This window comes from Streptomyces sp. NPDC048383 (assembly GCF_040651775.1).
GTDB lineage: Bacteria > Actinomycetota > Actinomycetes > Streptomycetales > Streptomycetaceae > Streptomyces.
In genome coordinates, this window is sequence record NZ_JBEZKS010000007.1 from 1 (window position 1) to 176,361 (window position 176,361).

Here is a 176,361-nt window from a genome sequence, read left to right on the forward strand (position 1 = left end):
AGGAAACCGCCCTCACGGGCATAGAACGTGCCCTGCTGATCCGGATCCGCACTGTAGAGCCGCTCCAGATCCCAACCACGATCCACCGGGAACTCGCCGATGGCGTCACCACCACTCGACAACAACCGCCACAGATCCTCCGGCGTACGCACCCCACCCGGGAACCGGCAACTCATCGCCACGATCGCGATCGGATCGTCATCGACGGCCGTCACCGCCCCCACCACCGGACCCGCGATCTCCGCCCGCGTGCCGAGGAGTTCGTCCCGCAGGAAGGCGGTCAGCGCGGAAGCCGTCGGGTAATCGAAGATCAGCGTCGCGGGCAGGGTCACACCCGTCACCGCCCCCAGCCGATTGCGCAGCTCGACAGCGGTGAGCGAGTCGAACCCCAGCTCCTTGAAAGCACGCTCCGCGCCGACCGCTTCCGAGCCGTCGTGCCCCAGAACCACCGCGACCTGCGCACGGACCAGAGCGAGCAGCTCCCGCTCCAACTCGGCCGCACCGAGACCGGCGAACCTACCGACTGATGCGCCAGTGTCCTCGGCCCGCGCGGCAGGCCCGGCAGGCCGGGTCTCCAGCAGCTCGGCGAAGAGGTTGCTCGGGCGTACGACGGTGAACGCGGGACCGAAACGTTCCCAGTCCACGTCCGCCACCAGCAGGGCCGCAGCATCGCTGGACGCCGACACGCTCTGCCGCAGGACGGCCATGGCCGTGTCCGGCGCCATCGGCGGCAGACCCTCACGACGCATCCGGGCCTCAAGGGCTTCGTCGGCTGCCATTCCGCCATCGGCCCACGGGCCCCAGGCGAGGGAGGTCGCGGCCAGACCGGCCGCACGCCGCTGCTCGGCAAGCGCGTCCAAGTAGGCGTTCGCAGCAGCGTAATTGCCCTGGCCGGCGGCGCCGACCGTGCCGCTCATCGAGGAGAACAGTACGAAGGCGGAGAGCTCGATGCCGAGCTCGACCGTCAGCTCGTGCAGGTTGAGGGCGGAGACCGCCTTGGCCCGCAGCACTGACTCGAACCGCTCCGGGGTCAGAGCATCCAGCACCCCGTCATCAAGGATCCCGGCCGTGTGGACGACCGCCGTCAGCGTGTCGGCCTCCGCCGCGAGGAGAGCCCTCAGCGCATCGCGGTCGGCGGCGTCACACGCCACCACCGACACCTCGACACCCGTTCCCGACAGTTCGACGGCCAGCTCGGCCGCCCCGGGCGCCTCCGCGCCCCGGCGGCTGGTCAGCACCAGACGCGCCGCGCCGGCTTCGGCCAGCCATCGCGCGATCCGACCACCCAGCGCGCCCGTACCGCCCGTCACCAGCACGGTTCCGGTCGGCGTCCAGGAATCCGAACCCCCGGCTGCCGCACGCACCAGGCGACGTCCGAAGACACCCGAGGAACGGACCGCGAGCTGGTCCTCGCCGTGGGCACCATCGGCGAGCACACCGGCCAGTCGGGCCATCGCCCGCTCGTCCCACACCTCGGGAAGGTCGACGAGACCTCCCCAACGCTCCGGCACCTCCAACGCCGCAACCCGACCCAGACCCCACACCTGCGCCTGAACCGCCGACACCAGCGCATCGGAACGGCCCACACTCACCGCACCCCGCGTCAGGCACCACAACGGGGCCTCAACGCCGGCATCGCCCAACGCCTGCACCAGGGCGGACGTCGTGACGACACCGGCAGACTCGTCCAGGGCGAGCAGCGACACCACACCGGCGACGGACCCGACGCCGGACAGCAGGCCGGCCAGAGCAGCCCGCTCCGTCCCCGCATCCACCTCGACCCGCCGGACCTCGGCGCCGCGCCCGGCCAGCGCCTCCACCACGGCCGTGTCATCCACGGCTCCGCCCGGGAGCACGACCAGCCAGGTGCCCGACAGCCGCACACCGGCGGCGCCCGCCGCAGCATCCGTCAGCGGCTTCCACGTCACCCGGTAGCGCCGGCGGTCCACTTCGGACCGGGTCCGCAGGTTGCGGCGCCAGGCCGACAGTGCGGGGAGAACCGAGCCCCACGCACCCTCGTCGTCCATGTTCAGGGTGTCGGCGAGGGACTCCATGTCCTCGCGTTCCACGGCGTCCCAGAATCGGGAGTCCAGGTCGGGGCCGGCGCCGTTGCGCGCCGCGCCCGTCAGCTGCAACCAGAAGCGCTGCCGCTGGAAGGCGTACGTCGGCAGCTCCACCCGGCGGGCGCCCGTACCGGCGAAGAACGCCGACCAGTCCACGTCCAGGCCCCGCAGGTGGGCCTGAGCCAACGAAGCGACCACCGTCTCGGGCTCGGGACGCCCGTTGCGGAGAACGGGAACGAAGGCAACGGCTTCACCGGCTGTCACACCCTCCTGAGCCATGGCCGAGAGCACGCCACCCGGGCCGAGTTCGACGTACGTCGTCACGCCCGCCGCTTCCAGGGTCCGGATGCCGTCGAGGAAGCGCACGGCTTCGCGGACGTGGCGGACCCAGAACTCGGCGGTGGCGAGTTCCTCGGTGACGAGGGTGCCGGTCAGGTTCGACACCACCGGGATGTGCGGTGCGGCGAACGCCAGCCCCTCCACCACCCGGCGGAAGTCCTCCAACATGGCGTCCATGCGCGGCGAGTGGAACGCGTGGCTGACCGCGAGCCGCTTGCTCTTGCGGTTACCGAGGGACTCCACCACCGCGACCGCGGCGTCCTCATCGCCCGCGATCACGACCGACTGCGGGCCGTTCACGGCGGCGATGCTCACCCGGTCCGTCAGCAGCGGCAGGACCTCGTCCTCCGAAGCCTGAACGGCGATCATCACGCCACCGGCCGGCAGCGCCTGCATCAACCGACCACGCGCCGCGACCAACGCGCACGCGTCGTCCAGCGACAACACACCCGCCACATGCGCGGCAGCGATCTCACCGATCGAATGCCCCGACACGAAGTCCGGCCGCACACCCCACGACTCGACCAGCCGGAACAACGCCACCTCAACCGCGAACAACGCCGGTTGAGTGAACCGAGTCTCGTCCAGCAGCGCCGCATCCGACCCGAACAGCACGTTCCGCAGCGGTACTTCGAGGTCGAGACGGGAGAACACCGCATCCAGTGCCTCCGCGAACACCGGGAAGGCGTCGTACAGTTCGCGCCCCATTCCCAGCCGCTGGCTGCCCTGACCGGTGAACAGGAAGGCAACCTTGCCGCCGACCGGCGAGCCCGTCACGACCCCCGACGTCGAGCGGCCCTCGGCCAGTGCCTCAAGGCCGGCCAGGAGTGCCTCACGGTCCGTGGCGATGACGGCCGCGCGGTCCTCGAACGAGGCCCTGCCCGTCGTCAGCGACCACGCCACATCGGCCGGCCGCGCGTCCGGCGTGGCCAGGACGTACGACTGGAGCTGACGCGCCTGCGCCTGGAGCGCCTCCGTGCCCTTAGCCGAGAGGACCCACGGCACCGACGGGAGGGGTACGGTCTCGCCCCCGGACGTCGTCGCGGCCACTTCCGCGGCCATCGGCTGCTCGATGATGGTGTGGGCGTTGGTACCGCTGATGCCGAACGAGGACACACCCGCACGACGCGGACGACCCGTCTCCGGCCAGTCCAGGGCCTCCGTCAGAAGACTGACATCGCCCGCTTCCCAGTCGATCTGCGACGACGGCGCGTCCACGTGCAGCGACTTCGGCAACACACCGTGCCGCATCGCCATGATCATCTTGATCACACCGGCCACGCCGGCCGCCGCCTGCGTGTGCCCGATGTTCGACTTGATCGAACCCAGGAACAACGGCCGACCCTCGGCGCGCTCCTGCCCGTACGTCGCCAACAACGCCTGCGCCTCGATCGGGTCCCCCAGACGGGTACCCGTACCGTGCGCCTCCACCGCGTCCACATCCGCGCCCGACAACCCGGCACTGGCCAGCGCCTCACGAATGACCCGCTGCTGCGAAGGCCCGTTCGGCGCCGTCAGACCATTGCTCGCACCGTCCTGGTTGACCGCCGAACCCCGCACCACCGCCAGCACCCGATGCCCGTTGCGCACCGCGTCCGACTGCCGCTCCACGAGCAGCATGCCCGCGCCCTCGGCCCACCCCGTGCCGTCCGCACCGTCCGCGAAGGACTTGCACCGACCGTCGGAGGCCAGACCACGCTGACGACTGAAGTCGATGAACGTCTCCGGCGTCGCCATGATCGCCACACCACCGGCCAGCGCCATGTCGCACTCGCCCTGCCGCAACGCCTGGATCGCCCAGTGCAGAGCCACCAACGACGACGAGCACGCCGTGTCCACCGTCACCGCCGGCCCCTCAAGCCCGAAGGTGTAGGCAATACGGCCGGAGGCGATGCTGCCCGCGTTTCCGGTGCCGAGGTAACCCTCCACTCCCTCGGGCAGTTCGTCTCCGCTGCCGGCGCCGTCCCCGATGCCTATCCCGGTGACGTAGTCGTGGTACATGACGCCGGCGAACACGCCGGTCCGGGTACCGCGCATCGACGTCGGGTCGATCCCCGCCCGTTCGAACGCCTCCCACGACGTCTCCAACAGCAACCGCTGCTGCGGATCCATGGCGAGGGCCTCGCGCGGCGAGATCCCGAAGAACGCCGGATCGAACTCCGCCGCATCGTGCAGGAACCCACCCTCACGCGTGTACGACGTACCCGCGTGATCCGGATCCGGGTGATACAGCCCCTCCACGTTCCAACCACGGTCGGTCGGGAAGCCCGTAATCCCGTCCCCACCCGAGGAAACCAGCTGCCACAGGTCCTCCGGCGTCCGCACACCACCCGGGAACCGGCACCCCATACCCACGATCACGATCGGGTCGTCGGCCACGCCCACGGAGGTCCGCACCGGCGTCCTCGGGCCGTGCTCTCCGGGTGCAGCGGGACCGCCGGTCACCGCAAGTTCGTTCAGCAGGTGGCGGGCGAGAGCGTGTGGCGTCGGGTAGTCGAAGATCAGTGTCGGCGGGAGCCGCAGGCCGGTCTCCGCCTTCAGCACGTTGCGCAGTTCCACAGCCGTCAGCGAGTCGAAACCAAGATCCCGGAACGCCCGCTCGGCATCCACGGCCTCAGCACCCGCATGCCCGAGCACCCCAGCTACCCGACCGCACACCAGCTCCAGCAACACGCCCTCGTGCTCCGCGACCGGCAACCCGAGCAACCGAGCCACCAGCGGCGAGGACCCGACATCAGCCGCCCCACCCGCACGCCGCTCGACCATCCGCCGCGCCGGCACCCGCACCAACCCACGCAACAACGCCGGCACCGAACCCGACGACACCGCCTGCGCCCGCAACACCGACACGTCCAGATGCATCGGCACCAACACCGCCGCATCGAGTCCCATGGCCAGGTCGAAGAGCCCAAGCCCCTCGTCGGCAGCCAGCGCAGCAACGCCGTCCCGTGCGATACGCCGCAGATCGACCTCGTCGAGGGTCGCCGCCATTCCGCTGTCACTGCCCGTCTGCGGGGCCCACAGACCCCAGGCGAGCGCGGTGGCCGCAAGACCCTCGGCGCGACGCTGCTCGGCCAGCACCTCCAAGAAGGCATTGGCCGCCGCGTAGTTCGCCTGCCCGGCCGCACCGAACGCCGCAGCCGCACCCGAGAACAGGACGAACGCCGAGAGGTCGAGTGCGCGGGTGAGTTCGTGCAGGTTCCAGGCCGCATCGACCTTCGGACGCAGAACAGCGGCCACTCGCTCAGGGGTGAGCGAGGAGAGCACGCCGTCGTCCAGGACTCCCGCGGTGTGCACCACAGCGGACAGCGGGTGCTCGGCCGGTACGGACGCCAGTACGACGGCCAGCGCATCCCGGTCGGCGATGTCGCAGGCGACGAGGTCGACGTGCGCGCCCAACCCGACCAGTTCGGCGACCAGTTCCTCGGCTCCCTGCGCCTCCGGACCGCGCCGGCTGGTGAGCAGCAGCCGCCGCACTCCGTACGCGGTCACCAGGTGGCGGGCGAACAACCGGCCCAAACTGCCCGTGGCACCCGTGATGAGCACCGTGCCCGACGGGTCGCCCAGGCTGATCCGGGCCTCGGAAGCAGCGTCCACGGACGGCACGCGCACCAGGCGCGGCACGCTGACCACGCCATCCCGGACCGCCAACTCCGGCTCACCGGACGCCAACGCGGCGGCAAAACCGACTGCCGAAGCCGCGTCCACGTGCCCGTCCACGTCCACGTCCACGTCCAGCATCACGACCTGGCCCGGGTTCTCCGACTGCGCCGACCTCAGCAGACCGCGCACCGCGCCACCCGCCAGATCCCGCACACCCTCCCCCGCACCCACGACCACCGCACCCGACGTCACCCACACCAGACGCGTACCCGCGAACCGATCGTCGCCAAGCCACCCCTGCACCAACTCCAGCGCGCCGTTCACCGCCGCGTGGACGGAGCCCACGGTGTCCCCGGCGAGCGATTGCACGCCCGGCAGCACGAAGACCGCGTCCGGGACCGGCTCCCCCGCGTCCAGCGCCGTACCCAGCGCGTCCGCGTCGGCGTACACGGTGACCAGCGCACCCGTGCCGCCCAAGCCGAGCTCATCGCGGCCCAGGACGGCCCAACGAAGGCCGGTCGGGGCAGCCACGGTCGGCGCGGGCATCCATGCGACGCGGAACAGGGACTCGACATGGCCACCGGTAGCGGCGTTGACCTGCTCGGCCGAGGCCGGCCGCAACGTCAACGACTCCACCGCCGCCACCGCCCGCCCGAACTCGTCCGCGACCAACAACGCCAACGTGTGCGGGTCCTCCGCGGACACCGGCGTCAACCGCATCCGCAGCGCCGAAGCACCCCCCGCGAACAACGAAACACCGGACCACGAGAACGGCAGCAGCGCCCCCTGCGCGATCGCGTCGGACTCGCCGTGGCCGATGGCGTGCAGGCCCGCGTCGAGCAGCGCCGGATGCAGACCGAACCGCGCCGCGTCGCGGCGGCCGTCCTCCGGGAGCACGACCTCCGTGAACAGGTCGCTCCCGCGCCGCCAGGCGGCCTTCAGCCCCTGGAACAGGGGCCCGTAGGTGACACCGGCCGCGGCCAGCTCCTCGTACAACCCACTCACGTCCACCGCGACGGCGTCGACCGGCGGCCACACCGCCAACTCTTCGAACCCGGCCGCGGCCTCCGATCCGGCACCCACGGCCAGCACACCGGACCCGTGACGCGTCCACAGCTCCTGCGTGGGTCCGTCCTGGAGCCGGGAGTACACGGCGAACGCTCGGCTGCCGGAGGCGTTCGGCGCCTCGACCACGAGCTGGAGCTGGACGCCGCCGTGCTCCGGCAGGACCAGCGGGGCCTCCAGCGTCAGCTCCTCGACCACATCGCAGCCGACCTGGTCACCGGCCCGAACCGCCAACTCCACGAAAGCCGTGCCCGGCAGCAGCACCCCACCGTGGATCGTGTGGTCGGCGAGCCAGGGGTGCGTGTCCAGCGACAGCCGGCCCGCCAGGATCGCGCCTTCGGAATCGGCGAGCGCGACCGTCGCGCCCAGCAGCGGGTGTCCGGCGTCGCCGAGGCCGATCGCCTCCGCGTCGCCGGTGGCGACCAGCGTCGCGCTGGGCCAGAACCGCTGTCGCTGGAAGGCGTACGTCGGCAGGTCGACGCGTCGGGCGCCCGTCCCCGCGAAGAACGCCGACCAGTCGACGTCAACACCGTGCACGTGGGCCTGGGCGAGGGCGGTGACGACGCTCTCGGCCTCGGCGTGGCCCTTGCGCAGCACGGGCAGGACGACGACCGCAGCGGCCTCGTCCGTCACGCAATCCTGCGTGAGGGCGGACAGCACACCGTCCGGCCCCAGTTCGACGTACGTCGTCACGCCCGCGGCCTCCAGGGCGCGGACTCCGTCCAGGAAGCGGACCGCGTCCCGTACGTGCCGCACCCAGAAGTCTGCCGAGCCCATCTCGCCGTCGACGACGAGGGCGCCGGTCAGGTTCGACACGACCGGGATGGTCGGATCGGCGAACGTCAGCCCTTCCACGATCTGGCGGAAGTCGTCCAGCATGTCGTCCATGCGCGGCGAGTGGAACGCGTGGCTCACGGGCAGCCGCTTGCTCTTGCGGCCGACGAGCGATTCCACCACCGCGACGGCGGCGTCCTCATCACCCGCGATCACCACCGACTGCGGCCCGTTGACGGCCGCGATGCTCACCCGGTCCGTCAACAGCGGCAGGACCTCGTCCTCCGAAGCCTGAACGGCGATCATCACGCCACCGGCTGGCAGCGCCTGCATCAACCGACCACGCGCCGCCACCAACACGCACGCGTCATCCAACGACAGCACACCCGCCACGTGCGCGGCAGCGATCTCACCGATCGAATGCCCCGACACGAAGTCCGGCCGGACACCCCAGGATTCGAGCAGCCGGAACAAGGCCACCTCGACCGCGAACAAAGCCGGCTGCGTGAACCGCGTCTCGTCCAACAGAGCCGCATCCGAACCGAACAGGACTTCCCGCAGCGGGAGTTCGGTCAGCGTGTCCAGGTGGGCACAGACGGCGTCCAGCGCGTCGGCGAACACCGGGTAGGCGTCGTACAGTTCGCGGCCCATCCCGAGCCGCTGGCTGCCCTGGCCCGTGAACAGGAAGGCGGTGCTGCCGTCGTGGGCCGTTCCCGTGGTGAGTCGGGGCGAGGTCTCGCCGGCGGCGAGGTGTGCGAGGGCGGTCCGCAGGTCCGCGTCCTCGCCGACGGTCAGGAGGGCGGCGGCGCGGTGGTCGAGGCGTGCGCGGCCCGTGGCCAGCGAGTACGCCACGTCGATCGCGGTCGTGTCGGCCGCGGTCGTGTCCGCCGCGTCCGCGTCCGCGTCGCCGCCTTCGTTGGCGGCGTCCAGGTGTGCGACCAGAGCCGCGGCCTGTGCCCGGAGGGCTTCGTCGGTCTTGCCGGAGAGAAGGTACGGAACGACGCGTGCCGGCTGCACGGTGGGCAGCGGCCGGGCGTTCGCGGGAGTCTCGGCGTCCGGCGCCTGCTCGATGATGGTGTGGGCGTTGGTGCCGCTGATGCCGAACGAGGAAACGCCGGCCCGGCGCGGACGCCCGGTCTCGGGCCACCGCACGGATTCGGTCAGCAGCTCGACGTCTCCGGCGGTCCAGTCGACGTGCGGGGTGGGCGCGTCCACGTGCAGCGTGCGGGGCAGCACACCGTGCCGCATCGCCATGACCATCTTGATCACACCCGCCACACCGGCGGCAGCCTGCGTGTGCCCGATGTTCGACTTCACCGAACCCAGCAGCAACGGCAGACCCTCCGCCCGCTCCTGCCCGTACGTCGCCAACAAGGCCTGCGCCTCGATCGGGTCCCCCAGACGGGTACCCGTACCGTGCGCCTCCACCGCGTCCACCTCGGCCGCCGACAACCCCGCACTGGCCAACGCCTGCCGGATCACCCGCTGCTGCGACGGCCCGTTCGGCGCCGTCAAACCATTGCTCGCACCGTCCTGATTGATCGCCGAACCACGCACCACCGCCAACACCGGATGCCCGTTGCGACGAGCGTCCGACAGCCGCTCCACGAGCAGCATGCCGACACCCTCACCCCAACCCGTACCGTCCGCACCCTCCGCGAACGCCTTGATCCGACCATCGGCCGCCAGCCCGCGCTGACGACTGAAGTCGATGAAGTTCTCGGGCGTCGACATGACCGTCACGCCACCGGCGAGCGCCAGGGTGCACTCCCCCTGCCGCAGCGCCTGCACGGCCCAGTGCAGGGCGACGAGCGACGAGGAGCAGGCGGTGTCGACCGTGACCGCCGGACCTTCGAGGCCGAACACGTAGGAGAGGCGTCCGGACATGACGCTTCCCGCGTTGCCGGTGCCGACGTGGCCTTCCAGACCGTCCTGTTCACGGGCCACCAGGGACAGGTAGTCCTGGCCGTTGGTTCCGATGAAGACGCCGGCGCGGCTGCCGCGCAGGGTCCCGGCGTCGATGCCGGCCCGCTCGAACGCCTCCCACGAGGTCTCCAGCAGCAGCCGCTGCTGCGGGTCCATCGCCATGGCCTCGCGCGGGGAGATCCCGAAGAAGTCGGCGTCGAAGTGCGCCGCGTCGGCGAGGAATCCACCCTCACGCGTGTACGAGGTGCCCGTCCGGTCGGGGTCGGGGCTGTAGAGCCGCTCCAGGTCCCAGCCGCGGTCGGCCGGGAACCCGGCGACGGCGTCCGTACCGTCCGCGAGCAGCTGCCACAGGTCTTCGGGGGTCCGTACGCCGCCGGGGAAGCGGCAGCTCATCGCGACGATCGCGATGGGATCGCCGTCGGCGGCCGAAGCGACGGGCAGCAGCGCGCCGGAGACGGCGACGCCGCCCACGAGCTCGGCGCGGAGGTGGTCGGCCAGGGCGGCGGAGGTGGGGTGGTCGTAGACCAGCGTGGTGGGAAGCCGCAGCTCCGTCGCCGCGGCGAGGCGGTTGCGCAGCTCGACCGCCGTGAGCGAGTCGAACCCCAGCTCCTTGAAGGCGCGTTCCGCGCCGACCGCTGTGGAGCCGTCGTGGCCGAGTACGGCGGCCACGTGCGTGCGGACCAGGGTGAGCAGCTCCCGCTCCTGCTCGGCGGGCGCGAGTACGGCGAGGCGGCCGGAGAGGGTGAGGGGCCGGCCGGTGGGAGCGTCGGCCTGTCCGTGGGCGTCGGATCGGGCCTGCGCCGCCGCGCGGGTCGCACGTACCTCGCTGAGGTCGCTGAACAGTTCGCTGCGGCGTACGGCGGTGTGCTGTTCCAGGTACCGGTCCCAGGCGACGTCGGCCACCGTGACGACGGCATCCCGGGACCCGACGGCCTGCCCGAGGGCTCGGATCGCCCGAGGGGCGTCCATGGGCGGTACGCCGTCCCGACGCATCCGGGTCTCAAGGGCTCCGTCGGCGGCCATGCCGCCCTCGGCCCACGGACCCCACGCGATCGACGTCGCGACCAAACCGGCAGCACGACGCTGCTCAGCCAACGCGTCCAAGTAAGCGTTGGCGGCGGCATAGTTGCCCTGACCGGCCGCGCCCACCGTGCCACTCATCGAGGAGAACAGCACGAACGCGGACAGCTCGATCCCCAGCTCGACGGTCAGCTCGTGCAGGTTCAGCGCGGAAACCGCCTTGGCCCGCAACACGGACTCGAACCGCTCCGGAGTCAGAGCGTCGAGCACCCCGTCGTCCAGGATCCCAGCCGTATGCACCACCGCCGTCAACGTGTCCGCCTCGGCGGCCAGCAGCGCACCCAACGCATCCCGGTCAGCGGCATCACACGCCACCACCGACACCTCGACACCAAGCTCCGACAACTCGGCAACCAACTCGGCCGCACCCGCAGCGTCCGCGCCCCGACGACTGGTCAGCACCAGACGCCCGGCCCCGGCCCCGGCCAGCCAACGGGCCACCCGGCCACCCAGCGCACCCGTACCACCGGTCACCAACACCGTCCCCGACGGTGTCCAGGACGCGGAGCCCTCGGCACGTACCGCGCGCACGAGGCGACGGCCGAAGACCCCGGAGGCGCGGATCGCGAGCTGGTCCTCAGCAGCGGCTCCCCCGGCCAGGACGCCGGCCAGCCTTGCCAGGGTCCGCTGGTCCCACGCTTCGGGAAGGTCGACCAGACCACCCCAACGCTCCGGAACCTCCAACGCCGCCACACGACCCAGACCCCACACCTGCGCCTGGACCGCCGACACCAGGACATCGGAACGACCCACACTCACCGCACCACGGGTCAGACACCACAACGGCGCCCCCACCCCGGCATCACCCAACGCCTGCACCAGAACAGCGGTGTCGACGACACCCGCCGACTCCCCCAGAGCCAGCAGCGACACCACACCGGCCACGGGGCCCGCACCCGACAGCAGACCGGCCAGAGCAGCCCGCTCCGAGGCGGCGTCGACCACCACGCGCCGGACCTCGGCTCCCCGTACGGCCAGGGCGTCCGCCACGGCCGCCGTCAAGGAGTCCTCGTGCGCGGCGGGTACGACGACGAGCCATTGGCCGCCCGGCGCACTGGAGGTCAGCGCCGCCGCCGTGAGCGGCTTCCACGACTCCCGGTAGCGCCAGCCGTCGATCTGCGCCTGTTCCTGGTTCTGCCGACGCCAGGCCGACAGCGCGGGTACGAAGTCGCTGAAGCTCGCGTCGTCGGCCACGTCCAGTTCGGACAGCAGGGAGGCGAGGTCGCCGCGTTCCACCGCTTCCCAGAACCGCGCGTCCACCCCGTCGACCGCCCGTGCGGGCACGGGAGCGCCGCCCGGCGCGGCCGTCTCCGGCCAGAAACGCTGCCGCTGGAAGGCGTACGTGGGCAGCTCTCCCGGCGCGGCGCCCGTACCGGCGAACCAGGCGGACCAGTCCACCTGCGCACCCCGTACGTGCGCCTCGGCGACAGCGGTGAGCGTCGACTCGGCTTCCGCGCGGCCGGCGCGCAGCACCGGCACGAAGGCGGTGTCCACGTCGGCGGTCAGGCAGTCCTGGGCCAGGGCGGACAGTACGCCGTCGGGGCCGATCTCGACGTACGTCGAGACGCCGGCCGTCTCCAGGGTCCGCACGCCGTCGAGGAAGCGCACGGCCTCCCGGACGTGTCGGACCCAGAACTCGGCCGAGGTCATCTCGTCGGTGACGAGAGCGCCGGTCAGGTTCGACACCAGCGGTATCCGCGGGGCCGCGTACGACAGCCCCGCCACGACCTGGCTGAAGTCGTCCAGCATGGCGTCCATGTGCGGCGAGTGGAAGGCGTGGCTCACCGGCAGTCGCTTGGTCTTGCGGCCGGTGAGCGATGCGGCGATGGCCGCCGCGGCATCCTCGTCGCCCGCGATGACTACGGCCTGCGGGCCGTTGACGGCGGCGATGCTCACCCGGTCGGTCAGCAGCGGCAGGACCTCGTCCTCGGATGCCTGTACGGCGATCATCGCGCCACCGCCCGGCAGGGCCTGCATCAATCGCCCCCGCGCCGCCACCAACACACACGCGTCATCCAGCGACAGCACCCCCGCCACGTGCGCGGCGGCGATCTCACCAATCGAATGCCCCGACACGAAGTCCGGCCGGACGCCCCACGATTCGAGCAGCCGGAACAAGGCGACCTCGACCGCGAACAAGGCCGGCTGCGTGAACCGCGTCTCGTTCAACAGGGCCGCGTCCGACCCGAACAGGACGTCCTGCAACGGCACATCGAGCTGCGAGTCGAGACGTGCGCACACCGCGTCCAGCGCGTCGGCGAACACCGGCTGGTCGGCGTAGAGTTCGCGCCCCATGCCGAGGCGCTGGCTGCCCTGTCCGGTGAACAGGAAGGCCAGTCCGCCGCCCGACACCGTGCCCTGCACGAGGCCCGGCACGGGCTCGCCCGCCGCCGCGAGCCCGCGCAGGCGGGCCGTCAGCGCCTCGCGGTCTTCGGTGCCCGCCACCAGCACGGCTCGGGTCTCGAACTTCGACCGCTGGACTGCGAGCGAGTACGCGGTGTCCAGGACATCGGCCTGCGGGGTGTCGGCGAGCCACGACGCGAGCTGCTCCGCTTGGGCGCGCAGCCCGGCGGGGTTCTTCCCGGTGACGACGTACGGCAGGACCGGAGGGCTGCCTGCGGTGCGCCGCTCGGTGGCCGCGGCCTCGGCCGGGAGCGGGGCCTCTTCGATGATGGTGTGGGCGTTGGTGCCGCTCAGTCCGAAGGAGGACACGCCGGCCCGGCGCGGACGGCCGGTTGCCGGCCAGTCCCGCTGCTCGGTCAGCAGCTCGACGTCTCCGGCGGTCCAGTCGACGTGCGGGGTGGGCACGTCCACGTGCAGCGTGCGGGGCAGCACACCGTGCCGCATCGCCATGACCATCTTGATCACACCCGCCACACCGGCGGCAGCCTGCGTGTGCCCGATGTTCGACTTCACCGAACCAAGCAGCAACGGCAGACCCTCCGCCCGCTCCTGCCCGTACGTCGCCAACAACGCCTGCGCCTCGATCGGGTCCCCCAGACGGGTACCCGTACCGTGCGCCTCCACCGCGTCCACCTCGGCCGCCGACAACCCCGAACTGGCCAACGCCTGCCGGATCACCCGCTGCTGCGACGGCCCGTTCGGCGCCGTCAAACCATTGCTCGCACCGTCCTGATTGATCGCCGAACCACGCACCACCGCCAACACCGGATGCCCGTTGCGACGAGCATCCGACAGCCGCTCCACGAGCAGCATGCCGACACCCTCACCCCAACCCGTACCGTCCGCACCCTCCGCGAACGCCTTGATCCGACCATCGGCCGCCAGCCCGCGCTGACGACTGAAGTCGATGAAGGCATCCGGGGTGGACATCACGGTCACACCACCGGCGAGCGCCATGGTGCACTCGCCCTGGCGGAGCGCCTGCACCGCCAGGTGGAGGGCGACGAGCGACGAGGAGCAGGCGGTGTCGACCGTGATGGCCGGTCCTTCCAGCCCGAACACGTACGAGAGACGACCGGACACCACGCTCGCGGCGTTGCCCGTGCCGACGTGTCCTTCGAGACCGTCGGCCTCGCCCGCGACGAGGGACAGGTAGTCCTGTCCGTTGGTCCCGACGAACACGCCCGCCCGGCTGCCCTTGAGCGCGGCGGGGTCGATGCCGGCGCGCTCGAAGGCCTCCCACGAGGTCTCCAGCAGCAGCCGCTGCTGCGGGTCCATGGCGAGGGCCTCGCGCGGCGAGATCCCGAAGAAGTCGGCGTCGAAGTCGGCGACGTCGTAGAGGAAGCCGCCTTCGCGGGCGTACGAGGTGCCCTGCGTGCTCGGGTCGGCGTCGTAGAGGGCGTCGAGGTTCCAGCCGCGGTCGGCCGGGAACCCGTCGACCGCGTCCGTACCCTGCGCGAGCAGACGCCAGAGGTCTTCGGGGGTCCGTACACCGCCGGGGAAGCGGCAGCTCATCGCGACGATCGCGATCGGATCGCCGTCGGTCGGCGCGGCGGTCGCGGGCTCCGGCAGCGCGGGGTCCGCGGCCGTCGCACCGCTGCCCACGAGTTCGCCCCGCAGGTAGCCGGCGAGGGCCGACGAGGTCGGGTAGTCGTAGACGAGGGTGGTGGGCAGCTTGAGCCCGGTGGCCGCGCCCATGCGGTTGCGCAGGTCGACGGCGGTCAGGGAGTCGAACCCGAGCTCCTTGAAGGCGCGTTCGGCGCCGACGGCGTCCACGCCTTCGTGTCCGAGTACGGAGGCGACCTGGGTACGGACCAGGGCGAGCAGTTCCCGGTCCTGTTCGGCCCGGGGCAGTTCGGCCAGCTTCGCGAAGGTGGCCCCCGCGACGTCGGCGCCCGTCACCACGGTGCCGTGGCCGGTGACTGCGGCTTCGCCCGCCGATGCGGCGGTGAGGAGGCCGCGGACGAGCGGGTTGGGCCGGACGGCGGCCACGACGGCCGCGAAGCGGTCCCAGTCGATGTCCGCGACGGTCAGGGCGGCTTCGCCCATGCCAACGGCCAGCGCCAGTGCGGCGATTGCGTCGTCGGGCGCCATGGGCGGAACACCTTCGCGGCGCATCCGGGCGTCCATCGCCTCATCGGCCGCCATGCCGCCCTCGGCCCACGGACCCCACGCGATCGACGTCGCGACCAGACCGGCAGCACGACGCTGCTCGGCCAACGCGTCCAAGTAAGCGTTGGCGGCAGCATAGTTGCCCTGGCCGGCCGCGCCCACCGTGCCGCTCATCGAGGAGAACAACACGAACGCGGACAACTCGATACCCAGCTCGACGGTCAGCTCGTGCAGGTTCAGCGCGGAAACCGCCTTGGCCCGCAGTACGCCTTCGAACCGCTCCGGAGTCAGAGCGTCGAGCACCCCGTCGTCCAGGATCCCAGCCGTATGCACGACCGCCGTCAGCGTGTCGGCCTCGGCGGCCAGCAGCGCACCCAACGCATCCCGGTCAGCGGCATCACACGCCACCACCGACACCTCGACACCAAGCTCCGACAACTCGGCAACCAACTCGGCCGCACCCGCAGCGTCCCCACCCCGACGACTGGTCAGCACCAGACGCCCGGCACCCGCCCCGGCCAACCACCGCGCGACCCGACCACCCAGCGCACCGGTACCACCGGTCACCAGCACCGTCCCCGACGGCACCCAGGAATCCGTACCCCCCGCCACCGCACGCACCAAACGACGCCCGAAGACGCCCGAGGAACGCACCGCGACCTGGTCCTCACCGACAGAACCACCGGCCAACACACCCGCCAAGCGGCCCATCGCCCGCTCGTCCCACACCTCGGGAAGGTCCACCAGACCACCCCAACGCTCCGGAACTTCCAACGCCGCGACCCGACCCAGACCCCACACCTGCGCCTGGACCGCCGACACCAGGACATCGGAACGACCCACACTCACCGCACCACGCGTCAGGCACCACAACGGCGCCCCCACCCCGGCATCACCCAACGCCTGCACCAGAACAGCACTCTCAACGACACCCGCCGACTCCCCCAGAGCCAGCAGCGACACCACACCGGCCACAGAGCCCGCACCCGACAACAGACCGGCCAGAGCAGCCCGCTCCGTACCCGCCTCGACCACCACACGGCGCACCTCGGCCCCACGCCCGACCAACGCACCCACCACAGCCGCGTCATCCACGCCTCCGGCAGGAACCACCACCAGCCAGACACCCGACAGCCGCACACCCGCGCCGTTCGCGGCGTCCGTCAGCGGCTTCCAGGCGTCGCGGTAGCGCCAGCCGTCCACCGTGGAGCGGGTGCGTACGCGGCGGCGCCAGGCCGACAGGGCCGGCACGACGTCGCTCAGCGGCTGCTCGCCGTCCGCGTCGAGTTCGAGGGTCGCGGCGAGCGCGGCCACGTCCTGGAGTTCGACCGCGTCCCAGAACGCGCTGTCGGCCGGGTCGGTCCGGTGCCCGGACGTCGTGGCCGGTTCGGCGGCGGGGGTGCGGGCGTCCATCCAGTAGCGCTGTCGCTGGAAGGCGTACGTCGGCAGTTCCACGCTCCGGGCGCCCGTACCGGCGTAGAAGGCGGTCCAGTCGGCGGCGGCGCCCCGGACGAACATGCGGGCGACGGCGTCGAGCAGGGTGGCGGGCTCGGCGCGGCCGGAGCGCAGTGCGGCGGCGAAGGCGGGGTTCGTGGGGTCCTGCGGGTCGGTGACCAGGCAGTCCTGGGCGAGGGCCGTGAGGACGGGGTCGGGGCCGAGTTCCAGGAAGGAGTCGGCGCCGCGCGCCTGGAGGGTGCGTACGCCGTCGAGGAAGCGGACGGCTTCGCGGACGTGGCGGACCCAGTGCTCGGGGTCGGCGAGTTCGCCGGCGGTGGCGGTGGTACCGGTGAGGAGGGAGACGACGGGGAGGGTGGGCTGGGCGTAGTCGAGGACCTGGGCGATGCGTCGGAACTCGTCGAGCATGCCGTCCATGTGCGGCGAGTGGAAGGCGTGGCTGACGGTGAGCCGCTTGCTCTTGCGTCCGCCGAGGGATTCCACGACCGCGACGGCGGCGTCCTCGTCACCGGCGATGACGATCGACTGCGGGCCGTTGACGGCGGCGATGCTCACGCCGTCCGTCAGCAGCGGCAGGACCTCGTCCTCCGATGCCTGGACCGCGATCATCACGCCACCGGTCGGCAGTGCCTGCATCAACCGACCACGCGCCGCGACCAGGGCGCAGGCGTCTTCTAGGGAGAACACGCCGGCGACGTGTGCGGCGGCGATTTCGCCCACGGAGTGGCCGGCCACGAAGTCGGGCCGCACGCCCCACGATTCGACGAGGCGGTAGAGGGCCACCTCGATCGCGAAGAGGGCGGGCTGGGTGTAGCCGGTCTGGTGGAGGAGGGCCGCTTCGGGGGTGCCGGTCTCCGCGAACAGGACGTTTTGGAGCGGGAGTTCGAGCTGTTCGTCGAGGAACCAGCAGGTGTCGTCGAGGGCGTCGGCGAACGCCGGGTAGGTCTCGTAGAGTTCGCGGCCCATGTCCAGGCGCTGGCTGCCCTGGCCGGTGAAGAGGACGGCGAGGCGGCCCGCCGCGGGTTCGGTGCGGATGACGGTGGGTGTGTCGGTGGCGTCGGCGAGGGCGCGCAGGCCCTGCACGAGGGTGGTGCGGTCGTCACCGAGGATGACGGCCCGCTGTTCGAAGCGGCCGCGGGTGGCGGCGAGGGAGTGGCCGATGTCGAGGGGGTCGACCTCGGGCCGGGTGTCGAGCCAGTCGCCGAGGCGGCGGGCGGCGGCGCGCAGGGCTTCGGGGGTCTTGGCGGACAGGGTCCAGGGCAGCGGGCCGGCGGGCGCTTCGGCCGACCGGGACGGCGTTTCGTCCGCCGTGCCGTCCGCCGTGCTGTCCGCCGTGCCGTCCGCCGCGCGGTCTCCCGTATCGCCCTCCGCTCCCTCGCCGGCGTCCTCGCGGTCTTCGGCCGGCGGCTCCTCGATGATGGCGTGCGCGTTGGTGCCGCTCATGCCGAAGGAGGAGACGCCCGCGCGGCGCGGGGCGTCGGAGGCGGGCCAGTCGACGGACCGGGTCAGCAGGGAGACGGCGCCCGCCTCCCAGTCGACGTGCGGGGTGGGCTCGTCGACGTGCAGGGTGCGGGGCAGGACGCCGTGCCGCATCGCCATGACCATCTTGATGACGCCGGCGACGCCGGCGGCGGCCTGGGTGTGGCCGATGTTCGACTTGAGGGAGCCCAGCCACAGCGGCCGGTCCGCGGGCCGGTCCTGGCCGTACGTGGCCAGCAGCGCCTGCGCTTCGATCGGGTCGCCCAGCGTGGTGCCGGTGCCGTGCGCTTCCACGACGTCGACGTCGGCGGCCGACAGGCGGGCGTTGGCGAGGGCCTGGCGGATGACGCGCTGCTGTGCCGGGCCGCTGGGCGCGGTCAGGCCGTTGGAGGCGCCGTCCTGGTTGATGGCGGTGCCGCGGACGACGGCCAGGACGCGGTGGCCGTTGGCGCGGGCGTCGGAGAGGCGTTCCACGAGGAGCATGCCGGCGCCTTCGCCCCAGGCGGTGCCGTCGGCGGCGGCCGCGAAGGGCTTGCAGCGGCCGTCGGGGGCGAGGCCGCGCTGGCGGCTGAAGGAGACGAACGAGCCGGGGCTCGCCATGACGGCGACGCCGCCGGCGAGGGCGATCGTGCATTCGCCGGTGCGCAGGGCCTGGACGGCGAGGTGCAGGGCGGCCAGGGAGGAGGAGCAGGCGGTGTCGACGGTGACGGTGGGGCCCTCGAAGCCGAAGGTGTAGGCGATGCGGCCGGAGGCGACGCTCGCCGCGTTGCCGGTGAGGAGGTAGCCCTCGAACCCGTCGGCGGCGTCCTCCAGGCGGGGGCCGTATTCCTGGGTTTCGGCGCCGACGAAGACGCCGACCTGTCCGCCGCGGAGCTGGGCGGGGTCGACTCCGGCCCGGTCGAAGGCCTCCCAGGAGGTTTCCAGCAGCAGGCGTTGCTGCGGGTCCATTGCCGTGGCTTCGCGGGGGGAGATTCCGAAGAACGCGGCGTCGAATTGGTCGGCGTCGTGGAGGAATCCGCCTTCGCGCGCATACGTGGTGCCGGAGCTGTCGGGGTCCGGGTCGTAGAGCGAGTCGAGGTTCCAGCCGCGCCCGGTGGGGAATTCGGAAATGGCGTCGGTGCCGGCGGCGACGAGGTCCCAGAGCGCTTCGGGGGAATGCACGTCGCCCGGGAACCGGCAGCCGATGCCGACGATGGCGATGGGCTCGTCGCTGCTGACGGCCGCGGCGACGGGGGTTTCTACGGGGCTGGTCAGGCCCAGGAGCAGGGCGTGGATCCGGCGGGCGAGGTGGGCGGGGGTGGGGTGGTCGAAGGCGAGGGTGACGGGCAGTCGCAGGCCGGTGTCGGCGACGAGGCGGGCGTGCAGGTCGACGGCGGCGAGGGAGTCGAAACCGAGGTCGAGGAAGGAGCGGTGGGCGTCGAGCGTGGCGGGCGCGTTGTCGCGGAGCGCGGCGATCACCAGGGAGGAGACCCAGTCGAGCAGGGTGGTGTGTTGTTCGCCCGCGGTCAGGCCGGCGAGGCGTTCGCGCCACCGTTCGGGGCTGTCGCCGCTGCTGACGTCCTGGGTTCCGCCGGCCTCGGGGGCGCCGTCGATTTCGGCTGCGAAATCCTGGGATTCGTTCAACATCGCGCGCTCCATCACTCCGTGCAGAGAAACCTAAGACCGGTTATGACCCTGGCACGTGAAAGGTGCCGCAGAAACCCCTAACAGGCCCCTAGGGGCCCCTATGCGGGGACGCTGCGGAATGCGCGATGAATATGTGTGTGCGACTGGATCATAATGCCCTCGGAGTGCGGGTAATTGCAAGAATCCCGAGGAAGGTTTCCGTGGTGACGGGAAACGGGTGCGGGCCGGCGGGGGTCTCCCCGGCCGGCCCGTGGCGCGGTCCGTGCTACATGCGGATCTCGGGCTGGTAGACGTCCAGCCAGATCGCGGTGTCCAGGGCCCGTTCCAATCCGTTGCGGGCGGCGGGGGTCAGGCTTTCGGGGGTGGCCAGTACCGTTTCGCCGAGCCAGTCGCGGCTGACGATCTGGAAGACGGGGCCGTCCTCGCCGAGGAGTTCCTTGGCGTGCCGCTGGAGGGCCTCGGCGTAGCGCCAGTCCTGGATGACGGGGTAGGGGCTCTTGGTGCGTTCGATCACGGATCGTGGGAGCAGGTTCTTGGTGGCGCCGCGCAGCAGGCTCTTCTCGCGGCCGTCGTAGGTCTTCATCGTCCAGGGCGTGTTGTAGACGTATTCGACGAGTCGGTGGTCGCAGAACGGGACGCGCACTTCCAGTCCGACGGCCATGCTCATGCGGTCCTTGCGGTCGAGCATCATCCGCAGGAAGCGGGTGAGGTGGAGGTACGACATGACGCGCATGCGTTGTTCGTGCGGGCTCTCGGAGTCCACGCGGCCGATCTCGGCGAGGGCGGTGGCGTAGTTTTCGGCGACGGTTTCCAGCGGGTTGAGCGCGATGAGGGTGTCGAGGTTGTACATCTCGACGGGTTGGGTGTTGGGGGTAGCGCCGATCATGCCGGCGGTGATCCAGGGGAAGGTGTCGCTGTTCTGGACGGTGGGGTTGTGGAGCCAGCCGTAGCCGCCGAAGACCTCGTCGGCGGCTTCTCCTGAGAGGGCGACGGTGGAGCGTTCGCGGATGGCTTTGAACAGCAGGTGGAGGGAGACGTCCATGTCGCCGAGGCCGGCCGGGCTGTCGCGGGCGATGACCACCTGGCGGCGCACCTCGGGGTCGGCGACGGAGGCGGGACTGAGGACGATGTCGGTGTGGTCGGTGCCGGCGTGGCGGGCCATCGCGGTGGCGAAGTCGGCGTCGTGGCTGCCGTGGACGCCGGTGGGGACGAAGTCGTCCGAGGCGCCGCTGAAGTCCACGGCGAAGGTGTGCAGGGGGCGGCCTTCGGCGGCGCGGTGCCGGGCGGCGATCCCGGTGACCGCGCTGGAGTCGAGGCCGCCGGAGAGCAGGACGCAGGTGGGGACGTCGGCGACGAGTTGGCGGCCGACGCTGTCGTCGAGGAGTTCCCGGACGTGTTCGACGGTGGTGTCGAGGTCGTCGGTGTGCTCGCGGCTCTCCAGCCGCCAGTAGGTGTGGCTGCGGATGCCGGCCCGGTCGACGGTGACGACGGTGCCGGGGACCACTTCGCGTACGCCGTCCCAGATGGTTTCGCCGGGCGGCCGGTGGAGGGCGACGAACTCGCGCAGGCCGCGGGCGCTGACGACGGGCTTGGCCAGGGGGTTGGCGAAGATCGCCTTGGGTTCGGAGGCGAAGAGCACGCCGTCGGTGGTGGGGTGGTAGAAGAGCGGTTTGACGCCCATCCGGTCGCGGATCATGACGAGTTTGCGGGTGCGGGCGTCCCAGATGGCGAAGGCGTACATGCCGTTGAGTCGGGGGGCCATCGCCTCGCCCCACTCCAGGTAGGCGTGGAGTACGACTTCGGTGTCGCTGGAGGTGCGGAAGTGGTGGCCGCGTCCGCGCAGTTCCTGGCGGAGTTCGACGAAGTTGTACACCTCGCCGCTGTAGGTCAGGGCGACGCGGCCGTCGGGGGTGGTGGCGTGCATGGGCTGGACGCCCCCGACCAGGTCGATCACGGCGAGCCGGCGGTGGCCGAGTGCGGCGGGGCCTTCGATCCACCTGCCTCCGGCGTCGGGTCCGCGTCCGGTCAGGGTGTGGACCATGCGGTCCAGGGTCGAGGTCTCCTGGGCCAGGTCCCGGTCGTAGGCGATCCAGCCGGCGATGCCGCACATGTGGTGCTCCTCAGTCTCGCGGCGCTTCCTCCCGACGCCCGGCGGACGCGCCTGTTCGGCCACGACGCTAGGTCCGGACCGCGGGGGCCCACATCCCCTACGACCCCCTATCGCAAAGAACAAGGCAAGTCGAGGCAAAGGAAGTTCATGCCCGGAGGGGCTCAGGTAAAGCCCGAATAAAGGAACGCCCGGGGCTGCCACAAGAAGGTATGCGCACGCAAAAGCGGAGGGGTGGTCACGAGGACCACCCCTCCGCCCGCGAGCCCGACCACCGCCGGAACACCGCCTGTCGGGTCACTGCCTGTCGGGTCACCGCCGTACGGCTACCCCCGGCCGGCTCCCGCCGGGACCCGTTCGATGAACGGGGCCAACAGGCCGGGTACGGCGTCCTCCGCGAACGCCAGCCCGTCCGAGACGGCCACGTCGCGAACCTTGTACACGCCGCCGCCCGCCGCCGTCGCCGCACCCAGGGTGAACAGGCCGGCCCGGCGCTGGAAAACGGAACGGGTGATGGACCAACCGATGATCCCGTCGCGCTGGAGGGCGGCGGTGCGGCGGGTGAAGGTTCCGGCGCGGGTGACGAGGTAGGGGCCGTGCAGGGCGTGGCCGAGGTTGCGGTAGGCGTCGAAGGCGAAGGCCAGGCCGACGGAGAACAGGACCACGGCGGTGATCCACCCCGTGTGCACGAGCACGGGGGTGAGCCACAGGCCCAGCCCGACGAAGGGAACGGCGATCAGGACCGACCAGATCAGGGCGCGGTTGATCCTGCGCCGCAGGGCGGCGCGGGGGTGCGGCGCGAATTCCGCGTCGGTGGTCGGGGCGGCGTCCTCGCCGAGGACGTCGGCGGCGATCCGGCGGGCCAGGCCCAGCGGTACGGGCGGGGTGAGGCGGCTGCGGCTGCTGTTCTCGTCCTCGTCTCCCAAGCCGCTGGCGACGGCCTTGAGGCGGGCGCCTCCGGCCCAGCGCAGCAGCAGTGGCTCGGCCACTTCGACGCCGCGCAGCCGCTGTTCCTCGATGCTGACGGAGCGGGTGATGAGCAGGCCGCGGCGGACGCGGAGCATGCCCGTCTCGGGGCGGTCGAGGTGGTAGCCGCCCCAGCCCTCTATGAAGGTCGCCGTCGAGCCGGCGACACCGGTCAGGACGATGACGGCGAAGGCGAGCAGCAGGCCGTACCAGAGCGGCACGGAGCCGAAGCGCCCCTCGATGTCCTTGACGATGCCGAGTTCGAGGGGGTCGACCTTCATCTCGTGCAGCGTGCGGTAGACGGTGCCGACGGCGATGAAGACACCGCCGACGCCCCACAGGGTGAGCGGCGCGTACCGCAGCCACGCCCAGTCGAGGGCGGCGAGGGTGGCGTCCGTGTCGGGGTCGGCGGTCTCCAGGCCCTGGCGGGCGTGGCGGAGTTCGCTGAGCCGGCGGCGCAGCTCCTCGGCGTCGCGGGTGCTGAGGCCGTCCAGGGAGAGGCCGCCGCCGGAGGTGGCCTGGTCGCCGGTGGAGATCTTCAGGGAGGTCAGGCCGAAGATCCGGTGGAGCGGGTTGGCGGTCAGGTCGACGCTGCGGATGCGGTCGACGGGGACCGAGCGTTCGCTGCGGAAGAACCGGCCCTTGTGGAGCTCCACCCGGTCCTCGGTGATGCGGTACCGGGTGGTGAGCAGGCGCATCAGGCTGATGCCGGAGATGACCAGGCAGGTGATGAGGAACGAGGCGAAGGTGATCAGGACTTGGAGGGTGACCTCGCCGGTGATGACGGTGGTGGCGCCGAAGGTGGCCAGCGGTGTGGCGACGACGCTGAGGTTGACGAGGAACAGTCGGGGGTTGAGCCGCCCCCATCCGTCGCTCTCGGTGTACTCCTGCTGTCGCACTGCGGTGTCCGGTGTCACGTGGCGTCTCCCGGTACGGCCTGGGTGGACGTGGTCAGCTGCTCGACGAGCTCGGTGGCGGTCCGGTGGTCGATGCCCTTGATCTTCACGGCGCCCGCGGAGGAGGCGCTGGTGACGGTGATCCCGGAGAGCCCGAACATCTGCTGAAGGGGCCCGCGCAGCATGTCGACGGTCTGGACCCGGGAGAGGGGAACGACGCGCCAGCGCTGCCAGAGCCAGCCGGAGGCGGCGTAGACGGCCTCGTCGGTCATCTCCCAGCGGTGCACCCGGTAGCGCCAGATCGGCATGACGCCCATGTACAGCAGGCCGGGGACGAGCGCGATGAGGAAGAGCGGGCCGAACACGAAGCGTGCGGGCGCGATGGTCAGCCACAGCACGCCGAACACGAGCGGGAGCGGCAGGGCGAAGAGGGACGACTGGAGCGTCCACCAGCCGATGGCCCGGGTCTCGACCCGGTTGCGAGGAGGTCGGAGCCTCAGTTCTTCGTTGTGCGGCACTGCGTCACCCTTGTTCCTGGAACGATGTCGATCGGTCGGTGTCCGTTGCCGTGGCGGCCCGTACGGCGCGCAGCCGGGACAGCAGGACCGCCGTCCGCGCCGCCACCGCCGACAGCGACATCAGCGCGAGCGAGCTCACGAGCACGTCGCTGCCGCTGAGTTGGTAGGTGGTGGTCAGGCGGGCCGTCTGCGGGCCGAACCAGTGCTCGCAGCCGTACGCGAAGAGGAGCTGCACACCGGTGAGGAGGATCCAGACCGCGGCGTAGCCCGCGCCGCCCGTACTGCGGATGTCTCCCGCGAGGGCCCGGTGGGCCGGGAGCAGGGAGCCTGCCGCGAGTCCGCAGATGGCTCCCACCCCGATGCCGGCGAGGTGCAGCGACGTGTCGTTGCCCGCCGTCGGGAAGGAGTGTACGCAGGCGCCGACGGCGAGGACGGCCACCAGCGCGGGGCCCGCGATCCTCACCCGGGTGACGCGCCGGCTGCCGGAGTCGGTCGCGAGGATGACGGCCAGGATCGCTCCGCAGGTCAGGAGCGCCGTCGTGAACTGGCCCACGTGTACAGCCCCGTCCTTCCCGGTGTCCGTGACGACCCGTTGTCGCGGATCCCTTCCGCTGCCTCCACCGTAGGGCGGCGTGCGGGGGCCCCGTGCCGACCGATCGATGGGACCGGCTGTCAACCGATCGACGGACACCGGCGGGGCTCGTGGTAGGACTGGTTCCGTGCACATGTACACACAGCAGGAGGTTCCGCGGAACGTCCAGGGACGCGGGGCCGACTCGGGGGTCCGCTGGTTCGGTCTGTGGGACGCCTATTTCGCCGTGTCCTACCTCGTCACGGTGGTCCTGCTCTTCACGTCCGACGAGGACCAGGCCCACCGGGCCTTCGCCATCGGCGCGCTGACGCTGATCGTGCCCTGGTACGCCGGACTCGGTCGGAAGCCGATGATCCGTCGGACGCACGGGCGACGCAACCTCGTGTTCAGCGCCGGCCTGTTCCTGCTGTTCGCGAGCTGCGGCGCCCTCGACCTCGGTGGGTCCTTCGCGCTGTTCGCGGTGGTCCCGATGCTCATGATGAGCCTGCCGATGCCGCCCGCGATCGTGTTGGTCGTCCTGGCCAACCTGTGGCCGGTGACGGTGGTGTGGTTGCGGGGCGGGCAGTTCGATCCGCACATCCTGTCGGTGCTGCCCATCTCGTTGCTGGGCACCGCCCTGTCGGTGCTGCTCGGGGTGTGGATCACCCGCGTGGTGCAGCAGAGTTCGGAACGGGCCGCGTTGATCGACGAGTTGCGGCTGAGTCGGGAGCGGGAGGCGTACCTGTCCCATCAGGCCGGCATCTCGGCCGAGCGGGAGCGCCTGGCCCGGGAGATCCACGACACCCTGGCGCAGAGCCTGACCAGCATCATCAGCCTGGTGCAGGCGGCGGAGTCGGAGGTGGCGGTCAATCCCGAACGGGCACGGTCCCGGCTCGGGCTGGCCGGGCGGGTGGCCCGGGACAGCCTGGACGAGGCCCGGGGCTTCGTCTCCAAGTTGACCCCGCCGCCGCTGCGGGAGAGCTCGCTGATGCAGGCCGTGCGCCGGCAGGCCGACCTGCTGATGGAGGAGACCGGCCTGGCGGTGCGGTGTACGGCCGGGGGCGAGGAGCAGCCGCTGCCGATGGCCGTCAGCGTGGTGCTGCTGCGCTCGGCGCAGGAGGCGTTCGCCAACGTGCGCAAGCACGCCGGGCAGGCCCGTAGGGTGGAGGTCACGGTGGCGTACGCGCCGGAGGCGGTACGCCTCGGGGTCCGCGACGACGGCGCCGGTTTCGACGCGCGGGCGTGGCTGGACGCGCCGCCCGCCGACGAGGACGACGCGGGCGCCGGGGACGACGCGGGTGCCGGGAACGGCGTGCGGGGTGGTTTCGGGTTGCGCGGGATGCGGGCCCGGGTGAGGGAGATCGGCGGCATGGTGCGGGTCGACAGCAGCCCGGGAGCGGGCACGACCATCGAGATCACGGTGCCGCTGGGCCCGGTGGGAGAGGAGCCGGACGATGAGTGAGCCGACGCCGATCGGGGTGTTGCTCGCCGACGACCATCCCGTGGTCCGTGAGGGCCTGTCGGCCATGTTGGAGCTGGACGAGGGCATCCGCGTCGTGGGCCAGGCCGGTTCGGGCGAGGAAGCGGTGCTCCAGGCCGGCCGGTTGAAGCCGGACATCGTCCTGCTCGACCTGCGGATGGGCGCGATGGACGGGGTGGCGGCCACGGGGCACATCCTGCGGGAGTCGCCGCGGACCAAGGTGGTCATCGTGACCACGTACGAGGACGACGCCGACATCCTGCGCGCGGTGGAGGCGGGAGCGGCGGGGTACCTGCTCAAGGGCAGTTCCCGGGACGAGCTGGTGCAGGCGGTGAAGGCGGCGGCCCGCGGCGAGACGGTGCTGACGCCGTCGCTGGCGCCGAAGCTGTTCCGGGCGCGGGTGGTGGAGCCGCCGGTGCTGTCCGAGCGGGAGCGCGAGGTGCTGCAACTGGTCAGGCAGGGCCGGACCAACGCGGACATCGGGCGCCGGCTGTTCATCAGTGAGGCCACGGTCAAGACGCACCTGCTGCGGTCGTTCAAGAAGCTGTCGGTTTCGGACCGCACGGCGGCGGTGATGGCCGCCCTGGAACGCGGCCTGCTGTCCTGACGAGGCACCGGTTGTCCGGGGTCGCACGGCCCCGGACAACCGGCCCCTCCCGTGTCGGGCCCACCGCACGGGGCCCGGGCCTCAGGCGATGCCGGGCAGGCTGAGGTCCCACAGCCGGGCGGGCAGGTCCCGGCGCCGCTTGACCTGGAGCTTGCGGTAGATCCGGGTCAGGTGCTGCTCGACCGTCGAGACGGTCACGTACAGCTTGGTGGCGATCTCCCGGTTGGTGTGTCCGCGCGCCGCGAGGAGCGCCACCCGGGCCTCCGCCTCGGACAACACCTCCGCCTCGCTCGGCGGTTCGGCCTCGCGGCCGGGCACGGGGGCGGGCTCGCCGTCGCCCTGCCCGGGGGTGAACTCCTGGCACAGGGGCTGCGCCCCGCAGGACTTGGCCACGTGCCAGGCCTTGCGGACGAGCATCCGGGCCCGGTTGAAGTCCCCGACCGCCCGATAGGCGCTACCCAACTCGCCAAGGCATCTGGCCAGTTGGAGCCGGTCCTCGCCCTGCTCCAGGATTTCCACGGCTTCGGTGAGTCGCTTGAGGCGGTAGCCGAGGTCGCCGCTGGTGCGGGCGAGCGCGAACAACAGGGGTCCCCGCGGCCGGCTGCCGGCCGGGCCCGTCTCGCGCTGCCGCTGCTGTTCGACGTACTCCCGGGCCCGCGGCACGTTCCCGATGGCCAGCCACGCCTCGGCGGCGTCCAACCGCCACGGCACCGGCTCCGCGGCTTCCATGTCCCAGGCCTGCATCAGCTCGCCGCAGGTCAGGAAGTCGCGCAGGGCGGCGTGATAGCGGCCGGTGGCGAGGTGGCAGCGGCCGCGGGCGCGCAGGTAGTGCAGCCCGGTCCGCGTTTCCAACATCGTCTCGGGCACCGGCTGTTCGAGCAGGCTCATGGCCTCTTCGAGGTTGCCCATCCGGGTCTCGGCCTCGATGAGGACGCCCAGCGGCAGCGCGACGCCCACGCCCCAACACGGTACGGATATCAAGGACATGGCCTGGCGGGCCTGGGCGGCGGCGCCCGGCAGGTCGCCCTGGCGCAGCGCGATCTCGGCCCTGACCGCGCCGAGGACGGCCTGCCAGGTCGGCGCGTTGCTGGTGGAGCATTCGCCGAGCAGCCGGTCGATCCAGGTGAGCGCGAGGTCGAGCCGGCCCGCGTAGACGAGGGCCAGTACGGCGAGGACCAGGGAGGTCAGGGTGCGGTCGCTGAGGTGGTAGCGCTGCAGGACCCGGGTCGCGGCGGCCACGGCCGCCTCGCCCTGGCCTCCGCGCAGCGCGGTCCGCATCGCCTCGGCCGCCGGGACGTGGGCGTCGTCCGGCATGTCGTGGGCGGCGGGCCGGCCGGTGGCGGACGCGCCGGCGGCGGGCGTGGTGGGGTCGCAGGCCCCGGCGGGGGCGAACGCGTCCCGCACCGGGGGGCTGATCAGGGACAGCCAGTTCTGTGCGGCGGCGAGGGTGGCGGGTTCGTAGGCGAAGGGCCGGCCGGTGTCGCGGGCCCGGTCGGCTGCGGTCTGCAGGTCGTGTATCGCCTCGGCGGCCTGTCGGGCCTCCCCCATCCAGGCCAGGCAGGACACGGCGTGCAGGAGGTCGCGGTCGGTGAGCCGGCCCGCGCAGAACTCCCGGGAGAGCTGGCGCAGGTGGCCTTCGGCGGCGGCCGGGCTGCTGCGCCAGACGATGCTGACGAGGCGGGACTTCAGCGCGGTGCGGCGGGCGCCGTCCGGGCACGAGTCGACGGCCAGCTCCCCGCAACGCAGGGCGAGTTGGGGATCGTCCTCGACGAGTGCGTACTCGGCGGCGTCCTGAAGGACGGGGATCGCCCACTCCGCCACCGGTTTGCGGGCGGCGAGGAGGTGGCGGGCGACGTCGAGGGCGGGCGCCCCCTCCTGGTGCAGCAGTCGCGCGGCACGCTGGTGGAGCGCGGACAGCGCGCCGGGCGGGGTCGCGGTCAGGACGGCGGCGCGGGTCGCGGGGTCGCGGAAGGCTCCGTCGCGCAGTATCCCGCAGCGGCCGAGGTCCTGGAGGGCCAGTTCGGCGGTCTTGACGTGGACGTCGGTGATGCGGCTGAGCAGGGCGGGCGGGCAGGCGTCGCCGAGGACGGCGACGCCCCGGGCGACGGCCGGCATCTCGGGGTCGCCGCGGTGGAGGCAGTCGAGCACCGCACGCTCGAAGGTGTCGGCGGGGACGAACGGCTGGAACGGCTCGCTGTCGCCGAGGGCGGCCAGTCCGTCCTCCAACAGGGCCTTGACCAGCAGCGGGTTTCCGCCGGTGGCTTCCTGGCAGTCGGCGGAGAGGCGTTGGGCGGCGGCGGTGGAGAAGTGTCCGGCCAGCAGGCGGCCGGTGCCGTCCGCGCTGAGCAGGGGCAGTCGGATGCTCGTGCAGTTGGGCTGGCGCTTCAGTTCGGCGTGGAAATCGAGCTGGGCGGGCAGCAGCCGGACGGCCTCGGTCAGCACGATGAGGACACCGGCCTGGCGGACCCGACGGGCCAGGCACAGCAGGAAGGCGCGGGAGAGGGCGTCGCCGTGGTGGACGTCGTCGACGGCGATGACGACGGTTCGGCCCCGGGCGATCCGCAGCAGCGAGGCGCACACGTGGGGCAGGACGCGCATGCCGGCTTCGACGGCGCCCGCCGCGTCCTCGGCCCGTGCGGCCTCGGCGCTCACCCCGTCGAGCAGTGCGGTGGTCTCGGCGTGGACGGCGGGGTCCAGTGGTGCGGCGCTGTCGAGGATGCGACGCAGGATCCCGAAGGGGAGGTAGCGCTCGGCTCGCGAGCCGGCCGCTTCCAGGACCAACACCCCTTCGGACAGGGCCTGTTCGGTGAAGCACTCCAGCAGGGTCGTCTTCCCGCCGGCGATGGGTCCGCTGATGACGGCGACGCGTCCGCGGCCCCGGCGGGCGCTGCCGAGCAGGTCGTTCAGCGTCTCCCACTCGTGTTCGCGCTCGACCAGCCTTGCCGCCACGGCCTCGTTCCCTTCCCCCGGAGCACCTGAGCTCGCCCTGCACTGCACTGCGTCGTTCCTCCTCGCACCCCCGCCGGGCGGGCGGGGTGGTTTCCGGGTGCCGCGGGCGGATCGGCTCGTCCTCCGTGCGGGGAGGCGGGCCGGCCCGGACGCGGGGCCCGTTCGTCCGTAGGCCGCCGGGTGGGCCGCTGGTCACGCGGCCCGCCCGGCGTGCGGCTCAGCCCTTCCGGACGGGGGCCGCTGCGAGCTCGTCGGAAACAATCTTCAGGATCCGCGCCTGTTGTCCGGCGAGATAGAAATGGCCGCCGGGAAAACGGTGGATGTCGAATTCCGCGCTCGTGTGGCCTTCCCAGGCGTCCGCTTCCTCCGCGCTGGTGCGCGGGTCGGACTCGCCGGTCAGCACAGTGATGGGGGCGTTCACCGTTTCCCGGGGGTCGGCGCGGTAGTTCTCGATGGCCGTGTAGTCGCTCCGAATGGCGGGGAGCACCATGCGGAGGATCTCCTCGTCGCCGAGAATCGCGGAGTTGGTTCCGCTGAGCTCTCGCATTTCGGCAACGATGCCGTCGTCGTCACGTAGGTGAACGGTTTCCTGGCGGAAACTCGACGGTGAGCGGCGACCCGAGGCGAAGATGCGGACGGGGTTGATCCCGTGGTCGCGTTCCAGCCGGCGCGTCACCTCGAAGGCCAGGACGGCGCCCATGCTGTGGCCGAACAGCGCCACGGGTCGGTCCAGCCAGGGCAGGAGCGCGCTGGTCAGGGCGTCGGCGTAGACGCCGATGTCGGTGATTCCCGGCTCGTGCCGGCGGTCCTGGCGTCCGGGGTACTGGACGCTCAGGACGTCCACCGCCGGGGCCAGGGCCTGGGACATGGGGAAGTAGAAGGAGGCGGATCCGCCGGCGTGCGGGAGGCAAACCAGTCGGATCGGGCTTTCGTCCGCGGCGTGGTAGCGGCGGATCCAGCCGTCGGCATTCTGCTTGGCGATCAAGGGATGAAAACTCCGTGTTCCAGTCCGTAAGCAGCACAAGAACTCGACGATGCGAGTCTTTTTGCGACTTCCGCACACGCGTTCCGTTGCTCTATGTCTAGCAGAGCGGGAATCTCGCCAGTACCCCTAGGTTTGGAACCCCCCGAACCCCTATGGCGGCCGAAAATCGCCTCTCACACCCTCCACTCGGCCGAAACCGTTCGTAATTCAACTGTTGATCACGGAATGACTCGCCGGGTGATGCCCGACTACGCCCTGACGAGCGCGCATGTGCCGACCTCACCATCACTTTCCGGACATTGCCTTTTCAGCCGGCCGCGCGAAATGGTCTGCACCAATCCGACCGTCCAGCAGGTGGGACAACCGCGAAAGGCGATCAGGGCCAACGGCGCCGCGAGCAGGCTCACCGGGCCGACGACGGGCACCAGGGCGATCGACCCGCCGATCAACCCGAACCCGATCGCGCCGCGCACCAGGTGGCCCGGCACGGACCTGCTGGCGAAATCCGGCCCGGCGGCCGGGGAACGGGCCCCGGCCGGAGCACCGGGGGTGGCCGGAGCCGGCGCCTGTTTCATCGTGTTCACGGTTGTCCCTCTCCTCGGTCCGATGGCTCGCTCGCTCGACCGGGTCGCCGGTCGGTTGCTCCTCCGCCCGGGCCGCCCGGGCCGCCCGGCCCGCCCGGCCCGCCCGGGAGCCGGTCGGCTGTCGCCAGTGAGTGCCGCACGGTCGCGCGCGCCCGGTGCAGCCGCGACTTCATCGCGGCACTGCTCAGGCCGAGCGAGTGCGCGACGGCCCTGCCCGGCAGGCCCTGCACGTCCCGCATGATCAAGACCTGCCGTTGGTCCCGGGGCAGGGCGCCGACCGCCGCCGCGATCCGCGCCACCTCCAACCCGTGCAGCACCGCGTCCTCGGCGGACGGTTCCACGGGCGCCCGCGAAGCGGCCGACGCCTCGTCCCCTCGCGGGACGAGCAGGCGCACCTGCCGCAGGCATTCGTTGCGCACGATCCGGAACATCCACGAGGCGAGCGCGCCCGTGGCCCGCAGGGTGCCGATCCTGCGGTACAGGATGATCAGCGCCTCCTGTGCCGCGTCCTCGGCGTCCTGCGGCGAGGCGCACAGGGACAGGGCGAACTTGCGCACGTGGGGCTGGGACTCCTTGACGACGCTGGTGAGCGACGTGACGTCGCCGTCCTGGGCCGCCTTGATCAGCCGCTCGTCCGGCCAACGGAAACGCTGGTTCATCTGCTCCTCACATCCACCGGACGCCGCCGCGCGCGGGCGCGGCTCAGGCCCGGCTCCGGTAGCGCCGCAGCAGGTGCCAACCGCAGGCGGCCGTGAGCAGGACTCCGACGCCTACGAGCACGGTGATCATCATGGCATTCCTCCCGGTTCCGCCGGCCCGTTCGACCGGCACACACACAAGAGGTGGGAAGACCCGCAGAGGATTCACTTCCGGCCGAACTTTTTTCCGGCCGGGTCCGGGCGGGCACGCGGGAGGGCCGCGCCCGCCGGAACCGAAGCGTGGGGTGCCGGCGGCCCCCCTCGGCGGGAGGCGGCCTACGCGCCGATCGGGGAGGGATTTCGGGGGTCGGCCGGGCGGGGCACGAAGACCGGGGAGTCCGACTGGTAGAACAGGTCGATGTCGGCCTCCTCACCACCCACGATCAAGGTGTCCCAGGCGCCGCTCTCCCGCAGGGTCCGCAGGGTCACGGGGGCGATCGCGGCCAGGTGGGAACGCAGCTCCCCGTCCGTCGGCAGGCCCGGCATCCGCGGGGCCAGTCGTTCCCGGATCCCGACCATCCGCTCCAGCAACGCCTCCAGGTCACTCCCGTCAACGCCTTCGCCCGGAACCACGCCCGGGCCGCCCGACACGGCAGCGCCGGCGGCCTCGGCGCCGCGCGCGATGATGTCCCGGATGGCGCGGGTGACACCCTGCTCGTCCGTGGTCACCATCGCGTTCCAGGCCCGGCTCTTGTGCCGGTACTGGAGCATGGACATCGCCGCCTCGTGACGGATGAAGTCGGCGTCCCTCAGCGGCTTGCCCTGCCAGGCGCGGCTGAGGGAGCGGGCCAGCGAAGTGGCGGACGCCAGGCCGCTGTTGAGGCCGCGTCCCGGCCAGAAGTGGATGGCGTTGGCGGCGTCGCCCAGCAGGAATCCGTACGTACCGGGAGTGGTTGCCGTCGGTCGGTGCAACTGCGCGGTGAAGCGGGGGCGCTGCACCATGTCCAGTCGGAACGAGGTGATCGCGGACAGGTCGTCCTCGGCCACCCCGAACAACCTCAGGCCCTGCCGGATCTCCTTCCACAGCGGGGAACCCCGCAGCAGGGCGGGCAGGAAGAGGGTGCCGTGGGTCGGGCAGCGGAACTCGTTGTCCTCCTCCTGCCGGCTCATCAGGCAGGGGCGGGCGGCTATGCACTCCTCGAAGACGTGACGCACCGGGTCGATGCCGATGACGTTCCCGGCCTCCTCCCGGGTGAGCCGCATGTTCAGGAAGCCCTCGCCGCGCAGCGAGTTGAGCAGGAAGCGGTTCTGCGACACGGTGAGCAGCACGCTCATCGGGTCGGGCAGCTTCGACTTGACGCGCAGCCCCAGGACGACGTCCTGGAGGTGCTCGCCGTCGAGGGAGTAGATGGAGGCGTCGGCCGCGCCGAAGCGGTCGGCGTAGTGCTCACGGGTGCGGGAGCGGCCGCCCTCGCAGACCACCAGGACGTGCTCCTGCGTGAGCCGGTTCTGCTGCTCCGCCACGTCGAACCGCTTGGGTACGAGTCGGATCGACGGTTTCCGGTCGGCCAGTTCCAGCAGCCGGTCCTCGATGTGGGCGATCCGGATGTTGCGGGGTGGTCGGCCGTCGACCGAGTCCGGGCCGACGGGCCACATCTCGGAGTAGGAACGCTCGTCGTCGAACAGCGCGGAGAGCACCTCGTCCGACAGGGCGAGGTACTGCCGGCTCTGGACGGTCACCACCTGTTGGCGGCGGAAGTTTCCCTGCGTCTCGTCCTTCCAGACGATCGCGGAGCCCTTCCTGGTCCAGCGTCCGTCGTAGAGGGTGATGGCCGTGCGCCCGGGCAGCATCTCGTCCAGCGCCAGGGCGAAGGCCAGACCCACCGGGCCGCCGCCGGTGATGGTGACCCGCAGCGTTCCGGGGTCCGCGGCGCTCGGCCGGGGGACGTCCAGCAGGGAGAGGTCCATGACCGTCTCCAGGGCGTCCTGCGCCTCGTAGAGAAACGTTTCGTCACCGATGCGGATGCAGTCGCCCGGGCGCAGTACGTGCCGCTGGACGCGCTGGTCGTTGACGAACGTGCCGTTGCGGCTGTCCCGGTCGTGGAGGACGAACCCGGCGTCCTCCGTGATGACCTCGGCGTGCAACCGGGAGGCACTGGGGCTGACGATCACGACGCCGTTGTCGCTCTTGCGCCCGAAGCTGAGGGGCTCGCCGCCCAGAACCACGCTCTGCCCGGTGAAGGGACCCGTGCGCCCAACGATGACCGATGGCACTCCACACTCCTTGAAGAAGACGCCTGCTGACCTCGTACGACAGCAACACGCCCTTCCGAAGGTGTTCGGTTCAACCATTTCTTGAATTTCTTTGCGCCCCGGTGAACCGCAAGGGCCGGTCCGTACGTGATGTTTCGCGTCGGCCGACGACCAGAGGGAGAACTGCCCCCATGCACAACGACGAATCCGAGACCGCGACCCTGACGGAGACCGCTCTCGCGGCCACCACCACGGCAACCACATCGGGCACGGAGGGCACGACGACGACGGCCGGCGCCGGGGCGGCGGCGGCGGCGGACCGACTCATCGCGGGTCGCTACCGGCTGCTGTCCCGACTCGGCGAAGGCGGCATGGGCACCGTGTGGCGGGCCCGCGACGAGACCCTGCACCGGGAGGTCGCCGTCAAGGAGGTCCGGGCGCCGGCCGGCCTGCGGGCCGACGCCATCAGCCGGATGTACAGCCGGTTGGAACGGGAGGCCTGGGCGGCGGCCCGCATACCCGACCGCAACGTGGTGACGGTCCACGACGTGGTCACGGAGGACGACCGCCCCTGGATCGTGATGGAACTGGTCCGCGGGCAGTCACTGGCCGATCTGCTGCGCGCCGAGGGACCGCTCACGCCGCGCCACGCCGCGCACATCGGCGCGGAGGTCCTGAACGCGCTGCGCGCCGCGCACGCCGTCGGCGTCGAGCACCGGGACGTCAAGCCGGCGAACGTACTGCTCGCAGACGACGGGCGGGTGGTGCTCAGCGACTTCGGCATCGCGGTGGTCGAGGGCAGCACGGCCCTGACCATGACGGGCGAGGTGGTCGGCTCCCCCGAGTACCTGCCGCCGGAGCGGGCGCTCGGCCGTCCCTCCGGCCCCGAGTCGGACCTGTGGTCCCTCGGAGTGATGCTGTACGCGGCAGTGGAGGGGGTCTCGCCGTTCCGGCAGGACACCGCGCTGAGCACCCTGCGGGCCGTCGTGGACGAGGAACCGCCGGCGCCGACCCGGGCCGGCCCGCTCGCACCCGTCATCGCCGGGCTGCTGCGCAAGGAGCCCGCCGAGCGGACCCCCGCCGCTCAGGTCACCGAATCGCTGCGGGAGATCGCGCACGAACCGGACGCCACCACGACCGCCGCCCGCGTCCTGGCGACACCGGTCGCCGCGCCCGCGCCGCCGGAGCCCGAGCCCGAGCCGGCGACGGAACCCACGACGACGGCTCCGTCGACGGCCGTGCCGACCGCCGCGCCGACCGCCGAAGTCACTGACGCGACGCCGGCGGCGCCCGCGATCCCCACGGCCCCGCCCCGCAAGCGCCGTACGGCGGTCCTCGTCGCGGCCGGCGCCGCCGTCTGCCTACTGATCTCCGGCGGGGTGGCCCTCGCACTGGCCGGCGGCGGGGACGCCGCCCCCGACTCCGGGGTACGGATGTCGGTGGCGGGCGCGAACACCACCTACACCGGTAGCTGCCCCACCCCCGAGAACCGGGCCCCGGCCTTCACCGCGACGTTCACCGCCTCCGAGCCGACCCTGATCTCCTACCGCTGGGTGTCCGGTGACGGCTCCGTGGTGGACCCCCACTGGCGCACCATGTCGATCGGGTCCGAGGCCAACCCCACGGGCCACGACACCGTGCGCCTGACGACCTGGGCGAAGAGCGGCAACCTGACCACCGGAATGGCCGTGGAACTCCAAAGCCCCACCCGCACCACCTCCAACCCGGTCCCCTTCTCCATCACCTGCACGGGCTGACCGCCGGGTCGGGCGGGTCACCGGGCCCCCGCCGGCCGCCGGGCACGGGCGGGGTGAACCGAACGGTGTGGAGCGGGGGTTGCGGCTTTCCCGGAGTCGGCCTTTCGAGGAGGGAAGATCGCTACCGTGGTGGGAGTTCGGTTCAAGGAGGGGAGCCATGAAGGCTGACACGGTTGATCTGCGGCGGATCTTCGGCAGGGCTCAACCCCCCGCCCGGTTCCGGCATCGACGCCTGGGCCTCCTGCTGGGACGAGGACCGGATCCGTGCCCGGGGCGCCCACCTCGCCTCCTTGGTCCTGGGCATCTGGCCATCGGCCGACGGACTGCGTGCCGTCGAGACCGTCCCTACCGTCCCCGCCTCCAGGGCCGCCGGGCGCTGACCCGTCCGCCCTCACCCTCCTCGCCGGCCGGATCCTCCTCGCCGGGTGACCCGTTGCGGGACCGACCTTCCGGTCGGTCCCGCGCCCCGGACGAGAATCAGTCGCGCAGCGCCGGGATGATGTCGGAGCCGTAGGCGTCGATGGTGGCCTCACGGGCGTCGTGCATGTCGTAGACGGCGAACTGGTCGACACCCAGGGCGCGCAGGGCGCGGAGCTTCTCGATGTGGGCCTCGGGCGGGCCCAGCAGACAGAAGCGGTCGACGATCTCGTCGGGGACGAAGTCGGCCGACGGGTTCCCGGTGCGGCCGTGGTGGCTGTAGTCGTATCCCTGGCGGGTCTTGACGTACTCGGTGAGCTCCTCCGGGACCATGGAGGAGTGCTCGCCGTACCGGGAGACGAGGTCGGCGACGTGGTTGCCGACCATGCCGCCGAACCAGCGGCACTGGTCGCGGGCGTGGGTGAGATCCTCTCCCACGTAGGCGGGGGCCGCCACACAGATGGTGAGCGCGTCGGGGTCGCGGCCGGCCTCCGCGGCAGCCCGGCGGACCGCCTTGATCATCCACTCGGTCAGGTAGGGGTCGGCGAGTTGGAGGATGAATCCGTCCGCCTTCTGTCCGGCCAGCGCGAGGGCCTTCGGCCCGTACGCGGCCATCCAGACGGGCAGTTTCCCGTCCTTGATCCACGGGATCCGCAGCGGCTTGCCGTCCACCTCCGCCTCGCGGCCCTCGGCGAGGTCACGGATGACGTCGATGGCCTCGCCCAGCCGGGCCAGGGTGTTGGGGGCCCGGCCGGCGACCCGCATCGCCGAGTCGCCGCGGCCGATGCCGCAGACGGTGCGGTTGCCGTACATGTCGTTGAGGGTGGCGAAGGTGGAGGCGGTGACCTCCCAGGTGCGGGTGCCCGGGTTGGTGACCATCGGGCCGATGGTCATCCGCTGCGTGTTGGCCAGGATCTGGCTGTAGATGACGAACGGTTCCTGCCACAGGACCGCCGAGTCGAAGGTCCAGCCGTAGCGGAACCCGTTGCGCTCGGCCCGCTTCATCAGGCTGACGACCTGGGAGGCGGGCGGGTCGGTTTGCAGGACGAGGCCGAAGTCCATGTCGGGACTCTCCTTACAGGTACTGGCAGGTCGAGCGGTGGACGAAGGCCCCGTGGCCGGCCCGGCCGGTGTACTCCCGGCGGTCGATGACGAGTTCGCCGCGCGAGAGGACCGTGTCGACGCGTCCGGTGATCCGCTTGCCCTCGTACGCCGAGTAGTCCACGTTCATGTGGTGCGTCTCGGCGGAGATGACCTGCTCGGCGTGCGGATCGTAGAGGACGATGTCGGCGTCGGAACCCGGCGCGATGGTGCCCTTCTGCGGGTAGAGGCCGAACATCCGGGCCGGGGTCGCGCAGGCGATCTCGATCCAGCGGCGGCGGCTGATGTGCCCGTCCAGGACGGCCTGGTGGAGGAGGTCCATGCGGTTCTCCACCCCCGGCAGCCCGTTCGGGATCTTCGAGAAGTCGCCCCGGCCCAGCTCCTTCTGGCCCCGGAAGCAGAACGGGCAGTGGTCGGTGGAGACCACCTGGAGGTCGTTGGTGCGCAACCCCCGCCACAGGGCGGCCTGGTGGTCGCGCGGGCGCAGCGGGGTGGAGCACACGTACTTGGCGCCCTGGAAGTCGGGCTCCGCGAGGTTGTCGGTGGACAGGAACAGGTACTGCGGACAGGTCTCGCCGAAGACCGGCAGGCCCTTGTCCCGGGCCGCGGCCAGCTCCGCCACCGCCTCCTCCGCGGAGACGTGCACCACGTACAGCGGGGAGCCGGCCACCCGGGCGAGTTGGATCGCCCGGTGGGTGGCCTCGGCTTCGAGGAGCACCTTGCGGACCTCGCCGTGGTGGCGGGGGTCCGTCTCGCCGCGCGCCAGGGCCTGTTCGACGAGGACGTCGATCGCGATGCCGTTCTCGGCGTGCATCATGATCAGCCCGCCGTTGCCCGACGCCCGCTGCATGGCGCGCAGGATCTGCCCGTCGTCGGAGTAGAAGACGCCGGGGTAGGCCATGAACAGCTTGAACGAGCTGACGCCCTCCTCGACGAGGAGGTCCATTTCCTTGAGGGTGCCCTCGTTGACGTCCGAGAGGATCATGTGGAAGGCGTAGTCGATCGCGCAGTTGCCGTCGGCCTTGGCGTACCAGGTGTCGAGGCCCTCGCGCAGGGAGCGGCCCACGCTCTGCACGGCGAAGTCGACGATGGTGGTGGTGCCGCCCCACGCCGCGGCGCGGGTGCCGGTCTCGAAGGTGTCCGAGGCGGCGGTGCCGCCGAAGGGGAGTTCCATGTGGGTGTGCGCGTCGACGCCGCCCGGGATGACGTACTTGCCCGAGGCGTCGATGGTGCGGTCGGCCGTCCAGACCCGGGCGGCCTCCGAGCCGTGTGCGGCGAGCGCCGCGACCCGGCCGTCCTCGATGAGGACGTCCGCGTGGAGCTCGTCGGCGGCGGTGACGACCAGCCCGCCGCGGATCAGGGTGCGGATGCTCATGTGAATCCCCCTACGTGATGCTGCGGAGTGCCTGTTCGAGGAGGGCGGCGCCCTCTTCCGCCTCGGCGACGGTGAGGGACAGCGGCGGCGCGACGCGCAGCACGCTCGTGTCGTGGCCGCCGCCCTTGCCGAGCAGCAGGCCGGCCGCGCGGGCGGCCTCCAGGACGGTGGCGGCGGCGTCCGGGGCGGCCCGGTCGGTGCCGGGTTCGGTGAGTTCCAGTCCGGCCATCAGGCCCCGGCCGCGGACCTCCCGTACGGCGGGCACGTGGGCGGCGATGGCGCGCAGCCGTTCCATCAGCAGGCCGCCGACGCGGCGGGCGTTGCCCTGGAGGTCGTGTTCCAGCAGGTAGGAGAGGTTGGCGAGGCCGGCGGCCATGGTGATCGGGGAGCCGCCGAAGGTGGAGATGGAGTTGCTGTCGAGGCAGTTCATCACCTCGGCGCGGGCCACGACGCCGCCGATGGACATGCCGTTGCCGATGCCCTTGGCGAAGGTGAGGATGTCCGGCGGGCCGTTCTGGCCGTGGGCCTGCCAGCCCCAGAAGTGTTCGCCGGTGCGACCCCAGCCCGTCTGTACCTCGTCGCTGATCCACAGGATGCCGTGCCGGTCGAGGACCTCGCGGAACTCCCCGTACAGGCCGTCGGGCGGGGAGGTGAAGCCGCCGACGCCCTGGATGGGTTCGGCGATGAGCGCGGCCACTCCGCCGCGAGCCTGTCCGAGCACGTCCTCCAGGTCGGCGACGGCGGCGGCGGTGAACTCGGCGTCGGGGAGCGCCGCGAAGGGGCCGCGGGAGCGGACGGCGCCGTGCACCCAGTACGTCTGGAGCGGCGAGAGGCTCGTCGGGGACCAGCCGCGGTTCCCGGTGATGGAGACGGTGGAGAAGGACCGGCCGTGGTAGCTGTTGCGCATGGCCAGGATCTGGTTGGAGCGGCGGTACGTCGTCGCGAGCAGCAGGGCGGCGTCGTTGGCCTCGGTGCCGGAGGTGGTGAAGAAGACCCGGGCGTCGGGGATGCCGGACAGCGCGGCGACCCGTTCGGCCAGTTCGATCATCGGCCGGTTCAGGTAGAGGGTCGAGGAGTGGATGATCCGGCCGGCCTGTTCGGAGACGGCCTTGGTCACCTCGGGCAGGGCGTGCGCGGTCATCGTGGTGAGGATGCCGCCGAAGAAGTCGAGGTAGCGGTTGCCGTCGGCGTCCCAGACGTGGCGCCCCTCGCCGTGGGTGAGCTCGATGGGGCGGTCGTAGTAGAGCGCGAGCCAGTCGGGCATGACGGTGCGGTGGCGGCTGTGCAGGGGGATGGGGTTGGTCACGGCTGTACAAGCCCTCCGTAGGCGTCGGGGCGACGGTCGCGGTAGAAGGCCCACTGGTCGCGGACCTCCTTGATCAAGTCGAAGTCCAGGTCGCGGACGAGGAGTTCCTCCTCCTTGTCGCTGGCGACGTCGCCGACGAACTTGCCCCGCGGGTCGACGAAGTAGCTGGTCCCGTAGAAGTCGTTGTCGCCGTACTCCTCGCGGCCGACGCGGTTGATCGCGGCGATGAAGTACTCGTTGGCGACGGCTGAGGCGGGTTGTTCCAGCTGCCACAGGTGCGCGGAGAGGCCGCGGTGGGTGGCGGACGGGTTGTATACCAACTGTGCTCCGGCCAGACCCAGTTCGCGCCATCCTTCGGGGAAGTGGCGGTCGTAGCAGATGTAGACGCCCACCCGGCCGACGGCCGTGTCGAAGACGGGCCAGCCGAGGTTGCCCGGGCGGAAGTAGTACTTCTCCCAGAAGCCCTTGACCTGGGGGATGTGGTGCTTGCGGTACTTGCCGAGGTAGCTGCCGTCGGCGTCGATGACGGCGGCGGTGTTGTAGTAGAGGCCCTCGGCCTCCAACTCGAAGACCGGTACGACGATCACCATGCCGGTCTCACGGGCCAGTTCCCGCATCCGGCGGACGGTGGGGCCGTCGGGGACGGCCTCGGCCCAGCGGTAGTGCTCGGGCTCCTGCACCTGGCAGAAGTAGGGGGCGTTGAACACTTCCTGGAAGCCGATGATCCGCGCACCCTGGGCAGCCGCGGCGCGGGCGTGCTCCTCGTGCTTGGCGATCATCGACTCGGTGTCGCCGGTCCAGGTGGCCTGGACGAGTGCGGCGCGGACGACTTGGGCCATGAGCTGCTCCTCGCGACGGGAACGCCGACTTCTACGCACGTAGACGGGGTGCGTAGGGAGTCGAAGGTAGGCCGCGTCCCAGCTCGGGGCAAGACCGCCGTGCGCAGTTGGAGTAGTCGATCAAGTTACGTCGCCACGCGGTCGATTGCGGTCGGCAGGCGGGCGGTTCAGGTACCGGGCAGTCCGGCCACCCGCAGGGCGTGCGCCAGGTCTCGGTGTCGGTTCCCGGCGAGGGCCCGCGCCTCGTGCAGCAGCCGGGGCACGAACCAGCCGGGGTCCCGGCGGGCGAGGGCGGCGGCCTCCTCCGCGGTGCGCAGGCCCACGAAGGCCCCGAGCAGGGCGTGCGCCTCGCGCTCCCGACCGGCGGCCCCCAGGGCGAGCGCGGCGTCGGCCACCTCGGCGGCGGGCCGGGCGACGCCCTGACGCAGCAGCCGACCGCAGTCGGTGTCGCGGCCCGCGTCCCCGAGCGCGGCCGCGACCTCGGCGAGCCGGGCGGGCGGCAGCGAGGCCGCCTCCCACAGCAGGGTCGCCCAGTCGGAGGCGAGGCCGGCCCGGCCGAGGCCGGCGGCGAGGGCGGGCAACAGCGCGGCGGGCCAACCGGCGGCCTCGCACAACAGGGCGTGCGCCTCACCACCCAGCCCCCGCACCCGCAGATCGAGCAGCCGCGCCACGAAGCCCCCGACGCGGTCCTCCCCGGCGGCGGCGCCCGCGGAGGCGGCGGACGGGTCCGGGGGCCGCGGGGTGTGGTCCGGGAACGCGGCCGGGGATCCGGGGGCGGGCGCGTACGGACCCCCGGGGTCCGGGGCGTACGCAGCCGGCGCACCGGGGCCGGGGGACGGGGCCACGGGCCAGGGGGTGTCCGCGTACGGGCGCGGGGACCCGGGGGCGGGGGCGTACGGGTGCGGGGACCCGGAAGCGTCGGCGTACGCAGTCGCGGCGTCAGGCCCACCGGCGTCAGCGTACCCAGTCGCGGCGTCAGGCCCACCGGCGTCAGCGTACCCAGTCGCGGCGTCAGGCCCACCGGCGTCAGCGTACACAGTCGCGGCGTCAGGCCCACCGGCGTCAGCGTACACAGTCGCGGCGTCAGGCCCGCCGGCGTCGGCGTACGGAGTCGGGGCCCGGAGGCCGGGCGACCCGGCGGGCGGGGCCGGCTCGCCGGGGTCTGCGGGGTGCGGGGTCCGGGAACCGGGGGGCGCGACCCCCGCGACCCCCGCGACCCCCGCAGCCCCCGCGACCCCCGCGACCCGAGCGGCGGCGGCGGCGCGGTGGTGCTGCGCGTCGGCGGCGGTGTTCCGGGCGCCGAAGCGTGCCCCGCGGGGCGCCGGGAGCGCACCGCCCGGAGCGGGCGCGGACGGATCCTCCTGACCGGGCGGCGGGGTGAACGGCCGGGGCTGCGCCCTCGCGGCACCCGCGTACCGGGCGCCACCGGAACGCCGCGCCCCACCGCGCCACCACCGCCCCTCGGCCCGCCCCACCGGCACCTCGGCGGGAGCGTCGGGAGCCTCCGGGGGCGGCTCCGCCCCGGGGAACGCCACGGGTCGCGTGCGGGCCTCCCGCCGGCTGGGCAGGACGGGCAGGGACTCGTCCGACGTCGGCGCCGGAGGGGGCCAGGTCGGTTGGGAGCGGGGCCCCGACGCGTCCAGGCGGGCCGCCAGGTCGGTGTGCCGCGAGGCCGCGCGGGCGGCGTCGTCCCGGGTCCAGGACAGTTCCCGCGCGAGCGCGGCCGCTCGCGCGGGATCGGCACCCGCCGACCCGAGTCGCCCGGTCAGGATCCGTACCGCCGCCTGCGACACGGCCCGCTGCTCGGCGGCCGCCGCGAGCAGCGCGGGCAGCTCCCGGGCCCCGTCCGGCGTGGCGTCGTGGGCGGCGACCGCCGCGGCCCGCAACCCGGCGGCGTACTCGGCCTCGCGCGCCACCGACCCGGCGCCCGCCGCGCCCGCACGGTCGGCGAGGTCGGCGAGCAGGGAGTCCAGCACGTCCCACGGCGGCACCGCGACGCCCTCCAGGCAGGCCCGCATCCCCTCGGGATCCCGCCGCAGGAACTCCCCGTACCAGCCTGCCCCGGGATCCAGCCTCTGGGTCAACCCCCGCAGCCAGTTGGCGAGTTGCTCGATCACCAGTGAAGTCGGCGTCTCCATGACCGCATTGCATCCCACCCGTGTTACGGGCGGGCTACGGGAATCTCAAAGCTTGACGGCGATCCCGGTGTGCGGCCGCTTCCCGCGCCGGGCCAGAGCTGCGGGTACGTCCACCATCCAGAACTGCCAGGTGTACTTGCGCATCATCAGCCGGCGCACCCGCTTGAGCCCCTCCCCGTCGAGCAGTCGCGCCTGCCCCTCCAGCACGGGGGCTCCTTCCACCACGCGCCCGCGCACGTCACAGGCCACCACGGTGACCTTGCCGTTGTTGCGGACGCGCTTGACCTTCCAGGAGTCGCTGCGCGTCCAGACGTACAGTTCGCCGCCATCGGCGACGGCCCAGACGGGAGTGGCGACGGGGGTGCCGTCCTTGCGGAAGGTCGTGAGGCTCACGTACCGGGCCCGGCCCAGCTGTTCGAGGGACATGGAGGGAGCCTAAGGGGTGCCGCCGCCCCGAGGCCGGGCGTGGACCGGCCCGGCCCGGCGTCCGGCGCGTCGCCCGGCGGGCGGCTACTCCCGCGTCCCGTCCTGGTGCGGGACGACCACGTCGCCCGGGTCGGGGGCGGGGGGCCGGTCGTCGGGGAGGGAGCGGGCGGCGAGGAGCAGTCCGCCCGCGAGGAGGGCGCCGAGCAGCCCGAGGCCGAGCCGCTGCGACGCGTTGGCCGCGCCGGCCGCGTTGAGGGGGTGGACGGGACCGGGGCCGGTCGCGCCGAGCGCGGACGTCGTGGTGATGCCCCGTGCCGCCCCGCCGGCCGCGGTGGACGGGCTCGCCTCGGAGCGTGTGCCGGCTGCGTTCGTCGGGCCGGCCGCGTGCGTCGCCTTCGTTGCGTCCGTTGCTGACACGCCTTCATGCTTCCCCCAGGATCCGGTGGTCCCGCAGCGATTGGGCTGATCGGCCGCCGGACTCTCCCCGGGCGGCGGCCCGCAACCGCACCCTGTCGGATCATCCCACCGCAGGCGTACGGTGGCCCGACGCGGTGCCCGCTCCCCCGCCCCCGGGGTCGGCGTTCCGCCGGAAGGAGTGCCCGATGGCCGACGGCCGGGCCGCGCACGCGTGTGCGGAATGCGCGCACGAGCGGGGTGTCCACGTCCCCTCGCTGGGCCGGTGCCTGGGCGTCGCGAACGCCCCGCCCTGTGACTGCCGACTGTTTCGCCGCGTGGACGCTCCGGAGGCCGCCGAGCGGGCGAGCACGGAGCCGGAGCCGGCCGAGCCGCCGTGCGCGGAGTGCCGGTCGCCGTTCGGCGCCTGCCGGTGCGAATCCTGGTGGGAGCGGCAGCGATCACCGTTCGCCCCGTGCGGAGGCTGAGCCGCTCACGACGGCCACCGGCCGAGCGGCTACGTCCGGCATCGCCGTACCCGGCGGACGGACCGGCCGCGCCGCCCCCCGTCGGGGGTCGAGGCCGAGGAGAGCCGGGCGCTGAGGCAGGCCGGCCCCGCCGGCCCCGGCCCCGGCGCCGACCCCGGCGCACGGCGCGCCCGGCCTCAGACCGGTACGAGGGCGCAGCGCCGCATCACGTCGTCCAGGGACAGGCCGAGGGCGCCCGCGAGCGCGGCCACCGTGAAGAAGGCGGGGGTCGGGGCCCGGCCGGTCTCGATCTTGCGGAGGGTTTCGGCCGAAAGCCCGGCGCCCGCCGCGACCTCGACCATGCTGCGGGCGCCACGGGCCTCGCGCAGCAGGGCGCCCAGGCGCTCGCCGCGTTCACGCTCTTCGGGTGTCAACGGGGTACGGACCATGGGGTCAGCATACCCCCAACCTCCCATTACTATACCGGTAAAGTTATACCGGTATAGTTATTGGCATGGTGAATTTGAAGACGGACCGTGAGATCGACGAGATGCGCGAAGCCGGCCGGGTCGTCGCGCACGCCCTGGCCGCCGTGCGGGCCGCGGCCGCGGTCGGGGTGTCCCTGCTGGAACTGGACCGGACCGCGCGCGAGGTGCTGCGCGAGGCGGGTGCCACCTCGCCCTTCCTCGGCTACCGGCCGCAGTTCGCGCCGGTGCCCTTCCCGGCAGTGGTGTGCGCCTCGGTCAACGACGCGATCGTGCACGGCATCCCCGACGCGTACCGGCTGCGCGACGGCGACCTCGTCAGCATCGACTGCGGGGCGCAGCTCGGCGGCTGGGCCGGCGACTCGGCGATCAGCTTCACGGTCGGTCGGGCCCGCCCCGCCGACCTGCGGCTGATCGCCACGGCCGAGGAGGCCCTCGCCGCCGGCATCGCCGCCGCCCGGCCCGGCAACCGGATCGGCGACATCGCGCACGCCGTCGGCCGCGTCTGCCGCGCCGCCGGCTACGGCATCCCCGACGGTTTCGGCGGCCACGGCATCGGCCGCAGCATGCACGAGGACCCGGGCGTGCCCAACGAGGGCCCGGCGGGGCGCGGGATGAAGCTGCGCGCCGGCATGGTCCTGGCGATCGAGCCGATGCTGACCGCCGGCGGCACCGACGACTACACCTGCGACGCCGACGGCTGGACCCTGCGCACCGTCGACGGCAGCCGCGCCGCGCACGCGGAGCACACGGTAGCGATCACCGCCGGCGGCCCCAGGATCCTCACCGCCCCGTAGCCCCCGGGGCCGGGGCCGCGGCGGCGCCGGCTACGGCCTCCCGTGCGGGTGGACGACCATCGCGGAGCCGCCGCCGCGGCGGGTGGTCTCGGCCGCCGCGAGCCAGCGTCCGCCCGGGAGGCGTTGCACCCCGGTGGCGGCGCCGATCTCGGGGTTCTGTCGGAAGCCCTGGCCGAGCGCCTCCAATTCGGCCCGGAGCGGGCTGTTCCACAGGCCCGGTTCCAGTTCGGTGGTGGTCTGGTTGCGCTGGCTGGCGCGCGGGGCCGCGATGGCGTCGACCAGCGGCAGGCCCCGGTCCAGGTGGCCGAGCAGGGTTTGCAGGACGGTGGTGATGATCGTCGCGCCGCCCGGGGAGCCGACCGCGAGCACCGGGCGCCCCTCGTCCAGCACGATGGTCGGGGACATCGACGACCGCGGCCGCTTGCCGGGGCCGGGCAGGTTCGGGTCCGGGACGCCGGGGGCGGCCGGCGCGAAGGAGAAGTCGGTCAGTTCGTTGTTCAGCAGGAAGCCGCGTCCCGGGACGGTGATGCCGCTGCCGCCGGTGGACTCGATCGTCAGGGTGTACGACACGACGTTGCCCCAGCGGTCGGCGACCGTCAGGTGCGTGGTGTTCTCCCCCTCGTACGTGGTCGGCGCCGCCCGGCCCGTGGTGGCGCAGGGCGCCGGCCGGCGCGGGTCGCCAGGTGCCAGCGGGCTGGTCAGGGCCCGGTCGGGGCGGATCAGGCAGGCCCGGGAGTCGGCGAAGCGCTGCGAGAGCAGGTCGCGCGTCGGGACGTCCACGGCGGCCGGGTCGCCCACCCAACGGCCCCGGTCGGCGAACGAGATCCGGGAGGCCTCGATGAAGCGGTGCAGGTACTGGCTCTCGGAGAGCTTGCGGACGTCGCTGCGCTCCAGGATGTTCAGGGCCTCGCCGACGGTGGTGCCGCCGGAGGAGGAGGGCGCCATGCCGTAGACGTCCAGGCCCCGGTAGCTCACCCGGGTCGGTTCCTGCCGCTTGGTCGCGTACGCGCGCAGGTCGGCGGCGGTCAGGTCGCCGGAGCGGACGGTGCGGACGGCCGCCGGGTCGACGGGGGGCTTGCGCACGGTGCGGACGATGTCATCGGCGATCGGGCCCCGGTAGAGCGCGCCCGTCCCCTTGCGTCCGAGTTCGGCGTACGTGTCGGCCAGGTCGGGGTTCTTGAAGGTGGAGCCGACGACCGGCAGCGCCCCGCCCGGCAGGAACAGGGCGCGGGTGTCGGGGAAGTCCCTGAACCGTTCCTCGTTCGCGGCGGTCTGGGCCCGGAAGGTCTCGTCGACGGTGAACCCGTCGCGGGCCAACTTCTCGGCGGGCTTCATGAGTTGGCGCAACGGCCTGGTGCCCCAGGAGTCCAGGGCGCTCTTCCAGGTGGCGGGGGTGCCGGGTACTCCGACGCCGCGTCCGCTGGTCTGGCCCTCGGCGAAGGGGATGGGGACGCCGTTCTCCTGGAAGAGGGTGTCCGTGGCCGTGGCCGGCGCGGTCTCGCGGCCGTCGATGGTGTGCACGCGGCGGGTGCGGGCGTCGTAGTACACGAAGTAGCCGCCTCCGCCGATGCCCGCCGAGTACGGCTCGGTGACGCCGAGCGCGGCGGCGGTGGCGACGGCCGCGTCCACGGCGTTGCCGCCGGCGCGCAGTACGGAGATCCCGACGGCGGAGGCGTCCGGGTCGACGCTGGCGACGGCCCCGCCGTACCCGGCGGCCACGGGCACCTTGGGCGGGGCCGCGGGGGACGACGGCGGGGCGGCCGCGCCGGTGGAGACGAGCGCTCCGACCAGGGCGAGCAGCGGCAACGAACGTGCGGCAGGACGGTGCATGGCGGACCTCCGGTCGACAACGTCCGCAGAGCCTAGCGCTCGCCCCGCCGCCGCGTCAGGTGACCGCCCGGGCCGTCCCGCCGGGAGCCGCGGCGGGCGCGGCCCCCGGCGCTCGGTCCTACCGGGTGCCGCCGGCGGTCAGTGCTTCCAGGGCCAGGCCCATGGCCCGGTCGAAGCCGGCGCCGATGAGGGCTCCGTCGGTGGGCAGGCCGAGGCCCGGGTGGTCGCTGGCGACGAGGAGGGTGGCGGCGCGCATCCCGGAGAGGCGGGCCGCGGTGAGGACGGCGGCGGTCTCCATGTCGATGCCGGACACGCCGGTGCGCCGGCACTCCTCGACGAGCGCCGAGTCCTGCGTGTAGACGGCGTCCAGGGTGTGCACCAGGCCGTCGCGCAGCGTGCCGGGGGCGGTGTCGTGCAGGGCCCGTACGAGCTGGTGGTCGGCGACCGCCGGGTACCGGCCGGGGCACAGGGCGGCGCTGGTGCCGTCGGCGGAGACCGCGCCGGTGGGGACGAGCAGGTCGCCGCAGCGGAGGTTGTCGGCGACGGCTCCGCAGTAGCCGACACCGACCAGGGTGCGCACGCCGCGGCCGGCCGCCGCCTGGATGGCCATCGCCGCGGCGGGCGCGCCGAGCTTGGCGTTGAGGACGGCGATCCGCCGGCCCGCGTACACGCCGATGGAGACCGTGCGGTAGCGCTCCTCGATCTTCAGGTGCTTGTCCCACACGCCGGAGTCGTACAGGTCGGGGTTCTCCAGCGGCAGGACCGCCTCGGACGGGAGCGGGCCGTCGACGTCGGCGAAGAGCCAGTCGTCGGCGATGGAACGGAAGGCGGTTCCCCAGTCCGGCCGGTCCCCGGTCGGTGCGTCAGGCATGTTCACAGCTTTCTCCACAGGTCGGTACGTCGACGCCGCCGTCCCCCTGCGGGGCGCAACGCGTCCCGTCCGGTCCGTGCCCGGGCGGATGTCCCCGCCCGGCGCGCGCACGACGACGTGCGCAACATTGTGCTCGGCCCACCGCCGCCCGCTCCCGGCGGGGTTCGCGGCCGGAAGGTGCCCTACCCTCCGCGCGGTACCCGCGCGGTGCGGCGCGGTCGACGGCCGCCCCGGCAAGGCCCCGTGCGCGGTAACCGCTTCACCCCGTCACCCGGAGGGGGAGTCGGGTGATGCCGTTGATGAAGTTGGAGACCAACCGACGGGGTGGGGCCGTCAGTTCGGGTGCGGGCAGCAGGGTGAGCCACTCCTCGTGGAGGATGCGCAGTTGGAGGCGGGCGAAGTGGGCGCCGAGGCAGACGTGCGGGCCGTCGCCGAAGGAAACGTGCGGGTTGGGCGAGCGGGCCGGGTCGAGGCGGTGCGGGTCGGCGAAGACGCGTTCGTCGTGGTTGGCGGAGGCGTGGAACACCACCACCTTGTCGCCCTCCCGGATCCGGGTGCCCGCCAGGAGGGTGTCCCGGACGGCGGTGCGGCGGAAGCTCAGTACGGGCGGGTGGACGCGCAGGAGTTCGTCGACCGCCCGGTCCATGGGCGCGCCGGCGTCGGCGAGCCGGCGGTGGGCGTCGGGTTGGCGGGCGAGGGCCAGGAGCCCGCCGGGGGCGGCGCTGCGCACGGTGTCGTTGCCGGCGACGGTCAGCAGGAAGAAGAACATCTCCAGTTCGGCGGGTGCCAGGCCGGCCTGCGCGAGGGCGGTCATCACGTCGTCGCCGGGGTGGGCGCGCTTGTACGCGGCCAGTTCCCGGGCGTACCCGAACATCTCGCCGAGCAGGGCCGGGGAGCGGGGGTTCAACGGGGTGCCGTCCGGGCCGGTGACGGGCTCGGGGGCGTCCTCGGGGTCCTGGTAGCCGATGATCCGTACGGTCCACTCCAGCAGCAGGGCCCGGTCGGCGGGCGGGACGCCCAGCAGGTCGGTGAGGTTCAGCAGGGCGTACTCGTCGGTGACGGCGGCCACCACGTCGACGCTGCCGTCCTCGGCGTGGTCCCGGGCGGCGGCGAGGAGCCTACGGGCGCGGTCGCGGGCCCGGCCGGCGAAGGCGTCCACGCGGGCGGGGGTGAAGGCGCGGGATACGAGGCGGCGCAGCCGGCCGTGCCCGGGGGGATCCTGGTTGAGCATGGTGCTGCGCAGGAACGGCAGGTCGGCCGGGTCGGGGTCGCGGATCTGGGTGGCGCCGGCCCAGGAGGAGTACGTGGCGTGGTCGCGCAGCACGCGGACGACGTCGGCGTGCCGGGTGACGGCCCAGAAGCCGGGGCCGGCGGGCCAGCCCTGGATCTCGGGCTCGGCCTGCCAGGCGACGGGGTGTCGGTCGCGCAGGGTCCGGTAGCGCTCGTGCGGGACGCCTTCGGCGTAGACGCGGGGGTCGAAGACGTCGGGGACGTCGGCGGCGCGTTCCATGGTCCACACGGTGACGGCCGGGCGGGTCGTCCGCAAGGGGCCGGTCAGTGGTCGGGGTGGCAGCGTTCGGGGTCCAGGGTGGTGTCGGGGCCGTGCAGGAAGACCTCGTACCCGTTGCCGAGGCCGGCGGCGGCGCTGCACACGAGTTGGCCGCGGGCGACGGCGTCCAGGCCGGCGACCGGGAAGGGGACGCGCAGGTCCAGCCCGTCGTCGGCGACGGGGACGACGGCCACGGCGGCGGCGTCCGGGCCCTCGACGACGGGCAGTCGGGTGCCGAGCCCGGCCCGGAGTTCGGTGCTGCCGGGGCCGCGCAGCAGCCCGAGGACGCCGCTCAGCGGGGCGCTCGCCGCGGTCCGGGGCTGCGGCGAGGGCACCAGCCGGCCGTCGGGGCCGACGAAGAAGGCGAGCGGCCCGCGGGCGGGCGCGGCGACGGCGACCCGGGCGGGCGCGCCGCTCTCGATCACGCCGGTCGGGGCGATCCCGCAGGCCGTGAGCAGCAGGGGGCCGGCGAGCGCCAGGCCGACGACGGCCGGGCGGCCGGAACGGGACGAGCGGCCGGAAGGGAACCAGCGGCCGGCGAGGGACGGCCGGTCGGAAGGGGACGGCCGGCTTGCGGAAGAAGGCCGGTCGAAAGGCGCCGGCCGGTCGGGAGGACACCAGCGGCCGGCAGGCGCGGGGCGACGGTTCACGCGACGGCCTCCACGGGCATGTCGACGGTGAACACCGCGCCTGCGTCCGCCGCGTTGGCGGCCCGCAGGGTGCCCCCGTGGAGGCGGACGTTCTCCAGGGTGATGGCGAGGCCGAGGCCGCTGCCGGCGGAGCGGGTACGGGCGCCGTCGGCCTTGAAGAACCGGTCGAAGATGTGCGGCAGCACCGCGGGGGCGATGCCGGGGCCGCTGTCGGTGACCTCGATGAGCAGGCGTTCCCCGGCGGGGTCGGGCTGGGTGCGTACGGAGATCCGGACGGGTGCCGTGCCGTGCCGCAAGGCGTTGCCGACGAGGTTGGCGAGGATCACGTCGAAGCGGCGCAGGTCGAGGCGGGCCCGGATGTCCGGGGGGAGGTCGGCGGTCACCCGGTCGTCGTCCCAGTGGCGCAGTTCCAGGGTCTTGCCGACGGCTTCGGCGACGTCGACGTCGTCCAGGTTGAGTTCGGCGGCGCGGGCGTCGAAGCGGGAGATCTCCATCAGGTCCTCGACGAGCACGGCCAACTTCCCGGTTTCGGAGCTGATCAGGCGCAGCGCCTTCGCGGTGTCGGCGTCGAGCTGTTCGGCGTCCTCGTCGAGCACCTCGGTGACGGCGAGCATGCCCGCGAGGGGGGTGCGCAGTTCGTGGGAGACGTCGGAGGCGAAGCGGCGGGCGCGGGCCTCGGCGTCGCGGAGTTCGGCGACCGATTCCTCCAGGGCGCGGGCGGTCTCGTTGAAGGTGCGGGCGAGGCCGGCGAGTTCGTCGGAGCCGCGGACCTCGATGCGGGTGTCCAGTCGGCCGCGGCCCAGGTGGGTGGCGGCGCGCCGCATGTCCCGTACGGGGCGCAGGACGCTGCGGGCGGCGAGGAGGGCGGGGACGACGGCTATGGCGAGGCCGGGGATGGCGCCTTGGCGGGCGGCCTCGACCATGGCGTCGACGGTCTGCTCCTCGGCGCCGAGCGGCATGACCGCGTAGAGGACGACGCCGGTGGGTCGGGCGGGGCCGCCGTCGGAGTCCATGACGGCGGGCATGCCGATGGTGAGGTAGGTCTCGCCGCGGCCGTCCTCGACGCGTTGGAAGGCGCCGTGCGGGTTGGCGGCGACCTGCCGGCGGAGCCGGTCGGTGAGGACGGCGGAGGTCGCGGGGGTGACGTTGGAGGAGGCGCGCAGGGTGCCGTACTCGCCGAACACCACCCAGGGGTGCGGTTTGCCGCGTTTGCCGATGTCGGTGACGAGGCGCTGGAGCTGCTGCTGTTCCATCGGCAGTACGAGGGTCTGGCCCTCCAACTGGTCCCGCAGGGTGCTGACGGCGGTGTCCTGGCTCTGGGTGAGGATGGCGGTGCGGGCGCGTTGGTAGGTGAGGGCCGCGGTGCCCACCGCGCTGATCGCGGCGACGAGGAGGAACGCGGCGATGAGGCGGGTGCGCAGGCCGAGAGGGGCGAGGTTGCGCACGGTCGGCTACAGCGGTCCGAAGCGGTAGCCGAAGCCCCGCACGGTCTGTATGTAGCGTGGGTTGCCGTCGGGGTCCTCGATCTTGTTGCGGAGCCGGCGGACGCAGGCGTCCACCAGGCGGGCGTCGGCGTGGTAGCTGTGCTCCCACACGTACTCCAGCAGTTGCCGGCGGGAGAAGACCTGCTCGGGCGAGGCGCTGAGGTGGAGGAGCAGTTTGATCTCGCTGGGGGCGAGGGCGACGCGTTCGCCGTTCTTCGCGACGGTCAGTCCGGCCCGGTCGACGGCGAGCCGGCCGTGCTGTTCGATGCCGGGGCGGGCGCCGGCGTCGCCGAGGCGGCGGAGCACGGCCTTGATGCGGGCCTCGATGATGTCGGTGCGGACGGGTTTGACGACGTAGTCGTCGGCGCCGGCTTCGAGGCCGACGACGATGTCGAAGTCGTCGCCGCGCGCGGTGAGCATGATGATCGGGACCTCGCTGGTCTCGCGGATCCGGCGACAGACCTGGACGCCGTTGATGCCGGGCAGCATGAGGTCGAGCAGGACGAGTTCGGGGTGGAAGCCGGCCATGAGGGCGAGGCCCTCCTCGCCGGTCTCCGCCGCGCTCACCTCGTGGCCGCGGCGGCGCAGGCCGAGTCCGACGCCTTCCCGGATGGAAGGGTCGTCCTCGATCAGCAGTACGCGTGGCATCCGGTCAGTATCCCCAGAAGGTCGGTGGCCTTCCTCCCGCTAACGGCCGATGCGGCGCCGCAGGGAGTTCAGCAGGTCGGTGATCTCCGTCAGGCGCAGCGGCCCGGCGAGGACAACGACGACGAGCACGATCGTGGCGGTTCCCGCGCCGGCGGCGGCGACGTCGCCGAACCGGTCGGCGCCCCGGGCGGCGGCGTGTCCGGCGGCGCCCGCGGGCAGGCAGGCGACGAGCAGCCGCAGGTGGGTCCGTACGGCGCCGGCGCCCCGCGCGGCACGGGTCGCCGGGCGCGGGCCCAGTCGTCGGGCGAGGGCGTGGGCGGTGACGGCGGCGCCCGCGGCGAAGGCGACGGTGGTGGCCGCGGCCATGCCGGTGACGGCCCAGCGCGGGGGGAGCAGGAAGTACGCGGCGGCCGACAGGGCGGCGTTCAGGCCGGCGATGACCAGGTTGAGGAAGAACGGGGTCCGGGTGTCGGAGAGGGCGTAGAAGGCGCGGGAGAGCACGTACTGGCCGGAGAAGGCGATCAGGCCGGGGGCGAAGGCGATCAGGATGCCGGCCATGACCTCGATGTCGGCGGGGGTGGTGGCTCCGTGCCCGAAGACGCCGCCGATCACCCAGGGGGCGAGGACGGCGAAGGCGGTGGCGGCGGGTACGACGAGGGCGGCGCTGGTGCGCAGCGCGTACGAGACGTCCCGGCGCACGGCCGTGAGGTCGCCGTCGCCGGCGGCGGCCGCCATGCGGGGCGTCAGGGCGGTGACGAGGGAGACGGTGATGATGCCCTGCGGGACGACCCACAGCTGGTAGGCGTTGCTGTAGGCGGTGTACCCGACGCCGGCGGCGAGGCCCGCCCGGTCCGCGACCTCCCCGGCGGTGGTGGACAGCCGGGTGACGACCCAGTAGGCGATCTGGTTGGTGAGGACCAGCAGGACGAGCCAGCCGGCGTTGCGCAGGGGGCGGGCGAGGCCGCTGCCGCGCCAGTCGAAGCGGGGGCGCCAGCGGAAGCGGGCGGCTCGCAGCGAGGGCACCAGGGCCAGTGCCTGGATGACGATGCCGGCGGTGGTGCCGATGCCGAGCAGTCGGGTCTCGGCGGCGGTGAGGCCGTCGGGGGCGTCGTGGGAGAGGGCGAGGTAGAGGCCGAAGACGCCGATGATGACGAGGTTGTTGAGGACGGGGGTCCACATCATCGCGCCGAAGCGACCGCGGGCGTTCAGTACTTGGCCGAGCAGGGTGAACAGGCCGTAGAAGAGGATCTGCGGGAGGCAGAACCGGGCGAGGGCGACGGTGGTGTCGAGCCGGTCGCCGCCGTAGGGGGTGTAGGCGCCGATGATGGCCGGGGCGGCGACGACCGCTACGGCGGTGAGCGCGACGAGGGCCGCGGTGCAGGCGGTGAGCAGCCGGTCGGTGTACGCGGCGCCGCCGTCCGCGTGTTCCCTGGCCGCGCGCACCAGCTCGGGGACGAAGACGGCGTTGAGGGCGCCGCCGACGAGCAGCATGTACAGGATGTTGGGGACGGTGTTGGCGACGGCGTAGGAGTCGCCGAGCCATTGGGTGCCGAGCGCGGCGACGACGACGGCGGAGCGGACGAAGCCGGTGGCGCGGGAGACGATCGAGCCGGCGGCCATCAGGATGCCGCTGCGCAGGAGCGAGCCGCCGCCCTTGGCCGGGGCCTCGGTGACGGCCGGGCCGGGGGGCGCCGCGGCCGGAGTCGTTCCGGTGGCGGTCATCGGGGCCTCCAGGTCGGTGACGCCCGACGGGGTGTCGTCGGGGGGCGGAAGTTGGAGCGTACCCGCCGCTCAGGCATGCCCCTGACATCGCTCTGCGGGCAGGAAACCCTCTGCCCGGTAGGGCCTTTCGGTCCCGATGTCGGGGCGAAGGTCCCGGGCCGGCAGGAGGGAGGGCGTCGCGGGAGGGCCCGGTGCGCGCCGATGGAGATCGTCCGGATGTTTTCCGCAAAAGGCGCAACCCGAAGGCGTCCCGTTCGCTCCTTGCTTACGGACGATCGTTACTTTCGGAGGGGTTTTCGTTGAGCCGCACAAGCCGTACCGCACTGCCGCGCCGTCGGAGCCGTCACGCCGCGCCGGCCGCCGGCGCCGTTCTCCTGGCCGCCGCGCTGACCGCCTGCGGGGGCGGTTCGGACGCCGGCGCGAACGGCAAGGGCGAGATGAAGCAGAAGCCGGCGATGGCGGTTTCGGTGAACCTGACGGGCGACCAGGTCAAGGCGGGCGAGCCCGTCACCGTGACCGTCGCCGAGGGCAAGCTCGCGCAGGTGAAGGTGACGGACGGCAAGGGCGGGGAGCTGCCCGGGCGGATAGCCGCCGACGGCAGGACCTGGACCTCGGAGCGCAACGCCTCGCCGGGCACCGAGTACAAGGTGGAGGCGCAGAACACCGACAGCCGGAGCGCGAACACCCAGTTCAAGACCTCGGCCGCGGACAAGGTGAACAAGGTCTCGATCAACATCCCCAAGGGCAGCACGGTGGGTGTGGCGATGCCGGTCTCGCTCGTCTTCGACAACCCGGTGAAGAACAAGGCCGAGGTGGAGAAGCAGCTGAAGGTCACGGCCTCGGACAACGCCGAGGGGTCGTGGGGCTGGTTCAAGGACTACTCCGGCAAGGACCGGGTGGACTGGCGGCCGAAGGAGTACTGGAAGTCCGGTACGGACGTGAAGGTCGAGATGAACCTGAACGGTGTGGACTCCGGTCAGGGCGGCGGCCTGTTCGCCCGTGACTACAACACCGAGTTCAAGATCGGGAAGGACCGGCGGATCGAGGTCAGCCTCGACACGAAGAAGCTGTCGGTGACCGAGGGCGGTCAGGTGGTCGACACGATCCCCGTCTCTGCGGGCACTCCCGGCGGCCAGAAGGCCTCGTGGTCCGGGAAGATGGTGCTGATGGCGAAGGAGGGCACCATCCGGATGGATTCCCAGACGGTGGGCCTCGGCGACAGCTACGACAAGATGGTCGACTACTCGATGCGGCTGACCTGGTCGGGCATGTACGCGCACGCCGCCCCGTGGAACTCCGCCAACTTCGGCAGCGCCAACACCAGTTCCGGCTGCGTGGGCATGAGCGACGCCCACGCGAAGTCCTTCTACGGGCAGGTGCAGGTCGGTGACCCGTTCGAGGTGGTCGGCAAGGGCTCGAAGGGCAACGCCGAGCTCGGCAACGGCTACGGCGAGTGGAACCTGTCCTGGGACGAGTGGAAGGCCAAGAGCGCGCTGGGCGGCGGCGCGCAGAACGGCTGACCCGGACGGGCCCGTCCGCTCCCCCACCCTGTTGACTATGAGTCAATTGTTACCACCACGTAACTTACCCATGGGTTACCCCAGGTAAGCCCCTCCCGTTACCGTCGGGTCACTTTGACACCGGCGCACGTGAGGAGCGACCGATGCCAGTCCGCACCACCACCGCAGCAGCCGTGGCGGCCCTGCTCGCCGCCGCCGCCCTGGGCCTGGCCCCCCACCAGGCCCAGGCGGCGTCGGCAGCCGCACCCGTCCCGACCGCGGCCGCCCAGCCGGAGCTGCGCTTCCACGACATCCCCGGCTCCGGCGGCATCACCCTCAAGGGCAACGTCTTCACCCCGGCGGGCGCCACGCCCGGCCGCACCTACCCGCTGATCGTGCTGCCCACCAGCTGGGGCATGCCCCAGATCGAATACATCGCCCAGGCCCGCAAGCTCGCCGACTCCGGCTACGTCGTGGTCGGTTACACCTCGCGCGGCTTCTGGCTTTCCGGCGGCGAGATCGAGACGGCCGGCCCCGCCGACGTCGCCGACGTCTCCGCCGTCATCGACTGGGCCCTCGCCACCACCCCCGCCGATCCCGCGCGCATCGGCCTGGGCGGGGTCTCCTACGGCGCCGGCATCAGTCTGCTGGCCTCCGCGCACGACCCGCGGATCAAGGCCGTGGTCGCGCTCAGCGGCTGGGCCGACCTCATCGAGTCCATCTACTCCGGACGCACCCAGCACCTCCAGGCCGCCGGCCTGCTCGGCGCCGCCGGCGCCATCACCGGCCGGCCCGGTCCGGAACTGCGCCAGATCCTCGGCGACTTCCTCGGGTCCAAGCTGGACAAGGAGCAGGCGATGATCGACTGGGGCCGCAAGCGGTCCCCCGCCGAGAAGGTCGACCGGATCAACGCCAACGGCGCCGCCATCATGCTGGGCAATGCCTGGGGCGACACCATCTTCCCGCCCAACCAGTACGCCGCCTTCTACGAGAAGCTCACCGGCCCCAAGCGCCTGGAGTTCCGCCCCGGCGACCACGCCACCGCCGAGGCCACCGGCCTGCTCGGGCTGCCCAACGACACCTGGACCAACGCCCACCGCTGGTTCGACCGCTACCTCAAGGGCGAGCGCAACGGGGTGGACACCGAGGCCCCGGTGCAGATCAAGTCCCGCAGCACCGGCGGCTACGAGGGCTACGCCGACTGGAAGTCCGTCGGCTCCGGCGGCACCGAGCGGATCGCCCTCTCCGACAGCGAGCACGTCTTCGCCAACGTGGACTCCGGAGCCAACGGCGGCATCGTCATGCTCTCCAACCTCCTCGACCAGTTCCTGAAGACCCCCCCGGTCGCCTCGATCCCCCTCCTCCCCCGATCCTTCGCCGCCGTCTGGCAGTCGGGGCGCTACGACGAGGAGCGCCGCATCCGCGGCACCGTCAAGCTCCACACCACCGTGACGCCCACCAAGGGAGACGGCACCTTCGTCGCCTACCTCTACGACGTCGGCCCGCTCGGCCTCGGCAAGCTGGTCAGCAACGCCCCGTACACCTTCCACGGCAAGACCCCCGGGCAGGCCTTCGGGGTGGACCTGGAGCTCTTCTCCACCGCCTACGACGTGCCCGAGGGCCACCGGCTCGCCCTCGTCGTGGACACCGTCGACCCGCTCTACATCGAGCACAACCCGACCGGCGCGCAGCTGACCTTCTCCTCGCCGCGCACCGACCCCAGCTGGGTCTCCGTACCGCTGCGCGAGCAGTGATCCACGGCTGCTGCCGGGCGGTGGGCGCCCGTGCGCCGCTACCTTCCCGGCAGCAGCCCTCCCGGACCGGCGTCCGGCACCGCCACCGCCTCGGTCTTGGGGTTGCCCCGCTCCCGCCGGGCCACCCAGGTGGCGAACCAGGACAGCAACATGCACATGCCGATGTAGATCGGCGAGATGATCATCACGACGGGGATGAACGGCAGGTCGTAGTCCAGGTTGGAGGCGATCAGCTTGCCCGCGTGCAGGAACTCCTCGTAGGTGATCAGGTAGCCCAGCGAGGTGTCCTTCAGCGCCACCACGAGCTGACTGATGATCGTGGGCAACATCGCCCGCACGGCCTGCGGGGCGAGGACGTAGGTCATGACCTGCGTCTTGCGCATGCCGAGCGCGTACGCCGCCTCCCGCTGACCCTTCTCCACGGCGTTGACGCCCGTACGGAAGACCTCGGCCAGGACGGATCCGTTGTACAGGGTCAGCCCCGCGACCAGGGCGGGCAGCGGCTGGACCTTCAGCGCCACGAAGATGAAGAAGATCATCACCAGTACCGGCATGGCCCGGAAGAACTCCACGCACAGCGTCGCCGACCAGCGCACCGGGCGGTGGACCGAGAGCCGGCCGCAGGCGAGGACCGCGCCGAGCAGGAGCGAGAGCACCGAGGCGTAGACGAAGGCCTTGAGGGTGTTCCACAGGCCCCTGAGCAGCAGTTCCTGGATCCCCTCATAGGTGAAGGGGCTCCACTTGGCGGCGGTGAACTGCTCGGTGTCGAAGAGCAGGTGGAGGATCCAGGCCAGCAGCGCCAGGATGAGCACCGTGGAGCCGATCCCGTAGAACAGGTGTCGGCGTTGGGCCCGTGGGCCGGGCAGGTCGTAGAGGGCGGAGGACCCCAGGTCCCCCTTCAGCCCGTGCGCGGTCATCGGGCGACTCCGAAGCGCTTCTCCAACACGTGGAAGAGCAGGCTGATGGACAGGGTGATGATCAGGTACCCGACGGCGATCCAGACGAAGGTCCAGATGATGCTGTAGCCGAGTTCGTTGAGGGTCTTGTAGGTGCCCAGCAGCTCGGTGACGCTGAAGGCGCCCGCGATCGCGGAGTTCTTGGCGAGGGCGATCAGCGTGGAGCCGATCGGCGGGATGACGGAGCGGAAGGCCTGCGGGAGGATCACCGACCCGAGGTTCTGCTCGAAGGACATGCCGAGGCTGCGGGCGGCCTCGCCCTGCCCCTTGGGCACGGTGTTGATGCCCGAGCGCAGCACCTCGCAGATGAAGGCGGAGGTGTAGCAGCCCAGGGCGAGGACCGCGAAGAGCTGGAAGGGCAGCACGATCCCGAAGCGGGGCAGGCCCAGCAGCACGGCGAAGAAGAGCAGGGTGAGGGGGGTGTTGCGCAGCACGGTCACCCAGACCGTGCCGAAGACGCGGAAGGATCCGACGGGCGCGACGCGGAAGGAAGCCATCAGGAAGCCCAGGACCAGGGCCAGCGCACTGGCGTAGACGGTCAGCTCCACGGTGCCGAGGAAGCCCTCTCCGTAGAGGGCGAAGTTGTCGGTGAGTACGTCCATGGCGGTGCGGTCTCCCCTCAGCCCGCCGGATAGCGGTCGATGGCGGGCGGTGTCGGGGCGGGCTCGCCGGACAGGCCGAGGGTGGCCTCGTAGGCCTTCTTCCAGTTGCCGTTCTTCTCGTTCTCCTCCAGCGCGTCGTCGAGCGCGAAGCGCAGGGCGTTGTCGGAGCGCGGTACGCCGATGCCGTACGGCTCCTCGGAGAAGGGGTCACCGACGACCTTCAGCTCCTCGGGGACCTTGGCCGCGTAGCCCAACAGGATGGAGTCGTCGGTGGAGACGGCGTCGACCTGGTAGGTCAGCAGGTTGTCCACGCAGACCGAGTAGGTGTCGTAGGCGACGAGGACCGCACCCGGGTACTCCTTCTGGAGCCGCTGGTAGGGGGTGGAGCCGGCGGCCGAGCAGACCTTCTTGCCCGTCAGGTCGTCGGGGCCCTTGATGTCCTCCTCGTCCTTGCGGACCAGCAGGGACTGGCCGGCCATGAAGTAGGGCCCGGCGAAGCCGACCTGCTTCTTGCGGTTGTCGTTGATCGTGTAGGTGCCCACGTAGTAGTCGATCTGGCCGTTCTGCAGGGCGGTCTCGCGGTTGGCGGAGGCGATCGTCTTGTACTCGATCGTCTTGGGGTCGAAGCCGAGGGCGGCCGACATCATCTTGGCGATCTCGACGTCGAAGCCGGAGTAGCGACCGCTCGCGGGGTCCTTCTCCCCCATGTACGGCTGGTCCTCCTTGACGCCGACCACGAGGTGGCCGCGCCTCTTGGCGCGCTCCCAGGTGGGTGACTGCGGCAGTCGGAAGCCGGTGGCGACCTTGAAGACGGGGAGGTCCTCGGGCTGCGGGCCCTTGACGGGTGGGCTGCCGGGTCTGCCGCAGCCGGCCACGGCGAGGAGCAGGACGAGCAGGAGGGCGCCCAGCGCGCGGGTGTGTGTCATCGGGCGGCCCCTCAGTGCTTGAGGATCTTGGAGAGGAAGTCCCTGGCCCGCTCGCTCTCGGGGGCGGTGAAGAAGGCCTCCGGGGTGCGGTCCTCGACGATCCTGCCGTCGGCCATGAAGACGACGCGGTTGGCGGCGGAGCGGGCGAAGCCCATCTCGTGGGTGACGACGACCATCGTCATGCCCTCGGCGGCGAGCTGCTGCATGACCTCCAGCACCTCGTTGATCATCTCCGGGTCGAGCGCCGAGGTGGGCTCGTCGAAGAGCAGCGCCTTGGGGCTCATGGCCAGGGCGCGGGCGATGGCCACGCGCTGCTGCTGGCCTCCGGACAGCTGGGCGGGGTACTTCTCGGCCTGGTCGGCGAGGCCGACGCGGTCCAGCAGTTCCCGGGAGCGCTTGTCGGCCTCGTCCTTCTTGCGCTTCCTGACCTTGACCTGCGCGAGCGAGACGTTGGCCAGGACGGTCCTGTGGGCGAAGAGGTTGAAGGACTGGAAGACCATGCCGACCTCGGCCCGCAGCCCGGCCAGTTCCTTGCCCTCGGCGGGGAGCGGCTTGCCGTCGAGGGTGATCGTGCCGGACTCGATGGTCTCCAGTCGGTTGATCGTCCGGCAGAGGGTGGACTTCCCGGAGCCGGAGGGGCCGATGATCACCACCACCTCCCCGCGGCCGACGGTGAGGTTGATGTCCTGGAGGACGTGCAACGTCCCGTAGTGCTTGTTGACGTCCCGCAGCTCGATCAACGGATCGACGGCCATACGCTGCCCTGCCCACTTGTCGGTGTGTCGAGGTCAGCGCAAACTATCCAGCCGCCGAAGGCGACTCCCCCCGACACGCCTGAAAGGCCCATAAAGCACACCGGGTGCGTCGCGGTACGGGAACGGGGCGACGGGTGGCGGCAGCGACGGGCGGGGATCAGGCCTCGGAGGCCTCGGCGTAGGCCTGGCTGAGCTCGGGGGACCCGGTCATCGCCCAGGACACCCCCGACCCGATGACGTCCAGCTCGCGTCCCGATGCCAGCCGGATCATCGGCAGGCCGTTCGGCCAGACCTGCCAGGCGGCGTCCGGGATGGTCCGGACGATCACCGTCCCGAGATAGAACCCCGCGTCGTTGCCCAGCCAGGGCACCGCCTCGGGGTCCCGTCGCCAGCGCGGCATCAGTTGGTCCAGCGCCTCCAACGAGGCGGGCGTCTGGTCGAGTTCGAGCCCGGCCGCCCTCGCCTGGGCCCGCAGCATCTCGCACTCCGAGAACAGTTCGGCGATTCCCTCGGGATCGTCCGCGAGGGCGACGGCGAGTCCCGCACCCTGTTCCGTTTCGTGCCGGTTCAACCAGTTGGCCAGGAAAGGGATGTGCATGCGGTCCAGCGTCCCACCAGGAACGGCCGCCGGCCACAGGGCGCGCCTGCCCGACCGCGATCGGGGCCCCCGGGCGGGCCCGGCCGGGACGGCAGGCCCGCGGCCGGGGCCCTCAGACCTCCAGGTCGACGACGACCGGGGCGTGGTCGGAGGCGCCCTTGCCCTTGCGCTCCTCGCGGTCCACGTACGCGTCCTTGACGGCCTTCACGAAGGGCTCGTTCCCGTAGACGAGGTCGATGCGCATGCCCCGGTTCTTGGGGAAGGCGAGCATCCGGTAGTCCCAGAAGGTGTACGGCCGGTCGTACTTGAGGGCGCGCGGGAAGACGTCCGACAGGCCGGCCGCCCGCAGCGCCTCCAGGGCGGCGCGCTCCTGCGGGCTGACGTGCGTGAGGCCCGCGAAGACCGCCGGGTCGTACACGTCTTCGTCGGTCGGTGCGACGTTGAAGTCGCCGAGCACCGCGAACGGGCGCGATCCGGCCGCGTCTTGCGCGATGGCGGTGGTCAGGGCGCGGAACCAGTCCAGCTTGTAGCCGTAGTGGTCGTGCTCGACCTCGCGGCCGTTGGGCACGTAGACCGACCAGACGCGCACGCCGCCGCAGGTGGCGGAGATCGCGCGGGGCTCCTGCACGCCCTCGTAGTCCGGCCCGTCGGGCAGGCCCATCACCACGTCCTCCAGGCCGACCTTGGACAGGAGGGCGACGCCGTTCCACCGGCCGGTGGCGTTGACGACGGACTCGTAGCCCAGCTCGCGCAGCTCGGCGGCGGGGAACTGCTCCGCCGAACACTTGGTCTCCTGGATGCAGAGCACATCCGTACCGGAGCTCTCCAGCCAGGCGAGCAGCCGCGGCAGCCGGGCGGTGATCGAGTTGACGTTGTACGTGGCGATGCGCATGCGTCCCAACCTACCGCCCCGCACCGACAGTCACAGGTCGGTGTGGTCCCCGGCGGTGAGTCGGCCGTGCGGGGCACCGGACAGGGTGTTCAGGGCGGTGTCGTAGATGGGGCGGGCGATGTCGGAGAGGTAGGCGTCGTGGATGTCGATGGTCCGCCGCGGCTCGACCTCGCGGACCCAGTCGATCACCTCGGCGACCTTGTTCCAGGGGGCGTGCACCGGGATCATCAACGTCTCGACGGGCACGCCGGGCAGCGTCAGGGCGTCGCCGGGGTGGAAGAGCGAGCCGTCCACGAGGTAGCCGACGTTGGTGACGCGCGGGATGTCGGGGTGGATCACCGCGTGCAGTTCGCCGTGCGCCTGGACCGCGAACCCGGCGGCCTCGAAGGCGTCGCCGTGGCCCACGGTGTGCACCCGGTCCGGGTAGGCGGGGGCGAGCCGCTGTGCGACGGACCGCGGCGCCCACAGTCGGGCGGCCGGGTTCGCGTCGAGCGCGGCCCGCAGCCGACCCTCCTCGAAGTGGTCGGGGTGCTCGTGCGTGACCAGCAGGGCGTCCGCCCCGAGGCCGGCGTCGGGTTCGCTGAAGGCGCCCGGATCGATGACGAGCGTGCGCCCGTCCTTCTCCAACTGGACGCAGGAGTGCAGCCGCTTGGTGAGCTTCATGCCACCGAGCCTAGTGCTGTGGCCGGAAGGGTTTGCCGGGTCGCGGTGTTCGGTGCGGTGCGTCGCAAGGCGGAGGCCGCGGCTCGTACTGGACGTACTTCCGTGGTCCGACAACGCGGCGAGGTGCCGTGCCGGGCGCCGCGACCCGGTGGACCTTTCCGGTCACAGCACCAGGCCGGCCGGGCCCCCGGGCCCAGGCGCTACGGGGTGGTGGTGGAGACGACGTAGACGCGGGGGTTGGACGGCTTGGTGAGGTCGACCGTGACGTCCCGGGTGGGGCGCGGGTCCCGCGCGTCCAGTGTGGTCGCGTACCACTGGTGCTTCGGGCTCCAGCTCCAGCCGGCGACGCCCGCGTCGTGCGTGGAGATCGACACCCCGGGGGTGAGCGCCTCCCGGGTGGTGCCCATGTCGGCCAGGAAGGCGTCGAGCTGCTCGGGGGTGACGCCGAACTGTACGTAGAGCCGGCTGGTGCGCCAGTTGTTGGTCTCCAGGTACCCGACCAGCGAGGCCATCAGCGGGATGGGCACCTCGTAGATGCTGCGCTGCACCTTGGACGGCCAGGCCTCGCGCACCTTGACCGCGCCGACCTTCGCGGCCTTGTCGCGGCCGCTCTGGCGACTCTGTTGGGCGGAGACGGCGAGGTAGCCCGCCGGGACCCCGACGAGCAGCAGGATGATGATCGCGGTGATCCAGCGGCGCCGGACCACGTGCCTGCGGTTCTCGACGGTGGGCGCGGGCGGGTCGCCGGCCCCGGGGGGCGGGGCCTGGCGGGGCAGGGAGGGCGGGGTCACTGCTGTCCTGTGTCCTTGAGGTCCGGGGCGTCCGGGGCGTCGGCGGGGCCGGTGGCGGCGCGCCGGCCGAGCTGCGCGTAGCGTTCGTGGCGCTCGACGCGGCGGCGGGTGGCGCGCCGGAAGCGGCGGGCGACGAGCCGGGCGAGGTCGGCGGCGCCGACCATGCCGGCCTCCGGGCCGAGCTGGGCCTTGGCGATGCGGGCCTCGGGGCGGTAGCCGCGGCCGGTGAGGTGGCGCCGGAAGGCGTCCCGGGCGGGGCCGATGAGCAGGTCGTCGGCGGCGCTGACGCCGCCGCCGATGACGAAGCAGGAGGGGTCGAGGGCGGCGGCCAGGTTGGCGATGCCGACGCCGAGCCACTGGCCGATGTCCTGGAGGAGTTCGACGCACATGGCGTCGCCCTCGCGGGCCAGCTCGGTGATGAGCGGCCCGGTGATCTCCGCGACGTTGCCGCCGACGCGGGCGATGATGTTGTACGCGACCGGGGAGTCGGCGGCGGCCAGCTCGCGGGCCTCGCGCACCAGGGCGTTGCCGGAGCTGTACTGCTCCCAGCAGCCCCGGTTGCCGCAGGGGCAGCGGTGCCCGCCGGGCACGACCTGCATGTGGCCGAACTCGCCGGCGACCCCGTAGCGGCCCCGTTTGACCTGTCCGCCTTCGAGGATCGCGCCGCCGATGCCGGTTCCCAGCGTGATCATGACCAGGTGGTCCTCGCCGCGGCCGGCGCCGAAGCGCCATTCGGCCCAGGCGGCGGTGTTGGCATCGTTGTCCACCATCACCGGGACCGCGAGCCGCGACTGGAGCGCGTCGCGCAGCGGCTCGTCGCGCCAGGCCAGGTGCGGGGCGAACAGGACGCGGGAGCGGTCGGCGTCGACCCAGCCGGCCGCCCCGATGCCCACGGCGTGGACGTCGTGCCGGTCGGACAGGTCCAGTACCAGCTCGACGATGGTGTCCTCGACGACCTTGGCGCTCTTGGACTTGTCGGGTGTCTCGGCGCGGATCTTCTCCAGGATGACCCCGTCGGCGTCCACGACGCCGGCCATCACCTTGGTGCCGCCGATGTCGATGCCGACGGTCGGGACGCGCGGGGCGGTCAGCAGCGACCTGCGCTCACGGGTCCCGACGGTCCGCAGGACGGTGCCCCGCGCCGCCCCTCGGTGGGCGAGCGTGAAGTCCCGGTACGTGCTCATCGAGTCGTGTCGTCCCTCATGGTGCGGTGGTGCCCGGTGCGGCGCCGGGTGCGGCGTCCGGTCCTGATTCTGCCACCCGCTCCAGCTCGTGGCTCAGCTCGTCGAGCTCCGAACCGCCCGCCATCTGGCGGGTCAGCTCGTCCAGGGTGATCGAGTCCCGGGTGTGGCTGCCGGCCATCGTGCCGCGCTTGAGGAGCACGAAACGGTCCCCGACCAGGTACGCGTGGTGCGGGTTGTGCGTGATGAGGACGACGCCGAGGCCCGCGTCACGGGCGGCGGCGACGTACTTGAGGACGACGCCGGACTGTTTCACGCCGAGGGCGGCGGTCGGCTCGTCCAGGACGAGGACCTTCGCGCCGAAGTACACGGCCCGTGAGATGGCCACGCACTGGCGCTCGCCGCCGGACAGGGTGCCGATGGGCTGGTCGACGTCGCGCAGGTCGATGCCCATGCGCAGCAGTTCGGCGCGGGTGGTGCGCCGCATCAGGTCCACGTCGAGGCGGCGCAGCGGGCCGCGTCCCCTGGTGGGCTCGGAGCCGAGGAAGAAGTTGCGCCAGACGGGCATGAGGGGGACGACGGCCAGGTCCTGGTGGACGGTGGCGATGCCGTGGTCGAGGGCCGCGCGGGGGTTGGCCAGGACGGTTTCCTCGCCCTCGATCTCGAAGGTGCCGGCGTCGTGCCGGTGCAGCCCCGCGATGATCTTGATGAGGGTGGACTTGCCGGCGCCGTTGTCGCCGAGCACACAGGTGATCTCGCCGGCCGAGACCTCCAGGGAGACCCCTTGGAGGGCGCGGATGTTGCCGTAGTACTTGCTGACGTCGGTCAGCCGCACCAGGGCGGTACCGGTCTGCGCGCCGGGCGCGGTGTCCGTGCTCACTTGCTCGCCTCCGCCCGCTTGCGCACCCACGCGTTGAGCAGCGTGGCCAGCAGGAGCATCCCGCCGAGGAAGAACTTGAACCAGTCCGGGTTCCACTGGGCGTAGACGATGCCGTTGCTGGTCATGCCGAAGATGAAGGCGCCGACGGCCGAGCCGATCGCGGAGCCGTAGCCGCCGGTCATCAGACAGCCGCCGATGACGGCCGCGATGATGTAGAGGAACTCGTTGCCGACGCCCTCGCCCGACTGGACGACGTCGAAGGAGAACAGGATGTGCTGCCCGGAGATCCAGGCGCACAACGCGACGCCCATGTAGAGGCCGATGCGGGTCTTGACGACGGGGACGCCGGTCGCGCGGGCCGCGTCGGCGCCGCCGCCCACCGCGAAGATCCAGTTGCCGGCGCGGGTGCGCAGCAGGATCCAGGTGGCGACGGCGACCAGGACCAGCCACCACAGGATGGTGACCTTGAGGGTGACGGAGCCGATGTTCCACTGGGAGGCGAACAGCGCCCGGGCGGAGGAGAAGCCCTCCATGTCGGCGATGCTCTTGGTGGAGACGGAGCCGCTGATCAGTTTGGTGAGGCCGAGGTTCAGGCCGGTCAGCATCAGGAAGGTGCCGAGCGTGATGATGAAGCTCGGCAGTTTGGTGCGGGTCAGCATGAACCCGTTGAAGAAGCCGATGCCCAGCGTCACCAGCAGCGACACCAGGACGCCGACCCACACGTTGGCCGTCATCTGGTAGCTGAACATCGAGCTGAACAGGGCCGACGTGGTGACCATGACGCCGGCGGAGAGGTCGAACTCCCCGCCGATCATAAGCATCGCGACGGGTACCGCCATGATCCCGATGGTGGAGGCCGAGTAGAGGATCGTGCTCAGGCTGGAGGCCCGCAGGAAGCTGTCGGCCGCGAAGGAGAAGAAGACGAAGACGGCCGCCGCGCCGACGACCGCGCCCAGCTCGGGGCGGGCGAGGAGGCGGCGCAGCAGGGAGGGCGGCGCGAGGCGCTCGTCGACGGTGGGGGTCGCCGCGCTCACCGGGTGCCCCGCTTGATGTATTCCTCCAGCTCGGTGGCCTCGGCCCCGGTGACGATCTGCGGCCCGGTGAGCACCGGGCGGCCGCCGCCGAGGACGTCCGCGTTGTAGCGGTAGAGCCACAGCAGGTCCACGGCCTGGTAGCCCTGGAGGTAGGGCTGCTGGTCGACGGCGAAGCCGAGGGCGCCGGACTTCAGGTCCCGGGCGACGGATTCGTTGAGGTCGAAGGTGTCGACCTCGGCCTTGCTGCCCGCCGCGTCCTTCGCCTTGACGGCGGTCGGGGCGAACGGGGCGCCGAGCGTGACGATCGCGTCGACGGACGGGTCCGCCTGGAGCTTCGCCTGGATGGCCGCCTGCACGGACGGCATGTTGGTGCCCTCCACGTACAGGTTCTCCAGAGTCCCGCCGAAGGCCTTCTTGGCCCCCGCGCACCGCTGCTCGTGGCCGACGTTGCCCTGCTCGTGCAGGACGCAGACGGCCTTCTTCTTCCCGCGCTTCGTCAGCTCCGCGCCGACGGCCTCGCCCGCGATCTCCTCGTCCTGGCCGATGTGGGTGAGGGCCCCGTACGCGGCGGACTGGGCGGATCCGGAGTTGACGGTGATCACCGGGATGCCGGCCTTGACCGCCTTGCCGATGACGTCCTTGAGGGCGTCGGGCTTGGCGAGGCTGACGATGATCCCGTCGACCTTCTGGTCGATGGCGTTCTGCACGAACTGGGCCTGCTGCTGCGCCTGGTCGTCGTGGGAGTAGACGAAGTTGATGTTGTCCTTCGTCGAGGCCTCCTTGGCGCCCTTCTGCACGATGTCCCAGAAGGTGTCCCCGTCGCCCGCGTGGGTGACCATCGCGAACGTCCAGCGCGGGGTGGACACGGCCGGTCGGCCCGCGTCGGCCTTCGCCCGCTCCTCGGCACGCTTGCCGCCGGTGCTGCTGCAGCCCGCGAGGGAGGCTCCCAGTACCACCGCGAGCACGGCGCCCACGACGCGTACCCCTGTCCGAACCCTAGCCACGTCGCCGTGCCCTTCCCTCGTCCGCTATCAATCGGTCATTCCGGTTCCAGCCGCCCAGTATCCGCCACAGTGGACCATGAAGGGCCATCGGGTCATGCTCGGGCAGATTGACAGGTCCCCCGTACGGGGTCACGTTGAGTGCATGCGCATCGGGCTCATCGGAACCGGCCGCATCGGTTCGTTCCACGCGGCCACACTGGCCCACCACCCGGACGCCGGCTCGCTGCTCCTCGCCGACGCCGATCCCGGCCGGGCCGCACGGCTCGCCGACCGGTTGGGGGCCACCGCCGCGCCCGGCGTCGACCAGGTCTTCAGCTGGGGGGTGGACGCCCTGGTGGTGGCCTGCTCGACGGAGGGGCACGCCGAGCTGGTGCTGCGGGCCGTGCGCGCCGGGCTGCCGGTGTTCTGCGAGAAGCCGATGGCCCCGGACCTGGCCCGCAGCCTCGCCGTGCTGCGGGAGGTGACGGCCGCCGGCGGGGTGCTCCAGCTGGGCTTCATGCGGCGTTTCGACGCGGGCCTGCGCACCGCGCGGGAGCTGGTCCGCTCGGGCGCGCTGGGCCGGCTGCACACCGTACGGACGATGACGTCCGACCCGGCTCCGCCGGACGCCCCGTACCTGGCGACCTCGGGGGGCCTGTACCGGGACTGTCTGGTGCACGACTTCGACATGGTCCGCTGGGTGACCGGGCACGAGGTCGTCGAGGTGTACGCGGCCGGTTCCGACGCGGGGCCCGCGCGGTTCCGCGAGAGCGGCGACGTCGACACCGGCGCGGCCCTGCTGACCCTGGACGACGGGACGCTCGTCACCAGTTCCGCGACCCGGTGCAACGGCGCCGGCTACGACGTGCGGATGGAGCTGGCCGGCGAGCGGGACCAGGTGTCCGCCGGGCTGGACGACCGGACGCCGATCGCCTCCACCGAACCGCAGGGTCCGCCGGCGGCGCGCAAGCCGTGGGGCGGGTTCCTGGAGCGCTTCGGCCCGGCGTACGAGGCCGAGCTGGACGCCTTCGTCCGGCTGGTGCGGGGCGAGGGCCCCAATCCGTGCGACGGCCGGGAGGCGCTCGCCGCCTTCCGGGTCGCGGAGGCGTGCGAGCTGTCCCGCCGGGAGCGCCGGCCGGTGCGGCCGGCGGAGCTCCCGGATCTGTGAGGGGGCCCGGCTGCGGGCGGTCACGGTGCGACGCCTACCAGCGCACCGGGTACTGCTTGACGCCACGGACCAGGGAGCCGCTGATCCATTCGCGCGGTCCGGGCACCTCGGCGAGGTCCGGGAAGCGCTCCAGCAGGGCGCGCAGTGCGATGCGGCCCTCCATGCGGGCGAGCGGGGCGCCGAGGCAGAAGTGGATGCCGTGGCCGAAAGCCATGTGGCCCGGGCCGCGGCGGCGGATGTCGAAGGCGTCGGGCTCCGCGAAGCGGGACGGGTCGCGGTCCGCGCCGGCCAGGGAGATCAGGACCGCCGAGCCCTCGGCGATGAAGGCTCCGCCGATCTCCAGGTCCTCGCGGGCGAAGCGGAAGGTGGAGTTCTCCACCGGGCCGTCGTAGCGCAGGATCTCCTCGACCGCTCCGTCGATCAGCCCGTCGAAGTCGGCGCGCAGGGCCGCCAGCTGCTCGGGGTGGGCGAGCAGCGCCCGTACGCCGTTGGTGATGAGGTGGCTGGTGGTCTCGAAGCCGCCGATCATCAGCAGGAAGGCCATCGCGACGAGTTCCCGCGGGGTGAGCCGGTCGCCGTCGTCGTCGCGGCTCAGGGTCCAGGCGCTGAGCAGGTCGTCGCCGGGGGCGGCGCGCTTGGCCTCGGTGAGCTCGGTGAGGTAGGCGGTCATCTCCCGCAGGGCGGTGTCCTCGGCCTCCTGGCCGGTGGGCGAGACGATCTCGACGGACCAGGCTCCGAACGGTTCGCGTTCGGCGTCGGGCACTCCGAGGAGTTCGCAGATGACCGTCATCGGCAGCGGGTGCGCGAAGGAGGTGACCAGGTCCGCGCCGCGGGAGGGGTTCGCCGCCATCGCGTCGAGCAGTTCGTCGGTGATCTGCTGGACGCGGGGGCGCAGGTCCTCGACCCGGCGCGAGGTGAAGGGGCGCGACACCAGTCGGCGCAACCGGGTGTGGTGCGGCGGGTCGGCGCGGTGCATGTTGTCGCTCGCGTCGGTGGTCTCGCGGTCGGCGTAGCTGCGGCCGGAGGTCAGCCAGTTCTTCGAGATGGCGGGGTGCACGAGGGCCTGACGGGCCGCCTCGTCCCCGACGATGAGACAGATCTCGGTGCCGTCGGTCGCCTTGACCCGGTGGACGGGCCCTTCCTCCCGCATCCGCGCGTAGTGCGGGTACGGGTTTTCGTCGAAGTCGTCGGCGATCGAACTGATGTCGAGAACGGGCATGACGGCCACAGTAGGCCCGACGATCAAGCTGGCAGGAGCTACTTTCGGACAATCGTTCAGCCTGCGGCGCGACGCCCCCACGCGGTACCGGCCAGTACGAGGACAACCCCTGCCGTACCGACCGCGCCGAGGTGTTCCCCGCCGAGGGCGATGCCCGCCGCGGCCGCCCAGAGGGGTTCGGTGCCGAGCAACAGGCTGACCCGGGAGGGCGAGGTGCGGCGTACGGCCCACATCTGCACGAAGAAGGCGAAGAGGGTGCAGAAGACGGAGAGGAAGGCGAGACCGGCCCATTGGGCGACCCCGAAGTCCGCTGCGGCCGCCCACGGGGAGGAGCCCGTACCGGGCAGCGTGGCGAGCACGGCGAACACCAGGACGGCGCTGCCGAGCTGAACCGTGGTCAGGGACAGCGAGTCCGCGTCCTGGACGGCCTTGATCCGGGCCATCAGCAGCACGTGCAGGGTGCGGGCGAGCGCGGCGCCGAGGATCAGCCAGTCGCCGAGGCCGGGCGCGGTGAACCCGGCGCCCTGGGTGAGCAGCACGACGCCCGCGACGGAGACGGCGGCGGCGCCGAGGAAGGCGGCCGAGGGCGCGGTGCGGCGGACGGCCGACTCGGCGAGCGGGGTGAAGATCATCGTCAGACTGATGATCAGCCCGGCGTTGGTGGCCGAGGTGTGCACCACCCCGTACGTCTCCAGCAGGAAGATCCCGCCGAGCACGAGGCCCAGCACCCCGGCGCCGCGCAGTTGGGCGGCGCTCAGCGCGCGCAGCCGCGTCCAACCGGCGATGACGAGGACGGGCAGCACGAGGGCGAAGCGCAGCACGAGCACCGCGATCACGGTGTGGGTGGTGGTGATGCCCTTGGCGGCGAGGTAGCTGCCGCCCCAGACGACGGCGACGAGCAGTACGGGCAGATCGGCGAGCCAGGCCCGGCGGGGGGCGAGGGCGGGCGCGGGGGCGGCGAGGGTGGTCACCGGGGCGTCTCCAACGGCGGGAAGGGGTGGAGACTTCGGCGGCTCGCACGGGTGCGGACCCACGGTAACCGAGTCGATCTTCCCGGTCGACCCGGTTTCCCCACACCCCTCCCCCGCCACCGCGCGCCTCCCGCGCCGGAGGTTCGGATCCCCGCTCCGCTCCGAACCTCCGGCGCGGCAGGCGTGAACGCCGTGTCCGATTACCGCCGGCACCGACTCGACGGCTCACCTTTCATTGAACTCGCAACGACCAATGGGGCCGAACAGCCGAACAGCCCCGAAGCGGGAGGAACAGCAATGAACACTGTCAACACGGTGGCCCTGGTGACCGGTGGCAGCCGCGGCATCGGGGCGGCCACCGCCCTGCGCCTGGCGCGGGACGGCATGGACGTCGTGATCACCTGGACCCAGGACGCCGGGGCGGCGGCCGAGGTCGTCGGCAAGATCGAGGCGCTGGGCCGTCGGGCCCTGGCCGTACGGGCCGACGCGGGCAGCCCGGAGGGGCCCGGGGCGGCCGTCGCGGAGACGGTGCGCGCGTTCGGCCGCCTCGACGTGGTCGTCAACAACGCGGGCGTCGGCGTCCTCGGCCCGCTGGAGTCCCTCACCTCGACGGACGTGGACAAGGTCCTCGACGTCAACGTGCGGGGTTGCTTCCTGACCTCCCAGGCCGCGGCCGGCCGGATGGGGCGCGGCGGACGGATCATCACCATCGGCAGCTGCATGACCGAGCGGGTGCCGGGCCCGGGCGGGACCCTCTACACGATGAGCAAGGCCTCGCTGACGGGCCTGAACAAGGCGCTGGCCCGGGAGCTCGGCGAGCGCGGCATCACCGCGAACCTCGTGCACCCCGGCCCGGTGGACACCGACATGAACCCGGCCGACGGACCGTACGCCGGGCCCCAGGCGGCGCTGACGGCCCTCGGCCGGTTCGGCGCGCCCGACGAGGTCGCCTCGATGGTGTCCTTCCTGGCCGGGCCGGACGCCGCGTACGTCACGGGCGGCGAGTTCTCCGTGGACGGCGGGCACGCCGCGTAGCGTGCCGGCCGTCGGGCACGCCGCCCCCGGCGGACAGCCCGAAGGGGCGCACCGCGATGCGGTGCGCCCCTTCGGGCAGGGCCCGCGCCCCGGGGGTGTCGGCCCCCGGGGCAGTCGTCGGGAGGGGCTGCGTCAGCCGCCCAGCTCCTGGTGACGGGCGGCTTGCGCGGCCGTGCCCGTCTCCGTCAGCGAGCCGAACAGACGCAGGCGGGAGAAGCCGCCGTCCGGGAAGATGTCGATCCGGACGTGCGTGCCGACCGCCGGCGCGTCCAGTACGAAGCGGTGGTTGGTGTCGGGCTGCAGGCGGGTGCGCGGCAGGAATTCCGTCCAGTCGCCCTCCTCGCCCGTCTTGACGGACAGCGAGGCCCAACCGGCCGAGTTGCCCTTGAGGTACGCGGTGTCGATCTCGACGGCGCGGATCTCGGACTCGGCGACGAGCTGGTAGCGGATCCAGTCGTTGCCGTTGTCGCGGCGGCGGGCGGTCTCCCAGCCGTCGTCCATCTTGCGGGAGCGGCCGGGGTTGATGGTGTTGGTCGGCGGGGAGTAGAAGCGGTTGGACGCGTCCTGCACCGAGCCGCCGTTCTCCAGGGCGACGACGTCGAAGGTACCGAGCGTGGCCAGCCACCGCGGGTCCGGGACGACCTCGCCGTAGACGCGCAGGCGGGCGATGCCGCCGTCGGGGTGCTGGTTGACGCGCAGGTGCGTGAAGCGCTGCTCGGCGGTGACCTCGTAGCCGTTGGCCGCGTGGCCGCCGACCGCGGTGCGCGGGACGAGCACGGTCCACTTGACGTCGTCGCCGAGCAGTTCCTCCGGGGTCGGCGCGAGGGCGCCTTCCCAGTTGGTGCCCTCGATGGAGACGGCCTGCGGCATGTTGCCGCGGAAGTGGGCGGTGTCGACGACGATGCCGCGGATCACGCCGGGGGCGCCGAGGCGCACCAGCGCGTAGTCGTGGTCCTCGGGGGTCGGCCACGGCTGGGTGGCGGAGACGCCGCGCCGGCGGCGGGTCTCCCAGCCGTCCATGACCTTGCCCTTGTGGCCGAAGTGCTCGGGGTCGAAGTGCGCGGCCTCGGCGATGAGGAGGTTCTCGCGCATGGCGAAGAACTCGTCGTTGGCGAAGGTGACACCGGCGCCCAGCTCACGGGCGGCGAGGTTCGCGTACTGGGTGAACGGGAAGTCCGCGGTGCGGTAGTCCGCGTACGGGTCGCCGCCTCCGTACGGGTTCGCGTTGCCGGTGAAGGATTCAATCGCCACTGTCAGTTCTGCCTTTCGAGGAGGAGGCCCGTGGGCTCGGTCGGGGTGCCGTGGTCGGCGATCTGCGTGCCGCGCAGCCAGGTGGACTTCACGACGCCGTGCAGGGTCTTGCCCGCGTACGCCGTGACCTGGTTGCGGTGGTGCAGTTCCGCGGGGTCCACGGTGAAGGTCTCTTCGGGTGCCAGGACGGCGAAGTCGGCGTCGCGGCCGGCCTCGATCGCGCCCTTGCGCGCCAGGCCGGCGAGGGCGGCCGGGGCGGCGGACATCCAGCGGACCACGTCCTCCAGGCCGTGGCCGCGCTTGCGCGCCTCGGTCCAGATCGCCGGGAGGCCCAGCTGGAGGGAGGAGATGCCGCCCCACGCGGTGGCGAAGTCGCCGGTCTTCAGGTCCGCGGTGGAGGGCGAGTGGTCGGAGACGATGCAGTCGATGGTGCCGTCGGCCAGCGCGTCCCACAGGATGTCCTGGTTGGCGGACTCGCGGATGGGCGGGCAGCACTTGAACTCGGTCGCGCCGTCCGGGACTTCCTCGGCCGTCAGGGTGAGGAAGTGCGGGCAGGACTCGACGGTGATCCGGACGCCCTCGGCCTTCGCGGCGGCGATCAGCGGCAGCGCGTCGGAGGACGACAGGTGCAGCACGTGGACGCGGGCGTTCAGCCGGCGGGCCTGGTCGATCAGGTTCTGGATCGCGGTGTTCTCGGCGTCCTTGGGACGGGAGGCCAGGAAGTCGGCGTACTTGGGGCCCGGGTTCTGCGGCGCGGACTCCAGGTGGTGCGGGTCCTCGGCGTGCACGATCATCAGGCCGCCGAAGCCGGTGATCTCCGCGAGGGAGGCGGCCAGTTGCTCCTGGTCGAGCTGGGGGAACTCGTCCACGCCCGACGGGGACAGGAAGCACTTGAAGCCGTAGACCCCGGCGTCGTGCAGCGGGCGCAGGTCCTTGACGTTGTCCGGCAGCGCGCCGCCCCAGAAGCCGATGTCCACGTGCGCCTTGGTCCGGGCGACCTCCTGCTTGACGCGCAGGTGGTCCACCGTGGTGGTCGGCGGCAGGGAGTTGAGCGGCATGTCGAGGATGGTGGTGATGCCACCGGCCGCGGCGGCGCGGGTGGCCGTCCAGAAGCCTTCCCACTCGGTGCGGCCCGGGTCGTTCACGTGGACGTGGGTGTCGACCAGGCCGGGGAGCAGGACGTCGTCGCCGAAGTCCTCCAGCCGGGCTCCGGCCGGTACCTCGGCCTCGTACGCCAGCACGGCCGTGATCTTCCCGTCGGCGACGGCCACCGAGGCGGCGCGCGTCCCCTCGGGGGTGATGACGCGGGTCGAGCGCAGTACCAGTTCCACAGCCACGTCGGCCACCGGAACCTCCCCATCTACTTCCACAGAGCGAAATTCAACGTTCTGTTGACGGAGTCTTCACCTCGATCCGGAGCCAGTCAAGAGCGACCGGAGGGACCGCCGGCCCACCCGGGTCGCAATTGGATGTTTCCACAGGATGGAATTAAGATTTCACTATCCAGAATGTAGCTACCGCCACCAGGAACCGGACGGGTAACTTCCCGAGGACGTCCGCCACCAGGACAAACCCCCTCTGACCGGCGGGGACGGCAAAGGCCCGGCTCTAGGGCCGGCGTCGACCGACCGGTAGGCTGCTCCCTTGCCTGCCAGCACCGAAAGGACCGCGCCGTGCCGACGTCCAGCGCCAGCACCACCGACGCTTCCGCCAAGCCCACCGCCGCCGGCGGGGGCGTCCAGTCCCTTGAGCGCGCCTTCGATCTGCTCGAACGCATGGCGGACGCCGGCGGTGAAGTCGGGCTCAGCGAACTCTCCGCCGCCAGCGGTCTGCCGCTGCCCACCATCCACCGACTGATGCGCACCCTCGTGGCGTGCGGCTACGTCCGGCAGCAGCCCAACCGACGGTACTCCCTCGGTCCCCGGCTGATCCGCCTCGGCGAGTCCGCCTCGCGCCTGCTGGGCACCTGGGCCCGCCCCTACCTCGCCCGGCTGGTCGAGGAGACCGGCGAGACGGCCAACATGGCCCTGCTCGACGGCGACGAGATCGTCTACGTCGCGCAGGTGCCGTCCAAGCACTCCATGCGCATGTTCACCGAGGTCGGCCGCCGGGTGCTGCCGCACTCGACGGGCGTGGGCAAGGCCCTGCTCGCCCACACCCCCGCCGACGAGGTCCGCGCCCTGCTCGCCCGCACCGGAATGCCGGCCGCGACCGAGAAGACCATCACCACGCCCGACGGCTTCCTGGAGGCGCTGGAGCGGGTCCGCAAGGCCGGCTACGCGGTCGACGACAACGAGCAGGAAATAGGAGTCCGCTGCCTGGCCGTGTCGGTGCCGAACTCGCCGACCGCCGCCGCGATCTCCATCTCGGGACCGGCCGGCCGGGTCACCGAGGCCGTGGCCGAGTCCTTCGTCCCGATCCTGCAGGGCGTGGCCGCCGAGCTGTCGGTGGCCCTCCAGAGCCAGAGCCCGGCCTGATCCCCCGCGCGTCACCCACGTACGAAGGCCCCCGCCGCCCCTCTTCAGAGGTGCGGCGGGGGCCTTCGCACGTCGGCCGTACGGGGGCGGCGGCCAGGCTCAGGCCGCCGGGCGGGACGGCGCCGCCGCGGCGGCGAGGCGGCCGTCGGCCATGGTGACCGTCCGGTCCGTGCGCTCCAGGTGGGCGTGGTCGTGGGTGACCAGCACCGTGGCGGTGGAGCGCTCGCGCGTGAGGGCGACCAGCAGGTCGAGCACGGCCGCGCCCCGCTCGTGGTCGAGGGCGCTGGTGGGCTCGTCGACGAGCAGCACGGACGGTTCGTTCATCAGGGCGCGGGCGATGTTCACGCGCTGGCGCTGACCGCCGGACAGCTCGTGCGGGCGCTTGTCCGCCTTGTCGGCCAGACCCACCGACTCCAACAGTTCCACCGCGCGCCGGCGCAGCAGCCGGGCGGGCCGACCCGCGATGTGGCCCATGACCTGGAGCTGCTCCAGCGCGGTCAGCGAGGCCAGCAGGTTCGGCTGCTGGAAGACGATGCCGATCTCCTCCCGCCGCAGGGCCGACTTCTCGGCGGCGCCGAGCGTCGCGGTGTCGCGGCCCGCGACGACGACCCGGCCGGAGTCCGGGGTGACCAGGGTGGCGGCGACGGCCAACAGGCTGGACTTGCCCGAGCCGGACGGGCCGATGACCGCGGTCATGGTGCCCGCCGGTACCTCCAGGGACACCGCGTCCAGCGCGGTGAGCCGGCCGTCCCCGTCGGGATAGGTGAGCGTGACGTCGTGGACGAGCAGGGTCATCGGGCGCTCCCGAGGGCGGTCAGCGGGTCGACGGCGGTGATCCGCCGGATGGACAGGGCGGCGCCCAGCACGCCCAGCGCGATCATGATCGCCGCCGGGACCAGCACGGTGGCCGCGTCGAGGACGAAGGGCACGTCACCGCCGCCGATCAACGCGCCGGCGCCGACGGCCAGGGCCGTCCCGGCCCCGGTGCCGATCGCGAGCATCACCACGGCCTGCCCGAGGGCGTCCTTGAGCAGGTACGGGGTGGAGGCGCCGAGCGCCTTCAGGACGGCGATGTCGCCGCTGCGCTGGATCGTCCACACCGTGAAGAAGGCCCCTATGACCAGGGCCGAGATGGCGAAGAGGAAGCCGCGCATCAGCTGGAGCGAGCCGTTCTCCGCCTGGTAGGACCCTATGGCGCCGAGGGCGTCCTCGACGGTGAGGGCGCTGGTGGAGGCGGCCTCGTCGCCCGCCGCCCAGTCGACCGGTCCGCCGGCTTGGAGGGCCAGCACGGTGGCGAGGGACTCCAGTGAGGTGCCGGGGTTCCCGATGCGCTGCCAGTCGTTGATGTCCATCCACACCACCGGGGTGTGACTGTAGGAGGCCGTGCCGGCGACGGCGGCCACCGTCAGCTCCAGCGGGCCCGCCTTCACCCTGCCGCCCGCGGTGAGACCGCCGAGCTCCGCGGCGGCCTTACGGCTGAGCACGACCTGCCCCTGGGCGAGGCCGGCCCCGGCCGGGGCCAGCCGGCCCGCCGACTCGACGCCGAAGAGGGTCACGGCCGCGGCGCGCTCACCGGAGACGGCATTGGTCGTACGGATCCCGAGCGGCTCCGCCGACTTCACCCCCGGCCGCTCGCGCCAGGCCCGCCACGCCGCCTCGGGCACCTGGGAACCGGTGAAGGACACCTTCTGGTCCCCGGCCGGCGCGGCGAACGCCAGCCGGGTCGCGGGGAGCCCAGTGATGGCCGAGATGTTCTCCCGGGCCAATCCCGAGGTGAGTCCCGACAACAGGCCGACCAGCAGCGTGATCAGTAGGACGACCGAGCCCATGAGGGCGAACCGGCCCTTGGCGAACCGTAGATCTCTCCATGCGACGAACATGTCCCCACCTTGGTCTTCCGCGTGGGCACGGGACATCGCGCCACAGTAGGGATCCTCGTATCGAAAGGGGGCTCCCGACATCGAACTTTTGGTTGACCGGCGCCCCCGGCCGGCGACTTACGCTGGTCGGGCCATGTCCGATGCCCCGCGCCCGCGCCCCCTCACCCCCGTCTCCCGCGTCCTGCGGCTGTGCCTGCACGCCCTGCTCCTCGGGCTGCTCGCGCTGGCCGCCGGGCGGGCCGTCACCGGGTCCGCCCCGCACGCCGGGGCCGTGATCGCGGCCTGCGCGCTGCTGGCCGCCGTGTACCTGACCGGCGTACTGGCGCCGACCGTGCGGAACTCCCCGCGCGCCGCGGCCGGGTGGCTGGCCTGCCTCGGAACGGCCTGGGCCGCGCTGTTGGTGGTCTCCCCCGAAGGATTGTGGATCGCCTTCCCCCTGTACTTCCTCGAACTGCACCTGCTGCGGCTGCGCTGGGGCATCGTCGCCGTCGCCGTCACCGCCTGCGCGGCGATCGGCGGGTTCCTCGCCCACAGCGGCGCGGTGACCCCGGGCGCCTTCCTCGGCCCGCTGCTGGGCGGGGCCGTCGCCGTCGCCACGGTCCTCGGCTACCAGGCCCTGTACCGCGAGAGCGAACGCCGCCGCGAGCTCATCGAGGAACTCATCGCCACCCGGGCCGAGCTGGCCGCCGCCGAGCGGGGCGCGGGCATCCTCGCCGAACGCGAACGCCTCGCCCGCGAGATCCACGACACCCTGGCCCAGGGGCTGTCGTCGATCCAGCTGCTGCTGCGCGCGGCGGAACGCGCCCTGCCGCCGGACACCCGGGCCGCCGAGCACATCGCCCGGGCCCGGGAGGCCGCGCAGGAGAACCTCGCCGAGGCGCGACGGTTCGTACGGGCCCTGACCCCGCCGGACCTGGAACACGGCTCGCTCGCCGGGGCCCTGGAGCGGCTCTGCTCGGGGGTCCCCGGTCCGCGCGTGCGGTTCTCCGTGAGCGGCGACCCGCGCGTCCTGCCCACCCCGTACGAGGTGGCGCTGCTGCGGATCGCCCAGTCGGCGCTGGCCAACGTCGTACGGCACGCCCGGGCCGGGCGCGCCGAGATCACCCTGACCTTCATGGACACCTCGGTGACCCTGGACGTCGTGGACGACGGCCGGGGTTTCGACCCCGCCGCCGCCCCGTCGGCGCCCGCGGGCGGCGGCTTCGGCCTGCCGGCGATGCGCGCGCGGGCCGAGACCCTGGGCGGGCTGTTCACCGTCGAGTCCGACCCGGGCCAGGGCACCGCCGTGGCCGTCACCCTGCCCCTGCCCCTGGAGGCGACCTGATGACGATCCGGCTGCTGCTCGCCGACGACCACCCGGTGGTCCGGGCCGGGCTGCGCGCGGTCCTGGACACCGAACCGGACTTCGAGGTGGTCGCGGAGGCGGCGACGGCGGAGCGGGCGGTGGAACTGGCGGCGTCGGAGCCGGTGGACGTGGTCCTGATGGACCTCCAGTTCGGGGCCGGGATGCACGGCTCGGCGGCCACGGCGGCGATCACCGCGCGGGCCGGCGCCCCCCGGGTGCTGGTGCTGACCACGTACGACACCGACGCGGACATCCTGGCGGCGGTGGAGGCGGGCGCCGCCGGCTACCTGCTCAAGGACGCCCCGCCGGAGGAGCTGGCGGCGGCGGTGCGCACGGCGGCGGCGGGCCAGTCGGCGCTGGCTCCGGCGGTGGCGCTGCGGCTGATGGACCGGATGCGGATGCCTGCCGAGGCGTTGACGAAGCGGGAGCTGGAGGTGCTCCAGCTGGTCGCCGACGGCCTGTCGAACCAGCAGATCTCCAAGCGGCTCTTCCTCAGCCAGGCCACGGTCAAGTCCCACCTGGTGCACGTCTACGCGAAGCTCGGCGTCGACTCCCGCACGGCGGCGGTGGCGGTGGCCGGCTCCCGCCGACTGATCCGCCGGACCCCGTAGCCGGGGGCTCGCCCCCTGGCCGAGGAGGGGGCTCGCCCCCGGCCGGTCGCACCGGCCCGCGGGCGGGTGCGGGTCCGGCGTCGCCCGGAGGACCGGGACGTCCGGCGACCGCCTCCACCGCCGCCGGCCCGTCCACGCGGCGGCGGGGCTCGCCGCCGTCGCGCTCGTGTTCCGGCCCGCGCCGAACGCCTGGTTCCGCGCGAGCGGGTGGGCGCTACGCCACCCAGTGCGGCCGTTCCACCGCCGGAGTCAGCGGCACGCCCTCGTGGAAGGCCTTCGCGAGGAGCCGTACGCCCTCGTCCAGCCGGTCCGGGGGCAGGGTGTACGGGATCCGCAGCCGGTGTTCGAAGGTGCCCGGGTCGACTCCGAAGCGGGCTCCGCGCCCGATGTGCACGCCGACGGAGGCCGCCCGCTCCGCGAGCGCGGAGCTGACCGGTTCGCCGAGGTCCACCCAGAGCGAGAGGCCGCCCGGGGGCAGCTGCCAGGACCACTCGGGGGTGTGCCGCTGGAGCGAGGCGACGAGCGCCTCGCGCCGGCCGCGCAGCTGGTCCAGGCGCGCGGGCAGGGTCCGGTCCAGGGCGTCCATCAGCGGGAGCGCGACGACCTGGTCGAGTACGGAGCCGGTCATGTCGGCGGAGACCCGTACGGCCGTCAGCTCGGTGATCATCTTGGCGCCGGCCCGGATCCAGCCGACGCGCAGGCCGCCCCAGTGCGTCTTGCTGAGCGAGCCGATGGTGATCACGTGGTCGGCGCCGCCGCGCGGGGCCAGCGAGGCGAGCGGCGCCGGCGCCGGTACGTCCAGGGCGATGTCGGCGATGGTCTCGTCGACCACCAACCAGGTACCGGTGGCCCGGGTCGCGGCGAGCAGGCGCAGCCGCTGCTCCGGCGGCATCAGCGCGCCCGTGGGGTTGTGGAAGTCGGGGATCACGTACGCCAGCCGCGGGACGGTCTGGCGCAGCGTGGACTCGGCGATCTCCAGGTCCCAGCCGGCGTCGGAGACGGCGATGGAGCCGGTGCGCAGCCGGGCGTGGCGCAGGGCGTCGAGGGCGTTGGCGTAGGTCGGGTTCTCGGTGACGACCCGGTCCCCGGGCCGGCAGAGCAGGCTGACGACGAGGGCGAAGGCCTGCTGGGCGCCGGCGGTGACGAGGATCTGCTCGGGGCGGGTGGGCAGCCCGCGCCGGGTGAACCGCTCCGCGACGGCGGTGCGCAGGTCGGGCAGCCCGAAGGGGTGGTAACCGGGGGTGCGGGCGAGTTCGGGCAGCCGGGGCGCGGCCCAGGCCAGTGCCTCCGTGAGGCTGCCCTCGGGGGCTCCCATGGCGGCGATGGCGAGGTCGATGCCCGGGTCGTCGTCGGCGCGGCCGCCGATGCCGCCGCCGACGAGGGCGTGGGCGCCGACGGGGCGGTGGCCCTCGGGCAGTTCGGTCCAGGTGCCGGAGCCGCGCCGGCTGCGGACGTAGCCGCTCTCGCGGAGCAGGTCGTAGGCGCCGGTGACGGTGGCCCGGCTCGCGCCGACGGCCTCGGCGAGCTCGCGTTCGGCGGGCAGCCGGACGTGCAGGGCGATCCGGCCGTCGAGGATCAGGGTGCGGACGGCGTCGGCGAGGGCCCGGTAGCCGGGGCGGGCCACGACCTCCGCGGGCAGCAGGGCGGCGAGCTGCCGGCTGCCGATCGTTCTGTCCGCCGTCTGGACCACTCGCCCGTTTGCCATGCCAACCTCCCCCGATTGGCTCTGCCTGCCAGGCCAATCCGGGTCCAGACTCGCTTCATTGGACCCCGATTGGCAAGGAGCATCCGTCATGTACACCTCCACGCTCACCGACCGTGACGAGCGGGCCCTGGCGGCCGCCGCCGAGAACCGGATCTCCGAGCCGCTGCGGATCGGCGCCGCGCTCGCGGCCGTACGCCGCGCTTTGGCGGGGCGCTCGTACCGTGCGGGGAAGGCGCGAGAATCGGTGTCATGTCAGCAGCCGAACACCTCACCGACCGTCCCACCGGGCACCGCACCGAGCCGTCCGCTGCCGCGGTAGCCGCCGCGCCGACCGAGGGGGCGCCGCCGGTGGCGGGCCTGCTCCTGGCGGCGGGCGGCGGACGCCGGCTCGGCGGACGACCCAAGGCGCTCCTGCCCTACCGGGACCGCCCGCTCGTCGAGAACGCGGTGCGCGTGCTGCGCGAGGCCGGCTGCGCCCCGATCCACGTGGTGCTCGGGGCCTCGGCCGCCGAGGTCCGCGAGCGCGCCGACCTGGCGGGCTGCGTCGTGGTGGACAACCCGGACTGGGAGGAGGGCATGGGTTCCTCCTTGCGGGTCGGCCTCGATTCCCTGGCCGGTACGGGGGCGGGCGCGGCCCTGGTCTCCCTCGTGGACCAGCCCGGCATCGGGGCGGCGGCGGTGGCCCGGGTCCGGGGGGCGTTCCGCTCGACCACGAGCCTGGCGGCGGCGGCGTACGACGGCGAGCGCGGGCATCCGGTGCTGTTCGGGGCGGACCGCTGGGCGGACATCGTGAGGACCGCCACGGGTGACCGGGGTGCGCGCGTCCATCTGAGGGAACATGCGAAGGAGGTCGTGCTGGTGGAGTGCGGGGACATCGCGGAGGACTATGACATCGACACGCCGCCCGACCTGGCACGACTGGCCCCGACCGGGCCGTAGGGCAGCCTGTGCGGGGGGTGACCGCGATGGCACCGAGGGCCACCGGGGCGCGAAATCTGTCGACTCGGAGAATCTCGACATCAACAAACCATTGAACTTCCACCATGAGGAAATTACTATCCACTGGTCAGAAGCGCCCTGAACCCCCAGACGGCGCCCGCGACCGTATCCCGGAACTCTCCACACCCGACGGCACTGCGTGCCGTCTCGCGCGAGCATTCCCCCGCGGCCGCCAGGCACCGCCGCTGAAGGAGTGACAGATATGTCCGCACCAGCGCCGTCCCCGCTGGCCATCGTCGACGCCGAGCCCCTGCCCCGGCAGGACGAAGTCCTCACCGAAGCGGCCCTCGCCTTCGTGGCCGAGCTCCACCGGCGGTTCGCCCCCCGCCGTGCCGAGCTCCTCGCCCGACGCGGCGAGCGGCGCGCCGAGATCGCCCGGACCTCCACCCTCGACTTCCTCCCGGACACCGCACAGGTCCGCGAGGGAGACTGGAAGGTCGCACCGGCCCCGGCCGCGCTGAACGACCGCCGCGTGGAGATCACCGGTCCGACGGACCGCAAGATGACCATCAACGCCCTGAACTCGGGCGCCAAGGTCTGGCTCGCCGACTTCGAAGACGCCTCGGCTCCCACCTGGGAGAACGTCGTCCTCGGCCAGCTCAACCTGATCGACGCCTACGAGCGCCGCATCGACTTCACCGACCCGCGCACCGGCAAGGCGTACGCGCTGAAGCCCGCCGACCAGCTCGCCACCGTCGTCATGCGGCCGCGCGGCTGGCACCTGGAGGAGCGCCACCTGCGCTTCGAGGGCGGCCCGGCCTCCGGTTCGCTCGTCGACTTCGGCCTGTACTTCTTCCACAACGCCCAGCGCCTGATCGACCTCGGCAAGGGCCCGTACTTCTACCTGCCGAAGACCGAGTCCCACCTGGAGGCGCGCCTCTGGAACGACGTCTTCGTCTTCGCCCAGGACTACGTCGGCATCCCGCAGGGCACGGTCCGCGCGACCGTCCTCATCGAGACGATCACCGCGGCCTACGAGATGGAAGAGATCCTCTTCGAGCTCAAGGACCACGCGGCCGGCCTCAACGCGGGTCGCTGGGACTACCTGTTCTCCATCGTGAAGAACTTCCGCGACGGTGGCCAGAAGTTCGTCCTGCCGGACCGCAACGCGGTGACGATGACCGCCCCCTTCATGCGGGCGTACACCGAACTGCTGGTCCGCACCTGCCACAAGCGCGGCGCGCACGCGATCGGCGGCATGGCGGCCTTCATCCCGTCCCGCAAGGACGCCGAGGTGAACAAGGTGGCCTTCGAGAAGGTCAAGGCCGACAAGGACCGCGAGGCCGGCGACGGTTTCGACGGCTCCTGGGTCGCCCACCCCGACCTGGTCCCGATCGCGATGGCCTCCTTCGACGCCGTCCTCGGTGACAAGCCGAACCAGAAGGACCGCCTCCGCGAGGACGTCTCGGTCGCCCCCGGCGAACTGATCGCGATCGACTCCCTGGACGCGAAGCCGACCTACGAGGGCCTGCGCAACGCGGTCCAGGTCGGTACCCGCTACATCGAGGCGTGGCTGCGCGGCCTCGGCGCCGTCGGCATCTTCGGCCTCATGGAGGACGCGGCCACCGCCGAGATCTCCCGCTCGCAGATCTGGCAGTGGATCAACGCCGGAGTGGTCTTCGAGAACGGCAAGACGGCCACGGCCGAGCTGACCCGTGAGATCGCCGCCGAGGAACTGGCCGCCATCCGCGCCGAGGTCGGCGAGGAGGCCTTCGCGGCCGGCAAGTGGCAGCAGGCCCACGACCTGCTGCTCCAGGTCTCGCTGGACGCCGACTACGCGGACTTCCTCACGCTGCCGGCGTACGACCAGCTCATCGGCTGACCCACCCCCGCTTCGACTGTCACGCACAGCGGTCGAATCACCGGCTCCGCCCCCGTCGCCCCCGAGGTGACGGGGGGCGGAGCCGTTTCCGCGTCCGGACCGAACCCCGCCTCCCCGCCCACCCGTTCGGCCGAGCAAGCGGAATTCACATGTCCCGAACGACCGATCGGTCGTTACCCCATCGTAATCTGCGGCTACCTAGCGGTAACAACCGCCGGCGTGTCACCTTTCCGATTGCCACCGGCCGGCGGTATCCCCCACTCTCCCCGCCACACACCGGAGTTCTTCCTGTCTTCGGCGTGGCCTACCGCAGGAGTTCCGCAGTGATCGGATTCCGCAACGCCAGCAGGAGCAGGGAACACGGCCGGGTGCGACGGGCCGCCAGGGCGGCGGTGGCCCTCTCGGCCGCCGCCGGGGCGCTGATGACCGTCGGCGCCGGCACCTCCACGGCCGGACCGCGCCCCGGACCGGGCAACGGACCCACCGCCGTGGTGTCCATGGGCGACAGCTACATCTCCGGCGAGGCCGGACGCTGGAAGGGCAACGGCCTGACCAACAGCGGCAGCAGGAACGGCACCGACCGGGCGTGGGTCGGCGGCAGTTCCTACGACCCGGGCATGGTGTACGGAGCCACCGCCGGCGGCTGCCACCGTTCGGACTCGGCCGAGGTGTTCAGCGCCGGCCCCATCGCCGAGACGGCCGTCAACCTGGCCTGCTCCGGCGCCGTTTCGGCGAACGTGTTCCGGGCCGCGAACGGCGGCGTCGCCTTCAAGGGCGAGGTCCCACAGGCCGACCAGCTCGCGGCGGTGGCCGCGAGCCGCGACGTGAAGGTCATCGCCCTGTCCATCGGCGGCAACGACCTGGGCTTCGCCGACATCATCAAGAACTGCGCGCTCGACTTCGTCCTGTGGAACTCGTACTGCTACGACGACCAACAGGCGGGCGTCGACCGGAAGATCGACGGGGTCATGGCGAACGTCGGCAAGTCCGTCGACGAGATCCGCGCCGTGATGCGCAGCGCCGGGTACGCGGACTCCTCGTACCGGGTCGTGCTCCAGTCGTACCCGTCGCCGATCCCGCGCGGCGCCGAGAACCGCTACACCCAGAGCGACTGGAGCCGCCTGAACACCGGCGGCTGTCCCTTCTGGAACCGGGACTCGGACTGGGCGCGGGACTCCCTCGTGCCGCAGATCGCGGGCCGGCTCAAGGCCGTGGCCGCCGCCAAGGGCGCGCAGTTCCTGGACCTGCGGGACATGATGCAGGGGCGCGAGGTGTGCGCGAAGGCCAGCAAGCAGGTCAGCTCCGCGGCGCCGGCCTCCGCGCGGACGAGCGAATGGGCGCGCTGGATCGACAACAGCGAGTCGCAGGGGCTGATCCAGGAGTCCATGCACCCGAACCACTTCGGGCAGCTGGCCGCCGGACGCTGCCTGGCCCTGGCCGTCGCCCAGCCCGCGGGCTCCGGCGTCAGCTGCAGGAACACCGCCGGGGGCGACCACACGGGGATGTACCTGACGCCCGCGCCGTAGTCCGGACGGTGGGCACGACGACGGGGCGGGCCGCCACGACCACGCGTGGCAGCCCGTCCCGGACGTTGCGGTCGGCCCCTCTCCGCGCCCGATGCGCGAGGTGTCGTGTCGTCAGTTGGTGAAGACCTGGACGATCCTGTCGCCCGACACTCCGACGCCGGTCTTCGTGTAGTCGCAGTTCTTGATGTTGCCCGAGTGGACGGCGCTGTTGAGCCAGCCGTCCACGTGCTTCTGCTCGTCCGCGCTGCCCCAGGCGATGTTCTCCGCGGAGGCGGTGTACGTCGCTCCGGCCTTCTTCAGCCGGTCCTGAACGCTGGAACCGTCCGAGCCCGTATGGCTGGTGGTCGTGTCGTTCGCGTATTCCTGGGCCGCGGCGGTGACCGCCGGGTCGACCGTCAGAGCCGGGCAACCGGCGGCCGTACGGGCCTGGTTCACCAAGTCGAGGATCTTGTTCGGGTCTGCCACGGACGGGGCGGCGGCCCAGGTGTTCGTGGGCGGCGCCGCTACGGCCGCCGAGGCGGTGCCTACGGCTCCTGCGAACAGGAGGAGCGAGGACGCGCACGCGATGGTGCACCTGCGCCGTATGGATCCGGAAGCCATGGGGATACCTTCCTTCTTCCGACAAGGAGCGGCGCACGCGGTCGCGTCGCCGCTCGACCCCCATCACCGATGATTCTCCGCCGGGCTCCGCCGGCCCGCATCCTGCCACGGCAAAACGGCAGGTCAGAGTGCACATTGTGGCCCGAAGACAGTTTCTACGTCACCCAGCGTGAGCGTGTTCGGCGCGTGGACGGTGCGCCCGGCGCCGGCCCGGTGCGCACGTCGTCGCCGCCGGGCCGGCGCGGGCACCGTTCGACGTGCGGCGGTCGTGCACCGCGACCGGCCCTACGTCGCGGCCCCCTCGAACCTGCCCCGCGCCGAACCCGGTTGGCCCGGCAGGCCGGCCAGGGCCGTGGTGAAGGCGGCGCGGCAGCGGAGCCAGTCGGGATCGGCCGTGGTGGGGTGCAGGTCGGCGAGTTTGGGCAGCAGGTCCGCGGAGAAGGCGTGGGCGGCCTCGGCCGGGAGCAGGGACGGCAGGTTGTCGATGGCGATCACGTCCAGCGGCCGGTCCCCGCCCCGCAGGCGCCGCACCGGGACCGTCCAGTCCGTGAGCCGGTCGTAGACGGGCAGCAGGTGCAGCTCGGACCCGGTGTCACAGGTGATGTCGGCGATGACCGAGAGCCTGGGGGCGCCGCTCTCCAGATCGGCGGGCGTCAGGAACGGCGGCACGGCCCGGGTCGTGAGCACCGCGTTGACCAGGATGTCGTGCTCCAGCAGCGCGGCCCGGTCCAGGCGGGCGGTCGCGGTGCGGCCCCAGCGGGTGACGGCGACCCCGGCCGTGGTGAGGGCGTCGCAGGCGCCGCGTCCGCTGCGTCCGCCGGCGCCGATCACCAGGGCGCGCAACCCGTCGGGCGGGGTGGCCCGCAGGCGGGCGTCGAGTTCCGCGCGGGGCAGCGGCACGAGGGGCGCCGTGAGCCGGCCGCGGGCGTGCAGCGCGGCCAGGGCGGCGCCCGCGTAACCCGCCCAGTAGCCGAAGGCGGCCAGCCTGCGGCCCTGGGCGTCGGCGAGGTACTCCAGGTCGAACAGGGTTCCGCCGCCCGCCGCGAAGCGCCTGAGCAGCTCGGGCGCCTGGGCCTGCCCCTTGTAGGCGTGCCCGAAGTAGACGTGCCGGTGGTGCAGGAGCTCGGGCGTGGGAGGGAGTTCCTTCAACCCGAGGACGTACGCGGCCCCCGGCGCGGCCTCGGCCCAAGCTCCGGACGGGGCCGCGCGGCAACCGGCGGCGAGGTAGTCGTCGAGGGGGAAGACCCGGTGCGCTGAGTCCTCCACGGTGATCCGTACGCCCTGCCGGACGAGCCGTCCGGCGTCCTCGGGGGTCAGCGGCGCGCGCCGTTCGGTGGTCCGGGTCTCGTCGCGCATCCAGAGCTGCGGAAGATCTGCCATCGCTGTGCCACCTGTCTGCTCAGAGGGGTGGGGACGAGCGGGCGGCTCGCGGGCCCGGTGCGGGGTGCCGCGTGCTCATGCGATGTCTTTCCGCGCCGTATACGGCGCACGCGGGATCGGGCCCGGAACTCCGGGCCCGGGGGCACCGCGAGCACCTCCCGACCTCACGGGCCCCGGGGCCGCCGCGGCCGGCCCCGGGCGCCGGGGGCGTGCGGACGCGCGAAAAGGCGTGCGGCGGTGCGTACGCCACACCCGCAGTGGGTGACGTACGCACCGCCGCACGCCGGTCGGTGACCGGGCGTCAGTGCGCGAGGGCCGGTTCCGGGGCCGGTTCGGCGGCCGCGCCCTTCCTGGCTCCGAGGTGGTTGAAGGCCAGGTTGAGCAGGATCGCGACCACGCAGCCGGTGCTGATGCCGGAGTCGAGGACGACGAGGAGGTCCTTCGGGAAGGCGTGGTAGAAGCCGGGGGCGGCGATCGGGATCAGGCCGATGCCGATGGAGGCGGCCACGATGAGGGCGTTCTCCCCCTTCTCCATGGCCGCGCCGGCCAGGGTCTGGATGCCGCTGGCCGCGACCGAGCCGAAGAGGACGATGCCGGCGCCGCCGAGGACGGGCAGCGGGACGACTCCGATGACGGAGGCGGCCATCGGACACAGGCCCAGCAGGATCAGGATGCCGCCGCCGGCGGCGACGACGAACCGGCTGCGCACCTTGGTCATCGCGACGAGCCCGATGTTCTGCGCGAAGGCGCTGCACATGAAGCCGTTGAACAGGGGGCTGATGGCGCTGCCGAGGGTGTCGGCGCGCAGGCCGCCCTCGATGGTCTTCGCGTCCGCCGGCCGGCCGACGATCCTGCCGAGGGCCAGGATGTCGGCGGTGGACTCGGTCATGCAGACGAGCATGACGATGCACATGGAGATGATGGCGGCCACCTGGAACTGCGGGGCGCCGAAGTGGAACGGGGTCGGGAAGCCGACGATGTCCGCGTTGCGGACGGCGTCGAAGTTGGTCATGTTCAGCGGAATCGCGACGAGGGTGCCCGCGATCAGACCCAGCAGGATGGAGATCTGCTGGAGGAAGCCCCGCAGGAACTTCCGCATCACCAGGACGATCGCCAGGGTGAGGGCGGCCATGCCTATGTTCTGCGTCGAACCGTAGTCGGGGGCGGCGCTGTTGCCGCCCTGCGACCAGTTGAAGGCCACCGGGAGCAGCGAGACGCCGATCAGGGTGATGACGGTGCCGGTGACCACGGGCGGGAAGAAGCGTACGAGCTTCCCGAAGTAGGGGGCGGCGAGGAATCCGACGATTCCGGCGACGATGATCGCGCCGAAGATGATGGGGATGGCGTTGTCCCCCTCCCCCTTGCCGATGGCGATCATCGGGGTCACGCCGGCGAAGGAGACGCCGTTGACGAAGGGGAGTTTGGCGCCGATCTTCCAGAACCCGAGGGTCTGGAGGAGGGTGGCCAGGCCTGCGGTGAAGAGCGAGGCGCCCATCAGGAAGGCGGTCTCGGTGGCGGAGAGGCCGACGGCGGGTCCGACGATCATGGGCGGGGCGACGACACCCGCGTACATGGCGGCCACGTGCTGGAGGCCGCTGGTGAACATCTTCAGCGGAGGCAAGGTCTCGTCGACCGGGTGCTTCCCCTCCGGTACTACGACTGCATCTTTGCGAAACCTGGGCGTTGCGGCCACGGCTTCCTCCGGTCGGTTAGACACGTCGGCGGGGACGTGGGTGTCATGGAGGTGGTGCGAAAGCGTGCTGGTCGAGCCTGTCTTCAGTTGTGGGTGGTGCTTCGATGGTTGTCCCAAGCGGTGCGGAAACGATTCGCCCAAATCGGTTCCGCGCAGGCCCGCGCCGGGGCAGGAGGTGCCGTGGCAGTGGCACGAGACCTGTGCGGCGGTGCGGGTGTCACGAGTCACCGCCCCCGGGGGCGCCCTCGGATCTCTCCTCGGGCGCTTCCCGGGAACGGCTGCTGCGGACCCCGCTCGGGTCCGCGGCCGCCGGTCGAGGGCCGTCCCCCTCGACCGGACTCCGGGGGATCAGGCCTGCGCGGAGATCCGCGCGAGGCGCTGGGCCTCTTCCCGCGTGGACACCGCGATGGCGTCCTCGTCGGCGAAGAGCAGTCGGTTGTTCTCGACGATCTGCTTGCCGTTGACGAACGAGGCCGTCACCGGGGCCGCCGCACCGAAGACCAGCGCGGTGACCGGGTCGGCGATCGAGGAGTGCAGGAGGGTGTTGAGGTTCCACAGGACCAGGTCGGCGCACTTGCCGACCTCCAGCGAACCGATGTTGTCCGCGCGACCGAGGACCTGCGCGCCACCGTAGGTGCCCAGGCGCAGGGCCTGGCGGGCGTTGAGGGCCCGCTCGCGGTGGACCGGGTTCAGGCGGTTGATCAGCAGCGCGTTGCGCAGCTCGGTGTGCAGCTCACCGGACTCGTTGGAGGCGGTGCCGTCCACGCCGAGGCCGACCGGGACACCGGCGGCCAACATGTCCGGAACGCGGGCGATGCCGGCGGCCAGACGGGCGTTGGAGGACGGGCAGTGCGCGACGCCGGTCTTGGTGCGGGCGAACGCGGCGATGTCGGAGTCGTTCATGTGGACGCTGTGCGCCATCCACACGTCCTCGCCGAGCCAGCCGGTCGACTCGAAGTAGTCGGTCGGGCCCATGCCGAACAGTTCCTTGCAGAACTGCTCCTCCTCGACGGTCTCGGAGCCGTGCGTGTGCAGGCGCACACCCAGCCGGCGGGCCAACTCGGCGCCCTGCTTCAGCAGCTCGGTGGAGACCGAGAAGGGTGAGCAGGGGGCGACGGCGACCTGGGTCATCGCGTCGAAGGAGGCGTCGTGGTAGCGCTTGACGGTCGCCTCGGTGTCGGCCAGGGCGCCTTCGAGGGTCTCGACGGCGTGGTCCGGCGGCAGGCCGCCGTCCTTCTCGCTGCGGTCCATCGAGCCGCGGGCGAGGGTGAAGCGGACACCCATCTCGGACGCGGCGCGGATGATCGAACCGGACAGGTCGCCGGAGTTCGCGGGGAAGACGTAGTGGTGGTCCATCGCGGTGGTCACACCGCCCTTGGCCATCGCGGCGAGGGAGCCCTGCGCGGCCGTGTACGTCATCTGCTCGTCGATGCGCGCCCACGTCGGGTACAGCGCGACGAGCCAGTTGAAGAGGTTGTGGTCGGTGGCCAGACCACGCGTGATCCACTGGTAGAAGTGGTGGTGCGTGTTGACCAGACCAGGAGTCACGAGGTGCCCGGTGCCGTCGATGCGGCGGACTACGTTTTCGAGGTTCGCGGGGGCGTTGCCCGCGCCGACGAACTCGATCCTGTTGCCGGCGAGGACGACGTGGCCCGAGGCGTACTCGGTGTCGTTCGCGTCGACCGTCGCGATCGCACAGTTCTCGATGACGATGCGCTCGACGGCGCTGTCAGGGGCTGCCGATGCTGCCATGGGACTTCCTCGTGCTTTCAGTGGCGGTGCGGGCACGGCAAAACCCAGGGGATTTGAGTGCCGGAGCCGGGGGCCTTGGCAGCTGACAGTACTGCCGCCCCGTGTGTTGCGTCCGGGTGCCGATTCAGGAAGTTGTGGGGGTGTCGCGCACCCCGGGGCCACTGCGGAGCCCCGGGGCACACGTGCCGTGCCCTAGAGGTTGGTCATGTCCACGGGGATGCGGGCGTCAACGCCGTCGCGGAGGACCGTCGCCTCGATCAGCCCGTACGGGCGGTCGGCGGCGAAGTACACCTCGTTGTCGTTCTTGAGGCCGAAGGGCTCCAGGTCGACGAGGAAGTGGTGCTTGTTCGGGAGCGAGAAGCGAACCTCGTCGATCTCCGAACGGTGGTTGATGATGCGCGAACCCATCTGGTACAGGGTCTGCTGCAGCGAGAGGGAGTAGGTCTCCGCGAAGGCCTGCAGCATGTGCTTGCGGGTCTCGGCGTAGGACTTCTCCCAGTTGGGCATCCGCTGGTCGTCGTCCGACCAGGCGAAGCGCCAGCGAGCCGACACCTGGGTGGCCAGGATGCGGTCGTAGGCCTCCTTCAGCGTCGTGTACTTGTCCTTCACGTAACCCCAGAACTCGGAGTTCGTGGAGTTCATGACGACGAGGTCCTTGAGGCCGGAGATGACCTCCCAGTTCTTGCCGTCGTACGTGATCTGGGTGACCCGGGTCTCGCCGCCGTTGCGGACGAAGGAGTGGTTCACCTCGTCGGAGCCGATGAACTTGGAGTTGGCGTCCGAGGTGGCGATCCGGGACCAGGAGTACTCCTCGATCCGGATGCGCGCCTTCTGGATCGGCTCCTGGCTGTTGACGAACCAGCGCGCCAGGTGGATGCCGAACTGCTCGGCGGACTCGATGCCGTGCTCCTTGGCGAACGCGTACACCGTGTTCTTGGTGGTGTCCGTCGGCAGGACGTTGGCGTTCGAGCCGGAGTAGTGGACGTCGTCCATGTCGCCGGAGAGGGCGACCGAGACGTTCAGGTCCTTGATGTGGTGGGTGTCGCCGTCCCGCGTGATCTTGACGACGCGGTTCTCTGCTTTGCCGTACTGGTTCTGGCCCAGAATCGTGGCCATGCTAGCTCCCTCGGTAAACGGAGTAGCCGAACGGGTTGAGCAGCAGCGGTACGTGGTAATGCTCGCCGGGAGTGACCGCGAACGTGATCGTCACTTCCGGGAAAAACGCACCGCTGTCCCTTACGCGGGGGGCGTCCTGCTGCGCCTCGGCTTGCTTCTTGGAACTGGGCTTATCAAAGAAGTACGTCTCGGTCTCGAAATCGAGACGCACGTGGGTGGTGCCCTCCGGCAGCGCCGGCAGGTCCTTGCAGCGCCCGTCCGCATCGGTGGCGGATCCGCCCAGGGCCGCCCACTCGCCGTCGAGACCCGTACGGGCCGACAGGGAGATGGCGACGCCCTCGGCGGGCTTGCCGATGCTGGTGTCCAGGATGTGAGTGGACACCGAGGCGGTGGTTGCCGTGCTCATGGTCACTCTCCTTCTACGAGTCGGGTCAGGCGGATCTTGTTGATCTTGACGAGCTCGCCGCGGGCGGTTTCCCGCTCCTGCTCCGGCGAGTTGTCGATCCGGACCTTGACCGCGTCCCGCATGAACGCACCGGTCGCCCCGGTGGCACAGATCAGGAACACGTGGCCGAACTTCTCCTGGTAGGCCAGGTTCAGTTCGAGGAGCTCGCTCTTGAGCTCCTCCGAGGCACCGGCCATGCCACGCTGCTCGCGGGCGGAGGTCGGGTCCCCCGGCTTCGGCCGGCCGATCGGCGCGTGGCCTCCCATCGCCTCGGCCAGGTCCTCCGCGGTGAGCTCCGCCATGGCGGATTCGTTCGCGGCGAACAGGGATTCGGCGGTGGCGAAGGGGCGCTGGGCGAGGAGCTTGGCGCCCCATGCCGAGCTGGCGCACACCTCGTGCAGTTCGGCCGTGGCCTCGCTGTCATCCAAGGCGTTGAACCGGGTCAGACCCGGGGTCGGACTCGAAGTCACGGTAGGCCTCCGTGGCCTGTTGTTGCTTAGACGGGCTGCGCATAGCTAACGCCCTCGACAACACGGCGTCAACACTTTGTTGAAACTTCCCGTACACAAAAGCCGCCGCCCGGATGAATTGGGCGGCGGCTCGTCACAGGAGGTGACAGGGCACTCACTCTTGGCTGTTCTTGGCCCCTTTTGCGGTGGCCGAATCCCTGTTCAAGTAGTTGTAGACGGTGAAACGGCTTACGCCCAGGGCTCCCGCGACCGTTTCCACGCCGTGTCGGACGGAGAAGGCACCCCGCGCCTCCAGTATGCGCACCACGTCCTGCTTCGACTTGCGGTCCAGCTGCGCCAACGGTACGCCGTGCCGGCGCTCCAGGGCCGCCAGGATGTGATCCAGCGAGTCGGACAGCTGGGGCAGGCGCACCGCCAGCAGCTCCTGACCCTCCCAGCTGAGCACCACGTCGTCCGGCTGCGCCAGCGCCGGATCCATCAGCTCGCCGCCCATCGCGTCGACCAGGGGCTTGACCGCGGCGACGAAGGGGTGGTCACGGGGCTCGGTCACGAGGTCTCCTCCCCGATCACGTTCACCTGGAGCGAGACGCGCGTCGCGCCGGCCCCCAGGGAATCGCGCAGCAGCGCGGCCACGGCGGTCAGCACCTGATCGGCCTCGCCCTCGGCGGTGTTGCCGAACGGGCCGACGTCCACCGCGTCCAGCTGGGCCTTCTGGATGACCTCGCGAGCGGCCACGGCATGGGCGGGGGCCTCTTCGAGATCGAAGGGCTCGGTCGTGAACTCCACTCTCAATCGCACGCAGGTCAACCTACTGCGCAGTCACGATTTTTCGGCAGTCCGCACTTGACATCGGCGCGGAATCCCATGCAGTCTTCCATCAAGCAGAAAATAACTTCCGCAATACGGAAGGAGCGCACACCCCTCATGGGATACACGGACCAGCGCTTCGATGTGAACCTGTCCATCCTCTTCACGGAACTCCCGCTCCTGGAGCGTCCCGCGGCTGCCGCCGCGGCGGGCTTCACGGCGGTCGAGCTGTGGTGGCCCTGGATCGAGACCCCCACCCCCGCACAGGCTGAGCTCGACGCCCTCAAGAAGGCTCTTGAGGACGCCGGGACCCAGCTGGTGGGCCTGAACTTCTACGCCGGCCAACTGCCGGGCCCGGACCGCGGTGCGGTGTCGGTACCCGGTGACGAGTCGGACCGCTTCAACGCCAACATCAACGTCGCGGCGGACTTCGCCGCCTCGGTGGGTTGCAAGGCGTTGAACGCCCTGTACGGCAACCGCGTCGAAGGCGTGGACCCCGCCGTCCAGGACGAGCTCGCGCTGAAGAACCTGGTGGTGGCCGCTCGGGCCGCCGACCGCGTCGGCGCGATCCTCCTGATCGAGACCCTCAACAAGCCCGAGTCGCCGCTCTACCCCCTGGTGAGCGCACCGGCCGGCATCGAGGTCGTGGACAAGGTCAACGAGGCCACCGGCCTCGGGAACGCCAAGTTCCTGCTCGACCTGTACCACCTGGCGATGAACGATGAGGACCTCTCCGAGGTCATCGAAAAGTACGCCGCCAAGACCGGTCACGTCCAGATCGCGGACAAGCCCGGACGCGGTGCCCCCGGCACCGGCGAGCTGCCTCTCGAGGCGCTCCTGGACCAGCTGAAGAAGGCTGGATACGAGGGCTGGGTCGGCCTGGAGTACAAGGCGGCCGACGCCGCCGCGTCCTTCGAGTGGCTGCCCGCCGAGGCCCGCGCCGCCCGCTAGGCGGACAAAGTCCAGGCGATCAGCCAGGCACCCCCCGCACTTTTCGTACAAAGCATTAAGAGAAGGACCCTCATCATGAGCAACCTCCCCAAGATTGCCTGGATCGGTCTCGGAATCATGGGTTCCCCCATGGCCGAGAACCTCCTGAAGGCCGGCTACCCGGTCACCGGCTTCACCCTGGAGCAGGACAAGCTGGACCGCCTGGCCGCCGCCGGCGGCAGCGCCGCCGGCTCGATCGCCGAGGCCGTCAAGGACGCCGACGTCATCATCACGATGGTGCCCGCCTCCCCGCAGGTCGAGGCCATCTCCTACGGTGAGAACGGCATCCTGGAGAACGCGAAGTCCGGTGCGCTGATCGTCGACATGTCGTCGATCACCCCCCAGACCTCGATCGACCTCGCGAAGAACGCCGCCGAGAAGGGCATCCGCGTCATCGACGCCCCGGTGTCCGGTGGCGAGGCCGGTGCCATCGAGGCCGTCCTGTCGATCATGGTGGGTGGCGAGCAGGCCGACTTCGACGAGGCCCTGCCGGTCCTGGAGACCCTCGGCAAGACCATCGTCCTGTGCGGCCCGCACGGCTCCGGCCAGACGGTGAAGGCCGCCAACCAGCTCATCGTCGCGGTGAACATCCAGGCGTGCGCCGAGGCCGTCGTCTTCCTCGAGAAGTCCGGCGTGAACCTCCAGGCCGCCCTGGACGTCCTCAACGGTGGTCTGGCCGGCTCGACGGTCCTGACCCGCAAGAAGGACAACTTCCTGAACCGCGACTTCAAGCCCGGTTTCCGGATCGACCTGCACCACAAGGACATGGGCATCGTCACCGACGCCGCCCGCAACGTCGGTGCGGCTCTTCCGGTCGGCGCGGTCGTCGCCCAGCTGGTCGCCTCGCTGCGCGCCCAGGGTGACGGCGGCCTGGACCACTCCGCGCTGCTGCGCGCGGTCGAGCGCCTCTCCGGCGACCAGGTCTGATCCCGCTGCGGCCCGCTCGTCGGGCCGCCCTCCCCCCTCACGGGGGCCCCGAGTGTCCGGATGGTGCCGGCGCTGACACCTGTCCTGTCGCGCCCAAGCGCCGGCACCGTCCGGATTTCCTCTCCTCAATCTTTGTTCAACAAACTGTTGACGCCACGTTCCAGCCGAATTTAGGCTGTTCCGCATGACGGAAGACGTATTCCGTCAGCAGTTATCCGTACGGAAGGTCACCATGTCGAAGCGCACGCTGACGACCGAGTCCGGCGCCCCGGTCGCCGACAATCAGAACTCCGCCACCGCCGGCGTCGGTGGCCCGCTCCTGGTCCAGGACCAGCAGCTGCTCGAAAAGCTTGCCCGCTTCAACCGTGAGCGCATCCCGGAGCGCGTGGTGCACGCCCGCGGTTCCGCCGCGTACGGCCACTTCGAGGTGACGGACGACGTCACCGCGTACACCAGCGCCGCGTTCCTCAACACGGTCGGCAAGAAGACCGAGACCTTCCTGCGGTTCTCCACCGTGGCGGACTCCCTCGGTGGCGCGGACGCGGTCCGCGACCCCCGCGGTTTCGCGCTGAAGTTCTACACCGAAGAGGGCAACTACGACCTCGTCGGCAACAACACCCCGGTGTTCTTCATCAAGGACCCGATCAAGTTCCCCGACTTCATCCACTCCCAGAAGCGCGACCCCTTCACGGGCAAGCAGGAGCCGGACAACGTCTGGGACTTCTGGGCGCACGCCCCCGAGGCGACGCACCAGATCACCTGGCTGATGGGTGACCGCGGCATCCCCGCGTCCTACCGCCACATGAACGGCTACGGCTCCCACACCTACCAGTGGACCAACGCCCAGGGCGAGGCCTTCTTCGTCAAGTACCACTTCAAGACGAACCAGGGCGTCCGCAGCCTCTCCAGCGACCAGGCCGCCGAGCTCGTCGGCAAGGACGCGAACTCGCACCAGACCGACCTGCTCCAGGCGATCGAGCGCGGCGTGAACCCGAGCTGGACCCTCTACGTCCAGATCATGCCCGCCGCCGAGGCCGCGGACTACCGCTTCAACCCGTTCGACCTCACCAAGGTGTGGCCGCACAGCGACTACCCGCTGCAGCGCGTGGGCCGTCTGGTCCTCGACCGCAACCCGGACAACGTCTTCGCCGAGGTCGAGCAGTCCGCGTTCTCCCCGAACAACTTCGTCCCGGGCATCACCGCCTCGCCGGACAAGATGCTCCAGGGCCGTCTCTTCGCGTACGCCGACGCCCAGCGCTACCGCCTCGGTGTGAACCACACCGTGCTGCCGGTCAACGCCCCGAAGGCGGCGAAGGCCGACAACTACGGCCGCGACGGCGTCATGGCGCTGCGCAACGGCTCGCGCCAGGACAAGAACTACGAGCCCAACTCGTACCAGGGTCCGGCCGAGACCGGTCTCGCCCTGGGCGCCCCGCAGGCCGTTTCCGGCTGGACGGGCACCCACGAGGCCCCGGCCCACACCAAGGATGACAACTTCTTCCAGGCCGGCGAGCTGTTCCGGCTGATGTCCGAGGCCGAGAAGGAGCGTCTGGTGGCGAACATCGCCGGCGGTCTCTCCCAGGTCACCCTGGAGGACGTCATCGAGAAGAACCTGGCTCACTTCCACGCCGCCGACGCCGACTACGGCAAGCGCGTCGAGGAGGCCGTCCGCGCCCTGCGCGACGCCTGAGCCTGAAAGCTGTACCGGGGGCCTGACGGGAGGTCAGGCCCCGGGTGCTGGCCCGACCCGTGGACCCGGATGAGGGGTGGTACGCGGTGAGGGCAGGACGAGGACCGTGGCGAGCGTGCGAGCCAGTGCGGTGGTAATGGGTTCCGAGGCCCGTCTCTTGACCTGAGGGAGACGACGCCGGAGTTCTCGTCGCCCGCCCGCCACGGTCCCAGCCACATCCTCCTCGTACGAGGGGCTACGCACAGAGCCCCCTCCTACGAGGGAGGACAACCTCCCCCCGACACTCCGCCCGGCGGTGCGAACGTCCTGTCGCGCCAGCCTCGCACCGTCGGGCGGTCACCAACCAGAGCGCCGAGTCACGGACGGTCCCGTGACTCGGCGCTTTGTCGTGTGCGGGGTGGATGTCGTGCCCGCCCGGTGCCGGGGTCTCGTCAGGCGCGGTCGCCGGGTGCGTGCTCGTCGTCGCCGGGCTGCTCGAAGCGTCCGAGTGGGGTGCGCGTGCGCGGGTTGACCCGGCACATCGGCCGGTACGCGGGGAAGCGCGCGTCGCGGGACATCACGTGGACGAGCCGCGAGCGGGCGCCCATCACGACGACCCCGGCGCCGGAGAACGCGAACGGGATCGCGAACACCTGGAACGAGCCGAGGGTGCGTTTCAGCTCCTGCCGATAGCGGCCGGGCTCGGCGGGGTCACCGCCGAGCCGTCCACCCGTAGGACCCTGCGACGCCTCGGCCACCTGCCCTTCCCCGTCCCCCTGGGGCCGCCTCCCCGCGGCAGCGGCGCCGGCGGGGGCGGAGGGGCGGGGCGGCCCGGCCAGTGTGCCCCCGCGACCGTCCGGGCCCCGTACGCGGTCCTGGACGCGCGGCCGGCCCCCGAACGGACGCCCACCGGCAGCCGATGTTCGGCGACCGATCGGCGCCCGAGGGCCGACAACCGGCGACCCGCTTCCCGGCGATCGGCCCCGAAACGCGGACGGCCCCCGCCCCTCCTGGTGGAGGGACGGGGGCCGTCGGGCGGTGCGGGGTGATCAGACCTTGAGGGCCTTGATCGCGGTCGGGGCGTGGCCCGGCTCGGTCGCGAGCTCTTCGAACTCGGTGACGTCGCTCATGTCGACCGTCTTGCTCATCGCGATGTTGGTGATGCGCTCCAGGATGGCCTCGACGACGACCGGGACCTGGAACTCCTGGGCCAGCTTCTTGGCCTCCTCGAAGGCCTCGCCCAGCTTGTCCGGGTCGGTGACGCGGATGGCCTTGACGCCCAGGCCCTCGGCGACCTTGACGTGGTCGACACCGTAGACACCCAGCTCGGGGGTGTTGATGTTCTCGAATTCGAGGTTGACCTCGAAATTAATGCCCAGACCGCCCTGCGCCTGACGGATCAGACCCAGGTAGGCGTTGTTCACGAGGACGTGGACGTAGGGGACCTTGTGCTGGGCGGCGACCGCCAGCTCCTCGATCATGAACTGGAAGTCGTAGTCGCCCGAGAGCGCGACGATCGGGGTTTCCGGCTCGGCGGTGGCGGCACCGATCGCGGCCGGGATGGTCCAGCCGAGCGGGCCGGCCTGGCCGCAGTTGATCCAGTTGCGCGGGCGGTAGACGTGCAGGAACTGCGCGGCCGCGATCTGCGAGAGCCCGATGGTGGTGACGTAGCGGGTCTCGGGACCGAACGCCTTGTTCATCTCCTCGTAGACGCGCTGCGGCTTCAGGGGGATGTTGTCGAAGTGCGTACGGCGCTGCAGGGTCGCCTTGCGGTCCTGCGCCGAGGCGGTCCAGGCGGAGAAGTCCGGCAGCTTGCCCTCGGCCTTGAGCTCCTTGGCGATCTCCACGAAGAGCTCCAGCGCGGCCTTGGCGTCGGAGGCGATGCCGAAGTCCGGGGCGAAGATCTTGCCGAGCTGCGTGGGCTCGATGTCGACGTGGACGAACTTGCGGCCCTTGGTGTAGGCGTCCAGGTTGTAACCGGTGTGACGGTTGGCCCAGCGGTTGCCGATGCCGAAGACGAAGTCCGACTCCAGGAACGTGGCGTTGCCGTAGCGGTGCGCGGTCTGCACACCGACCATGCCGGCGGCCAGTTCGTGGTCGTCCGGAATGGTGCCCCAGCCCATCAGGGTGGAGATGACCGGGACGTTGACCAGTTCGGCGAACTCGACCAGCAGGTCGGAGGCGTCGGCATTGATGATGCCGCCACCGGCGACGATCAGCGGGCGCTCCGACTCCAGCAGGAACTGCAGGGCCTTGGCGGCCTGGGCGCGGGTGGCCTGCGGCTTGTAGACCGGCAGCGGCGCGTAGGTCTCCGGGTCGAACTCGATCTCGGTCAGCTGGACGTCGATCGGGAGGTCGATCAGGACCGGGCCCGGACGGCCGGAGCGCATCAGGTGGAAGGCCTCCTGGAACACGCCCGGGACCTGCGCGGCCTCCAGGACGGTCGTGGCCTTCTTGGTGACGGGCTTGGCGATCGAGGCGATGTCGACGGCCTGGAAGTCCTCCTTGTGGAGCTTCGAGACCGGAGCCTGACCGGTGATGCACAGGATCGGGATGGAGTCGGCGATCGCCGAGTACAGGCCGGTGATCATGTCGGTGCCGGCGGGGCCGGACGTACCGATGCAGACACCGATGTTGCCCGCCTTGGCACGCGTGTATCCCTCGGCCATGTGCGAGGCGCCCTCGACGTGGCGGGCCAGCGTGTGGCTGACGCCGCCCACGTTCTTGAGCTCGCGGTAGAACGGGTTGATCGCTGCGCCGGGCACGCCGAAGGCTTGCGAAACGCCCTCAAGCTTGAGGATCTCCACTGCAGCGGCGGCGGCTGTCATACGGGGCATCGAGTTCTCCTGCGGGTCCGACGGTCAGGCTTTTCCGTAATCCGGAAGTTATGTTCTGCTATACGGAACAAGCTAAGCGGCGGCTTGCCGGACGTCAAGGCGGGGCGACACCCCGGAACCCACCAAAAGCCGCATCTCTTTCGGTGAGTTGTACAAATGACCGAGACGCCGGCACGTTCCGGCGGGAATCCGCGGTCCGGCACACCCCGTCGGTCGCGGGTGGTGGAGCATGGACCCACGCACAGCGACGAGGGGGTCCTTTTCACATGGCGGAAGCGGTACCGGTGCGCTGCCCGGAGTGCATGCGCGAGAACGGCTACACCTCCCCGGTCTTCCCCTGCGCCTGCGGGAGCCCGGTCACGCCGACGCTGGACCTGACCTCGCCACCGGTCCCGCTCACGCACCGCACCTGGTCGCAGAGCTGGGTGACGGTACGGTGCGGGGCCTGTGGGCGGGACAGCGAGTGGCCCCACCCGGAGGTGGGGTGCGCGGGATGCGGCACCGTGGTGCTGCTCGCGGTCCATCCGCCCGAGCCGCAGCAGGCGGCGGGCCCGGACGGGTCCGCACGTCAGGACCCGGGGACGAGCGACGGCGGGGCTCCGGCTTCCGGGCGGCCCGGCGCGCCCGCGGGTGGGGGTACGGGGGCGGGGGCGGCCGGGAGGACCCCGGTGCCGCGGCCGGCGTTCCGGCCGGTGACCATCCGTACGGCCCGGGACGCCGTGGCGACGGCCGCGCTGTACCTGCGGTGGCTCGGCTTCCAGGACGTCCGGCGGCCGGACGGGCTGCCCATCCCCTCGGCGGCGGTGGACCTGCGGGCCCCCGGCGTGGTCGCGCAGGTGGACCCGTCGACCACCCCGGCCGGGCTGCGGGCGGTGGAGTGCGTGTGGCTGAACGGCCTGACGGCCTCCGCGACCAGCGTCTACTTCTCGCTCGCGGGCTATACGGACGAGGCTCGCTGCCGGGCGGACGACCTGGGCATACCGCTGTTCGTCATGGACCTCACCGGCATGCCGCAGCCGGTCAACGACCCGGCGGACGCACTCGTCGCGACGGGGGCCTAGGCTCGGAGGCTGCTGTTGCTGTTGCTGTTGCTGTAGCTGTAGCTGTTGTTCCTGTTGCCGTTGTTGCCGTTGTTGCCGTTGTTGCCGTTGTTCCTGTTGCTGCCGAGGAGAGCCTGATGAGCCTGTACGACATCCCGCTGACCACTCTTGCCGACGAGCCGACCAGCCTCGCGGCCCACAAGGGCAAGGCCATCCTGCTGGTGAACACCGCTTCGCAGTGCGGGCTGACCCCCCAGTACTCGGGGCTGGCCCGCCTGCAGTTCAAGTACGAGGAGAAGGGCTTCACCGTCATCGGCGTCCCCTGCAACCAGTTCGGCGGCCAGGAGCCCGGCAACGCGGAGGACATCCAGACCTTCTGCGCCGCCGGCTTCGGCGTGACGTTCCCGATGCTGGAGAAGTCCGAGGTCAACGGCGAGCACCGGCACCCGCTCTACCAGGAGCTGGTGCGGACCCCGGACGCCGACGGCGAGGCGGGGGACATCCAGTGGAACTTCGAGAAGTTCCTGATCTCCCCCGCCGGCGAGGTCGTGGCGCGCTTCCGCCCGCGCACCGAGCCCGAGGCCCCCGAGGTCATCGCCGCGATCGAGGCGCAGCTGCCGGCCTAGGCCGTCCCGTCCGGATCCGGCCAGCGGCGGGCCCCGTAGGTCCGCTCAGCGCAGGTCGGCTTCGTCGTACTCCCCCGTGGAGCCGGCCGCGGTGAGTTCCCGCAGTTCCACCCGGCGGATCTTGCCGGACACCGTCTTGGGCAGCTCGGCGAACTCGATGCGGCGGATCCGCTTGTACGGGGAGAGGACCGCCCGGGAGTGCTCGAAGAGCACCCGGGCGGTCTCCTTGTCCGGCTCCCAGCCCGCGGCGAGGGTGATGTACGCCTTCGGGACGGAGAGCCGCAGCGCGTCCGGGGCCGGGACGACGGCCGCCTCGACGACCGCCTCGTGTTCCAGCAGGGCGCTCTCCAGCTCGAACGGGCTGATCTTGTAGTCGGAGGCCTTGAACACGTCGTCGGCGCGACCGACGTAGGTCAGGTAGCCGTCCGCGTCCCGCGCGGCGATGTCCCCGGTGCGGTAGAGCCCGTCGGCCATGGCCTCGGCGGTGCGCCGCGGGTCGTCGCGGTAGCCGGTCATCACCCCGGCGGGGCGGGTGCGCAGGTCCACGCAGAGCTCGCCCTCGTCGGGCGACGGCTCACCGGTGACGGGGTCCAGGAGCACGATCGTGTAGCCGGGCGCCGGCCGGCCCATGGAGCCGGGCTTGACCGGGACGCCGGGGAAGTTGCCCACCTGGAGGGTGGTCTCCGTCTGGCCGAAGCCGTCGCGGATGGTCACGCCCCAGGCTTCCCGGATCCGCTCGATCACCTCCGGGTTGAGCGGCTCGCCCGCCGCGACGGCCTCGCGCGGGGGCTTGCGCAGTCGGGTGAGGTCGGACTGGATCAGCATCCGCCACACGGTGGGCGGGGCGCAGAAGGTGGTGACCCCGGCCCGGTCCATCTCGGCCATCAGCCGCTCCGCGTCGAAGCGGGCGTAGTTGTGGACGAAGACGGTGGCGCCCGCGTTCCAGGGCGCGAAGAGGTTGGACCAGGCGTGCTTGGCCCAACCGGGCGAGGCGATGTTGAGGTGGACGTCGCCGGGACGCAGCCCGAGCCAGTACATGGTCGACAGGTGCCCGATCGGGTACGAGGCGTGCGTGTGCTCGACCAGCTTGGGGCGGTCGGTGGTGCCCGAGGTGAAGTACAGCATCAGCGGGTCGGTGGCGAGGGTCTCGCCGTCCGGGCGGAACTCCCGGTCGGCTCCGCTCATGTCGGCCAGCCGCCGCCATCCGACGGGGACGTCCTCTCCCGCGGCGATCCGGGTGTAGGTACCGGCCACCTCGTCGAACTTGGGGGTGTCCTCGGTACGGGCGATGACGTGGCGGATCTCGCCGCGCTCCACCCGGTCGCGCAGATCGGGCGGGCCGAGCAGCGGGGTCGCGGGGATGACGACGGCGCGGAGCTTCATCGCGGCGAGCATCACCTCCCACAGCTCGACCTGGTTGCCGAGCATGACCAGGATCCGGTCGCCGGCTTCGACGCCCTGGGCGCGGAGCCAGTTCGCCGCCGCCGCGGAGCGGCCGGACAGATCCTCGAAGGAGACGCCGCGGCCGGTGCCGTCCTCCTCCACGATGCGCAGCGCGTCGGCGTCGTTGCCGGCCGCGATGCGGTCGAACCAGTCGAGGGCCCAGTTGAACCGCTCCGGGCGGGGCCAGGTGAATCCGGTGTGGGCGGCGTCGTAGTCCCCGCGGTGGCTGAGCAGGAAGTCCCGTGCGGCGAGGAAGCTGTCGGTGGCACTGTTCTCCGTCATGACAGGCATCGTGCCGCGCCGGACGTCCCGTTCACCAGGGCGGCGTCAGCCGTGGATTGACCCGAAGCGCACGGAGCCGGGTCCGCCGGCCATCGTGGCGAGCAGGACCTGCCCTTCCGCCTCGATCTCCTCCTTGCGTGCGCGGGACGGCGTACCGAACAGCTCGACGGTGAGGACGGGGGGCGGCGCGGGGGCGTCGGGGCCGGGGCGGTTCGCGCGGGCGCCGTCGACTCCGGGGCGGTTCGCGCCGGCGCCGTCGACTCCGGGGCGGTTCGCGCCGGCGCCGTCGACTCCGGGGCGGTTCACGCCGGCGCCGTTGTGGTCGGCGGGACCGCTCGTCGGGGCGTCGTCCAGTCGCCACAGCCCGGCGAGGAAACCGTCGACGAGGAGGGTGCGGTGGGCCTGGTTGCCCGTCCAGGTGCGGTTCCTGTTCTCGGGGGCGACGACGCGGGAGCGGTCGGCGTGGGACAACAGCAGGTTGTCGAACTCGGGCAGGAAACGCGGCGGGGCCGGCGTGTCGGCGTCGGGGCGGGGCGCGTCGGGCAGGTCGAACAGCTCGGTGCCGCTCTCGTCCCGGAAGGTGAGCAGGCGCGGCCGCAGCCGTTCGAAGGCCTCCCGCAATCGGGTGAGGCCGGCCCAGGTCTGCATGTCCTTGACGGAGGCGGGGCCGAAGGCACCGAGGTAGCGCAGCACCACGTCGTCGACGGGCTGCGCGGCGCCGGCGTCCGCCCCGAGCCACCGCTCGACGGTGGTGAGCCGGACCTGCCCGCTGCGGCCCCACACACCGCGGGGGGTGACCTGGACCAGCGGCAGCAGACAGCGCGCCGCGACCGACAGGGACTGCGGATCGGCGGCGGGCCAGTGGACGAGGAGCTCCTCGCGGATCTCCGCCATGGTGTGGGGCTCCGCCTCGACGAAGGCGCGGGCCCGCTCGGCGAGCCGGTCCAGGTCCACGCCCGTGAGCCCCTTGCGGAAGTAGGCGACCTCTCGGTCCCGGGCGGCTTGGACGAGGGGCCGCAGGGTGAGGGCGTCGTGCGCGGTGTGGGTGTGGATGGTGGAGCGCATCGTCACCATCCGGACCACCTCGCGCGACTCCATGAGCCCGGCCAGCTCCGCGGGCCGGAACCCGGCGAGGCGGGCGTGGAGCTGGAAGTACGGGGGCTTGACGTTCTGCGCCTGGAGCCCGACGAGGTGCGCGACGGCGTCCCCCGCGGACATCTCGGCCCGGCTCAGCAGCAGCTGTCGGGCAAGGGTCGCGCGGTTCAGCGCACGGGTCCCGATCAGGGGACTCTGGTGGGGGGTCTTCGTCCTGGAGGCCATGACCGCACGCTAGCGCTGTGACCGGAAAGGTCCACCGGGTCGCGGCGCCCGGCACGGCACCTCGCCGCGTTGTCGGACCACGGAAGTACGTCCGGTACGAGCCGCGGCCCTCCGCCTTGCGATGCACCGCACTGAACACCGCGACCCAGCAAACCCTTCCGGCCACAGCACTGGCGCCGCTTGCGGACACCTTCTGTCCGCAACCCCCGAACCCGTCACCGCGGCCGCGTCTCCGGATACGACCTTCACGGGTGATGGCCGCGCCGGTGAGGCCTCCGGGTCCACGGGTGACCTCTTCATCCGGATCTCTCCCTATATCCTGCCCTTGGCCCGTAAACGCACGTTCGACCGGGAGCTGACCTGCGATGCCGGAGCGACCAGACCGCCGCCCCTCCCCACCCGCGAAGCGCCCGGGCCGGCTCCGCCCGTCCCGTCCCGACACCACTCCCCCGCCGGGCGCACCCGGGACGGGCCCGTCGGGCCCGGAGCCCGCCCCGCCGGTCCCGCCGAACCACCGCAGCGTGATCGACTCCGCGGTCTACCGCGAAGGCCTCCGCGTCGCCTCCCCCGCCACCCTCGCCGACACCTTCCGGCAGCTCCGCGACCAGCCGGACGGCATGGCCTGGATCGGACTCCACCGACCGACGGAAACCGAACTGCACTCCCTGGCGAGCGAGTTCAACCTCCACGAACTCGCCGTCGAGGACGCCCTCGAAGCCCACCAGCGCCCCAAGCTGGAGCGCTACGGCGACACCCTGTTCGTCGTCCTGCGCGCGGCCCGCTACCTGGACGCCCCGGAGGAGGTCGAGTTCGGCGAACTCCACGTCTTCGTCGGCCCCGACTTCCTGATCACCGTCCGCCACGGCGGCGCCCCCGACCTCTCCTCCGTCCGCCGCCGCATGGAGGAGAACCCCGCCCTCCTGTCCCTCGGCCCGGAGGCCGCCCTGTACGCGATCCTCGACGCGGTGGTCGACGGCTACGCGCCGGTCGTCACGGGGGTCCAGACCGACATCGACGAGATCGAGACCGAGGTCTTCCGCGGCGACCCCGAGGTCTCGCGCCGCATCTACGAACTCTCCCGCGAAATGGTCGAGTTCCAACGCGCCACCCGCCCCCTGGTCGGCATGCTCCACGGCCTGATGGCCGGCTTCGCCAAGTACGGCACGGACGAGGAACTCCAGCGCTACCTCCGCGACGTCGCCGACCACGTGACCCACACCAGCGAACGCGTGGACGGCTTCCGCCAGGCCCTCACCGACATCCTGACGGTCAACGCCACTCTGGTCTCCCAACAACAAAACGCCGAAATGCGCGCCCTGGCCGAAGCCGGCTTCGAACAGAACGAGGAGATCAAGAAGATCTCCTCCTGGGCAGCCATCTTGTTTGCACCCACACTCGTTGGAACCATCTACGGCATGAACTTCGAGGACATGCCGGAGCTGAAGTGGGCGGGCGGCTATCCCTTCGCAATCCTGCTGATGGCAGTCGTCTGCGTCAGCCTGTACGTCATCTTCAAGAAGCGCGACTGGCTGTAGCTGGCAAGGTGGACTAGGCCGTCAACTTCCCAGAAGCAAATGCGCTCGGACGCCAATTCGCAGGCTCTGGGGAGAATCTGGGGAGAATGCGCGGCGCTGGGGGAGCGTGTCATCGACCCCTGATCAGCCACTCCGGACCTCTCGCCCGGCCGGCGAGCACTGCCATGCGAGCGCAGCCCGCCACAGCAAGTGCGGTAATCCGTCGGTCAGTGTCTGGGGCCGCTTTGTCGATCCTTTTGTGGTGTGGGCCTCATGGTGGATGGCAGACCGTCGATCTTGGCGACAGGTTCTCGTCCTGCCCGTTCAGGGGACGGATGTCCGACCCTCCCCTTAGGTTGCCTTCATGACTCCCGAGAGGACCGCAGCCCATCAGGCGTGGTGCCAGATGGGCGCGGAACACGCCCTGTTCCGCCGGCCCACGTTGATTGCGCCCCCACTGGTGGTGTCGTCACCCCACCTGCTCAACACGCACGATCTCGATTGGGAGAGCGTGGAGTACCTGATCGCGTGGCTCGTCCGGAAGGTGGAGGGCTGGGAGGAGACGTGGATCTACGGCGAGCGGGGCCAGAACCAGCACGGCATCGATGTCGCGGGCGTGACGGGCACGGAAGTCGCTGTGTTCCAGGCCAAGAGGCTGAAGAAGTTCACGTGTGAGGACCTCGAGAGGGCGGTCGACCGCTTCGTCACAGGCAAGCGGCCTTTGGGGGCCACCCGTTTCGTCGTCGTCACCACTCATGATGCGAGTCGCACGGATATCCAGGATCGCCTCATGGAGCTGCGGCAAAGACACCCGGATCTCCAACTCGAACTGTGGAATAGGAAGCGTCTGTCCGATGAGCTGCGGCCGCACCCGGAGATCGTGACCGCCTTCTTCGGGGCGGCAACGACCCAGGTGTTCTGCCCGCCCCCCACGCCGGAGGAGCCGGCTCCTGCCGTGCTGGAGGGGCAGCAGGTGGACGCCGAGGCCTTGCTGCGAGGCCCGGTGGCACATCTGGGGCTTTCCGAGTACCTCGCTGAGGGGGACCAGGCCCGCGAGGACGAGCCGGGCCAGGCTGCGGAAGTGTACGCATACATTGCAGAGCAGCTCGAGCAGACGCTCTACGCCCCATTCGCGAGCTGGATGCGGGCACGGCAAGCAGCCGCTCTTCATGATGCTGGCGAGCACGATGCCGCTCTTCGTATCGATCTGCAGAATATGGCGCGCGGCCTATCAGACGGCCTCGCCTTCGAGGCCCGGCGCACCATCGCCGCGCTTTCTGAGCAGCAGGTCGAAGGGGACGACGCACTGATCCGCAGCATCAACACCCTCGGCTGTCTCGCCGAGTACGAGTTCGAACACACCGTGTCACTCGACGACGTCGCCGGGTATCTCGACGTTCAGTCCCCGGACGACCCCAGTGTGCAGCTCGCGGCGGCTCTGTTCACCGAACACGCAATGGCGGCACGCAGGCCGGATCTACTTACGAAGCGGCTGGGCTTGCTCGAAGCGATCATCGTCGCCGGGACAGCCGGCCATCTGGACACGGCCCGACTGCGAGCGAGCCTTGCGGACGCGGATCCCTCGGGAAGCACGTGGCGGAAACTGCACCGAGCCGCGCGGCACGACTACCGAATGGCCGTGCGCGCTCTGCTTGCCGCCCGCCGTGCCCGATTCCTAGTCATCGGCGGGGACGCCGAAGGGGCCGTGGACGGCTACTACGACGCTATTGAACACTCTCTCACTGCCGGCACCCACGGTGACGCGGAAGAGTGGCTCGCAGCCCAGCGACTCGTGATCAGCCGTCACGCCACTAGCTCTCAGGACTACCTCAAAGCCATCGACGCGCATACCTTCCAACGAGTCCTGCGGCAGGCCGGTGGCAACAGCATCATGCCTGTGGCATCGAACCACCGTGACCCAGCGATGGCCACGCTCCTCCGCGGGAAGCATCAGGACGCGCGCCAAGACCAGCTGCAGTATCGGCGCCGCGCGTTCGCCCTGGGCAGTTGGGCCCACGAGCGGGAAGCGGAAGAACTCCTGGCCCGCCTGTACACGGCTGTCGGCGAGACGGTTCAGGCGATGAACCACCTGATCAACTCCGGCATCGCGAACGCGGCCAAGCAGGTGCGCACCTTCTTTCCTGCTCTTCCTCCCGAAGCGCTTGCCTGGGCCCCGCCCGCAGACCTTCGTGACCGGCCAGTGTGGGAGCGCACCTGTGCCTTCGCCCTCGCCGGTCGGATGGCCGACATCCTGACCGACAGTACCGCCGAAGTCTGGATCGAAGAGGCAATCAGAGAGGTAGAGAAACCCACTCCCCGAACCAGGGCCGTTACCCCTCCGACCGAGTCCGCCTGGGGCATCATCAGGGCACTCGCGGTGCTCACCACACCCGAACAGGCTCGCCGGGCCGCTGGCAGTCCGGGGGTGATCGAGCGAACCACTGCGGACACCGCGAGGGCACGGATCCGGGCCCTCGCCGCGCTGGCTGGCGTCCACGAAATTCTCGGCCCCGGGGCCGCGCAAGACCTGGCGCGGGCCGCTCTGACTAGCGACTACCTTCTCGATGAGGTTCTACGACATGCCCAGGACCTCTTCATCAAGCATGCATCGGTGATCTCGAAGGAGTGCACGGCCGCCGCAATGGACGGCAAGGTAGGTGCTGTCCGGCTCCTCCTCCTCGCGGACGCTGAGCCCGGCATCTGTCGACAGGCGGTTGCCGACTGGCTGCAGCAAGGCGGAGCCGGCGACAGCAATCTCAGCGGGACAGACCTCATCGCGATCGGTGCACGGCTCCTGCCGGTGGAGGAGATCGCGCCGAGGATCGAATCCCTCGCAGAACAGATCACAGCACCTCGTGATCGCGACGATCAGTGTGCCGCGATCACCGCGCTGGGCTACGCCGCCGAGTTGCTGCCCATTCAGCAGCGGCGCCCCTACGCCGAACTGGCTCTGGCAGCGGCGCGAGGGGAACTGCCAGTACCTGCCGACGAGAACCTGCCAGACCATCCACTGGACCGCTTCCGCTTCCTCATGAGCCCACCCATGATCCGTCCGCAAGCCCTCGTCACGGCTGCCCGTCTGGGCGCTTCGAGTGAAGCGACAGCGTCAGCCATCGCCGTCATCGCCCTGAAGCAGCTATCTCATGCCACAGACGGCGAGGCCCGTCTAATCGCACGAGCACTCGGCCATCTCGACCCGGCCCATCTACCGCCCCTGACAACCCTTGCCGTCCACCAGCAAGCTTGGGCCCGATGTTTTGCTGCCAGAAGCCCACAGGGGGACGAGGCCACACTCGAACTGTGCAGGGAGCTCCTAGCGGGTGACACGGACTGGCGCGTGCGGGTCAACATCGCTCAGAGCCTCCCCTGCAACCACCCCCTCCTTGTGCAGCTGCAGCAGGACCACCACCGGCAGGTGCGAACAGCCGCCACCAAGATGGACGGTGCCGTGTGAGCCTTCGGCCAAGTCTGTCGTTCACCAGGCCACCGCACACCGCCTCCTGCCCGACATCTGGCACAGCATCTGCAGTGCCAACCGTTATTCACGACACGACCAACCCGTCAGGTACGTACTCGGGCACCATGCCGAGCAGCGCGTCGATGGCCGCCCGGCCCTTGCCGCCGGCTTCCGGCATGAAGTGGGCGTAGTGGTCGAGGGTGATGGTCGGACTTGAGTGACCGAGCCACCGGGCGAGCGTGACGATGGACTCGCCCGCTTCGAGCAGGACCGAGGCATAGGTGTGCCGGAGCACATGGAAGCCGTCCTTGCGCGAAGCCTTCCACCGCGCACCCTTCTCCCGTGCGGGAATGACTCCGGCCGCAGCGAGGGCAGGCTTCCAGGCCTCGTCGTTGAAGATGTTGGCGCGGATGGCGTTGCCGTACGTCGTCGTGAGGATGAGCGGGGAGCTCTGCTTCTCCCGGTCGGGCTCCGGTCCGCCCCAGGGGAGCTCGACGTCGACCGCCGGATGGTCGGGGAAGTACGCGGCCAGTTCCGCAGCCACCGAGCGGGGCATGTCGACGATGCGCGTCTTGCCACCCTTGGGCAGGGCGAAGTAGAGGCGCCCTGAGAGGAGTTGCACCTGCCTGCGCACTCGGATGACACCGCGTTCGAAGTCGATGTCCCTCGGCGACAGCCCGAACACCTCGCCCTGGCGCAGCCCACACCCCAGCGCGACGACGACCGCGATCCGGTAGCGAGGGTTGATCACGTCCCGCACCCTCTGTGCCGTTGCCAGCGGCCACGCGTCACGATCCTCGTCGGGGGCCTTCGGCCAACGCACCGTCTTGGCCCGCATCGGGTTGCGCACGAGGCGCTTGTCGTCGATCGCGGTCTCGAAGATGTTCGACAGCGAGGTGAGGATCTGCCGGGCGTACCGCGGAGAGCACTCGCCTTCGAGCGCGGCTATGTAGCCGCGCAGGACGGTCGCCGACACGTCGCGCAGCGCCACCGCGCCGAGGTGCGGAAGGATGTGGAGTCGTACACGCTCGTCAACTCGCTTGACCGTGCCGGGCGCGCCGCGAACGCCGGCGCGCCAGTGGCGCGTGACGAAGTCCGTCAAGGTGATGGAGCCGTCGCGTGGGTCGACGAACTCGCCCCGCTCGCTGTCGGTGCCGGACCGCCGGAGCCACCCCTTGGCGTCCTCCAGCACGTCGAACGACATGTCCCGGACGCCCGGGATTCCAGCGACACGGTACCGAGACCCCTTGCCGTAACGGGTCGTACGCTCACGCTTCCCGGTGACGGGATCCTTCTTCTTTTTGATCCAACGGTCTTCGATATATCCAGCCAAAGAATTCCTCGGGGCAAGGGTTGGACGTAGGGCAGGTGGTAAGGCCGAGTAGATCGGTCAGGCCGTGGCCGCGTACCCGGCGCGGCGCTGCGGGGCGGCATTCACCGGATTTAGGGAAGTGTTACTGCGGGAGTCCGCCTGCTCCTGTTCCCGGATCCACTCGTCAAGCGTTTCGATCCGGTACATCACGCGTCCGCTCCGCCCCATCCGGAAACTCGGCGGACCTTGGCGGCGGTGCCGCCACACGTAAAGGGTGGCGGGCGACAGCCCCAGGTATTCGGCGGCTTCACGCACGTTCAGAAAACCCCTCCGCAGCGGCGACACGGGGGGAGGCATAGGGACATTCGCCAGCAATTCACTGTCACAAGCAGCACTTCGCACGTATCGAAACCTTCGGGGTCGTCCGTCGACAGCCTGTGGCGACGGACATCGGGCATGACGAGTCCACCCCCGCTTGCTGTCAGGCAGGTGGAGCGGACTACTTCAATGGTCTGGAGAATCCCCGGTTTGGCTGACCGGGGATCGCCGGGTATAAGCCGGGGCGGCGTCACGGCGCACCCACCCCGGACCCCTACGGCGCGGGCTGGAGCAAGGCGAGTGGGGAGACACCGAGGGCGGCCGCAATGGCGACGAGGTCATCCACGTCGCAGCGCCGGCGGGTGCGTTCGATGCGGGACAGCATGGTGTTGGTCATGGGGTGGCCGAGCTCGGTGACACGGGCAGCGAGCTCACGCTGGGCGAATCCGCGCGAGGTGCGCAGCCGCTCGATGGCGTGGGCGGTCCGGTCTCCGGCGGGACCGATTTCCGTAGCTCTTCTGGGCATGCGTCTGTTGTAGCTCGGGTTCCCGGGTTCACGTAATCGCGGAAGCCTAGACATGGGACTTTGGGGCCCGTTTCGCGGAGAACGAACTGGCGATTCACGCATAGGCGGCCATTGCGGAACTAGGACCCATCTCGGATCACAGAGGTACGCACACCATCCGTGGCTCCGGCGGCGGAAACATAGATCGCCTCGCCTACCCCGGTCAACGACTTTCGGGGTGCGATCTTCGTCGCTCTCCCTGCGCCGTCGACTTTTTGGTCAACCGGGGATTCGCCCTTACTGTGAAGACGTTCGCGATCAGCGATGCACTCTGACGCTTTTCGAGTGCGGATTCGCTGGACTTGCGCGGGCTGGGTGTGGCTGTATTGGCCAAGCACCCCTGACAAAGGAATCGGCTCCCGGCGTTGCAGCGCCGAGAGCCGATGGGAGCCCCTTGTCCAAACCGCCCACTCCTGAACGGATCTGAGGAACGTCTATGCCCCACACTACGGCCGAAGCAGCCGTCCACACACCCGCGCCCACCCAGGCGTCGCCGTCCCAGCAGCAGGCGAAGGCGGGGCGATAGGCATGGCACGCATCCGCACCATCAAGCCGGAAGCCTTCAGCTCCGAATCGCTGGCCGCCGTCAGCATCACCGCGGAGCGGACGTTCTTCGGCCTGCTCACCCAGGCCGACGACCACGGCCGGTTCCGGGACCAGTCCGCCGTCATCGCGGGCCTCTTGTGGTCCCTGCGCCCCGAACACGGCCCGATCGAGGTCGAGGACGACCTCACCCAGCTCGCTGGCAATGAACTCATCTGCCGGTACGAGGGCGAGGACGGCAAGCGGTACCTGCACATCGTGACCTTCTCCAAGCACCAGAAGGTCAACCGCCCCAGCGGTGTCCGGCACCCGAACTGCCCCTACCACGACGGCGGCCGGGTACCCCTGACTTCACCGCTGGCGCAGGGAGGGCTCCGTGAGGCGTCCGTGCACCATCAGGCACCCGCCCCGGAGCTCGCACCCACATCTCATGCCGCTTCGATGATCCCCGTATCCGCAGGTCAGGACGGGTTCACTGAGCCCTCCGAGCGGCATCAGGGAGAAGTACGAGAGCCCGCGCCGAGCCCTCATCGTCCGGATCTAGGATCTAGGATCAGGGATCTAGGATCTCCGTTGGGGGGCGCTGGAGCACCCCAGACCGCCACGACCCACCAGCTGGTCGGCGAGTATGCCGCCGCGTGCGGAAAGCGTCCCCCTGAGAGCGTTCTGGGCCATGTCGGCCGGGAGATCGGCAAGCTGCTGCGCGAAGGCATCGACCCAGAGCACGTCCGAGCCGGGGTCGAGCGCATGCGCGTCAAGAGCCTCCACCCGAGCGTGCTGCCCAGCCTGGTCAACGAGGCCATGAACCCGCCCCAGGCCACTACTGGCGCGCGCAGGCCCCCTCAGCCGTACACCAACCCCGTTGACGCCGAAGCCGCTTACGGAGGCCAGCTGTGACCACCGCGACCCGCGAACCCCAGCGTGCTGGCACCCTGGCAGCCCGTCTCCAGGCCATTCTCGCTGCCAAGGGCATCGACCCCGACACCGCACCCGCCGGGCCCACAGTGGAGCCGGTGACCGCCCTGGAACTCGCCGACCGCCGCATCCCGCCCCGCTACCGCGAGGCACTCGCCACCCAACCCGAAGTCCTGGGCTGGGTGGAGGCGGTCACCCGCGCCGGGCGAAACGGGCCGGCCGGTACCCGGGGCATCGCCTACGGCCCCTCGCTGCTGATCGCCGGAACCACCGGCATCGGCAAGACACATCAGGCCTACGGAGCCGTCCGCTCGCTGCTGGCCGCCGGAGTACGCCTGCGCTGGCAGGCGGTCACCTCCGCCGACCTCTACGCCCAGGTCCGGCCCCGGCCCAACCACGACCCCGAGCGGGAGATCCAAGAGCTCGGCCGGTGCCCGCTGCTGATCCTGGACGACCTCGGCGCGGCCAAGCAGTCCGAGTGGACCGAGGAGCTGACGTACCGGCTGATCAACCGCCGCTACACCGAGATGCTCCCGACCCTGATCACCACCAACCTGCCGATCGCGGAACTCCGCAACGCAGTCGGGGACCGCGTCGCCTCCCGCCTGGCAGAGATGACCACCCGCGTCATCCTCACCGGCCCGGACCGCCGACGCACCCAGCCGTCGGGCTCCTGACCACCACGGTCCCCACCCGGGTCAGTCCCCGTCATCGTGGGGACCGAACCACTGACCCGAGCCGTTCGGGGACCGTCCCCACCCCAGTCCCGGTCCCGTCCCCATCACGGTCCCCAACCCGGTCCCGGTCCCCAAACTGACCCCGGTCCCGCCTGACAGCGCCCTCCCCCAGGAGGGGACCGACAGCAGTCGATCGGGGACCGTCTCCTGATTGCGCTGCGCGCGCCGGCCACCACGGGGACCGGTCCCCAACTCTGTTTCCGCAGGTCACCTCGCCTGACGTCCCCCGACTCAGTGGGGACCGTCCCCACGGTCCCCACCATCCGGGACCACCCTGCGGCGGTTCGGGGACCGTCAGGTCACCACGTCGGGGACCGTCAGGTCACCACGTCGGGGACCGAGACGGGACCGGTCCCCCACGCCCCTGCCGCTGGGGACCGAGCGCCTCCCCTAAACGGGGACCGTCCCCGCCCGGTCCCCGGACAGCACCGGCAGCGTCTCGCGTCACGAGCGAGCGGTCCCCAACCGGTCGACCCCGCCCAACAGCCCCTTCACACGACCAGCCTCTACCGCTTCAAGGACACGCATGCACAACCCACCGCACGACGGTCCCAGCCACGACGAGCAGATGCCCTCGCTTCCAGCCTCAGGAGGAGCAAGTTGTACCCAGAGCATTGCTCCCGTCGGGAGCAATGCTCTGGGCTCCCCCGCCCCAGGGGTGGCGGGAGCGGACCGGCACCAGGAGGCGCCGGTCCTTCGGGACGCGGCCGAGGCCGGACCGCACCACGAATCGGAGGGACAGCACACCTGCCACACCCCCCGCTGCACGCACACCGCCCCAACGACATCGCACGTGCGCCAGCGTGAACGCCTACTCGCCGAGAAGAAGCGCATGCACCAGCCCAGCTGCCGCATGAACGACGACGAATTCCAGCTCCTCACCCACGCCGCGTCTGCCTGCCACATGAGCATCGCCAGCTTCCTCGCCCACTCTGCGCTGAAGGCCGCACGCGACCTCGAACACACCGAAGCCGAGATCGCCACCCACCGGGACATGGTCAGAGAGCTGTTCGCGCTGCGCCGGGCCCTCGGCCAGATCGGCAGAAACCTCAACCAGGTCGCCACCGTCTTGAACTCCGGCGCCGATGCCCCCCACGCCAAGGCGGTCCTCGACGCGGTCCAGCGGACCGCCGAGCGCGTGGACGACTTCACCCAGCGATACGTAGAAGCGGAGACTCCCACCGGATGATCCCCCGCATCCACAAGATGGGCACCCGCACCATCGGCCTGATCCGCTACCTCTACGGCCCCGGCACCCACGAGGAACACACCGACCCGCACCTCGTGGCGGCCTGGGACAGCCTCGTCCCCGACCCCGGACGCGACCCGAAAGCTACTTACGCGGACCTGCAAAGGCTCCTCGACCAGCCTGTCGATGCCCTTCCCAAGTCACGGCGCCCCACCGAGCACGTCTGGCACCTGTCCGTACGTGCCGCGCCCGAGGACCCGATCCTCAGCGACGAGCAATGGGGCGACATCGCCCGCCGCATGGTTGCCGCCACCGGCATGGCCCCCGAGGCCGACACCGCCGCCTGTCGCTGGGCAGCCGTCCGCCACGCCGACGACCACATCCACATCATCGCCACCACCGTCCGCGAGGACGGCCGGCGGCCCCGCCGCCACAACGAAGCCAAGCGCTCCCAGGCCGAAGCCCGTCTCATCGAGGCCGACTACGGCCTGCGCCGCCTCAACACCGGTGACGGAACCGCAGCCCAGCGCCCCACCAGCGCCGAGCGCCACAAAGCCGCCCGCCACCAGCGGGAACGCACCCCGAGGGAGGAACTGCGCGAGAGCGTCCGACGAGCGGCAGCCGGTGCCCGGAGCGAGGAGGAGTTCTTCGGCCGCCTCACCCATGCCAGTGTCCTCGTAAAGCAGCGCGTAGCACCGTCCGGGGACCTCCTCGGCTACACCGCGGCCCTGCCCGACGACCGAAACAAGCACGGCGAGCCCGTCTTCTACTCAGGATCCAAGCTCGCCTCCGACCTCTCCTTGCCCCGCATCCGCGAACGCTGGACCCCGTCGGCAGAACCCTCCTCCGACGAAGTCGTCTCACTGGAGCAGCCCGCTCTCCCGCCGGTGACCGGCCCGGCGTACGCCCGCCGCCGCGCGACCACGGCGACCTGGCAGGTGCTGCTGCTCATCGAGCACGGCGACGACGGCACGGTAGCAGCCCGGATCGCCGCAGCTGGCGAGGTCCTCGACGCGCTCGCCGAGACCTCCGCCGCCCATACCCGACGAGAACTCCGGGATGCAGCATTCGCGTTCGAACGGGCCTCCCGCTCCCACGTCCGCGCCGTACGCGGGCACGACCGCGCCCTGCGCCAGGCCGCGCACGACCTCGCCCACAGCGGATCAGCCCTCGGCATCGGAGAGGACGGCGCCACCACCGCCATGCTCATCGACACCGCGTTCTTCCTCGTCACCGCGGCGGCGAACTGGCACGCCAAAAAGAAGCACGCCCAGCAAGCCGAAGCCGCGCACCAAGCCGCCGAACACCTGCGCGCCGCCTACGAGATCGCGGCCGCCCAGCCGATGTCCGTGCTCCACCAGCGAGGCCGCTCCCTGCAACTGCAGCGACGACAGGCAGCCGTCCTACGCCAGGCGCTGCCCGAGATCGCCGAACAAGTTCTGGCCGAGCCAGGCTGGCCCGCCCTGGCGGCCACACTCGCCGATACCCGGGCCGCAGGCCACAACCCAGCCCATCTCCTCGCAGAAGCCACGCGGCACCGGGAGCTGGACAGCGCCACCTCCGTCAGCGACGTCCTCGTCTGGCGTCTCCGCCGTCTCGCGCACCTTCCTGCCGATCCCGCAGCATCGCTCCCCCGGCACGCGGCGACCACACAACCGGCTCCGAAGCCCGCGAACAATGCCTCCCGCCGGCGCTGACGCCAGGACGTGTCCGTCCCTACATAGCCGACGATCCCCGGTCAGCCAAACCGGGGTTTCTCCGGAGCATTGAAAAACATCACCACCGGCCCCATCCCGTAAGGAACCCCCGCATGCCCGAAACCGAACTGCGCATCGAAATCATCGCCCTGCTGTTGGACGCGGACTTCAAGCTCCGACCCGACACCAACACCTGGTCCCACAGTGACGGGCGCCCCTTCACCCAGGCCGAACAGACGACCGCCTTCCAGGCCACGCGCGCCGAACTCGAAGCCGTGGCAGCACTGACCGCCCGCAACGCCGCGGCCGCCCTCGAACAAGACAAGGCCGTGCAGGCCCTCACCAAGCTCGTGCTCTCGTACTTCGCCCGGCACCCCGAAGCCCGCATGGTCATGGACGTACTCCCGCACATGACAGAGGAAGACCGCACCGAGTACGAGCGCCTGTGCGCCATCGCCGCTCCGGATGGCGGCATATACCTCCCCTACGAAGACTGACGGGCCCGGAACAGCACTCTGCGACCGGTGACCGGGTACCTCCCGGTCACCGGTCGCAGGCATTCCCGATGCGCAAGTCCGGCAGGCCTTACCCACTGGCAGTCGCAGGATCAGTGGTGGGCGGCCCCTGCCGCCAGCAACGGAGCCAGGAGGTCAACGGCTTCCTCCCAGCGGAAGCGGTCGGCACCGCCGCCGGACTTCGGGCGGTGAGGCTCGTAGCTGCCGACCAGAACACCCATCTCGCGCAGCTCTGCAAGGCTCCGCTGGTACGCGCGGTGGGCCGCGAGGGCGGTGTTCACGTAGGGCAGGACGGCGGTGGGGATGCCCATGCCCGGAGCCTCGCAGAGGATGCCGAGGGCGAGGTTGTCCGCGAATCCGGCCGCCCACTTGTTGACCGTGTTGAAGGTTGCCGGGGCAACGGCGACCGCATCAGCGGGTGGGAAGGACCGTGCGTCCCCGGGCGCGCGCCAGGCGGAGCGGACGGGGTAACCGGTCCGCTCCTCGACCGCGGCGACGTCGAGGAAGGGAAGCCCCTGCGGGGTGGCGACGACGCCGACGTCCCAGCTCCGCTCGTGCGCGGCGTCGATCAGCTTGCCGACGTCGCCCGCGATCCCGGCCGCGCAGACGACGACGTACAGGAAGGGCTTGCGCTGCGGCTCGGTCACGCGGGTACTCCCAGTCGGCGGCTGAAGTAGTGGAGCTCTGGCAGCGTACGCCGACGGTCGCGCGCTGCCATGTCGGCGACCAGGTCCCGGACGGCTGGTCGCCGTACGTCCTGGGCTGCGCAGGTCTCCGCGATCCGCAGGGCCTGGTAGCCGTCGGCGAGGCGGCCCTGCTGCGCGTAGGCACGGGCGGCTTCCACCCACAGTGCGGCCCGGCGCTCGGGAACCGGGATGTGTCGGCGCATGAGCGGACGGGCGATGTCGATGGCGACGCCCGCGTCGCCAAAGGACACGGCCGCGCTGATCTCGTGGAGAGCCACGTTGGTGGGGCTGAAGTTGGCCCAGGCGTCGGGGTGGTCCAGGGCGACGTACTTCGCCACCTCCTTGGCCTCGGCCAGGAACTCTGACGTGGCAGCGCGGTCCCCGGCCCTGCTGGCAGCCGTGACTCCGCGCAGTAGCAGCAACCCGACCACGGAGAGGTGGTGGTGGGGCTGCCGGTCGTACGCACCGGCGAGTTGTGAGGCCGTGTGCTTGATCAGCGTGACGGCCTGGCCAGCATGTTGTTCGCGGACCAGGACGTGCGCGTGGAGGCGGACGCTGGCGGCGAGGACGAGCGGATCACCTGAGCGTTCGGCCTCGGCCATCGCGCGCCCGACGGCGAGCCACGCCGTGCCGGGGTCTCCCTGCTTCAGCAGGAGGCTGGCCGAGGTCTGGTAGGCCGTGGCCAGGAAGCGGGGAAGCTCCTCGGCCTGCGGGGATTCGGCGATGCAGTGGCGAAGATCGGTGATCAGGCCGGGAAGGGTCCGCTCCAGCTCCGCGTAGTCGCACGTGCTCCAGAGGCGCCGGATGGCCGTTGCCCGGTTTCGTAGTTCCCCGGACTCCGGCGCTTCCGTCGTCGGAGTCGTCGGCATCCCCGGCAGGAGTGCCTGGACGAGCGCGGGGTGCGCAGCCGTCGGCGCGACCGAGGCTGTGAGTGCGGTGACGCTGGCGGCAAGGAAGGTACGGCGGCGCAGCATTTCCTCTGTCTCCGGATCGTGGGGATCGGCTTCCGGGGCGGCCTCCGCCAGACCGAGTCGCGCCGGGGGAATGCGCAGGATGCGGGCGACGTCGCGCAGAACCCGGATGTCGTCCGTTCCGCGTCCGCCCTCCAGTCGACTGATCTTCGACTGGTGATATCCCAGCTCGCCGGCCACGTCCGCTTGTGAGCGGCCCTGTAAGACCCGAGCCCGGCGGATCAGTTCACCGATCCGGTGCACCTCGCCCTGCGTGTCGACCATCTCCGCCACGGCCCCTTCTGCCGAGACCGATCCTGCCTGCTCAACCGAGCCTATCTGCAAGGAACTTGTCGGCCATGCACAACGTGCATGAACGATGCAGGGGCTGCGCGGGGCATCGCGGGTCCGCCTCATGACCCGCTTGCCTAGTGGGACCGCACCCCTCCAGGAGGCTGCTCATGGAAGTGCACGAGGTCACGCTGACCGTCACGAGTACGCCCGAGGGCGCCGCTCGTGCCCGGCATCAGGTGATGAACGAGATCAGAGGCTGGCGCTCGGTCATCGGCACCGACGGCATGTACGTAGCAGAGGCCGTGGCCGGCGAACTGCTGGCGAACGCCGTTCAGCACACCGGAAACGGAGCTGCTTCCGTGACCGCTCGCCTGCGCGGGAGCCGATTGCGCTTCGAGGTCCGCGACCGAAGTTCCGCCCTCCCCCACGCACGCCCACCCCGTACGGACGCCGAGGACGGCCGCGGGCTGCTGATCATCGACGCACTCGCCGACCGGCACGGCGTCGACCACAGCGCCGGCGGCAAATCCTGCTGGGCCGAGCTCGATCTGTCCGTACCCACCTCGGTCACGCCATCCATCACGCAACCTCCCCTGCAAAGGAGTTGAACATGGCACCTCATCGAGCTCTTGCGACGAGCGCGGAGGTCATCGCCGTACGTCCGGGGAGGCCCCTCTCCGGTTCGGTCACCGTAGATGGCTCCAAGAACGCCGCCCTGCCGCTGCTGGCCACCGCAGCAGCCGTGCGCCGGACCATCCAGCTGGAGAACGTCCCCGCCAGCGCCGACGTCCACTGGATGCTCACCTTGATCCAAGGAGCGGGCTGGCACGTCGCCCGAGCTGTGGGACGGCACGACAGCGTGGTGATCATGGCCCCTGACGCCGTACCCGCGGAACCCGACCTGGCCCCGGCCGCGCGTATCCGCGCGTCGTACTACCTGGTGCCCGCACTCCTCGCCCTACAAGGGAGCGCCCGGCTGCCCTGGCCCGGGGGATGCCGGATCGGGGAGCGCGGCATGAACCTGCACTTCAAGGTGTACGAGGCGTTCGGTGACCGTGTCGCCGTCCATGACGAGGGCTATGACGTCGCGGCCGGTCGACCCACCACCGGAACGGTCACCCACACGCTGCCGTTCCGGTCGCGCGGTGCGACGGTCGTCGCCGTCCTGCGTGCGGTCGTCGCGGGCCGTGCGCTGCACCTCGGTCGGCCGAACCTGTCGCCAGAAGTCATCACCGTGCTGGACGCCCTGCGCTCGGCGGGATGGGAGGCCCGAGCTGGCGAACAGGTCCTGGACCTGAGCCCGGCAGCGGCATCACCGGCCGAGGCTCCGGCTTGGCGCGTACCAGGCGACAAGATCGAGGCAGGCACCCTGGCCTGCGCCGTCGCCGCCACCGGTGGGACCGCGCGCATCGAGGGCGTCCAAGGTCGGGATGTGGTGCCGTTGCAGGCAGCCCTGCAACGGCTGGGCATCCCCACCTCGGTACGGGAGGACGGCCTCCTGGTCGACGGAAGCGCCGCCCGGCCCAAGGGTCGTCCCCTTCGCGCCATCGCCACACTCGCCACCGGCGGCCTGGACGCCGATTTCGAACCTCCCCTGATGGCACTGGCTCTCGGCCAGCCCGGGACACACCTGTTCGCCGACTCCATCAACCCCGGCCGCCACGGGAACCTGCTGCCCCAGTTGGCTCGGCTCGGCGCGAAGATCGAGGAGATCTCCCCCACCGAATGCCGGCTGACCGGCCCGCAACGCCTCACCGGAGCCGGGGTAGAGGCCACCGACATCCGCACCGGCTCCGCACTCATGGTCGCCGCCCTGACCGCCCGCGGCATCACCACCCTCGGCGGAGTCGACCAGCTCCGCCGCGGCCACGCCGACCTGCCGGGCAAGCTCCTCCACCTCGGCGCCGACATCTGCGAGGTCGCGCCATGACCACGGCCCGTTCCCTACGGCAGATCATGGCCACCACCGACGTCCACTCCGCCCTCGGTGCCGGCGGCCCGCTGCTCGGGCACCTCCACCAGGCACGCACGGACAGCCTGCTGGTGGACTGCGGCGACTTTTTCGAGGGCACCGGGTACTACCGCCTCGGCCGGGGCGGGCTCGAACGGGACATCCTGCTCGCCCTGTACGACGTCGTCGCTCCCGGGAACCACGGTTGGCCGCACTACTTCGAGCCGGGCCTCCACCAGCGGACCGTATGCGCCAACGTCGTCGAGGACTCCACCGGCAACGCGCTCTTCCGCCGTCTGCGCATCGTGGACATCTCGGACCGACGGACGGCCGTCACGGCCGTGATCGGCCCGCAGGCGTTCAACTCGATCCCGGCCGGGCAGCGGTCCGCCCACCGCGTCACCGACCCCGTCCACGCTCTGCGCGAGCTGATGCTCGCGCACCACCACGAGGTCGACTCATGGGTCCTCCTCAGCCACTCCGGCTTCGAGCAGGACCTCCAGCTCGCCGAGGCGTGCCCCTTCCTCGACGTGGTCTTCGCCGGCCACTGCCACAGCGAACACACGGGACCCGAACGGGTCGGCAGCACCCTCGTGCTCAAGGGCCAGGAGCTCGCCGTCGGCTACGCAGTCGCCGAGCGCTCCCCCGAAGGCTGGGTCGGACGGACCGCCCGCTTCCCTGACACCTCGAAGACCGTCCTGCCGACCGAGCTGGCCTCCGTCCGTGAACAGATCTCCTCCATCGACGCACAGCTGGCTGAGCCGCTGGGCCGTCTCGCCTCTCCCCATCGGAACAAGCCGCTCGACCGCCGCGTCCTGCTCCGCGAACTGGCCGACCGGCTACGCAACGGACTAGGCAGCGAGGCGGTCGTCCTCAACGAGACCGCCGTGCGCACGACGCTGCTGGGCAAAGTCCTCACCGCGGGAGACCTGCTGGCCATCGAGCCGTTCGACAACAACCTGGTCGAGGCCCAGGTTGCGCCGGCCTTCCGGGACGACCCCGCTGCCCTGCTCACTCACCTCACCGAGCAGGCAGGACCCCTGATCACATCCCCCGATCCGCTCCCCGCCGGGCTGACGAGCGTGCTGACCACCGACTACCTCGCCGACACCTGTCTCGGCAGTCGAGCCCACCCCGCCGGCCTCAGCCTCGGCTCGGCGATCCGGAGCATCCTGACCAACGGAGACGACCAGTGATCCTCACCGGGCCCGAGATCACCTCCGCCTCGAAGGACGGACGGCTGCACATCTCCCCCTTCACGTCGACCCAGGTCAACCCGAACAGCTACAACGTCCGCCTGGGCGGGACCCTGCTCACCTACACCGACCAGGTACTCGACACCCACCGCCCGAACCCCACCCGCCGCACAGAGATCGGCGACGACGGCCACGTCCTCCAGCCCGGCGAGCTATACCTCGGCCACACCCTGGAGGAGGTGGGATCCGACCTCTTCGTCCCCCTGCTCTTCGGTCGCTCCTCCGTCGGCCGACTGGGGCTGTTCGTCGAGATCACCGCGCCCATCGGTGACATCGGCTTCCACGGCCAGTGGACGCTGATGCTCACCCCGACCCGTCCCGTGCGCGTCTACGCGGGGATGAAGATCGGGCAGATCATGTTCTTCGTCTCCGAGGGCGCCATCGATCTGTACGAGGGCAAGTACCAGGCTGCCTCCGGGCCCCAGCCCTCCTCGTACTGGCGCGACCTCGACGGTACGGCGGTGACCTCGTGATCCTCACCGGACCAGCCATTGCCGCCGCCCGCGAGGCGGGCCGCATCACCATCGACCCGTACGACCCGGACCGCCTGTCCCCCAACGCGTACGACTGGCGCCTGGGCAGCACGCTCCGCGTCTGCGAGGGCGACCTCGACGCCGCCAGTCCCACCGCCTTCTCCGAGCTCACCCTCCCCGACGACGGGTACGTCCTGGAGCCCGGCCACCTCTACCTCGGCCACACCCTGGAACGGACCGGCTCCGAGACGTACGCCCAACTCCTCAACGGCGACCGGACCACCGGCTCCCTCGGCATCTGGGTCCACGTCTCCGCGCCACTCGGGCACCAGGGCCATGCGATCCACTGGACCCTGGAGATACGAGCCACCCGCCCCGTACTCGTCCGGCCCGGCATGACCTTCGGCAAGCTCGTCTTCCTCCGCACCCACGGCTCCCCCGCCAGCTACCAGCAGCACGGCCTCAAGTACCGCACCAGCGAGGGCATCGAGACGTCCCGCCTCTACGAGGAGAATCCCGGAGGCCGCCGGTGAACCGCGTCGTTGCCACCGCTCTCGACCTGCCGTTCCCCAGCCCCGGCGGCAGCGTCGAACTCTTCCTCGACCTCTACGCCGGCACCCAGCCCGCCATCCCCGCCCACGCCTTCATGCTCGCCCCCGACGGCCCCCGACCCCGCACCCCGGCCGGCATCGACCTGCTGCACGCCTCCGGCAAGTGTCTCGACGGCCACGCCTTCAGCCGGTACGTCACCAACTTGCGCCACGCCATGACGGCCGCCATCGACCCGCGCCAGATCAGCGTGCTGCACCTGCACCACCTGGCCTTCGGCGCCACCCCCGCCCTCCTGCGCGCCCTGCCCGCCCACCCCCGGATCGCCTTCGTCCACGGCACCGACCTCCTGCACGCCGAGAACCACACCACGCAGCTACGCGTTCTCCGCGAGACCGCCTCCGCTGCCGACGCGATCGTCGTCCCCACCGGCGCCATGGCCGACCGCCTGCTCAAGCTCGCCCCCAAGACGGACAGGCGCAAGATCGAGAAGATCCCCTGGGGCATCCCCGACCGTCTCCTCACCAGCCCACCGCCCCGGCCCGCCCGACGTCCCACCAGCCACCTGCGGATCCTCTTCGCAGGCCGCCTCAGCTCCGAGAAGGGCCTCGAACCCCTCCTCCAAGCTGTCGCGGCCACCCGCTCGGTCGAGCTGAGCATCGCCGCCCCGCGCGCCCAGTTCCTCGACCTCGCCCCGGTCATCCGCCAGCTCGGCGTCCACGTCCGCTACCTCGGCTGGTTCCGCCGCGCCCAACTGTGGAAGGTCTTCGCCGACCACGACGTACTCGCCGTGCCCTCCACGACCCTGGAGGCCATGGGCCTCGTCGCCCTCGAAGCCCAAGCCTGCGGGCTCCCCGTCCTCTACCAACCCGTCCCCGGACTCAGCGAAGCCCTATCCGGCACCGGCCTGGCCACCGACTTCACCAACCCCGCCACCGCCGCCCACGACCTCCACCGCCTGCGCACCACCCCCGGCCTCCTGGAGATGCTCCGGGCATCCGGCCGCACCAACGCCGCCCGTTTCCCCCTCAGCACCACCGCCACGGCCATCGCCGACCTCGGCCGGCGGCTCGCCTGACACCACCCGTGGCGCAGTCGGCACCGCCCGGGCCGCGTCACTAACCTGGCCAGTGGACCACCCGCGGCCCACGACGATCGGGAGACCATGACCCACATCACCGACCGGATCGAAGACCTCCTCCAGACCGGCGTACGCGACGAGGTCTACCCCGGCGCAGTGTGGGCGGTCGGGAACGCCGACGGCATCGAGGCCAGCGGAGCCGTCGGCCTCCTAGACCCCGACCACCCGGACGAGCCGATGCGGCTGGACACCGTCTTCGACGTGGCCAGCCTCACCAAGATCCTCGCCGTCTGGTCCACGATCGGCACCCTGATCGAAGAGGGCAAGCTCCAGCTCCACACCCCGTTGGGCACCTTCTGGGACGAAGTCGCAGGCCACCCTCTAGCCCGGGCCACGGCCCACCACCTCCTCACCCACACCGCCGGCCTGCCACTGCGCGCCAACCTGAAGAACCTCTACGGCACCGACCCCCAGGACATCCGCGACGGCGTCCTCCACGAGACCCTCCACCGCCCGCCCGGCGAAGCCGTCGAGTACACCGACCGAGCCGCCCTCGTCCTCGGCTACCTCGCCGAACACCTCTCGGGCCAGCCCCTGGACCAGCTCGCCACCGACCGCATCTGGAACCCCCTGGGCATGACGCAAACCCGCTTCGGCCCCCTCCCCGATGCCGAGTCGACCCGCTGCGCCCCCACCGAGTACGACGAGACCACCGGCATCCACCTCAAGGGCACCGCCCACGACTTCTCCGCCCGCCTCCTCGACGACGTCTGCGGTATCGCCGGCACCTTCTCGGTGCTCGACGACCTGGCCCGCTTCCTCCGCCACATGCTCAGACCCACCCCGGCCGGCTTCGGCCCCAGCTGGATCAAGGAGTCCCTCCGCATCCAAACAGGCGCACTTGACCCCGCTCGCGGCCTCTTCTGGCACCCCGCCCCCGGCACCGACCCGGCCGAGGACATCTGGGTCCACTACGGCTTCACTGGCACGGGCATGTGGATCAGCCCAACCCAGGGCCGTTGGGCCGTCCTCCTCACCAACAAGCTCCGTCTCAACCGCGACCGCGAACCCCTGACGGAAATCCGGAACACCTTCCGCACTGCCGGGTTCACCTCACCGCATCGGCCACGGAGACCATGATCGTTCAACGTTCTTCACGGCGGGGTCCCGCCATGCGGCATGCACGTAGCGGACGGCGCTTATGGTCTCCCGATCGGGCCGCCGACGGATGCCACACCGGGAAACCATGACCGAGCGGCCAGGACTCGACGCGCCCTTGCGGCAAGAAGTGCTGGAGATATCGAACAGACCACACCACATAAAGCCCATTATCATATGCCCACTGTTGCTCTGAGCCACAGATCAGGGGTGGGACGAGCGGTGTACGCGGCCGAGGTGTTGGTAGAGCGATTCCGATCGTGCGAGCGGATGAAGATCCCGCTGCGGCCGGAAGTTACGGTGCTGGTCGGGGAGAACAACGCGGGCAAGTCGAGCGTGATCGACGCGCTCCGGCTACTCACGGATCCCCTGGATGGGCGCCGGATGCGGTACTTCGAAGAAGCGGACGTCCTCCAGGCCGCGGCCACGCTGGGCGGCCCTCTCCTGCAACTGGACGTGGCAGGCATCGGCCCGCAGCACAGTGGGGCGTACCTGGAGACACTGGTGCCCGAAGGAGCTCCCGATAGCCGTACCGCGCGGTGGCAGGTGTCCTGGACACCTCCGCAGCCGGGCGGACGCCGGGGAAGTACCGTCTGGACGCAGGGCGTGGGCCTCCCTGTCACAGGCGATCCTCCGGCTCGTGGCGGCGTGCGGCATGTCTACCTGCCCGCGCTGCGCGACGCGGAGCGAGAGCTGGCCTCGGCGGGCGGGGACCGGGTGCGGATGATCCTTCGCGGGCTATTGGGGGACGACGAGCGGGTTGATGCCTTCGTGGAGCGGATCGGCAGCGATCTGAAGAAGGTGGCCGCGGACCCGGACGTGGCTAGAGTCAGCGAGAAGATCAATGAGCCGCTGCGGAATATGACCGTCGGCGCACACCCTCAGACAAGTCAACTGGCCCTGGCTGAGCCCACCTTTGCGTCGATCGCTCGGTCGCTGCGGGTGCTGTTGGGTGATGCTGTCGGCCAGCCTCTTCCGCTGTCGGCCTCGGGGCTGGGCTACGCCAACGCCCTGTTCATCGCCACGGTAGTGGCGGAGCTGGACGCAGCGGCGGAGGCCGACCTGACTCTGCTGCTGGTCGAGGAGCCTGAGGCGCACCTGCATCCGCAACTACAGACGCTGCTGCTGCGCTACCTGCAGCAGCGGGCGCGGGCCTCGCGCTGCCGGCCTGCCGGTGACCCGTCCCAGCCAGCCGGGCACCTGCAGGTGGTAGTCACGACTCATTCCCCGATCCTGTCGGCCGCCGCCAGCGTTGAGAATCTGGTGATCATGGCCCGGTGCCCGGCCGGGTTGTCCGGCGGCTGGCAGGCACGTCCTTTGCCTATTCCCCGGCTGCATCTGAGCCCGGATCGAATACGGCATCTGGACCGCTACCTAGATGCCACGAAGAGCGCTCTACTGTTCGCCTCACGAGCGATTCTGGTGGAGGGCATTTCCGAACTTCTTCTGCTGCCCGCCCTGGCCGAACGGGTGCTTGCAGCCCCTGCGGGTGCCGACGAACAAGCAGTCCGGGAGGCGTCCGAAGCACTGGAACGCTTCTTCGGCACCACCCGAGTGATCGTCGACGGCGTCGGCTTCGAGGTCTATCTGCGGGTGCTTCTGGCACCCGTGGACGGGATGAGCCTGGGACGGCGGGTAGCACTGATCACCGACACCGATGTGGCACCCGACCAGCCGGAACCACGCCGGCTGCAGTCGTTGCGGGCGCTTCCTCTCCGGTGGGGTTCGTCTGGTGAGCTACACCTGGCCGCGGCGCCCCGCACGCTGGAACCCGCTCTGTGGTCGGCCCACAACATCGCCGCTTTGAAGGCCGCGTTCCTGCGGTGTGCGCCGCGCTCGACGGAACGCTGGGAGCAGGTCACACAGGCAAAGGATCCCGCCCTGGCGTTCGGGGAGTTGTTCGTCGCGAAGGGCAGTCGGACTGTCACGGGTGCGGACGAGCAGGTCGTTAGGGGCACCGAGATCTCCAAAGGCCGGTTCGCCCAGGAGCTCGCCGATGTGCTGGCCAATCCGGCAGTGCAGTTCACCGTGCCCGACTACCTTGCGGATGCCATCTGCTTCATCACCGCCATCGACAACCCTGACGAGGGGATCGCGCCATGAGCGAGCCGGTGCTCACGAGGGCGGTGCGAGCCGACGCGGAGGCACAGCAGAACACCGCAACAACGCTGACCGCTCCCGCCTACGTGCCCGCTTGCCCAGGCGCGGGCAAAACGCATGTGATCACCAACCGCCATCTGCAGTCGCCCAGAAAGCTGCTACGCCAAGGCCGGGCGCTGATCTCGTTCACTCGGGTGGCGCGGGATCAGATGGCCCGCCGCTGCCGCCAAGCGGGCCGCGCCGACCTCGTCCAGGCGCCTCACTTCATCGGCACGCTCGATTCATTCTTGTGGGAGTTCCTGGTCAAACCTCTGCGTCCTGCCGAGCCCGTTCCCCGGCTTCTGGACTCGTGGGCGAGCATCAAGGCCCCGGTGCAGGGTATGGACCGCGAAATCTCACTGCACCGCTTCCCCATGGCCCTGCACCCTTCGCCCAAACCGGCGCGCGAGGAGGTGGTCTGGGACAGGCTCGACTACGACACCAGGCAGCTCATCGAGGCCAGCGCCTACAACCGCCTGGCATGGCAGGAAAAGATCTCCGCCACCCGCAAGTCATTGTGCGGACAGGGCTACTTCACCGGGCATGAGGCGCGGCAGCTGGCCCTGTGGAACCTGCGCAACGCCGGGGCCGCCAAGCTACTGACCCCACTGCGCTCTCGGTTCGCGGAGATCATCGTCGATGAGGCCCAGGACTGCTCCGCCGCCGACCTGGCAATCCTCCAGCTACTGCACGACGCCGGCCTGCCACTCATCCTCGTCGGCGACCCGGACCAGGCCATCTACGCCTGGCGCGGCGCCGAACCGCACGCACTGGGGAACTTCGCAGCCCGCCTGTCCCACACTCCTCACCGCCTGACGGGCAACTGGCGAAGCTCTCCCGTCATCTGCCGCCTGGCGGCCACCCTACGGACGGGACAACGCCCACCGGACACGTCCGTCACACGCGACGACGACATCCCTGTCCTGCTGCTACCCACCCGGTTCGCCACCTCTGGCAGCCGCCACCTCCACGCCCCGACCGGTGATGGCATCGTCGATGTCTTCCATGCACGCGCCGAGAAGTACGCCATCGAGGCCAAGGACTGCCTCGTGACCGCCTACAAATACGCCACCCTGCCGGGGATCACCCGGGAAAAGCCCAACACCAACGCCATCACCAGCCTGGCCTGGGCCCGCACCACTGTCCACACCACGGACGCCTCGAGCGACGACCTCACCCGGGCCTGCACCATCGCCGTACGCGCCCTGTTCGGATACTGGTACCCAGGCGAAACCGGCGGCCTCGACCGCATCATGGCTGCCCACCGCCTGTCGGCCGGTCAGATCCATCGCACGGCCTTCGCGTTCCTGTACAGCCTGCCTGCACCCCACAAGGAATGGGGTTCACAGGTGTGGCAGGCCATGAAGTCCTGGCCCCCTCTGCCCGGGGCCGCTCCGCAGGGCGGCAAGGGCCGCCCTGCAGGAAAACCCACCCTGTCCCGCTCCCAGCAGGCCACCGGCATACGCACCAACATCGTCCACCAGCTCAAAGGCGACGAAGCCGACGGGGTCCTGCTACTGCTGCCCGACCTTGGAACTGTCCAACGATGGGCCAACTCGGATCCGGCCACCGACGAGGTGCTGCGTGTCTGGTACGTCGCTGTCACCCGCGCCCGCCGCTTGGCCGCCATCGCCCTGCCTGAGGAAGAGATCGACGCGCTGGCCCGACTGTTGGACGGACGCCAGGTACCTGTGCGAGTCACGTGATTCCTTTCCCAGTTATGAGGCAGGGCCGACCGCCAACCGCGGTCGAACGACGCTCACCGGGATACGGATTGGAGGCCGTAGGACTCAGCGCTGGCCAGCCCGACGCTGAAGTGCTCGGCAACGGGTGGTCAGGGTGATGTTCTTGACCTGGCGTCCTGGCGTGCTGACGGAAAGTCGGAGACGTCCGGGACGCTGACCGGTGGTGTGAGTCACCCAGGGGTGGGCGCCGCCCTCACGGCCGGCCTCGGAGTGGTGGCGCTGCTGCACCTCACTCGCTCGCAGGCGACACGGGACCCTGAGGGGCACGTCGTGTAGTGACTTCGGGCTGGCGGCGGAGAGGGAATGCAATGAAAAGACTGCGGCGAGTGCGCCTGCTGCCACACACTCGATCAGGAAGTGACCAAAGGGGGATGGTTCATGGAGCAGGACGGGACTGAGCTTGCCGAGGCGCTCAAGGCTGTACGAGCAGGGCTTGCGGCCGCCCAGCAAGAAGGAGATGGGGCCGCGATCCGCTTCAAGGTCAAAGAGGTCACCTTGGACCTGGGGATCGAGCTTCGGGCCAGTGGGGGAGCATCGGGCGGGGTGAAGGCATTCGTCGTATCTACCGAGGCGAAGGGCGAGTGGTCGAGGGCCCGGACCCATCGGTTGACAGTGAATCTTGAGGTTGACGGAGCAGATCACGTGCTGATCAGCGGAGACGCCACCAATTTTGGGGAAGCAGACGGCGAGAACCTGTTCGAGTAGGCGAGGCGCGCGGTGGAGGCTGCGAGCTGGCCGCGGACTGTGGAGGTTCTCGGCGCAGGCGGCGGTTGCGGGTCGGGCACCTTGATCGCTCCGGGTCTGGTCCTGACGGCGTTGCACGTCGTGGCGCAGGCTGGTGGAGGACCGCCTGCGCCCGGTGGGCGGATCCGGGTATGGGTGCTGCGTGACCGGCAGGAACATTCGGTCGAGGTCGTGTGGGTCGGCGACCGGGATCTGGATGCGGTGCTCCTGTCCGGAGACCCGAGACGGCTGGGTAGGGACCTGGCACCAGTCCGATGGGGCGAACTGACCTGTTCGAGGCCGAAGGTCCAGCCGACATGCTCGGCCATCGGCTTTCCGCGGGCCGCATGGCGCACTGTCGTCCGCCCAGACGGTAGTCAATCCGTGGTGCACGGCGACCGGGAGGTCGTCGGTCATGTCAGTGCGGTGACCAGCCTGAACGCTGCGAAGTACGACGTCGACGTCTCGAATTCACTGGCCGGCGATGTAGGCGGCAAAAGCGGCTGGAGTGGTCTGTCGGGCGCTGGGTTGTTCTGCAACGAGATCCTCATCGGCCTGGTCGAGGCCGTCCCGGAAGCCTGGAGAAGCCGAACACTATGGGCTCTGCCCGTGCGGCGCCTGCTCGCGCTTCCCGACTTCACCGCCGTGGTGACCACGCACACGGGCATCACGCCACACTTGGAGTCCGCAGACCAGAGCCCTCTGTTCCACGCCCCACCCGTTCCTCACCTATCGCCGTCGTATCTGCTCTCACCGCAGGCCGAGGTCGTGCCATTCATGGGTATGGAGAAGGAGCTCACCGACCTGACGTCTTGGTGCACAAGCCGGCGAGTGGTGGACGTGGCCGTGATCTTCGGCCCTGGAGGCGTCGGGAAGACCAGGCTGGCAACTGAACTGATTCGGCGCATGACCCAGCGGCGCTCACCGTGGACGGCAGGGTTTCTTTCCGATGTACAGAGGGCCAGCGGGTCGCTGGAATCGCTGACGACAAACATGTGGCCGCTCTTGCTGGTCCTCGACTATGCAGAGACACGCGTGGACCAGGTTGAAGAGACGCTGCGTCTATTCATGGGTGCGCGTCACACCCATGACCGAGTCCGGATACTGCTGCTGGCCAGATCCGCACAGCAGTGGTGGAGGAATCTCCAAATGGAGTGGCAAGGCTCCACGGTGATGGAGATGGGCACCGTGGTGCGACTGACTGCGTCGGCGGCGCACTCGCGCGCCGGAGGTGCGCGGAACTTCGAGATTGCCACCCACGCCTTCCGCGAGCGCATCGCGCAACTTGCCGCAGTCGAGAACCTGTTGGCAGGATGCGATGAGCCCGAAGTAGTCTCCGAACCTCGACGCGAAGACCACTCAGCAGGGCCGGCCGAGGAACTCGTCGTCTCCATCCACATGGCTGCCCTCGCCCAGGTACTGGAACACGCCGTTGTTCCTTCCGCCGCCGACGTCATCCGTCCGGTCGATGTTCTCCTGGCCCATGAGAGCAGGTACTGGCGGCACAGCGTGCGCTCGCACGGTCTCGACGACTTCTTCCACCACCAGCGGGACTTGCTACGCGAACTCGTCGCTGTTCAACGAATCGTCGGGGCCGAAGAACGCCGAGACGCGTTGAACGCTGTCATCGCAGCCTTTCGCTTTCACGACCGAGACTTTGACCGTCCGCAGCTCCCAGATCGCGAGATCATGCGCCGCGTCGAGCAGATGCTTGCCGACCTCTACCCGTCGACGGACGGAGCACGCTGGGGAGCGATGAGCCCGGACATTCTCGCCGCTGAACTGATCGCTCGAGCAGACCGCGACAGCGACAGCGAGTTGGTTGTCAGTATCCTCCCCGACACCGGTCTTTCCACCGTCCAGCAGCACCGCGCCATGACTGTCCTTGCACGCGCCACCACACATCAGCCCACCCTTACCAACAGCGTCGCCCGCGCTGTGACCGCTGCGCCAGACATCCTCCTCGCCACCGCGGTCAATGTCGCAAGCGAGCTTCCCCCAAGTGATGCAGTCGCCTGGCTGAATGCCATCAAGCCCGCTGCCACTAGTCGGCCGAATGCTGGCGAGCACGACTCCACCGACCACCTCCGTCGAATCGACTCCCTGCTCGACCAGCTCGCGCCGTGCTCCAGCCCACCTGCCCCTCAGGCCCCCGCTGAGCCCACTGAGCCCACTGAGCCCACCAGCATGGAGCGTGACGCCAATCCCCGTAGCGGGACACCGGATACCACCACCCTCGAAGCCAGCGACGGCACCCCTGTCGCCACTGACCGGGGCACCGGAGAGCATGAGGAACACCTCCCCGTTCCCAGTCCTCTACCCTCGGCCCGAAAGGCTCGTCGTCGGGCCGCCCTCAGGCTCCACTTCCCTCCACAGGCCCACCCCGGCGCTCGAGAGCCGGTTCCCGCTCGGTTTCGGTTATCGAGCGGGGCATTCGCCGACCCTCGGAGGCAACAGAGGTTGGACCAGGCCCTGCGCTGCCTTGCTAAGGAGGCTCGTAAGTCCAATTCTTCCCTCCCCGCTGTGAATACGGTCCTTCTACGCGTGGACGGCACCATCGAGCTGAACCTGTCCACCGCTGCTCCGGCCATCACACCGTTCCGCTCACAAGGAGCCGACACGGTGTGGCGCTGCGGCGGTGACCACGTTCTGCCTCTCAGACCCGAGACGAATGCACCATCGGCCGCATACCCAGCCCTGGCACACCTGGGCTGGACTTCCGACGGAACGATCACACTCGTCGATCTTGAATATGTCGGACTCATCAATATCGAAGGACCTGCCAAACGAGTCCAGCCCATCCTCGGCGAACTGGCCATCGGGCTCACCAGCGGGTCCCGCGCCAGCCGTACGCAGGTGCATGCCCTAGGTATCCCTGCACGGGACATCGGCTACGCCAGACAGCACATCACACAGCACGCCACCCTTCAGGACGCTCTGGAAGCCACTCGTACGCACACCGAATCGGCCCGCTCCGCGCTCCACGCGCTGGGCTTTGATCATCCCCGTGACGCCCGCCTCCATGACCCATCGAATGACCTGTGGAAGCCGCTGATCATTCTTACCGGTCATCAGATGACCAGCGATGCCGCCACAGAGCTAGGCCACATCCTCGATGCCCGCCCTCAACCCTGCCTGGGCGTCGTTGCCCGCGCCTCATCATCCAGCCGCAACCTGGCCACCGAATGGACCGTCACTCTCGATCCGTGACCAATCCCTGCCGCTGCCGCCCGGTGACTAGAGGCACGGGCTCTGGGCTCGGCACGATGGCAGGCATTTCGGACTGCCCACGGGGAGATCAGGCCAGCGCCTAAAGGAAGCCATGCACAACCCGTATCGGCGCCACGATCCTTGGACGGCTGCCGAACCACGCACCGAGAAGGGGGACCAGCATGGCAATGTTCCGCCGCTCCATCAACGAACAGCACAACGAGACAGCCGAAGAGCTCACGCTGCTGCGCACCGAATTCGGACAGGAGCTGCGCACCGGTCTAGCCGAGCTCCGCGGCCTCAACACTGATCTCCGCCAACAGCTCGGCACCAGGCTGGAGAGCGGCCTGCAAGATATCCGGGACGAACTGCGCGAGCTCCACCGCGAACTCAACGATGTCCACAAGACAATCACCGAAGCACGCCGCGAATCGGAATCACTGCGTTTGGAGCTTGAGACTGCACGTCGTCAAGCCGCCGAAGCACGAACAGAACTTCCGGGTGGAGGCGCGGAGGATCCCAGCCCACTCGTTGTGGCATCAGCCCCCGAGGCCATGCACATGATCACCGCACAGCCGCCTGTCCTGGACGAGGAGGTAGCTCAGGCCCCGTCGGACTCCGAGCCCCAGGTGCAAGCCTCCATGCCCGCCAGTCAGTGGACGCTGGACGCCGTACTTGAGCAGGCGGCCGGCGTCAGCGCCGCAGACTTGATCTGCCACCGTGACGCATGGGCCTTCATCGTGGAACAGGGCGCCCGAAACGCTCACTTCCGTGTCCCGGGACTTGCCACCAGCGGTGACGACGCCGAGCAGACCAATGTGACGCTCTCCGGACGTACCCTCATCGCCGTCCTCAGCGCCCTGCATACAACCCAGCACTCACACGCGACCTCACGAGAAGACCGCGCGCTCGCCTCGACCTACTACAGCCGGATAGCCAGCGTCATCACGGACGCTCTCCCCGCACAGGGCGATGCCACGAGGACCCGCATCGTCATCGACGACCGCCCCCCGATCTCCACCGAGCAGTAGCCGCCGGCCCCGGTTCGCCATGCCTGAAGAACCGGGGCCCCAGGTGCCCACGACTGCGCTGGCCGGGACCGGTGCCCCCGAAGCGCCGCCCCCGTTAGGTGCGGCGAGACGGCCTGGATCAGGTCATACGACCCCACACGACCGCCACTCACCTCGCGAAGAAGGAACTGTCCCATGTACGGAGAAGCAGTCATGGCAGTGAGCACAGGAGCCGCCAGCGGTGTCCTCTCCTACTTGATCGAGGGGCAGGTTGACATATTGCGCACCCGGATCTCGGCCATCTTCCGTCGCAGCGGCAACCCACAAGAGGAAGCCACTGCCTTGCAGGTGCTGGATGAGCACTCCGTAGCCTTGACGCGGCGTGAGATCACCGAGCGCACCGTCACCGACACCTGGACCGAACTGTTCGCCGCCCTTCTCGATGCTCATTCCGATGCCAGAACCGGCATCGAGGAAGTGACGACCTCGGCGCCGACCAGGACGCTGAACATCGACTCCCAGCACAACCACGGATCCGGAGTCTTCATCGGCAACAGCCACTACGGCGATATCAACATCAACACCCGGGATGACCGGTGAGCACTGATGCTCCAACACCGCGCGAGCCAGCTACCGTTCAGAGCAATTACGGCAGCGGCCCCTTCATCGGCCGTGACCAGCACGGCGACATCAATATCCATCACGAGATCGACGCGCAGACAAGGGCCACACTCGCAAAACTGGGGAAGTCCGCGCCCGCGCTGTCTCAGATGCTCGAAAGGGCTCTGCGAGATGGCGTCATCTCACCTGACACGGTCAGCCAGCTTTCCTCGGCCGCCAGAAGCATCAACGAAGACGTCGCTGGTCAGATCGCACGCGCGTCCTACCGGATCAACGAGGACGTCGCCAGCCTCCTCACCCATGCGAGTCAAAGCATCAACGAGGAAGTTGCCAGCCAGCTGTCACAGGCCGCAGACCGACTGTCCAAGGCCTCTGCGAAGCTAGACTTCGACGCACTCTCTCTGCTCGTCAGGCGACTGGAGGGATTTGTCGACCATCACAACGACAACAACCTCAACGGGCTCGTCACACGGCTGGAGAACAGCATGGCGAATCTCAGTACGGCGACAGATCGGATCGGAAGCCTGAAGGGCGACAACCCTCAGACGGTGAGACTCGAGCAGGTGACCACGGTTCTCGCTGACATCGCAAAACGAGTCGAGGCGAGGGTGACCCCGCCTCCCCCGGTCGTTCTCCCTGACTGGGAAGGAAGATTGCGGTGGCTCGGAATCGGCGTTCTAATCGGCATCTTGATATCAATCCTCTACGCGGCCTACTCGTAGCAACGAGCCCATTCCGATCTGATCACTTGGCTGGTGCGACGGGATGACACCTTGGCGTCAGGAAGTGGTGAGCTTCCCCTCGGAAGGGCCATCGGTCGAGATCGACATGCATCGCCAGGCGCTTCGCGCGAAATACGCGCCGTTAGTCGATCTGACCAACTCACTCGGCGCTTCCTCGCCGAGCGCCTCAGGCGTCAGCACGACGCGGGGATCCCGCTGGCGTAATCTCCCTACCGGACCTGATGCGGCAAACTGGGATAAAGCGGTGACGTCGGTGGCCTCTGCTTGACTCACAGTCGAACTTGATCACCGAAAGCACCTGCCTGCAGCTCAGAGCCAACCCCCGGAAGCAACCCCCATCGAAGGGCATCCCTGACGAATGTTCAGCGTCAAGAGATGGATCTACATCTCCGCTCACTGGAACCAACGCCGCAACGGCCCTTCAGCTGGGTAGAGTTCACGGCGGTGGTCCACGAAGTCGGGTGGTGGGGTGGGAAGGCAATTCTTCATCGCCTTGGGGAGCGGCAAGTACTGCCATCTCCCGAAGGAGGAACAGCTAGCTTCCGTCCCTGCCGACGTGCGGGCGGCGACCGAGCTGTTCCAGGCGTTCGGCTACGAGCCCGCACTACCCGGCCTGGGCGACTACGACAGCGCCGACCAGATACGGCGCAAGCTGACTCACTGGTCGTCCGATGCCGATCTGACGGCCGACGACGTTGTCGTCGTGTACTTCGCGGGACACGGATCCGTCGAGGAACGCGACCGCCACTATCTGCTCTGCTGGGACTCACAGGAGGACGACCTCGTCTCCAGCGCCCTGGCCACCGAAGACCTCGTACGCATCCTCTGTCGCGGCGAGCTACGTCACCTGCTGCTGATCCTCGACACCTGCTCGGCCGGAGTGGGAAGCGCAGACGCCGCTGCGGTCGCGCTGCAGACGATCGCCTACCAGAGCACCTCCGGCCGCGCCTCGACCGGCCTGTGGTTCCTGGGATCGGCCCGGCACAAGGACATTGCGGAAGACGGCAAGTTCGTCACGGCCCTGATCGAAGCTGTCGAAACCACCGCCGGCAGAACCGGACAACGCCAGCAGTACCTGGATCTCACCGAACTCGTCAAAGCGGTCAACGAACAGTTCGACGCCGAAGGCCGCGGCCAGCGGGCCGAGTTGGCCAGTGGACTCGTGACCGGCCTCGCGCCATTCCTGGCCAATTCGAACTACCGGGAGGAGCTTCCTCCTCTGGGCACCGATCTGCAGGTCCAACGGCGCGTGGCGGACCGGGATCTGGACGAGCACTTCGGCCCCCGGTCGCGGGGCGTGGAGTTCGAGTCCGAACAGGGCCTGTACTTCAGCGGCCGGATCCGGGTGCTGTCCGAACTCGTCGACTGGCTCACCTCGCCCCACGGCGACGGTCGCGGAAGGGTGGTCACTGGCAGCCCGGGATGCGGAAAGTCGGCGGTGCTCGGACGCATCGTCGCCCTTTCGGACCCCGGATACCGGGCTCGTCTCGACCTCTCTGGTGTCGACGCCTCGACCGTGCTCCCCGCCGGGTGCGTCTCGGCCGCGGTCCACGCGCGGCACAAGCGGCTGGAGGAGGTGGTCGAACGCATCGCCACCGCGCTGGACACCCGTACCGACGGCCCTGCCGCTCTGCTGCAGGAGCTGACCCGGCGCGGGCGTCAGGGAGCGCCCATCGTCATCGTGGTCGATGCCGTCGACGAAGCAGGTTCGGACACCGCCGCAGATGCCGGCGGCCACGGTGAGCCCCGCCGGATCACTCGCGAGCTGCTGCGCCCCATGTCGGAAATTCCCGGCGTGAGGCTGCTCGTGGGCGCCCGCCATGAACTCGTCGGCCCGCTGGGCCGCACGTTCACGGTCACAGACCTGGATCAGGACGGCTACCGGGCCACGCAGGAAGACGTGTCCGGCTACGTCGCCCGAGTGCTGCTAGCCGGCGACGAGCCCGAGATTCCGACGCCCTACCGAGGCCAGGCCGACCGTGCCCGTACTGTCGCCGACGCGGTCGCGGCTAAGGCGGCCGGCGTATACCTCTACGCGAGGACGACGGCCCGCACCCTGCGCTCCGACTGCTCACCCGTCGACACCAACCGCACCGGCTGGGCCGAGGACCTGCCCAGCGAGGTCGGTGAAGCCTTCGACGACTACCTGGCCCGCTTCGGTCCGGACGAGGCCCGGGTACGCCGGATGCTGCTCGCGCTGGCCTTCTCGGAGGGCAAGGGGCTGCCCCGGGGCCACGTGTGGACCACGCTCAGCTCAGTGATATCGGGCGTCGTCTGTACCGAAGAGGACATCACATGGGCGCTGGACGTGGCGGAGGCATACGTCGCCGAAGTCATCGACGACGACCAACGATCCGCTTACCGCCTCTACCACAAGGCGCTCGCCGAGCATCTGCGCGCCACCGCGGACCGGGCGGCAGAGCAGGTACAGCGGTCGATCGTGCGGGCCCTGCGCTCGCTCGTCGCGAAGCCGGCCGACGGCCCGCCGGACTGGTTCGGCGCCGCCGGGTACGTCCGACGCCATCTGGCCACGCACGCGGCCGCGGGTGGCGTACTGACGGACCTGATCGAGGATCCCGGATTCCTCTTGGCCAGTGATCCGCGAGCCCTCCTCACGGCGTTCTCCTCCATCGAGGGCGACACGGCCCGGCGCATCCGCAGCGCGTACGAACACGTGGCACACCGGCTGGCACACGATCGCCCGATCGGGGACCGTGCCGCGGACCTGCAGCTCTCGGCCCGCCGGTGCGAGGCCGACCTGCTGGCCGACCGCATCGAGGACCTCTCCTTGGCCCGCCCATGGGCCGCCAACTGGGCCTGGTGGTCCACGAGCGGCGTTCACCGACTGCTCGCCGGTCACACCCGGACCGTAAGCTGCGTCGCTGTCGGCGCGCTGGACGGCCGTCCCATCACGGTCACCGGCAGTGTGGACGGCACGGCGCGGATCTGGGACCTGACGGCTCAGCAGCAGATCGGCGACCCCATGTCCGTCGGCAGTGCCGTGAGCTCCGTGGCCATCGGCGATCTGGGGGACTACACGGTGGCTCTGACCGGTGGCGACGACGGCACGGTCAAGGTCTGGGACCTCTCGGCGGGCCAGGAGTACGGCGCACCGCTGCGCGGGCACACCAACCGCGTGGCGAGCATCGCAGTGGGAGCCCTCCACGGCCGCGCGGTCGTGCTGACCGCGAGCGCCGACGGCACGGCGCGGTTGTGGGACCTGCAGGACCGGTGTCAGCTGGGGAGCGAGCTGACCGAGCACCGCCGTTCCGTCCTCGCCGCAAGTTTCGGCGTCCTCGACGGACGGCCGATCGCCGTCACCGGCGGGGACGACAAGGCGGTGTACGTCTGGGACCTGTCCGAGGTGGTCGACGGCGGGAGCGCCCGCGTGGACGGCAGTCCCCTCATCGGCACCGCGATGGGCGTCTCCGCGGTGTGCGTGACCGAAGTCGACGGCCGGACCATCGCTCTGGTCGGCGACCAGGCGGGCATGCTGAGCCGTTGGGACCTGCACGATCGCCGTCAGGTCGGGGAGCCGGTCAGCGCACACGTCTACTACAGCCGGAGCGGAGTGACCTCGGCAGCCGCCGGCCAATTCGGAGGTCGGCCCGTTGCGGTGACGAGCGGGCGCATGGAAGCCCGTGTATGGGACGTCCGCACCTTGCAGCAACTCGGGCCTCCTCTGCGCGGCCACGTCCACGACATCACCGCGGCGGCACTGTTCGACCAGGGCGACATCGCCCTCACCGTGACGGTGAGCGAGGACCGGACGGCACGCATCTGGGACCTGGCGGCGGACCAGCCCGCGGAAGGCCATGCCCGACCCGTGCTGGCCGCGGCCTACCACTCGTACCGGAGTCGGGACCTGGCCGTCACCGGGAGCGAAGACGGATCCGCCCGCCTGTGGGACATGGGCACCGGCCAGGAATGCGCCTCACCCCTGAAGGGCCACACCGGCCAGGTCCTGGCCGTCGCAGTCGCAGAGGTGGGTGGCTCACTCGTCGTGGCCACAGGCGGATCCGACACGACCGTGCGATTGTCGGAGCCGCTGCGCGCGGGGGCTTCGGTCGTCCCCCTGCTCGGTCACACCAATGCCGTCCGCTGCGCCGTCTTCGGTGAAGTGGACGGACGGCCGATCCTGCTCACCGGAAGCGATGACGGAACGGTGCGTCTCTGGGACGCACGCGATGGCACCGAGCTCTGTCCGCCGCTGACCGGCCACATCGGGGACATCCGGCACCTGTCGGTCCGACGGAGCGGACGAACACTTGAGGCCGTCCTGTGCACCTCCTTGGACCACGGATACCTGTGGCGCATCGAGCCCGGTCCGAGCCACCTGACCGCAACGCTCCGTTCCCATTTCGACGCGTCCACTCTCACCCCCGCCGCCCGGACCGTAGGAGTCGGGTTCCACCAGGGGCGTCCCGTCGTCATCGTGATCCTCGACGGAAACGCGGTCCACGCCCGGGACATGGAGACATCCGCCGTCGTCGGTGGCCCCTATCTCGGCCACACGGGCTTCGTCGCGGCAGCCACACTCGGCTGCATCGGCAGCAGGACGGTCATGGCAACGACCTCGTGGGACAACACGTTCCGCGTCTGGGACCTGATGTCCGGCACCCAAGAGGGTCCGGCCCTGGCCAGTTGCAACAACCTGGCCCCGGGTTCGCAGGCTCCGCCCGTCTTCGGACGGATCGGGAACGTCCCGGTGATGATCGGCGTCGGCGCCCTCCAGGTCCGCCTGTGGAGCCTGACCACCATGCAGCCGCTGGGCGAACCCTTGTACGGCCTCGAACAACATCTGCTGTCGGCCGACATCGCCCGCACCGCCGACGGCCGCGCCGTGGTCGTGGCGGGCAGTCTCGACGGTGCTGTGCGCGTCCACGATCTGGAGACCGGCCGACAGACCGCCGGCCACCTGACCTCGGGGGCGTCCTCCATCTACCACGCCGTCACGGAACCCGTCGACGGCGACTCGATCGTGGTGCGCAGCAGCTGGACCGATGTCGAGGTATGGGGTCTCGGCACACGTCGCAGACTGGCACGCCGCGCCGGACTCTCGTGGCTCGCACGCGCCGGCGTCCTTGAGGGGCGCCCCGTCGTGATCTCCGTTGCCGGGGACTACACCCTTCACGCCTGGGACCTCGCCACGGAAGCTCCCGTATGCCCGCCCATGCCGGGGCACACGGCCCTGGTCAGCGCACTGCGGGCCGGGCAGGTGGAAGGCGTGCCGATCGTGGCCAGCGCCTCGTACGACGGAACCGTACGCCTGTGGGACCTCCGGACCGGACGCCCTCACGGGGAGGTCGGAACCGGCTACGAGATGGGGGCGACCGCACTGGATCTGGCGGTGATCGGCGGGCGCGACCACCTCGTGACCGGAGCCGGAGACGGCCGGGTCCGCATGCTCCCCTTGGACGGCTCCTCGTCCTCCGGCATCGAGCTGGACCGGTTCCCGGCCGGGGTGCGACGCGTGCGCGTGACGAACGTGGGTGGCACTCCTACGCTCGTCGCCGCCGACGGGTACGGATTGGTACGCGTCTGGGACCTCGAAGCAGTCACCCTCCAGGCGGAGATCAACGTCGGCAGCGGGATCAACGGTGTCGCCGTCGACGAGGCGGGCCGGATCTGCGTGGCGACAGACATGGGGCTGGCGGCCCTCCGCCTCACCCCCTCAGCCCATAAGGAACAGGGGGATTCCCGATGACCCGCGTCGTCCTCGTCCACGGCATCGCGCAGCAGCTCAAGGGGCCCGAGACGATCGCCGAGGCATGGCTTCCGTCCCTGAACGACGGCCTCGCCCTCTCAGGTGCAGACACACTGGCTCGCGACGACATCTCGGTCGCCTTCTACGGTGACCTGTTCCGGCGACCCGGTCACCGCGGTCTGGGCGAGCCGCCCCTCGACGCGTCCGACGTGGAACCCGGACTCGAGCACGAACTGCTCCTCTCGTGGTGGGAGGCGGCCGCGGCCGCCGATACCCGTGTACCTGGACCGGATGCCACTGGCCGGCTACGTACCCCCCGCATCGTCCAGCGGGCGCTCAACGCGCTCAGCCACTCGGCCTTCTTCGCCGGCCTCGCCGAAGGTGCGATGATCGGCAGTGCGCGCCAGGTCCGACGCTATTTCACCGAGCCAGACGTCCGCCAGGCGGCCGGAGATCGCCTGGCTAGCGCGGTGACCAGCGAGACGGCAGTCATCGTCGCCCATTCCCTGGGCGGTGTCGTCGCCTACGAGACGTTGTGTGCCCACCCTCAGTGGCAGGACCTCACGCTGATCACTCTCGGGTCCCCCCTCGCCGTACGCGGCCTCGTTTTCGACCGGCTACAACCCGCGCCTCATGGAGGAACAGCCCGCTGGCCGGTGCCCTTGAAGCGCTGGATCAACATCGCCGATCACGGGGATTCCGTGGCTCTGGTCAAAGAGCTCGCACCGTCATTCGGAACCCGTATCCAGGACCAGACGGTCAACAACGGCGCGCATGCCCACGATGTTCGCCCCTACCTGACCGCTCGCGAAACCGGACTCGCTCTGGCAGAAGCGCTCGGCTGAGCCGTTCGGTCCAGCACCGCGGACCAGGTGATCGGATCGGCCAAGCAACAATTGTCAGGCCATCTCGAACCGACGAGATGATCTCTTCCTGCGAGGCGCCCATCCCTGCAGTTGGCGAAATGCAACGATTCTGACGCAGTGGCACCGGAGTAGTGACAGACTCCCCGCAGCAGCAGGGGAGGCTCCATGGGTTTCGGTTTCCGCGTTGGTATACCCGGACTGAGTGTGCGTGTCTCGACCAGGGGCGTACGGACGTCCGTCGGGCCGCGGATGGCACGCGTGAGCGTGGGCGGCGGGCGGACGACGCTCTCGTCGGGGATGGGGTCCCTCTATGCCTCTACCGCACTGGGCAGCGGGCGCCGCCGGACCAGTACGAGTCGGACGACCCGCTCCGGCTCGCGTCCGCGGACGGCAGGACCTTCGAGCGCGCAGCTCGAACGGGTGCGCCGGCAGGCCCAGCGGGCCCTGCAAGAGGCGGAACGGGATGCTGCCATCGCACACTTGCGGGAGCTGCGGCAGCAGATGACCAGCGTGCACCTGCAGTCCTTCTCCCCCGTGCACCCGCCGGTGATAGCCGGGCCCCCGCAGCTCGGGCTGCCCTGGGCTCTGGCCGAGGCCAAAGCGTTCCACCTGGCGGGGCTCGGCGTGTTCGCCCGTGCCGAGCGCACGGAGGCGAAGCTGCGGGCCGAGCACGACGCTCCGGGGTACCTGGCTGCCGAACAGGCGCGGTTGTACGGCGTCCACGGGGAGCTGAACGCCGAGGCACAGCAATGGTGGCAGGCCCTCGTCGCGAACGACGAAGCGACCGTGTGCGAGACGGTCAACTACGCCTTCTCCGACAACCCCGCCGCCGGCTGTGCTGTCGGGGTCGACGGCTCCGTGATGTCCGTGGTGATGCGGCAGCACGACATCGACTCACTGCCCGACCAGACTCCTGGCGTCACCTCCAGCGGGCGCCCCACGCTGAAGACGCTGACCAAGCGGCACCGGGTCCTGTGGTGGCTCACGGCCATGGGGTCCAACGTCGTCGCCACCCTCAAGGAGGGCTTCGCCGTAGCGCCGGGGATCATCGCGATCGACCTCGCGGTGATCACGCGCATGCCGGACACCCAGCGGCTGGGGTTCGTGGCGTACGGCCGGTGGACCCGCCAGGCCATCGAGTCGGTCCCCTGGCGGCAGCCGGAGGACGCGCTGCGTTTCCTCGACATCGGCCAGGACGTCGCCTGCGCCGTCGGCACGACCGCCTCCGGAAATCTTGCGAGCACCATCAAGCCGCTGGACACCAGTCGACTGCCCGGCCTGCAAAGCCTGCTCGACCATGCCCAGGACGACGCTACCTCCGTTGATGCCACGCTCGCCGGCCTGGATGGCGACCTCCTCGCCAACGTCCCGGCCACTCCCGATGCGCAGGCCCCGGACCACTACCGGATCCACACGTTCGCCGAGTGGAGGACCCAGACCCCGTCGGCGGCCCAGCCGCCCGCAATGGGCCAGCCCGTACTCGCTGCCCCGACGGCGCTCACGCCGGGGCAGAACCTCACACTGCCCGACGAGGCATGGGAAGGGCTGTCCGTCGCGTTCAGCTTCGCCGGCGCAGATGCCGACCTCACGCTCTTCCTCACCGACGCACAGAGCCGGGTCTCCTCCGACGAGGACTTCGTCTTCTACAACCAGCCGTCCGCCGCCCAGGGGGCCGCGCGTCTCCTGGGTAAGCAGAACGATGGCACCCACTACGTCGAGCGCGCCGCCATCCACCTCGCAGCCCTGCCGGAACACGTCCAGCGCATGACGATCGCGATCAACATGGACGTCGACACGGGACTGACATGCGGTTCCCTCACCCATGCAGAACTGTCCATGGGATGGACGGCAAGTGCCTGGAGATCACTGTCCGTGATGCGCCGCAGGGTCGGCGGGCTCTGCAGGTACCGCTGAACAGGAAGCCGGGCGGGCTCGTTGCGGCGGGCGCAAGGCGCCGACTGCCATTCGTTTCTCCCCGGATTCTCCCCAGAGCTTGCCGACGCCCAAAAAGGGCTGGTCGCGGGCTTGTCGGGGGCAGGGCGAGGAGATCACCCGCATCTATTCCCCCCAGAGACCTCCCACGGCCGCTTCTGGGCCGATCTACGAGTGATGCGAAAGCGAAGTGCGAAGGATGACTGAGCGTCACGCGAGGGGCTTAGAGCCAGTCCCGTCGCTTGAAAATCACGTACAAACTGATGCAAACCATTCCCATGAGGCAGATCGCAAGGGGGTATCCGAAGCTCCAACCCAGCTCAGGCATGGACTCAAAATTCATGCCGTAGATGGTTCCCACGAGTGTGGGTGCAAACAGGATGGCGGCCCACGAGGAGATCTTCTTGAAGTCGTCACCCTCACACCGCTGACCTGCGGGAATCCCCCGGAGGGGGCCTTTGATCTGGGGCGATCTGTCTTTCTGGATCTTTCGCCGCATTGCCCAGTTGTGCAGCCGATCCTCCCCAGCCGCTCCCCAACGCGGCTTCATTCTCCCCGAATTCTCCCCAGCAGAGGGTGCCTCCGAAGGTGGTTCACCGCTGGTCAGCGGGGCGACATGGGCCGCAGAGAGCGCTACGGAGCGTTTCACGTACGTCGTTGGCTGCGGCTGGGGGAAAGTCGCGGAAGGCTTCCACCTTCGGCGAGCATCGACATGACGGGCTACCCCACATCTACTCCGTGCGCCCTGGCCAGGCCATCGAGTCCGTCGGCCCAACCCTGTCCGACTGCTCGGAGCTTCCACACCGGCCGATGCTCGGCGGACCTGTGCCGGTACAGCTCCGCGACGACCATGGCACGGATGGCCGGGTCGGCGGGTGGCTGGAAGGTCCAGGAGGTAGTGGCGCATCGACAGGCCCCAGAGTGAGGACGCCCTGACCCGTCGCAAGTATCGTCGTGCGCGACGCCAGTCGCGAGGCTTCGGCAACTCGCCATACACCGCACCGTGCCCCCGGAGTCAGCAACAGAGCAGACGCCCTCGGTCGGCAACCTGCTGTGAGCTCACCAAGGCTTCACGCCTGCATCTGCGGTGACCACGCAGCAGGCCACGGACGGCCCAGCCTGGGTGGCACCCCCGTCTCCCGCACGCGACCAGCGGTGTACCAGCTCAGTCGCGGTGCCCGTTCGGGCTGAATGACGGGGGCATTCCCTGGATCAGGTCGCCCAACGCTCTCCCCGGCTCGTCCGACTCCGTGGCCGAGAAGGGAACCGTCCTCGCCGCCCTGGCGGAGACTGGCGGGCGACGATCAACAGGGCGACGAGGAGAGGGGAGCGCGCCGATGGAGGAGTTCACGTACAAGCCCGCCGCCGATCGGCTCTTCGGGATGGTCCACATCGCGCTCGACCACGAGGGCGGGACGGTGACGGTGAGCGGCGACGGGCTGCCGCGCACCGAGATCCGGCGGAGCGCCGGTACCCCGCCGGAGAGCCATGTGCCGATCGGTACGCGCGAACAGGGGCGGCTCACCCTGAGCGTGGACGGCGCGGACGAGGCCCTGCGCCCTGCGAAGGGCTTCCTGACCCGGCGTTCGTACCGGGTGGAGGTCGAATCCGCGGCGCGGGGACACGGGTATCTGCTGGTGCCGGACTCTCTGGGCACCAGCCGTCTGCTGCGCGACGGCCGTCTCCTCGGCGTCTTCACGTCGACCGGGGACGGGACGGTCAGCGCCGAGTGGGAGGAGCCGAACAGCGGCGAGCACGCGGAGCCCCACGACGCCGCGGTGGGGTACGCGCTCGCCGCCGCCTTCGGGACGGGGGCCGAGCCGATGTGGAAGCTGACGCTGAACGCCCTGCTGGAGATGTGGCCGTGAGTAGGGTCCCGCTCATTCCTCAGCCTGCGGCAGCGGGTGGGAGCAGGTCGAGCGGGCGACGAAAGCGATGCCGTCGTAGTCGTTCGCCGGTACGAGCGGCGCGGTGTGGAAGTGGTAGGAGAACCGCGGGACGTTGGCGCCGAAGCTGCGCTGTGCCTGCGGCGCGTGCAGCCAGGGGGCGGTGCAGCGCAGGTCGATGTAGTAGTCGCCCTTCAGGACGTCGGCGAGCCGTGCCTCGATGGACCGGGTTCCGGTGCCGATGCGGTGCCGTACGGGAGGGGCCTGGAGGTCGTCGCCCCTGCGGGCGAGGAAGGAGCCCTTGCCGAAGAGCAGGGCCAGGGCGTAGTAGCGGTCACCGTAACGCTCACGGAGCCTGCTGCCGAGCGCGGTGACCCCGTCCCCGTACGTGCCCTTCGCGAGGTGGCCGTTGTGCGCCCAGACCATGACCCGGGCCGTCGGGTCGTCGTCCACGAGGCGGGCGACGGCGTCGGCCATGGCACGGTCGCGGACGGCGAAAGCGCTCTCCTCACCCGCGGACTGGTCGAGCGAGCGGGTCACGAGGTCGGCGGCGCGGACCAGGATCCGAGCGTGCTCGACGACGTCGTCGTCGGCGTCGTGGTCGGCGAGGTGGCGGGCGACCTCCTCGGCGTGGTGCCGGAGCGCCTGTTCGGGGTCGGGGCGCGAGCCGGGGCGGGCGTGGACCAGGACCTCCAGGGCGCGGGCGTTCCCTTCCCGTTCGGGCGCGCACGCGCGCAGGAAGGCCGTGACGGCCTCGACCGAGTCGGCGCCGCGCTGCGGGTCGACGCCGGCAAAGCGGACTTGGCGCTCCTCGGGGAGGTCCCGGTTGTGCGCGCGGAGCCACTCGACGAGGTCGACCATCTCCTGGGTCCGCCAGGTCCAGAAGCCGAGTCGGGCGACGAGCCGGGCGGGGTCGCCGACGCCGTGCCGAACGTATGCGTCTACGGCCCGGGCGGCGGATTCGCTGGCCTCCATTGCGAGGGTGGTGAACCCCTCCTCGCGCACCAAGAACTCCACGATCCGGTGCTTCAGCCGGAAGAACTCGGCGGTGCCGTGGGTGGATTCACCGAGACCGACGATACGGGCGCCGCGCAGCTTCACCCCCAGCGGTTTCAGGTCGTCGGTGGGCGCACCTGGGGTCAGCGTGTCCAGGGGGTGGGCGTGCTCGGTCAGCCAGCGGGCGATGTCGTCGGGCACCGGGGTGCCTCTCCTCCCTGCGTGCGGCGGAGCGCGGCCCCTGCGGTCCGCCCGTGTCGCCACACCCGATCGTGTTTCAGTTCTCCGCCTCGCGGCACGCCGTCAGGATGTCCCGGAGGTCTCGTACGGCGTCCTCTCGGCCGTGATCGGAATACACGCCGGCGACGTTGACTACAACTTCGTCCACGCCCGCACGGCCGTATTCGGCCAGTCCGGCTGCGATCTCCTGGACTGTGCCGTGCAGGAAGACGCCGGCGTCGACGAGGGCGCGGGCGCCGAGGTTCGGGCGACTGTGGTGCACGCGCAGCCCAGCGCGGCGGAGCATGTCGGAGTAGTGGGGTCCGGCGAGGTGGGCGCGGGCCGCCGTGTAGGCGAGCCGGTACGGGTTGCGGTGCGGGCGGTTGACGGCGGCGTGCACGATGGTGACCACGCGGGGCACGGGGCGGCCCGCCTCGGCGGCGCCCTTGGCCATGGCGGGCAGCAGGGTGTCCTGGACGTAGCCGTGCGGGGTCATCCAGCTGATCGCGGCGTCAGCTACCTGACCGGCGGCGCGCGCGAGCGCCGGGCGCAGCACGCCGAGCCCGGTCTCGACGCCGGGGTGCGGCAGCGCGGGCAACCGGACGGCGCCGTCGTCGTCCTCGGATCCGAGGAGTCGGCGCACCTCCCGGAGGTAGGCGACGCAGGTGTCGCGCGGGCTGTCGTACGGCTTGCCGTGCAGGCCGGCGACGAAGTCCGGGGTGGCCGGGCCAAGTCCGAGGACCGTGGGGTGGCCGGTGAGCAGCGCGAGGGAGCGGGACTGGATCGCGGCCTCCATGGGGTGCCGCAGCGGCATCAGGACGACACTGGTGCCGACCGGGACGCGGTATCCCCGGCCGGCCAGATAGGCGAAGACCTGCTGGGTGTCCGCGCTCAGCGACTGGCCCTGCCAGAGGCGGGCGGCCCCGCCGTCGCGGACGAGTGCGGCGAAGGGAACGAGGGACTCGGGGTCCGTCGGCATGAGGGGGTACAGGACGGATACGCGCATCGTTCGGCCTCAGGAGGACGCGGCTTCGGTCAGATAGCCCGAAGCCTGGATTCGGAAGAGACGGGCGTAGACGCCGTCGGCCCGCAGGAGGTCCCGGTGGACGCCGTCCTCGCTGACCCTGCCGTTCTCCAGGACGACGATCCGGTCCGCCATCCGGACCGTGGAGAAGCGGTGGGCGATGACGAGGGAGGTGGCGCCGCGGGCGACGTCTTTGAGCCGGGAGAAGATCTCGGCCTCGGCCTCGGCGTCGATCGCCGCGGTGGGCTCGTCGAGGACGACGACGGGGGCGCGCCGCATGAAGGCACGGCTGAGGGCGATCTTCTGCCACTGGCCGCCGGAAAGCTGGTGTCCGTCCTCGAAGTGCCGACCGAGGACGGTGTCGTGGCCCTGTGGCAGCGACTCCACGATCGCCGAGGCGCCACCCGCGCGGGCCGCCTCGGCGACGCGCTCGGTGTCCTCCCGAGCCTCGACGCGGCCGAAGCCGATGTTGTCGCGGACGGGCAGCTCGTAGCGGATGAAGTCCTGGAAGATGACGCCCATGTGGCGTTGCAGGTCGTCGAGGTCGTAGTCCTCTATGGGCACGTCGTCGACCAGGATCTGCCCCCCCGTCGGCTCGTAGAGGCGGGTGAGGAGCTTGACGAGGGTGGTCTTGCCCGCGCCGTTCTGCCCCACGAGGGCGACGCATTCGCCCGCCGGGAGGGTGAAGCTGACGCCGTCGAGGACGACGCGGCCGGTGCCGGGGTAGACGAAACGCACGTCCCGGAACTCGATGCCCTTGCGGAGCTTCTCCGGGAAGGGCCGGATGCCGCCCTTGAGCCGGCGTTCGGGCAGGGCGAAGAAGGCGAAGAGGTTGCCGAGGAAGAGGCTGTCCTTGTAGAGGGCGGCGATGCCGAGCAGCATGCCGTGCGCGGATACCTGGATCGAGCCGACCGCCTGAAGGTAGCCGGCGAGCTGGCCGACCTGGCCCGCGTCGGTGGTGGAGTGGATGGCCCAGAGCACGGCGCCGGACGAGGCGGCGACGCTGACCAGGCCGAGGACGCCGCCGACGACGGACTGCCGGCGTGCGAGGCGCCGGTCCACGTCGAAGAAGGTCCGCACGAGCCGGGTGTACCGCTCCAAGAGGTGCGGCCCGAGCTGGAAAAGCCGCACCTCTTTGTACGTGTGATCGGTGGTCGTGAGGTGCTGGTAGTAGTACAGGCGGCGGCGGTCGGGGGCCCGTTCGTACTCGATCTCGTACGCCTTGTGGCTGAAGAACATGTACGAGATCACCGACGGGACGGGCGAGATCAGGATCACCAGGGCTATCCAGGGGCTCCAGGAGAAGAGCACGACGCTGACGGTCGCCAGCGTGACCACCTCTCGGGCGACCTCCAGGAGCTGGGTGAACACCTGGTAGACACGGCCGCCGCTGCTCTCCTGGAAGGCGCGCTGCATCGTGTCGTAGATCTCGGCGTCCTCGTACTGCTCCAGGTCGAGCCTGGTGCCCTTGCGCATCACCCACTCGCCCACGCGGGCGGTGAGCTCCAGGCGCAGCAGGGTGTCGAGGTACTGGAGGAACGTGCCGAGGACGTGGTTGACCAGGCCCACGCCCAGCAGCGCGCCGCCCGCGAGCAGGGCGGTGCGTCCGGCGTCCGGGTCGCCGGTGACGGCGTCGGCGACGCCCTGCACGACGGCGGCGACGAGGCCGATCTGAGCGGCCGGGATCAGGGCGAGCAGGACGGAGACGACCGTGAAGGCTGCCACCCGCAGCGGGCTGAGCCGCCAGAACAGACCGCTGACGCGCAGCCAGATCATCGGCGCTCCTCTCCTGGTCCGGCCGGTCCCGCCGCGCCTGGCGGGGCACCGGCGGCCGCCTCGCGGCCGCGGACCGCGCGCCGGATGTGGGCCCACAGGGCGTGGCTGCGGGCCTCCCGGTCGAGGTCGATGGGCAGCAGGCGGTTGATCTGCATGTGGGCGAGACCGGCGAGGACCTGGTCCTCGGAGCCGACCAGGACGCCTTCCCGGGCGGCCGCCCGCACCGCCTCTGTGGTCTGCGCCACGGCGTGCGCCTGTGCGGCGAAGGTCTCCTGGAGCAGCAGGCGGTGGGCCCGGCCCTCCTCGTGCGGGTCGCGGTCCCAGGGACTGAGGAGTTCGCACAGGTAGTCGCGATGGGCGCGAAACAGGGCACGGGTGTCGCGGACATGGGCCTCGTTCGGGCCTGCGCCGTGTTCCGCGTACGGGGTCAGGTCGACGCCCCACTGGGCGTGGAGGGTGTCGAGGGCGGCGACGGCGAGGAATTCGGGCCTGACGTCGAGGCGCCGGGACAGCAGCAGGGCAGTGGCCTCGCTGTTGGCGCGGAAGAGCCGCTCGACCGCGTCGAAGACGTCCGGACCGCCGTAGCGGGCGATCTCCGGTGCGTATCCGGCGAGTTCGATGTCGCGGGCGAGCCCGAGGTCGACGAGGCTCCGGCCCCACGCGGTGACCTGGGTGAGGGTCCGGGCCGGTTCGGTGCCGCGCACCCGCAGGCGCAGGTGCGGGAAGGGGTCGGCGTACCGGATGTAGAACCAGCGGTCCAGGAGGTTCCCCGCGGCCAATTCAGCGACGAGGTCGAGGAGCGGGCCCGCGATGATCTCGTCCTGCCGCTCGGGCGCCGCGTAGACCTTGAGGAAGGTCCAGGCGCCGCCGGGGGCGTGGCGCTCCACCGGTACCTCCCGGCGGTGACGCGGCACGGGCGCGCGGGTGGCGCGCACGGCGTCACGGGCGACGACGGGCACGACGACCTCGGCGGCGTAGCGCTCGCCCGCCTCGTCCTGGAGCCACATGCCGTCGAAGGAGGGCAGCATCTCGTGCAGGACGACGTTGGTCCGTTTGGCCAGTTCGGTACGGATCTCCTCGCGGCACGTGGGGTGGTCGAGGTCGAGGAGCAGCCGCTGGTCCGCCTCGACGAGGTAGACGTGCCGGGGCACCCGCCACCGGGCCCGCCAGCCGTCGAGGTCGTCGGCGGAGTCGGCGGCGAGCCGCCACTGGGCGGGCCGCAGGACGGCCTTGCCCCGGCTGACGCGGGGCAGGAACGGGGCCGCCTCCGCCGGTCCCCAGTGGAAGCCGGTCGGCAGGACGTGGCCGTCCTGGGACGCCTCGATGAGGAAGCGGGCGACGTTCGGCGCGAGGGTCGGGCTGAGCATGTGGTGCTGCGCCACGACGATCTCCCGGTCGAGCCGGCGCGACCACAGGTGGAAGCGGTCCCCGGAGACGCCCACCAGGACGTCATCCAGCGGCACGACCTGGTCCGGGCCCACCGACGGGGCGGTGTTGACCGGGATCTCGTAGGGCCGGACGGCGGGGCGGAGTGTCACGTTGGCGGCGCGGCCGTAGGGCGGCAGGAAGGCGAGCTCCGCGTACGCGACGTCGGGGAAGAGGGCCTCCTCGCGCCGCGCGTACGCCCGGAGCCGTTCCACGGCGTCCACACCGAGCAGGTCGCCGAAGCGACCGAAGGTGCGTCCGCCGTAGGTGAGGCTGTCGTGGCGCAGGACCGCTCGCCACTCCCCCCGGTCCAGGGCCTGCCGGTCGGCGGCGTGGATCTGGAGGTACGCCTCCATCGCGGGTGGCGGGTCCGGTACGGGGCCGGGCGGGGCGAGCCGGTCCAGCCAGGCGTCGGTCAGCTCGACCTCGTCGGCGCGGTCCCACCACGCCTGCTGGGCGAACTCGACGAGCGCGCCGTCCAGGCGGGCCGTGTCGTCGGGCGGGGCGGTGGGCAGCTCGATGGAGCGCGGCGGATTGGTGTACGTCGGTGGTGCGTCGAGGCCGGTGTCGGGGCTGCCGTTTCGCCGCGGCGGATTGCGGGCCCGGCGTTCGTCGTTGTTCGCGGTGGGCGCCGATTCGCGCGTACCCCACGCGCCCTCGAGGTCGATCAAGCGGCGTGCGCCACACCGTACGTGGCACCTGGGAGCCGTCGGGGATTTTGTTGACGGGGGCTCAGGGGCATGTGAGGGATTGCCGTCCGTCTCGTGAAGAACTGCTTGACGGGGCGGTGACGTGTGGGGTGGTCGATCGTGGGCACAGGGTCGAAAGACCTCGTCAACCCGGTCTCGTTGCAGCCTGGTTGGGCGTTCGCGGCGCCATGACCGGCGTGGGGAGGGCGAAGTTCCGGGTGATAGCATCCCGGCATCTGTGATCTTGATCCATTTTGGACGCAGATGCTGACTTTCGATCGGCGGCAGGTTCTCCGCGCAACCGCAGGTGAGCCGCGCCGATCAGCTGTGTTGCGGGGCCTCGCGAGGTGTATCTGCAGCCGTCCGCATGCCATGCGCCGGGAAAGGTTTCCATGAATCGAGACGCACTTGTGTGGTGCTTGGTTGCGGTGGCGGCGATAGCCGTTGTCGCGGTCGTGGCACTCGTCGCCCGCAACAGAGCGCTGGGGGCGAAGAAGGAGCACACCGAGGCCGAACTCAGGCACCAGCTGCTCACGATGGACAGTCACCTGCACGCGTCGCAAGCCGAGTTGCAGAGGTTCCGCAACGAGCAGGACGCCACGCTCCACGCGGCCAAGGAGGCGGCGGAGGAGAACACCAAGGCCGTCCTCAAGGGTGCGGCCAGTCTCCTGCAGAGTCTCGCGGCCGAGCAGACGACCCTGCTGGACGGCATCCAGCGCAAGTACGGCGGACACGGCGTGCTCAGCGACCTGTTGGACGTCAACCACGCCAACGCCCAGATGGCGCGCAAGGCCCAGGGCATCGCCGTCATGTGCGGCGCTCCGCTCGGTCGGCGCAACCGGCCGGCCAGCGTGTACGACGTGGTGCGCAGTGCCCAGGGGCAGATCCGCAACTTCCACCGGGTCGCCATCATGCAGCAGACCGGTCTTGCCCTGAAGGCGTCCGCGGTCGCGCCCGTCGCCCTCGCGGTGGCGGAGCTGCTGGACAACGCCGCCAGCTTCTCGCAGCAGGACGCACCTATTGAAGTAACGTTCCAGCGCGTCCAGAACAACCTGTGCATCGTCATCGACGACGCCGGTGTCAGCATGAACGACGAGGACCGGCAGCGGGCGACCGCGCTGCTCTCCGGGGAAATCGCCCCCCGTCTGTCGCAGCTCGGGACCCAGCCGAAGTTCGGCTTCCCGGTCGTCGGCCTGATCGCGCGTCAGCACGGTTTCAGGGTCGACGTCACCGGCGTCTCCCGGTACGGCGGCGTCAGGGCCGTCGTCCTCTTGCCCGAGGAGCTGTGGACCATGGAGGAGATACCGCCCGCCCAGGAGGCTCCGGTCAGGGACATCCGTCGTGCCCCCGAGAGCCGGCCGCAGAGCGCCCCGTCGCGCACGATGCACGGCCTACCCAAGCGCGGCGCGCGTCAGGCGCCCATCGCGAGCGTGCCCGACCCCGACAGCACCCCGCCGGCGCCCCGGACCCCGCAGGAGACGGGCCGTGCCTCCGGGCGCGGGCTGGGGGCCTTCCAGCGCGGCACGCTCTCCGGTCGCAACCTTGACGCCACCTCGTTCGAAGGGCCCGAAGACGCATGACCGCAGACCTGTCGTGGATGCTTGAGGACATCGTGCACAACGTGCCTCTGGCGCGGCACGCCGTCCTGCTGTCCGCGGACGGCCTTCCTCGCGGCGCGACGGAGGGCCTGGGCGAGAAGGACGTACGGACCATCTCCGCCGCCATGGCCGGAATGCAGTCCCTCAGCCGGGCGACGGCCCACTTCGCCGGACCGGAGGAGGACCGGCGGTGGAACCAGACCATCATCGAGTTCTCGCACGGCTGGAGCTTCCTGATCGGGGCGGGTCAGGGTTCCTACCTCGCCGCCGCGGCCGCGCCCGATGTGGATATGCAGCAGATCTCCTTCCGCATGCACCGCCTCGTCGCCAGGCTGGGCAACAACCTGACCTCGCCGCCGAGGGTGGGCGCCGAGGACGCCGGAGGTGCGCGCGGGAGTGCTCCCCGACGAGAGGGCACGCGTGACGCGGGGTTCGTGCTGGCCGAACTCGACCAGGTGGTGTCCGAGGTCCAGGGGGCGCGTCACGCGGTGCTGTTGGGATCGGACGGTCTGCCCCGCGGGGCGACCAGCGGGATGAACCGCGATCTCGCGGACACGATCTCCGCCGCCATGACCGGCATCCACGCCTACAGCAGGGTCACCTCCCAGTTCGCGGGGGCCGTCGAGGATGCCCAGTGGCGTCAGACGGTCATCGAGTTCCAGCACGGCTGGATCTTCCTGATGGCGGCGGGTCCCGATGCCTTCCTGGCCGCCGCCGCCGAACACGACTGCGACATCGAGAAGTTCACCACGCGCCTGCACGAGGTGGTTCCCGGGCTGACCGGGGCGGGCACACGGGGGAAGGGGACAGGTCATGCATGACGTGCCCGAGCAGGATGAGGAGCTGGAACTGACGTCACCGTTAGTCCCCCTCTTCGTGATCACGAACGGACGAGCACTGCCCCCGGACCACGAGTACGAGCACACCACGCTCGTGACGGCGACGGCGGCGGAGAACGCACAGGTGGCGGCGCGCACGCTGTCCCCGGAGGCGGGTCAGGTCATGGACCTGGTCGCCAACGGTTTCCTGTCCGTGGCCGAGGTGGCGGGGCACACGCACCTGCCGCTGGGCATCGTCCGCATCCTGCTGGCGCAGTTGGAGGAGGACAGCCTCATCCTCGCGAGGACCCCGATACCGCGCGCCGAACGTGTCGACAGAGAACTGGTCAGTGCCGTGCTAGAGGGCCTGAAGAATCGATTCGGAGCGTAGCGCGTGTACCTGGATCCAGATGTCTCCCACGCGGTGAAGATCCTCATAGTGGGGCACTTCGGGGTCGGCAAGACCACCTGTATCGGCAGTCTCTCCGAGATCGAGCCCCTGCGCACCGAGGAGGAGATCACCGAGGCCAGCGTGGGCCTCGATGACCTGTCGGGCACGCCCGACAAGACGACCACCACCGTCGCGATGGACTTCGGTCGGCTCACCCTCAGCGACACCCTGGTGCTCTACCTCTTCGGAACGCCCGGCCAGGAGCGGTTCAAGGAGATGTGGGAGGAACTCTCCCGGGGCGCGCTGGGGGCGCTGGTCCTGGTCGACCCGGAGCGGCTGCACGAGTCGTTCCCCGTCCTGGACCTCGTCGAGCGTTTCGGCCTGACGTACGCCATCGCCGTCAACCACTTCGAGGGCACCACGCACTACCCGCTCGACGAGGTGCGCGAAGCCCTGAACCTCAGCGCCGAGACCCCCGTCGTGCAGTGCGACGTACGGGACGAGAACTCCTCGGCGCAGGCCCTCATCACCCTCGTGACCCACCTCATGTCCCAACTCGGCTAGGAGCGCAGGAATGCAACAGCCACTTGACTCGCAGGAGATACCTCCCGGCTGCCCCGCGCACGGGAACGTCCAGTTGTACGGTCCCTCGTTCGGAGCCGACCCCGACAGCCACTACGCGCAGTTGCGCGCGTACGGCCCCAGCGCGCCCGTGGACATCGCACCCGACGTCCAGGCCGAGCTCGTCACCAGCTACGACGCCGCGCTGTACGTCCTGCAGAACCCCGCCTCCTTCGTGCGCGACTCCCGGCGCTGGAACGCCCTGAACGAGGGGCGCGTCCCGGCCAACAGCCCGGCGCTGCCCATGCTGGGCTACCGACCCAACGCGCTCTTCAGTGACGGTGCGTCACACGCACGTCTGCGGCGGGCCGTTACCGACGCGCTGGCCACGGTCAACGAGCACCAGCTCATCCGGCAGACGCAGGCGTCCGCCAACTACCTGATCAGTCAGTTCAGTACCGACATCCGCGGCCATGCGGAGCTGATGTCCGAGTACGCGCAGCCGCTGCCCCTGCTGGTCTTCAGCGACCTGTTCGGCTGCCCGCCCGAGATCGGCGACCGCGTGATCGCCGGCATCAGCGGCATCTTCGAGGGAACGCCCGGCGCCGACGAGGTGCTCGGCGGGGCGTTGAACGAGCTGATCGCCCTCAAGCGGCGCCGTCCGACCAGCGACCTGACGACGCGCCTGATGGAGCACCCGGCCCAGCTGACCGACGAGGAGGTGCTGCACCAGCTGGTCACCCTGCTCTCCGGCGGTACCGCGCCCCTGACCGCGGCCATCGGCACCAGTAGCGCCCTGTACCTCGGCGAGGACTGGCAGCTCGGCCTCCCGGTCGAGGACGCGGTCTCGCAGACGCTCTGGAACTACGCGCCGATCGCCAACTACGCGGCGCACTACCCGACTCACGACGTCGAGCTCGGTGACCGGTTGGTTCGGGCCAACGACCCGGTCCTGATCTCGTTCGCGGCGGCCAACACCGATCCGAAGCTGACCGAACACCGTGAACACCTGAGCGCGAAGGCGCACTTGGCGTTCGGTGCCGGCCCGCACGCCTGCCCCGCCAAGGACCCGGCGTTCATGATCACCGTGACGGCCGTCGAAACGCTGCTGAACCAGTTGCACGACGTCGAGATGCGGGTCCCGTTCAAGGCGCTGACCTGGGCGCCGAGCCCGTGGAGCCGCACGTTGGTCACGCTCCCGATCCGGTTCACCCCCAGGCCCGTTGCCCAGTCGGCCGAGTCGGCCGGGTCGCCGAACGCGGGCCGGCCGCCCCAGCAGCAGACGCCCGTCTCCTCGCCCTCCGGCTCCACGGCCTCGCGTGCGGGCGGCGCGGGCGCGTCGCAGGGCAAGGGCGGACTGTTCAGCCGCTTCCTGGCCTGGACCCGGGGCGAGTGAGTCGCACGAAGTGTGTGAGTACGGCGAGTTGAATGGATCGAGTGAGTCGACTGTGATTCAAGCAACCCCCTGAGTACTCAGTGGTAAAGGGTGTGTCAACGATCATGTGGGTATGCATGGCGGCTGGTTCTCAGAAAGGAGCCGCCATCATGGGCGTTGCCACCACCACCTCGTACGACCGTAGGGCGTCCGCCTCCCTCTTCTCCCGTCTACGGACGGCCGGAGGGCAGGCCGACCCCTTCCCGATATACGCCGAACTCCTGGCGCGGGGAGAGGTGATACCCGCCCCCTGGGGCGGCACCGTCGTCACGGGCTTCGCCGCCTGCGACCAGGTGTTGCGCAGCCGGCAATGGTTGGAGCCCGACCGTGAGTGGCGTGAGCGCCAAGGCCCGGGGACGCGCTGGAACGCGCCGTCCTCGCGCGAGATGAGCCACACGCTCGCCGCGCTCAACCCCCCGGACCACACCAGGGCGCGACGGGCGGCGGGTACGTTCGACCGGGCCGCCATGGAGCGCATCGGCCACGATGTGAGTCGGGCGACAGATCATTTGCTGGACGCCTTCACCGAGCGAATACGGGACGGCGAGGCGGACTTCTCGGAGCTGGTCTGCGAGGAACTGCCGGTGGCCACCGTCGGTGACTGGCTCGGACTGCCGAAGGCGGACTGGCCCAGGCTGCGTGAGTTGACCCATGACCAGGTCTTCGCCCAGGAGTTGTTGCCCTCGGCCAGCCAACTGGCCCTGTCCGACGCGGCGACGGCGGAACTGCGCACCTATTTCATGGAGTTGGTGCGCGAGCGGCGCGCACATCCCGGCGATGACCCCGTCACCCGGTGGATCCGCACGTGGGACGAGATCGAGACCGACCAGGACAAGGCCGACGAGGCCGTCTACTACCTGGTGTTGTTCGTCCTGTTGGCCGCGCTGGAGACCACGGCGACCCTCCTCTCCACGATGACGCTCCGGCTCGTCGAGAGCCCGGAACGCTGGGACATGATCGCCGACAACCCGGACCTCGTCCCCGGGTTCGTGGAGGAAACCCTCCGCTACGACGCCCCCACCCACGTGATCAGCCGGATCGCCGCACAGGACTCCGTGCTGGGAGGCATCGAGGTCCGCCGCGACGAGATGGTCCACCTCCTGGTCGGAGCGGCGCACCGGGACCCGGCCCGGCACAGCGACCCCGACCGGTTCGACCCCGCACGCGCCCCCGGCCACCTCGCGTTCAGCGGCGGCATCCACTACTGCCTCGGCGCGCCGCTGGCCCGCCTCGAAGCGCAGACCCTGCTCCACCAGGTGATCCGACGCCTGCCCCGCCTCACCCTCGTACGCACTCCGTCGATGGCGCCCCGCGTGGCCTTCCGACGCCTGTTGAACCTGGACGTAGCCGTCGCATGACCGACTCGACCCCCGCTCCCCTCTCCTCCCCCTCCCCCTCCCCCGTCCCCTTCCCCGCGCACGTCCGGACCGCCCCCAAGGCGATCCACGCCGAGCAGGACGGCCCCGTGCTCCATGTCCGCCTCAACCCCTGGGGGCAGGACGACACGTTGGACACCGCGGTCGTCGACGACCTCATCACCCTGCTCGACGAGCTCCACGAGAGACCCGACGTCCGGGTCCTGACGCTGTCGTCGCTGGGTGCGGACTTCTGCCTGGGTGCCGACCGCACCGAATACCAGGAGGCGTTGGCCGCCGATCCGTCGGGAGTGGGCCTGCGGCGCGTCGTCGACAAGGCGCACCGCCTGTGCCAGGCGTTGGAGAACACCCACGCGGTCACCATCGCCCGGTTGCACGGACGGGTCATGGGCGCGGGTCTCGCACTCGCCGCGTTCTGCGATCTGCGCGCCGCGGCGGACACCAGTCGCTTCCGCATGCCCGAGGTCGGCGTCGGACTGCCACCGGCGTGGGGCGGGGCGATGGGACGCCTGGTCTCCGAGGCCGGCACGTCCAGGATCCGCGAACTCATGCTCACCTGCGACGTCTTCGACGCCGACACGGCCCACCGGATCGGCCTGCTCCACCGCAGCGCCCCGCTCGACCGGTTGGACAAGGTGATCGATTCCTGGATCAGGCCCCTCGTGCGACGCTCGCCCGAAGCCCTCGTCCTGACCAAGCGGATGCTGGCCGGCTACGCACGGGCGGACAGGACGGCGGACGTCTCCCTGCTCGACTCCCACCTGCTGGCGGCCACCCTCAACCAGCACACGAGGGGCTGACCGCGCCGCGGCCGGATCCGTCCCCGGCCGCGGACGCGCCCACCCGGCCACACGGCCCGCGCGACGGACGCACTCCGCGCGCCGGGGCCACCGGACCGCCCGCGGCAGGACGTACGGGGGGTACGGCGCCGGGGGCCGGCGGGATCCCCGGCGCTGCGCCGTCAGGAGCGGGTCAGGCGGGCTATGGCGCGGGAGGCTTCCTCGACCTTGGCGCGGGCCTCCTCGCCGCCCTCGGCGACGGCGGTGGCGACGCAGGAGTGGAGGTGGTCCTCCAGCATGGTCAGGCCGAAGGCCTGGAGGGCCTTGGTGGCGGCGCCGACCTGGGTGAGCACGTCGACGCAGTACGTGTCCTCCTCGACCATGCGCTGCAGGCCGCGCACCTGGCCCTCGATGCGGCGCAGCCGCTTGAGGACGTCGTCCTTGTGTGCGGTGTAACCGTGCACGGCGGTCCCTTCCCAGCGTCGATGCCGCGCCGCGCCGGCCGACTCCGGCCCGTGCCGGCGCGGCGGGGGTGGGTCAGTGGGCGTGCGGCTCGCCGGATTCCGGGGCGCCCGACGCGGGAGCGGGGGCCGGAGCGGGCGTGGTGGCCGGGCCGGCGGCGGCCGATCCCGTACCCGCGTCGACCGTGAAGGCGGCGGTGCGGACCGTGCCCTCGTGCTGGAAGTCCAGGAAGAGCCGGTAGGCGCCCGCGCTCGGGGCCGTCGCCGTGAAGGAGACCTCGGGGCCGGGGCCGCCCTCGTTGGGGTGGACGTGCAGGTAGGCGAGGTCCCCGTCGCGCAGGGCGACGAGGTGACCGTACGCCCCGAGGTACGGCTCCAGGTTCGTGACGGGCTTGCCGTCCTTGGTGACCGTCAGCTTGAGCTCGCCCGCCTTGCCCGGGTCGAGGGTGCCGGCCAGGGTGACCTGGTAGCCGTCCACGTCGGCGGTGTTCGCCGCCGTCGGCAGCGGGTTCGGGGCGTACGCGCCGGGCACCGCCAGGTCGGCGCCGAGGGTGACGCCCTTCGCGCCGTCGCCGGCGGGGGTGAAGTCGGCGAAGGCCTTGTAGCCGCCGGCCGCCGGCAGGTCGACCGGTGTCGACCAGGTGCCGTCCGCGGCGCGCGCCGGGTGCAGGTGGCGGTACACGGTGAGGTCGCGCGAGGCGACGATGAAGTGCAGTTCCTTGCCGTGTTCGGTCTTGTACGAGGTGACCTTGCGGCCCTCGGCGTCCTTCACCGAGAACCGGAGCTCGCCGCGGCCCCCCTCGATGCGCGGGGTGTCCAGGCTCAGCGCGTAGCCGCCCTCGGACACCTGGAGGCCACCGGCCGCCGGGGCCTGGGCCGCGGCTTCCTCATGGCCCCCGTGACCGGCGTCCGCACCGGTCGGCGAGGGGGTCGGCGCGGAGGTCCGCGCGTGGTTCGCGTGCTCCACCTTGACGGGTGAACCCACGGGGCCCACGCCCGCCCCGATCCCGTACGCGGCGCCGAAGGCCGCGGCGAGCGCGGCGGCAAAGGCGGCGGTCTTCACTCCGGTGTTCATGGCTGCTCTCCCGTACGACGTAAGGCCGCGTCCAGCGGTTTCATGAGTTCACCATACCCCTGGGGGGTACCAAGTCAAGCTGCGGAATCCCTTGCGGAGAAATACCACCGGGGGGTATACCTGGAGGCAGACCGGATACCCCCACAGGGTATCCGGGCCGGTACTTGAACCGATCAAGGAGAAATCCATGTCTTCCTGCTGCTCCCCCGACGGCAGCTGCGGCACGAACGCCGGAGCGACCACCACCGCCACGGCCCTCGCCGACCGCACCGCGACCGTCTACCGCGTGTCCGGCATGACCTGCGGACACTGCAGGACCGCCATCACCACGTCGGTCGGCGCGCTCGACGGGGTCCTGTCCGTGGACGTGGACATCGACGGGGGCCTGGTCACGGTCACGACGGCGGGCGACCCGGACGACACCGCCGTCGCCGCCGCGATCGACGACGCCGGCTACGAGCTGACCGGGCGCGCCTGACGCTCCGGCCCCACCCCGAACCACTTGGCCGCCGGGATCCGGTCCGTCCACCGGGCCCCGGCCCCCACCCCGCGCTCGAACGAGGAGCAGCCCTCATGACCACCATCACTCCCGGCGCCGCCCAGGTCGAGCTCGCCATCGGCGGCATGACCTGCGCCTCGTGCGCGGCCCGCATCGAGAAGAAGCTCAACCGCATGGACGGCGTCGAGGCGACCGTCAACTACTCCACCGAGAAGGCCAAGGTCACCTTCGACGCCGACATCTCCGTCGCGGACCTGATCGCCACCGTCGAGGCCACCGGCTACACCGCGCAGGAGCCGACCCCGCCCCGCGCGGACGCCGGCTCCGATTCCCCCGCCGGTTCCGGCGAGGACGACGACGGCTCCGAGGAACTGCGCCCGCTGCGGCAGCGGTTGATCACCTCCGTCGTCCTGGCCGTGCCCGTCATCGCGATGGCCATGGTCCCGGCGCTCCAGATCGACTACTGGCAGTGGCTGTCCCTGACGCTGGCCGCGCCCGTCGTCACGTACGCCGCCTGGCCCTTCCACCGGGCCGCGTGGACCAACGCCAAGCACGGCGCGGCCACCATGGACACGCTGATCTCGGTGGGCACCACGGCCGCGTTCCTGTGGTCGCTGTGGGCCCTGTTCTTCGGCACGGCCGGCACGCCCGGCATGACCCACGCCTTCGAGTTCACCATCGCCCGCACCGACGGCGCCGGGAACATCTACCTGGAGGCAGCGGCCGGAGTCACCGCCTTCATCCTGGCCGGCCGCTACTTCGAGGCCCGCTCCAAGCGCAAGGCCGGCGCCGCCCTGAAGGCGCTGCTGGAACTGGGCGCCAAGGAGGTCACCGTCTTGCGCGGGGGCCGCGAGGTCACCGTGCCCACCTCCGACCTCCAGGTCGGGGACCGCTTCCTGGTCCGGCCCGGCGAGAAGATCGCCACCGACGGCACCGTCGTCGAGGGTTCCTCCGCCGTGGACGCCTCCATGCTCACCGGCGAGTCCGTTCCGGTCGAGGTGTCCGTGGGGGACTCCGTCACCGGAGCCACCCTCAACGCGGGCGGCCGACTGGTCGTGGAGGCCACCCGGATCGGCTCCGACACCCAACTGGCCCGCATGGCGCGGCTCGTGGAGGACGCACAGAACGGCAAGGCCGCGGCACAGCGCCTCGCCGACAAGATCTCCGCCGTCTTCGTACCGATCGTCATCGCTCTCGCGCTCGCCACCCTCGGCTTCTGGCTGGGCACCGGCGCGGGCCTCGCGGCGGCCTTCACCGCCGCGGTCGCCGTACTGATCATCGCCTGCCCCTGCGCCCTGGGCCTGGCCACCCCGACCGCCCTCATGGTCGGCACCGGCCGCGGCGCGCAGCTCGGCATCCTGATCAAGGGCCCCGAGGTGCTGGAGACCACCCGCAAGGTCGACACCATCGTCCTGGACAAGACCGGCACCGTCACCACCGGCCGGATGACCCTGCTCAAGGTGCACACCGCCGAGGGCGTCGCCGAGAGCGACGTCCTGCGCCTGGCGGGTGCGTTGGAGCACGCCTCCGAGCACCCGATCGCCCAGGCCGTCGCGGCCGGTGCGAGCGCCCGGGTCGGTACGCTGCCCACCCCCGAGGACTTCGCCAACGTCCCCGGGCTCGGCGTGCAGGGCGTCGTCGACGGGCACGCGGTCCTCGTCGGCCGCGAGAAGCTGCTCGCCGAGTGGGCGATGGCGCTGCCCGCGCACCTGGAGCGGGCCAAGGCCGAGGCGGAGGCCGCCGGCCGTACCGCGATCGCCGTGGCCTGGGACGGCGAGGCGCGTGCCGTGCTGGAGGTCGCCGACGCCGTCAAGGACACCAGCGCGGAGGCGATCCGGCGGCTGCGCGCCCTCGGTCTCACCCCGATCCTGCTGACCGGCGACAACAAGGCCGTCGCGGAGTCCGTCGCGGCCGAGGTCGGCATCGACGAGGTGATCGCCGAGGTCATGCCGCAGGACAAGGTCGACGTCGTCAAGCGGCTGCAGGCCGAGGGGCGCAGCGTCGCCATGGTGGGCGACGGCGTCAACGACGCGGCCGCGCTCGCCCAGGCCGATCTGGGTCTGGCCATGGGCACCGGTACCGACGCCGCGATCGAGGCCGGTGACCTGACTCTGGTGCGGGGCGACCTGCGGGCGGCGGCCGACGCCATCCGGCTCGCCCGCAAGACCCTCGGCACCATCCGCTCGAACCTGTTCTGGGCGTTCGCGTACAACGTGGGCGCGCTGCCGCTCGCCGCGGCGGGACTGCTCAACCCGATGATCGCCGGGGCGGCCATGGCCTTCTCCTCGGTCTTCGTCGTCGGCAACAGCCTGCGTCTGCGCGGCTTCCGGGCCGCTGCCAACTGAGGAGCGCCCGTGGCCGGTTACGGAGAACAGAAGGAAGACGTCATCAGACGTCTGCGGCGGATCGAGGGCCAGATCCGCGGCGTACAGCGGATGGTCGACGAGGACGCCTACTGCATCGACGTACTGACCCAGGTGTCCGCGGTCAACGCGGCGCTGCGGGCCTGCGCCGTGACCCTGCTGGACGAGCACCTCGGCAAGTGTGTCGTCGAGGCCGCCGCCCGGGGCGGGGACAGCGCGCGGGTGAAGGTGAGCGAGGCCACGGAGGCCATCGCCCGTCTCGTCCGCGCGTAGGCCCCTCCGGGCCCGCGCTCCACCTGATGACCGAGCAGCCCGGTCGGCGACATCCGCCGACCAGGCTGCTCGGCGTGCGCGCGGTGGGGTCCGTCCCCTCCCCCGGTACCGGCCGGCGGCCGGCGTACGGGCCGGTGCGGGGGCGGGCCGTAGCATGAGCCGCTCGCGAGCGGGAGGGGCCGAGAGGGATGCGCGTACGCCGGCTGGGAGAGCTGGAGGCCGAGATCATGGACCGGGTGTGGCAGTGGGAACGTCCCGCCTCGGTCCGCGAGATCGTCGACGACATAAACCGGGGCCGCAAGGTCGCCTACACCACCGTGATGACCGTGGCCGACATCCTGTACCGCAAGGGTTGGTTGAGCCGTGAGAAGTCCGGCCGGGCCTGGATGTACGAGGCCGTGCGCAGCCGGGAGGAGTACACGGCCGCGCTCATGCAGGACGCCCTCGGCGACAGTCAGGACCGCAGGGCCACCCTGCTGCGGTTCGTGGAGCGGATGTCCCACGAGGACGTGGCGGCCCTGGACGAGGCCCTGCGCGCCGCCCACCCCGACCGCCCCGCCGGCCCGACCGGAGGCACCCGGTGAACCACCACGTCCTCCCGCCCCTCGGACTCGCCCTGATCACGGGCCTGCTGATCCCCTGGATGCTGCTGCGCGCCCGTTGGGCCCAGCAGGTGCCACGGCTGGGCCTGGCCGTGTGGATCATGTCCGGTTCCGTCTTCGCGCTCGCCACGGCGATGCTGCCCGCCCAACTCCTGTTGCCGGCGGAGACCAGCCACCGGCTCATCGACTCCGCCCTGACCCTGAGCCCGCCCTCCGCCCAACGGCTGGCGGACGGGACGGCGCGCGAGTTCCTCGCCGCCGCCGCGGCGCTCGCGGTCCTGGCACTGCCCGGCACCGGTTTCGTACGGGAACTCGTGCGGGCCCGCCGGGCCCGCGGCAGGCACGCCGAACTGCTGCGTTTGGTCGGCCGGTACGACGCCGAGCTGGGGGTGACCGTACTGGACGACGCGCGCCCGGCGGTGTACTGCCTGCCGGGGCGCTCGCGCCGGGTCGTGATCTCCTCGGGGGCGGTGGACGTCCTGACGGACCGGGAGTTGGCCGCCGCGCTCGCCCACGAACGGGCCCACATCGCGGGCCGGCACCACCTGTTGCTCGCGGCGGCGGGGGCGTACTCGACCGTCTTCCGCCGGCTGCCCCTGGCCCGGATCGGCGGGCAGGCGGTGCCGTTGCTGCTGGAGATGACCGCCGACGACCGCGCGCTGCGCGGCTGTTCGCGCGACGCGCTGGCCAGGGCGCTCTACGCGTTGGCGGCCGGGCACGCGCCCCGCCGGGCGTTCGCGGCGGGCGGCCCGTCGGCGGCGGTGCGGATGCGCCGCATCCTGACGCCGCACCGGGCGGGGCACGCGGTCCTGCGCGGGCTGCTCGCGGTGACGGCCGCGATGTCGGTCATCGTTCCCACGGTCGTCGCCTGTTGTTGGACCTCGTGAAAGCGGCCCCGTCCGCCGCTTCCACCCGCGTTCTCCCCAACCCGGCTATTTACTAAGCCAATTCGTAGATTTCCCCTTGCCCCCGACCACTCGAATTGCCCGCTATTCTGGGCGCGTGCGGGCTCAGGACCCGTGCGGCGAGAGGGGCGGAGCGAATGCTGCTGGCTGATGTGCGGACGGCAGCGCCCGGTGACGCGACGGCGATATCCCGGCTCCTCGCCGAGGCGATTCGCGAGGACTACGGCAGCGCCCTCGGTGAAATCCGGGTGGGTCGGCTGGTGTCGGACCATTGCGCCCTGCCCCGCATAAGAGCGGAAATTGGAATTCCGGGCGGGGCGCCCGGCTGGCTCGGTTGGCTGGTCGCGGCCGGTCCGGACGGCGCCGTCCTGGGAGCCGTCTCGGGCGGTGTGCCCGTCGCCTCCGAGGGCGAGGTCTACGCCCTGTGCACGACTCCGACCCGGCGCCGCGAAGGAGTCGGTACGGCCCTGCTGGCTGCGGCCACCGAGCGGATGCGGGCGCACGGGGCGTTGTCCCAGCGGATCGGACTCCCGGTCGAGGAGGCCCCGGCCCTGCCGTTCTTCACCCACCACGGCTTCACCGCGCTCACCCCGCTCCGGCTCGGCCGCCCGCTCCGCCGATTGGCCTGAACCAGCGCCTCTCCCCGCTCCCGGCCTGCGTGGCAGATCCACGCCATCGCGTGTTCACGCAGCCCGCCGCTCTGGCCCCGACCCTGCGTCGCAGGACAGGATTTCACCAGCGGCGGAGCGTTCCCGGCGGCCCGGGACCACCGCCCTCGGACGGTCGGACCGAGCGAGCCCCTGGAGGAGCGATGCACACACCGAGCGGCACTTTCCTGCCCGTCATGCCGGTCGCGCCGACCGCGCCCGCAGCGGGCGCGGGAGCCCTGGCGCCCGCCCCGGCCCCGCCGGCCGCTCACCCGGCCGCCCCGTACCCGGCCGGCGGCGCCGTACCGGCCCCCGCGGACTTCCTGCCCGGCCTGGAATCGGTCTCCCCCGCCACCGAGGACGCCGTCTGGCTGCACGACGCGCTGCTGGGCCCGCACAGCGCGGACATCGTCCGCTACCTGAGCCTCGCCCGGCGCTGCGGCGGCCCGGTCCTGGACCTGGGCTGCGGCTCCGGCCGGCTGGCCGTCCCGTTCGCCCGTCAGGGCTTCTCCGTCGAGGCGATCGACCGGGACGCCGACGGCCTGGAGCGGCTGCGGGCCTGGGGCCGGCGGATCGGGCCCCAGGTGGCGCGCCGTCTGGTCACGACCCGCGCCGAGCTGGCTGAGCTGCGACTGCGGCGCACGTACCGGCTGGCCCTCCTGGCCGGCGCGATGATCGCCGCGGTGCCGCCGCACGCCCGGCCCGGGCTGCTGCGCGAGATCGCGGCGCACCTGGAACCCGGCGGGGTGCTCGCCCTGGACTTCACCGCGCACCGCCCGCGGGGGCTGGCCGAGGAGCCGGTGCGGACCTGGGCGTTCCCCGTCCCGCGCTTCGACGGCGTCGAGGAGTGGGCCGTGGCCCGTCAGGTCTTCGACCTGGGCGACATGAGCGAAGGCATCGCCTACCACTGCGTGCGCACCGGCAAGTTGAGCACCGAGCGGGTCGTCCGGACCACCCGGAAGTGGATCGTGGACCCGCGGCGTCTCGAAGCGGACCTGCGCGCGGCGGGGCTCCGGGTGGAGCACCGCGGGCACCACCGCATCGACGAGCGGACCGACAGCGTCCTCCTGGTCTGCCGGGCCCGCGCCTGACCGCCCCCGCTCACCCCCTCCCCCAGGGCGGGCAAGAGGTACGATGCCCCCAAAGGTTTGGGTGGACCAGATGACGGAGGGTGGCGCGGCGATGGCTGTCGTGGAGGAGTCGACCGGTCGCGAGGCGGTGATCCAGCGCCTGCGCGACGTGGGGCTGCGCGTCACCGGCCCGCGCCTCGAAGTGCTCCAGGTGCTGGCCGCGGGCGGGCACTTGGACGTCGAGTCCATCACGGCCACCGCCCGCGAACGGCTGGGCACCCTGACCAGCCAGGCCGTCTACGAGATGCTGCGGCACTTCCTGGAGACCGGGCTGGCGACGAAGTTCGACCGCCCGGGGCTGCCGGCCGTCTTCGAGGTCTCCGGCCCGCCGCACCAGCACGCGCTCTGCCTGCGGTGCGGGCGCGTGGAGAACGTCCGCGTCGAGGTCCCCAAGCCCACGGGCGGCGAACTGCGCACGTGGCGGATGGACGACGCGGAGGTCATCTTCAAGGGGCTGTGCCCCGACTGCCTCGGCGCGTCACAGGACTGACACCGGCGAGGATCCACTTCCTCCCCTTCTCCCCCTCCCCGCACGGGAGTTGCGCCCCCACGCACCCCATCGGGCCGCCCCGGACCACTCCGTCCCGGCAGGTCCGGGGCGGCGTCGCGCACCCCGAGCAGACCATGTGACGCCGGTCACATCCCCTTCCGCGGAGCGGGGGCTCCCTCGCGGGCATGTGCCAAAGTGTGACTGTCGATTCGTAAGATGAGGGGGTCGCTTCGCTATGGCAACGGGCGATGGCAGGGACGGCGTCCAGTCGGCCGACAGGGTGCTGGCCCTCTATCAGCAGCTGCGCCTGCGCGGGGTGTCCAACCTCAACGAGGTCTTCGCGGAGCTCGGGCTGACCCCCGAGGAACGGGAACGATGGCGCACGGAGCTGATCACGCTCGGCCTCATCGTGCCGACGGGCACCACCCACGCCACTCGCGCCGACCTCCAGTCGGGAGCCTGGCAGCCGGGTCCGGACGCGGTCGCCGTGATCGACCCGGAGATCGCCCTGTTGCGGATGCTGCAACGCGAACGCGAGCGGTTGCGCGAACACCTGGACGAGTCCGACCGCACGTACAGCGCCCTGGAGACGCTGGTCGGAAAGTTCCTGCGCCCGGGATCGCTGAGCGGTTCCGAGGTCGAGGTCGAGATCATCGACGACTACGGGCGGATCCAGCAGGTGCTGGAGGACATCACGGACGTCATCCGGCACGACCTGGCGTCGATGCACGTGACGGCCCTGGTCCGGGAGGTCGCGGACCGGGTGCTCAGCCGCGACCGCCGGCAGATCGACAACGGGGTGCGCATCCGCGCCCTCTACCACCAGCGGATCACCACCTCGCCGGAGGCGGTGGAGATGCTGCGCCGCAGAGTCGAGGCGGGTGTCGAGATCCGGCTCTCGCCCGCGGCGCCGATGAACATGATCATCGCCGACCAGCAGTTCGCCGTACTGCCCGTGCATCCCGACGACCGGTCGGCCGGCGCGATCCTCGCCCGCGGGCCGGCGCTGGTCCGCTCCTACCTGGCGCTGTACGAGCACTGTTGGCACGCGGCCACGCCGTACGGGGACGACGTCGCGCCGGAGCTCGGCGGCGACGGGCTGTCCGAGCAGCAGCGGGCGGCGCTCAAGATGCTCGCCTCGGGAATGAAGGACGAGAAGGTCGCCCGGAACCTGGGGGTTTCCCTGCGGACGGTGAGCCGCATGCTGTCCGAGTTGATGCAGGAAATGGGGGCGTCGAGCCGTTTCGAGGCCGGAGTGCGGGCACAGCGGCTCGGATGGCTGGATTGATTCACCACCCATCGACCGCACGGGCCGCTTCCGGGAACACCGCCTGAAATACCGCCGCAACACTCCGGTCGGGCCCCGACGAAAAGCCCCGCGGCCACCGGGGGCGATTGCGGGGCCCGTCCCGGACGCGTCCCGGGACCCGTCCGGGGGGTCAGTCCCAGCCGTTGCCATTCGAACGGGCCGCCGGCCGGGCGGCGGCGGTACAGGCCCGACGGGCGGGGGTGGCGTGGCGGGCGTTCGCGAGCGGGGCCGTGGTGTGCGCTGCCGACATGATTCCTCCAGGAATGCGAAAGGTCCATTGCGTCCTCGCGGTTCCGTGCCGTCGGAATTCCTTCGAAGACCTCTCCATTGTCGTATGTCGACCCCGGTCGGACCAGTTTTCTGTAGCGCACCTGAGGCGGATCTGGAGTCCTCGCACGGGAATCCGTAAAGGGCATGCGCAAGTGACGCCCCGCCCCATTCCCCTAATTCCGGGAGAGGTTCACGGAGACGTTACACTTGCGCACTCCTGGTCAACTCAAAAGAGCTGCTAGTGTGGAATTCCGGCCTTCTCGACCCTCCAGGAGAGAGGCGTCGGCGAGGCAGGAGCGTGCCGTCGCTCCTGCCTCATTCATCGCCGGTCCCGACCGTTCGGCGCGCAGTACGTCCTGGTAGACGTCCAGGGTCCGGGCGGCCGCGGTCTGCCAGCTCATGGTTCGGGCGTGTCTGGTCGCCGCTCTTCCCATGACGACGCGTGCCTGCGGGTGTTCGGCGAACCAGCGCAGCCACCGGGCGTACTCGACCGGGTCGTTGCCGTGGACCAGCATGCCCGTCAGCCCGTCCCGCACGGCGGTCGGCAGTCCGCCGACGGCCGAGGCCAGTACGGGAGTTCCGCACGCTTGCGCCTCCAGGGCGACCAGGCCGAAGGACTCGCTGCGCGAGGGGACCAGGAGGACGTCCGCCGCCCGGTACCACTGCGCCAGCTCCGCCGGCGGCACCGGCGGGTGATGGCGCAGTACGTCGGCCACCCCCAACTCCCGCGCCAGTTCCCAGGCGTCGCCGCGCGGGCCGGCACCCGAATTGCCGCCCACCACGGGGACGATGGTCCGCCGGCGCAGTTCGGGCGCCTGCCGCAGCAGTTCGGCGACGGCGCGCACCATCACGTCCGGCCCCTTGAGGGGTTGGATGCGGCCCGCGTACAGGGGCACGAACGCGTCGGCCGGCAGGCCGAGCGCGGCCCGCGCCGCCGCCCGCCCCCGGCCGGGGACGAACGTGCGCAGGTCGACGCCGGGCCGGACGATCTCCGTCCGGGCCGACTCCGCTCCGTACAGTTCCCGCAACGCCTTCGCCTCGTCGGCGCTGTTGGCGATGAGGCGGTCGGCGGAACCGATCACTTGGCGTTCGCCGCGGATCCGCGACGCGGGCTCGGGGGTGTCGCCGTCCGCGAGCGCGGCGTTCTTCACGCGGGCCAGGGTGTGGGCGGTGTGCACCAGCGGCACCCGCCAGCCGACGGCGGCGATCCGGCCGGCCTGGCCGGAGAGCCAGTAGTGGGAGTGGACCAGGTCGTAGCGCCGTTCCTCCTTGAGGAGCGCCAGCGAGAACGGCACCACCAGAGCGGGCATGTCCTCCTTGGGCAGCGCGGCCCGCGGACCGGCCTCCAGGTGACGCAGCCGTACGCCGGGCCCGAGGTCGGCCCAGCGGGGCATGGCCTCGCCCCGACAGCGGGTGAACAGGTCTACCTCGACGCCGAGTTCGGCGAGGGCGCGGGAGAGCTGGACCATGTAGACGTTCATGCCGCCCGCGTCCCCGGTGCCGGGCTGGTGCAGCGGCGAGGTGTGGACGCTGAGCATGGCGACGCGCAGGGACACGTGGAGCTCCTACGGGCAGGGGCCTCGTGCGCCCCGTACCACTGTGTGACCGGCGCGGGTTCACGCGGCGAAGAAGGGACTTCTGTCGTCGTGCGGTGGTGCCGAATTGCCGTGGTGCTGTCGTGTCGTGGCGTCCGTATCGCCGTGCGCCGTCGTGCCGTGCGCCGTCGTGCCGTGCGCCGTCGTGCCGTACTGCCGTCGTGCCGTACTGCCGTCGTGCCGTACTGCCGTCGTGCCGTTCGCGGCCGGGGTTCCCCGGCCCGGTCAGAAGCCGAACACCGGCCCCGAGGGAGGGGCCAGCCTGGTGCCCGCCGCGGGTGGGACGAGGACGGCGGCGGACACCGGGCCGCCCGCCTCCACGCCGAGCGCGGCGGCCAGCCGGTCCGCTCCCTCGGGCATCACCGGCCGCGCCCAGGCGCCGAGGGCGCGGGCCACGGCCAGTTGGGCCGCGAGTACGGGCAGGTGCCGGCGTCCCGCGGTGGGGCGGTGGGCCTCGTGCGCGTTGACGTGACCGAAGTCGGAGACCGACCGGACCATCTCGTCGAGCAGGGCCATCGCCCTGCGGGGGTCGAACGCCTCGGGCGAGTACGCCTCGCGCAGGTCCTCCACCCCGCGCAGCAGCCGGCGTTCCAGCACCTCCCAACCGGCGCCGCCGGGCAGCGCCGGCGGAACCAGGCCGGCGCACTCCTCCCTTACGGCGACGAACAGGCGCGCCAACCAGCTGTTCCAGCTCTCGTCCAACTCCCGCCGGGCGGACGCCAGTCGGTCAGTGTGGAAGGCGGTGCGGGCGGCCACGGGACGGGCCTGCAGGACGTGCCGGCGCAAGGTGTCCGAGCCGTACTCGGTGATCAGGTCCAGCGCCCAGGCCTTCTCCCCCGACCCCCAGGACAGCGCCTGGTCGTCGATGACGTACGCCTCGTTCACGCAGAAGCGCTGCGGCAGCTCGACCCCTTGGGCGAACAGCAGGACGGGCAGCAGGACCGCGTGGCAGAAGGCGTGGCCGAAGCCGCAGAAGTGGATGGCCCGCTCGGGCATGGGACGGTCGCCGTGACCGAAGAGGTGCATCGCGGCGGCCTCGAAGCAGCCGTCGATGCGCTGCTCGGGGAAACCGTCGACCGGCACCGGCAGTCCCCACCCGGCGGGGTGGGACACGGCGACGTCGGGCAGGCCGTCCTCGGCGAGCGACTCGCACAGCGCGGCCAGCCGCGGTGGCAGGCCGGTGGCGGCCCAGTAGTCGGCGAGGGCCTCGCGGTGCGGTTCCAGCGGGATGTACAGGCGGCGGCAACGTCGGGGGGTGGCCGGGGACCCGCATTGGACGCACTGCGGCTCCAACAGGTCGCCGCCGTCGTTGGGGCGGGCGCACTCGTGGCACATGCCGCCGTCGCTGGGCTCCGAGCAGTGCGGGCAGGACCCGGTCACGTGCGCTCCGTGGAGCCAGCGCCCGCACGGTTCGCAGTACGGCGTCAGGCGGGTGCGGGCGGCGATGACGCCCTCCGCGTGGAGCCGCCGGAACAGGTCCGCCAGCCAGCGCCCGTAGCCCTTGTCCTGGCGGGGGCGCACGATGTGGTCGAACTCGACGCCCGAGCGCAGCCAGTCGGCCGTGATCGCCTCCCGGTAGCCCTCGGCGACCTCCTCCGGCTTGCGGCCGGCGCGGAGCGCGCGGACGTGGACGGAACTGGTGTGGTCGGCGGTACCGGTGGTGAACAGGACGGGTTCGCCCTCGGCCCGCAGGTACCGGGACAGCACATCCGCAGCGACGTACGGTCCTGCGAGATGGCCGACGTGAAGTTCGCCGTGGGTGGCCGGCGGGGTCGCGGTGATCCATACGGGGGTGCTCATGGGACCTCCTTGACGCTGTGGTGCGAAGTACGCAGCGAGACTCGGAACGGAAGGGGGGGCGGCCCGCCCCGCTCCGCACGCCGCGGGAGGACCCAGGGAGAGCGGGGTGCCCGGACAAAGCGTGACAGAGAAACGAACCAAGCGGTCTGATTTTGGGTTGCGCGTTCACGCCATGCGTGGAAACGCCAGGCGGGCCGGGCCCGCCCACGCCGGCCCGCCGAGGGCCCGACGGGGCGTCCGGGCTGCGCGATGGCGTAGAGATGTCATGTCGCGAGTACGCCAGAGGACCCGCCTTGCGGCCCACGTCCCCGCCCAACACGCTGATCGCATGGAACACTTCGCGACCGATCGCACAGACCTCAGCGCGCCGGAATCCCTGCTGGTCGTGGCCGCGCACCCGGACGACATCGAGTTCTGCGTCAGCGGGACGGTCATGCGGTGGATCGCACAGGGCGCCACCCGGGTGACGTACTGCATCGTCACCGACGGCGGCGCCGGCGGATACGACGAGCAGCTGCCGCGCCAGGCCATGGGCGACCTCCGGCGCGCCGAGCAGGTCCACTCGGCCAAGCGCAGCGGCGTCGACGACGTGCGCTTCCTCGGCTACCCCGACAGCTACGTCGAATCGAACCTGGAGCTGCGCCGCGACCTGTGCCGGGTGATCCGACAGGTCCGCCCCCAACGCGCCGTGATACCGAGCCCGGAGATCAACTGGGGCCGCATCGCCGACCTGCACCCCGACCACCGGGCGGTCGGTGACGCCGCGCTGCGGGCCATCTACCCCGAGGCCCGCAACCCGTTCGCGCACCCGTCCCTCCTCAAGGAGGAGGGCCTGGAACCGTGGATCGTGCCCGAGCTGTGGCTGATGACGGGCCCCACGCCGAACCGGTACGTCGACGTCACGCCCGTCTTCGACCGCAAGGTGGAGGCCCTGCGCATCCACACCTCGCAAACCGCCCACTTCGACGACCTGTCCGGCCTGCTGCGCAGCTGGCTCGGCGACCACGCACGGGCGGCCGGACTGCCCTCGGGCCGGATGGCGGAGGCCTTCCAGGTCGTGCGGATCGACTGCTGATTTGATCGACTGCTGATCGTATGGACCGACTCCGGAAACCGGCCGGGCCGGACCCCGCTCGTGCCCGAGGGCGGAGCGGGGCCCGGCTCGGCCGGTGCGCGTCGTCGGTCACGGGTCACGGGTCACCGGTAGATGAGCAGTTCCGCCTCCACCGCACCCTCCAACGCGTAGCGCGTCCCGACCAGCGGACGGCCGGAGTAGAGCCGGATCAGCGTCGCCGCATCGCCCTTGAACCTGGCCGGAGGACGGCCGGGCACGGTACTGCCGAGGTCCAGCGGTGCCCCGTGGCCGTCGATGTCGGCCAGCAGCCGCGGGGTGTCCCGCTTCCGGCTGGTGGTGCGGAGCAGGGGCAGGGCGAGCGCGAGGCTCCCTCCGCCGTACGCCCCGGGCGCCCCGAACGCCTCGCGGACGTCGCCCGCGTGGATCCACTCCCCCAGTGCCACCGCGTCCAGCGTGCCGTCGCCCGCGGCGATGGCCGCTCCGGCCTCCGTGAGCCCGCGTTCCAACTCGTCGATGATCCGGGGCACGGGCCAGTCCGCCCGCTCCGCCACATCGGCGGCGTTCGCGGCGGGCAGGAAGACCCCCTCCTCCAGCCTGCCCTCCACGATCCGTACGAGGGCCGCCGCGCAGTGGGCGAGGACGTCCCGCGCCGTCCAGCCGGGACAGGCCGTCCGCAGCCCGTACGAGGCTTCGGGCGTGCGGCGCAACAGCGGCAGCAGCGCATCCCGTTCGGTGCGCAGCAACAGGTCCGGGAGCCAGGGGTCGCGCACTTCGCGTACGTCGCGTACGTCGCCAACGGTCTCCACGGCGGTCAGTAGCGGTAGTGGTCGGGCTTGTACGGGCCGTCGACGGGGACGCCGATGTAGGCGGCCTGTTCGGGGCGCAGGGTGGTGAGGTGGACGCCGAGGGCATCCAGGTGCAGGCGGGCGACCTTCTCGTCCAGGTGTTTGGGCAGCACGTGGACGTCGGTGGGGTATTCGGAGGGCTTGGTGAAGAGTTCGATCTGGGCCAGGGTCTGGTCGGCGAAGGAGTTCGACATGACGAAGGAGGGGTGGCCGGTCGCGTTGCCGAGGTTGAGGAGGCGGCCTTCGGACAGGACGATGAGGACCTTGCCGTCGGGGAACGTCCAGGTGTGGACCTGGGGTTTGACCTCGTCCTTGACGATGCCGTCGATCTTGGCGAGGCCGGCCATGTCGATCTCGTTGTCGAAGTGGCCGATGTTCCCGACGATGGCCTGGTGCTTCATCCTGGCCATGTCGGCGGCCATGATGATGTCCTTGTTGCCGGTGGTGGTGATGAAGATGTCGGCGGTCTCGACGACGTCGTCCAGGGTGGCGACCTGGTAGCCGTCCATCGCGGCCTGCAGCGCGCAGATCGGGTCGAT

134 protein-coding genes and 2 pseudogenes are annotated in these 176,361 nt (G+C 71.0%); 62 read left to right on the forward strand and 74 right to left on the reverse strand.

Annotated elements, in window-relative coordinates; all coding sequences use genetic code 11:
- The 5 genes from AB0D46_RS07390 to AB0D46_RS07410 form a co-directional block, all read right to left on the reverse strand.
- Positions 1-19,925 (reverse strand): type I polyketide synthase (locus tag AB0D46_RS07390; protein WP_362876317.1); only part of this gene is annotated, 19,925 nt, incomplete at its 3' end.
- Between the two features lie 265 nt (positions 19,926-20,190).
- Positions 20,191-22,035, reverse strand: coding sequence for an asparagine synthase (glutamine-hydrolyzing) (gene asnB / locus AB0D46_RS07395; protein ID WP_362876318.1), 1,845 nt, complete (start codon positions 22,033-22,035; stop codon positions 20,191-20,193).
- A 323-nt stretch (positions 22,036-22,358) separates the two neighbouring features.
- Complete coding sequence (locus tag AB0D46_RS07400; RefSeq protein ID WP_362876319.1) at positions 22,359-23,915, reverse strand: PH domain-containing protein; 1,557 nt, start codon at positions 23,913-23,915, stop codon at positions 22,359-22,361.
- Positions 23,912-24,412: a PH domain-containing protein gene (locus AB0D46_RS07405; RefSeq protein ID WP_362876320.1), complete on the reverse strand. Its 501-nt coding sequence runs from the start codon at positions 24,410-24,412 to the stop codon at positions 23,912-23,914. The genes AB0D46_RS07400 and AB0D46_RS07405 overlap by 4 nt, the downstream gene beginning before the upstream one ends.
- 4 nt (positions 24,413-24,416) lie before the next feature.
- Positions 24,417-24,965 (reverse strand): hypothetical protein, encoded by a 549-nt coding sequence (locus AB0D46_RS07410; protein WP_362876321.1) that lies wholly within the window; start codon positions 24,963-24,965, stop codon positions 24,417-24,419.
- Positions 24,966-25,137: 172 nt separating this feature from the next.
- Here AB0D46_RS07410 and AB0D46_RS07415 point away from each other — a divergent pair, with 172 nt between their 5' ends.
- Together AB0D46_RS07415 and AB0D46_RS07420 are read left to right on the forward strand one after the other, a co-directional pair.
- Positions 25,138-26,445 carry a sensor histidine kinase gene (locus AB0D46_RS07415; protein WP_362876442.1) on the forward strand — a complete coding sequence of 436 codons (1,308 nt, stop codon included), beginning with the start codon at positions 25,138-25,140 and terminating at the stop codon, positions 26,443-26,445.
- Positions 26,438-27,070 (forward strand): response regulator transcription factor, encoded by a 633-nt coding sequence (locus AB0D46_RS07420; protein WP_362876322.1) that lies wholly within the window; start codon positions 26,438-26,440, stop codon positions 27,068-27,070. The genes AB0D46_RS07415 and AB0D46_RS07420 overlap by 8 nt, the downstream gene beginning before the upstream one ends.
- Before the next feature lie 81 nt (positions 27,071-27,151).
- Here the strand turns inward: AB0D46_RS07420 and AB0D46_RS07425 are convergent, their stop codons facing one another.
- From AB0D46_RS07425 to AB0D46_RS07445, 5 genes are all read right to left on the reverse strand, one after another.
- Positions 27,152-30,019, reverse strand: a complete 2,868-nt coding sequence (locus tag AB0D46_RS07425) for an AAA family ATPase (protein WP_362876323.1) — start codon at positions 30,017-30,019, stop codon at positions 27,152-27,154.
- A gap of 217 nt (positions 30,020-30,236) precedes the next feature.
- On the reverse strand, positions 30,237-31,004 hold the full coding sequence (locus AB0D46_RS07430) for an alpha/beta fold hydrolase (RefSeq protein ID WP_362876324.1): 768 nt from the start codon (positions 31,002-31,004) through the stop codon (positions 30,237-30,239).
- Positions 31,005-31,252: 248 nt separating this feature from the next.
- Positions 31,253-31,579 carry a hypothetical protein gene (locus AB0D46_RS07435; RefSeq protein ID WP_362876443.1) on the reverse strand — a complete coding sequence of 109 codons (327 nt, stop codon included), beginning with the start codon at positions 31,577-31,579 and terminating at the stop codon, positions 31,253-31,255.
- Between the two features lie 5 nt (positions 31,580-31,584).
- Positions 31,585-32,247 (reverse strand): RNA polymerase sigma factor, encoded by a 663-nt coding sequence (locus AB0D46_RS07440; RefSeq protein ID WP_362876325.1) that lies wholly within the window; start codon positions 32,245-32,247, stop codon positions 31,585-31,587.
- A gap of 315 nt (positions 32,248-32,562) precedes the next feature.
- Positions 32,563-34,500: an FHA domain-containing protein gene (locus AB0D46_RS07445; RefSeq protein ID WP_362876326.1), complete on the reverse strand. Its 1,938-nt coding sequence runs from the start codon at positions 34,498-34,500 to the stop codon at positions 32,563-32,565.
- Positions 34,501-34,670: 170 nt separating this feature from the next.
- Here AB0D46_RS07445 and AB0D46_RS07450 point away from each other — a divergent pair, with 170 nt between their 5' ends.
- Positions 34,671-36,236: a serine/threonine-protein kinase gene (locus tag AB0D46_RS07450; RefSeq protein WP_362876327.1), complete on the forward strand. Its 1,566-nt coding sequence runs from the start codon at positions 34,671-34,673 to the stop codon at positions 36,234-36,236.
- Between the two features lie 477 nt (positions 36,237-36,713).
- Here the strand turns inward: AB0D46_RS07450 and AB0D46_RS07455 are convergent, their stop codons facing one another.
- The 8 genes from AB0D46_RS07455 to AB0D46_RS07490 all read right to left on the reverse strand — a co-directional run bounded on the left by AB0D46_RS07455 (position 36,714) and on the right by AB0D46_RS07490 (position 45,147).
- Complete coding sequence (locus tag AB0D46_RS07455) at positions 36,714-37,715, reverse strand: TIGR03842 family LLM class F420-dependent oxidoreductase (RefSeq protein WP_362876328.1); 1,002 nt, start codon at positions 37,713-37,715, stop codon at positions 36,714-36,716.
- Positions 37,716-37,728: 13 nt separating this feature from the next.
- The gene (gene hydA, locus AB0D46_RS07460; protein ID WP_362876329.1) at positions 37,729-39,129 is read right to left on the reverse strand and encodes a dihydropyrimidinase; all 1,401 of its coding nucleotides are present in this window, start codon (positions 39,127-39,129) and stop codon (positions 37,729-37,731) included.
- A gap of 10 nt (positions 39,130-39,139) precedes the next feature.
- Positions 39,140-40,393 (reverse strand): aspartate aminotransferase family protein, encoded by a 1,254-nt coding sequence (locus AB0D46_RS07465; RefSeq protein ID WP_362876444.1) that lies wholly within the window; start codon positions 40,391-40,393, stop codon positions 39,140-39,142.
- Between the two features lie 38 nt (positions 40,394-40,431).
- Positions 40,432-41,274 (reverse strand): nitrilase-related carbon-nitrogen hydrolase, encoded by an 843-nt coding sequence (locus tag AB0D46_RS07470; RefSeq protein WP_362876330.1) that lies wholly within the window; start codon positions 41,272-41,274, stop codon positions 40,432-40,434.
- Positions 41,275-41,441: 167 nt separating this feature from the next.
- Positions 41,442-43,412 (reverse strand): hypothetical protein, encoded by a 1,971-nt coding sequence (locus AB0D46_RS07475; protein WP_362876331.1) that lies wholly within the window; start codon positions 43,410-43,412, stop codon positions 41,442-41,444.
- Between the two features lie 45 nt (positions 43,413-43,457).
- Positions 43,458-43,838 (reverse strand): PPOX class F420-dependent oxidoreductase, encoded by a 381-nt coding sequence (locus AB0D46_RS07480; protein ID WP_362876332.1) that lies wholly within the window; start codon positions 43,836-43,838, stop codon positions 43,458-43,460.
- An 84-nt stretch (positions 43,839-43,922) separates the two neighbouring features.
- A complete protein-coding gene (locus tag AB0D46_RS07485; protein WP_362876333.1) occupies positions 43,923-44,255 on the reverse strand; it encodes a hypothetical protein in 333 nt (110 codons plus the stop codon).
- A gap of 640 nt (positions 44,256-44,895) precedes the next feature.
- Positions 44,896-45,147: a helix-turn-helix transcriptional regulator gene (locus AB0D46_RS07490; protein WP_281204092.1), complete on the reverse strand. Its 252-nt coding sequence runs from the start codon at positions 45,145-45,147 to the stop codon at positions 44,896-44,898.
- A gap of 65 nt (positions 45,148-45,212) precedes the next feature.
- Here AB0D46_RS07490 and map point away from each other — a divergent pair, with 65 nt between their 5' ends.
- Positions 45,213-45,980 (forward strand): type I methionyl aminopeptidase, encoded by a 768-nt coding sequence (gene map / locus AB0D46_RS07495; RefSeq protein ID WP_362876334.1) that lies wholly within the window; start codon positions 45,213-45,215, stop codon positions 45,978-45,980.
- 30 nt (positions 45,981-46,010) lie between these two features.
- Here map and ggt read toward each other — a convergent pair whose 3' ends face one another.
- From ggt to murJ, 7 genes are all read right to left on the reverse strand, one after another.
- A complete protein-coding gene (ggt, locus tag AB0D46_RS07500) occupies positions 46,011-47,810 on the reverse strand; it encodes a gamma-glutamyltransferase (RefSeq protein WP_362876335.1) in 1,800 nt (599 codons plus the stop codon).
- Positions 47,811-47,928: 118 nt separating this feature from the next.
- Entirely contained in the window at positions 47,929-48,681 is a 753-nt protein-coding gene (locus AB0D46_RS07505) for a hypothetical protein (RefSeq protein WP_362876336.1), read from the reverse strand.
- 259 nt (positions 48,682-48,940) lie between these two features.
- Positions 48,941-50,191: a cytochrome P450 gene (locus AB0D46_RS07510; RefSeq protein WP_362876337.1), complete on the reverse strand. Its 1,251-nt coding sequence runs from the start codon at positions 50,189-50,191 to the stop codon at positions 48,941-48,943.
- A 44-nt stretch (positions 50,192-50,235) separates the two neighbouring features.
- A complete protein-coding gene (locus AB0D46_RS07515) occupies positions 50,236-50,880 on the reverse strand; it encodes a hypothetical protein (protein WP_362876338.1) in 645 nt (214 codons plus the stop codon).
- Positions 50,877-52,325 carry a HAMP domain-containing sensor histidine kinase gene (locus AB0D46_RS07520; RefSeq protein WP_362876339.1) on the reverse strand — a complete coding sequence of 483 codons (1,449 nt, stop codon included), beginning with the start codon at positions 52,323-52,325 and terminating at the stop codon, positions 50,877-50,879. Before AB0D46_RS07520 ends, AB0D46_RS07515 begins: the two co-directional genes overlap by 4 nt.
- Positions 52,326-52,331: 6 nt before the next feature.
- A complete protein-coding gene (locus tag AB0D46_RS07525; protein WP_362876340.1) occupies positions 52,332-53,012 on the reverse strand; it encodes a response regulator transcription factor in 681 nt (226 codons plus the stop codon).
- 39 nt (positions 53,013-53,051) lie between these two features.
- Positions 53,052-54,734 carry a murein biosynthesis integral membrane protein MurJ gene (gene murJ, locus AB0D46_RS07530; protein WP_362876341.1) on the reverse strand — a complete coding sequence of 561 codons (1,683 nt, stop codon included), beginning with the start codon at positions 54,732-54,734 and terminating at the stop codon, positions 53,052-53,054.
- Positions 54,735-55,033: 299 nt separating this feature from the next.
- On the opposite strand from murJ, the gene AB0D46_RS07535 reads away from it, so the two are divergent.
- Positions 55,034-56,254 carry an Ig-like domain-containing protein gene (locus AB0D46_RS07535; RefSeq protein WP_362876342.1) on the forward strand — a complete coding sequence of 407 codons (1,221 nt, stop codon included), beginning with the start codon at positions 55,034-55,036 and terminating at the stop codon, positions 56,252-56,254.
- Between the two features lie 143 nt (positions 56,255-56,397).
- Positions 56,398-57,987 carry a CocE/NonD family hydrolase gene (locus AB0D46_RS07540; protein WP_362876343.1) on the forward strand — a complete coding sequence of 530 codons (1,590 nt, stop codon included), beginning with the start codon at positions 56,398-56,400 and terminating at the stop codon, positions 57,985-57,987.
- A 38-nt stretch (positions 57,988-58,025) separates the two neighbouring features.
- Here the strand turns inward: AB0D46_RS07540 and AB0D46_RS07545 are convergent, their stop codons facing one another.
- The 12 genes from AB0D46_RS07545 to AB0D46_RS07600 all read right to left on the reverse strand — a co-directional run bounded on the left by AB0D46_RS07545 (position 58,026) and on the right by AB0D46_RS07600 (position 68,239).
- Positions 58,026-58,904: an amino acid ABC transporter permease gene (locus AB0D46_RS07545; RefSeq protein WP_362876344.1), complete on the reverse strand. Its 879-nt coding sequence runs from the start codon at positions 58,902-58,904 to the stop codon at positions 58,026-58,028.
- Positions 58,901-59,545, reverse strand: coding sequence for an amino acid ABC transporter permease (locus AB0D46_RS07550; RefSeq protein ID WP_362876345.1), 645 nt, complete (start codon positions 59,543-59,545; stop codon positions 58,901-58,903). The genes AB0D46_RS07545 and AB0D46_RS07550 overlap by 4 nt, the downstream gene beginning before the upstream one ends.
- Positions 59,546-59,562: 17 nt before the next feature.
- Positions 59,563-60,471: a glutamate ABC transporter substrate-binding protein gene (locus AB0D46_RS07555; RefSeq protein ID WP_362876346.1), complete on the reverse strand. Its 909-nt coding sequence runs from the start codon at positions 60,469-60,471 to the stop codon at positions 59,563-59,565.
- A gap of 11 nt (positions 60,472-60,482) precedes the next feature.
- Entirely contained in the window at positions 60,483-61,226 is a 744-nt protein-coding gene (locus AB0D46_RS07560) for an amino acid ABC transporter ATP-binding protein (RefSeq protein ID WP_362876347.1), read from the reverse strand.
- Positions 61,227-61,383: 157 nt separating this feature from the next.
- Positions 61,384-61,824 carry a DUF6278 family protein gene (locus tag AB0D46_RS07565; protein ID WP_362876348.1) on the reverse strand — a complete coding sequence of 147 codons (441 nt, stop codon included), beginning with the start codon at positions 61,822-61,824 and terminating at the stop codon, positions 61,384-61,386.
- A gap of 112 nt (positions 61,825-61,936) precedes the next feature.
- Entirely contained in the window at positions 61,937-62,716 is a 780-nt protein-coding gene (locus tag AB0D46_RS07570) for an exodeoxyribonuclease III (RefSeq protein WP_362876349.1), read from the reverse strand.
- Positions 62,717-62,746: 30 nt separating this feature from the next.
- Positions 62,747-63,379 carry an MBL fold metallo-hydrolase gene (locus AB0D46_RS07575; RefSeq protein ID WP_362876350.1) on the reverse strand — a complete coding sequence of 211 codons (633 nt, stop codon included), beginning with the start codon at positions 63,377-63,379 and terminating at the stop codon, positions 62,747-62,749.
- A 200-nt stretch (positions 63,380-63,579) separates the two neighbouring features.
- Complete coding sequence (locus tag AB0D46_RS07580) at positions 63,580-64,170, reverse strand: hypothetical protein (protein ID WP_362876351.1); 591 nt, start codon at positions 64,168-64,170, stop codon at positions 63,580-63,582.
- Positions 64,167-65,354: an ROK family glucokinase gene (locus AB0D46_RS07585; RefSeq protein WP_362876352.1), complete on the reverse strand. Its 1,188-nt coding sequence runs from the start codon at positions 65,352-65,354 to the stop codon at positions 64,167-64,169. Before AB0D46_RS07585 ends, AB0D46_RS07580 begins: the two co-directional genes overlap by 4 nt.
- Before the next feature lie 16 nt (positions 65,355-65,370).
- The gene (locus tag AB0D46_RS07590) at positions 65,371-66,231 is read right to left on the reverse strand and encodes an ATP-binding cassette domain-containing protein (RefSeq protein ID WP_362876353.1); all 861 of its coding nucleotides are present in this window, start codon (positions 66,229-66,231) and stop codon (positions 65,371-65,373) included.
- On the reverse strand, positions 66,228-67,265 hold the full coding sequence (locus AB0D46_RS07595) for an ABC transporter permease (protein WP_362876354.1): 1,038 nt from the start codon (positions 67,263-67,265) through the stop codon (positions 66,228-66,230). Before AB0D46_RS07595 ends, AB0D46_RS07590 begins: the two co-directional genes overlap by 4 nt.
- Complete coding sequence (locus tag AB0D46_RS07600; RefSeq protein WP_362876355.1) at positions 67,262-68,239, reverse strand: sugar ABC transporter substrate-binding protein; 978 nt, start codon at positions 68,237-68,239, stop codon at positions 67,262-67,264. The genes AB0D46_RS07595 and AB0D46_RS07600 overlap by 4 nt, the downstream gene beginning before the upstream one ends.
- 172 nt (positions 68,240-68,411) lie before the next feature.
- Between AB0D46_RS07600 and AB0D46_RS07605 the strand changes: the two genes are divergently transcribed.
- Complete coding sequence (locus AB0D46_RS07605) at positions 68,412-69,416, forward strand: Gfo/Idh/MocA family oxidoreductase (RefSeq protein ID WP_362876356.1); 1,005 nt, start codon at positions 68,412-68,414, stop codon at positions 69,414-69,416.
- Positions 69,417-69,450: 34 nt separating this feature from the next.
- Here AB0D46_RS07605 and AB0D46_RS07610 read toward each other — a convergent pair whose 3' ends face one another.
- Both AB0D46_RS07610 and AB0D46_RS07615 read right to left on the reverse strand, forming a co-directional pair.
- Positions 69,451-70,635: a cytochrome P450 gene (locus AB0D46_RS07610; RefSeq protein WP_362876357.1), complete on the reverse strand. Its 1,185-nt coding sequence runs from the start codon at positions 70,633-70,635 to the stop codon at positions 69,451-69,453.
- 56 nt (positions 70,636-70,691) lie between these two features.
- A complete protein-coding gene (locus AB0D46_RS07615) occupies positions 70,692-71,606 on the reverse strand; it encodes a DMT family transporter (RefSeq protein WP_362876358.1) in 915 nt (304 codons plus the stop codon).
- Between the two features lie 297 nt (positions 71,607-71,903).
- On the opposite strand from AB0D46_RS07615, the gene AB0D46_RS07620 reads away from it, so the two are divergent.
- Positions 71,904-72,641 carry an SDR family oxidoreductase gene (locus AB0D46_RS07620; protein WP_362876359.1) on the forward strand — a complete coding sequence of 246 codons (738 nt, stop codon included), beginning with the start codon at positions 71,904-71,906 and terminating at the stop codon, positions 72,639-72,641.
- A gap of 132 nt (positions 72,642-72,773) precedes the next feature.
- Here AB0D46_RS07620 and alc read toward each other — a convergent pair whose 3' ends face one another.
- Positions 72,774-73,892 (reverse strand): allantoicase, encoded by a 1,119-nt coding sequence (gene alc, locus AB0D46_RS07625; RefSeq protein ID WP_362876360.1) that lies wholly within the window; start codon positions 73,890-73,892, stop codon positions 72,774-72,776.
- A 2-nt stretch (positions 73,893-73,894) separates the two neighbouring features.
- A complete protein-coding gene (gene allB, locus AB0D46_RS07630) occupies positions 73,895-75,238 on the reverse strand; it encodes an allantoinase AllB (protein ID WP_362876361.1) in 1,344 nt (447 codons plus the stop codon).
- Between the two features lie 327 nt (positions 75,239-75,565).
- Between allB and AB0D46_RS07635 the strand changes: the two genes are divergently transcribed.
- On the forward strand, positions 75,566-76,369 hold the full coding sequence (locus AB0D46_RS07635) for an IclR family transcriptional regulator (RefSeq protein ID WP_362876362.1): 804 nt from the start codon (positions 75,566-75,568) through the stop codon (positions 76,367-76,369).
- Between the two features lie 99 nt (positions 76,370-76,468).
- Here AB0D46_RS07635 and AB0D46_RS07640 read toward each other — a convergent pair whose 3' ends face one another.
- Together AB0D46_RS07640 and AB0D46_RS07645 are read right to left on the reverse strand one after the other, a co-directional pair.
- Positions 76,469-77,164, reverse strand: a complete 696-nt coding sequence (locus AB0D46_RS07640) for an ABC transporter ATP-binding protein (protein WP_362876363.1) — start codon at positions 77,162-77,164, stop codon at positions 76,469-76,471.
- Positions 77,161-78,249: an ABC transporter permease gene (locus AB0D46_RS07645; protein ID WP_362876364.1), complete on the reverse strand. Its 1,089-nt coding sequence runs from the start codon at positions 78,247-78,249 to the stop codon at positions 77,161-77,163. Before AB0D46_RS07645 ends, AB0D46_RS07640 begins: the two co-directional genes overlap by 4 nt.
- Before the next feature lie 133 nt (positions 78,250-78,382).
- Between AB0D46_RS07645 and AB0D46_RS07650 the strand changes: the two genes are divergently transcribed.
- Together AB0D46_RS07650 and AB0D46_RS07655 are read left to right on the forward strand one after the other, a co-directional pair.
- On the forward strand, positions 78,383-79,573 hold the full coding sequence (locus tag AB0D46_RS07650; protein ID WP_362876365.1) for a sensor histidine kinase: 1,191 nt from the start codon (positions 78,383-78,385) through the stop codon (positions 79,571-79,573).
- Entirely contained in the window at positions 79,573-80,205 is a 633-nt protein-coding gene (locus tag AB0D46_RS07655) for a response regulator transcription factor (RefSeq protein ID WP_362876366.1), read from the forward strand. Before AB0D46_RS07650 ends, AB0D46_RS07655 begins: the two co-directional genes overlap by 1 nt.
- 214 nt (positions 80,206-80,419) lie before the next feature.
- Here AB0D46_RS07655 and AB0D46_RS07660 read toward each other — a convergent pair whose 3' ends face one another.
- A complete protein-coding gene (locus AB0D46_RS07660) occupies positions 80,420-81,910 on the reverse strand; it encodes a PLP-dependent aminotransferase family protein (protein ID WP_362876367.1) in 1,491 nt (496 codons plus the stop codon).
- Between the two features lie 88 nt (positions 81,911-81,998).
- On the opposite strand from AB0D46_RS07660, the gene AB0D46_RS07665 reads away from it, so the two are divergent.
- The 4 genes from AB0D46_RS07665 to AB0D46_RS07680 all read left to right on the forward strand — a co-directional run bounded on the left by AB0D46_RS07665 (position 81,999) and on the right by AB0D46_RS07680 (position 86,257).
- A complete protein-coding gene (locus AB0D46_RS07665; RefSeq protein ID WP_362876368.1) occupies positions 81,999-82,229 on the forward strand; it encodes a hypothetical protein in 231 nt (76 codons plus the stop codon).
- Positions 82,160-82,849, forward strand: a complete 690-nt coding sequence (locus AB0D46_RS07670; protein ID WP_362876369.1) for a nucleotidyltransferase family protein — start codon at positions 82,160-82,162, stop codon at positions 82,847-82,849. The genes AB0D46_RS07665 and AB0D46_RS07670 overlap by 70 nt, the downstream gene beginning before the upstream one ends.
- A 262-nt stretch (positions 82,850-83,111) precedes the next feature.
- Entirely contained in the window at positions 83,112-84,731 is a 1,620-nt protein-coding gene (gene aceB / locus AB0D46_RS07675; RefSeq protein ID WP_362876370.1) for a malate synthase A, read from the forward strand.
- A 422-nt stretch (positions 84,732-85,153) separates the two neighbouring features.
- The gene (locus AB0D46_RS07680; protein WP_362876445.1) at positions 85,154-86,257 is read left to right on the forward strand and encodes a GDSL-type esterase/lipase family protein; all 1,104 of its coding nucleotides are present in this window, start codon (positions 85,154-85,156) and stop codon (positions 86,255-86,257) included.
- Positions 86,258-86,368: 111 nt separating this feature from the next.
- Here the strand turns inward: AB0D46_RS07680 and AB0D46_RS07685 are convergent, their stop codons facing one another.
- From AB0D46_RS07685 to AB0D46_RS07725, 9 genes are all read right to left on the reverse strand, one after another.
- Entirely contained in the window at positions 86,369-86,857 is a 489-nt protein-coding gene (locus AB0D46_RS07685; RefSeq protein WP_362876371.1) for a CAP domain-containing protein, read from the reverse strand.
- 285 nt (positions 86,858-87,142) lie between these two features.
- Positions 87,143-88,237, reverse strand: coding sequence for a saccharopine dehydrogenase (locus tag AB0D46_RS07690; protein WP_362876372.1), 1,095 nt, complete (start codon positions 88,235-88,237; stop codon positions 87,143-87,145).
- Between the two features lie 301 nt (positions 88,238-88,538).
- Positions 88,539-89,930 carry a nucleobase:cation symporter-2 family protein gene (locus AB0D46_RS07695; RefSeq protein WP_362876373.1) on the reverse strand — a complete coding sequence of 464 codons (1,392 nt, stop codon included), beginning with the start codon at positions 89,928-89,930 and terminating at the stop codon, positions 88,539-88,541.
- A 348-nt stretch (positions 89,931-90,278) separates the two neighbouring features.
- Positions 90,279-91,682: an 8-oxoguanine deaminase gene (locus AB0D46_RS07700; protein WP_362876374.1), complete on the reverse strand. Its 1,404-nt coding sequence runs from the start codon at positions 91,680-91,682 to the stop codon at positions 90,279-90,281.
- A 192-nt stretch (positions 91,683-91,874) separates the two neighbouring features.
- Entirely contained in the window at positions 91,875-92,798 is a 924-nt protein-coding gene (gene pucL, locus AB0D46_RS07705; protein ID WP_362876375.1) for a factor-independent urate hydroxylase, read from the reverse strand.
- A 1-nt stretch (position 92,799) separates the two neighbouring features.
- Complete coding sequence (gene uraH, locus AB0D46_RS07710; RefSeq protein ID WP_362876376.1) at positions 92,800-93,204, reverse strand: hydroxyisourate hydrolase; 405 nt, start codon at positions 93,202-93,204, stop codon at positions 92,800-92,802.
- 2 nt (positions 93,205-93,206) lie between these two features.
- Positions 93,207-93,713, reverse strand: a complete 507-nt coding sequence (gene uraD, locus AB0D46_RS07715) for a 2-oxo-4-hydroxy-4-carboxy-5-ureidoimidazoline decarboxylase (protein WP_362876377.1) — start codon at positions 93,711-93,713, stop codon at positions 93,207-93,209.
- Positions 93,714-93,867: 154 nt separating this feature from the next.
- Positions 93,868-94,263 carry a helix-turn-helix domain-containing protein gene (locus tag AB0D46_RS07720; RefSeq protein WP_362876378.1) on the reverse strand — a complete coding sequence of 132 codons (396 nt, stop codon included), beginning with the start codon at positions 94,261-94,263 and terminating at the stop codon, positions 93,868-93,870.
- On the reverse strand, positions 94,260-94,511 hold the full coding sequence (locus tag AB0D46_RS07725; protein WP_362876379.1) for a thiamine-binding protein: 252 nt from the start codon (positions 94,509-94,511) through the stop codon (positions 94,260-94,262). Before AB0D46_RS07725 ends, AB0D46_RS07720 begins: the two co-directional genes overlap by 4 nt.
- 126 nt (positions 94,512-94,637) lie before the next feature.
- Here AB0D46_RS07725 and AB0D46_RS07730 point away from each other — a divergent pair, with 126 nt between their 5' ends.
- From AB0D46_RS07730 to AB0D46_RS07740, 3 genes are all read left to right on the forward strand, one after another.
- Positions 94,638-95,471: a TIM barrel protein gene (locus tag AB0D46_RS07730; RefSeq protein ID WP_362876380.1), complete on the forward strand. Its 834-nt coding sequence runs from the start codon at positions 94,638-94,640 to the stop codon at positions 95,469-95,471.
- A 75-nt stretch (positions 95,472-95,546) separates the two neighbouring features.
- Positions 95,547-96,437, forward strand: a complete 891-nt coding sequence (locus AB0D46_RS07735; protein ID WP_362876381.1) for a 2-hydroxy-3-oxopropionate reductase — start codon at positions 95,547-95,549, stop codon at positions 96,435-96,437.
- Positions 96,438-96,669: 232 nt separating this feature from the next.
- Positions 96,670-98,127, forward strand: a complete 1,458-nt coding sequence (locus tag AB0D46_RS07740) for a catalase (protein ID WP_362876446.1) — start codon at positions 96,670-96,672, stop codon at positions 98,125-98,127.
- A 431-nt stretch (positions 98,128-98,558) separates the two neighbouring features.
- Here AB0D46_RS07740 and AB0D46_RS07745 read toward each other — a convergent pair whose 3' ends face one another.
- Positions 98,559-98,864: a hypothetical protein gene (locus AB0D46_RS07745; protein ID WP_362876382.1), complete on the reverse strand. Its 306-nt coding sequence runs from the start codon at positions 98,862-98,864 to the stop codon at positions 98,559-98,561.
- Between the two features lie 291 nt (positions 98,865-99,155).
- Positions 99,156-100,943, reverse strand: coding sequence for a glyoxylate carboligase (gcl, locus tag AB0D46_RS07750; RefSeq protein ID WP_362876383.1), 1,788 nt, complete (start codon positions 100,941-100,943; stop codon positions 99,156-99,158).
- 266 nt (positions 100,944-101,209) lie between these two features.
- Between gcl and AB0D46_RS07755 the strand changes: the two genes are divergently transcribed.
- Positions 101,210-102,004 carry a hypothetical protein gene (locus AB0D46_RS07755; protein WP_362876384.1) on the forward strand — a complete coding sequence of 265 codons (795 nt, stop codon included), beginning with the start codon at positions 101,210-101,212 and terminating at the stop codon, positions 102,002-102,004.
- 116 nt (positions 102,005-102,120) lie between these two features.
- Positions 102,121-102,609 (forward strand): glutathione peroxidase, encoded by a 489-nt coding sequence (locus AB0D46_RS07760; RefSeq protein WP_362876385.1) that lies wholly within the window; start codon positions 102,121-102,123, stop codon positions 102,607-102,609.
- 45 nt (positions 102,610-102,654) lie between these two features.
- On the opposite strand, the gene AB0D46_RS07765 is transcribed toward AB0D46_RS07760, so the two are convergent.
- Both AB0D46_RS07765 and AB0D46_RS07770 read right to left on the reverse strand, forming a co-directional pair.
- Positions 102,655-104,334 (reverse strand): AMP-binding protein, encoded by a 1,680-nt coding sequence (locus tag AB0D46_RS07765; protein WP_362876386.1) that lies wholly within the window; start codon positions 104,332-104,334, stop codon positions 102,655-102,657.
- 45 nt (positions 104,335-104,379) lie between these two features.
- A complete protein-coding gene (locus AB0D46_RS07770) occupies positions 104,380-105,654 on the reverse strand; it encodes a winged helix DNA-binding domain-containing protein (protein ID WP_362876387.1) in 1,275 nt (424 codons plus the stop codon).
- Between the two features lie 365 nt (positions 105,655-106,019).
- Between AB0D46_RS07770 and AB0D46_RS07775 the strand changes: the two genes are divergently transcribed.
- Together AB0D46_RS07775 and AB0D46_RS07780 are read left to right on the forward strand one after the other, a co-directional pair.
- Positions 106,020-107,189, forward strand: coding sequence for a magnesium and cobalt transport protein CorA (locus AB0D46_RS07775; RefSeq protein WP_362876388.1), 1,170 nt, complete (start codon positions 106,020-106,022; stop codon positions 107,187-107,189).
- Between the two features lie 343 nt (positions 107,190-107,532).
- Positions 107,533-110,622 (forward strand): hypothetical protein, encoded by a 3,090-nt coding sequence (locus AB0D46_RS07780; RefSeq protein ID WP_362876389.1) that lies wholly within the window; start codon positions 107,533-107,535, stop codon positions 110,620-110,622.
- An 88-nt stretch (positions 110,623-110,710) separates the two neighbouring features.
- On the opposite strand, the gene AB0D46_RS07785 is transcribed toward AB0D46_RS07780, so the two are convergent.
- The 3 genes from AB0D46_RS07785 to AB0D46_RS07795 form a co-directional block, all read right to left on the reverse strand.
- Entirely contained in the window at positions 110,711-111,958 is a 1,248-nt protein-coding gene (locus tag AB0D46_RS07785; protein ID WP_362876390.1) for a site-specific integrase, read from the reverse strand.
- Positions 111,959-112,015: 57 nt separating this feature from the next.
- Positions 112,016-112,282, reverse strand: coding sequence for a helix-turn-helix domain-containing protein (locus tag AB0D46_RS07790; RefSeq protein ID WP_362876391.1), 267 nt, complete (start codon positions 112,280-112,282; stop codon positions 112,016-112,018).
- Positions 112,283-112,529: 247 nt separating this feature from the next.
- The gene (locus AB0D46_RS07795; RefSeq protein WP_362876392.1) at positions 112,530-112,781 is read right to left on the reverse strand and encodes a helix-turn-helix transcriptional regulator; all 252 of its coding nucleotides are present in this window, start codon (positions 112,779-112,781) and stop codon (positions 112,530-112,532) included.
- Positions 112,782-113,348: 567 nt separating this feature from the next.
- On the opposite strand from AB0D46_RS07795, the gene AB0D46_RS07800 reads away from it, so the two are divergent.
- The 5 genes from AB0D46_RS07800 (at position 113,349) to AB0D46_RS07820 (ending at position 118,398) form a co-directional block, all read left to right on the forward strand.
- The gene (locus tag AB0D46_RS07800; protein ID WP_362876393.1) at positions 113,349-114,260 is read left to right on the forward strand and encodes a hypothetical protein; all 912 of its coding nucleotides are present in this window, start codon (positions 113,349-113,351) and stop codon (positions 114,258-114,260) included.
- Positions 114,257-114,955: an ATP-binding protein gene (locus tag AB0D46_RS07805; RefSeq protein ID WP_362876394.1), complete on the forward strand. Its 699-nt coding sequence runs from the start codon at positions 114,257-114,259 to the stop codon at positions 114,953-114,955. The genes AB0D46_RS07800 and AB0D46_RS07805 overlap by 4 nt, the downstream gene beginning before the upstream one ends.
- Before the next feature lie 853 nt (positions 114,956-115,808).
- A complete protein-coding gene (locus AB0D46_RS07810) occupies positions 115,809-116,204 on the forward strand; it encodes a plasmid mobilization relaxosome protein MobC (protein ID WP_362876395.1) in 396 nt (131 codons plus the stop codon).
- Positions 116,201-117,901 (forward strand): mobilization protein, encoded by a 1,701-nt coding sequence (locus AB0D46_RS07815; protein WP_362876396.1) that lies wholly within the window; start codon positions 116,201-116,203, stop codon positions 117,899-117,901. Before AB0D46_RS07810 ends, AB0D46_RS07815 begins: the two co-directional genes overlap by 4 nt.
- A 113-nt stretch (positions 117,902-118,014) precedes the next feature.
- Positions 118,015-118,398: a hypothetical protein gene (locus AB0D46_RS07820; protein ID WP_362876397.1), complete on the forward strand. Its 384-nt coding sequence runs from the start codon at positions 118,015-118,017 to the stop codon at positions 118,396-118,398.
- Positions 118,399-118,508: 110 nt separating this feature from the next.
- Here AB0D46_RS07820 and AB0D46_RS07825 read toward each other — a convergent pair whose 3' ends face one another.
- Entirely contained in the window at positions 118,509-119,063 is a 555-nt protein-coding gene (locus AB0D46_RS07825; RefSeq protein WP_362876398.1) for a flavoprotein, read from the reverse strand.
- Positions 119,060-120,337 carry a helix-turn-helix transcriptional regulator gene (locus AB0D46_RS07830; protein WP_362876447.1) on the reverse strand — a complete coding sequence of 426 codons (1,278 nt, stop codon included), beginning with the start codon at positions 120,335-120,337 and terminating at the stop codon, positions 119,060-119,062. The genes AB0D46_RS07825 and AB0D46_RS07830 overlap by 4 nt, the downstream gene beginning before the upstream one ends.
- A gap of 176 nt (positions 120,338-120,513) precedes the next feature.
- Here AB0D46_RS07830 and AB0D46_RS07835 point away from each other — a divergent pair, with 176 nt between their 5' ends.
- From AB0D46_RS07835 to AB0D46_RS07915, 17 genes are all read left to right on the forward strand, one after another.
- On the forward strand, positions 120,514-120,954 hold the full coding sequence (locus tag AB0D46_RS07835) for an ATP-binding protein (protein ID WP_362876399.1): 441 nt from the start codon (positions 120,514-120,516) through the stop codon (positions 120,952-120,954).
- Positions 120,955-120,956: 2 nt separating this feature from the next.
- Positions 120,957-122,276, forward strand: a complete 1,320-nt coding sequence (locus AB0D46_RS07840; RefSeq protein ID WP_362876400.1) for a UDP-N-acetylglucosamine 1-carboxyvinyltransferase — start codon at positions 120,957-120,959, stop codon at positions 122,274-122,276.
- Positions 122,273-123,493, forward strand: a complete 1,221-nt coding sequence (locus tag AB0D46_RS07845; RefSeq protein ID WP_362876401.1) for a bifunctional metallophosphatase/5'-nucleotidase — start codon at positions 122,273-122,275, stop codon at positions 123,491-123,493. The genes AB0D46_RS07840 and AB0D46_RS07845 overlap by 4 nt, the downstream gene beginning before the upstream one ends.
- Complete coding sequence (gene dcd, locus AB0D46_RS07850; RefSeq protein WP_362876402.1) at positions 123,490-124,026, forward strand: dCTP deaminase; 537 nt, start codon at positions 123,490-123,492, stop codon at positions 124,024-124,026. Before AB0D46_RS07845 ends, dcd begins: the two co-directional genes overlap by 4 nt.
- A complete protein-coding gene (locus AB0D46_RS07855) occupies positions 124,023-124,559 on the forward strand; it encodes a deoxycytidine triphosphate deaminase (protein ID WP_362876403.1) in 537 nt (178 codons plus the stop codon). The genes dcd and AB0D46_RS07855 overlap by 4 nt, the downstream gene beginning before the upstream one ends.
- On the forward strand, positions 124,556-125,653 hold the full coding sequence (locus AB0D46_RS07860) for a glycosyltransferase family 4 protein (protein ID WP_362876404.1): 1,098 nt from the start codon (positions 124,556-124,558) through the stop codon (positions 125,651-125,653). The genes AB0D46_RS07855 and AB0D46_RS07860 overlap by 4 nt, the downstream gene beginning before the upstream one ends.
- Positions 125,654-125,740: 87 nt before the next feature.
- On the forward strand, positions 125,741-126,796 hold the full coding sequence (locus tag AB0D46_RS07865) for a serine hydrolase domain-containing protein (RefSeq protein WP_362876405.1): 1,056 nt from the start codon (positions 125,741-125,743) through the stop codon (positions 126,794-126,796).
- 195 nt (positions 126,797-126,991) lie between these two features.
- Complete coding sequence (locus AB0D46_RS07870; protein WP_362876406.1) at positions 126,992-128,917, forward strand: AAA family ATPase; 1,926 nt, start codon at positions 126,992-126,994, stop codon at positions 128,915-128,917.
- Positions 128,914-130,659 carry a UvrD-helicase domain-containing protein gene (locus AB0D46_RS07875; protein WP_362876407.1) on the forward strand — a complete coding sequence of 582 codons (1,746 nt, stop codon included), beginning with the start codon at positions 128,914-128,916 and terminating at the stop codon, positions 130,657-130,659. Before AB0D46_RS07870 ends, AB0D46_RS07875 begins: the two co-directional genes overlap by 4 nt.
- Before the next feature lie 417 nt (positions 130,660-131,076).
- Positions 131,077-131,403: a trypco2 family protein gene (locus AB0D46_RS07880; RefSeq protein WP_362876408.1), complete on the forward strand. Its 327-nt coding sequence runs from the start codon at positions 131,077-131,079 to the stop codon at positions 131,401-131,403.
- 12 nt (positions 131,404-131,415) lie between these two features.
- Positions 131,416-134,631 carry a trypsin-like serine protease gene (locus AB0D46_RS07885; RefSeq protein ID WP_362876409.1) on the forward strand — a complete coding sequence of 1,072 codons (3,216 nt, stop codon included), beginning with the start codon at positions 131,416-131,418 and terminating at the stop codon, positions 134,629-134,631.
- Between the two features lie 182 nt (positions 134,632-134,813).
- A complete protein-coding gene (locus AB0D46_RS07890; protein WP_362876410.1) occupies positions 134,814-135,662 on the forward strand; it encodes a hypothetical protein in 849 nt (282 codons plus the stop codon).
- Positions 135,663-135,836: 174 nt separating this feature from the next.
- A complete protein-coding gene (locus AB0D46_RS07895) occupies positions 135,837-136,241 on the forward strand; it encodes a hypothetical protein (RefSeq protein WP_362876411.1) in 405 nt (134 codons plus the stop codon).
- Positions 136,238-136,984, forward strand: coding sequence for a hypothetical protein (locus AB0D46_RS07900; protein ID WP_362876412.1), 747 nt, complete (start codon positions 136,238-136,240; stop codon positions 136,982-136,984). The genes AB0D46_RS07895 and AB0D46_RS07900 overlap by 4 nt, the downstream gene beginning before the upstream one ends.
- Positions 136,985-137,474: 490 nt before the next feature.
- Positions 137,475-142,712 (forward strand): caspase family protein, encoded by a 5,238-nt coding sequence (locus AB0D46_RS07905; protein WP_362876413.1) that lies wholly within the window; start codon positions 137,475-137,477, stop codon positions 142,710-142,712.
- Positions 142,709-143,557: a hypothetical protein gene (locus AB0D46_RS07910; RefSeq protein WP_362876414.1), complete on the forward strand. Its 849-nt coding sequence runs from the start codon at positions 142,709-142,711 to the stop codon at positions 143,555-143,557. The genes AB0D46_RS07905 and AB0D46_RS07910 overlap by 4 nt, the downstream gene beginning before the upstream one ends.
- A gap of 501 nt (positions 143,558-144,058) precedes the next feature.
- Positions 144,059-145,492, forward strand: coding sequence for a TerD family protein (locus tag AB0D46_RS07915; protein WP_362876415.1), 1,434 nt, complete (start codon positions 144,059-144,061; stop codon positions 145,490-145,492).
- Between the two features lie 241 nt (positions 145,493-145,733).
- Here the strand turns inward: AB0D46_RS07915 and AB0D46_RS07920 are convergent.
- Positions 145,734-145,925: pseudogene (locus tag AB0D46_RS07920) on the reverse strand (CorA family divalent cation transporter); the annotation flags it as partial.
- 311 nt (positions 145,926-146,236) lie between these two features.
- A pseudogene (locus AB0D46_RS07925) lies at positions 146,237-146,362 on the reverse strand (TerD family protein); the annotation flags it as partial.
- A 485-nt stretch (positions 146,363-146,847) separates the two neighbouring features.
- Between AB0D46_RS07925 and AB0D46_RS07930 the strand changes: the two are divergent.
- A complete protein-coding gene (locus tag AB0D46_RS07930) occupies positions 146,848-147,378 on the forward strand; it encodes a hypothetical protein (RefSeq protein WP_362876416.1) in 531 nt (176 codons plus the stop codon).
- A gap of 12 nt (positions 147,379-147,390) precedes the next feature.
- Here the strand turns inward: AB0D46_RS07930 and AB0D46_RS07935 are convergent, their stop codons facing one another.
- From AB0D46_RS07935 to AB0D46_RS07950, 4 genes are all read right to left on the reverse strand, one after another.
- On the reverse strand, positions 147,391-148,593 hold the full coding sequence (locus tag AB0D46_RS07935; protein WP_362876417.1) for an erythromycin esterase family protein: 1,203 nt from the start codon (positions 148,591-148,593) through the stop codon (positions 147,391-147,393).
- Between the two features lie 76 nt (positions 148,594-148,669).
- Positions 148,670-149,617, reverse strand: a complete 948-nt coding sequence (locus tag AB0D46_RS07940) for an LLM class flavin-dependent oxidoreductase (RefSeq protein ID WP_362876418.1) — start codon at positions 149,615-149,617, stop codon at positions 148,670-148,672.
- A 9-nt stretch (positions 149,618-149,626) separates the two neighbouring features.
- Positions 149,627-151,411 carry an ABC transporter ATP-binding protein gene (locus AB0D46_RS07945; protein ID WP_362876419.1) on the reverse strand — a complete coding sequence of 595 codons (1,785 nt, stop codon included), beginning with the start codon at positions 151,409-151,411 and terminating at the stop codon, positions 149,627-149,629.
- The gene (locus AB0D46_RS07950) at positions 151,408-153,507 is read right to left on the reverse strand and encodes a lantibiotic dehydratase (RefSeq protein ID WP_362876420.1); all 2,100 of its coding nucleotides are present in this window, start codon (positions 153,505-153,507) and stop codon (positions 151,408-151,410) included. Before AB0D46_RS07950 ends, AB0D46_RS07945 begins: the two co-directional genes overlap by 4 nt.
- Before the next feature lie 410 nt (positions 153,508-153,917).
- On the opposite strand from AB0D46_RS07950, the gene AB0D46_RS07955 reads away from it, so the two are divergent.
- From AB0D46_RS07955 to AB0D46_RS07985, 7 genes are all read left to right on the forward strand, one after another.
- Complete coding sequence (locus AB0D46_RS07955; RefSeq protein WP_362876421.1) at positions 153,918-155,105, forward strand: ATP-binding protein; 1,188 nt, start codon at positions 153,918-153,920, stop codon at positions 155,103-155,105.
- Complete coding sequence (locus AB0D46_RS07960) at positions 155,102-155,944, forward strand: roadblock/LC7 domain-containing protein (RefSeq protein ID WP_362876422.1); 843 nt, start codon at positions 155,102-155,104, stop codon at positions 155,942-155,944. The genes AB0D46_RS07955 and AB0D46_RS07960 overlap by 4 nt, the downstream gene beginning before the upstream one ends.
- Positions 155,937-156,332 carry a DUF742 domain-containing protein gene (locus AB0D46_RS07965; protein ID WP_362876423.1) on the forward strand — a complete coding sequence of 132 codons (396 nt, stop codon included), beginning with the start codon at positions 155,937-155,939 and terminating at the stop codon, positions 156,330-156,332. Before AB0D46_RS07960 ends, AB0D46_RS07965 begins: the two co-directional genes overlap by 8 nt.
- A gap of 3 nt (positions 156,333-156,335) precedes the next feature.
- Positions 156,336-156,896, forward strand: a complete 561-nt coding sequence (locus tag AB0D46_RS07970) for an ATP/GTP-binding protein (RefSeq protein WP_362876424.1) — start codon at positions 156,336-156,338, stop codon at positions 156,894-156,896.
- Between the two features lie 10 nt (positions 156,897-156,906).
- Positions 156,907-158,289, forward strand: coding sequence for a cytochrome P450 (locus AB0D46_RS07975; protein WP_362876425.1), 1,383 nt, complete (start codon positions 156,907-156,909; stop codon positions 158,287-158,289).
- 149 nt (positions 158,290-158,438) lie between these two features.
- Positions 158,439-159,686, forward strand: coding sequence for a cytochrome P450 (locus tag AB0D46_RS07980; protein ID WP_362876426.1), 1,248 nt, complete (start codon positions 158,439-158,441; stop codon positions 159,684-159,686).
- Positions 159,683-160,504, forward strand: a complete 822-nt coding sequence (locus AB0D46_RS07985; protein WP_362876427.1) for an enoyl-CoA hydratase/isomerase family protein — start codon at positions 159,683-159,685, stop codon at positions 160,502-160,504. Before AB0D46_RS07980 ends, AB0D46_RS07985 begins: the two co-directional genes overlap by 4 nt.
- 161 nt (positions 160,505-160,665) lie before the next feature.
- Here AB0D46_RS07985 and AB0D46_RS07990 read toward each other — a convergent pair whose 3' ends face one another.
- Positions 160,666-160,947 (reverse strand): metal-sensitive transcriptional regulator, encoded by a 282-nt coding sequence (locus AB0D46_RS07990; RefSeq protein WP_362876428.1) that lies wholly within the window; start codon positions 160,945-160,947, stop codon positions 160,666-160,668.
- Between the two features lie 73 nt (positions 160,948-161,020).
- Positions 161,021-162,019, reverse strand: a complete 999-nt coding sequence (locus tag AB0D46_RS07995; RefSeq protein ID WP_362876429.1) for a hypothetical protein — start codon at positions 162,017-162,019, stop codon at positions 161,021-161,023.
- Positions 162,020-162,206: 187 nt separating this feature from the next.
- On the opposite strand from AB0D46_RS07995, the gene AB0D46_RS08000 reads away from it, so the two are divergent.
- The 9 genes from AB0D46_RS08000 to AB0D46_RS08040 all read left to right on the forward strand — a co-directional run bounded on the left by AB0D46_RS08000 (position 162,207) and on the right by AB0D46_RS08040 (position 170,216).
- Positions 162,207-162,497, forward strand: coding sequence for a heavy-metal-associated domain-containing protein (locus AB0D46_RS08000; protein ID WP_362876430.1), 291 nt, complete (start codon positions 162,207-162,209; stop codon positions 162,495-162,497).
- Positions 162,498-162,592: 95 nt separating this feature from the next.
- The gene (locus AB0D46_RS08005; protein ID WP_362876431.1) at positions 162,593-164,863 is read left to right on the forward strand and encodes a heavy metal translocating P-type ATPase; all 2,271 of its coding nucleotides are present in this window, start codon (positions 162,593-162,595) and stop codon (positions 164,861-164,863) included.
- A 9-nt stretch (positions 164,864-164,872) separates the two neighbouring features.
- Positions 164,873-165,154: a metal-sensitive transcriptional regulator gene (locus AB0D46_RS08010; RefSeq protein ID WP_362876432.1), complete on the forward strand. Its 282-nt coding sequence runs from the start codon at positions 164,873-164,875 to the stop codon at positions 165,152-165,154.
- A 188-nt stretch (positions 165,155-165,342) separates the two neighbouring features.
- Positions 165,343-165,738 carry a BlaI/MecI/CopY family transcriptional regulator gene (locus AB0D46_RS08015; protein WP_362876433.1) on the forward strand — a complete coding sequence of 132 codons (396 nt, stop codon included), beginning with the start codon at positions 165,343-165,345 and terminating at the stop codon, positions 165,736-165,738.
- A complete protein-coding gene (locus AB0D46_RS08020; protein ID WP_362876434.1) occupies positions 165,735-166,643 on the forward strand; it encodes a M56 family metallopeptidase in 909 nt (302 codons plus the stop codon). Before AB0D46_RS08015 ends, AB0D46_RS08020 begins: the two co-directional genes overlap by 4 nt.
- Before the next feature lie 155 nt (positions 166,644-166,798).
- Positions 166,799-167,290, forward strand: a complete 492-nt coding sequence (locus AB0D46_RS08025; protein ID WP_362876435.1) for a GNAT family N-acetyltransferase — start codon at positions 166,799-166,801, stop codon at positions 167,288-167,290.
- Between the two features lie 182 nt (positions 167,291-167,472).
- Entirely contained in the window at positions 167,473-168,399 is a 927-nt protein-coding gene (locus AB0D46_RS08030) for a class I SAM-dependent methyltransferase (protein WP_362876436.1), read from the forward strand.
- Positions 168,400-168,469: 70 nt separating this feature from the next.
- Positions 168,470-168,928 carry a transcriptional repressor gene (locus AB0D46_RS08035; protein WP_362876448.1) on the forward strand — a complete coding sequence of 153 codons (459 nt, stop codon included), beginning with the start codon at positions 168,470-168,472 and terminating at the stop codon, positions 168,926-168,928.
- 235 nt (positions 168,929-169,163) lie between these two features.
- On the forward strand, positions 169,164-170,216 hold the full coding sequence (locus tag AB0D46_RS08040; RefSeq protein ID WP_362876437.1) for a helix-turn-helix transcriptional regulator: 1,053 nt from the start codon (positions 169,164-169,166) through the stop codon (positions 170,214-170,216).
- Positions 170,217-170,728: 512 nt separating this feature from the next.
- Here the strand turns inward: AB0D46_RS08040 and mshA are convergent.
- The gene (gene mshA / locus AB0D46_RS08045; protein ID WP_362876449.1) at positions 170,729-172,045 is read right to left on the reverse strand and encodes a D-inositol-3-phosphate glycosyltransferase; all 1,317 of its coding nucleotides are present in this window, start codon (positions 172,043-172,045) and stop codon (positions 170,729-170,731) included.
- Positions 172,046-172,327: 282 nt separating this feature from the next.
- Complete coding sequence (locus AB0D46_RS08050; protein ID WP_362876438.1) at positions 172,328-173,902, reverse strand: class I tRNA ligase family protein; 1,575 nt, start codon at positions 173,900-173,902, stop codon at positions 172,328-172,330.
- A gap of 328 nt (positions 173,903-174,230) precedes the next feature.
- Between AB0D46_RS08050 and AB0D46_RS08055 the strand changes: the two genes are divergently transcribed.
- Positions 174,231-174,977, forward strand: a complete 747-nt coding sequence (locus tag AB0D46_RS08055; protein ID WP_362876439.1) for a PIG-L deacetylase family protein — start codon at positions 174,231-174,233, stop codon at positions 174,975-174,977.
- Between the two features lie 122 nt (positions 174,978-175,099).
- On the opposite strand, the gene AB0D46_RS08060 is transcribed toward AB0D46_RS08055, so the two are convergent.
- Entirely contained in the window at positions 175,100-175,783 is a 684-nt protein-coding gene (locus tag AB0D46_RS08060) for a maleylpyruvate isomerase family mycothiol-dependent enzyme (RefSeq protein WP_362876440.1), read from the reverse strand.
- 5 nt (positions 175,784-175,788) lie between these two features.
- A partial coding sequence (locus AB0D46_RS08065) for an adenosylhomocysteinase (protein ID WP_362876441.1) occupies positions 175,789-176,361 on the reverse strand: 573 nt, incomplete at its 5' end.

Bases quoted from the DNA above. Each gene is read 5' to 3' on its own strand.
- asnB (WP_362876318.1), bottom strand. From the start codon at position 22,035: ATGTGCGGCATCGCCGGCTGGATCGCCTACGACCGGGACCTGGCCCAG.
- AB0D46_RS07415 (WP_362876442.1), top strand. From the start codon at position 25,138: ATGTACACACAGCAGGAGGTTCCGCGGAACGTCCAGGGACGCGGGGCC.
- AB0D46_RS07420 (WP_362876322.1), top strand. From the start codon at position 26,438: ATGAGTGAGCCGACGCCGATCGGGGTGTTGCTCGCCGACGACCATCCC.
- AB0D46_RS07435 (WP_362876443.1), bottom strand. From the start codon at position 31,579: ATGAAACAGGCGCCGGCTCCGGCCACCCCCGGTGCTCCGGCCGGGGCC.
- AB0D46_RS07440 (WP_362876325.1), bottom strand. From the start codon at position 32,247: ATGAACCAGCGTTTCCGTTGGCCGGACGAGCGGCTGATCAAGGCGGCC.
- AB0D46_RS07450 (WP_362876327.1), top strand. From the start codon at position 34,671: ATGCACAACGACGAATCCGAGACCGCGACCCTGACGGAGACCGCTCTC.
- AB0D46_RS07455 (WP_362876328.1), bottom strand. From the start codon at position 37,715: ATGGACTTCGGCCTCGTCCTGCAAACCGACCCGCCCGCCTCCCAGGTC.
- hydA (WP_362876329.1), bottom strand. From the start codon at position 39,129: ATGAGCATCCGCACCCTGATCCGCGGCGGGCTGGTCGTCACCGCCGCC.
- AB0D46_RS07465 (WP_362876444.1), bottom strand. From the start codon at position 40,393: ATGCCCGACTGGCTCGCGCTCTACTACGACCGCCCCATCGAGCTCACC.
- AB0D46_RS07470 (WP_362876330.1), bottom strand. From the start codon at position 41,274: ATGGCCCAAGTCGTCCGCGCCGCACTCGTCCAGGCCACCTGGACCGGC.
- AB0D46_RS07475 (WP_362876331.1), bottom strand. From the start codon at position 43,412: ATGGAGACGCCGACTTCACTGGTGATCGAGCAACTCGCCAACTGGCTG.
- AB0D46_RS07480 (WP_362876332.1), bottom strand. From the start codon at position 43,838: ATGTCCCTCGAACAGCTGGGCCGGGCCCGGTACGTGAGCCTCACGACC.
- AB0D46_RS07490 (WP_281204092.1), bottom strand. From the start codon at position 45,147: ATGGTCCGTACCCCGTTGACACCCGAAGAGCGTGAACGCGGCGAGCGC.
- map (WP_362876334.1), top strand. From the start codon at position 45,213: ATGGTGAATTTGAAGACGGACCGTGAGATCGACGAGATGCGCGAAGCC.
- ggt (WP_362876335.1), bottom strand. From the start codon at position 47,810: ATGCACCGTCCTGCCGCACGTTCGTTGCCGCTGCTCGCCCTGGTCGGA.
- AB0D46_RS07505 (WP_362876336.1), bottom strand. From the start codon at position 48,681: ATGCCTGACGCACCGACCGGGGACCGGCCGGACTGGGGAACCGCCTTC.
- AB0D46_RS07510 (WP_362876337.1), bottom strand. From the start codon at position 50,191: ATGGAACGCGCCGCCGACGTCCCCGACGTCTTCGACCCCCGCGTCTAC.
- AB0D46_RS07525 (WP_362876340.1), bottom strand. From the start codon at position 53,012: ATGCCACGCGTACTGCTGATCGAGGACGACCCTTCCATCCGGGAAGGC.
- murJ (WP_362876341.1), bottom strand. From the start codon at position 54,734: ATGACCGCCACCGGAACGACTCCGGCCGCGGCGCCCCCCGGCCCGGCC.
- AB0D46_RS07540 (WP_362876343.1), top strand. From the start codon at position 56,398: ATGCCAGTCCGCACCACCACCGCAGCAGCCGTGGCGGCCCTGCTCGCC.
- AB0D46_RS07545 (WP_362876344.1), bottom strand. From the start codon at position 58,904: ATGACCGCGCACGGGCTGAAGGGGGACCTGGGGTCCTCCGCCCTCTAC.
- AB0D46_RS07550 (WP_362876345.1), bottom strand. From the start codon at position 59,545: ATGGACGTACTCACCGACAACTTCGCCCTCTACGGAGAGGGCTTCCTC.
- AB0D46_RS07555 (WP_362876346.1), bottom strand. From the start codon at position 60,471: ATGACACACACCCGCGCGCTGGGCGCCCTCCTGCTCGTCCTGCTCCTC.
- AB0D46_RS07560 (WP_362876347.1), bottom strand. From the start codon at position 61,226: ATGGCCGTCGATCCGTTGATCGAGCTGCGGGACGTCAACAAGCACTAC.
- AB0D46_RS07565 (WP_362876348.1), bottom strand. From the start codon at position 61,824: ATGCACATCCCTTTCCTGGCCAACTGGTTGAACCGGCACGAAACGGAA.
- AB0D46_RS07570 (WP_362876349.1), bottom strand. From the start codon at position 62,716: ATGCGCATCGCCACGTACAACGTCAACTCGATCACCGCCCGGCTGCCG.
- AB0D46_RS07575 (WP_362876350.1), bottom strand. From the start codon at position 63,379: ATGAAGCTCACCAAGCGGCTGCACTCCTGCGTCCAGTTGGAGAAGGAC.
- AB0D46_RS07585 (WP_362876352.1), bottom strand. From the start codon at position 65,354: ATGAGCACGTACCGGGACTTCACGCTCGCCCACCGAGGGGCGGCGCGG.
- AB0D46_RS07605 (WP_362876356.1), top strand. From the start codon at position 68,412: ATGCGCATCGGGCTCATCGGAACCGGCCGCATCGGTTCGTTCCACGCG.
- AB0D46_RS07610 (WP_362876357.1), bottom strand. From the start codon at position 70,635: ATGCCCGTTCTCGACATCAGTTCGATCGCCGACGACTTCGACGAAAAC.
- AB0D46_RS07620 (WP_362876359.1), top strand. From the start codon at position 71,904: ATGAACACTGTCAACACGGTGGCCCTGGTGACCGGTGGCAGCCGCGGC.
- AB0D46_RS07640 (WP_362876363.1), bottom strand. From the start codon at position 77,164: ATGACCCTGCTCGTCCACGACGTCACGCTCACCTATCCCGACGGGGAC.
- AB0D46_RS07645 (WP_362876364.1), bottom strand. From the start codon at position 78,249: ATGTTCGTCGCATGGAGAGATCTACGGTTCGCCAAGGGCCGGTTCGCC.
- AB0D46_RS07650 (WP_362876365.1), top strand. From the start codon at position 78,383: ATGTCCGATGCCCCGCGCCCGCGCCCCCTCACCCCCGTCTCCCGCGTC.
- AB0D46_RS07655 (WP_362876366.1), top strand. From the start codon at position 79,573: ATGACGATCCGGCTGCTGCTCGCCGACGACCACCCGGTGGTCCGGGCC.
- AB0D46_RS07660 (WP_362876367.1), bottom strand. From the start codon at position 81,910: ATGGCAAACGGGCGAGTGGTCCAGACGGCGGACAGAACGATCGGCAGC.
- AB0D46_RS07665 (WP_362876368.1), top strand. From the start codon at position 81,999: ATGTACACCTCCACGCTCACCGACCGTGACGAGCGGGCCCTGGCGGCC.
- AB0D46_RS07670 (WP_362876369.1), top strand. From the start codon at position 82,160: ATGTCAGCAGCCGAACACCTCACCGACCGTCCCACCGGGCACCGCACC.
- aceB (WP_362876370.1), top strand. From the start codon at position 83,112: ATGTCCGCACCAGCGCCGTCCCCGCTGGCCATCGTCGACGCCGAGCCC.
- AB0D46_RS07680 (WP_362876445.1), top strand. From the start codon at position 85,154: ATGACCGTCGGCGCCGGCACCTCCACGGCCGGACCGCGCCCCGGACCG.
- AB0D46_RS07685 (WP_362876371.1), bottom strand. From the start codon at position 86,857: ATGGCTTCCGGATCCATACGGCGCAGGTGCACCATCGCGTGCGCGTCC.
- AB0D46_RS07690 (WP_362876372.1), bottom strand. From the start codon at position 88,237: ATGGCAGATCTTCCGCAGCTCTGGATGCGCGACGAGACCCGGACCACC.
- AB0D46_RS07700 (WP_362876374.1), bottom strand. From the start codon at position 91,682: ATGGCAGCATCGGCAGCCCCTGACAGCGCCGTCGAGCGCATCGTCATC.
- pucL (WP_362876375.1), bottom strand. From the start codon at position 92,798: ATGGCCACGATTCTGGGCCAGAACCAGTACGGCAAAGCAGAGAACCGC.
- uraH (WP_362876376.1), bottom strand. From the start codon at position 93,204: ATGAGCACGGCAACCACCGCCTCGGTGTCCACTCACATCCTGGACACC.
- AB0D46_RS07730 (WP_362876380.1), top strand. From the start codon at position 94,638: ATGGGATACACGGACCAGCGCTTCGATGTGAACCTGTCCATCCTCTTC.
- AB0D46_RS07735 (WP_362876381.1), top strand. From the start codon at position 95,547: ATGAGCAACCTCCCCAAGATTGCCTGGATCGGTCTCGGAATCATGGGT.
- AB0D46_RS07740 (WP_362876446.1), top strand. From the start codon at position 96,670: ATGTCGAAGCGCACGCTGACGACCGAGTCCGGCGCCCCGGTCGCCGAC.
- gcl (WP_362876383.1), bottom strand. From the start codon at position 100,943: ATGCCCCGTATGACAGCCGCCGCCGCTGCAGTGGAGATCCTCAAGCTT.
- AB0D46_RS07755 (WP_362876384.1), top strand. From the start codon at position 101,210: ATGGCGGAAGCGGTACCGGTGCGCTGCCCGGAGTGCATGCGCGAGAAC.
- AB0D46_RS07760 (WP_362876385.1), top strand. From the start codon at position 102,121: ATGAGCCTGTACGACATCCCGCTGACCACTCTTGCCGACGAGCCGACC.
- AB0D46_RS07765 (WP_362876386.1), bottom strand. From the start codon at position 104,334: ATGACGGAGAACAGTGCCACCGACAGCTTCCTCGCCGCACGGGACTTC.
- AB0D46_RS07770 (WP_362876387.1), bottom strand. From the start codon at position 105,654: ATGGCCTCCAGGACGAAGACCCCCCACCAGAGTCCCCTGATCGGGACC.
- AB0D46_RS07775 (WP_362876388.1), top strand. From the start codon at position 106,020: ATGCCGGAGCGACCAGACCGCCGCCCCTCCCCACCCGCGAAGCGCCCG.
- AB0D46_RS07780 (WP_362876389.1), top strand. From the start codon at position 107,533: ATGACTCCCGAGAGGACCGCAGCCCATCAGGCGTGGTGCCAGATGGGC.
- AB0D46_RS07795 (WP_362876392.1), bottom strand. From the start codon at position 112,781: ATGCCCAGAAGAGCTACGGAAATCGGTCCCGCCGGAGACCGGACCGCC.
- AB0D46_RS07800 (WP_362876393.1), top strand. From the start codon at position 113,349: ATGGCACGCATCCGCACCATCAAGCCGGAAGCCTTCAGCTCCGAATCG.
- AB0D46_RS07815 (WP_362876396.1), top strand. From the start codon at position 116,201: ATGATCCCCCGCATCCACAAGATGGGCACCCGCACCATCGGCCTGATC.
- AB0D46_RS07820 (WP_362876397.1), top strand. From the start codon at position 118,015: ATGCCCGAAACCGAACTGCGCATCGAAATCATCGCCCTGCTGTTGGAC.
- AB0D46_RS07830 (WP_362876447.1), bottom strand. From the start codon at position 120,337: ATGGTCGACACGCAGGGCGAGGTGCACCGGATCGGTGAACTGATCCGC.
- AB0D46_RS07835 (WP_362876399.1), top strand. From the start codon at position 120,514: ATGGAAGTGCACGAGGTCACGCTGACCGTCACGAGTACGCCCGAGGGC.
- AB0D46_RS07840 (WP_362876400.1), top strand. From the start codon at position 120,957: ATGGCACCTCATCGAGCTCTTGCGACGAGCGCGGAGGTCATCGCCGTA.
- AB0D46_RS07845 (WP_362876401.1), top strand. From the start codon at position 122,273: ATGACCACGGCCCGTTCCCTACGGCAGATCATGGCCACCACCGACGTC.
- AB0D46_RS07865 (WP_362876405.1), top strand. From the start codon at position 125,741: ATGACCCACATCACCGACCGGATCGAAGACCTCCTCCAGACCGGCGTA.
- AB0D46_RS07870 (WP_362876406.1), top strand. From the start codon at position 126,992: ATGCCCACTGTTGCTCTGAGCCACAGATCAGGGGTGGGACGAGCGGTG.
- AB0D46_RS07875 (WP_362876407.1), top strand. From the start codon at position 128,914: ATGAGCGAGCCGGTGCTCACGAGGGCGGTGCGAGCCGACGCGGAGGCA.
- AB0D46_RS07880 (WP_362876408.1), top strand. From the start codon at position 131,077: ATGGAGCAGGACGGGACTGAGCTTGCCGAGGCGCTCAAGGCTGTACGA.
- AB0D46_RS07890 (WP_362876410.1), top strand. From the start codon at position 134,814: ATGGCAATGTTCCGCCGCTCCATCAACGAACAGCACAACGAGACAGCC.
- AB0D46_RS07895 (WP_362876411.1), top strand. From the start codon at position 135,837: ATGTACGGAGAAGCAGTCATGGCAGTGAGCACAGGAGCCGCCAGCGGT.
- AB0D46_RS07910 (WP_362876414.1), top strand. From the start codon at position 142,709: ATGACCCGCGTCGTCCTCGTCCACGGCATCGCGCAGCAGCTCAAGGGG.
- AB0D46_RS07930 (WP_362876416.1), top strand. From the start codon at position 146,848: ATGGAGGAGTTCACGTACAAGCCCGCCGCCGATCGGCTCTTCGGGATG.
- AB0D46_RS07940 (WP_362876418.1), bottom strand. From the start codon at position 149,617: ATGCGCGTATCCGTCCTGTACCCCCTCATGCCGACGGACCCCGAGTCC.
- AB0D46_RS07945 (WP_362876419.1), bottom strand. From the start codon at position 151,411: ATGATCTGGCTGCGCGTCAGCGGTCTGTTCTGGCGGCTCAGCCCGCTG.
- AB0D46_RS07955 (WP_362876421.1), top strand. From the start codon at position 153,918: ATGAATCGAGACGCACTTGTGTGGTGCTTGGTTGCGGTGGCGGCGATA.
- AB0D46_RS07960 (WP_362876422.1), top strand. From the start codon at position 155,102: ATGACCGCAGACCTGTCGTGGATGCTTGAGGACATCGTGCACAACGTG.
- AB0D46_RS07965 (WP_362876423.1), top strand. From the start codon at position 155,937: ATGCATGACGTGCCCGAGCAGGATGAGGAGCTGGAACTGACGTCACCG.
- AB0D46_RS07975 (WP_362876425.1), top strand. From the start codon at position 156,907: ATGCAACAGCCACTTGACTCGCAGGAGATACCTCCCGGCTGCCCCGCG.
- AB0D46_RS07980 (WP_362876426.1), top strand. From the start codon at position 158,439: ATGGGCGTTGCCACCACCACCTCGTACGACCGTAGGGCGTCCGCCTCC.
- AB0D46_RS07985 (WP_362876427.1), top strand. From the start codon at position 159,683: ATGACCGACTCGACCCCCGCTCCCCTCTCCTCCCCCTCCCCCTCCCCC.
- AB0D46_RS07995 (WP_362876429.1), bottom strand. From the start codon at position 162,019: ATGAACACCGGAGTGAAGACCGCCGCCTTTGCCGCCGCGCTCGCCGCG.
- AB0D46_RS08000 (WP_362876430.1), top strand. From the start codon at position 162,207: ATGTCTTCCTGCTGCTCCCCCGACGGCAGCTGCGGCACGAACGCCGGA.
- AB0D46_RS08005 (WP_362876431.1), top strand. From the start codon at position 162,593: ATGACCACCATCACTCCCGGCGCCGCCCAGGTCGAGCTCGCCATCGGC.
- AB0D46_RS08015 (WP_362876433.1), top strand. From the start codon at position 165,343: ATGCGCGTACGCCGGCTGGGAGAGCTGGAGGCCGAGATCATGGACCGG.
- AB0D46_RS08025 (WP_362876435.1), top strand. From the start codon at position 166,799: ATGCTGCTGGCTGATGTGCGGACGGCAGCGCCCGGTGACGCGACGGCG.
- AB0D46_RS08030 (WP_362876436.1), top strand. From the start codon at position 167,473: ATGCACACACCGAGCGGCACTTTCCTGCCCGTCATGCCGGTCGCGCCG.
- AB0D46_RS08035 (WP_362876448.1), top strand. From the start codon at position 168,470: ATGACGGAGGGTGGCGCGGCGATGGCTGTCGTGGAGGAGTCGACCGGT.
- AB0D46_RS08040 (WP_362876437.1), top strand. From the start codon at position 169,164: ATGGCAACGGGCGATGGCAGGGACGGCGTCCAGTCGGCCGACAGGGTG.
- mshA (WP_362876449.1), bottom strand. From the start codon at position 172,045: ATGCTCAGCGTCCACACCTCGCCGCTGCACCAGCCCGGCACCGGGGAC.
- AB0D46_RS08050 (WP_362876438.1), bottom strand. From the start codon at position 173,902: ATGAGCACCCCCGTATGGATCACCGCGACCCCGCCGGCCACCCACGGC.
- AB0D46_RS08055 (WP_362876439.1), top strand. From the start codon at position 174,231: ATGGAACACTTCGCGACCGATCGCACAGACCTCAGCGCGCCGGAATCC.